This window comes from Roseomonas nitratireducens, assembly GCF_017813355.1.
In the GTDB taxonomy this organism is placed as follows: domain Bacteria; phylum Pseudomonadota; class Alphaproteobacteria; order Acetobacterales; family Acetobacteraceae; genus Neoroseomonas; species Neoroseomonas nitratireducens.
On record NZ_JAGIYZ010000001.1, the window covers coordinates 278,067 to 501,522 of the forward strand.

At 72.7% G+C, this 223,456-nt stretch carries 208 protein-coding genes and 3 tRNA genes (1 of these 211 running past the window's edge); 93 read left to right on the forward strand and 118 right to left on the reverse strand.

The window, feature by feature from the left end:
* Window positions 1-88 precede the first annotated feature (88 nt).
* Window positions 89-964, reverse strand: coding sequence for a DMT family transporter (locus J5Y09_RS01250; protein WP_209349892.1), 876 nt, complete (start codon window positions 962-964; stop codon window positions 89-91).
* Window positions 965-1,358: 394 nt separating this feature from the next.
* The gene (locus J5Y09_RS01255) at window positions 1,359-1,844 is read right to left on the reverse strand and encodes a GcrA family cell cycle regulator (protein ID WP_209349893.1); all 486 of its coding nucleotides are present in this window, start codon (window positions 1,842-1,844) and stop codon (window positions 1,359-1,361) included.
* A 175-nt stretch (window positions 1,845-2,019) separates the two neighbouring features.
* Here J5Y09_RS01255 and J5Y09_RS01260 point away from each other — a divergent pair, with 175 nt between their 5' ends.
* The 4 genes from J5Y09_RS01260 to J5Y09_RS01275 all read left to right on the forward strand — a co-directional run bounded on the left by J5Y09_RS01260 (window position 2,020) and on the right by J5Y09_RS01275 (window position 5,505).
* Window positions 2,020-2,508 (forward strand): winged helix-turn-helix transcriptional regulator, encoded by a 489-nt coding sequence (locus J5Y09_RS01260; RefSeq protein WP_245216726.1) that lies wholly within the window; start codon window positions 2,020-2,022, stop codon window positions 2,506-2,508.
* On the forward strand, window positions 2,501-3,844 hold the full coding sequence (locus J5Y09_RS01265) for an MATE family efflux transporter (protein WP_209349895.1): 1,344 nt from the start codon (window positions 2,501-2,503) through the stop codon (window positions 3,842-3,844). Before J5Y09_RS01260 ends, J5Y09_RS01265 begins: the two co-directional genes overlap by 8 nt.
* A gap of 82 nt (window positions 3,845-3,926) precedes the next feature.
* Window positions 3,927-4,385 carry an META domain-containing protein gene (locus tag J5Y09_RS01270; RefSeq protein ID WP_209349896.1) on the forward strand — a complete coding sequence of 153 codons (459 nt, stop codon included), beginning with the start codon at window positions 3,927-3,929 and terminating at the stop codon, window positions 4,383-4,385.
* A gap of 169 nt (window positions 4,386-4,554) precedes the next feature.
* Window positions 4,555-5,505 carry a hypothetical protein gene (locus J5Y09_RS01275; protein ID WP_209349897.1) on the forward strand — a complete coding sequence of 317 codons (951 nt, stop codon included), beginning with the start codon at window positions 4,555-4,557 and terminating at the stop codon, window positions 5,503-5,505.
* A gap of 6 nt (window positions 5,506-5,511) precedes the next feature.
* Here the strand turns inward: J5Y09_RS01275 and J5Y09_RS01280 are convergent, their stop codons facing one another.
* Together J5Y09_RS01280 and aroB are read right to left on the reverse strand one after the other, a co-directional pair.
* Window positions 5,512-6,084, reverse strand: a complete 573-nt coding sequence (locus tag J5Y09_RS01280) for a DUF2889 domain-containing protein (RefSeq protein ID WP_209349898.1) — start codon at window positions 6,082-6,084, stop codon at window positions 5,512-5,514.
* 118 nt (window positions 6,085-6,202) lie between these two features.
* Window positions 6,203-7,912, reverse strand: coding sequence for a 3-dehydroquinate synthase (gene aroB / locus J5Y09_RS01285; protein WP_342451373.1), 1,710 nt, complete (start codon window positions 7,910-7,912; stop codon window positions 6,203-6,205).
* Window positions 7,913-7,948: 36 nt separating this feature from the next.
* Between aroB and J5Y09_RS01290 the strand changes: the two genes are divergently transcribed.
* Genes J5Y09_RS01290 through J5Y09_RS01305 form a run of 4 tightly spaced genes read left to right on the forward strand, consistent with a single transcriptional unit; the run spans window position 7,949 to window position 11,558 of the window.
* Window positions 7,949-8,098 carry a hypothetical protein gene (locus J5Y09_RS01290; protein WP_209349899.1) on the forward strand — a complete coding sequence of 50 codons (150 nt, stop codon included), beginning with the start codon at window positions 7,949-7,951 and terminating at the stop codon, window positions 8,096-8,098.
* A 4-nt stretch (window positions 8,099-8,102) separates the two neighbouring features.
* Complete coding sequence (locus J5Y09_RS01295) at window positions 8,103-9,050, forward strand: tyrosine recombinase (RefSeq protein ID WP_209349900.1); 948 nt, start codon at window positions 8,103-8,105, stop codon at window positions 9,048-9,050.
* A gap of 56 nt (window positions 9,051-9,106) precedes the next feature.
* Complete coding sequence (locus J5Y09_RS01300) at window positions 9,107-10,063, forward strand: acetyl-CoA carboxylase carboxyltransferase subunit alpha (protein WP_209349901.1); 957 nt, start codon at window positions 9,107-9,109, stop codon at window positions 10,061-10,063.
* A gap of 16 nt (window positions 10,064-10,079) precedes the next feature.
* A complete protein-coding gene (locus tag J5Y09_RS01305; RefSeq protein WP_209349902.1) occupies window positions 10,080-11,558 on the forward strand; it encodes an MFS transporter in 1,479 nt (492 codons plus the stop codon).
* Between the two features lie 24 nt (window positions 11,559-11,582).
* On the opposite strand, the gene phnE (J5Y09_RS01310) is transcribed toward J5Y09_RS01305, so the two are convergent.
* Genes phnE (J5Y09_RS01310) through phnC form a run of 4 tightly spaced genes read right to left on the reverse strand, consistent with a single transcriptional unit; the run spans window position 11,583 to window position 15,140 of the window.
* Complete coding sequence (phnE, locus tag J5Y09_RS01310; protein WP_209349903.1) at window positions 11,583-12,419, reverse strand: phosphonate ABC transporter, permease protein PhnE; 837 nt, start codon at window positions 12,417-12,419, stop codon at window positions 11,583-11,585.
* Window positions 12,416-13,318, reverse strand: coding sequence for a phosphonate ABC transporter, permease protein PhnE (phnE, locus tag J5Y09_RS01315; protein ID WP_209349904.1), 903 nt, complete (start codon window positions 13,316-13,318; stop codon window positions 12,416-12,418). Before phnE (J5Y09_RS01315) ends, phnE (J5Y09_RS01310) begins: the two co-directional genes overlap by 4 nt.
* On the reverse strand, window positions 13,315-14,313 hold the full coding sequence (phnD, locus tag J5Y09_RS01320; RefSeq protein ID WP_209349905.1) for a phosphate/phosphite/phosphonate ABC transporter substrate-binding protein: 999 nt from the start codon (window positions 14,311-14,313) through the stop codon (window positions 13,315-13,317). The genes phnE (J5Y09_RS01315) and phnD overlap by 4 nt, the downstream gene beginning before the upstream one ends.
* Window positions 14,314-14,339: 26 nt before the next feature.
* Window positions 14,340-15,140: a phosphonate ABC transporter ATP-binding protein gene (gene phnC, locus J5Y09_RS01325; protein WP_209349906.1), complete on the reverse strand. Its 801-nt coding sequence runs from the start codon at window positions 15,138-15,140 to the stop codon at window positions 14,340-14,342.
* A 142-nt stretch (window positions 15,141-15,282) separates the two neighbouring features.
* On the opposite strand from phnC, the gene J5Y09_RS01330 reads away from it, so the two are divergent.
* The 4 genes from J5Y09_RS01330 (at window position 15,283) to J5Y09_RS01345 (ending at window position 20,350) form a co-directional block, all read left to right on the forward strand.
* Complete coding sequence (locus J5Y09_RS01330) at window positions 15,283-16,254, forward strand: Bug family tripartite tricarboxylate transporter substrate binding protein (protein WP_209349907.1); 972 nt, start codon at window positions 15,283-15,285, stop codon at window positions 16,252-16,254.
* 81 nt (window positions 16,255-16,335) lie between these two features.
* Complete coding sequence (locus tag J5Y09_RS01335) at window positions 16,336-17,949, forward strand: ABC transporter substrate-binding protein (RefSeq protein WP_209349908.1); 1,614 nt, start codon at window positions 16,336-16,338, stop codon at window positions 17,947-17,949.
* Between the two features lie 87 nt (window positions 17,950-18,036).
* Window positions 18,037-19,650, forward strand: a complete 1,614-nt coding sequence (locus J5Y09_RS01340) for an ABC transporter substrate-binding protein (protein ID WP_209349909.1) — start codon at window positions 18,037-18,039, stop codon at window positions 19,648-19,650.
* Window positions 19,651-20,023: 373 nt separating this feature from the next.
* Window positions 20,024-20,350 carry an NIPSNAP family protein gene (locus J5Y09_RS01345; protein WP_198375675.1) on the forward strand — a complete coding sequence of 109 codons (327 nt, stop codon included), beginning with the start codon at window positions 20,024-20,026 and terminating at the stop codon, window positions 20,348-20,350.
* A 51-nt stretch (window positions 20,351-20,401) separates the two neighbouring features.
* Here J5Y09_RS01345 and J5Y09_RS01350 read toward each other — a convergent pair whose 3' ends face one another.
* The 10 genes from J5Y09_RS01350 to J5Y09_RS01395 all read right to left on the reverse strand — a co-directional run bounded on the left by J5Y09_RS01350 (window position 20,402) and on the right by J5Y09_RS01395 (window position 30,423).
* Window positions 20,402-21,307, reverse strand: a complete 906-nt coding sequence (locus J5Y09_RS01350; RefSeq protein WP_209349910.1) for an EamA family transporter — start codon at window positions 21,305-21,307, stop codon at window positions 20,402-20,404.
* Entirely contained in the window at window positions 21,307-22,458 is a 1,152-nt protein-coding gene (locus tag J5Y09_RS01355) for a mandelate racemase/muconate lactonizing enzyme family protein (protein ID WP_209349911.1), read from the reverse strand. The genes J5Y09_RS01350 and J5Y09_RS01355 overlap by 1 nt, the downstream gene beginning before the upstream one ends.
* A complete protein-coding gene (locus J5Y09_RS01360; protein ID WP_209349912.1) occupies window positions 22,459-23,430 on the reverse strand; it encodes a Bug family tripartite tricarboxylate transporter substrate binding protein in 972 nt (323 codons plus the stop codon). It lies immediately after the preceding gene.
* Between the two features lie 171 nt (window positions 23,431-23,601).
* Window positions 23,602-25,020 (reverse strand): amidohydrolase family protein, encoded by a 1,419-nt coding sequence (locus tag J5Y09_RS01365; RefSeq protein WP_209349913.1) that lies wholly within the window; start codon window positions 25,018-25,020, stop codon window positions 23,602-23,604.
* Entirely contained in the window at window positions 25,021-26,595 is a 1,575-nt protein-coding gene (locus J5Y09_RS01370) for an ABC transporter substrate-binding protein (RefSeq protein ID WP_209349914.1), read from the reverse strand. It lies immediately after the preceding gene.
* A gap of 67 nt (window positions 26,596-26,662) precedes the next feature.
* A complete protein-coding gene (locus J5Y09_RS01375) occupies window positions 26,663-27,643 on the reverse strand; it encodes a Bug family tripartite tricarboxylate transporter substrate binding protein (RefSeq protein WP_209349915.1) in 981 nt (326 codons plus the stop codon).
* Between the two features lie 13 nt (window positions 27,644-27,656).
* Window positions 27,657-28,637, reverse strand: a complete 981-nt coding sequence (locus J5Y09_RS01380; RefSeq protein ID WP_209349916.1) for a Bug family tripartite tricarboxylate transporter substrate binding protein — start codon at window positions 28,635-28,637, stop codon at window positions 27,657-27,659.
* Between the two features lie 53 nt (window positions 28,638-28,690).
* Entirely contained in the window at window positions 28,691-29,482 is a 792-nt protein-coding gene (locus J5Y09_RS01385) for a class I SAM-dependent methyltransferase (protein WP_209349917.1), read from the reverse strand.
* 5 nt (window positions 29,483-29,487) lie between these two features.
* The gene (locus J5Y09_RS01390; protein WP_209349918.1) at window positions 29,488-29,961 is read right to left on the reverse strand and encodes an L-2-amino-thiazoline-4-carboxylic acid hydrolase; all 474 of its coding nucleotides are present in this window, start codon (window positions 29,959-29,961) and stop codon (window positions 29,488-29,490) included.
* A 66-nt stretch (window positions 29,962-30,027) separates the two neighbouring features.
* On the reverse strand, window positions 30,028-30,423 hold the full coding sequence (locus J5Y09_RS01395; RefSeq protein ID WP_209349919.1) for a YajG family lipoprotein: 396 nt from the start codon (window positions 30,421-30,423) through the stop codon (window positions 30,028-30,030).
* 139 nt (window positions 30,424-30,562) lie between these two features.
* On the opposite strand from J5Y09_RS01395, the gene J5Y09_RS01400 reads away from it, so the two are divergent.
* Window positions 30,563-31,318: a DUF805 domain-containing protein gene (locus J5Y09_RS01400; RefSeq protein ID WP_209349920.1), complete on the forward strand. Its 756-nt coding sequence runs from the start codon at window positions 30,563-30,565 to the stop codon at window positions 31,316-31,318.
* Between the two features lie 4 nt (window positions 31,319-31,322).
* On the opposite strand, the gene J5Y09_RS01405 is transcribed toward J5Y09_RS01400, so the two are convergent.
* From J5Y09_RS01405 to J5Y09_RS01445, 9 genes are all read right to left on the reverse strand, one after another.
* Window positions 31,323-32,717, reverse strand: coding sequence for an amidase family protein (locus J5Y09_RS01405; protein WP_209349921.1), 1,395 nt, complete (start codon window positions 32,715-32,717; stop codon window positions 31,323-31,325).
* Complete coding sequence (locus J5Y09_RS01410) at window positions 32,714-33,883, reverse strand: acyl-CoA dehydrogenase family protein (protein ID WP_209349922.1); 1,170 nt, start codon at window positions 33,881-33,883, stop codon at window positions 32,714-32,716. Before J5Y09_RS01410 ends, J5Y09_RS01405 begins: the two co-directional genes overlap by 4 nt.
* Before the next feature lie 3 nt (window positions 33,884-33,886).
* Window positions 33,887-34,654: an enoyl-CoA hydratase/isomerase family protein gene (locus J5Y09_RS01415; RefSeq protein ID WP_209349923.1), complete on the reverse strand. Its 768-nt coding sequence runs from the start codon at window positions 34,652-34,654 to the stop codon at window positions 33,887-33,889.
* On the reverse strand, window positions 34,651-35,718 hold the full coding sequence (locus J5Y09_RS01420) for an acyl-CoA dehydrogenase family protein (RefSeq protein ID WP_209349924.1): 1,068 nt from the start codon (window positions 35,716-35,718) through the stop codon (window positions 34,651-34,653). Before J5Y09_RS01420 ends, J5Y09_RS01415 begins: the two co-directional genes overlap by 4 nt.
* A 145-nt stretch (window positions 35,719-35,863) precedes the next feature.
* Window positions 35,864-36,505, reverse strand: coding sequence for a 3-oxoacid CoA-transferase subunit B (locus J5Y09_RS01425; protein ID WP_198378007.1), 642 nt, complete (start codon window positions 36,503-36,505; stop codon window positions 35,864-35,866).
* Between the two features lie 88 nt (window positions 36,506-36,593).
* Window positions 36,594-37,274 carry a 3-oxoacid CoA-transferase subunit A gene (locus tag J5Y09_RS01430; protein WP_209349925.1) on the reverse strand — a complete coding sequence of 227 codons (681 nt, stop codon included), beginning with the start codon at window positions 37,272-37,274 and terminating at the stop codon, window positions 36,594-36,596.
* Window positions 37,275-37,287: 13 nt separating this feature from the next.
* Window positions 37,288-38,145, reverse strand: coding sequence for a MaoC family dehydratase (locus J5Y09_RS01435; protein ID WP_209349926.1), 858 nt, complete (start codon window positions 38,143-38,145; stop codon window positions 37,288-37,290).
* Window positions 38,145-40,280 (reverse strand): acetate--CoA ligase family protein, encoded by a 2,136-nt coding sequence (locus tag J5Y09_RS01440; RefSeq protein ID WP_209349927.1) that lies wholly within the window; start codon window positions 40,278-40,280, stop codon window positions 38,145-38,147. The genes J5Y09_RS01435 and J5Y09_RS01440 overlap by 1 nt, the downstream gene beginning before the upstream one ends.
* Before the next feature lie 155 nt (window positions 40,281-40,435).
* Window positions 40,436-41,782 carry a lytic transglycosylase domain-containing protein gene (locus tag J5Y09_RS01445; RefSeq protein ID WP_209349928.1) on the reverse strand — a complete coding sequence of 449 codons (1,347 nt, stop codon included), beginning with the start codon at window positions 41,780-41,782 and terminating at the stop codon, window positions 40,436-40,438.
* A gap of 296 nt (window positions 41,783-42,078) precedes the next feature.
* Between J5Y09_RS01445 and J5Y09_RS01450 the strand changes: the two genes are divergently transcribed.
* Window positions 42,079-42,624, forward strand: a complete 546-nt coding sequence (locus J5Y09_RS01450; RefSeq protein ID WP_245216727.1) for a glycine zipper 2TM domain-containing protein — start codon at window positions 42,079-42,081, stop codon at window positions 42,622-42,624.
* A 134-nt stretch (window positions 42,625-42,758) separates the two neighbouring features.
* Here the strand turns inward: J5Y09_RS01450 and J5Y09_RS01455 are convergent, their stop codons facing one another.
* Complete coding sequence (locus J5Y09_RS01455; RefSeq protein ID WP_209349929.1) at window positions 42,759-43,346, reverse strand: acyltransferase; 588 nt, start codon at window positions 43,344-43,346, stop codon at window positions 42,759-42,761.
* 538 nt (window positions 43,347-43,884) lie between these two features.
* On the reverse strand, window positions 43,885-44,691 hold the full coding sequence (locus J5Y09_RS01460) for a class I SAM-dependent methyltransferase (protein WP_209349930.1): 807 nt from the start codon (window positions 44,689-44,691) through the stop codon (window positions 43,885-43,887).
* 269 nt (window positions 44,692-44,960) lie between these two features.
* On the opposite strand from J5Y09_RS01460, the gene J5Y09_RS01465 reads away from it, so the two are divergent.
* Both J5Y09_RS01465 and J5Y09_RS01470 read left to right on the forward strand, forming a co-directional pair.
* A complete protein-coding gene (locus J5Y09_RS01465; protein WP_209349931.1) occupies window positions 44,961-46,697 on the forward strand; it encodes a glycosyltransferase in 1,737 nt (578 codons plus the stop codon).
* Window positions 46,690-47,571 (forward strand): class I SAM-dependent methyltransferase, encoded by an 882-nt coding sequence (locus tag J5Y09_RS01470; protein WP_209349932.1) that lies wholly within the window; start codon window positions 46,690-46,692, stop codon window positions 47,569-47,571. The genes J5Y09_RS01465 and J5Y09_RS01470 overlap by 8 nt, the downstream gene beginning before the upstream one ends.
* 31 nt (window positions 47,572-47,602) lie before the next feature.
* Here J5Y09_RS01470 and J5Y09_RS01475 read toward each other — a convergent pair whose 3' ends face one another.
* The 7 genes from J5Y09_RS01475 to J5Y09_RS01505 form a co-directional block, all read right to left on the reverse strand.
* Window positions 47,603-48,802, reverse strand: coding sequence for a glycosyltransferase (locus tag J5Y09_RS01475; protein ID WP_209349933.1), 1,200 nt, complete (start codon window positions 48,800-48,802; stop codon window positions 47,603-47,605).
* The gene (locus J5Y09_RS01480) at window positions 48,799-49,599 is read right to left on the reverse strand and encodes a TylF/MycF/NovP-related O-methyltransferase (RefSeq protein ID WP_209349934.1); all 801 of its coding nucleotides are present in this window, start codon (window positions 49,597-49,599) and stop codon (window positions 48,799-48,801) included. Before J5Y09_RS01480 ends, J5Y09_RS01475 begins: the two co-directional genes overlap by 4 nt.
* A 40-nt stretch (window positions 49,600-49,639) precedes the next feature.
* The gene (locus J5Y09_RS01485; protein ID WP_209349935.1) at window positions 49,640-50,944 is read right to left on the reverse strand and encodes an ABC transporter ATP-binding protein; all 1,305 of its coding nucleotides are present in this window, start codon (window positions 50,942-50,944) and stop codon (window positions 49,640-49,642) included.
* Window positions 50,941-51,774: an ABC transporter permease gene (locus tag J5Y09_RS01490; protein WP_209349936.1), complete on the reverse strand. Its 834-nt coding sequence runs from the start codon at window positions 51,772-51,774 to the stop codon at window positions 50,941-50,943. The genes J5Y09_RS01485 and J5Y09_RS01490 overlap by 4 nt, the downstream gene beginning before the upstream one ends.
* The gene (gene asnB, locus J5Y09_RS01495) at window positions 51,771-53,750 is read right to left on the reverse strand and encodes an asparagine synthase (glutamine-hydrolyzing) (protein WP_209349937.1); all 1,980 of its coding nucleotides are present in this window, start codon (window positions 53,748-53,750) and stop codon (window positions 51,771-51,773) included. The genes J5Y09_RS01490 and asnB overlap by 4 nt, the downstream gene beginning before the upstream one ends.
* Window positions 53,751-53,832: 82 nt before the next feature.
* Window positions 53,833-54,852 carry an NAD-dependent epimerase gene (locus J5Y09_RS01500; RefSeq protein ID WP_209349938.1) on the reverse strand — a complete coding sequence of 340 codons (1,020 nt, stop codon included), beginning with the start codon at window positions 54,850-54,852 and terminating at the stop codon, window positions 53,833-53,835.
* Between the two features lie 24 nt (window positions 54,853-54,876).
* A complete protein-coding gene (locus J5Y09_RS01505) occupies window positions 54,877-56,148 on the reverse strand; it encodes a nucleotide sugar dehydrogenase (RefSeq protein ID WP_245216728.1) in 1,272 nt (423 codons plus the stop codon).
* Window positions 56,149-56,586: 438 nt separating this feature from the next.
* Between J5Y09_RS01505 and gmd the strand changes: the two genes are divergently transcribed.
* The 10 genes from gmd (at window position 56,587) to J5Y09_RS01555 (ending at window position 65,340) form a co-directional block, all read left to right on the forward strand.
* On the forward strand, window positions 56,587-57,660 hold the full coding sequence (gmd, locus tag J5Y09_RS01510) for a GDP-mannose 4,6-dehydratase (protein ID WP_209349940.1): 1,074 nt from the start codon (window positions 56,587-56,589) through the stop codon (window positions 57,658-57,660).
* Window positions 57,650-58,627 (forward strand): GDP-L-fucose synthase family protein, encoded by a 978-nt coding sequence (locus J5Y09_RS01515; RefSeq protein WP_342451374.1) that lies wholly within the window; start codon window positions 57,650-57,652, stop codon window positions 58,625-58,627. The genes gmd and J5Y09_RS01515 overlap by 11 nt, the downstream gene beginning before the upstream one ends.
* Window positions 58,611-58,826 (forward strand): hypothetical protein, encoded by a 216-nt coding sequence (locus tag J5Y09_RS01520; RefSeq protein ID WP_209349941.1) that lies wholly within the window; start codon window positions 58,611-58,613, stop codon window positions 58,824-58,826. Before J5Y09_RS01515 ends, J5Y09_RS01520 begins: the two co-directional genes overlap by 17 nt.
* A gap of 59 nt (window positions 58,827-58,885) precedes the next feature.
* Window positions 58,886-59,947 carry a dTDP-glucose 4,6-dehydratase gene (rfbB, locus tag J5Y09_RS01525; RefSeq protein WP_209349942.1) on the forward strand — a complete coding sequence of 354 codons (1,062 nt, stop codon included), beginning with the start codon at window positions 58,886-58,888 and terminating at the stop codon, window positions 59,945-59,947.
* Window positions 59,944-60,825 carry a glucose-1-phosphate thymidylyltransferase RfbA gene (gene rfbA, locus J5Y09_RS01530; RefSeq protein ID WP_209349943.1) on the forward strand — a complete coding sequence of 294 codons (882 nt, stop codon included), beginning with the start codon at window positions 59,944-59,946 and terminating at the stop codon, window positions 60,823-60,825. Before rfbB ends, rfbA begins: the two co-directional genes overlap by 4 nt.
* A gap of 10 nt (window positions 60,826-60,835) precedes the next feature.
* A complete protein-coding gene (gene rfbC, locus J5Y09_RS01535) occupies window positions 60,836-61,396 on the forward strand; it encodes a dTDP-4-dehydrorhamnose 3,5-epimerase (RefSeq protein WP_209349944.1) in 561 nt (186 codons plus the stop codon).
* On the forward strand, window positions 61,396-62,283 hold the full coding sequence (gene rfbD, locus J5Y09_RS01540) for a dTDP-4-dehydrorhamnose reductase (protein ID WP_209349945.1): 888 nt from the start codon (window positions 61,396-61,398) through the stop codon (window positions 62,281-62,283). The genes rfbC and rfbD overlap by 1 nt, the downstream gene beginning before the upstream one ends.
* Window positions 62,280-63,044, forward strand: coding sequence for an SGNH/GDSL hydrolase family protein (locus J5Y09_RS01545; protein WP_209349946.1), 765 nt, complete (start codon window positions 62,280-62,282; stop codon window positions 63,042-63,044). The genes rfbD and J5Y09_RS01545 overlap by 4 nt, the downstream gene beginning before the upstream one ends.
* Before the next feature lie 423 nt (window positions 63,045-63,467).
* Window positions 63,468-64,853, forward strand: a complete 1,386-nt coding sequence (locus J5Y09_RS01550; protein WP_209349947.1) for a leucyl aminopeptidase family protein — start codon at window positions 63,468-63,470, stop codon at window positions 64,851-64,853.
* A gap of 79 nt (window positions 64,854-64,932) precedes the next feature.
* Window positions 64,933-65,340, forward strand: a complete 408-nt coding sequence (locus J5Y09_RS01555) for a MarR family transcriptional regulator (RefSeq protein WP_209349948.1) — start codon at window positions 64,933-64,935, stop codon at window positions 65,338-65,340.
* 48 nt (window positions 65,341-65,388) lie between these two features.
* Here the strand turns inward: J5Y09_RS01555 and J5Y09_RS01560 are convergent, their stop codons facing one another.
* The 8 genes from J5Y09_RS01560 to J5Y09_RS01595 all read right to left on the reverse strand — a co-directional run bounded on the left by J5Y09_RS01560 (window position 65,389) and on the right by J5Y09_RS01595 (window position 73,952).
* Entirely contained in the window at window positions 65,389-66,321 is a 933-nt protein-coding gene (locus J5Y09_RS01560) for a 2-hydroxyacid dehydrogenase (protein ID WP_209349949.1), read from the reverse strand.
* Between the two features lies 1 nt (window position 66,322).
* A complete protein-coding gene (locus tag J5Y09_RS01565) occupies window positions 66,323-66,790 on the reverse strand; it encodes a hypothetical protein (protein WP_209349950.1) in 468 nt (155 codons plus the stop codon).
* Between the two features lie 169 nt (window positions 66,791-66,959).
* Complete coding sequence (locus J5Y09_RS01570) at window positions 66,960-68,567, reverse strand: ABC transporter ATP-binding protein (RefSeq protein WP_209349951.1); 1,608 nt, start codon at window positions 68,565-68,567, stop codon at window positions 66,960-66,962.
* Window positions 68,564-69,607 carry an ABC transporter permease gene (locus J5Y09_RS01575; protein WP_209349952.1) on the reverse strand — a complete coding sequence of 348 codons (1,044 nt, stop codon included), beginning with the start codon at window positions 69,605-69,607 and terminating at the stop codon, window positions 68,564-68,566. Before J5Y09_RS01575 ends, J5Y09_RS01570 begins: the two co-directional genes overlap by 4 nt.
* Window positions 69,604-70,719 (reverse strand): microcin C ABC transporter permease YejB, encoded by a 1,116-nt coding sequence (locus J5Y09_RS01580; protein WP_209349953.1) that lies wholly within the window; start codon window positions 70,717-70,719, stop codon window positions 69,604-69,606. Before J5Y09_RS01580 ends, J5Y09_RS01575 begins: the two co-directional genes overlap by 4 nt.
* A gap of 7 nt (window positions 70,720-70,726) precedes the next feature.
* Window positions 70,727-72,586, reverse strand: a complete 1,860-nt coding sequence (locus J5Y09_RS01585; protein ID WP_209349954.1) for an extracellular solute-binding protein — start codon at window positions 72,584-72,586, stop codon at window positions 70,727-70,729.
* Window positions 72,587-72,633: 47 nt separating this feature from the next.
* Entirely contained in the window at window positions 72,634-73,416 is a 783-nt protein-coding gene (locus J5Y09_RS01590) for an inositol monophosphatase family protein (RefSeq protein WP_209350146.1), read from the reverse strand.
* Window positions 73,413-73,952 carry a c-type cytochrome gene (locus tag J5Y09_RS01595; protein ID WP_209349955.1) on the reverse strand — a complete coding sequence of 180 codons (540 nt, stop codon included), beginning with the start codon at window positions 73,950-73,952 and terminating at the stop codon, window positions 73,413-73,415. The genes J5Y09_RS01590 and J5Y09_RS01595 overlap by 4 nt, the downstream gene beginning before the upstream one ends.
* Window positions 73,953-74,085: 133 nt before the next feature.
* On the opposite strand from J5Y09_RS01595, the gene J5Y09_RS01600 reads away from it, so the two are divergent.
* Both J5Y09_RS01600 and J5Y09_RS01605 read left to right on the forward strand, forming a co-directional pair.
* The gene (locus J5Y09_RS01600) at window positions 74,086-74,829 is read left to right on the forward strand and encodes a 3-deoxy-manno-octulosonate cytidylyltransferase (protein ID WP_209349956.1); all 744 of its coding nucleotides are present in this window, start codon (window positions 74,086-74,088) and stop codon (window positions 74,827-74,829) included.
* A gap of 120 nt (window positions 74,830-74,949) precedes the next feature.
* Entirely contained in the window at window positions 74,950-75,807 is an 858-nt protein-coding gene (locus tag J5Y09_RS01605; protein WP_209349957.1) for a prephenate dehydratase, read from the forward strand.
* Window positions 75,808-75,841: 34 nt separating this feature from the next.
* Here the strand turns inward: J5Y09_RS01605 and J5Y09_RS01610 are convergent, their stop codons facing one another.
* The 4 genes from J5Y09_RS01610 to phaR form a co-directional block, all read right to left on the reverse strand.
* A complete protein-coding gene (locus tag J5Y09_RS01610; protein WP_209349958.1) occupies window positions 75,842-76,135 on the reverse strand; it encodes a hypothetical protein in 294 nt (97 codons plus the stop codon).
* A 249-nt stretch (window positions 76,136-76,384) separates the two neighbouring features.
* Window positions 76,385-78,013, reverse strand: coding sequence for an ABC transporter substrate-binding protein (locus tag J5Y09_RS01615; RefSeq protein WP_209349959.1), 1,629 nt, complete (start codon window positions 78,011-78,013; stop codon window positions 76,385-76,387).
* A gap of 212 nt (window positions 78,014-78,225) precedes the next feature.
* Window positions 78,226-78,675, reverse strand: coding sequence for a helix-turn-helix domain-containing protein (locus J5Y09_RS01620; RefSeq protein WP_209349960.1), 450 nt, complete (start codon window positions 78,673-78,675; stop codon window positions 78,226-78,228).
* 91 nt (window positions 78,676-78,766) lie between these two features.
* Window positions 78,767-79,381, reverse strand: a complete 615-nt coding sequence (gene phaR, locus J5Y09_RS01625) for a polyhydroxyalkanoate synthesis repressor PhaR (RefSeq protein ID WP_209349961.1) — start codon at window positions 79,379-79,381, stop codon at window positions 78,767-78,769.
* Window positions 79,382-79,698: 317 nt separating this feature from the next.
* On the opposite strand from phaR, the gene J5Y09_RS01630 reads away from it, so the two are divergent.
* The 4 genes from J5Y09_RS01630 (at window position 79,699) to J5Y09_RS01645 (ending at window position 83,481) form a co-directional block, all read left to right on the forward strand.
* A complete protein-coding gene (locus tag J5Y09_RS01630; RefSeq protein ID WP_209349962.1) occupies window positions 79,699-81,081 on the forward strand; it encodes an alpha/beta fold hydrolase in 1,383 nt (460 codons plus the stop codon).
* Window positions 81,082-81,207: 126 nt separating this feature from the next.
* Complete coding sequence (locus J5Y09_RS01635; RefSeq protein ID WP_209349963.1) at window positions 81,208-81,672, forward strand: hypothetical protein; 465 nt, start codon at window positions 81,208-81,210, stop codon at window positions 81,670-81,672.
* Entirely contained in the window at window positions 81,669-82,214 is a 546-nt protein-coding gene (locus tag J5Y09_RS01640; RefSeq protein ID WP_209349964.1) for a hypothetical protein, read from the forward strand. Before J5Y09_RS01635 ends, J5Y09_RS01640 begins: the two co-directional genes overlap by 4 nt.
* 94 nt (window positions 82,215-82,308) lie before the next feature.
* A complete protein-coding gene (locus tag J5Y09_RS01645; RefSeq protein ID WP_209349965.1) occupies window positions 82,309-83,481 on the forward strand; it encodes an acetyl-CoA C-acetyltransferase in 1,173 nt (390 codons plus the stop codon).
* Here J5Y09_RS01645 and J5Y09_RS01650 read toward each other — a convergent pair whose 3' ends face one another.
* A complete protein-coding gene (locus J5Y09_RS01650) occupies window positions 83,482-84,174 on the reverse strand; it encodes a J domain-containing protein (protein ID WP_209349966.1) in 693 nt (230 codons plus the stop codon).
* Window positions 84,171-84,875 carry a vWA domain-containing protein gene (locus tag J5Y09_RS01655; protein ID WP_209349967.1) on the reverse strand — a complete coding sequence of 235 codons (705 nt, stop codon included), beginning with the start codon at window positions 84,873-84,875 and terminating at the stop codon, window positions 84,171-84,173. The genes J5Y09_RS01650 and J5Y09_RS01655 overlap by 4 nt, the downstream gene beginning before the upstream one ends.
* A 112-nt stretch (window positions 84,876-84,987) precedes the next feature.
* On the opposite strand from J5Y09_RS01655, the gene J5Y09_RS01660 reads away from it, so the two are divergent.
* On the forward strand, window positions 84,988-86,499 hold the full coding sequence (locus J5Y09_RS01660) for an aq_1923 C-terminal domain (protein WP_209349968.1): 1,512 nt from the start codon (window positions 84,988-84,990) through the stop codon (window positions 86,497-86,499).
* Window positions 86,500-86,509: 10 nt separating this feature from the next.
* Window positions 86,510-87,604 carry a potassium channel family protein gene (locus J5Y09_RS01665; protein WP_209349969.1) on the forward strand — a complete coding sequence of 365 codons (1,095 nt, stop codon included), beginning with the start codon at window positions 86,510-86,512 and terminating at the stop codon, window positions 87,602-87,604.
* 28 nt (window positions 87,605-87,632) lie between these two features.
* Here the strand turns inward: J5Y09_RS01665 and J5Y09_RS01670 are convergent, their stop codons facing one another.
* The 5 genes from J5Y09_RS01670 to J5Y09_RS01690 form a co-directional block, all read right to left on the reverse strand.
* Window positions 87,633-89,432 carry a putative bifunctional diguanylate cyclase/phosphodiesterase gene (locus tag J5Y09_RS01670; protein ID WP_209349970.1) on the reverse strand — a complete coding sequence of 600 codons (1,800 nt, stop codon included), beginning with the start codon at window positions 89,430-89,432 and terminating at the stop codon, window positions 87,633-87,635.
* Between the two features lie 150 nt (window positions 89,433-89,582).
* Window positions 89,583-90,044: a MarR family winged helix-turn-helix transcriptional regulator gene (locus J5Y09_RS01675; RefSeq protein WP_209349971.1), complete on the reverse strand. Its 462-nt coding sequence runs from the start codon at window positions 90,042-90,044 to the stop codon at window positions 89,583-89,585.
* Entirely contained in the window at window positions 90,041-91,168 is a 1,128-nt protein-coding gene (locus J5Y09_RS01680) for a nitroreductase family protein (RefSeq protein ID WP_209349972.1), read from the reverse strand. Before J5Y09_RS01680 ends, J5Y09_RS01675 begins: the two co-directional genes overlap by 4 nt.
* A gap of 302 nt (window positions 91,169-91,470) precedes the next feature.
* Entirely contained in the window at window positions 91,471-93,744 is a 2,274-nt protein-coding gene (locus J5Y09_RS01685) for an NADP-dependent malic enzyme (protein ID WP_209349973.1), read from the reverse strand.
* 229 nt (window positions 93,745-93,973) lie between these two features.
* A tRNA-Leu gene (locus J5Y09_RS01690) sits at window positions 93,974-94,059 on the reverse strand.
* A 30-nt stretch (window positions 94,060-94,089) separates the two neighbouring features.
* On the opposite strand from J5Y09_RS01690, the gene lipB reads away from it, so the two are divergent.
* Window positions 94,090-94,752: a lipoyl(octanoyl) transferase LipB gene (gene lipB / locus J5Y09_RS01695; RefSeq protein ID WP_209349974.1), complete on the forward strand. Its 663-nt coding sequence runs from the start codon at window positions 94,090-94,092 to the stop codon at window positions 94,750-94,752.
* A gap of 386 nt (window positions 94,753-95,138) precedes the next feature.
* Here lipB and J5Y09_RS01700 read toward each other — a convergent pair whose 3' ends face one another.
* From J5Y09_RS01700 to J5Y09_RS01720, 5 genes are all read right to left on the reverse strand, one after another.
* Window positions 95,139-96,545 carry a DEAD/DEAH box helicase gene (locus tag J5Y09_RS01700; protein ID WP_342451375.1) on the reverse strand — a complete coding sequence of 469 codons (1,407 nt, stop codon included), beginning with the start codon at window positions 96,543-96,545 and terminating at the stop codon, window positions 95,139-95,141.
* Window positions 96,546-96,918: 373 nt separating this feature from the next.
* Window positions 96,919-97,614, reverse strand: coding sequence for a CBS domain-containing protein (locus J5Y09_RS01705; protein ID WP_209349975.1), 696 nt, complete (start codon window positions 97,612-97,614; stop codon window positions 96,919-96,921).
* An 82-nt stretch (window positions 97,615-97,696) separates the two neighbouring features.
* Window positions 97,697-99,016 carry an ATP-binding protein gene (locus J5Y09_RS01710; RefSeq protein WP_209349976.1) on the reverse strand — a complete coding sequence of 440 codons (1,320 nt, stop codon included), beginning with the start codon at window positions 99,014-99,016 and terminating at the stop codon, window positions 97,697-97,699.
* 124 nt (window positions 99,017-99,140) lie between these two features.
* A complete protein-coding gene (locus J5Y09_RS01715) occupies window positions 99,141-99,848 on the reverse strand; it encodes a response regulator (RefSeq protein WP_209349977.1) in 708 nt (235 codons plus the stop codon).
* Window positions 99,849-99,884: 36 nt separating this feature from the next.
* Window positions 99,885-100,424 carry a MarR family winged helix-turn-helix transcriptional regulator gene (locus J5Y09_RS01720; RefSeq protein WP_209349978.1) on the reverse strand — a complete coding sequence of 180 codons (540 nt, stop codon included), beginning with the start codon at window positions 100,422-100,424 and terminating at the stop codon, window positions 99,885-99,887.
* Window positions 100,425-100,559: 135 nt separating this feature from the next.
* On the opposite strand from J5Y09_RS01720, the gene J5Y09_RS01725 reads away from it, so the two are divergent.
* Both J5Y09_RS01725 and J5Y09_RS01730 read left to right on the forward strand, forming a co-directional pair.
* Window positions 100,560-101,645 carry a branched-chain amino acid aminotransferase gene (locus tag J5Y09_RS01725; RefSeq protein ID WP_209349979.1) on the forward strand — a complete coding sequence of 362 codons (1,086 nt, stop codon included), beginning with the start codon at window positions 100,560-100,562 and terminating at the stop codon, window positions 101,643-101,645.
* A gap of 147 nt (window positions 101,646-101,792) precedes the next feature.
* The gene (locus J5Y09_RS01730) at window positions 101,793-102,332 is read left to right on the forward strand and encodes a GNAT family N-acetyltransferase (protein ID WP_209349980.1); all 540 of its coding nucleotides are present in this window, start codon (window positions 101,793-101,795) and stop codon (window positions 102,330-102,332) included.
* An 84-nt stretch (window positions 102,333-102,416) separates the two neighbouring features.
* Here J5Y09_RS01730 and J5Y09_RS01735 read toward each other — a convergent pair whose 3' ends face one another.
* From J5Y09_RS01735 to J5Y09_RS01755, 5 genes are read right to left on the reverse strand one after another with little or no spacing between them, the layout of a single operon-like run.
* Window positions 102,417-102,692, reverse strand: coding sequence for an acylphosphatase (locus J5Y09_RS01735; protein ID WP_209349981.1), 276 nt, complete (start codon window positions 102,690-102,692; stop codon window positions 102,417-102,419).
* Window positions 102,689-103,396, reverse strand: a complete 708-nt coding sequence (locus tag J5Y09_RS01740) for an ATP12 family chaperone protein (RefSeq protein ID WP_209349982.1) — start codon at window positions 103,394-103,396, stop codon at window positions 102,689-102,691. The genes J5Y09_RS01735 and J5Y09_RS01740 overlap by 4 nt, the downstream gene beginning before the upstream one ends.
* The gene (locus J5Y09_RS01745) at window positions 103,393-105,891 is read right to left on the reverse strand and encodes an AsmA family protein (protein WP_209349983.1); all 2,499 of its coding nucleotides are present in this window, start codon (window positions 105,889-105,891) and stop codon (window positions 103,393-103,395) included. Before J5Y09_RS01745 ends, J5Y09_RS01740 begins: the two co-directional genes overlap by 4 nt.
* Entirely contained in the window at window positions 105,891-106,865 is a 975-nt protein-coding gene (locus J5Y09_RS01750; RefSeq protein ID WP_209349984.1) for an RluA family pseudouridine synthase, read from the reverse strand. The genes J5Y09_RS01745 and J5Y09_RS01750 overlap by 1 nt, the downstream gene beginning before the upstream one ends.
* Before the next feature lie 46 nt (window positions 106,866-106,911).
* Window positions 106,912-107,481: a hypothetical protein gene (locus tag J5Y09_RS01755; protein ID WP_209349985.1), complete on the reverse strand. Its 570-nt coding sequence runs from the start codon at window positions 107,479-107,481 to the stop codon at window positions 106,912-106,914.
* A gap of 114 nt (window positions 107,482-107,595) precedes the next feature.
* Between J5Y09_RS01755 and J5Y09_RS01760 the strand changes: the two genes are divergently transcribed.
* Window positions 107,596-108,693, forward strand: coding sequence for a 4-oxalomesaconate tautomerase (locus tag J5Y09_RS01760; RefSeq protein WP_209349986.1), 1,098 nt, complete (start codon window positions 107,596-107,598; stop codon window positions 108,691-108,693).
* Between the two features lie 90 nt (window positions 108,694-108,783).
* Here J5Y09_RS01760 and J5Y09_RS01765 read toward each other — a convergent pair whose 3' ends face one another.
* Window positions 108,784-109,140, reverse strand: coding sequence for a fluoride efflux transporter FluC (locus tag J5Y09_RS01765; protein ID WP_209349987.1), 357 nt, complete (start codon window positions 109,138-109,140; stop codon window positions 108,784-108,786).
* Window positions 109,137-110,480: a replication-associated recombination protein A gene (locus tag J5Y09_RS01770; RefSeq protein ID WP_209349988.1), complete on the reverse strand. Its 1,344-nt coding sequence runs from the start codon at window positions 110,478-110,480 to the stop codon at window positions 109,137-109,139. The genes J5Y09_RS01765 and J5Y09_RS01770 overlap by 4 nt, the downstream gene beginning before the upstream one ends.
* Window positions 110,481-110,563: 83 nt before the next feature.
* Between J5Y09_RS01770 and J5Y09_RS01775 the strand changes: the two genes are divergently transcribed.
* Window positions 110,564-111,148 (forward strand): YcxB family protein, encoded by a 585-nt coding sequence (locus tag J5Y09_RS01775; RefSeq protein ID WP_209349989.1) that lies wholly within the window; start codon window positions 110,564-110,566, stop codon window positions 111,146-111,148.
* Between the two features lie 37 nt (window positions 111,149-111,185).
* Window positions 111,186-112,139: a Bug family tripartite tricarboxylate transporter substrate binding protein gene (locus J5Y09_RS01780; RefSeq protein WP_209349990.1), complete on the forward strand. Its 954-nt coding sequence runs from the start codon at window positions 111,186-111,188 to the stop codon at window positions 112,137-112,139.
* A 135-nt stretch (window positions 112,140-112,274) separates the two neighbouring features.
* Here the strand turns inward: J5Y09_RS01780 and J5Y09_RS01785 are convergent, their stop codons facing one another.
* Window positions 112,275-113,240, reverse strand: a complete 966-nt coding sequence (locus J5Y09_RS01785; protein ID WP_245216729.1) for a tripartite tricarboxylate transporter substrate binding protein — start codon at window positions 113,238-113,240, stop codon at window positions 112,275-112,277.
* Between the two features lie 10 nt (window positions 113,241-113,250).
* The gene (locus tag J5Y09_RS01790; RefSeq protein ID WP_209349992.1) at window positions 113,251-114,246 is read right to left on the reverse strand and encodes a tripartite tricarboxylate transporter substrate binding protein; all 996 of its coding nucleotides are present in this window, start codon (window positions 114,244-114,246) and stop codon (window positions 113,251-113,253) included.
* 173 nt (window positions 114,247-114,419) lie between these two features.
* Here J5Y09_RS01790 and lpdA point away from each other — a divergent pair, with 173 nt between their 5' ends.
* The 8 genes from lpdA to J5Y09_RS01830 all read left to right on the forward strand — a co-directional run bounded on the left by lpdA (window position 114,420) and on the right by J5Y09_RS01830 (window position 120,955).
* Window positions 114,420-115,811: a dihydrolipoyl dehydrogenase gene (gene lpdA / locus J5Y09_RS01795; protein ID WP_209349993.1), complete on the forward strand. Its 1,392-nt coding sequence runs from the start codon at window positions 114,420-114,422 to the stop codon at window positions 115,809-115,811.
* 70 nt (window positions 115,812-115,881) lie between these two features.
* Entirely contained in the window at window positions 115,882-116,163 is a 282-nt protein-coding gene (locus J5Y09_RS01800; protein ID WP_209349994.1) for a PGPGW domain-containing protein, read from the forward strand.
* A gap of 42 nt (window positions 116,164-116,205) precedes the next feature.
* Window positions 116,206-116,568: a DUF423 domain-containing protein gene (locus tag J5Y09_RS01805; protein ID WP_209349995.1), complete on the forward strand. Its 363-nt coding sequence runs from the start codon at window positions 116,206-116,208 to the stop codon at window positions 116,566-116,568.
* Window positions 116,565-117,473, forward strand: coding sequence for an SAM-dependent methyltransferase (locus J5Y09_RS01810; protein ID WP_209349996.1), 909 nt, complete (start codon window positions 116,565-116,567; stop codon window positions 117,471-117,473). Before J5Y09_RS01805 ends, J5Y09_RS01810 begins: the two co-directional genes overlap by 4 nt.
* A 218-nt stretch (window positions 117,474-117,691) precedes the next feature.
* Window positions 117,692-117,997 carry an EF-hand domain-containing protein gene (locus J5Y09_RS01815; RefSeq protein WP_209349997.1) on the forward strand — a complete coding sequence of 102 codons (306 nt, stop codon included), beginning with the start codon at window positions 117,692-117,694 and terminating at the stop codon, window positions 117,995-117,997.
* Window positions 117,998-118,036: 39 nt separating this feature from the next.
* Window positions 118,037-118,897, forward strand: coding sequence for a YihY/virulence factor BrkB family protein (locus J5Y09_RS01820; protein WP_209349998.1), 861 nt, complete (start codon window positions 118,037-118,039; stop codon window positions 118,895-118,897).
* A gap of 34 nt (window positions 118,898-118,931) precedes the next feature.
* Entirely contained in the window at window positions 118,932-120,020 is a 1,089-nt protein-coding gene (locus tag J5Y09_RS01825) for an enolase C-terminal domain-like protein (RefSeq protein ID WP_209349999.1), read from the forward strand.
* A 14-nt stretch (window positions 120,021-120,034) separates the two neighbouring features.
* Window positions 120,035-120,955, forward strand: coding sequence for an NAD(P)-dependent oxidoreductase (locus J5Y09_RS01830; RefSeq protein WP_209350000.1), 921 nt, complete (start codon window positions 120,035-120,037; stop codon window positions 120,953-120,955).
* 156 nt (window positions 120,956-121,111) lie between these two features.
* Here the strand turns inward: J5Y09_RS01830 and J5Y09_RS01835 are convergent, their stop codons facing one another.
* Window positions 121,112-121,726: a DedA family protein gene (locus J5Y09_RS01835; protein ID WP_209350001.1), complete on the reverse strand. Its 615-nt coding sequence runs from the start codon at window positions 121,724-121,726 to the stop codon at window positions 121,112-121,114.
* Window positions 121,727-123,415, reverse strand: coding sequence for an ArnT family glycosyltransferase (locus J5Y09_RS01840; RefSeq protein WP_209350002.1), 1,689 nt, complete (start codon window positions 123,413-123,415; stop codon window positions 121,727-121,729).
* Between the two features lie 91 nt (window positions 123,416-123,506).
* Between J5Y09_RS01840 and J5Y09_RS01845 the strand changes: the two genes are divergently transcribed.
* Together J5Y09_RS01845 and J5Y09_RS01850 are read left to right on the forward strand one after the other, a co-directional pair.
* The gene (locus tag J5Y09_RS01845) at window positions 123,507-124,775 is read left to right on the forward strand and encodes an RsmB/NOP family class I SAM-dependent RNA methyltransferase (RefSeq protein ID WP_209350003.1); all 1,269 of its coding nucleotides are present in this window, start codon (window positions 123,507-123,509) and stop codon (window positions 124,773-124,775) included.
* A 254-nt stretch (window positions 124,776-125,029) separates the two neighbouring features.
* A complete protein-coding gene (locus J5Y09_RS01850) occupies window positions 125,030-125,446 on the forward strand; it encodes a hypothetical protein (RefSeq protein ID WP_209350004.1) in 417 nt (138 codons plus the stop codon).
* Window positions 125,447-125,655: 209 nt separating this feature from the next.
* On the opposite strand, the gene J5Y09_RS01855 is transcribed toward J5Y09_RS01850, so the two are convergent.
* Entirely contained in the window at window positions 125,656-126,267 is a 612-nt protein-coding gene (locus J5Y09_RS01855; RefSeq protein ID WP_209350005.1) for a DUF2459 domain-containing protein, read from the reverse strand.
* Between the two features lie 369 nt (window positions 126,268-126,636).
* Window positions 126,637-127,623, reverse strand: a complete 987-nt coding sequence (locus tag J5Y09_RS01860; protein WP_245216730.1) for a Bug family tripartite tricarboxylate transporter substrate binding protein — start codon at window positions 127,621-127,623, stop codon at window positions 126,637-126,639.
* Window positions 127,624-127,734: 111 nt separating this feature from the next.
* On the opposite strand from J5Y09_RS01860, the gene J5Y09_RS24175 reads away from it, so the two are divergent.
* The 4 genes from J5Y09_RS24175 to J5Y09_RS01880 all read left to right on the forward strand — a co-directional run bounded on the left by J5Y09_RS24175 (window position 127,735) and on the right by J5Y09_RS01880 (window position 132,141).
* Complete coding sequence (locus tag J5Y09_RS24175; RefSeq protein WP_245216731.1) at window positions 127,735-128,205, forward strand: Lrp/AsnC family transcriptional regulator; 471 nt, start codon at window positions 127,735-127,737, stop codon at window positions 128,203-128,205.
* A 124-nt stretch (window positions 128,206-128,329) separates the two neighbouring features.
* Window positions 128,330-129,022 carry a ribulose-phosphate 3-epimerase gene (gene rpe, locus J5Y09_RS01870; protein ID WP_408904045.1) on the forward strand — a complete coding sequence of 231 codons (693 nt, stop codon included), beginning with the start codon at window positions 128,330-128,332 and terminating at the stop codon, window positions 129,020-129,022.
* Complete coding sequence (locus J5Y09_RS01875) at window positions 129,019-130,671, forward strand: heparinase II/III family protein (protein WP_209350009.1); 1,653 nt, start codon at window positions 129,019-129,021, stop codon at window positions 130,669-130,671. Before rpe ends, J5Y09_RS01875 begins: the two co-directional genes overlap by 4 nt.
* 222 nt (window positions 130,672-130,893) lie before the next feature.
* Complete coding sequence (locus J5Y09_RS01880; RefSeq protein ID WP_209350010.1) at window positions 130,894-132,141, forward strand: MFS transporter; 1,248 nt, start codon at window positions 130,894-130,896, stop codon at window positions 132,139-132,141.
* 6 nt (window positions 132,142-132,147) lie between these two features.
* Here the strand turns inward: J5Y09_RS01880 and J5Y09_RS01885 are convergent, their stop codons facing one another.
* From J5Y09_RS01885 to J5Y09_RS01900, 4 genes are all read right to left on the reverse strand, one after another.
* The gene (locus J5Y09_RS01885; protein WP_209350011.1) at window positions 132,148-132,447 is read right to left on the reverse strand and encodes a CcdB family protein; all 300 of its coding nucleotides are present in this window, start codon (window positions 132,445-132,447) and stop codon (window positions 132,148-132,150) included.
* Window positions 132,447-132,788 carry a Cro/CI family transcriptional regulator gene (locus J5Y09_RS01890; protein WP_245216732.1) on the reverse strand — a complete coding sequence of 114 codons (342 nt, stop codon included), beginning with the start codon at window positions 132,786-132,788 and terminating at the stop codon, window positions 132,447-132,449. Before J5Y09_RS01890 ends, J5Y09_RS01885 begins: the two co-directional genes overlap by 1 nt.
* Window positions 132,789-132,907: 119 nt before the next feature.
* Window positions 132,908-133,540 (reverse strand): flavin reductase family protein, encoded by a 633-nt coding sequence (locus J5Y09_RS01895; RefSeq protein WP_209350012.1) that lies wholly within the window; start codon window positions 133,538-133,540, stop codon window positions 132,908-132,910.
* Window positions 133,541-133,563: 23 nt separating this feature from the next.
* Window positions 133,564-135,060, reverse strand: a complete 1,497-nt coding sequence (locus tag J5Y09_RS01900; RefSeq protein ID WP_209350013.1) for a tripartite tricarboxylate transporter permease — start codon at window positions 135,058-135,060, stop codon at window positions 133,564-133,566.
* Between the two features lie 91 nt (window positions 135,061-135,151).
* Between J5Y09_RS01900 and J5Y09_RS01905 the strand changes: the two genes are divergently transcribed.
* Window positions 135,152-135,234: transfer RNA gene (locus J5Y09_RS01905), tRNA-Leu, on the forward strand.
* A 9-nt stretch (window positions 135,235-135,243) separates the two neighbouring features.
* Here J5Y09_RS01905 and J5Y09_RS01910 read toward each other — a convergent pair.
* Window positions 135,244-135,666, reverse strand: a complete 423-nt coding sequence (locus J5Y09_RS01910) for a hypothetical protein (RefSeq protein ID WP_209350014.1) — start codon at window positions 135,664-135,666, stop codon at window positions 135,244-135,246.
* Window positions 135,667-135,794: 128 nt separating this feature from the next.
* On the opposite strand from J5Y09_RS01910, the gene J5Y09_RS01915 reads away from it, so the two are divergent.
* Window positions 135,795-137,198 carry a phenylacetate--CoA ligase family protein gene (locus tag J5Y09_RS01915; protein ID WP_209350015.1) on the forward strand — a complete coding sequence of 468 codons (1,404 nt, stop codon included), beginning with the start codon at window positions 135,795-135,797 and terminating at the stop codon, window positions 137,196-137,198.
* A gap of 7 nt (window positions 137,199-137,205) precedes the next feature.
* Here the strand turns inward: J5Y09_RS01915 and J5Y09_RS01920 are convergent, their stop codons facing one another.
* The 16 genes from J5Y09_RS01920 to J5Y09_RS01995 form a co-directional block, all read right to left on the reverse strand.
* Entirely contained in the window at window positions 137,206-137,778 is a 573-nt protein-coding gene (locus J5Y09_RS01920; RefSeq protein WP_209350016.1) for a GNAT family N-acetyltransferase, read from the reverse strand.
* A gap of 24 nt (window positions 137,779-137,802) precedes the next feature.
* A complete protein-coding gene (locus tag J5Y09_RS01925; RefSeq protein WP_209350017.1) occupies window positions 137,803-139,143 on the reverse strand; it encodes an aldehyde dehydrogenase family protein in 1,341 nt (446 codons plus the stop codon).
* Complete coding sequence (locus tag J5Y09_RS01930; RefSeq protein WP_209350018.1) at window positions 139,140-140,369, reverse strand: hydroxysqualene dehydroxylase; 1,230 nt, start codon at window positions 140,367-140,369, stop codon at window positions 139,140-139,142. The genes J5Y09_RS01925 and J5Y09_RS01930 overlap by 4 nt, the downstream gene beginning before the upstream one ends.
* A gap of 2 nt (window positions 140,370-140,371) precedes the next feature.
* Window positions 140,372-141,997, reverse strand: coding sequence for a squalene/phytoene synthase family protein (locus J5Y09_RS24180; RefSeq protein WP_245216733.1), 1,626 nt, complete (start codon window positions 141,995-141,997; stop codon window positions 140,372-140,374).
* Window positions 141,998-142,091: 94 nt separating this feature from the next.
* Entirely contained in the window at window positions 142,092-143,195 is a 1,104-nt protein-coding gene (locus tag J5Y09_RS01940; protein ID WP_209350019.1) for a glycosyltransferase family 2 protein, read from the reverse strand.
* On the reverse strand, window positions 143,192-143,974 hold the full coding sequence (locus tag J5Y09_RS01945) for a lysophospholipid acyltransferase family protein (RefSeq protein WP_342451377.1): 783 nt from the start codon (window positions 143,972-143,974) through the stop codon (window positions 143,192-143,194). The genes J5Y09_RS01940 and J5Y09_RS01945 overlap by 4 nt, the downstream gene beginning before the upstream one ends.
* 32 nt (window positions 143,975-144,006) lie before the next feature.
* On the reverse strand, window positions 144,007-145,587 hold the full coding sequence (locus J5Y09_RS01950; protein WP_209350021.1) for a phytoene desaturase family protein: 1,581 nt from the start codon (window positions 145,585-145,587) through the stop codon (window positions 144,007-144,009).
* A gap of 14 nt (window positions 145,588-145,601) precedes the next feature.
* Window positions 145,602-147,176 carry a phytoene desaturase family protein gene (crtI, locus tag J5Y09_RS01955; protein WP_209350022.1) on the reverse strand — a complete coding sequence of 525 codons (1,575 nt, stop codon included), beginning with the start codon at window positions 147,174-147,176 and terminating at the stop codon, window positions 145,602-145,604.
* Window positions 147,177-147,244: 68 nt separating this feature from the next.
* Entirely contained in the window at window positions 147,245-148,855 is a 1,611-nt protein-coding gene (locus tag J5Y09_RS01960) for an acyl-CoA dehydrogenase family protein (protein WP_209350023.1), read from the reverse strand.
* Complete coding sequence (locus J5Y09_RS01965) at window positions 148,852-150,015, reverse strand: FAD-dependent oxidoreductase (protein ID WP_209350024.1); 1,164 nt, start codon at window positions 150,013-150,015, stop codon at window positions 148,852-148,854. Before J5Y09_RS01965 ends, J5Y09_RS01960 begins: the two co-directional genes overlap by 4 nt.
* A gap of 20 nt (window positions 150,016-150,035) precedes the next feature.
* Entirely contained in the window at window positions 150,036-150,863 is an 828-nt protein-coding gene (locus tag J5Y09_RS01970) for an aldose epimerase family protein (RefSeq protein WP_209350025.1), read from the reverse strand.
* Window positions 150,853-151,695, reverse strand: a complete 843-nt coding sequence (locus J5Y09_RS01975; protein ID WP_209350026.1) for an NAD-dependent epimerase/dehydratase family protein — start codon at window positions 151,693-151,695, stop codon at window positions 150,853-150,855. The genes J5Y09_RS01970 and J5Y09_RS01975 overlap by 11 nt, the downstream gene beginning before the upstream one ends.
* Before the next feature lie 4 nt (window positions 151,696-151,699).
* On the reverse strand, window positions 151,700-152,998 hold the full coding sequence (locus J5Y09_RS01980; protein ID WP_342451378.1) for a TRAP transporter large permease: 1,299 nt from the start codon (window positions 152,996-152,998) through the stop codon (window positions 151,700-151,702).
* A gap of 7 nt (window positions 152,999-153,005) precedes the next feature.
* Window positions 153,006-153,569 (reverse strand): TRAP transporter small permease, encoded by a 564-nt coding sequence (locus J5Y09_RS01985; protein WP_209350028.1) that lies wholly within the window; start codon window positions 153,567-153,569, stop codon window positions 153,006-153,008.
* Window positions 153,566-154,567 carry a TRAP transporter substrate-binding protein gene (locus J5Y09_RS01990; RefSeq protein WP_209350029.1) on the reverse strand — a complete coding sequence of 334 codons (1,002 nt, stop codon included), beginning with the start codon at window positions 154,565-154,567 and terminating at the stop codon, window positions 153,566-153,568. The genes J5Y09_RS01985 and J5Y09_RS01990 overlap by 4 nt, the downstream gene beginning before the upstream one ends.
* Window positions 154,568-154,656: 89 nt before the next feature.
* On the reverse strand, window positions 154,657-155,370 hold the full coding sequence (locus J5Y09_RS01995) for a GntR family transcriptional regulator (RefSeq protein ID WP_245216734.1): 714 nt from the start codon (window positions 155,368-155,370) through the stop codon (window positions 154,657-154,659).
* Window positions 155,371-155,424: 54 nt separating this feature from the next.
* Between J5Y09_RS01995 and araD the strand changes: the two genes are divergently transcribed.
* Window positions 155,425-157,152, forward strand: coding sequence for an L-arabinonate dehydratase (araD, locus tag J5Y09_RS02000; RefSeq protein ID WP_209350031.1), 1,728 nt, complete (start codon window positions 155,425-155,427; stop codon window positions 157,150-157,152).
* Window positions 157,152-158,501 carry an amidase gene (locus J5Y09_RS02005; protein ID WP_209350032.1) on the forward strand — a complete coding sequence of 450 codons (1,350 nt, stop codon included), beginning with the start codon at window positions 157,152-157,154 and terminating at the stop codon, window positions 158,499-158,501. The genes araD and J5Y09_RS02005 overlap by 1 nt, the downstream gene beginning before the upstream one ends.
* Here the strand turns inward: J5Y09_RS02005 and ltnD are convergent, their stop codons facing one another.
* The 3 genes from ltnD to J5Y09_RS02020 all read right to left on the reverse strand — a co-directional run bounded on the left by ltnD (window position 158,502) and on the right by J5Y09_RS02020 (window position 161,045).
* Entirely contained in the window at window positions 158,502-159,392 is an 891-nt protein-coding gene (gene ltnD, locus J5Y09_RS02010) for an L-threonate dehydrogenase (protein ID WP_209350033.1), read from the reverse strand.
* A gap of 147 nt (window positions 159,393-159,539) precedes the next feature.
* Window positions 159,540-159,992 (reverse strand): MarR family winged helix-turn-helix transcriptional regulator, encoded by a 453-nt coding sequence (locus tag J5Y09_RS02015; RefSeq protein WP_209350034.1) that lies wholly within the window; start codon window positions 159,990-159,992, stop codon window positions 159,540-159,542.
* A gap of 111 nt (window positions 159,993-160,103) precedes the next feature.
* A complete protein-coding gene (locus J5Y09_RS02020; protein WP_209350035.1) occupies window positions 160,104-161,045 on the reverse strand; it encodes a 2-dehydropantoate 2-reductase in 942 nt (313 codons plus the stop codon).
* Window positions 161,046-161,145: 100 nt separating this feature from the next.
* Between J5Y09_RS02020 and J5Y09_RS02025 the strand changes: the two genes are divergently transcribed.
* From J5Y09_RS02025 to J5Y09_RS02035, 3 genes are read left to right on the forward strand one after another with little or no spacing between them, the layout of a single operon-like run.
* Window positions 161,146-162,765 (forward strand): efflux RND transporter periplasmic adaptor subunit, encoded by a 1,620-nt coding sequence (locus J5Y09_RS02025; protein WP_209350036.1) that lies wholly within the window; start codon window positions 161,146-161,148, stop codon window positions 162,763-162,765.
* Window positions 162,765-163,505 carry an ABC transporter ATP-binding protein gene (locus J5Y09_RS02030; RefSeq protein WP_245216735.1) on the forward strand — a complete coding sequence of 247 codons (741 nt, stop codon included), beginning with the start codon at window positions 162,765-162,767 and terminating at the stop codon, window positions 163,503-163,505. The genes J5Y09_RS02025 and J5Y09_RS02030 overlap by 1 nt, the downstream gene beginning before the upstream one ends.
* Complete coding sequence (locus J5Y09_RS02035; RefSeq protein ID WP_342451379.1) at window positions 163,502-164,824, forward strand: ABC transporter permease; 1,323 nt, start codon at window positions 163,502-163,504, stop codon at window positions 164,822-164,824. Before J5Y09_RS02030 ends, J5Y09_RS02035 begins: the two co-directional genes overlap by 4 nt.
* Before the next feature lie 423 nt (window positions 164,825-165,247).
* Here the strand turns inward: J5Y09_RS02035 and J5Y09_RS02040 are convergent, their stop codons facing one another.
* The 5 genes from J5Y09_RS02040 to rfaD form a co-directional block, all read right to left on the reverse strand.
* Window positions 165,248-166,225, reverse strand: a complete 978-nt coding sequence (locus tag J5Y09_RS02040) for a hypothetical protein (RefSeq protein ID WP_209350037.1) — start codon at window positions 166,223-166,225, stop codon at window positions 165,248-165,250.
* A 115-nt stretch (window positions 166,226-166,340) separates the two neighbouring features.
* The gene (gene pgeF, locus J5Y09_RS02045; protein ID WP_209350038.1) at window positions 166,341-167,111 is read right to left on the reverse strand and encodes a peptidoglycan editing factor PgeF; all 771 of its coding nucleotides are present in this window, start codon (window positions 167,109-167,111) and stop codon (window positions 166,341-166,343) included.
* A complete protein-coding gene (locus tag J5Y09_RS02050; protein ID WP_245216779.1) occupies window positions 167,111-168,085 on the reverse strand; it encodes a class I SAM-dependent methyltransferase in 975 nt (324 codons plus the stop codon). Before J5Y09_RS02050 ends, pgeF begins: the two co-directional genes overlap by 1 nt.
* A gap of 79 nt (window positions 168,086-168,164) precedes the next feature.
* The gene (gene lgt / locus J5Y09_RS02055) at window positions 168,165-168,962 is read right to left on the reverse strand and encodes a prolipoprotein diacylglyceryl transferase (protein WP_209350040.1); all 798 of its coding nucleotides are present in this window, start codon (window positions 168,960-168,962) and stop codon (window positions 168,165-168,167) included.
* Complete coding sequence (gene rfaD, locus J5Y09_RS02060; RefSeq protein ID WP_209350041.1) at window positions 168,962-169,945, reverse strand: ADP-glyceromanno-heptose 6-epimerase; 984 nt, start codon at window positions 169,943-169,945, stop codon at window positions 168,962-168,964. Before rfaD ends, lgt begins: the two co-directional genes overlap by 1 nt.
* 111 nt (window positions 169,946-170,056) lie before the next feature.
* Between rfaD and J5Y09_RS02065 the strand changes: the two genes are divergently transcribed.
* Together J5Y09_RS02065 and J5Y09_RS02070 are read left to right on the forward strand one after the other, a co-directional pair.
* Window positions 170,057-170,347 carry an accessory factor UbiK family protein gene (locus J5Y09_RS02065; RefSeq protein WP_209350042.1) on the forward strand — a complete coding sequence of 97 codons (291 nt, stop codon included), beginning with the start codon at window positions 170,057-170,059 and terminating at the stop codon, window positions 170,345-170,347.
* A gap of 134 nt (window positions 170,348-170,481) precedes the next feature.
* Entirely contained in the window at window positions 170,482-170,985 is a 504-nt protein-coding gene (locus J5Y09_RS02070; protein ID WP_209350043.1) for a type III secretion system chaperone family protein, read from the forward strand.
* 15 nt (window positions 170,986-171,000) lie between these two features.
* On the opposite strand, the gene J5Y09_RS02075 is transcribed toward J5Y09_RS02070, so the two are convergent.
* Window positions 171,001-171,480 (reverse strand): hypothetical protein, encoded by a 480-nt coding sequence (locus J5Y09_RS02075; protein WP_209350044.1) that lies wholly within the window; start codon window positions 171,478-171,480, stop codon window positions 171,001-171,003.
* A gap of 118 nt (window positions 171,481-171,598) precedes the next feature.
* Between J5Y09_RS02075 and J5Y09_RS02080 the strand changes: the two genes are divergently transcribed.
* Window positions 171,599-172,156, forward strand: coding sequence for a hypothetical protein (locus J5Y09_RS02080; protein ID WP_209350045.1), 558 nt, complete (start codon window positions 171,599-171,601; stop codon window positions 172,154-172,156).
* Between the two features lie 24 nt (window positions 172,157-172,180).
* Here J5Y09_RS02080 and secA read toward each other — a convergent pair whose 3' ends face one another.
* Window positions 172,181-174,925, reverse strand: a complete 2,745-nt coding sequence (gene secA / locus J5Y09_RS02085; RefSeq protein ID WP_209350046.1) for a preprotein translocase subunit SecA — start codon at window positions 174,923-174,925, stop codon at window positions 172,181-172,183.
* 205 nt (window positions 174,926-175,130) lie between these two features.
* Here secA and J5Y09_RS02090 point away from each other — a divergent pair, with 205 nt between their 5' ends.
* Both J5Y09_RS02090 and argJ read left to right on the forward strand, forming a co-directional pair.
* Window positions 175,131-176,060, forward strand: coding sequence for a peptidylprolyl isomerase (locus J5Y09_RS02090; RefSeq protein WP_245216736.1), 930 nt, complete (start codon window positions 175,131-175,133; stop codon window positions 176,058-176,060).
* Window positions 176,061-176,094: 34 nt separating this feature from the next.
* The gene (argJ, locus tag J5Y09_RS02095; protein WP_209350047.1) at window positions 176,095-177,333 is read left to right on the forward strand and encodes a bifunctional glutamate N-acetyltransferase/amino-acid acetyltransferase ArgJ; all 1,239 of its coding nucleotides are present in this window, start codon (window positions 176,095-176,097) and stop codon (window positions 177,331-177,333) included.
* 263 nt (window positions 177,334-177,596) lie between these two features.
* Here the strand turns inward: argJ and J5Y09_RS02100 are convergent, their stop codons facing one another.
* Window positions 177,597-178,370, reverse strand: coding sequence for an N-formylglutamate amidohydrolase (locus J5Y09_RS02100; protein ID WP_209350048.1), 774 nt, complete (start codon window positions 178,368-178,370; stop codon window positions 177,597-177,599).
* 170 nt (window positions 178,371-178,540) lie between these two features.
* On the opposite strand from J5Y09_RS02100, the gene J5Y09_RS02105 reads away from it, so the two are divergent.
* From J5Y09_RS02105 to J5Y09_RS02135, 7 genes are all read left to right on the forward strand, one after another.
* On the forward strand, window positions 178,541-179,716 hold the full coding sequence (locus J5Y09_RS02105; protein WP_209350049.1) for a glycosyltransferase: 1,176 nt from the start codon (window positions 178,541-178,543) through the stop codon (window positions 179,714-179,716).
* Window positions 179,713-180,636 carry a class I SAM-dependent methyltransferase gene (locus tag J5Y09_RS02110; protein WP_209350050.1) on the forward strand — a complete coding sequence of 308 codons (924 nt, stop codon included), beginning with the start codon at window positions 179,713-179,715 and terminating at the stop codon, window positions 180,634-180,636. Before J5Y09_RS02105 ends, J5Y09_RS02110 begins: the two co-directional genes overlap by 4 nt.
* Before the next feature lie 34 nt (window positions 180,637-180,670).
* Window positions 180,671-181,681 carry a bifunctional GNAT family N-acetyltransferase/(deoxy)nucleoside triphosphate pyrophosphohydrolase gene (locus J5Y09_RS02115; protein ID WP_209350051.1) on the forward strand — a complete coding sequence of 337 codons (1,011 nt, stop codon included), beginning with the start codon at window positions 180,671-180,673 and terminating at the stop codon, window positions 181,679-181,681.
* Window positions 181,682-182,188: 507 nt separating this feature from the next.
* The gene (locus tag J5Y09_RS02120; RefSeq protein WP_209350052.1) at window positions 182,189-182,953 is read left to right on the forward strand and encodes a competence/damage-inducible protein A; all 765 of its coding nucleotides are present in this window, start codon (window positions 182,189-182,191) and stop codon (window positions 182,951-182,953) included.
* A 90-nt stretch (window positions 182,954-183,043) separates the two neighbouring features.
* Window positions 183,044-183,898 carry an NUDIX hydrolase gene (locus J5Y09_RS02125; RefSeq protein WP_209350053.1) on the forward strand — a complete coding sequence of 285 codons (855 nt, stop codon included), beginning with the start codon at window positions 183,044-183,046 and terminating at the stop codon, window positions 183,896-183,898.
* Between the two features lie 31 nt (window positions 183,899-183,929).
* Window positions 183,930-184,481: a demethoxyubiquinone hydroxylase family protein gene (locus J5Y09_RS02130; protein ID WP_209350054.1), complete on the forward strand. Its 552-nt coding sequence runs from the start codon at window positions 183,930-183,932 to the stop codon at window positions 184,479-184,481.
* A gap of 163 nt (window positions 184,482-184,644) precedes the next feature.
* Window positions 184,645-185,979 (forward strand): coiled-coil domain-containing protein, encoded by a 1,335-nt coding sequence (locus J5Y09_RS02135; RefSeq protein WP_209350055.1) that lies wholly within the window; start codon window positions 184,645-184,647, stop codon window positions 185,977-185,979.
* Window positions 185,980-185,997: 18 nt separating this feature from the next.
* Here J5Y09_RS02135 and J5Y09_RS02140 read toward each other — a convergent pair.
* A tRNA-Gly gene (locus J5Y09_RS02140) sits at window positions 185,998-186,071 on the reverse strand.
* Window positions 186,072-186,319: 248 nt separating this feature from the next.
* Between J5Y09_RS02140 and metZ the strand changes: the two genes are divergently transcribed.
* From metZ to J5Y09_RS02170, 6 genes are all read left to right on the forward strand, one after another.
* Entirely contained in the window at window positions 186,320-187,540 is a 1,221-nt protein-coding gene (metZ, locus tag J5Y09_RS02145; protein ID WP_209350056.1) for an O-succinylhomoserine sulfhydrylase, read from the forward strand.
* 4 nt (window positions 187,541-187,544) lie between these two features.
* Complete coding sequence (locus J5Y09_RS02150) at window positions 187,545-188,156, forward strand: LysE family translocator (protein ID WP_209350057.1); 612 nt, start codon at window positions 187,545-187,547, stop codon at window positions 188,154-188,156.
* A 67-nt stretch (window positions 188,157-188,223) separates the two neighbouring features.
* On the forward strand, window positions 188,224-188,637 hold the full coding sequence (gene apaG / locus J5Y09_RS02155) for a Co2+/Mg2+ efflux protein ApaG (RefSeq protein WP_209350058.1): 414 nt from the start codon (window positions 188,224-188,226) through the stop codon (window positions 188,635-188,637).
* Window positions 188,638-188,750: 113 nt separating this feature from the next.
* Window positions 188,751-189,395 carry a GTP cyclohydrolase I FolE gene (gene folE, locus J5Y09_RS02160; RefSeq protein ID WP_342451380.1) on the forward strand — a complete coding sequence of 215 codons (645 nt, stop codon included), beginning with the start codon at window positions 188,751-188,753 and terminating at the stop codon, window positions 189,393-189,395.
* An 88-nt stretch (window positions 189,396-189,483) separates the two neighbouring features.
* Window positions 189,484-189,873: a helix-turn-helix domain-containing protein gene (locus J5Y09_RS02165; protein ID WP_342451385.1), complete on the forward strand. Its 390-nt coding sequence runs from the start codon at window positions 189,484-189,486 to the stop codon at window positions 189,871-189,873.
* Between the two features lie 19 nt (window positions 189,874-189,892).
* Window positions 189,893-190,906 carry a hypothetical protein gene (locus J5Y09_RS02170; protein ID WP_209350061.1) on the forward strand — a complete coding sequence of 338 codons (1,014 nt, stop codon included), beginning with the start codon at window positions 189,893-189,895 and terminating at the stop codon, window positions 190,904-190,906.
* 7 nt (window positions 190,907-190,913) lie between these two features.
* On the opposite strand, the gene J5Y09_RS02175 is transcribed toward J5Y09_RS02170, so the two are convergent.
* The 6 genes from J5Y09_RS02175 to J5Y09_RS02200 form a co-directional block, all read right to left on the reverse strand.
* The gene (locus J5Y09_RS02175) at window positions 190,914-191,303 is read right to left on the reverse strand and encodes a RidA family protein (RefSeq protein ID WP_209350062.1); all 390 of its coding nucleotides are present in this window, start codon (window positions 191,301-191,303) and stop codon (window positions 190,914-190,916) included.
* A 58-nt stretch (window positions 191,304-191,361) separates the two neighbouring features.
* Window positions 191,362-191,979, reverse strand: a complete 618-nt coding sequence (locus J5Y09_RS02180; protein ID WP_209350063.1) for a hypothetical protein — start codon at window positions 191,977-191,979, stop codon at window positions 191,362-191,364.
* Window positions 191,980-191,984: 5 nt separating this feature from the next.
* Window positions 191,985-192,959 (reverse strand): Hsp33 family molecular chaperone HslO, encoded by a 975-nt coding sequence (gene hslO, locus J5Y09_RS02185; RefSeq protein WP_209350064.1) that lies wholly within the window; start codon window positions 192,957-192,959, stop codon window positions 191,985-191,987.
* Between the two features lie 75 nt (window positions 192,960-193,034).
* Window positions 193,035-194,741, reverse strand: coding sequence for a methyl-accepting chemotaxis protein (locus J5Y09_RS02190; RefSeq protein WP_209350065.1), 1,707 nt, complete (start codon window positions 194,739-194,741; stop codon window positions 193,035-193,037).
* 452 nt (window positions 194,742-195,193) lie between these two features.
* A complete protein-coding gene (gene argF / locus J5Y09_RS02195) occupies window positions 195,194-196,135 on the reverse strand; it encodes an ornithine carbamoyltransferase (protein ID WP_209350066.1) in 942 nt (313 codons plus the stop codon).
* Window positions 196,136-196,140: 5 nt separating this feature from the next.
* The gene (locus tag J5Y09_RS02200; protein ID WP_209350067.1) at window positions 196,141-197,343 is read right to left on the reverse strand and encodes an aspartate aminotransferase family protein; all 1,203 of its coding nucleotides are present in this window, start codon (window positions 197,341-197,343) and stop codon (window positions 196,141-196,143) included.
* 281 nt (window positions 197,344-197,624) lie between these two features.
* On the opposite strand from J5Y09_RS02200, the gene J5Y09_RS02205 reads away from it, so the two are divergent.
* The 10 genes from J5Y09_RS02205 (at window position 197,625) to cysG (ending at window position 210,914) form a co-directional block, all read left to right on the forward strand.
* Window positions 197,625-198,185, forward strand: coding sequence for an ANTAR domain-containing response regulator (locus tag J5Y09_RS02205; RefSeq protein ID WP_209350068.1), 561 nt, complete (start codon window positions 197,625-197,627; stop codon window positions 198,183-198,185).
* A gap of 234 nt (window positions 198,186-198,419) precedes the next feature.
* On the forward strand, window positions 198,420-199,493 hold the full coding sequence (locus tag J5Y09_RS02210) for a CmpA/NrtA family ABC transporter substrate-binding protein (RefSeq protein ID WP_209350069.1): 1,074 nt from the start codon (window positions 198,420-198,422) through the stop codon (window positions 199,491-199,493).
* Window positions 199,490-200,764, forward strand: a complete 1,275-nt coding sequence (locus tag J5Y09_RS02215; protein WP_245216737.1) for a CmpA/NrtA family ABC transporter substrate-binding protein — start codon at window positions 199,490-199,492, stop codon at window positions 200,762-200,764. The genes J5Y09_RS02210 and J5Y09_RS02215 overlap by 4 nt, the downstream gene beginning before the upstream one ends.
* Before the next feature lie 4 nt (window positions 200,765-200,768).
* Window positions 200,769-201,647 (forward strand): nitrate ABC transporter permease, encoded by an 879-nt coding sequence (ntrB, locus tag J5Y09_RS02220; protein ID WP_209350070.1) that lies wholly within the window; start codon window positions 200,769-200,771, stop codon window positions 201,645-201,647.
* 11 nt (window positions 201,648-201,658) lie between these two features.
* The gene (locus J5Y09_RS02225; RefSeq protein ID WP_209350071.1) at window positions 201,659-202,450 is read left to right on the forward strand and encodes an ABC transporter ATP-binding protein; all 792 of its coding nucleotides are present in this window, start codon (window positions 201,659-201,661) and stop codon (window positions 202,448-202,450) included.
* Window positions 202,451-202,452: 2 nt separating this feature from the next.
* Entirely contained in the window at window positions 202,453-203,646 is a 1,194-nt protein-coding gene (locus J5Y09_RS02230; RefSeq protein ID WP_209350072.1) for an NAD(P)/FAD-dependent oxidoreductase, read from the forward strand.
* Window positions 203,646-205,367, forward strand: coding sequence for a NirA family protein (locus J5Y09_RS02235; RefSeq protein ID WP_209350073.1), 1,722 nt, complete (start codon window positions 203,646-203,648; stop codon window positions 205,365-205,367). Before J5Y09_RS02230 ends, J5Y09_RS02235 begins: the two co-directional genes overlap by 1 nt.
* Window positions 205,364-206,902, forward strand: coding sequence for a sulfite reductase subunit alpha (locus J5Y09_RS02240; RefSeq protein ID WP_209350074.1), 1,539 nt, complete (start codon window positions 205,364-205,366; stop codon window positions 206,900-206,902). The genes J5Y09_RS02235 and J5Y09_RS02240 overlap by 4 nt, the downstream gene beginning before the upstream one ends.
* Window positions 206,902-209,541: a molybdopterin-dependent oxidoreductase gene (locus J5Y09_RS02245; protein WP_209350075.1), complete on the forward strand. Its 2,640-nt coding sequence runs from the start codon at window positions 206,902-206,904 to the stop codon at window positions 209,539-209,541. Before J5Y09_RS02240 ends, J5Y09_RS02245 begins: the two co-directional genes overlap by 1 nt.
* Window positions 209,541-210,914, forward strand: a complete 1,374-nt coding sequence (gene cysG / locus J5Y09_RS02250; protein ID WP_209350076.1) for a siroheme synthase CysG — start codon at window positions 209,541-209,543, stop codon at window positions 210,912-210,914. The genes J5Y09_RS02245 and cysG overlap by 1 nt, the downstream gene beginning before the upstream one ends.
* 97 nt (window positions 210,915-211,011) lie before the next feature.
* On the opposite strand, the gene J5Y09_RS02255 is transcribed toward cysG, so the two are convergent.
* Together J5Y09_RS02255 and J5Y09_RS02260 are read right to left on the reverse strand one after the other, a co-directional pair.
* The gene (locus J5Y09_RS02255) at window positions 211,012-211,479 is read right to left on the reverse strand and encodes a GlcG/HbpS family heme-binding protein (protein WP_209350077.1); all 468 of its coding nucleotides are present in this window, start codon (window positions 211,477-211,479) and stop codon (window positions 211,012-211,014) included.
* A gap of 37 nt (window positions 211,480-211,516) precedes the next feature.
* Window positions 211,517-211,753 carry an excalibur calcium-binding domain-containing protein gene (locus tag J5Y09_RS02260; protein ID WP_209350078.1) on the reverse strand — a complete coding sequence of 79 codons (237 nt, stop codon included), beginning with the start codon at window positions 211,751-211,753 and terminating at the stop codon, window positions 211,517-211,519.
* Between the two features lie 78 nt (window positions 211,754-211,831).
* Here J5Y09_RS02260 and J5Y09_RS02265 point away from each other — a divergent pair, with 78 nt between their 5' ends.
* From J5Y09_RS02265 to J5Y09_RS02275, 3 genes are read left to right on the forward strand one after another with little or no spacing between them, the layout of a single operon-like run.
* On the forward strand, window positions 211,832-212,434 hold the full coding sequence (locus J5Y09_RS02265) for a RecX family transcriptional regulator (protein ID WP_209350079.1): 603 nt from the start codon (window positions 211,832-211,834) through the stop codon (window positions 212,432-212,434).
* A gap of 46 nt (window positions 212,435-212,480) precedes the next feature.
* Entirely contained in the window at window positions 212,481-213,188 is a 708-nt protein-coding gene (locus tag J5Y09_RS02270; protein ID WP_209350080.1) for an AzlC family ABC transporter permease, read from the forward strand.
* Window positions 213,185-213,487 carry an AzlD family protein gene (locus tag J5Y09_RS02275; RefSeq protein ID WP_245216738.1) on the forward strand — a complete coding sequence of 101 codons (303 nt, stop codon included), beginning with the start codon at window positions 213,185-213,187 and terminating at the stop codon, window positions 213,485-213,487. The genes J5Y09_RS02270 and J5Y09_RS02275 overlap by 4 nt, the downstream gene beginning before the upstream one ends.
* Before the next feature lie 16 nt (window positions 213,488-213,503).
* Here J5Y09_RS02275 and pbpC read toward each other — a convergent pair whose 3' ends face one another.
* Window positions 213,504-215,621, reverse strand: coding sequence for a penicillin-binding protein 1C (gene pbpC, locus J5Y09_RS02280; RefSeq protein WP_209350081.1), 2,118 nt, complete (start codon window positions 215,619-215,621; stop codon window positions 213,504-213,506).
* A gap of 133 nt (window positions 215,622-215,754) precedes the next feature.
* The gene (locus J5Y09_RS02285) at window positions 215,755-220,860 is read right to left on the reverse strand and encodes an alpha-2-macroglobulin family protein (protein WP_209350083.1); all 5,106 of its coding nucleotides are present in this window, start codon (window positions 220,858-220,860) and stop codon (window positions 215,755-215,757) included.
* A 155-nt stretch (window positions 220,861-221,015) separates the two neighbouring features.
* Between J5Y09_RS02285 and J5Y09_RS02290 the strand changes: the two genes are divergently transcribed.
* Window positions 221,016-222,164, forward strand: a complete 1,149-nt coding sequence (locus J5Y09_RS02290; protein WP_209350084.1) for a hypothetical protein — start codon at window positions 221,016-221,018, stop codon at window positions 222,162-222,164.
* A 3-nt stretch (window positions 222,165-222,167) separates the two neighbouring features.
* Here J5Y09_RS02290 and J5Y09_RS02295 read toward each other — a convergent pair whose 3' ends face one another.
* Together J5Y09_RS02295 and J5Y09_RS02300 are read right to left on the reverse strand one after the other, a co-directional pair.
* On the reverse strand, window positions 222,168-223,433 hold the full coding sequence (locus J5Y09_RS02295; RefSeq protein ID WP_209350085.1) for a hydantoinase/carbamoylase family amidase: 1,266 nt from the start codon (window positions 223,431-223,433) through the stop codon (window positions 222,168-222,170).
* Window positions 223,430-223,456, reverse strand: partial view of a CaiB/BaiF CoA transferase family protein gene (locus J5Y09_RS02300; protein WP_209350086.1) — the final stretch only. 1,089 nt of this gene lie beyond the right edge of the window; the window shows 27 of its 1,116 coding nt (coding positions 1,090-1,116); its start codon lies beyond the right edge, outside the window; the stop codon is at window positions 223,430-223,432. The genes J5Y09_RS02295 and J5Y09_RS02300 overlap by 4 nt, the downstream gene beginning before the upstream one ends.

Consider the following 223,456-nt stretch of genomic DNA (forward strand, 5'->3'; position numbering starts at 1 on the left):
TGGCGACCGCGAGGCGCGCTCCGATGCTCCCCGGCGCGAACACGCCTCGCTAGACCAGCAAGGGCGCGGGCGCAAGCGCTTCGCGCGGTCAGCCCTGCGGATCGCGTGTCCGGTCCGGCAACGCGACGAGCACGCCGCCGGCGGCGATCACCACCATGCCGGCCAGCGTGATCGCGTCCGGCACGTCGGAAAACACCAGCACGCTGGCGAGCACGGCCCAGATCATCTGCGTGTAGGACATGGGTGCGAGCAGGCTGGCCGGCGCGCGGGCGAAGGCCATGACCAGCAGCCCGTGCCCCGCGCCGCCGAGGATGCCCAGCAGCACCAGCGCGCCCCAGCCGCCGGCAGAAGGCCAGGTCCAGTCGAAGGGCAGGGCCGCGGAGGTGACGATCGCCGCGGCGAAGGAGGTGTGCAGGATGGTGGTGCGGGGGTCGTCGATCGCCGCGAGTTTCCGCGTCAGGATCTGGTAGACGGCGAACAGCGCGGCCGTGCCGAGCGGCAGCAGCATCGCCCAATGCACCGGTTCCCCGGCAAATAGGAAAGGCGGGCGCAGCAGCACGAGCACGCCGACCAGCCCGATCGCGACCCCCGCCCAGCGCCGCCAGCCCACCCTTTCGCGCAGCCACAGCGCGGCGAGCGCCACGGTCAGCAGCGGCGAGGCGAAGCCCACCGCCGTCGCATCCGCGAGCGGGATGTGCACCAGCGCGGTGGTGAACAGCCAGTTGCAGGCGGCGAGGATGAGGCTGCGCAGCGTCTGCGCCCCCGGCGCGCGCGACCGCCAGGGGAAATGCCCCGTGACGATGCGCAGCACGAGGGCGACGGTGACGAAGCCGAACAGGAAGCGCGCCCACATCACCTGAGGCACGGCGAAGGACGCGGTCATCAGCTTGATGATCGTGTCCATGGCGACGAAGGTCGCGAGCGCGGCGAGCTGCAGCGCCACCCCGGCAAGGCGTGATTGCATGCGGCGCCAGTCTTGCCGCAACCCCGCCGCCGCGAAACCCACCATCCGCGCCATGCGCCCATGCACGCCGCGCGCCCGCCCCATCCTCGGCAAACGAAAGCGGCCCGAGGCGATGCCTCGGGCCGCGAGCGCGAAGCGCGACCGCGCTGAGACCGTCAGACGCGCCGGGCGCGGCAACGTGTGGCGCGAAGGCAAGGCCCGCGGACGCGGCCCGCCCGCTGTCTGAGGGGCAAAGAGCTCTGAGGGCCAATCGAAAACGGCCCGAGGCGATGCCTCGGGCCGCGAGCGCGAAGCGCGACCGCGCCCAGCCCGTCAGACGCGCCGGGCGCGCCAGTGCATGGCGCGAAGGCAAGGGCCGCGGACGCGGCCCGCCCGCCGTCTGAGGGTCACAAAACTACGCCGCGTCCTCGCGGCGATCCCGCGGCTTCACATAGGCGAGCGCGGCATGCTCGGTGCAGTAGGGCTTGCCCGCCATCGGGTCGCCGCCGCAGAAGCGGAAGCCGCTGGTGCCCGGCTCGCCGATCGGCCAGCAGCAGGTGCGGCTGCCCAGGCGCGGGCGGGACGAGGCCACCGGGAAGGCGCGCACCACCGGCGTGGCCGCCACCGGGGCGGGCGCGGGCGCCACCATCGGGGACGCACGCAGGATGGGCGGCGGAGTGATCCGCGCGGCGGGCATCGGCCGCGGCGCGCGCGGCACCGGCACCGGCCGCGGCGCGGCGTCGCGCCGGATCGGGCTCGGGCGGGCCGGCAGGTTCAGCCGGTGCGCCTTGCCCACCACCGCGTTCTTCGAAATGCCCATCCGCCGGCCGATCTCGGCCGTCGAATGCCCCTCGGCCCAGAGCGCCTTCAAGCGCTCGATCGCCTCCGCCGTCCAGTCCATTGCGCCATCCCCCGATGTGCCCCTGACACAACATACGGTAGTCGCTTCACCCCACCGCACACAAGTTCTGCGATGGCCGCGACCTCATTTTCCTGTGGACAAGCGGTCGAATCCGCAAATGCTTGCAAGCTGCAAGTCTTTGCGGTCCCATGGCCAGGCCCGCCGGAGCCCCGCCATGCGCCCCACCGACTTCTCCCGCATGCGCTGCCCCGTGGCCCGCGCCATGGCGGTGCTCGGCGAACGCTGGACCATCCTGATCCTGCGCGAAGCCTTCGCCGGCACCACGCGCTTCGACGCCTTCGCCGCCAATCTCGGCATCGCGCCCAACATCCTCTCCACCCGCCTGTCCGCGCTGGTCCGCCACGGGGTGATGGAACGGGTGCGGGATGGCGCCCGCCACGCCTATCGCCTGACGGAGCGCGGGCGGGACGCCTTCCCGCTCTACCTCGCCATCCGCGACTGGGGCGCGCGGCATTTCTCCGGCCCGGAAGGACCACCCACCGCAATGCTCGACACCCGAACCGGCGCGCCGGTGACCGCGCCCGCGCCGCTGCGGGCGGACGGATCGCGCATCCTGCCGGAGGAGGTCCGGATCCTGCCCGGCCCCGGCGCGAACGACGCGATCCGCCGCCGCTTCGGCGCGGGGGATGCGGCGCATGGCTGACGCCGCCGCCATCGCCCCGCCCTCCGGCACGCGGGCGCGCCTGGGCCGCATCCTCGCGCTGGCCGCGCCGACCACGCTGCTCGCCGCCACGCAGGTGGCAGCCCAGCTCATCGAGCCCTGGCTCGCCGCGCGGCAGGGCACGGCCGCGCTCGCCGGCTGGGCCGTCGTGCTGCCCTTCGCGCTGCTGCTCAGCCAGATGTCGGCGGGGGCGATGGGCGGCGGCGTGGTTTCCGCCATCGCCCGCGCGCTGGGTGCCGGGCGGCGGGAGGACGCGGCGGCGCTGGCGACGCACGCGCTCGTCATCGCCTGCGCCGGCGCGGCGCTCTTCGCCATTCCGCTCGCGCTGTTTCCGCGCGGCATCCTGGGGCTGATCGGCGGGGCGGAAGCGGCCGCGGCGGGGGCGGCCTATTGCGCCTGGATGTTCGGCGCGGGGGCGCTGCCGGCCTGGCTCGCGAACACCCTTGCCTCGATCCTGCGGGGCGGCGGGCGGCACGCGCTGGCCGCGCGGGGCGTGGTGGGGGGCTGGATCGCCTATCCCCCGCTCGCCTGGCTGCTGATGGAACCCGCGGGGCTGGGGCTTGCCGGCGCGGGCATCGCCTTCGCGGTCAGCATGACCGGCGCGGCGGCGGTCATGGCGGCGGTCGTCTTCGCCGGCGGCGCGGGCTTCGTGCCGTCGCTGCGGGGCGGGCTGCGGGCGGCGCTGTTCCGGCGGATCCTGTCGGTCGGGCTGGTGGCCTGCGCCATGGCGACGGTCGCGAACCTCGCCACCATCCTGGTCACGGCCAGCATCGCGCGGCACGGGGCGGCGGCGGTGGCCGGCTACGGCATCTCGGCGCGGATGGAGTTCCTGATGATCCCGCTCGCCTTCGGCGTCGGCTCGGCGCTGACCGCCCTGGTGGGCCGCGCGGTCGGCGCGGGGGATTGGGCGGAGGCGCGGGCGATCGCCTGGACCGGTGGGGGGCTCGCGCTCGCGGTCACCAGTGCGGTCGCGATCCCCGTCGCGCTGTTCCCGGCGGCGACGGCGGCGGCCTTCACGGCCGACCCCGCGGTGCGGGTGGTGGCGACCGAGGCGCTGTCCATCATCGGCTGGGCCATGCCCGGCTTCGGCATCGGCATGGCGCTGTATTTCGCTGCGATGGGGGCGGGTCGCATGGCCTGGCCGGTCGCCGCCGCGCTCAGCCGCATCGCCCTGGCCGTGGGCGGCGGCTGGCTGCTGGGCGACGCGATGGGCCTGGGGCTGACCGGGCAGTTCGTCGCGGTGGCGCTCGGCATCACCGCCTATGGCGCGATCTGCGCGGCGGCGGTGCGGCCCGCGGTCTGGCCGGGGCGGGGCTGAGGCGCGCCGGCGCAGGACGGATGTGCAGGCGCTGCATCCCCGCTGCCCCCGCCATGCCGCTTTCGGGCGGGATGCTTCGCCCATGCACGCCCCACGCCGCGCGGCGCTCGCCGCCATCCTGATCCTGCCCGGCCTCGCCCAGGCCATGCCGTCGCGTCCGAGCGACCCGCCGGGGGCGGGCGTCCGCGCGCCGTTCCACGTGACGTCCGAGGAGACCCCGCGCGGCGCGCCCTGGACGGTCGAGGAGATCGCCGGGCGCGGCGTGGACGACCGCCCGCCGGTCGAGCTGGTCCTGCTGCCGGAAGGCCGGGCCGGCGGCACCGGCGGCTGCAACCGCTTCACCGGCGGCTACACGCTGGACGGCGCGGCGCTGCGCTTCGGCGCGCTGGCGGCGACCCGCATGGCCTGCGCGCCGGCGCTGATGGAACGCGAACAGCGCTTCTTCGCCGCGATGGCCGAGGTGCGCGCCTGGCGCATCGAGCATGGCCGCCTGCTGCTGACCGATGCGGGCGGCGGGGTGGTGCTGCGCCTGGTCCGCTGAGGCCGGACCGCCGCGCCGTCGCCGACGGATGCGCGGCCGGTTCGCCGGGAATTTCGCCCGTGGCAACGCTTCCTTCACCCGATTGGGGCTGACTCCAAGGGTTTTCGGAGGCGCGACACATCTCACGGGTTCGTGATTTCATGGATCGTCCGCGCGGGGCACCGCCGGCATGAGCGCGCGGGCCGATCCGCCGCCATCCGTCGCCGATGCGCGCCCCTGGGGGCCGCAGCAGGGCGGGCTGATCAAGCGGGCGCTGGAAGGCGGCGCGCGGCTGCTCGGCCGTGGCGCGCCGCCGCAGCCGGAGGCGCCGCCGCGCGCGGAACCCCCTGCCGTGGCGGAAGCGCCCCCCGTCCTGCTCGTCGCGCCCGCGGGGCCCGACCCGGCGGAACGGCGCGCCTGGGCCGACCGGCTCTGGGGCGAGGGGCTTTGCCTGCCGGGCGGGGCGGCGGAGCTGCTGCGCCTGTCGGCTCTCCTGCCGCTGACGCCGGATGCGACCCTGCTGCTGGCCGGGGACGGCGCCCGCGCCGCCGGGGGGATCGTCTCGGGCGCGCGGGGCTGCTTCGTCTCGGCCTTCGACCCGCTGGCGGAACCCCCTTCCGCCGCCCCCAAGCCGGGGCGGAAGGTGACGGCCGCGCCCTTCGACCCGGCGGCGCCGGCCTTCCGCGCCCGCTACCACAACCACGCCATGCTGCTGGAACCCTTCCGCGGCGGCGGTTCCCCCGCGGCCCTGCTGGCGGCGACGGCGGCCGGGCTGCGCGCCGGCGGGCAGCTCGTGCTGCTCGACCTGGTCGTGCGGGACGCGCCGGCCGCGGGACGGTGGCTCGAGGCCGAGTGCCGCCGCGCCCCGCCGCCCGAGGCCGAGATCCCCCGCGCGCTCGCCGCCGCCGGCTTCCAGGTGAATGTGGTGGAGGATGCCGGCCCGCGGCACCGCCGGGCGGTGATGGAGGCCTGGGCCGCGCTGACCGAGGCCCTGCGCGGCGAGGCGACGCGCCCGACCCCGGCCGCGGCGCGCGCGATGGTCGAGGAGGCCGAGGCCTGGCTGCTGCGCCTGCGGCTGCTGGAACAGGGGCGGCTGCGGTTGCTGCGCTGGCACGCCACGATGGCGCGCGCGCCGTCCTGAGGACGGCTATTCGGCCGCGTTGCGGTCCTCGACCAGCCAGGGCCAGCGCATCGCGACCACCGGGCTGTCCGGATGGTAGGCGAGGCAGGTGCCGATGATCTTCGGCTTCTCCCGCACGCCCGTCGCTTCCTCTCGCGCCAGTTCCTTCTGGCGCCGCACGGGATAGAGCGTCTGGTAGGCGACGGTGGCCATCTGGGCCAGCATCTCCCGCAGATGGGTGCAGCCGAGCGTGCCGCCGACCCGTTCCTGCACCGCCTTGTTGAAGCCCGGCCCGATGCGCAGCCCGGCCAGCCGCGCGAAGTTCGGCGCCGCCTGCGGGCAGATGGCGTAGGGCGTGTGGTCGGAGGATGCCTCGCAGGCGTGGATCAGCAGGTCGTCATCGACCGTCAGGCGGATCCACATGCCGTGCAGCGGCGTGCCGGGGGCGAGCCAGCCCTTCTCCTCGTTCTCGAAGCCGTAGGACTTGGTGTCGAGCAGCGAGGCCTCGATGTCGTACAGGCCATCGGCGCGGGCATAGCCCTGCATGTCGATGACGCGCCGGTGCATGGGCTGGCGGTCGGCGGGTGCGGAGAGCGGCATGGCTCTCGCGTATCGCAGCCGCGAAGCGATTGCCAGATGCGGCGCGCTTCGTGACGGGTTCCAAGGGCCTTTCGGCCCTTGGCGGGGAGAGCGCGAGAGGGGGCGGCGCCCCTCTCGTTCAGGTCGCCCCTTCGTCCCGCAACAGCCGCGCCACTTCCTCCGCCGGCACCTCGGAACTGGTGAAGCAATCCCCCGGCGCGCGCATCAGCACGAAGCGCATCCGCCCGTCGCGGTTCTTCTTGTCCTTGGCCATGCGGCCGAGCAGCGCATCCACCGAAAAGCCGCGCGGCAGGTCGGCCATGCGCGCCGGCAGCCCGCAGGCCGCCAGGTGCGCGATGACGCGGGACGGCCATTCCTGGCTGCAATGCCCCAGCCGTGCCGACAGCGCCGCGGCCAGGCCGAGCCCGACGCCGACCGCCTCCCCATGCAGGACGGACCCGTCGAAGCCGGCCTCGGCCTCGATCGCATGGCCGAAGGTGTGGCCGAGGTTGAGCAGGGCGCGGCCGCCTTCGGCGCTTTCCTCCCGCTCATCCGCCGCGACCACGGCGGCCTTCAGCCGGCAGGATTCGAGCACGGCATGGGTCAGCGCGTCGGCCTCCCCCGCCACGGCGCGGGCGCCATGGGCCTCGCACCACTCCCACAGCGGGCCCTGCAGCAGCCCGTGCTTGGCGACTTCCGCGTAGCCGGCGCGGAGTTCGCGGGCCGGGAGCGTCGCCAGCGTGTCGGTATCGGCCAGCACGATGCGCGGCTGGTGGAAGGCGCCGGCGAGGTTCTTGCCGGCCTTGAGGTTCACCCCGGTCTTGCCGCCCACGCTGCTGTCCACCTGGGCGAGCAGGGTGGTCGGCACCTGCACGAAGGGCAGGCCGCGCATCGCGACCGCCGCGGCGAAGCCGGCGAGGTCCCCCACCACGCCGCCGCCGAGGGCCACCACCGCCGTGCGGCGGTCCACCCCCGCGCCGAGCATGGCTTCGAGCAACCCGTGCAGCCGGGAAAAATCCTTGGATGCCTCGCCGGGCGGGACGGCGATCTCGGCGAGGATGGCGATGTCCGCCGCGGCCAGGCCCGCCCGCAGCGTGGGAAGATGGATCGGGCCGACCGATTCGTCGGTGACGATGACGACCCGCCGCGCGGGCAGGACGGGGCCGATCAGCCCGCCGGCGCGGGCGAGCAGGCCGGGGCCGACCAGCACCTCATAGCCGCGATCCCCCAGCCCCACGGGCAGGCGGCGCGGCGGGACGGAGGCATCCAGCGCGTCCTGCACCCTGCGCGTCGTGGTCTCGGGGCTTTCGTCGGTGCAGGTCACGGTCACTTCGGCCTCGGCGTAGAAGGGGTGGCGCGCCGTCATCAGCCGCTGCAGCACCTGCACCGGGTCGGCGTTGAGGAACATCGGCCGGTGTTCCCGCCCCGCGACGCGGCGGAGCAGGATCGGCAGGTCGCATTTCAGCCAGACGGTCGCCGCGCCGCTGGCCTGGATCGCGCTGCGCGTCAGCGGGTCGGCGAAGGCGCCGCCGCCGGTCGCCAGCACCAGGGGCGGGCCGGCGAGCAGGCGGGTGATGACGCGCCTTTCCCCGTCCCGGAAATGCGGTTCGCCGTAGCGGGCGAAGATTTCCGTGATGGGCATGCCGGCGGCCTGCTCGATCTCGGCATCCGCGTCGCGGAAGGGCAGGCCGAGCCGGGCGGCGAGCCGCCGGCCGATCGCGGTCTTGCCCGCGCCGGGCATGCCCACAAGGACGATCGCCCGCGCGCCGGCGGTGGAGGCGGAGGGGGGCGGGGGTTCGACGCGAAGATCGATGGCGGAGTTGCGCTGCACGGGGGCGGAGGCTAGCACACCTCCCAGCGTTCGTGAGGGAGCCGCCGCAAGCCCATGTCCCGCAGCCCCTTCCTGCTGCTGTTCCTGCTGTTGCTGGGCGCGGTCGCGGTCGGGCTGCTGGTGGTCGGCGCCTTCCCGCCAGCGGTCACGCCCCAGCCGGTGGAACGGACCCTGCCCAACGACCGGTTCCAGTCGACGCGATAGCGCGATGGCGGGCAGGGGCAGGCCGCGCAAGGCCGGGCCGGCGCGGGCCGCCGCCGGCGCCCACCATGCCGAGGCCTTCCTGGAAATGCTGGCGGCCGAGCGCGGGGCCGCGCGCAACACGCTGGCCGCCTATCGCGCCGACCTCGAGGATTTTTCCGGGTTCGCCGCCGCCCGCGGGCTGCCCCTGAACGGGGCGGGGGCCGAGGATCTGCGCGCCTGGGCGGCGGGGTTGGCCGCGGCGGGGCTCGCGGCGCGCACCCAGGCCCGGCGGCTGTCCGCCATCCGCCAGTTCCACCGTTTCCTGGCGCGGGAAGGGGTGCGGCCGGACGACCCGACCGAACTGCTCGACAGCCCCCGCCTGCCGGCCAGCCTGCCCCGCGCGCTGGGCGAATCGGAGGTGACGGCGCTGATCGAGGCCGCGTCGCGCCTGCCCGGCCGGCGCGGCCCGGTCGCGGCGGCGGCGGTCGAGCTGCTGTACTGCTCGGGCCTGCGGGCGAGCGAACTCGTTGCCCTGCCCGCCGGGGCGCTGCGGGCCGAGGAAGGACTGGTCGCCGTCCGCGGCAAGGGGGGCAAGGAAAGGCTCGTGCCGGTCTCCGCCCGCGCCCGGGCGCTGGCGCTGGCCGCCCGGACGGACGCGGCCGAGCGCGCCGGGCCGCGCGGGGCGCGCTGGCTGTTCCCCTCCCGCGCCGCGGCGGGGCACATGACGCGGCAATCCCTCGCGCTGCTGCTGAAGGAGGCGGCGGGGGAAGCGGGCATCGACCCGGACCGCGTCAGCCCGCATGTGCTGCGGCATTCCTTCGCCTCCCACCTGCTGGGGCGGGGGGCGGACCTGCGCAGCCTGCAGGTGCTGCTGGGGCATGCCGACATCGCGACCACGCAGATCTACACCAAGGTGCTGGAGGAGCGGCTGAAGGCGCTGGTCGAGGCGCATCACCCCCTGGCGACCGGATGAGGCCCTTCGGAAGGGGGGTCGCGCCCCGCCCCAAATTCCGCTAACCCCCCGGCCCCATGCGGCACTTCCTGGATTTCGAAAAGCCGATCGCCGAACTCGAGGGCAAGATCGAGGAGCTGCGCCGGACCACCGACGCGGGCGGCATCGACGTGGCCGAGGAGGTCGGGCGCCTGCACGACAAGGCGCAGACGCTGCTCAAGGCCACCTACGCCAAGCTCACGCCCTGGCAGAAGGCGCAGGTGGCCCGCCACCCGGACCGCCCGCACGCCAAGGACTACATCGAGGCGCTTGTCACCGACTTCACCCCGCTCGCCGGCGACCGCGCCTTCGCGGACGACCTGGCCGTGATCGGCGGCATGGGCCGCTTCCGCGGCCGCGCGGTGATGGTGCTGGGCACCGAGCGCGGCCACGACACGGAAAGCCGCGTGAAGCACAATTTCGGCATGGCCCGGCCGGAAGGCTACCGCAAGGCGCGGCGGCTGATGGACCTGGCCGGCCGCTTCGGCCTGCCGATCCTGTCCTTCGTCGACACCGCCGGCGCCTTCCCCGGGATCGACGCCGAGGCCCGCGGCCAGGCGGAAGCGATCGCACGGTCGATCGAGGCCGGGCTCGAGGCGCCGGTGCCCTTCATCGCCACCATCATCGGCGAAGGCGGGTCGGGCGGCGCCATCGCGCTGGCCGCGGCCGACCGCGTGGTGATGCTGGAACACGCGATCTACTCGGTGATCAGCCCGGAGGGCTGCGCCTCCATCCTCTGGCGCGATTCGGCGCAGGCGTCGACGGCGGCCGAGGCGCTGAAGCTGACCGCCGACGACCTCAAGCGCCTGAACCTGGTGGATGCGGTGCTGCCCGAGCCGCTCGGCGGCGCGCATCGCGATGCCGAGGCGACGATCGCGGCACTGGGCGACACCATCGCCGGGCTGCTCGCCCCGCTGGTCGAACTGGACGGCGCCACGCTGCGCGCGCGGCGGCGCGAGAAGTTCCTCGAGATGGGGCGGAGCGGGGTGATCTGAACCCGGGGGCGGCGGGATGAGCGAGGCCGACGCCGCGCTGCGCGACCGCTTCATGCGCGCCTTTCCGGCGGTCGCGCTCGTCATCTTCCTCGCCGCCATCGACCAGACCATCGTCGCCACCGCCCTGCCGGCCATCGCGGCCGAGATGGGCGGCATCGAGCGCGCCTCCTGGATCATCGTGGCCTATCTGGTGGCGGCGACCTGCGCCGCGCCGGTCTTCGGGCAGCTGGGCGACGCCTTCGGGCGCAGGCGGCTGCTGTTCGCGGCCCTCGCGGTGTTCTTCGCGGGCTGCGCGGGCTGCGTGCTGGCGCCGGACCTGCCGACGCTGGTCGCCGCGCGCATCGTGCAGGGCTTCGGCGGCGGGGCGCTGCTGACGCTGGCGCAGGCGCTGATCGGGGAAGCGGTGCCGCCGCGCGAGCGCGGCCGCTACCAGGCGCGCATCGCGGGGTCCTATGCCTTCGCCTCGGCCTTCGGGCCGGTGGCGGGGGGATACCTCACGCAGGAATTCGGCTGGCGGTCGATCTTCGTGACGCTGCTGCCGCTGGCGGTGCTGTGCGCGGTGCTGGCGCGGCGGCTGCCGGTGGTGCGCGCGGCGCGCGGCGGGGTGGCGCTGCGCTTCGACTGGGCGGGGCTGGCGCTGTTCGTCGTCGCCGTCGCGGCCGCGCTGGTGGCGCTCGATCGCGCGCGCAGGCTCGATCCCGCGCTGCTGCCGGCGGCGGCGATGCTGGCGGGCGTGGCGTTCGGCGCGGGGCTGCTGCTGCTGCGCGTGGAGCGCGCGGCGCGCGACCCGCTGCTGCCGCTGGCGATGTTCGCGGAAGCCTCGATCTGGCGGGCCTATGCCGTCTCGGCCTGCGTGGTCGGCGCGCAGGTGGGCATGATCTCCTTCCTGCCGGTCTGGCTGCAGACGGTGCGCGGGCTGGAACCCGGTCCCGCCGGCCTGATGCTGCTGGCGATGTCGGTGGGCGGCGCGAGCGGGGCCTTCTTCGCCGGGCGGATGGTCGCGCGCACCGGCTTCGCCATGCGCTGGCCGGCGCTGTTCCTGCCAGCGTCGAGCGCGATCTGGGCGGGGCTTGCCCTGACCGCGGACGGGCTGCCGATGCCGGCCTTCGTGGCGCTGGTGGCCCTTGCCTCCTTCGGCGCGGGCACCTCCTTCCCCGTCGTGCAGGTGACGGCGCAGATGGCGGCGGGGCGGGAGAGGCTGGGCGCGGCTTCGGCCGGCGTCGCCTTTTCGCGCAACATCGGCGCGGCGGCGGGCACGGCGCTGGTCGCGGCCATCGTCTTCGGCGCGGTCACGCTGGCGGGCGGGGAGGTGCCGGCCGCCTTCCGCCGCCTGGTCGCGGAAGGGGCCGGCTTCGTCGCGGCGCTGGGGCCGGAGGCGGCGGCGCTGCTGCGGGCGGAACTGGCCGAGGCGTTCCGCACGCTGTTCGCGACCGCCGCCGTGCTGACCGCCATGGCGGCGGTGCTGGCGTGGCGCGTCCCGATGCGGCGGGTGTGAGGGCGCGGCGCGGGCCGCGCCCGATCAGCCCTGCGCGCCGATCAGCCGGCGGCGGATGCGCCCCGATATCCAGTCGATGACGGCGACCGTCGCGATCATCAGGATGATGATGAAGGCGACCTCGTCCCAGTGGCGGACGCGGATGCGCTCGGCGATCTGCAGCCCGATGCCGCCCGCGCCGACCACGCCGAGGATGGCGGCGGATCGCGTGTTGCTTTCGAAGAAGTACAGCGCCTGGGCGAGCATGACGGGGGCGACCTGCGGCAGGATGCCGAAGCGGATGGCCGAGAGCCTACCGCCGCCGGCCGCGACCACGCCTTCGGCCTGCTTCTTCTCGGCGTTCTCGATCGCCTCGGCGTAGAGCTTCGCCAGCACCGCGATGTCGGCGGTGAAGATGGCGAGCACGCCGGCCAGCGGCCCGAGCCCGACCGCGCGCACATAGGCGAGCGCCCAGATGAGCTGGTCGACACCGCGGAAGCCGTCCAGCACCCGGCGCAGCGAGAAGCGCCAGAGCGTCGCGGTCACGATGTTCCGCGCGCCGAGGAAGCCGAGCGGGATGGCGACGAGCGCGGCCAGGAAGGTGCCGAGGAACGCCATGGCGACGCTTTCGGCCATGCCCTTCAGGATCTCGACCCAGAGTTCGCCCGGCGAAGGCGGGACCATGAGCACGATGATGGTGCCCAGCCCCGACAGCCCGTTCCACAGCCGCTGCGGGGAGAAGCCGAACCACCACAGCGCGCCCGCGAGCCAGGCCAGGAACAGCGCGAGGCCGGCCGCGCGCAGCGCGCGCGTGGCGGGGCTGGGGCCGAAGGCGGCGGGCATGCGCTCGCGCCACATCGCGACATTCGCGCGGGCGTTCATCGTGCCGCCTCCAGCCGCCCGATCGCGGCGTGGCGCAGGCGTTCGGACAGCAGGTCGACGCAGGCGACCGTCAGGATGATCAGCAGCACGATGGCGCTGATCTCCTCATAGTAGTTGAAGGAGATCACCTTATACAGCTCCTCCCCGATGCCGCCCGCGCCGACGAACCCGATGACCGAGGCGGAGCGGATGTTCACCTCGAAGCGCAGCAGCAGGTAGGACAGGATGTTGGGCAGCACCTGCGGCAGGATGGCGAAGCGGCAGCCATGCGCCCAGGAGCCGCCGGCCGCGCGCACCGCCTCCCACGGCTTTATGTCGGCGTTCTCGATCGCTTCCGCGAAGAGTTTCCCGTTGGCGCCCGCGCTGTGCAGCGCGATGGCGAGGATGCCGGCCAGCGCGCCGACGCCGAAGGCCCAGACGAAGATCAGCGCGTAGACGATCTCCGGTACCGTGCGCAGCGCTTCCAGCACGCGGCGGGTCGCGTGGTAGACCCAGCCCGTGGGCGCGATGTTGCGCGAGGCTGGGAAGGCGAGCAGCAGCGCGAAAGCGGATCCCATGATCGTTGCGAGCGCCGCCATGTTCGCGGTCTCGAGGATCAGCCAGGCCCATTCGGGCAGCCGGTACATCCAGAAGGCGAGGGAGCCTTCCGTCTCGGCATCCGCGAACAGCGCGGCCCAGCGCAGGTCCGGCAGGATGCGGCCAAAATACTCGCCGATGCGCGGCAGCCCGGCCCAGAGCGTCGCGGGATGGGCTTCCGCCACCCATGCCGCGACGATCAGGCAGGCGAGCAGGATGGCGCCGAACAGCAGCGCCTGCGCGCGCTTCTGCCGGCGCGCGGCGCGATAGGCTTCCTCCCCGCGGATCACCGCGGGGAGGCCGGTGGCGTAGGCCGCGCTCACGAACGCCGGCGGCGCGCGGCCATTTCCTCGCGGCGGATCTCGACGATCAGCTCGTAATCCTCGTGCCGCACTTCGCGGTAGCCGGTGCCCGAGCCGCGCTCCACCTGGCGGTAGATCTCCGGGTGCGCCTTGGGCAGCGTGAGGTGGAAGCGCTTCCAGTCCTCCTTGAAGGCGGCGGGCAGTTCGGTGCGCGCGGCGTGCGGGCCGTTCACGATCGGCTCGCTGGTCCAGATGATGCGCAGGTCACGCATGTTGAGCATGCCCTTGTCGACCATGGCGCGCAGGTTGCCCCGGCTGAAGCCCTGGTTCACGTCGCCCTGGCCCGAGGCCCAGGTCACCGCGCCGTCGTACTGGCGCTGCAGCACCGCGACCACGCCCTGTTCATGCCCGCCGGCGAAGCCGGTGCGGGAGAAGTAGCCGCTGCCGTCCACGGCGATCCCCTGCCGGCGCAGCGCGAAGCGCGGGATCAGGTAGCCCGAGGTGGAGTTCGGATCGGCCCAGGCGAGCGACTTGCCGCGCATCTGCTCGAGGCTCGTGATGCCGGAATCGGCACGCACCACCATCACCGCGACATAGGAGATGGAGCCGTCCGATTCCTCGGCCGTCAGCAGCGGCTCGACGCCGCCATTGGTATCGAGCCAGGCGCCGGCATAGCCCGACGGGCCCAGCGCCGCGACCTCGATCTGCTTCGCGCTGAAGGCCTGCAGCACGCCGGCGTAGTCGGAGGCCGGGAACAGCCGCGTCGGCACGCCGAAGGTGCGCTCCAGCAATTCGCGATAGGGGCCGAAGCGGCCCATGCGGTCGGCCTCGTTCTCCCCGCCGAGCAGGCCGACGCGCAGCGTCGGCACCTGCTCCGCCCAGGGGCGGCGGCCGGCGGTGGGGAAGGCTTCGGCGAAGGTCTCGGTGCGGCGGGGCGTCCAGGCCTGGGCGCGGGCGAGGGCGGGCGCCAGGGCGGCGCCGGCGACGAGGCCGGCAAGGCTGCGGCGGGTGACCATGGGGGCAATCTCCCTTGGGGGTTGGATCAGGCGGGGACGGCGTGGCGGGGCGGCGGCGCGCCGACGGCGGCGGCCGCTTCCTCGGCGAATTCCTCCTCGGTCACGCCGTAGACCTCGCGGATGCGCGCGGCGGTCAGCGCGGCGGGCGGCCCGTCGAAGACGATCCGGCCGGCGTTCAGCGCGACGATGCGGTCGCAATAGTCCCGCGCGGTGGCGAGGTCGTGCAGGTTGACGAGCACGGTGATGCCTTCGCGGTTCACGCCACGCAGCGCGTCCATCACGGTGCGGGAGTTGCGCGGGTCGAGGCTCGCGATCGGTTCGTCGGCGAGGATGATGCGCGGTTCCTGCAGCAGTGCGCGCGCGATCGCGACGCGCTGCTGCTGCCCGCCCGACAGCGTGTCGGCGCGCTGCAGCGCGGTCTCGGCGAGGTCGAAGCGGTCCAGCGCGGCGAGCGCCATTGCGCGCTCCTCGGCCGTGAACATCCGCAGCAGGGACGTCATCAGCGGCCGGCGGTTCAACCGCCCGACCAGGACGTTGGTCAGCACGTCGAGCCGCTGCACCAGGTTGAACTGCTGGAAGATCATCGCGCAGCGCATGCGCCAGTCGCGCAGCGCGCGGCCGCGCAGGGCGGTCACGTCGGTGCCCTCGAAGCGGACGCGGCCCTCGCACGGGTCGGTCAGCCGGTTCACCATGCGCAGCATCGTGGACTTGCCCGCGCCCGAGCGGCCGATCACGCCCACCATCTGGCCCGCAGGCACGGCGAGCGAGACCCCGTCGACCGCGATCTTCGCGCCGAAGCGGCGCGTCAGCCCCTCGATCTGCAGCATGTGCCACCCGTCCCTGTGCCGCGGCGCAGTAGCAGCGGGGCGTGACGCGCGGATGACAGCCCGATGAACGAAGCGTTGCGGCGGATGATTGCGGACCCGCCGGCGGGGCGGCACGATGCGCGCAAAGCCAGGAGGAAACACCATGACGTCGCGCCGCGCCCTGCTCGCCGCCCCGCTTGCCCTGCCCGCGCTGGCCCGCCCCGCCGCGGGGCAGGATGCCTGGCCGACGCGGTCTGTCGGCGTGCTGCTCGGCTATCCGCCGGCGGGTGTCACGGACTTCGCCTCCCGCGCCGTGTGCGAGCGCATGTCGCGCGCGCTGGGCCAGACGCTGGTGCTGGAGAACCGCCCCGGGGCGGCGACCGCCGTCGCCAACACCGCCGTCGCGCAGGCGCGGCCGGATGGCTACACGCTGCTGATGGGCACCTCGACGCTCGCCATCAACCCGGCGCTGCAGCCCAGCCTGACGCCGCGCGAGCCGATGCGCGAACTCACGCCGATCGGCATGATCTTCCGCACCGCCTTCGTGCTGCACGTGCATCCGTCGGTGCCGGCGCGCACGCCCGCGGAACTCATCGCCCATGCCAAGGCCAATCCGGGGAAGCTGAACTTCGGGTCCTCCGGCACCGGGGCGGTGAACCACCTGTGCCTGGAGCTGTTCCGCGCGCGCGCCGGGATCGACGTGGTGCACGTGCCCTATCGCGGCGGCGCGCCGGCGCTGCTCGACCTGCGGGCAGGGCGCATCCAGGGCATGTTCAACGCGGTGCAGGAAGCGTTGCCGGCGGTGCGGGAGGGGGCGACGCGCGCGCTCGCCATATCCTCGAAGGAACGCGCCTCGGCGATGCCGGAACTGCCGCCGCTGGCCGATACGCTGGCCGATTTCGACGGCGTCTTCTGGCAGGGGCTGTTCGGCCCGGCGGGGCTGCCGGCGCCGATCGTCGCGCGCGCCGGCGCCGCGCTGCGGGAAGCCACGACCGACCCGGCGCTGATCGCGCGCATGGCCGAACAAGGCGTGGCGCTGACCACGGGCGACGCGGAGGCGCTGCGCCGGACGCTGGCGGAGGAGACGCAGATGTGGGGGCGGCTTATCCGCGAGCAGAACATCCGGCCGGAATGAGCCGGGCTTGGCGATCGGCCGATCCTTGCTAGGCTCCCGCCGCCGCGCCGGCGAGGCGCGGCCGAATAACGGGAGACGCCGATGAAACCGACATCACGCCTGCTGGGCGGCGCTGTCGCCGCCGCCTTCGCGCTCGTCGCGGGCAGCGCCGTCGCACAGCAGCAGGGCACGCTGCGCATCGCCATGACGGCGACCGACGTGCCGACCACCACCGGCATGCCGAACAACGGGTTCGAGGGCATGCGCTTCCTCGGCTACCCGGTGTTCGAATCGCTCGTGCTGTGGGACCTGTCGAACCCGCAGCAGGTCGCGGGCGTTCGTCCGGGCCTCGCCGAACGGTACGAACAGGATGCCGCCGATCCGAAGATCTGGCGCTTCCACCTGCGCCGCGGCGTGACCTTCCATGACGGCACGCCGTTCAACGCGGATGCGGTCATCTGGAACATGGACCGCTTCTTCCGCAACGACAGCCCGCAATTCGACGCGGCCGGCAGCGCGATCACCCGCGGGCGCGTCCCCGCGCTCGAATCCTACCGCAAGGTCGACGACAACACGATCGAGATGGTGACGGCGCGGCCGATCTCCTACTGGCCCTACCTCGTCACCTACATCCTCATGACCTCCCCGCAATCCTGGGAGACCGCGGGCCGCGACTGGGGCCGCGTCGCGACGCTGCCGCCGGCGGGCACGGGGCCGTTCCGGCTTTCCCGCTTCGTGCCGCGGCAGTCGGCGGAGCTGACGCGCCATGACGGCTACTGGGACGCGAACAGCCGCGCGCGGCTGAACCGGATCGTCCTGCTGCCGATGCCGGAGGCGAATACGCGCCTCGCCGCGCTGCGGTCCGGCCAGGTGGACTGGATCGAGGTGCCGCCGCCCGACGCCATCCAGTCGCTGCGCCAGGCGGGCTTCACGATCAGCACCGGGTCCTACCCGCATGTCTGGCCGTGGACCTTCGCGACCGGCCGCCCGGACAGCCCGGTGGCGGATGTGCGCGTGCGCCAGGCGCTGAACTACTGCATCGACCGCGAGGGCATGGTGCAGCTGCTGAACGGCACCGCCGAGCCCGCCGTCGGCTTCGTCAAGGCGAACGACCCGCTGTTCGGCAACCCGCAGAACCGCTACCGGCTGGACGCCGCGCGCGGGCGCGCCCTGCTGGCGGAAGCCGGCTACGGCCCGCAGCGGCCGCTGACGCTGAAGGTCGCGATCTCCAACTCGGGTTCCGGCCAGATGCTGCCGCTGCCGATGAACGAGTTCCTGCAGCAGTCGCTGCAGCAGAATTGCGGCGTGCGCGTGAACTTCGAGGTGGTGGAGTGGACCGTGCTGCTCTCCTCCCTCCGCTTCACGCCGACCCAGCCGCAATGGCTCGGCGCCGATGCGGTGAACATCAGCCTGTATTCCTCCGACGCCTCGGCCTTCGCGCGCTGGTTCCTGTCGGCGAACTTCTCGCCCGCCGGGTCCAACAACGGCCATTGGCGGGACGAGGCCTTCGACCGCGCCTTCGCGCAGCTGGAAGTGGAACGCGACCCGGCGCGCCAGGCGGCGCTGCTGCGCACGGCGCATGAGCGGCTGGTGGACAACCCGCCCTGGCTCTGGATCGTGCACGACCTGAACCCGCGCGCGATGAGCCGCCGCGTGCGCGGCTTCACCCCCGCCCAGTCCTGGTTCCAGGACCTGACGCGGATCGAGGTCCAGTAACACCCCGGGCCGTCTGGCCCGGCTCTTGCTCTCCCCTGGTGGGACGGGCGGCATCCCGGCCGCCCCCGCAGCGGGGGAGACTTCTTCATGAGCAGGTTCCGGCGGTTTTCCGCCTACGCCTTGGGCGCCGCGATGCTGGCCGCGGCCGGCACCGCCGCGGCCCAGCAGCCGCGCACGCTGCGCATCGGCATGACGGCATCCGACGTGCCGACCACCACGGGCATGCCGAACAACGGGTTCGAGGGCATGCGCTTCCTCGGCTACCCGATCTTCGAGGCGCTGACGCTGTGGGACCTGTCGGACGCGACGAGGCCCGCCGGCCTGCGCCCGGGCCTCGCCGAGCGCTGGGAACAGGATGCCGCCAATCCGCGCATCTGGCGCTTCCACCTGCGCCGCGGCGTCACTTTCCATGACGGCACGCCGTTCAACGCGGATGCGGTCGTCTGGAACATGGACCGCTTCTTCCGCAACGACAGCCCGCAATTCGAGCCGCAGGGCAGCGGCATCTCCCGCGCCCGCGTCACCATCCTCGATTCCTACCGCAAGGTCGACGACTTCACGGTGGAGATGACGACGACCCGCGTCGCCTCCTACTTCCCCTACATGGTCGTCTACCTGCTGATGACCTCCCCCCAATCCTTCGAGGCAGCGGGGCGGGACTGGGCACGCGTCGCCGCCCTTCCGCCGGCGGGGACGGGGCCGTTCCGGCTTTCCCGCTTCGTGCCGCGGCAGTCGGCGGAACTCTCCCGCCATGACGGCTACTGGGACACGGGGCGCCGCGCGCGGCTGGACCGCATCCTGCTGGTGCCCATGCCGGAGGCGAATACGCGCCTGGCCGCGCTGCGCTCCGGCCAGGTGGACTGGATCGAGGTGCCGCCGCCCGATGCCATCCCGTCGCTGCGCGCCGCCGGCTTCCAGGTGACGACGGGGTCCTACCCGCATGTCTGGCCCTGGATGTTCCAGATGCAGGGGGAGAATTCGCCCTTCCGCGACGTGCGCGTGCGCCAGGCGCTGAACTACTGCGTCGATCGCGCCGGGCTGGTGCAGCTGCTGAACGGCACGGCGGAACCGTCCGTCGGCTGGCTGAAACCGTCCGATCCCGCCTTCGGCACGCCGGAGAACCGCTACACCCTCGACCCTGCGCGCGGCCGCGCGCTGCTGGCCGAAGCCGGCTTCAACGCCCAGCGGCCGCTGCGCTTCCGGGTGATGATCTCGACCAGCGGCTCGGGCCAGATGCTGCCGCTGCCGATGAACGAGTTCCTGCAGCAGAACCTGCGGGAAGCCTGCGGCGTGCAGGTGGATTTCGAGGTGACGGACTGGTCGAACCTGCTGGTGGCCACGCGGTCGGCGGCGAATGCGCCGGTGGTGGCGAACGTGCAGGCGCTGAACCCGTCCTCGCCGTCCTCCGACCCGTCGGTGATGGCGCGGTACTTCCTGCGCGCCTTCCAGCCGCCGAACGGGTTCAACTGGCCGGGCTTCTCCGATGACCGGTTCGAGGCCGCCTTCGCCCGGCTCGAGACCGCGCGCGACCCGGCCGAGGCGCAGGCGGCCTATGCCGAAGCGCATGCCCGCGTGGTGGACCACGCGCCCTGGCTGTTCATCGTGCACGACCTCAATCCGCGGGCGATGAGCCGGCGCGTGCGAGGCTTCACCTCGGTGCAGTCGTGGTTCCAGGATCTGGTGCCCGTGAGTCTCGATTGACCTCAATCGCCGGCGAGAGATGTTTCTGACCTCAATCGCCGGCGCCGCCATCCGGCGGCTTGGCTTTCGCGCCATGCACTGCGGTGCCGGTCGCGACTGACGGTCCGGGCGCGGTCGCGCCTTGCGCTCCCGGCCCGAGGCTTTGCCTCGGGCCGTTTCCTTGTGCCCTCGGACGGCGGGCGGGCCGCGACCGTGGCCCTTGCCTTCGCGCGGTGCACCGTCGCACCGGGGCGGCTGTTGGCTCGGGCGCGGTCGGGCTTTGCCCTCCCGGATCGAGGCAGCGCCTCGATCCAACTTCGTCGTGCTGGATGACTGTCTTCCCCGTCCGCGCGCGGCACCCCATGCTGCGCCCGGACCAAGAGGAGGGGCCGTCATGATCGTCGACCTGCGCATCTACACCTGCCTGCCGAACAAGGTGGCCGAGTTCGTCGCGCTGTATCAGGAGAAGGGCTGGCCGCTGCAGCAGAAGCACCTCGGCAATTGCGTCGGCTGGTACACGACGATCGAGGGTGCGCTGAACACCGTCGTGCACATGTGGGGCTACGAGGACCAGGCCGATCGCGAGCGTCGCCGCGCCGCCATGGCCGCCGACCCCGCCTGGGCGGAATACCTCGCCGAGGTCGGCAAGCGCGGCCTGCTCATCAAGATGGAAAACCGCATCGTGAAGCCCGCCCCCTTCTTCGAGCGCAAGGCGGGCTGACAACGGACAAAGAAGGGAGGGGGTTCGGGGGAGGTTCCCCTCCCCCGACCTTCACCGCCCCAACAACACCAGCACCACGCCCCCCACCACCACCAGGGCGCCGACGACATCCGTCCGCTTCATCCGCTCCTTCAGGAAGAAGCGGCTGAACAACAGGGTGAACAGGATCTCCACCTGTCCCACCGCGCGCACGAGCGCGACGGGCGCGTGCGCGAAGCCCGTGAACCAGCAGGCCGAGCCGCAGGCGGACAGCGCGCCCACCTGCGCCGAGGACCGCCAGGTGCGGAACAGCATCGGGATCGACTGGCGTTCCGTCGCCGCGAGCCAGGACCCCTGCATCAGCGTCTGCAGCATGTTGATGACGACGAGCGTCTGCAGCGCGCGCAGCGTCGCGTCCGGCCCCTCGATCTCCTGAGTCGCCGCGCGGATCGCGATGGCGCAGAGCGCAAAGGCGAAGCCCGCGCCGAGGCCGTAGAGCGCGGATGGCTGCACCGTCGCCGCCGCCACGTCCCGCAGCGAGGTGACGCGCCCGGCGAGCGAGAGATACAGCGTCCCGCCCACCGACACGGCGATGCCGAGCCAGGCGAGCGCGCCGAAGCCCTCGCCCAGGAACACCAGCGCGATGACCGCCGCCTGCACGGCTTCCGTCTTGGAATAGGCGGTCCCCACCGCGAAGCCGCGATACCCGAAGGACATGATGAGCAGGTTGGTGCCCACGATCTGCCCGAGCCCGCCCAGCGCGCAGAACAGCAGGTAGGTCCAGGACGGCGCGGAGAGGCCGCCGCCGAAGACGAGCAGGTAGAGGCCCACCAGCGCCATGCCGACCGGCACGCCGTACAGGTAGCGCACCACGGCGGCGGCGTTGACCGACATCTGCCCGCGCAGCTTCTGCTGCAGGGCGGTGCGCCAGGTCTGGAACAGGCCGGCGAGCAGCGTCGCCGCGACCCAGATGGGCATCAGCCGAGCCTCGGGTCGAGCCAGGGCCGCGGCATGGGCTGCCAGGGCATCAGCCGCGCCGCGGCCTCGTCCAGCGCCGTGCCGAGCCCCGGTGCGGCCGGCAGCGTCGCGCTGCCGCGCGCGAAGCGTAGATCGTGGCCGGTGACGAGGGTGAAGAAGCGATCGGTCTCGCCGAACTGCACCTCGAGCGGCAGCAGGTTCGCGATGGTGGTGCACAGATGCACCGAATGGGCATGGCAGACCGGCCCGGTCGGGTTGTGCGGCGCGACCTCGATCCCAGCGGTCTGGGCGAGGGCGGCGATGCGGCGGATTTCCTCATGCCCGCCGGCATGCTTCATGTCGGGCATGATCACGTCGTAGCAGCCGGCCTCGACGATGGTGCGATAGGCGCCGAGGCCGGCGAGCGTCTCCGCGCCCGCGAGCCGCATGCCGCGATCATTCGCCATGGAGCGCAGGCGGCGGATCGCCGCGTGGTTGGCTTCCGAGACGGGGCATTCGAGCCAGAACAGGCCGAAGGGCGATACGTCCTGCACCAGCCGCGCGGCGCCGCCAGGGGAAAAGCGCCAATGCACGTCGACCATCACGTCGATGTCGCGCCCGACCGCGTCGCGAACCGCGGCGATGCGCGCAAGACCCTGGGCATAGGCCTCTCGCTGCGCGGCATCGGCCGCGTCTTCCCAGACCAGCGGCTCGAAGGGTGCCAGCTTCACCGCGCGGAATCCATCGGCCACCGCGCGGCGCGCGGCGGCGGCGAAGCCTTCCGGCGTGCGCGGGTTCGCGCCGCGATTGATGTTGGCGTAAAGCGGCACGGAGTCGCGCAGCGCGCCGCCCAGCAGGGCGTGGATCGGCCTGCCTGCCTCCTGCCCCGCCAGGTCCCACAGCGCCTGTTCGAAGGCCGAGAGCACGGTATGGGCGACGAGCCCGCCCGGCGCGTGCGGGATCAGCCGCGCGAGCCGGTTGCGCGCGCGCGCATCCTCCCCCGCGACGTTGGCGGCGAGGCGCGCGACCTCGGCCGCCAGCAGCGCTTCCTGGTTCGCCAGCGTGCACTCGCCGATGCCGGTGCGCCCGCAGTCCGTGCGCAGCAGCAGGAAGGACCAGTTGGTCCTGGGCGTGACGTTGGCGCCGATGAAGTCGAGCGAGGCGATGCGCATCTACTGGGCCGAGATGTTCGCCGCCTGGGCGAGCCGCTTCCACTGCGCGACGTCGCGCTCGATCCGCTGCTGGAACTCGGCCGGGGAGGAGACCTGGAGCGTGCCGCCGAGCAGCCGCACCCGCGCCTGCAGGTCGGCATTGCCGCGCAGCTTCACGAGTTCCCCGTGCAGCCTCTCCAGCACCGTGGCGGGCGTGCCGCGCGGGGCGAGCAGCCCGTTCCAGGCGACGCTCTCGAAGCCCGGCAGGCCGCTTTCATGCACGGTCGGCGTCTGCGGCAGGTCGTCGGTGCGGCTCATGGAGGTGACGGCGAGCAGCTTCACCTCCCCGCTGCGGACCTGCGGCATGACGTTGACCAGGTTGGCGAAGGCGAGCGGCGCCTCGCCGGTGATCACCGCCTGCACCAGCGCCGGCGCGCCGCGATAGGGCACGTGCACGATGTCGAGCCCCGCCTGGTTCTTAAACAGCTCCATGTTCATGTGGGCGGAGGAGCCGACGCCGGCCGAGGCGTAGTTCAGCCCGCCCGGCCGCGCGCGCACGGTCGCGATCAGCTCCGCCACGCTCGCCACCGGCAGGGCGCGCGGGTTCACGATCAGCGCGTTCGGCCCGACCACCAGCAGCGAGACGGGCTCGAAGGCATTGGTCAGGTCATAGGGCAGGTCGCGGTAGATCGCCGCGTTGATGCCGTTCGACCCGGCATTGCCGAGCAGGAAGGTGTAGCCGTCCGGTGCGGAGCGGAAGGCGGCCTCCACGCCGATGCGCCCGCCGGCGCCGGCGCGGTTGTCCACCACGATGGGCTGGCCGAGCGCGGCTTCGAGCGGCGGGGCTACGAGCCGCGCGGTGGTGTCGTTCCCCGCCCCGGGCGCGTCGGGCAGGATGAAGCGGATCGGGCGCGTCGGCCAGGGCGACTGCGCGCGCGCGGGTGCCGCGATGCAGGCCGCGGCGGCCGCGAGAAGATGGCGGCGACGGATCATGTCTGGTTCCCCCCGGGGTCGGGTCCAGCGTGGCCCGAACCGGCGCCGGCATCAATGCGGGGCGGGAGGCCGGCCGCGCAGGGAGTGGCGCCGCGAGCCGCGCGTAGTGTGGCGCGGCCCTAGCCGCGCATTGCCTGGCGCGGCCTCAGCCGTGCGTTGCTCGGCGCGGCCTCAGCCGCGACGCCGCGTGCGGCCCCAGCCCGGATCCTCGTCCACCATGTCGGACAGGCCGGCTTCGGCCAGCATGCGGGCCGTCTCCCGCCCGGCGGCCTCGGCGATGGCGGCCTCGTCCACATGCGGCACCAGGCGGTCGCGCATCAGCACCTCCCCGCCCACCACCACGTCGCGCACGTCGCCGCCGGAGGCGAAGTAGACCACCCGATGCACCGGCATGTTGGCCGGCAGCATGTGCGGCGCCGACAGGTCGACGGTGATGATGTCCGCCTCCTTGCCCGTCTCCAGGCTGCCGATCCGATCGGCCATGCCCAGGCCGCGCGCGGCGTCGATGGTCACCATCTCCAGCGCCTTGCCGGGCGGCAGCAGCGTCTCGTCCCGCGCGGCGCGCTGGTGGTAGCGCATGGCCTGGAACATGTGGCGGAACATGTCGGTGGACCGGTCCGGCGCGGTGCCGTCGGACCCGATCATCACCGTCACGCCGCGCTCCATCATCGCGATGGCCGGGCAATGGCCGCGCACCGCGGCGATGGCGGACGGGTTGTGCACCACGCTCGTGCCGGTGCGCACCAGCGTGTCGATGTCGGTCTCGGTCAGGTCCGTGCAGTGCGACAGCCAGGCACCCGGGCCGAGCAGCCCGAACATGCGGTCGGCCAACTCGATCGAGCCGCCGCGATGGCCGTCCTGGTGGAACAGCGTGCCGAAGCGCTTGCCGATGTCGCGGATGACGCGGCCCTGCGCCTCGATCTCCCGCACCTTGGCCGGGTCGTGCGTCGCCTCGCGATAGACCGGCATCAGCGTCGCGCAGGTGACGCGGCCCTTGCCGTGGTGGCGCTCGACCAGCGTGCCGATGGTCTCGGCCTGCTGTTCGAAGGACACCTCGCGCACCGTGCCGTCCAGCCCGCGATAGGGGCGTGGGAAGGGCGGGCGCGTCGGGCCGAGCACCATGATCCGGCGGATGCCGATGGCGCCGATCCCTTCCACATGCGCGTCGCCATGCGCCGGGTCGTCCACGCGCCCGATCGAATCCCCTCCGCCGAGCAGCATGACGGAGGTGGTGACGCCGAACTTCAGGCATTCGAGCCCCGCCAGCGCCGCTTCCGCCCGCCAGAACGAAGGCGGCGAGGCGAGGGTGTAGATGACGCGGCAGGCTTCCGACCAGGCTTCGGAATCGCCGCTGCCCATGGTCTTCACCAGCCCATGCCCGGCATGGGCATGGCCGTCGATCAGGCCCGGCAGCACCGCCTTGCCGCTGGCGTCGATCCGCTCGCCCGCCGGGTGCGCGGCCTCGACATCGGCGCGCGGCCCGACCGCGAGGATCTTGCCGCCCGCGACCGCGACCGCGCCATCGGCGATGACACGGCGGGCGGGATCCATCGTGATGACGGTCCCGCCGGTGATGAGGAGATCGGCCATTCAGTTCACCCGCACATGGCGCAGCCGCAGCCGGTTATCCGGCGACTGCGCGAGGTCGATGTTGCGCCGGGACGCCCAGACGACTGGCTGCTGGTGCAGCGGCACATGCGCCACTTCCCGCTTCTCGATCAGCAGCGCTTCCCGGATCAGGGCGCGGCGGCGCGTCTCGTCGCCTTCCTCGGCGATGCGGTCCACCAGCGCGTCGAATTCCGCGTTCGACCAGCGCCCGACATTCAGCCCCGCGGCGTTCGCGGTGCGCGTGCGCAGCACCTCCGACAGGGTGGAGTAGGTGTCCGCCAGCGGCAGCCCGGCATGGCCCAGCATGAACATCGACACGTCGAGCGAATTGATCCGCCGCGACCAGACGTTCAGCGTCTCGAACTGCGGGATGATGCGGATGCCCACGCGCTGGAGCATGCCAGAGATCGCGATGCAGAGCCGTTCATCGTACACGTAGCGGTCGTTCGGGCAGGCGAGCCCGATCGAGAAGCCGTCCGGATAGCCCGCTTCCGCGAGCAGCCGGCGCGAGGCCTCGGGGTCGTAGGGGAAGGTGCGCGTGTTGATGTCCGCCGGCGCGCCGGACAGGAAGGGGCTCGCCATGGTGCCCGCGACCCAGGCGTTGTTGCGCATGACGGACCGGCGCAGTGCCTCGACGTCGATCGCCTGGTAGATGGCGCGGCGGACGCGGACGTCGCGCAGCGGGTTGCGGCCGCGCACGTCGGAATAGGCGAGTTCGTCGCGATGATGGTCGAAGCCCAGGTAGATGGTGCGCAGTTCCGGCCCCTGCACGACCTGGAGGTTGGCGTTGCCCTCGATGCGCGGGATGTCCTGCAGCGGCAGTTCCACCAGCGCGTCGATCTGCCCGCCGAGCAGCGCCGCGGTGCGCGTCGCGGCGTTGCGGATGGGCTGGAAGGTCACCTGGGTCAGGTTGTGCTGCGGCCGGTCCCACCAGCCTTCATGCGGCACGAGGACGGTCGCGCCCTCCACTTCGCGGCTACGCAGCCTGAACGGGCCGGTGCCGTTGGCGCCGCGCTGCGCCGCGCCTTCCTCTCGCTGCTGGAGGTTGGTCGCCGCGGTCGCGTTGTTCGCCGCCGCCCAGCCGCTGTCCATGATGTGCATCTGGGTCAGCGCGTTGAGCAGGATGGGGAAGGGGCGCTGCGTCTCGATCTCGACCGTCAGCGGGCCGGTCTGGCGCACCTCCTTGATCACGCCGCCGAGCACGCCGCGGGCGAGCGCGCCCGGCGTGTTCAGCCGCTGCCAGGAAAATACCACGTCTTCCGCGCCGAAGGTCTCCCCGCCATGGAAGCGGACATTCTCCCGCAGGTGGAAGCGCCAGACGGTGGGGGAGACGACCTCCCACCGCGTGGCGAGGGAGGGCTCGATCTCGAGCCGCGGATTGTGCCGCACCAGCGTCTCGAACAGGTTGTCGAGGAAGGCGTTGGTGAAGGTGTTGTTCGACGAATGCGGGTCCAGCGTCAGGATGTCCGCCGCGAAGGACCAGGTGAAGGACCGCGCCTGCGCCGCCGGCGGGGCGGCCGCGATCAGCAGGGCGGCGGCGATCGGCAGCAGGCGCATGGTCGGTTCCTCCGTCGGCGATGCGCGAAGCCTCGGCCCGCGCGCCGCCCCGCGTCAACCGGCCCCGTCAGCCGGCATCGAGCTGCAGGCCTTCCTTGCGGATGACCTCCGCCCATTTGGCGGTCTCGCTGCGCACGAAAGCGGCGAACTCCTCGGCGCTGCCATGCATGGCGAAGCCGCCCAGCTCGGCGAAGCGCCGCTGCGTCTCGGGCAGCGCCACCAGCGCGGCGACCTCGGCGTTCAGGCTCGTCACCGCCGCGGCGGGCAGGCCGGCGGGGGCGAACAGCCCGAACCAGGTGTTCACCTCATAGGTCGCGAGTTCCGGCATCGTCTCCCGCATCGCGGGCACGTCGGGCAGCATCGCGTTGCGCTCGCGGCTGGTGACGGCAAGCGCGCGCACGCGGCCCGACTGGATATGGCCCATGATGCCGGTCAGGTTGTCGATCATGAAGGCGACATTGCCCGCCAGCAGGTCCACCTGCGCCGGCGCCGATCCGCGATGCGGCACGTGGATCGACTGCGCGTTCAGCATCTGCAGCATCAGCACGGGCGAGAGATGCGTCGACTGCCCCACGCCGGTCGAGGCGTAGGGGATGCGCCCCGGCTGCGCGCGCAGCAGCGCGGCGAGCTCGGCGACGGTGTTCGCCGGCACGGAGGGATGCACCACCAGCACGTTCGGCCCGGCGATGGTCCCCGCGATGGGCAGGATCTGCTCCGCGCGATAGGGCATGTTGCGGAACAGCGCGTAGGCGATGGCCTGCGGCCCGATATTGCCGAGCATCAGCGTCGTGCCGTCCGGCCGCGCGCGCACCATCTCGAGCGTGCCGATGGTGCCGCCGGCGCCGGCGCGGTTTTCCACCACCACCGGGATGTTCCAGCGCGGGTGAAGGAACTGCGCGAGGATGCGCGCCATGATGTCGGTCGTGCCGCCGGCCGCGGCGGGGACGATGATGCGCGTCTGCCCCGGCGGCCGCCAGGACTGGGCGCGGGCGGCCAGGGGCAGGGCGAGCAGCGGGGCGGCGAGCGCGGCGCGGCGGGTGGTGGTCATGGCCATCTCTCCTTCAGCCCGCATCCATCTGCAGGCCCTCGCGGCGGATCACCTCGCCCCATTTCGCCGTCTCGGCGCGCACGAAGGCCTCGAAATGCTCGGGGCCGCCGGGGGCGGGCACGCCGCCCATTTGGGTGAAGCGCGCCACGGTTTCCGGCAGCGCGAGGAAGGCCTGGATGTCGGCGCTCACGCTGCGCACCACGGGTGCCGGCGTGCCCGCCGGCATGAACACGCCGAACCAGGTCGAGACGTCGTAGGGGGCGAGTTCGGGCATCGTCTCCCGCAGCGCGGGCAGGTCGGGCAACTGGGCGGAGCGGTCGGCGCTGGTCACGCCGAGCGGGCGCAGCCTGCCGCCGCGGATATGCTCGATCGCCGTCGTCAGGTTATCGTAGGCGAACTGCACATTGCCCGCGACCAGGTCGATCAGCAGCGGTCCCGCGCCGCGGAAATGCACCGCCTCGGACCGCGTGCCGGTCAGCTGGTTGAACCAGACGCCCGACAGGTGCGGCGACTGCCCCATGCCCGAGGTGCCGTAGGAGGCGCGGCCGCCTTCCCGTTTCAGCCAGGCGACGAATTCCGGCACGGTCGTGGCCGGCACGGAAGGGTGCAGCACCAGCACGTTCGGCCCGCGGATGACGTTGGACACCGCGGCCAGGCTGTCCGGCCGGTATTGCAGGTTGCGGAACAGGGAATGGCCGATCGCCTGCGGGCCGATATTGCCCATCAGCATGTGCCGCCCGTCCGGCGCGCTGCGCACCACCTCCATGGTCCCGATCGTGCCGCCGCCGCCGGAGCGGTTCTCCACCACCACCGGCGTGCCCCACCGCGCCTGGAAATAGGGCGCGAGCAGGCGGGCCATGATGTCGGTCGTCCCGCCCGGCGCGGCCGGGACGACGATGCGCGCCTGCGCGCCGGGGCGCCAATCCTGGGCATGGGCGGCGGCGGGCAGGGCAAGCGGCAGGGTCAGCGCGGCGCGGCGCGTCAGGCGGGTCATGGTCGTCCTCCCGTTGGTCTTGCCGGCATCATCGCGCGCCGGCGCGCCGGCTGTCACGCCCGGCGGCCGACCGCCATGCGCGCCACGGCGACGAAGGATCGCGGCCCGTCCGGCGCGCCGCACAGATAGGCGCGGCGGGCCAGCGCCTCGACGCGCGGGCGGCGTTCGGGCGGCAGCGCCGCGACATAGGCGCCGGCCACGCCCTGGCCGGTCAGCCAGGGGGTCCACATATCGGCGAAATCCGCGAAGTCCTGGCGGATGGCGATGTCCCGCTCGGCCACCTCGCGCAGGCCGGCCGCTTCGAACAGCGCGGCGAGCCGGCCGGGCGAGCCCATCGAGTCCCCCAGGTAGCGGGTGCGGAACGCCTCGCCGTCCGGCTCGCTCGCGGCGATGACGTCGGCGAAGGCGCGCACGAAGGTGAAGCCGCCGACGAAGTCCCACATGGCGGCGGCGACGACCCCGCCCGGGCGCGTCACGCGCGCCAGTTCCGCGACCGCCGCGGCGCGGTCCGGCACGAATTGCAGCACCAGCAGCGACAGCGCGGCGTCGAAGGCGCCATCGGCATCGGGCAGCGCGGCGATGTCGCCATGGCGGAAGGCCGCGCCCGGCACGCGGGCGCGCGCGGCGGCGAGGAAGGGCTCGCTCACATCGACCCCGGTGACGCGCGCGGCCGGGTCGCGCGCGGCGATCGCCGCGGCCAGCGCGCCGGTGCCGCAGCCGGCATCGAGCACCGCGGCACCGCGCGGCAGGGCCAGCGCATCGAGGAAGCGGTCCGCGAGCAGCCGGCTCCAACGCCCCATGCTGCGCTCGTAGGCGCCGGCATCGGTGGCGACGTAGCCGGCCATGGCGGCTATTCCTCCATCGTGTAGCGGAAGTTGCAGTGCTGCGCGCCGCCCATGATCGTCTGGGTGCGTTCCAGCTTCATCTTCGGGTGGTAGCCCTCGCAGAAGGCGCCGTCGCGGTTGCAGGACAGCACGGCGCCGAGGTCGGCCAGCCCCATCTCCCGGTACATCTCGGCGTAGCGGCAGCGGGTGACGTTGAAGTCGTAGTGCTTCTCGTCCTGGCGCAGCGTCTCGATCCGCAGCGCGTCGTCCTTGGTCCAGAGCGGCTGCAGCGCGATGAAATGCGCGAGGGAGGGCTCCCCGCCCGGCGCGTCCTTCGCCATCTCGGCCGCCGTGTCCTTGGCCATCTTGACCACGGCGCGGGACAGGATGGCCTTGGCCTTCGCTTCGCCCAACTCGGCCTTCATCTCCTCATAGACGCCCTTGGCGAAGGCGGCCTCGATGCGCCGCTGCCGCAGGATGCCCATGCGTTCGTCCGACATGAAAAACCTCCCCGACGGTGGACCCGGCGGGGAGGCTATCGCGGCGCGGCGCGGGCGGCGAGCGGGTTACTGCGCGTAGAGGCCCGAATTGGTCACGACGATGCGGCTCGCGGCGCAGATGTTCACGCGGCGGAGTTCGGCGGCGCGGCCGTTCTGCCAGACCACGCGGAAATCGTAGTTGCCGGCGTTCGCGGCGCGGTAGTTCCAGGCGCGGCCCGGCGGCAGCACGTTCTGGCCGAGCTGGTCGGCGCCCCAGTTCGCCAGGCTGGAATGGCTGAAGAACAGCTGCATCACCGTCAGGGAGGAGTTGTTCACCACGGTGAAGCGCGTGTCGCAGCCTACCGCGACCGGCGGCTGGGCCACCGCCACCGGCTGCGGCACATACACCGTCTGCGGGGCGCAGGCGGCGAGCGCGCCCGTCCCGAGCAGGGCGAAAAGGGCAAGGAGCTTGCGGCGGATCATGCGGGCGGCCTCCCGGGCACGGCGGATGTATCGATACGCCGACGCTATGCAACGAATGTCACAGGCGCAAGCCATCCCCGGGCTTGTCACAGGGCGCGAAGGCGTGATCGTGTGAAGCGATTCAGCGGGGAGCAGGGCGATGACATTCGGCCAGTGGTTCAGCTTCCAGGGACGCATCCGGCGGAAGACGTGGTGGCTGGCCTATGTGCTGCCGCTGGTCGCGCTGTCGATCGTCGCGAGCGTCATCGACATCTCGCTCGGCTTCGTGACCTTCACCGAGGATGCGATGCCGGAGGACGGCTTCGCGGTCTCGGCGCAGGGCATCGGGCCGTTCAGCCTGCTGGCGCTGATCCCCTCGCTCTGGGGTGGCCTCGCGGGGCAGGTGAAGCGCTGGCACGACCGGGACAAGTCCGGCTGGTGGGTGCTGATCAACCTGATCCCGCTGGTCGGCCCGATCTGGGCGCTGATCGAGACCGCCTTCCTGTCCGGCACGCCCGGGCCGAACCGCTTCGGGCCGGACCCCAAGGGCGGCGCGGGCGTGGCGCAGTGGCAGGCGGCGCCGCCGCCGGGCGCCTGGCAGCCGCAGCAGCCCCAGCCGCAGCAATGGCAGCCCCAGCCGCAATGGCAGCAGCCGCCGCAGCAATGGCAGCCGCCGCCGCAGCCGCCGCAGGGTCCGCCGCCGGGCTATGGGCAGCCGCCCCCCGGCTACGGGCAGCAGCCTCCGCCGGGCTACGGCCAGCCGCCTCCGGGCTACGGGCAGCCGCCGCCGGGCTATGGGCAACCGCCGCCCGGCTATGGCCAGCCGCCGCCGCCCGGCTATGGGCAGCAGCCTCCGCCGCCGCCGGGCTACGGCCAGCCGCCGCGCGGCAGCGTCCCGCCGGTGCGGCGGGAGTAGCGGTTCAGGCCGGGTCGATCGGGGCGGCGGGCACGCCGGCCGCCTCGATGACGGCGCCGGCCGAGAGCAGCAGGTCTTCCCGGTAGCGCCCCGCGACGAGCTGCACGCCGACCGGCACGGCCCCGACCAGCCCCGTGGTGACGGCAAGGCCGGGCAGCCCCATCAGCGGCAGGCCCACCTGGGTCAGCTGCGCGGCGATGATGCGGCGGAAGGCCTCGGGGCTTTCCACATCCTCCTGGTCGCGGAAGGGCAGCTCGCCCGAGACCGGCATGATCGCGACCGGGAAGCGTTCCAGGAACTCCATCCACATCCGCACGAAGGACGCGCGCTTCTGCAGCCCGTCCATGAAGGCGTTGAGGTCGGGGACGGGGCACAGCGCTTCCATCTGCGCGAAGACGAAGTTCGCATCCGGGTCGCCTTCCTTGTGCAGCGCCGTGTTCAGCCCGCGCCGGGATTCGGCGAGCCAGAGCATGGCCTGCAGGTCGGCGGGTTCGCGCAGCGGCGGCGTCTCCGCTTCCTCGACGATCCAGCCGGCCGCTTCCATCCGCCGCGCGGCGTCGCGCAGCGCGTCGAGCACGGCGGGCTGCACCTCCATCCCCTCCGGCCGCAGGCACAGCGCGGCGTGCTTCGGCGCGGCCGGGCCTTCCAGCGGCGCGCCCACCCACCAGGGGTCGCGGATGTCGCGCGCCGACATCGCCGCGAGGGACACGCGCAGGTCGGCGATGGTGCGCGCGATCGGCCCGCTGACGGCCATCAGCTGCCCGCCCGCATGGCGTTCGGCGCCGGAGGCGTTCCAGGCCGGGATGCGCCCGAGTGTCGGCCGCAGCCCATGCACGCCGCAGGCATAGGCCGGGTAGCGGATCGACCCGCCGATGTCGGTCCCATGCCCGATCGCGCCGATGCCGGCCGCCACCGCCGCCGCCGCGCCGCCGGAGGACCCGCCCGGCGTGATCGACGGATCGCGCGGGTTCCTCGTATGCCCGTGCAGCGAGTTGCGCGTGAACCAGCGCAGCGAGAAGGCCGGCGTGTTGGTCCGCCCGAGCAGGACGGCACCGGCCTTGCGCAGGTTCGCCACCACCGGGCTGTCCTGCTGCGCGACGAGGTCCTTCTGCAGCCGCAGCCCGTTGGTCGTGGCGAAGCTCGCCTGGTCGGCATTGACCTTGATCGTCACCGGCACGCCGGCGAGCGGGCCAGGATCCTCCCCCCGCGCGATGGCGGCGTCGATCGCCCCCGCCTGCGCCAGCACGTCGTCTGGGCGGTGGTCCACCACGGCGTTGATGCGCGGGTTCACGGCGTCGAGCCGCGCGAGCGCGTCCCGCGCCGCCTCGGCGGCGGATACCTGCTTCGTGCGGATGCGGTGGGCGAGCTCGGTCGCCGGCAGGCGGAACAGCGCGGTCACCCGGGCAGCCCCAGCACGTTCTTCGAGAGGATGTTCCGCTGGATCTCGTTCGACCCGCCATAGATCGTGGCCGGCCGCGCCTGGATGTACAGGCCCGTCGGGTTGAGGTTGCGGTTGCCTTCCATCGGCTCCAGCAGCCCGGCATTCTCGCCGGCGATCTCCAGCATGGTGTCGGTGATGCGCTGGAACAGTTCCGTCTGGAACACCTTCAGCATCGACACGTCCGGGCCGAGCGTCTCGCCCCGCCGCAGCTTGTCGACGAAGGCGCCATAGAGCGACTTCAGGTCCTCGAGATCCAGGCGCAGCCGGGCGTAGGTTTCCTGGAAGGCCGCTTCCTCCCACACCCCCATGCGTTCGGCGAGCTGGCGCAGCCGCGTGAAGGCATAGGCCGACAGGCGCGGGGAGCCGAGATAGATGCGCTCGAAGGACAGCAGCGCCTTGGCCATGTCCCAGCCGCGGTTCGGCGTGCCCACCAGGTTCTTCGCCGGCACGCGGACGTTGTCGAAGAAAACCTCGCAGAACTCGTCATGGTATTCGAGGTTGATGATGGGCTTCACCGTGATGCCCGGCGTGGTCATGTCGACCAGCAGGAACGAGATGCCTTCCTGCTTCTTCGCCGCCTTGTCGGTGCGCACCAGCAGGAAGCACCAGTTCGCGTCCATCGCCAGCGTGGTCCAGATCTTCTGGCCGTTGACGACGTAGGTGTCTCCGTCCAGCACCGCTTCCGTGCGCAGCGCGGCGAGGTCCGACCCCGCATTGGGTTCCGAATAGCCCTGGCACCAGATGTGCTCGCCCGACAGGATCTTCGGCAGGAATTCCTGCTGCTGTTCTTCCGTCCCGTGGTTGATCAGCAGCGGGCCGACCATGACGATGCCGTGGTCGTTGGTGCGCGCGCAGCCGTGGCGCTCCACCTCCTCGGTGAAGATGATCTGCTTGGCGGGGCTCAGGCCGAGCCCGCCGAAGCGGCGCGGCCAGCCGGGGCAGAGCCAGCCCTTCTCGGCCAGCTTGAAGTACCAGGGCTTGTTCTCCTCCCAATGCAGGCGCTTGGGCGGGTTGCGCAGCTCGGGCGGGTAGTTCGCCTCGATCCATTGGCGGACATGGGCGCGGAAGGCCTCGTCCTCCATCAGGTTCAGGTCGTCGGTCTCGCGCGGTTCGATGGCGAACATCTCTCAGCCTCCGAAGTTCGGCTTGCGCTTCTCGAGGAACGCGGCGCGCCCCTCCTGGAAGTCGGGTGTCGTGAACAGCAGGCCCTGGAAGGTCTGCTCGTCGGCCAGCGCCTCGTCCAGGCCCTCGGCCAGGATCTTCTTGGTCAGCGCGATCGGGCCCGCGGCCTCGGCGGCGAGGAAGCGCGCCTTCTCCAGCGCCATCTCCAGCGCCTTGCCCGGCGGGGCGACGAAATCCACCAGGCCGATGCGCTCGCCTTCGGCGGCACCCGTGACCTCGTGGTAGAACAGGATGCGCCGCGCGCGGCCCACGCCCACCCGCCGCGGCAGGAAGAAGGGCAGGCCCATGTCGGACATCAGGCCGATCTTGTGGAAGCCCGCGACGAAGCGCGCATCTTCCGCCGCCACGATGGTGTCGCAGGCGCAGGCCACCGCCATGCCCGCGCCCGCCGCCCAGCCTTCCACCGCGGCGACCAGCGGCTTGGATCCCTTGGCCATCAGGCGCACGAGGCGATGCGTCCGCCGCATCCTCTCGCGCCCATCCAGCGCGCTGCCGACATTCATGTTGGAGATGTCGCCGCCGGCGCAGAAGGTGCCGCCCGCGCCGGTGACGACGATGGCGCGCACCGACGGCTCCTCATGCGCGCGCTCGATCGCTTCCTCCAGCGCCTGGCGCACGCCGGGGCCGATGGCGTTCTTGCGGGACGGGTAGTCGATGGTGAGGATCAGGACGCTGCCGTCCATCTCCTCCCGCACGCGCGCTGCTTCGCTCATTCCACGTCCTCCGGGGCCAGGGCCATGAATCGGCGCCGGTGCAGCGCGGCCGAGCCGAACTGGTTCATGATGACCATGCCGCGGCGCAGGAACAGGCCGACATCGTATTCGTCGGTGTAGCCGATGCCGCCATGCAGCTGGATGCATTGGCGCAGCACCAGCATCCCCGATTCCGCCGCGCGGTGCTTGGCCTTGGACACCGCGGCGTGCCGCGCCGCGCCCGTGGCCCCGTCGTCGAGCGCCGCGGCCCCCGCCTCCACCGCCGCGCGCGTCAGCGCGATGTGGATCTTCAGGTCCGCCGCGCGATGCTGCAGCGACTGGAAGGTGCCGATGATCCGCCCGAATTGCTGGCGCGTCTTGAGGTAGTCCACCGTCATCGCGAAGGCGCGTTCCATCAGGCCGAGCATCAGGCCTGATGTCACCAGCGCGGCTTCGTCGAGCGCGATCGCCAGCATGTCGCCGACATCCTCGGCGACCAGCGACGCGCGGCCGAGATCGGGCCGCAGCGTGCCGATATTGCCGCCATCCATCGCCTTCTCGAGCGTCAGGTCCGCGCCCTTGGCCTCCTGCAGGTGCAGGCCGAGCCCGGCGCCCTGGTGGATCGGCAGCAGGAAGGCGTCCGCACCGGCGGCCATGGGCAGGAACAGCCGTGCGCCGTCCGGCGTGCCGGGCACGGCCAGCGTGTCCGCGCGTTCCTGCCAGGCGGTCAGCACGACGCGCTTGCCGGACAGCACGCCTTCCAGCGCTGGGTGACCCACCGCGGCGAGCAGGCGCGCGGAGAGCATCATCGGCACCAGCGGTTCGGGCACCAGCCCGGCGCCGAGTTCCTCCGCCAGCGCCACCGCCTCGCTCATGCCCAGGCCCGCGCCGCCGGCCTCCTCGGGCACGGCCAGGCCGATCCAGCCCAGTTCGCCCATCTGGGCGAGCATGCCGCGGTCGAAGCCGGGGGAGGCGAAGCGGAGCGCGCGCACGCGCTTGGTGTCCCCGCCGCGCGGGGCGACGGCGCCCGCGCTGTCGCGGATCATGCGGATGGATTCGGTGCGGTCGTCTGTCGCTGCGCTCATGGTTTCCTCGGGGGAGGGGAACCTCCCCCGAACCCCCTCCCTTTTTTCTGTCTGGGCGTCCCGCCTGCGGCGGTCCGCGAAAAAGTACCCAAAGAAGGAGGGGGGCTCGGGGGGAGTTCACTCCCCCCGACCTTCCCCTTTTTCTTCACTGCGTGTGCAGCGTCGCCCCGCTCGCCGCCTGCGCCTGTTCCAGCGACACCCCCGGCGCGAGGTCGAGCACCACGAACCCCTTCTCCGGCACCACGTCGAAGACGCCGAGGTTGGTGTAGACGCGCTTGACCGCGCGCGGCGTCGTCAGCGGGTAGCCGCACTTCGCGACGAGCTTCGGCCGCCCGTCCTTCGTCGTGTGTTCCATCACGACCCAGAGCCGCTTCGCTCCGGCGCCGAGGTCCATCGCGCCGCCGACCGCGGGCGCGGTGTCGTTCTCGCTCGTCGCCCAGTTGGCGATGTCGCCGTTCTCGGCGACCTCGAAGGCGCCGAGGACGCACAGGTCGATATGCCCGCCGCGGATCATCGCGAAGCTGTCGGCATGGTGGCAGTAGGACCCGCCGGGGCGCAGCGTGACCGCCTGCTTGCCGGCGTTCACCAGCCACGGGTCCACCTTGTCCGGCGCGGGCGCGGGGCCCATGCCGAGGATGCCGTTCTCGGAATGCAGGATGACTTCCCGCTCGAGCGGGACGTAGTCGGCGATCATGGTCGGGATGCCGATGCCGAGGTTGACGTACCAGCCCTCGGGGATGTCCTGCGCGGCGCGGGCGGCCATGCCCTTGCGGTCGAAGCCTTGCATCTGTGGTGCTCCTCTGGTGAGGGCATCCGATTCACGCCTCAGGGTGCCCGGGCCTACGGCCCTGCGCCCTTCGACGATCGGATGCCGGCTATGCCCATTGCGGCCCGCGGTCCACCCGGACCACGCGGCTGACGAAGATGCCCGGCGTGTGCACGTTCTCCGGCACGATGTCACCGAGGTTCCGGATGTGCATCACCTGCGCGATGGTCAGGTCGGCGGCCATCGCGATCACCGGGTTGAAGTTCCGCCCGGAGGCCCGGTAGGTCAGGTTGCCCCAGCGGTCGCCTTCCCACGCCTCGACCAGCGCGACGTCGCCCTTCAGCGCGTGCTCCATCACATAGGTCTTGCCGTTGAACTCGCGATGCTCCTTGCCGGCAGCGAGCAACGTGCCGACCGAGGTCGCGGTGAAGAAGGCCGGCACGCCGGCGCCGGCGGCGCGCATGCGTTCCGCCATCGTGCCCTGCGGCACGATCTCCAGCTCGATCTTGCCCGCGCGGTACAACTCCTCGAACACCACCGAGCCCTGGCTGCGGGGGAAGGAGCAGATGATCTTCCGCACCCGGCCGAGTTCCATGAGCTTGGCGAGGCCCTGCCGCCCGGTGCCGGCGTTGTTCGCGACGCAGGTGAGGTCCTTCGCCCCCTGCTCGATCAGCGCCTCGATCAGCTGGTCCGGCTGGCCGACGGCACCGAAGCCGCCGATCAGCACCGTGGATCCGTCCTTGATGCCGGCCATCGCGTCGGCCAGCGACTGCACGATCTTGTCGATCACGTTTCCTGCTTCCCTACGGGTGCCTGAAGAGCCCGTTGCTGACGACGACCTTGTCGCGTTCCACCACGCGGGCCCGGAAGGCCGCGCCCCCGTCCTCGTGCCAGATTTCGGTGCGGATCGTCTCCCCCGGAAAGACCGGGGAGGAGAAGCGCAGATCCATCCGCCCGAAGCGTGCCGGATCATAGCCGCAGAGCGACTTCATCAGCGCGTGGCACACCACGCCGAAGGTGCACAGCCCGTGCAGGATCGGGCGGGGGAAGCCCGCCTTGGCCGCGACAGCGGGGTCGATGTGCAGCGGGTTGTGGTCGCCGTTCAGCCGGTAGACGATCGCCTGCTCCGGCCGCGTCGGCAGGTCGAGCGTGACGTCCGGGGCGCGATCGGGTTCCGGATGCGGCTTCTTCACGGGCCCGGACGGGCCGCCGAAGCCGCCATCCCCGCGCGCGAAGGTGGTGCCTTCAAGCGTGGCGAGCTTTTCCCCCGTGCGCGCATCCACCACCACGCGTTCGTTGTACAGCAGCGCGCCCTTGCCCGGCCCGCGGTCCACGATGGCGCTGATGCGCGACTTCCCGATGATCTCGCCTTCCGCCGGCAGCGGCTTGTGCAGGATGATCGACTGTTCCCCGTGCAGCACCTGCGTCCAGTCCACGCCGGTGTCCGGATTGCGCAGCCAGAAGCCGGGATAGCCGAGCACTACGGCCATGGACGGCATGGCCTTCAGCCGCGGCTCGTAGACGAAGTCGAGCTGGCTTTCGTCCATCGGGTCCTGCCCGAGGCCGATGGAGAAATTGTACAGCGCCGTGTCCTGCCAGCGGATCGCCTGGCGGATCTCCGGGATCGGGTAGTTCAGCAGGTGTTCGTAGACGATCGGCATCAGCGCTTGTCCTCGACCTCGATCACCGCGTCGGCGGCGAAGGCGCCCTGGCCTTCGGGCAGCACGAGCAGCGGGTTCACGTCGACCGACAGCAGCCGCTCATCCGCACCGGCGGCGAAGCGCGACAGCGCGGCGAGCGCGCCGGCCAGCGCCTTCACATCTGCCTTCGGCCGCCCGCGCGCGCCATCGAGCAGCGGGAAGCCCTTCAGCGAGTGGACCATGCGCTCGGCCTCCGCCTCGTCGAAGGGGCAGCGGCGGAAGGCGACGTCCTTCAATATCTCGATGAAGACGCCGCCGAGGCCGACCATGGCCACGGGCCCGAAGACCGGGTCCCGTGCGACGCCGAGCGCCATTTCCACCGCGCCCTTGATCTGCCGGGCGATCAGCACGCCCTCGATCCGCGCGCCCGGCGCGCGTTCGGCCGCGCGGGCCAGCAGCGTCGCATGCGCCGCGCGCACCGCCGCCGCATCGGCCAGGTCGAGGATGACGCCCCCGATCTCGCTCTTGTGCAGGATGTCCGGCGACAGGATTTTCGCCACCACCGGATAGCCGAAGGAATCCGCCGCGGCGACCGCTTCGTCGGCGGATGCGCAGGCACGTTCCGGCACGGCGGGCACGCCCGCGGCGGCGAGGATGCGCTTGCCCTCGGCTTCCGTCGGCGTCGTCGCGGGCAGCGTCACCTCGCCCACCACGATCTCCTCCGCCGGCGGCGCGGCGAAGGCGGCGCCGTAGCGGCCCATGGCCTCGATCGCCGCGACGGCGCGCGTCGGGTCCTCGAACACCAGGTAGCCGTCCTCCTCATAGCCCTTCACCTTGTCGGGCGGGGCGATGGCGGACAGCACCCAGAGCCGGTCGGCGAACTTCTCCCGCGCGGCCTTCAGGTAGGGGCGCAGCTTCGGCGCCATGGTGGTCGACCCGCCGGTCTGGGTCAGGAACACCAGCATCGAGCCGTAGCCGCCCTCCTGCGCCGTCGTCTCGAGGAATTGCGGGAACAGTTCCGTCTGGTTCACCGCCTGCGCGGTGCAATCCACCGGGTTGCGCGGCGCGCAGAAGGAGATCAGCGACTTCAGATGCGCCTGCGCGTCCTCGGGCAAAGGCGGCATCGCCACGCCCGCCGCTTCCGCCGCGTCGGAAATCAGCACGCCCGCGCCGCCGCTGACGGTGATGACGCCCATCGTGTTGCCCACGGGGTAGATGCGCTTCGTCGCCGCATAGGCGATGTCGAGCATCTGCTCCGTCGTCGTCGCGCGCACCACGCCGAACTCGTCCAGCACAGCCTGGGTGATGGTGTCGTCCCCGGCGATGGAGGCGGTGTGCGACTTCGCCGCATGGCCGCCGAGCTCGCTGCGCCCCACCTTCATCAGCACGACCGGCTTGCGGTTGCGCCGCGCGAGGTCGAGCGCCGCGGTGAAGCGCGCGCTTTCGCGGATGCCTTCGGCGTAGGCGCAGATCACCTCGACTTCCGGCGCCTGCGCCATCCAGCCGATCGCCTCGCCGAGCGAGACATCGGCCTCGTTGCCCGTGGTGATGCAGACCGGCGTGCCGATCCCCCGCATGCGGGAGACGGCGAAGACATGCGTGCCATAGGCGCCGGACTGGGAGGCGATGCCGACATTGCCGCGGATCGGCCAGCCCTGCTCGAAGCTCAGGGAGAAGATCGGGTAGAAGTTGATCGCCGCGTTGAACAGGCCGAGGCAGTTCGGACCCAGCAGCCGCATCCCGTGCCGGCGCGCGGCCGCGACCAGGCGGTCCTGCATCGCCGCGCCCGCCTCGTCCACCTCGGCGAAGCCGGCGGTGAAGACGATGGCCGCGCGGCACCCCTTCGCGCCGAGATCGTCCACCGCCTGCACCGCGCCTTCGCCGGGCACGGCGACGATGGCGACATCGGGCGCGGAGGGCAGCGCGGAGACGGAGGCGAAGGCCGGCAGCCCCTGCACCGTCGCGCGGTTCGGGTTGACCGGCAGGATGGCGCCGGCGAAGCCCTGGCGCTGCATGTAGGCGATCGGCCGGCCGCCGATGCGCGTCGCATCGTCCGACGCGCCGATGATGGCGACCGAGCGCGGCCGTACCATGGCGTCGAGCGCCGCGAACCCCGCGGCGGGCAGTTGGCGCGAGTGGCCGCCTTCGGCGGGCATGGGCGTTCCTCCGGCAATCGCGGCGCAGCGTGGCCTCCCCCCGCCGGGTGGGCAAGGGGGCGAGGTCCGCGCCCCACGCCATCCAGCCGCCGGAATGACGAAGGGCCGCAGCGTCGCCGCCGCGGCCCTTGCCGATCCGATCCGATCGCGGGGCGTCAGGCGCCCGGCGCGACCACCGTGCAGGCGCCGCGGGCGCGCAGGCGGGCGCAGGCCTGCTCGGCGCCGGACTGGCTCAGCCCTGTCACGCGGGCGCGGTACAGCGTGGTGCTGCCCTGGCGCACCGGGGTGACGGTGGTGCGGCTGCCCATGGTCGCGACCACGTCGCGCGCCTGCGTCGCCGTGGTGCGGGCCAGGTTCTCCGACGCGAAGGCGCCGACCTGCACCGCCCAGCCATTGCCGCCGGGCTGCGGCGCGGCGCCGCGGGCGGCAGCCGGCTGCACGGATTGCTGCTGGGCGGGCGGGGTCGGCAGGGGCGCGCGGGGCAGGGTGCTCGCCTGCGCCGTGCCGACGATGCCCAGCCGGCCGAGCGGGGAGGCGGCCGGCGCGCGGCGTTCCGGCGCGGCCAGCGCGCTCGCCACCACGGCGGGCGCGCGGGTGGTCGCGGCGTCCTCGGCGGCCTGCTGGGCGCGCTCGATCTCGGACTGCCGCGCGGCCTCGGCGAGCGCCATGCGCGCGCTCGGCGTCAGGGTCGGGTTCTCCATCCCCTGCATGTGCGCGGGCGTGCCGGAGGGCATGGGCGGCGCGGGCAGCGGCGGCGCGCCGAGGCTCGCGACCTGCACCGGCGGGGCGGCCGGCGGCGGCGGGGGGGCGGCGGCCATCTGGACGGGCGCCGGTGCGGATTCGCGCTGCTGGCGCAGCGCGAGCATCGTCCCGCTGTCCATCCGGCGCGGGCCGGCGGGGATGTAGTGGCCGATCTCGGCCGCTGCGTAGACCTCGGCCGGCGCGCGGCGGTTCGGCTGGGCGCCGGTGATGCGCGGGCCGATGCGCGCGACGTAGTTGCGCGTCTCGTTCGGCAGGCCGCGCCCGCCCCAGAGGTAGTCCTCGAGCCGCCGGGGGCCCGCATTGTAGGCGGCGAGGAAGGCGGGGTTGCCGTAGAGCTCGTACATTTCCCGCAGATAGGCCGCACCCGCCTGGATGCTGTCATAGGGGTGGTACGGGTCGGGGCCGAGGTTGTAGCGCGCCTGCAGTTCCCGGTAGGTGCCGGGCATCACCTGCATCAGGCCCATCGCGCCGGCATGGGAGGTAGCGTTGGCGCGACCGCCGCTTTCCTGGCGCATCACCTCGCGGATCCAGAGTTCCGGGATGTCGAAGCGGCGCGACGCGTCGCGGATCCACGGCCCCCAGGGATCGCCCGGCGGGCCGGGCGGAGAGGTGCTGTCGGGCCTGTTGTAGAAGGGCCCGTTCGAGGCGCTGCGCGTCCCGCTCGTGCCGCAGGCGGCCAGCATCGCCAGCATCGCCACCGCAAGCACGGCCTTCGCGCCGCCCCTGAAGCTTCCGGTCATTCCCCCTGGTCCCCATCCGGCACCGTGACGGTCCCGCCCTGTTGGGTGAAGCGGCCGGATCCCCCTCCGGCCCCTTCGGGCGAGCCCGTCTCCGGGCATGAAACACGGTCGTGTGAAGGCTTGCGTAGGCCAGCCGAAGAGCCCGGGTCAAGTTCTGCGGAGAGACCCATCATCTTGTGGGTCGACACGCGTCCCGAATCCCAGGATTCGATGAACCCACACTATTGTGGCGCGGCCACGGCAGGCACATCACTTGTGCGATGCCGCGCCCACGCCGCCGAAGGAGACAGGAACCCATGCTCGACACCCGCCGCCTCGCGCCCCTCTGCGCCGTGCTCGCGCTCGGCGCCGGCCTTGCCGCCTGCGCGCCGGCCACGAACACGACGGTGGACCGCTATGCGCTCGGCTCCTCCGGATATGTCTCCTCCGGCACCATCGTGGGCATGCGCCCGGTCGCGGTCAGCGGGACGCGCAGCGGCATCGGCGCCGGCGCCGGCGCGGTGGGCGGCGGGCTGATCGGCTCGACCATCGGCGGCGACTGGCGGGCGCGGACCGTGGGCGGCGTGGTCGGCGCGCTGGCCGGCGGCATCGCCGGCGCGGCGATCGAGGAAGGTGTCACCCGCGGCGACGCCATGGAATTCATCATCCGCGACGACAGCGGCGCGACGCGGTCGGTCATCCAGACCAACGAGCTCGGCCTGACGGTGGGCGAGCGGGTGCTGATCACCCAGGGCGACCGGGTGCGCCTGTCCCGCGCCGGCGGGGCCGCGCCGGTCGGCTACGGCGGCGGCTATGGCGGCGGTTACGGCGGCGGGCCGATCGACGCCCGCGGCGGGAAGTAGCCCGCCCTTCCGACCGCGGCGCCGAGCGTCACATCGCCTTCCGTCGAAGGGGCCGGCGACACACGTCTCCAAGACCCGGGCGATGGCGGCCTAGATCTGTGCGTGCGGCCGGTCCTGCCGGGAGGCAAGGGCAATCATTGGTCCGCAGCCTGCCGGGCCAGCCGGCCCGCCGAAAGGGTATACACATCTCCGGTGTGCGGGCAGACCTCGGTACCGTCACCGCGCAGTGGCAGGCTGAGGCGTTCGCCATATGCGCTCATCCAGCCGATCTGCCGGGCAGGCACACCGACCATCAGCGCAAAGTCTGGAACATCCTTCTTTACGACAGCCCCGGCGCCAATGAAGGCAAAGGATCCCACGGTCACGCCACAAATGATGGTGCAATTCGCACCTAGCGTCGCACCGCGCCGGATCAGCGTGTCGCGGTATTCGGATTTGCGCGAGATCAGCGCGCGTGGGTTGTAGACGTTGGTGAACACCATCGAGGGGCCGCAAAACACCCCTTCTTCCAGTGTTACATTGTCGTAGATCGAGACGTTGTTCTGCACCTTGCAGAAGTCACCGATCACCACGCGGTTGCCGACAAACACGTTCTGACCCAGGGAGACGTCCTTGCCGATCCGTGCCCCGGAACAGACGTGAGCGAAGTGCCATACACGGGTTCCCTCGCCGATTTGCGCGCCCGCGTCGACAATGGCGCTGGGGTGGATCGAGACACTCATTTCAGCGCACCAAAGACAAAGGCATGCCGTTCGCCTCTGATCGCCACGTGGTCATCCTCCAGGCCAGCGCCTTGTCCTTGCGGACCAGGTCGCGCTCCGGCGCCTTGATGCGCTGCCGATCTTCCTTCACCGCCTGGCCGAGACGCCAGGTGCTGGCACGGTCCCAGTCGTTGGGATTCTCGCTGGCGGCGATGGGTGGTGAGGTCCTTGTCGTGCACCGCGGCGGTCTCGAACATCGCGGCGAACCTGTCGCGCAAGCTCCCGTCGCCGGGGGGCGCCTTCGCATCGGGCGGCAACTGCCGCTGCGCGCGGGCCTGCCGACGCCACCTGCACGGCGTCGCCTCGGCGTTCCCCTCCACCGGCGCCGACTGCCGCAACGGCACCGCGTTCGGCACTTGCATCCGCTTCAACACCGCGGCGCGGCGTTCAAGTGAGTGGGCCAGGTCGCCCCTTCGTCACGCCCCGCCAAGAATCAGCGACCTTCTCGGGCCAACGGACAACGTCCCTGACGGCGGGGGGCACTCACTGCCATGTCCGCTCAGTCAGAAGGCTCGTTGAGCGACGGCGCCTTCTGGCCCACGTAAAGGATGGACGAAGCGCCGCCGATCACGCTGTCGATGTTGTGGTTGATGTTGTGAATGTGGAGCGGGATGATTTCGCCCTCCGCGAGCGGCCGGTCGATGAAGCCGAGCATGTGGAGGTAGGGCTCGTAGAGCGCGTCGATGAAGTCGAGCTGGTGCAGGCATACCTTGCTGAAGCCACGCCTTGCGAACATCGCGTCCATCATAGCGGGGGTAATGGAGCGTACATGCTGCCAACGATGGAAGGTGACGTTCGCGACTGGGCAATACACCACGCCATCGTCGAGATCTTCGGAGTTCGGCGTCGTGATGATCAATCTGCCGCCGGGTTTCACCAGCCCGGCCAGCGTGTCGCACACGCCCTCGAACTCATCGTCCAGCACATGTTCGAGGACCTCAAAGCAGGTCACGGCATCGAAGGTCTCGCTGCCGCCGGGCTCGGGTGCGGGGAGGTAGCCTGCCTTGCCTGAAAGGAGGGCATCCGCCCTTGCCGCGCGGTCGGATGCCGGGTCGATGGCGGCGAAGGGATAGCCCTGGTCGATCAAGTGCTCGGCGATCTCGCCGCCGCCGGCGCCGAAGTCTAGATGGCGGCCGCCCTTCACCAAGTGGCGAGCGATCAACCAGTGGATCGAGCGGCGTGCCATGCGGCCGAAAACGCGCGTGTCGCCATGGCCAGCGCGGCTGAGCCCGTTCCAGAACCGGTTCACGAGCTCGCGCGTCCAGACGAGTTTCGTGGGCTCCGGTTGTTCCGCAGAAATGGTCATCGCGATGTTCGCAGCTCCAACATAGTCGCCGACTGATCGGTAGGAGGTAGGTCCAGGGGGCAGGGTTTCTAGCGCAAAGATGTTAGCGGTTGCGAGCGCAGCTGCCATGGTTCAAAACAAAATCCCGTCCGAATCGACCGATGAGGACGCGTCAATCTTGTTCAGGCGCGAGGTACTGCCCGGCTTCGGGCCATCCTGTCGGCAACTTGTCGGCCAGCTGTGGTGCACCGAGAGCGTCCGGAGGCAGCCACCGCATATCGAGGCGAGGGATGGTTTCGTACACAGATCTGCTCGAGCAAATTCTCGACGCCTTTCCGCCACGCTCAGTCGCCGTTTTCCTGCCATTCGCGGTTGGCGAGCGCGAAGCCTCCGCCATCCTCGAGCAAGGCATCGCGACCAGCGTCACCATCAATCTGGAGAATGGCTGCCTGCCGACCTGGTCGAGGGACGGATTTCACGACGACATCTTCTCGCTGAAGCGATTGCCGGCGTCAGCGCTGTTCCTCGACCATCAACTGCGGCTGCCGGTGGCCTGGTACGCGCGGCTGGTGCGCCGTGGCGTGCGCCGCCTGCACATCATCGGGCCGGATGGACGCGCAAAGGGCGTGAATGCGATCGGCTACTTGCGGCGCAAGGCGGTGCGCCGGGCGGTGCGCACCTACCTGCGGGCACATGGCCGGGCCAGCGATCATCTCTATCAGCGCGTCTTCTCCGAGATCATCAAGCGATTGTCGTTCCTGGCGATCGAACGCTCCGCCTTCATGCAGGACCGCGTCGTGCTGGCCATCGGCACGCTGGGGCCGGGCGGGGCGGAGCGCCAGGTCAAGTATACGGCGATCGGCCTCCAGCGCAGTGGAACCTTCGTCCCGACCGTATTGTGCCAGCAATCTCTCGATGCGCATGTCAGCAACTTCTTCGGCCCACAACTCACGGCCGCCGGAGTGGAGGTTCGCACGGCGCGGGGCGACCCGGCCTTGACGGATGATTGGCGGGTGCAGTCGCTGAAGCAGGACATGCGCGAGCGCTACGATTATCTCGGCGTGGAAATCCTGCTGGAACAGATCCTGGCGCTGGTATCCGAGCTTCGCCGCGTTCGGCCCGCTATCCTGCATAGCTGGCTGGATGCCACCAATTCGATCAGCGCCGTTGCGGCGCGCATCGTGGGCGTTCCGCATCTCCTGCTCGGCGGGCGCTCCATGGCGCCGGACAATTTCGCGCTGCTGACGCCGCATATGCGCGCCGCCTACCGGACCGCTTTGGCCGACCCCGATACCTCGCTGCTCAACAACTCCTCGGCCGGCGCCGACGACTATGCGCGGTGGCTCTCCGTGCCGCGGCAACGCATCCAGGTGATCCCGAACGGCTTCGAGTTCCCCGATCCTCCGACGGAAGCGGACCTCGCGCGCGCGCGCTCTGCGGCCGGCATTCCGCACGGCGCCTTCGTCATCGGCGGGCTGCAGCGTTTCAGCGAGGAGAAGCGACCCGAGCTGTGGGTCGCGGCCGCCATGGACATCGTCAGGCGTGAGAAGCGGGCAGTCGCACTCTGCTACGGGGCTGGCCCGATGCATGCGGAGCTGAAGGCGATGGTCGAGAAGGCGGGCCTCGCCGATCGGATCTTCCTGCCGGGCCTGACCGGCGATGCCTGGGAGGCCTTGCGCTGCTTCGACGTCTTCCTGCTCACCTCCCGGCAGGAAGGCCTTCCCAACGTGCTTATCGAGGCGCAGGCGATGGGCGTCCCGGTCGTCGCCCCGCCGGTGGGCGGCGTGCCGGAAACGCTCGAGGATGGCGTAACCGGCATTCTGGTACCGAAGGCGGATGCAGCCTCGCTCGCGGCGGCCATCCTGTCGCTTGCCAGCGATCCGGCCCGGCACGCGGCGATGGCGCGGGCGGCGAGCCGGCATGTGCGGAACAGCTTCGGCATGGACGTCATGTTGCAAAGGACGCTTGCGGCCTATGCCCGTCAGCCGGTATGGCCCATGGCCGTCGAGAGGATACCCCATGACTGATGACGTGCCGCGCTTCGGCTTCGGCGACAACTGGAACAAGTTCATTCGCCAGAAGCACAATGCCGAGCGGCTGAATGCGGCGTCCAAGCGACTGACCTCGTTCCTGAACCGCGAGGACATGAAGGGTCTCGACTTCCTCGATATCGGCTGCGGGTCCGGGCTGCATTCGATGGCGGCGCTGACGCTGGGCGCGGGGAAGGTCCACAGCTTCGACTACGATCCGAACTCCGTGAAGGCCACGCAGTTCCTGCGCGAAAAGGCCGGAAACCCTCCGAACTGGAAGGTGGAGCGGGGTGACGTGCTCGATCCCGCCTACATGGAGAGCCTGGGCAAGTGGAACTTCGTCTACTCCTGGGGCGTGCTCCACCATACCGGTGCGATGTGGGACGCCGTGCGCAACGCCCAGGCGCGCGTCGCCGATGGCGGGCTGTTCTACATCGCGCTGTATTCGGCCGATGTGGATCTTCAGCCGAGCAAGGAATTCTGGCTCGAGATCAAGAAGGAATACAACCGCGTCACGCCGTTCACCCGCTGGCTGATGATGTGGTGGTATGTCTGGCGGTTCGGGATCAGCATGAACGTCCGCAACGTTCCCGCGCTGGTGAAGCAGATCTGGACCCACCGCACCAAGCGGGGCATGAACTACTTCACCGATGTGCGCGACTGGATCGGCGGTTGGCCGATGGAATACGCCGGCGACCAGGAAACTGCGGATTTCCTTGAGGACCAGTACGGGTTTGAATTGATAAACGTGTCGGTCGGTCATGCCTGCTCGGAGTTCCTGTTCCGCAAGACAGGCGTCCTGGGCCGCAAGACTGACGTGAAGCAGCTTGTTGAGAAACTTAAGACCGAAAAAGCCTACACTGTAGTGTGAAGCTGGCTCGGACGACTTCGGCCGCCTGCTTTCAAGCCTTCAGCATATCGCGATAAAGGCGAGCATGGCGGCCGACGCATTGCGCTAGCGTGTATTCGGTCTGCGCCCGCTGCCGCGCTGCCTCCCCGAGCGTAGCCCGCAGTCGCGGATCGGCGATCACCGTCCGCAAGGCCGCCGCCAGCTCGGCAGGCGCGCGCGGCGGCACCAGGCACCCGGCCGCGCCTTCCGCCAGCGCCTCCGACGTCCCGCCGACATCGGTGGCGACGATCGGCAAGCCAGCCGCCATCATTTCGATGACGGCGTTGGACGAACCTTCCTCATGCGAGGCATGCACGCCGATATCGGCGGCGCGCATCAGGAAGGTGGCGTCATTGCGCTCGCCAAGGCAGCGCACGACGTCGGCTATGCCGAGATCGCGGGCGCGTTGCTCGATCTGGTTGCGCCTGTCGACCCCCTTCACCGCGGCGTCGCTGCCGATGAACAGCATGACTGTCCGGGGCGGCAGCTCGCCGCCCGCACGCAGCAGGGCGAGCGCGTCGAGCACGTCTTCATGGCCCTTGTAGACATGCAGGTTCGCGACCTTCACCAGCACCAGGGCATCGTCGGCAAGGTCGAGCCGGGCACGGGCGGCAGCCCTGTCAGCGCCGGCAGGATGCATGCGCTCCGGCGACAATCCGTTCGGTATCATGACGATCTTGTCGCGCGGCACGCCGTCTTCCACCAGCATCTCGACCAGCTGACCGGAGTTGGTGGTCACGGCGAGCGACTGGCGAAAGGCCCAGCGCTCGAGAGAGGTGATGGTCGCGCCATAGTTCGCGCGATAGGTGAACAGCCCGCGCTGAGCCAACAGGAGCCGACGCCGCATGGGCCACAACGCCAGCGCCGACAGAATGACCGCCTCCGACAAATAGGCATGCAGAAGCCCGCGCCGATGCCGTATGCCCCATGTCCAGAGCCCTGGCAGTAGGCCGAACAGGCGCATCAGGCGACGGATCGGGCGCGGCAGGCCGGCGGGTGGTTCGCGCAGGCGGTCCGGCAGCACCGGGATGCCCCGCGCCCGGAAGACCTCCCGCAAGGGGCCGTCGGCGCCGATCAGATAGATGGAAGGCGCGAAGCCATGCTGCTTCAGTGCCGGCAGGAGATCGAGAAGATGAGTCTCCGTGCCGCCCCGGTTCATCGATCCGATGATGATGCCCAGGGGGACCGGCGCGACAGGGTCCGGCCCGGTCACGCCCGATCCGGATGCCCGCGGAAGAAGATGGCCTGCCCCGTCGGCAACAGCGCGATCCGTTCCGGCTTGTCGGCCATGAAGTCGTCCGCCGCCTTCCGTGCGCCGGGGCAGCTCCGGAAGCCGTAGTCGTCCATGATCACGAGCGCGCCTGGCGACAGCCGCGGATAGAAGAACGCCAGCGTGTCGTAGGTCGGCTGGTGCAGGTCGACGTCGATATGCAGGGCAGCGACCTGGCCCGGCGCCGAGGCGTCGAAGGTATCGGGGATCCAGCCCTCGTGGAAAACCGTGTTGTTGAAGGGCGCCAGATTGGCCTCGACCGTCTCGCGTGCGCAGCGCAGCCCATTCGCCGTCCAATAGTCGCCATCCAGCGGTCCAGGCTCGGATAGCCCCTGGAACGAGTCGTAGAGATGGACCTTGCGGCCTTCGTCGCGCGCCTGGCTGCACATCAACTCGGCTGTGGCGCCGGCGAAGACGCCACACTCGACAAAGTCACCCGGTGTTGCCGACACGGTCTTCAACAGTTCGCGCACGGCAAACTTGCGGTCTAGGGAGTGCCAGTTGCCCGGGTCCATATACCTTTTGTAGTAGTCAAGAAACGCCTCATCATCGAGGAAGATGCGACCGTACTCCGAGAACTTGAAGGTCGGATACGACGCCATGGCGAGCTGCTCAGCCATGATGTAGCGGCGCCACTCATCCGGTTCGGCCTGCGTGCGGGCGGAGATCAGCGCCAGCAGTTGCGCCCAGATGTGCGGGTCCTTGAGGCTTTCGGCAGTGATGGTGAGGTTGGCGCTCATGGTTGTGTCCACATTCATGTGACATTGGCCGGCCGCTTGATCACGGCTTCGATGCCGTCGCCGCACCGTTGATGCGCAATGTCGGGAAGACGTTCACGATACTCTCGGCCAGCACCTGCGGCGACCCGATGACCTCGATCATATGGATGCGGTCGACCTGATCGAGTTTCATGGCGTCCGGCCTGGCCAGTGCGATGCCGAGGAAAAAGTAGCCTGCGGAGAGCGTTACTGTCGCGTCGAAAGTCGCCTCCAGGCGCGTCCCGGCGCGCAAGTTCTTGATTTGCAACGTATCCGGAAACAGGACGTTCGTGACCAACACGACAGAACGCCCGGTTCGATCCTTGATGTAGAACCCCATGATCATCTCCTCGATGTCAGCGAGGACATCGATGAAGATGCGCAAAGCGAATTTGTCGCCCGAGCGAAGGACCGTGGTCAGCGCGCCGTTGCTCTCGACGCTGACCGCGGCCACGCGCGCCTGGCCGTCTCCGAACCGCGACGAGAAGTCGTGCGGCAGGGTGGCGAGCACCCGGTCGATATCCTGGCTGTCGCCCTGCGTCGCGACCTGGGCGGCCGGCGCGGGCCTTTCCGCGGCTTGTGCGCCGAACAGCAACTGGGAGTAGCGGAAGACAGCCTCTTCCGGGGCGCCGATGAAGTGGATGGCGCCCTTGTCGATGATCATCGTTTGGTCGCAGAACTCGGTCACGGTCGAGTAGTTGTGCGTGACGAAGACTATGGTCGTGCCTTCGCGCTTGAACTCGCGGATCCGGTCGTAGCACTTGACGCCGAACTTGGCGTCCCCGACGGCCAGCCACTCGTCGATGATGAGCACCTCCGGCCGCATGGCGAAGGCGACCGCGAAGCTCAGTCGTGCCTGCATGCCGAGCGAATAGGTTCGGAACGGCCGGTCGATGAACTCGCCCAGTTCGCTGAAGGCGATGATCTCGTCGACCCGCTCGGTGATCTCGGCGCGGGACATGCCGAGACACAAGCCACCGAGGAAGATGTTCTCCCGCCCGGTCGCCTCGGCGCTGAAGCCGGTGCCAAGCTCCAGCACCTGCGAGATGCGCCCGCGGATCGTGATGGACCCGCCTGTCGGGTCGATCACGCCGGTCAGCAGCTTCAGGAGCGTGCTCTTGCCCGCGCCGTTGCGGCCGAGCACGCCGAGGATCTCGCCCTTGCCGACGTCGAAGCTGATGCCGTTGAGCGCATGGACATGATCGACGACCGGCTGGCGGCCGAACAACTCGCCCAGCACATCGCTCGACTTTCGGTAGATCTTGTAGGTCTTCTTCAGGTCCTGGACGCTGATCGCGGGCTCGCGCGCGACGGCCGGGACGCTCACAGCACATCTCCGAACCGGTTCTCGACGCGGCGGTAGACGGACAGCCCGACAAAGAGGAACAGGCCGGTCAGTGCCGCGAAGCCGACCCAGGCCGTCGGATTGGTGATACTGCCGAAGAAGGCGATGTCGCGATGCACCCAGATCGGATAGCTGAACGGGTTGAGGTAGAACACCCATTCCAGCCAGCCGACGGTCGCGCCGGGAATGTACATGATCGGCGACAGAAACAGGCCGACCGAGAATACCATGACAATCATCTCGTTGAGATCACGAAGGAAGACCGCAAGGCTGGAGAGCAGAAGACACAAGCCAAGCACGTACAGACCGAACGCCATCCAGTAGACCGGCAGCAACAATGCGGTCCAGTGCGGCAGGCCGACAATTGCCAAGTGATAGACGAGGAAGACGAGCGTTGTAGTAACGATCAGCGGAGCCTCTGACAGGATCGTCTTGATCGGCAGCACCGCCGTCGGGAAGGCGACCTGGCGTACCAGGCTCGGCTGCCCGGAAATGCTGACGACCGCACGCGAGAGCACCGCCTGGATGACCAGCCAGGGAATAAGACCGGACAGGAGCAGGGTCGTGTAGTCGCCCGGAAGATGGGCGATGTCCGACTGGCGCACGCGGAAGATGAAATTGAAGACGACGACGTAGACGCCCATCAGGAACAGCGGGCTGAACACCGCCCAGAAGGCGCCGAGCAGCCTGTCGGCATAGCGCTCGCGGATGTCGCGGCGTGCCATCTCCAGCACGAGATCGCGGTTCCTGACGAGGAAGCCGAATAGCGATGTCGACTGCAGATGAAGGGACGTCCGGGAGTGGCCGCTCACGCCGCAGTCCTTCCCGGTACCGCAACGCGCTCTGTGTGACGTCCGCTGTCGCCGAGACGCGCGGCGGTTGGATGCGACAGGGCGGTCGGAGTATCGATCCACATCCTGAACCACATCTCGAGCATCAGCAGCGCCCAGATCCGGCTCGCCCAGTTCTCGCCGCCCATATGGCGGCCGAGCAGCGCGCGCACCTCGCCGATGTCGAAAAGGCCGCGGGCGCGCGCGGTCTCGCCGGTCAGCAGATCGTAGACGGCGTCCTTCAGTTCGGTGCGCAGCCAGCGATCGATGGGGACGCCAAAGCCCATCTTGGGCCGGTACAGGACGTCATGCGGCAGATAGGGCTCCATGGCCTGCTTCAGCAGCGACTTGGGCTCGTTGCCCTCGAAGCGCTGATCCTCCGGCACGGTGCAGGCCCAGGACAGCAGCTCATGGTCGAGGAATGGCGAGCGGCCCTCCAACCCGTGGGCCATGGTCGCGATGTCCATCTTCACCAGGAGATCGTCCGGCAAATAGGTATGCAGGTCGGCCCATTGTGCGCCCCAGGCGAAGGTCGGGGCGGCATCGAAGAAGCGATCGAGCGCGTCGAGCGAGGAGCGGGCGAGGAAGTTGCGCATGTCGCCGGCATAAAGCTGGCCCTTCGCCGCATCCGAGAAATAGGCGATGAAGGTTTCGTAGCGGCGCGACCGCGGCTCGAAGCGCCGCATCAGGGCCTGGCGGCCATGGCGGACCAGCTTGAAGCGGTCGAGCGCTCGCGGCGCCGCGCCGGCCAGCGCGGCCAGCGCCTTGCCGATCGGGCCCGGCAGGGCGGAATCGAGCCCGGCGAGCTGGCGGCAGGCGCGGTAGCGCGAATAGCCGAGGAAGGCCTCGTCGCCGCCGTCGCCGTTCAGCACGACGGTCACATGCTGGCGCGCGATCTTCGAGACGAGATAGCTCGGGACCGCCGAGGAATCGGCGTAGGGCTCGTTGTAGAGATAGACCAGGTCGTCGAGAATCTCGGCCGCGTTCGGGCGCACGACGAATTCCTCGTGCCTCGTGCCGTAGCGCTCGGCCACCATGCGCGCATAGGCGCGCTCGTCGTACTGGGCCTCGTCGAAGCCGATGGTGAAGGTCCGCACCGGCTGCTCGGACTGCATCGCCATGAAGGCGACGACGGCCGAGCTGTCGACGCCGCCGGACAGGAAGGCGCCAAGCGGCACGTCGGCGATCATGCGCAGGCGGGTCGCTTCGCGCAGATGTCCGTGCAGTTCCTCGATGAGCTGCTCGCGGGGGCGGCGAACCGCTTCGGCCGGCGTCGGCCAATCGAAGTAGCGCTGCGGCTCGCCCATGCGGCCGCGCCGGACCACGAGCATCGACGCCGGGGGCAGCTTCCGGACCCCGACGAAGGCCGATTGCGGCGAAGGCACATATTGGTATGTCAGGTAGTCGTGGATCGCCGAGAGGTCGGCCTCGCGCTTCATGCCCGGCCAGACCAGCAGCGACTTGATCTCGCTGCCGAAGACCAGCACGCCGTCGACGACCGCATAGGACAGCGGCTTCTTGCCGACCCGGTCGCGCGCCAGGATGAACGTCTCCTCGCGCGCGTCATGCAGCGCGTACGCGAACATGCCGCGCAGCCTGTGCACCACATCGGCGCCCCACTGGCGATAGCCATGCAGGATCACTTCGGTGTCGGAGCTGGTGCGGAAGACGTGGCCGAGGGCGCGCAACTCCTCGCGCACCTCCTGGAAATTGTAGATTTCGCCATTGAAGACAATGGCCAGCTGCCCGTCATCCGAGAGCATCGGCTGGTGGGCGTTGCTCGACAGGTCGATGATCGACAGCCGCGCATGGGCGAGCCCGACGCCCGGCCCGGTCCAGGTCTGGAGCGCGTCGGGGCCGCGATGGCTGATCGTGTTGATCTGGCGGCTCAGAAGCTCGTCGCTGTCGGCACGGATGCCGCGATCCGTGAGCGAGAAGTAGCCGGCGATGCCGCACATGAGCCGATCGTCCCCAAGCCCCTGGTTCGCGCGGGGCGTAAGTGCCTCGCCCTGCTGCGTCACGTCAAGGTTGGAGGCCGGGTCACACCCGGTAGTAGTCCCGGTACCAGTCGACGAAGGCCTGCACGCCCGTCTTCACCGGTGTCGTCGGCCGATAGCCTGTCGCCGCTTCCAGCCTGCTGACGTCCGCACAGGTATCGGGCACGTCGCCGGGCTGCAAGGGCAGATATTCCTTGATGGCCTTGACGCCGAGCGCATCCTCGATCGCCTCGATATAGGCCAGCAGCGGCACCGGGGTGCTGTTGCCGATGTTGTAGACCCGGTAGGGCGCGTTCGAGGTCGCGATGTCCGCCTTGGCGGGGTTCCAGGACGGATCCGGCGCGGCGACCGCGTCGGACGCGCGGATCACGCCCTCGGCGATGTCCTCCACATAGGTGAAGTCGCGGGTATGGTTGCCGCCGTTGAACAGCTTGATCGGCTTGCCTTCGATCATGTTCTTGGTGAACAGGAACAGCGCCATGTCGGGCCGTCCCCAGGGTCCGTAGACCGTGAAGAAGCGCAGTCCCGTGGTCGGCAGGCCGAACAGATGGCTGTAGGAATGCGCCATCAGCTCATTGGCGCGCTTGGTGGCCGCGTAGAACTGCAGCGGGTGGCCGACGCCGTCATTCTCGCTGAAGGGCAGGGCGGTCGAGGCGCCGTAGACGCTGGAGGTCGAGGCATATGTCAGATGCGGCACCTGCGCATGGCGACAGGCTTCCAGCATGTTGGTGAAGGCGACGATGTTGGCCTGCACATAGTCGTGGGGGTGAGTGATGCTGTGGCGCACCCCCGCCTGAGCGGCGAGGTGGATGACGCGGTCGAACTTGTGGGCAGCGAACAGGTCCGCCACCACCTTGCCGTCGGCGAGGTCGCCGCGCACGAAGTTCCAGCTGCCCTGCCTGGCGTCCTTGCCGATCAGCGCCAGCCGCGCCTCCTTGAGCAGCGGGTCGTAGTAGCTGTTCACCGAGTCGATGCCCGTGACGATGTCGCCGCGCGCCAGCAGCTTGCGGCAGACATGCGACGCGATGAATCCGGCCGCGCCTGTGACGAGCACCTTTTGCATCAATTTCTTCCCCGCACGACGCCGTCAGAGGCGGCCGTCGCTCGCCGATTTGTCGAACATGCCCTTCACGTCGAAGAACACCGCATTGTCCTTGCCGAAACCGCGCAGCCGCGCGGCGCCGAGCTCGGCGAAGTCGCGATGCGCCACCGCCACGATGACACCGTCATAGGCGCCGGCGGCCGGCATGGCGGAGAGCGGCTCCAGCCCGAACTCCGCACGGGCCTCCTCGGCATCCACCCAGGGGTCGTAGGCATCGACGGCCACGCCGTATTCGCGCAACTCGCTGATGATGTCGATGACCCGCGAATTGCGGATGTCCGGGCAATTCTCCTTGAACGCGAGCCCGAGGATCAGCACGCGGCCGCCCTGGATCAGCAGGCGGCGCTTGAGCATCAGCTTGGCGACGCGTTCGGCGACCACGGACCCCATGGAATCGTTGACCCGGCGACCGGCCAGGATCACCTCGGGGTGGTAGCCCATCTCCTGGGCGCGATGGGTGAGGTAGTAGGGGTCCACGCCGATGCAGTGGCCGCCGACGAGCCCGGGCGTGAAGCGCAGGAAATTCCACTTCGTGCCGGCCGCTGCGAGCACCTCGTTGGTGTCCAGCCCGAGCCGGTGGAAGATGATGGACAGCTCGTTCATCAGCGCGATGTTGAGGTCGCGCTGCGTATTCTCGATCACCTTCGCCGCTTCGGCCACCTCGATCGAGGCTGCCTTGTAGGTCCCGGCCGTGACGATGCTGGCATACAACGCATCGATCGCCTCGGCGGCTTCCGGCGTCGACCCGCTCGTGACCTTGACGATGTCGGGGAGGCGGCGCTGGGCGTCACCCGGATTGATGCGCTCCGGGCTGTAGCCGACATAGAAGTCGCGGTTGAAGACGAGCCCGGAGACCTTCTCGAGGATGGGCACGCAGATTTCACGCGTGCAGCCGGGGAAGACCGTCGATTCGTAGATCACCACCGCGCCGCGCTTCATGGCCTGACCGACCGTGCGGGAGGCCGCCTCGACAAGGCCGAGATCCGGCCGATTGGCCTTGTCGATCGGCGTCGGCACCGCGACAATGAAGATACCGCAGGTCGCCAGATCGGCCATGTCGGAGGAGTAGGAGAGGTGGCTCGCTGCGGCGAGCTCCTCGGGGGTGCATTCGCGGGTGTGGTCTGTCCCGGCCCTGAGTTCGGCGACGCGGCCGCGCGAGATGTCGAAGCCGAGGGTTGGCCTGCGCTTGCCGAATTCAACCGCCAGCGGCAGCCCGACGTAACCCAAACCCAGAACCGCGATCCGGCTGTTCGTCAAGTCCATAAGCTCAAAGCCTCACGCTGAAGCCGGGCTTGTTAGACTCTTTCCGACACGGCTAGCAAGGTCAGCGCTCGGAAGGCCAAGCCTCCTCAGAGCCTTGTTTGGACGGCCCCTTCGACGCCAGGTCGGTTTGCCGTTCGGCGCCGCGGTCGGGTGCGGTCATGTGCTCGGCCTGTCTATGCGGCCCCCGACCGTGCCGCGCCCGGTGCAGGCGGGGCGCTCGGCGAAGACCTGGCTCCTGGAGGTCCTGCCCCCCGCCGGCGATCCGCCTGATCAGTGCCGTAATGCAGGCATTGCGGCGCCTGGTCGGGTACCGCGGATGACGCCGCCGGCCGTGATTGGACGGTCCACCCGCCCGCGCTGTATCCCGCATGAGTCCCTGAGCGCCGTTCCGCCCGCGCATCGTCGCCCGGCGGCACCATCGGAAGGAAGCAGATGTCGCGTCAACGCAAGGTCGCCCTCGTCACCGGGATCACCGGCCAGGACGGTTCCTACCTCGCCGAGTTGCTGCTCGCGAAGGGCTACGAGGTGCACGGCATCAAGCGCCGTTCCTCCTCCTTCAACACGGGCCGGGTCGACCACCTGTACCGCGACAGGCACGAGCCCGGCGGCGCCTCCTTCGCCCTGCACTACGGCGACCTGACGGATGCGACGAACCTGATCCGCATCCTCGCCCAGGTGCAGCCGACCGAGATCTACAACCTCGGCGCCCAGAGCCACGTTGCCGTGTCCTTCGAGACGCCTGAATACACCGCGAATTCCGACGCGCTCGGCACGCTCCGCATGCTCGAGGCGATCCGCATCCTCGGCATGGAGAAGGCGACGCGCTTCTACCAGGCCTCGACCTCCGAACTCTACGGCAAGGCGCAGGCCGTGCCGCAGGACGAGACGACGCCCTTCTACCCGCGCAGCCCCTACGCGGCGGCGAAGCTCTATGCCTACTGGATCGTGGTGAACTACCGGGAGGCCTACGGCATCCACGCCTCCAACGGCGTGCTGTTCAACCACGAAAGCCCCCGCCGCGGCGAAACCTTCGTCACGCGCAAGATCACGCGTGCCGTCGCCGCCATCAGCCTCGGCAAGCAGGAGTGCCTCTGGCTCGGGAACCTCGACGCGCGGCGCGACTGGGGCCATGCGAGGGATTTCGTCGAGGGCATGTGGCGCATCCTCCAGCAGGAGACTGCGGACGACTACGTCCTCGCCACGGGGGAGACCCACACGGTCCGCCACTTCTGCGACCTCGCCTTCGGGGAGGCCGGCATGGCGCTCGAATGGCGCGGGCAGGGGGTGGAGGAGGTCGGCATCGACAAGGCCACGGGCCGCGTCGTGGTGCGCGTCGATCCCATCTATTTCCGCCCGACCGAGGTCGAGCTGCTGATCGGCAACCCGGCCAAGGCGAAGCGCGTGCTCGGCTGGTCGCACACGGTGAAGCTGCCGGAGCTGGTCTCCGAGATGGTCGCCTCCGACCTCGCGCTGATGCGCGGGGAGTCCGGCCCCGATGATGGATGACGCCGCGCCCGCGACGCCGTCCGAGGTCTTCGCGCTCGCCGGCGCGCGGATCTATGTGGCGGGCCATCGCGGCATGGTGGGCTCTGCCTGCGCGCGGCGCCTCGCGGCGCTCGGCGCCGAGGTGCTGACCTCCGACCGCGCCACGGTCGACCTCCGCCGCCAGGCGGAGGTGGAGGCCTTCATGGCGCGGACGAAGCCGGACGCCGTCGTGGTCGCCGCCGCCAAGGTGGGGGGGATCCTCGCCAACGACACGCTGCCGGCCGAGTTCCTCTACGACAACCTGATGATCGAGGCGAACCTGGTCGAGGCGGCGCACCGCGCCGGCGTCAACCGGATGCTCTTCCTCGGGTCCTCCTGCATCTATCCGCGGGAAGCCGCGAACCCGATCGGCGAGGACGCGCTGCTGACCGGCCCGCTCGAGAGCACCAACGAGTGGTACGCCATCGCCAAGATCGCCGGCATCAAGCTGTGCCAGGCCTACCGCAAGCAGCACGGGCGCGACTACATCGCCGCCATGCCGTGCAACCTCTATGGCCCCGGCGACTATTTCCACCCCGAGCTCAGCCACGTCATCCCCGCCCTGCTGCAGCGCTTCCACGCCGCCGCGCGGGAAGGGGCCGAGGTCGTGACCTGCTGGGGCACCGGCCGCCCGCGGCGCGAGTTCATGCATGTGGACGACGTGGCCGATGCCTGCGCCTTCCTGCTGCGCCACTATTCCGGCGAGGGGCACCTCAACATCGGCACGGGCAGCGACATCACCATCGCCGAGCTCGCCAACGGGATCGCCCGCGTCACCGGATTCGCCGGCCGGATCGACTGGGACACCTCCAGGCCCGACGGCACGATGCTGAAGCGCATGGACGTCGCCCGCATCAACGCCATGGGCTGGCGCGCGCGAATCGGCCTCCGCGAGGGGCTCGAAGGCACCTATCGCTGGTTCCTCGACCAGCGTGAGGTCCGGCACTGACCGCGCCGCCTATCGGCGCTGGCATGCCTGGGCGGCGGGCTACCGGGCGGCGGTGCTGGCGCGGCGGGGTCAGGCGGGCGCGGCGCTCGGCGTCGCCGCGGCGGCCTTCGGGCGGGATGCACTGTGGCCCGCGCGCTTCCTCGCCCAGGCGGCGGGTCATTTGGCTGGCCGGGCGGGGCGGCGCGGCGCCGCTGTCTAGATGCTGCCGCTTTGGTTCCGTATTGCTGGGCGCCTGACCAGCCTCGGACCCCTCCCGGCATGACCCTTCTGATCACCGGCGGCTTCGGCTTCATCGGCTCGGCCGTGATGCGCCGCCTGCTCTCGACCTCGGACGAGGTCGTCGTGAACCTCGACCGCATGACCTACGCGGCGAGCCCGGAGAGCCTCGGCGACTGGCTGCGCCATCCGCGCCATGTCCATGTGCAGGCCGACATCTGCGACCCGGGCGCGGTGCGGCAGGTCTTCGCCACGCACCGGCCGACCCGCGTGATGCACCTCGCGGCCGAATCGCATGTCGACCGCTCGATCGACGGCCCGGCGGAATTCATCCGCACCAACGTGGTCGGCACGCAGGTCCTGCTGGAAGCCGCGCGGGAACACTGGGCGGCGCTCGACGCGGCGGGGAAGGGCGCGTTCCGCTTCCACCACGTCTCGACGGACGAGGTGTTCGGCTCGCTCGAAAGCCGCGACGACCCGCCCTTCGACGAACATACGCGCTACGACCCGCGCAGCCCCTATTCGGCCTCCAAGGCGGCGTCCGATCATCTCGTGCGGGCCTGGCAGCACACCTACGGGATGCCGACCTTCGTCACCAACACGACGAACAACTACGGGCCCTGGCAGTTCCCGGAAAAGCTGATTCCACTCGTCGCGCTGAACGCGCTCGAGGGCCGGCCGCTGCCGGTCTATGGCGATGGATCGAACATCCGCGACTGGATCCATGTCGAGGACCATGCGGAAGCGCTGGTGCTCGCCCTGTTCCGCGGCGTGCCGGGGGCGACCTATTGCCTCGGCCCGCGGCAGGAACGCACGAATCTCGAGGTGGTGCGCGCCATCTGCGCCACGCTCGACCGGCTCCGCCCCGACCCGGCCGGCCCGCGGGAGAGGCTGATAACCTTCGTGAAGGACCGGCCGGGGCATGATTTCCGCTACGCGATGGACCCCTCCGGCGCGGAGGCCGCCCTCGGCTGGCGCGCCCGCCGCGATTTCGAGACCGGATTGACGGAAACCATCGCCTGGTATCTGGATCACGAGGCCTGGTGGCGGCCGATCCGGGAGAAGCGCTATGCGGGCCAGCGGCTCGGGGGTGTGAAGGCGTGAAGGGCATTCTGCTCGCCGGCGGGTCCGGCACGAGGCTGCATCCGATGACGCTCGCCGCGTCGAAGCAGCTGCTGCCGGTGTACGACAAGCCGATGGTCTACTACCCGCTGGGCACGCTGATGCTGGCGGGCATCCGGGACATCCTGCTGATCTCCACGCCCGCCGACCTGCCGGCCTTCCGCCGCCTGCTGGGCGACGGGTCGCAGTTCGGCGTCGCCATCTCCTACGCCGAGCAGCCGCGGCCCGAGGGCATCGCCCAGGCCTTCCAGATCGGCGCCGACTGGATCGGGGGGGAGGCCTGCGCGCTCGCGCTCGGCGACAACATCATCTACGGCGACGGCCTGCCCGTGCAGCTCCAGGCCGCCGCGCGCCGCGCCCTGGAAGGGGAGGCGACGATCTTCGGCTACCGCGTCGCCGACCCCGAACGCTACGGCGTCGCGGAATTCGACGCCGAGGGGCGGGTGCTCTCGATCGAGGAGAAGCCCGCGCAGCCGAAATCCGACTGGGCGGTGATCGGGCTGTACTTCTACGACAAGCGCGTCACGGCGCTGGCGCGCGACCTCGCCCCCTCCGGGCGCGGGGAACTCGAGATCACCGACCTCAACAAGGTCTATCTCGGCCTGGGGTCGCTGCGCGCCGAGCAGATGGGCCGCGGCTGCGCCTGGCTCGATGCCGGCACGCCGGGCTCGCTGCTGCAGGCCGCGCTCTTCGTGCAGACGGTGCAGGACCGCCAGGGGCTGCAGGTCGGTTGCCCGGAGGAGATCGCCTTCCGCATGGGCTTCATCGACGCCGCCGCGCTGGCCGACCGTGCCGCGGCGCTCGGCAAGACCGCCTATGGCGCCTATCTGCGCGGGCTCGCGGAAGGCCGGCTGACGTGATCCGCGGCGGATGAAGGCGACGCCGCTCGAACTTCCGGGCCTGCTGCTGCTGGACCCCGTCCGGCACGGCGATGCGCGCGGCTTCTTCAGCGAGGTCTGGTCGCGCCGCGCGCTCGCCGCCATCGGGCTCGAGATCGACTTCGTGCAGGACAACCACGCGCATTCGGCCGAGGCGGGCGTGCTGCGCGGGCTGCATTTCCAGCGCCCGCCCTCCGCCCAGGGCAAGCTGATCCGCGTCGCGCGCGGCGCCATCCTCGACGTGGTGGTGGACCTGCGGCAGGGCTCGCCCGGCTACGGCAAGGCCGCGACGGTCGAGCTTTCCGCCGCGAACTGGCGCCAGCTCTGGGTGCCGCGCGGCTTCGCGCATGGCTACCTGACGCTCGAGCCGGACACCGAGGTGCTCTACAAGACCGACGCCTATTACGACCGCGCGGCCGATGCGGGCATCCTGTGGAACGACCCCGCGCTCGGCATCGACTGGCCGGTCGCCGCACCCATCCTGTCGGAGAAGGACCGCGCCGCGCCGCGGCTGGCGGACATCCCGCCGCCCTTCCCGCCGGGGTCCTGGTGATGCGGCGCGTCCTCGTCACCGGGCGCGGGGGCCAATTGGCGACGGGGCTCGCCGATGCGCTGCCGGCCCTGGGGTTCGAGCCGATCCTGGTGGGCCAGCCGGAGTTCGAGTTCGACGCGCCGGACAGCGTCGCCGCCGCCTTCGCCGACGCGCGGCCTGACGCGGTGGTGAACTGCGCGGCCTGGACGGCGGTGGACGCGGCGGAGGAACAGGAAGCCTCGGCCTTCCGTGCCAACGCGCTGGGCCCGGCGATGGTGGCGCGGCTCTGCGAGCAGGCCGGCATCCCGCTGCTGCACGTCTCGACCGACTATGTCTTCGACGGGCGCAAGGGCGCGCCCTATGTCGAGACGGACGCGCCCAACCCGCTCGGCGCCTATGGGCGGACCAAGCTCGCCGGGGAATGGGCGGCGCTGGCCGGCAACCCGCGGACCATCGTGCTGCGCACCGCCTGGGTCTTCGCGCCGATGGGCGCGAACTTCGTGCGCACCATGCTGCGCGTCGGCGCCGAACGGCCCGAATTGCGCGTGGTGGCGGACCAGCGGGGCAGCCCGACCGCCGCGCCCGACCTGGCGGACGCCATCGCGGCCATGCTTGCCCGGCTGCGGGAGACAGGCTGGCGCGACGAGTATCGCGGCGTGACGCACGCGACCGGCGCCGGCTTCACCACCTGGCACGCCTTCGCCGAGGCGATCTTCGCCGCCGCCGCGCCCTTCGGCGGGCCGGCGCCGCGCGTCCTGCCGATCGCGACGGCCGACTATCCCACCAAGGCGATGCGCCCTGCGGATGGCCGGCTGGACACGGGCCGGCTCGCCGCGGTCTTCGGCGTGACGCTGCCGCCCTGGCAGGAAGGACTCGCGCGGGTGATGCGCGCGCTGCACGGCGCATGACGGGGCGGCGGGGCCTTCTCGGCGCCGGCCTGCTCGCGGCGCTGCTGCCGCGCGCGGGCGCCGCCGCGACGGACCCGGCCTGCCCCGCGGTCACGGCGCCGCCGATCGCCGCACCCCGCTTCGCCACGGCGATCCGTCAGGGGCGGACGCCGCGGATCGTCGCCTTCGGCTCCTCCTCCACCGCCGGCGCCGGGGCCTCGACGCCCTGGATGTCCTATCCCGCGCAACTCGAATCGCTGCTGCGCGCGGCGCTGCCGCGCCTCGGCGTCACCGTCCTGAACCGCGGCGTGGGCGGGGAGGATGCGGATGCGATGCTGATCCGGCTGGAGCGGGACGTGATCGCCGCCGCGCCCGACCTCGTGGTCTGGCAGGTCGGCGCGAACGCGGCGCTGCGCAGCATGGACAAGGCGGATTTCGACCGCTTCCTGCGGGCCGGGCTGGGGCGGATGCGCGCGGCCGGTATCGACGTGGTGCTGATGGACAACCAGCGCGCGCCGCGCATCGCCGCCCGGCCGGGGCACCGGGACTATGACGCGATGCTGGCCGGCGCGGCGGCCTCGGTGCCCGGCGTGACGCTGTTCTCGCGCGGGGCGCTGATGGATGGCTGGGCGGCGGCGGGGCTGCCCAACGCCGCCGCGCTGGTGGAGGACGGGCTGCACCACAACGACCACGGCTATCGCTGCCTGGCGCAGGCGCTGGCCGGGGCGCTGCTGGCGGGTGCGGGCGTGCAGGGCGCCGCGCAGGGCATGGCGCTGCGATAGCGCGACGGGCCTTTCGGGGCCCGCGACCTCCTGGTGTGCGGACATCGCCTCCTGCCGCGCGGCCGGATCGTGCCGCGGCGAGATGGGTCGGATGCCCCAATGACGACTGCCGGCGAGCCGTCCCGGCGGCCCTGATCTGGGCACCGACGACACGCGAAGTTTTGAATGCCGGAGGGTGTGGCCGGGGCGAGTCCCGACTCGCTGCGAGCCTATCTGGCCGTTTCGAAATAGCACAAATTCGTGATCGGTAACCTCTGAATTTCTCACAAACGTCTGATAGCGCTTGATTTCTTGATGGAATGCATTCCATTCATATCACGTGTTCGTGATAATCGCGGCGGATTCCGTTGATCTTCCGTAGCAAATCAGCGATGTAAATTTCTCGTGAGGCCGCGCCGGGTGGCCTCCCTGGGGAGCTTTGTCATGCTCGAGGGCCTGTCGGCCAGAGCGATCGGGGCCCTGCCGCTCCACGCGGTCAGGCCCGATGGCGTGCCCGACTTCCTCGCCGCCCTGCCCCCCGCCACCGCCGCCTTCCTGCGTGGCGTCGGATTCGCCGGAAAGGCCGGCGAGATCGGCCTGCTCCCCGGCGCGGACGGACTCGCCGGGGCGGTGGTGGGCCTCGGCCCCGATGGCGGACCCTGGCCTTTCGGCGGCCTGCCCCGCGGCCTGCCCGCCGGCACGGCCTGGCGGCTTGCCCCCGGCCCGCAGGATCCCGCCGATGCGACGCTCGGCTGGGCGCTCGGTGCCTACCGGTCCCGCCGGCACAAGGCCGGCGCCGCGCCCGCTATCCTCGAAGTGCCGGAGGATGCCGGCGCCGCCGTGATGATGGCCGAGGCCATCTGCGCCGCGCGCGACCTGATCAACGCCCCGGCCGCCGATCTCGGCCCCGCCGAACTCGCGGACGCTGTCGCCGCGCTTGCCGCCCGCCATGGCGCCGGCTGCGAGATCGTCGCCGGCGAGTGCCTCGACCAGGGCTTCCCGGCCGTCGCCGCGGTCGGCGCCGGCAGCCCGCGCGCCCCGCGCGTCGCAGCCCTGCGCTGGACCGGCGATCCGAACGGGCCGCTGGTCGCGCTCTGCGGCAAGGGCGTGTGCTTCGACACCGGCGGGCTCGACCTCAAGCCGTCCTCCGGCATGCTGCGGATGAAGAAGGACATGGGCGGCGCCGCCGTCGTGCTCGCCGTGGCCGAGATGGTCATGCGCAGCGCGCTGCCCTGCCGCCTGCTCGTGCTCGTCGGCGCGGTGGAGAACGCCGTCTCCGGCACCGCGATGCGTCCGCTCGACGTGCTGCGCACCCGCAAAGGGCTGAAGGTCGAGGTCGGCAACACCGACGCCGAGGGGCGGCTCGTGCTCGCCGACCTGATCGCCTACGCGGCGGAACAGTCGCCGGCGATGATCCTCGACTGCGCGACGCTGACGGGCGCGGCGCGCGTCGCCCTCGGGCCCGACCTGCCGGCGTTGTTCAGCAACGACGACGCGCTGGCCGAGCGGCTGCTCGCCTGCGGCCGCGCCGAGCGCGACCCTATGTGGCGGCTGCCGCTGCACGACGGCTACGACTCGTGGCTCGACACCCAGGGCGCCGATCTTTCCAACGTGTCCGGCAAGCCGATGGCCGGCGCCGTCGTCGCCGCGCTGTTCCTGCGCCGCTTCGTCCCCGCCGGCACGCCCTGGGCGCATCTCGACCTCTATGCCTGGAACGACGCGACCCGTCCCGGCCGCCCCGAGGGCGGCGAGGCGCAATGCGCCCGCGCGCTGCACGCGCTGATCGCGGATGTCGCCGCCGACCCCGCCCACCGGGCGATGGCCGCATGACCGGCCCCGCCCCGCAATGCCCGCCACGGGCACAACCCGGGCGGTCGCGCCGCCCCTAGAAGCAACGAAGGACAAGCACATGACCAGCCAGGCCAACCCAGACCAGCAGATCGCCATCCTGCGCGAGACGATCGTGGCGCTCGTGCGCAGCGACGGACCCGACCTGTCCGCCCGCCAGCTCGCGGTGTTGCTGACGGTCTACCTCAGCGAGGGTCCGCACACCGTCCGCGGCCTGGCCGCCGACCTCAACGTCTCGAAGCCCGCGATCACGCGCGCGCTCGACCGGCTGGGCGAGCTCGACCTGGCGCGCCGCAAGGTCGATCCGGCGGATCGCCGCAGCGTGCTCGTGCAGCGCACGCCCAAGGGCAGCACCTTCCTGCGCGACCTGCGCAGCGTGATGTCCGAGGCGGTGAAGGGCACGGCCGAGGCGCGCATCCTGCCCGCGCAGGGCAATGGCGAGCCGGCCCCCGCGCTGCGCGCGGTGTAGTCCCGGCTGCACCTTTCCCGGGCGCGGATCGGCCGCGCCCGGGCCTTCTCAGTAGCCTGCCGCGAAGTCGACGAGGTTGATCAGCGGCCGCCCCTCGCGCGCGCGGTGGATGTTCTCGACCACCTGCGGCGCGGCGGAGGATGGAATGGTGATGCTCGCCGCATGCGGCGTGAGGATCACCTTCGGATGCGCCCAGAACGGGCTGTCGGCGGGCAGGGGCTCGGGCTCGAACACGTCCAGCGCCGCGCCGGCCAGGTGACCGGCATCGAGCGCCGCCAGCACGTCCGCCGCCACCATGTGCCCGCCGCGCGCCGCGTTCAGCAGGAAGCCGCCCGGCTTCATCGCGCCGATCAGCCGCGCATCGATCACGCCGCGCGTCTCGGGCGTCAGCGGCAGCAGGCAGACCAGCATGTCCGCCTTGGCCGCCATGGCCATCAGGCCGTCCGCGCCGTGGAAGCTCTCCACGCCCGGCACCTGCTTCGGCCGGCGCGACCAGCCCATCACCGGAAAGCCGAGCGCCACCAGCGCGCGCGCCGCGTCGCTGCCGAGTTCGCCGAGGCCGAGGATGCCGATGCGCCGGGCCGAGGTCTCGGGCGCCGGCAATTCGAACCACACGCGCCGTGCCTGCTGGTCGCGATATTCCGGGTCCTGCCGGTGGAAGCGCAGCACGTTCAGCAGCACCCATTCCGTCATGCCCTGCGTCAGGCGCGTATCGAGCAGCCGCGCGACCGGCACGCCGGGCGGCGGCCCGGGCGGGCGGAACAGGTGGTCCACGCCCGCGCCCATCGACACGATGACGCGGAGGTTCGGGTAGCGGCGCAGCTCCATCATGTCGTGCGCCGTCCAGACCACCGCGGCCTCGATGTCCGCGGGTTCGCCCGCATCGGGAAAGAGGCGGATCTCCAGCGACGGGTCGACGGCCAGAAGCGCCGCCTTCCAGTCCTGCATGGTGTGCGCCTTGGTCGAAAGCAGGACGGCCATCTCAGGCGCTCCCCTTCAGGTCGTTGTCGATCGCGGTGACGAAGTCCCGCCATGGGTTGCGCGCCGTCGCCGCGCGCTCCGTCCCGTCCGGCATCTTCGCGTAGAGGCTGAGCACGCCCTTCGCCCAGAGCGCGTCGAAATGCGCCGGTGATTGCAGGACATAGGCCGCGGTGCGGTCGAAGACGCCGTCCTTCACCTTCGGCATCACCTTGTAGAACCACCACCAGCAGCCGATCGCGAGCACGACGGTGCCGGCCCAGGCGCCGCCCTGCTCGGCGCCCATCGCGGCGAAGGGCGCCCCGCCCCAGCGCAGCGCGGCGAAGGAGGTCAGCAGGATCAGCCCCGCCGGCCAGACATTCTCCCAGCTGCGGTACACCGGCGAGCCCGGCGAGTTCATCTTACGGATATGCACGCCGAGCTTGACCTGCTCGGCATCCATCAGCCGCTTGAGCGTCTCGATCTCGGTCACGTTTACTTGCCCTCAGACGGCGGGCGCCGGCCATCCGGCCGGCTTCCCTTCGCGCCGAGCGCTGGCGCGCCCAGCGCGGCGGGCGGTCTGGGCGCGGTCGCGCTTCGCGCTCGCGGATCGCGCGGCGCGCGATCCGAAGGGTGTGCGTCGCGTGCCGGGCGGGCGCGCATCATGTGCGCAGCCCGGGGGCGGCCTCGGTGCGGAGGTCGAAGGCGGCGGCCATCAGGGCGCGCGTGTAGGCTTCCCGCGGCGCGGCGACAAGCCGGGCGGCCTCCCCTTCCTCCACCACGCGGCCGTCCTTCAGCACGACGATCCGGTGCGCCATGGCGCGGACCACGCGCAGGTCGTGCGAGATGAACAGGTAGGCCAGCCGGTGCTTGGCCTGCAGCGCGCGCAGCAATTCCACCACCTGCGCCTGCACGCTGACATCGAGCGCGGAGGTCGGCTCGTCCAGCACCAGGAAGCGCGGCTTGAGCACGAGTGCGCGTGCGATCGCGATGCGCTGGCGCTGCCCGCCGGAGAATTCATGCGGGTAGCGTTCCGCCATCGCGGGATCGAGGCCGACTTCCTCGAGCGCCGTCGCCACCGCCTTCTCCCGCGCTGCCGAGCCCAGGCCTGGCTCGTGCACGGCGAGCCCTTCGCCCACGATCTCGGCGACGCTCATGCGCGGGGACAGCGCGCCATAGGGGTCCTGAAAGACGATTTGCATGCGCCGACGCAGCGGGCGCAGCGCGGCGCGCGGCAGGCCCTGGATGGGCGTGCCCTCGAAGCGGATCGCGCCCGCGCTCTCCTCCAGCCGCAGCATCGCCAGGCCGAGCGTCGTCTTGCCCGAGCCCGATTCGCCGACCAGCCCGACCGTCTCGCCCTCATGCACCGTGACGGATACGCCATCGACCGCGCGCACATGGCCGACCACGCGGCGCAGCAGGCCGCGGCGGATCGGGAAATGCACGCGCACCTCCTCCCCGCGCATCACCTCGGCCGCGCCGTCGGCGACCGGCGGCGGCGCGCCGCGCGGCTCGGTCGCGATCAGCATGCGGGTATAGGGGTGCGCGGGCGCGGCGAAGATATCCGCGACGCGGCCCTGTTCCACCGCGTGCCCGTCCTTCATCACCACGATGCGGTCGGCGTGCTTCTTCACGATGTTCAGGTCGTGGGTGATGAGCAGCAGCGCCATGCCGAGGTCGCGCTTCAGCGTCTCGAGCAGTTCCAGGATCTGCGCCTGGATGGTGACGTCCAGCGCGGTGGTGGGTTCGTCCGCGATCAGCAGCTTCGGGTCGTTGGCGAGCGCGGCGGCGATCATCACGCGCTGGCGCTGCCCGCCGGACAATTGGTGCGGATAGGCGGCGAGCCGTTCCTCGGCATTGGGAAAGCCGGCGCGGCGCAGCAGCTCGATGACGCGCGCGCGCAGCGCCGCGCCGGCCATCGGGCGGTGCAGCGTGATCGCCTCGCCCACCTGGCGCTCGACCGTGTGCAGCGGGTTGAGCGAGGTCATGGGTTCCTGGAACACCATCCCCGCGACGCCGCCGCGCAGCCGCCGCAGCTCGGCTTCCGGTGCCGACAGGACCTCCGTCCCGTCGAGCAGGATGCGGCCCGCCGGATTGGCCCCCGCGCCGGGCAGCAGCCGCAGGCAGGACAGCGCGGTGACCGACTTGCCCGAGCCCGATTCGCCGACCAGCGCCACCGTCTCCCCGCGCTCGACGGCGAAGGAGACGCCCTCGACGACGCGCTTGGCGCCGAAGGCGACCGAGAGGTTCTCGACCGTGAGCAGCGTCATGTCCCGCCCCCGGGCAGCTTGCGCGGGTCGAAGGCGTCGCGCACCGCCTCCCCCACGAAGGTCAGCAGCGTCAGCATGGTGGCGAGCACGAAGAAGCCGGTCAGCGCGAGCCAGGGCGCGTTCAGGTTGTCCTTACCCTGGTTCACGAGTTCCCCGAGCGAGGGCGAGCCCGGCGGCAGGCCGAAGCCCAGGAAGTCGAGCGAGACGAGCACCGTGACGGACCCCGCCAGGATGAAGGGCAGGAAGGTGAGGGTGGCGACCATCGCGTTGGGCAGGATGTGGCGCACCATGATGCTGGCGTGGGAGACGCCGAGCGCGCGGGCCGCGCGCACGTAGTCGAGGTTGCGCCCGCGCAGGAATTCCGCCCGCACCACGCCGGTCAGCCCCATCCAGGAGAACAGCAGCAGGAAGGTCAGCAGCACCCAGAAGGAAGGCTCGATGACGCTGGCGAGGATGATCAGCAGATACAGTTGCGGCATGCCCGACCACAGCTCGATGAAGCGCTGGAAGTACAGGTCGATGGCGCCGCCGAAATAGCCCTGCACCGCGCCGGCGGCGATGCCGATGACGGAGCTGACGATCGTCAGCGTGAAGCCGAACAGCACTGATATGCGGAAGCCGTAGATCACGCGCGCGACCACGTCGCGCCCCTTGTCGTCGGTGCCGAGCCAGTTGCGCGCCGAAGGCGGCGCGGGCAGCGGGTGGTCCAGCCCGCGCACGACGGAGTAATGCGCGAAGCGCACCGGCGGCCAGACGGCCCAGCCGCCCGCGGCCTCGAAATCCTGCAGGAAGTCGCGGTCCTGCCAGAAGCCGCCCCCGGTCGGCAGCCCGTCCGGCACGATGTCCGTCTCGGCGTAGTCCACCAGCACGGGGAAGAACCATTGTCCGTTCGCGCGCGCGACCAGCGGGCGGTCATTGGCGATGAACTCCGCGAACAGGCAGAGCGTGAACAGGATGGCGAAGAGGATGGCGGAGACGTAGCCGCGCCGGTTGGCGCGGAAATTCGCGAGCCTGCGGCGCGTGAGCGGCGAGAGCTTCATCGCCGCGCCTCGAAGTCGATGCGGGGGTCCACCAGCGTGTAGGTGAAGTCGCTGATGATCTGCATCACGAGGCCGAGCAGCGTGAAGATGTACAGCGTGCCGAACATGATCGGGTAGTCGCGCCGCGTCGCCGCCTGGAAGCCGAGATAGCCGAGCCCGTCGAGCGAGAAGACGATCTCGATCAGCAGCGAGCCGGTGAACAGCATGCCGATGAAGGCCGCCGGGAAGCCCGCGATGATGATCAGCATCGCGTTGCGGAAGACGTGGCCGTACAGCACGCGATGTTCCGCCGCCCCCTTGGCGCGCGCGGTCACCACGTACTGCTTGCCGATCTCGTCCAGGAAGGAGTTCTTGGTCAGCATCGTCAGCCCGGCGAAGCCGCCGATGACGAGTGCGAGCGTCGGCAGCGCCATGTGCCAGGCGTAGTCGAGCGCGCGCTGCAGGAAGGGCAGGGACTCTGCGCCGGGCGAAGCCAGGCCGCGCAGCGGGAAGATCTGCAGGAAGGATCCGCCGGCGAACAGCACCACCAGCAGGATGGCGAAGAGGAAGCCCGGGATGGCGTAGCCCACCAGCACGATGCCGGATGTCGCGACGTCGAAGCGCGACCCGTCGCGCACCGCCTTGCGGATGCCGAGCGGGATCGAGATCAGGTAGATGATCAGCGTCGACCAGATGCCGAGCGAGACCGAGACCGGCATCTTTTCCAGGATCAGGTCGATCACCGGCCGGTCCTGGAAAAGCGAGCGCCCGAAATCGAAGGTGACGTAGCCCGTCAGCATCTCCCAGAAGCGGATATGGGCGGGCTTGTCGAAGCCGAAGGCGCGCTCGATCTCGGCGACGATGGCCGGGTCGAGGCCGCGCGCGCCGCGGTAGCTGCCGGCCGGCCCGCCGCCCGACTGCCCGCCCTGGTCGATGCCCGAGGGCATGCGCACGTCGCCCCCGCCTTCCCCCGTGATGCGCCCGAGCGTGGACTGACCCTCGCCGCGCAGCTCCGCCAGCATCTGCTCCACCGGCCCGCCGGGGGCGAACTGCACGACGGCGAAGTTGATGATCAGGATGCCGAGCAGCGTCGGCACCACCAGCAGCAGCCGGCGGAGAAGGTAGGCTCCCATGCGGCGCTTACGATCGCCGCGCCTGTTCCAGCGCGCGTTCGCGCGCCGGGTCGATCCACCAGGCCTGCGGGAAGCCGAGCCCGTAGCGCGGGTTGCGCTCCGGGCGGCCAAACTTGTCCCAGAAAGCCAGGCGGAAGGTGCGGCTGTGCCAGTGCGGCACGACGAAGTTGTGGTGCTGCAGCACGCGGTCCAGCGCGCGGGTGCGCGCGACCAGCTCCTCATAGTTCGGCGCGCCGATCACGAGTTCCACCAGCTCGTCGATCGCCGGGTCGGCGATGCCGGCGACGTTCTGGCTGCCGTTCTCCCGCGCCTTGGTCGATGTCCAGTAGTCGCGCTGCTCATTGCCCGGGGAGAAGCCCTGGCCCATGGAATCGACCGTCATGTCGTAGTCGAAGGCGTCGATGCGCACCTGGTACTGGGCGGGATCGACGGTGCGCACGCGCGCGGTGATGCCGACGCGGTCGAGCCACTGCACATAGGGCAGGGCCACGCGCTCGAAGGTCGCGCCCTGCAGCAGGATCTCGAACTCGAAGCGCTGGCCGGCCGCGTTCACCAGGCGCCGGTCGCGCACGGACCAGCCCGCTTCGCGCAGCAGGGCGAGCGCGCGGCGCGCGCCCTCCCGGTTGTTGCCCGACCCGTCGGTCACCGGCAGGCGGTATTCCTCGGTGAAGACGCTTTCCGGCACGCGGCCGCGATAGCCTTCCAGGATCGCACGCTCCCGCCCTTCCGGCAGGCCGCGCGCGGCGAAGTCGGAATTCGAGAAGAAGGAGGATGTGCGCGCATAGGCCCCGTAGAACAGGTTCGCGTTCATCCACTCGAAGTCGAACACCTCGATCAGCGCGCGGCGCACGCGCGCATCCTGGAACAGCGGGCGGCGCAGGTTGACGGCGAAGCACTGCATGCCCGTCGGGATCTCGTGCGGGATTTCCTCCCGCTTGACCAGATTGCGGCGCGCGGCGGGGAAGTCGTAGCCGGTCGCCCAGTCCCGCGCGACGTTCTCGGTGCGGAAGTCGATCTGCCCGGCCTTGAAGGCCTCGAAGGCCACGGTCGTGTCGCGGAAATACTCGTAGCGGATGGTGTCGAAGTTGTTCAGCCCGCGCCGCACGCCGAGGTCGCGCGCCCAGTAGTCCTCCACGCGGCGATAGACGGTGCTGCGGTTGGGCTCGAAGCGCTCGAGCCGGTAGGGGCCCGAGCCGAGCGGCACATCCAGCGAGGGCCGCGCGAAGTCGCGCCCTTCCCACCAATGCTTCGGCAGCACCGGCAGGTCGCCCAGGATCTGCGCCAGCTCGCGGTTCTCCGCCGTGCGGAAGCGGAAGGTGACGCGGCGGGGGCTTTCGGCCACCACCTCGGTCACGTCGGCCCAATAGGCGCGGAAGAAGGGGCGGCCCTGGGTGCGCAGCGCGTTGAAGGTGAAGACGACGTCCTCGGCCGTGACCGGCCGGCCATCATGCCAGCGCGCCGCCGCGCGCAGCTCGAAGGACACGCCGCGGCGGTCGGCGGGCAGTTCCACCGTCTCGGCGATGTGGCCGTATTCGGCCGTCGCCTCGTCCGGGTTGCCGGCCATCAGCGTGTCGTAGATCAGCCCGATCCCCGGGTCCGGCGTGCCGCGCAGGATGTAGGGGTTGAAGCTGTCGAAGGAGCCGAGGCGCGCGAGCACCGCCTCCCCCCCCTTCGGCGCGTCCGGGTTGGCCCAGGGCCAGTGGCGGAAATCCGCCGGCAGGGCGGGCGGGGCCAGCAGCGAGAGGGCGTGGGTGCGCACCACCTCCCCCGGCCGGTCGCCGCCGGCGGGCACCACCGCGCGCGCGCGGCGGGGGATGGCGGGAAGGGCGGCGAAGGCGCCGAGCGCCAGGAGGTCACGTCGCTGCATGTCTCGCAGGATGGGGGTTCGGCCCCCTCGCGGCAACGTCCGCGCCCTTACCGATCGGTGAGGAGGCGCACGGCCTCCGGCAGCAGAGCCGCGTCGCCGACCGCGAGCACCCGCCCGTCGGCGTCCGGGCGCAGCGCTTCCCCGCGCCAGCCGGTCACGCGGCCGCCCGCGCCTTCCACGACCGGGACCAGCGCCGCCCAGTCCCAGATCTTCATCGTGGCATCCACCACGATGTCGACCAGGCCGATGGCGAGCAGCCCATAGGCGTAGCAGTCGCCGCCCCAGGTCACGCGCCGCGCCGCGCCGCGCAGGCGCTCGAAGCCCGGCCGGTCGGGCGGGAGGAACATGTCCGGGCTGGTGCAGGACAATTCGGCATCGCCCACCCGCCCGCAGGGCCGGCAGGCGGCCTGCCCGCCGAGCGGGGCGCGGAAGCGCGTCCTTTCGCCGGCGACGCCCAGCCAGCGTTCCCCGGTGACCGGCTGGTCGATGATGCCGAGCACGGGCACGCCCCGGTGCAGCAGGCCGATCAGGCTGCCGAACAGCGGCCGGCCGGTGACGAAGGCGCGGGTCCCGTCGATCGGGTCCAGTACCCAGACCCATTCGGCATCCGGGCGGTGCTCGCCATGTTCCTCCCCGATCACGCCATGGTCGGGGAAGCGGTCGGCCAGGAAGGCGCGGATCGCGGCCTCGGCATCCCGGTCCGCCTTGGTCACGGGGCTGGCGTCGCCCTTCGCCTCGACCAGCAGCGAGGAACGGAAAAGGGGGCGGATGACCGCCCCCGCCAGGTCGGCGGCCTGCTCGGCCGCCGCGATGACGTCCGCGCGGATCAGGGCGCGGGCGCGTTCGGCGAGATGGAACGCAGGTAGGCGATCAGGTCCGCCCGCTGCTGCAGGTTCGCCAGCCCCGAATAGGACATGCGGGTGCCCGGCATGGCGCGCGCGGGGGCGGCGATGAAGGCGTTCAGCTCCTCATACCCCCAGGGCTTGTCGGCCAGCGCGCGGTTGGCGGCGGAGTAGTTGAAGCCTTCCTTCGCCGCGTGCCGGGCGCCGACGACGCCCCAGAGGTTCGGGCCCACGCCATGCCGCCCGCCTTCGTTGAAGGAATGGCAGGACGCGCACTGGCGCTGGGCCAACTGCCGGCCATTGTCGACATTGGCCGCGGCGATCAGCGGGGCGATCGGCTCCAGCGCGGCGGGCGCCGCGGGCGCGGCCGCCTGCTGCGCAGGCGCCTCGTCGCCGATCCGCATGGCCGTATGGTGCGGCATGGTCGGATGCACGATCAGGCGGCCGATGACCCCCGCGACGCCGAAGGTGATGCCGGCCGTCAGGATCGCCGCGGCCATCTTGTTGAATTCGAGGTTCGCCATTCCGCTCCGGGCCCTTCGTGCCGCTCTTCCCCAAAGGTCCGGCGGCGCGTTTGCGCACCCTGCCGGCCTTGCCTAAAACGCGGCGGACCATAGTGCCCGCGCCCCCGCCCGACAAGCAGCCGGAGCCGCCTTCTTGCGCCCCATCCTCGTCATTCCCGCCCGCATGGCGGCCACCCGCCTGCCGGGCAAGCCGCTCGCCGACATCCATGGCCGGCCCATGATCGCCCATGTCATCGACCGGGCGCGGGAAGCCGGCATCGGCCCGGTCGCCGTCGCGGCCGGGGAACCGGAGATCGTGGACGCCGCCCGCGCCGCCGGCGCCGCTGCCGTGCTGGTGGCCGACGACGTCCCGTCCGGCACCGACCGCGTCCAGCGCGCCATCGCGGCGCTGGACCCCGAGGGCCGGCACGACGTGGTGGTGAACCTGCAGGGGGATTTCCCGACCATCGCGCCCGAGACGCTGCGCGCCGTGCTCGAGCCGCTGGCCGACCCGGCGGTGGACATCGGCACGCTGGTCTGCCCGATCGCGGATGAGGAGGAGGCGAACACGCCCTCCTTCGTCAAGGCCGCCTGCGCCTTCGAGGGCGCGGCCCGCGTCGCGCCCACGCTGTATTTCTCCCGCCTGCCGATCCCCTGGGGGGATGGGCCGCGCTGGCACCATATCGGCGTCTACGCCTATCGGCGCGCCGCGCTCGACCGCTTCGTCGCCCTGCCGGCGAGCCCGCTCGAGATGCGCGAGAAGCTTGAGCAGCTGCGCGCGCTGGAGGCGGGGATGCGCATCGCCGCGGCGCGCGTCGACCATGGTCCCTTCGGCGTGGACACGCCGCATGATCTCGAACGGGCGCGGAGTCTTCTGGCGTCGCGCGGTCACGCGTGACCGCGCCCCTCGGACGGCGGGCGGCGGCCATCCGGCCGCCTTGCCTTCGCGCCCCGCACTGTCGCGCCCCCGGACCGAGGCGGCACCTCGGTTCGCCAAAATTTCTCGTTAGGTGAACGCATGACCGCCAAGACCATCGCCTTCCAGGGCCTGCCGGGCGCCTATTCGGACCTCGCCTGCCGCGCCGCCTATCCCGGCTGGACCACGCTGCCCTGCCCGTCCTTCGAGGCGGCGATGGCCGCGCTGCGCGAAGGGCGCTGCGAACTGGCCATGCTGCCTTGCGAGAACTCGCTGGCCGGCCGCGTGCCGGACATCCACCGGCTGCTGCCCGAATCAGGGCTGTTCGTGATCGGCGAGCATTTCCAGCGCGTCGAGCACTGCCTGCTGGCGCCGAAGGGGGCGAGCCTCGCGACGCTCAAGCGCGCGCACAGCCATCCCGTCGCCCTGGGCCAGGTGCTGCGGCTGCTGAAGGACCGGAACCTCGCCCCGGTGATCGAGGCCGACACGGCCGGCGCGGCGCAGCTGATCGTCGAGCGCGGCGGCATCGAGGACGCGGCCATCGCGTCGGAACTGGCGGCCGATATCTACGGGCTCGAGATCCTGCTGCGCAACGTGGAGGACGAGGCGCACAACACGACGCGATTCTACGTCATGTCGCGCGCCGCGACCTATCCGCCGGTCGCGGCGCCGAACACGGTCACCACCTTCGTGTTCCGCGTCCGCTCGATCCCGGCCGCGCTGTACAAGGCGCTCGGCGGCTTCGCGACGAACGGCGTCAACATGACGAAGTTGGAGTCCTACATGGTGGGCGGGCGCTTCGCCGCCGCGCAGTTCCTGTGCGACGTGGACGGGCACCCGGACAGCCCGGCGCTGAAGCGCGCCTTCGAGGAGCTGGAATTCTTCTCGAAGGAATTCCGGATCCTCGGCGCCTATCCGGCGCATTCCTACAGGCTGGAGCAGGCGGCGGCCGGGGATTGAGGCCGCCGCGGCGGGCGGCGCGCCGCCGTCCCGGTCACCCCAGCACGCGGGCCCGGGCGCGATCGACCGTCATGCCGCCGCCCGTGATGACGTAGCCTCGTTCCACGAGGCGCCGCGCGTGCCAGCGATTGTAGGCGAAGGCCCAGGCGATCCAGACGATGGGTACGGCGATGCCCGCTGTCACCGTGCCGACCACGACCATGAGGAGGACATAGGCACCGAAGCCCAGCCAGTCGCCACGCATGGCCGCGGGAAACGGACCGAACAGCAGGCTGGTCCAGGAGAAGCCGACAAATGCCCGGCGGTTCAATCCGCTCGGATGTGTCATGGCGATTTCGGTTGCCATCTGATCGTCACCGCTGCTGCGCGCGAAGCAGGATCACAGCATGCGCGACGCCTGTCCAACCCGTGGCCGACGCCCCCGATAGCCTTTAGCGGGCATCCTGGACGCGCTGCTTCCGGCCCCAAGGGGGATCGCCCGCGGCCAGTCATGCCGCGGCCACGACCAAGGCCCTCCGGTCATCCGGCACCCGGCATGAGGCCGGCGGGGGGCGCCCGACCGCGCCCCCCGGGCATCTCACGACCCCATGCGGATGGGCGTCAGGTCCTGGAACCAGGACTGCGCCTGCACGAAGCCCTGCACGCGGCGGCTCATCGCGCGCGGGTTCATGTCATGCGCGACGAACAGGAACAGCCGGTCGTCCACCGCCTTCGCGTGCAGTTCCGCCAGCAGCGCGTCCTGCGCCGCCGGATCGAAGGTGGTGAAGAGCCGGTCCATGATGGCGTCGTAGGCGGGGTCGCTGAAGAAGCCCCAGTTGTTCGACGCCGGCGGCGCCATCTCGGTCTTGAGGAAGCGGACCAGCGCGGCGAAGGGGTCGTGCACCGAATAGGACACGTTCACCGCGCTGATGCCGCGCGGCGCGAGGGCGCGCGCGCCCTCCCGCCACAGGCCGAGCAGCGCGTTCCACTCCACCACCTCGAAGTCGATCTCGATGCCGACCTCCTTGAGGTTCTGCTGCACCGCCTCGTTCATCGGCAGCGGCTGCATCTGGCCCGAACCGGAGGGCGAGATCGCCACCTTCGTGCGCAGCGGGTTGCGCGCCGTGAAGCCGGCCTCGGCCAGCAGCCGGCGCGCCGCCGCGACGTCGGTGCGCACCGGGTCGGTCGGGCGGCCATGCCAGGGATGGCCGGGCGGCAGCAGCCCCGCGCCTTCCACCATCAGGCCGCCGAGCATGGTCTTCATGCCCGCCCGGTCCACCGCGAGGTTCGCCGCGCGGCGGACGCGGATGTCGCGCCAGGGCGAACCCTCGACCATGCTGAAATGCCAGGTCCAGGTGTGCGGATAGGTGTTCGTGACGATCTGGAAGCCCGCCTGGCGGAGCGAGGGCACGGCATCGGGCGGCGGCGCCTCGATGAACTCCACCTGGTTGGACCGCAGCGCGGCGACGCGGGTATTCGCCTCGGGCAGCGGGAGAAGCACCAGGCGTTCGTGCTTGGGAATGCGCGCCGCGTCCCAGTAGTCGGGGTTGCGCACCAGCACGGCGCGCTCGCGGATGCTGAAGGCCTCGAGCTTGTAGGGACCGGTGCCGACGGCGCGGTTGAGGAAGGTGTCCCAGTTGCGCCCCGCGGCTTCCCAGGCGCCGCGATGGGTGATGCCGATCCAGGTCAGGCCGAAGGGCACCAGGCTGTCGGGCGTGCGCGTCTCGACGATGAAGGTGCTGGGCCCTTCCGCGCGCCAGGACGCGATGGTCGGCATGCGGATGCGCGCCTGCGCCGCGGCGCGGTTGTCGAAATGCGGCGCATCGCCGCGGAAGGCGCGGTCGAAGGAAAAGACCACGTCCTCGGCCGTCATCACCTTGCCGTCGTGGAACTTCACGCCCTCGCGCAGGGTGATGATCCAGCGCTTCGGGTCGGCCGGGTCGGTGCGCCAGGCGGTGGCCAGGCCCGGGCGGATCACCGGCGGCCTCTCGAAGGAGGAGAGGTCCCACATGGCCAGCTGGTCGTAGATGGTGATGCCCATGAAGCGGTGGCCTTCCGCCCCCTGGTCGGGCACGCCGTTGGACAGCGGCACGGCGGCGGCCGTCATGCCGACACGCAAGGTGCCGCTGGCGGTTTGGGCCTGGGCGATGTCCCAGGGCAGGGCCGCGGTCGCGACCGCCGCGCCGGTGCCGCCGAGCAGGGCCCGGCGTGAAAGGTGGTTCTGCATCGCAGTCTCCGCTGCTGGTGAAGCGCGGCGGGACGCTAGGTGGTTCTGCCGGGTCTGTGGGCACCCGGACCGAAATTGGTGCCGGAATGCGCTAAGAATCTGCGATCTGCACAAGAATTCCGCGTCGACGCTGCGCGGCCGACATGAAAAAACCGCCCGGGATGCCCGGGCGGTCGGTCGCTGCTGAAGCTGCGTCGGTCACGACGGTCGGGTCAGTCGTCCCTGTCGCGATTCGCCGCCTGGGACTGCGCGGCCAGCGCCCGGGCCATCTGGCTCAGCGCTTCCTGGTGCTTGTCGTTGTCGATCAGCGCGAAGTTGCGCGCGAGCTCGAGGAACATGCGCTGGCGGGGGGAGACGGGCTGCGCCTCCCCGGTCCCGTGCAGGCCTTCGAAGAAGAAGGCGACCGGCACGTCCAGCACCTGCGCGATCTCGAACAGCCGGCCGGCGGAGATCCGGTTCAGCCCGCGCTCGTACTTATGCGCCTGCTGGTAGGTCACGCCGATCATCTTGGCCAGCTGCTGCTGGGACAAGCCGAGCATCGTGCGGCGCTCGCGGATGCGGGCGCCGACATGGTGGTCGACCATGCTGGCACGTTGCAGCGAGCCCTCGTCATCCGAGGAGGGCCCGCTCGCGGCCAGGGAGGCAGCTTGCGTCGTTGTCATGACAGCCTGTCTAACCTAACGCGATCCGGGTGTGCCAGCAAACGCGTTTATCTACCCAGGGGCGTATCACGCATCGGAGAGGTCAAGAAAGTCAAGCCTTTGGGCGCATCGCGCGCGCATTTGCCAGCTCGCGCCGCAGCGTTTCGATCTCCGCCCGCAGCGAATCAACTTCCGATGAGATGTTCGGCGCGCCGTCTTCCCGCCGGCCGAAGGGGGCGAAGAGGCTCATGGCACGTTCCATCATCGCCATGTTCTGCTTGCCCACTTCCTCCAGGTTCGTGAAGCCGCCCTGGAAGGGGATGAAGCCGCCCATGGTCTGTTCCATGGTGCGGCGCATCTGTTCCTGCTGCCGCGCGAAGGACGCCATGGCGAATTCGAGGTAGCGCGGCACCAGCCCCTGGAGGTTGTCGCCGTAATAGCCGATCAGCTGCCGCAGGAAGGCCGTGGGCAGCAGGTTCTGCCCGCCCTTGCTCTCCTCCTCGACGATGATCTGGGTCAGGACGGACCGCGTGATGTCGTCGCCGGTCTTGGCGTCGTAGACGATGAAGTCCCGGCCGAGGCGCACCATCTTCGCGAGGTCGTCGAGGGTGACGTAGGACGACGCCTCGGTGTTGTAGAGTCGCCGGTTCGCGTACTTCTTGATCACCACCGGCGGGGCCGCGGCCTCGCCACCCTGCGCGCCGCCCGCGGCCGTGCTGCCAGCCATCGACATTCCGCCTTATCCCCAACCCTTATGAGGCGGCAGTCTAGCACCGGGAGTGCACCGCAGCGGAAGGTGCTATCCGCACGGTTTCCCCGGCCGCGCCGCTTGGCTATGGTCCGGCGCGCGAGGAACCACCCCGATGGAAGGCCCTGAGGATCTCGACCGCCTCGCGGAGGACTGGATCGCCCTGTGGCAGAGCGAGATCGCCGGCCTGGCGGCCGATCCGGAACTGGCCGAGCAATGGGCGGCCTGGGCTGCGCTCGGGGCGGCCTGGATGCGCGCAGCCAGCGCCATGGCGCCGCGCCCGCGCTGGCCGGCCGATGACGGGCCCGCTGCGCCGCCGCGGCCCGCGCCCCCTGCCGCTGCACCTGGGCCTGGCGGGGATGCGGGCCTTCGCGGCGATGCAGGGGCTGGGCAGCCCGCCGCCGACCGGAAGCCCACCCGGGATGCCATGGCCGACCGGCTTGCCGAACTGGAACGGCGGCTGGCCGATCTCGAAGGCGGGGCAGGCGGAACGGGCAAGGATCCTCGGCGACCTCGCCGCCGCCGGCCACCGGCCTGAGGCGCTGGCCGGCGCCGTCCTGCGCCGCCTCGCCCGCGCCGACCGCGCGCTGATCGCCGGCATGGCCGCCTATCGCCGCCACCCCTGGCGGCGGGACGCGCCCGACCCGCCCGCGATCTGGGCCGAGGGCGGCACGCGCCTGCTCGACTATGGCGGGGAGGGGCCGGCGGTGCTCTTTGTCCCATCCCTGGTCAATCGCGCCCATGTGCTGGACCTGACGCCGGAGGCCTCGCTGATGCGCTGGCTGCCGGGCCAGGGGGTCCGCACGCTGCTGCTCGACTGGGGCTGGCCGGGGGAGGCCGAACGCCACTTCACCCTGACCGACTACGTCGCCGGCCGCCTGGAACGGGCGCTGATGGCGGCTCCCGGGCCGGTCGTGTTGGCGGGCTACTGCATGGGCGGACTGCTGGCGCTCGCCGCGGCGCTGCGCCGGCCGGACCGCGTCCGCGCGCTCGCGCTGCTGGCCACGCCCTGGGACTTCCATGCCGGGCCGGACGGGCCGCGGCGCGCGCGCACCGCCGCCGCGCTGCTGCCGGGGCTCGAGACGCTGATGGAACCGACCGGCGCGCTGCCGGTCGATGGCATCCAGACGCTGTTCGCCATGCTCGACCCCTTCGGCGTGGCGCAGAAATTCCGCGCCTTCGCCCGCCTGCCGCAGGATGGCGCGCGCGCACGGCTGTTCGTGGCGCTGGAGGACTGGCTGAACGATGGCGTGCCGCTGCCCGCCCCGGTCGCGCGGCAATGCCTGGCCGGCTGGTACGGGCGGAACGAGCCCGGGCGGATCGCCTGGCGCATCGCCGGGCAGGTGGTGGACCCCGCCGCCTGGGCCGGCCCGGCCTTCATCGGCGTGCCGGAGCGCGACCGGATCGTCCCCCCCGCCTCCGCCCGCGCGGTCGCGGACCGGCTGCCGGCGGCGACGCTGCACATCGCCCCGGGCGGGCATATCGGCATGGTCGCCGGGGCGGGGGCGGAAGCGGCGCTGTGGCGGCCGTTGCGGGACTGGCTGGCAACGCTCGGACAAAGCACTTCCGCCGAATGTCCTCCCGGCGCGCCGCCCCATGATGTTCAGCCGCCAAAGCCCGGTTCCTCGCGGCGGGATAGACGCACCAACGCAAGCGGAAATCGAGCAGGCGCTGGGTAGAACGGTATATGGACAGCGTCTTTACTCGCCACGTTCTGCAGATCTCAGCACAAAATTCGCAGATAGAAGCATCCTCCGTTGATCGCGCTCCAGTGAAGTGCTGTCATTCGAACTAGAGACTAGTCGTTGTCGATCGAGGCGATCCCGATGCTGAGAAAGCGCCGCTACCTACTGGCCATGAGCGCCGTGGCGCTGCTCACATTGCCAGGCTGCGTCAGTCAGCAATCGGCCAGCCTGACGCCCGGGTTCAATCCGTCGAACGTTCGTCGCGTGCATGTGGTGCGTTTGCCTGCCGATGGGCGCGGAATCGAGCGTCTCATCGCCGACGAGTTCCGACGCCTGGGCCGTGTCGCAACCATCGGGAGCGAAACCGACGTGCCCCCCGACGCCGATGCCGTCGTCACCTACGCCGATCGATGGATGTGGGACATCACGATGTACATGATCTCGCTCGACGTCACGCTGCGGACACCAGGGACCTTGTTCCCGCTCGCAAGCGGTCGTTCCGTGCGCTCGTCGCTTGTCCGGCAGTCGCCAGAGGCGATGGTGCGCGAGGTGGTTGGCCGCCTCCTGAACCAGCCCGAGTCATGATCCGCGGCATGCGCTCCCTGGCCATCGCCGGCGCGGTCGCAATCCTGACCGCGTGCTCGGCGCCGCCTGCGCCGCCTGCCCTGCTCACGCCGCCGCGGGTCGAGGCCACAACGAGGCATCCGGGAACCGTCGAGGTCACGGCAACGGGCGGATGCGCACCGTGCAGCATCGCCCAGGCGGGTATCTCCGATGAATCCTTGGCGGAGGCGGTCGTCGCGGCGCTGCGCGAGTCCGGCACCTTCGCCGGGGCAGGGCGCGATTCCGGTTCGGACTACCGACTGGCCGTGCAGATCTTTCGTGTCGACATGCCCGTCGTTGGCCTCAGCATGAGGTCACAGGCCGAGCTCGGCTGGACCCTCACGGAACAGCGCACCGGCAGACAGGTTTGGCAGCGTTCGTTCCAAACCGCTCACGTCGCGACGTTCGGCGATTCGCCCATTGGCCAACTGCGCGCCGAACGGGCCTGGCAGGGCGCCGTTGCGGCAAATATCGCCGAGGCCGTCGCGGCGCTGAGCAGAGTTCCGCTGACACCTGTACGCTAGGCGCCCGCCCGGCGGGCGAGCTGCCGCTTGTCCTGCCCCCCGCCCAGGGCGCATGTTGCGCCGCAATGCACCCCCAAAGGGAGATAACCCGGTCATGACCGAGATCGTCATCGCCGCGGCCGCCCGCACGCCGGTCGCGTCCTTCAACGGCGCCTTCGCCTCGCTCTCCGCCCATGCGCTCGGCACCGTCGCCATCAAGGCCGCACTCGAACGCGCCAAGGTCGAGGGTGCCGAGGTGGACGAGGTGATCCTCGGCCAGATCCTCGCCGCCGGCGCCGGCCAGAACCCGGCCCGCCAGGCCTCGGTCAACGCCGGCATCCCGGTCGAGCACACCGCCTTCGGCATCAACCAGCTCTGCGGCTCGGGCCTGCGGGCGGTCGCCCTCGCCGCCCAGCAGATCGCGACGGGCGACGCCCGCATCGTCGTGGCCGGCGGGCAGGAAAGCATGACCCAGGCGCCGCACGCCCAGCAGCTGCGCGCCGGGCAGAAGATGGGCGACCTCGCGCTGGTCGACACCATGCTGCGCGACGGGCTGATGGATGCCTTCCATGGCTACCACATGGGCAACACCGCCGAGAACGTGGCGCAGAAGTTCCAGATCACGCGGGAACAGCAGGACGAGTTCGCCCTGAATTCCCAGCGCAAGGCGGGGGCCGCCATGGCCGCCGGCCGCTTCGCCGACGAGATCGCGCCCGTCACCGTCAAGGGCCGCAAGGGCGACACGGTGGTCTCGGCCGACGAATACCCCAAGCCCGACACGACGATGGAGGTGCTGGCGAAGCTTCGCCCGGCCTTCGCCAAGGACGGCTCGGTCACGGCCGGCAACGCGTCGGGCATCAACGACGGCGCGGCGGCCGTGGTGGTGATGACGGCGGCCGAGGCGGCCAGGCGCGGCATCGCGCCGATGGCGCGCATCGTCTCCTGGGCCACCGCCGGCGTCGATCCGTCGATCATGGGCACGGGCCCGATCCCGGCCAGCCGCAAGGCGCTGGCCAAGGCCGGCTGGTCGATCGAAGACCTCGACCTGATCGAGGCGAACGAGGCCTTCGCCGCGCAGGCGCTGGCCGTGAACAAGGACCTCGGCTGGGATCCGGCCAAGGTGAACGTGAATGGCGGCGCGATCGCGCTCGGCCATCCGATCGGCGCCTCGGGCGCGCGCGTGCTGACCACCCTGCTGTTCGAAATGCAGAAGCGCGGCGCGAAGAAGGGCCTCGTCACGCTGTGCATCGGCGGCGGCATGGGCGTGGCCATGTGCCTGGAGCGCTGATCAGCCTTCCAGCAGCAGATCCCGCGCGGCGTTGAGCCGCGCGGCGAGCCAGGCGCTGCCGCCCGTGTCCGGATGGGCGGCGCGCATCAACCGGCGATGCGCGGCGCGGATCTCCTCCTCCGTCGCGCCCTCGGCGAGGCCGAGCACGGCAAGCGCCTCGCCCCGCGTCAGCGGGCCATCCGTTGGCGCGGCCGGGGCGGCCTCCCGCCACTCCGGATGCGCGCGGTCGAGCCAGGCTTCCAGCAGCGGCACGCTCTGCGCATCCTCCGCCCCGCAATCGGCCAGCAGCGCGAGAAGATCGGGCAGCGACAGGTCCGCGAGATCGGCGCCGGCGAAGCGCCCGCGCGTGACCGTCCCGGTCATCCGCCCGCTGTCATGGTGCAGCACCATCTCGAGCGTCGCCGTCGCGACCCGGCTTTCCTGCCCGGGCGTCGCCGCGCCGCCGCGCGAGAAGGTCCGCGCCGTGCGCCAGGACCGCCAGGCCTGCACGATCAGCGGCGCGAAGAAGGCGAGCGACCAGAGCGCCTGAAGCCCCCGCCCGCTGAACAGCAGCGCGGCGAGCAGCACGAGCCCCAGCCCGCCCGCGACCCAGGCGAGCGCCTTCTTCACGCTCGCCACCGGCGCATAGGCGAAGACGCGCAGCGCCGCCATCACCGCCAGCAGCGCGAGCGCGCCGAGCGCGAGCCAGGTCATCGCCGCGGCCCCGGCAACTGCCCGGCGATGCGCGCCGCCATCGGCCCGGGCAGCGCGGCGAGCGCCCCGCGCCCTCCGGCGGCGAAGACCGCGACCGCGCGCAGCAGGTCGCGCAGCGCGCCGGGCGAGGCGGAATCGAACGGCGCCCAGGCGCCACCGGACACCTTCGCCACCTGTCGGAAGGCGTTGGTCGCGACCGGGTTGTCGCCTTCCTGGAAGCAGAAGACCGGCGTGCCGAACAGGCCGAGTTCCCCGGCCGCGTGGCATAGCGCGTCCACATCCTCCTCCACCGCGTCGCCCACCAGCACCAGCGCGCCGACCTTCTCCTTGCGCGATTCCGCCAGGGCGTGGCGCAGCGCGCGCAGCAGCTGCGTCTGCCCGCCCAGGCAGGTCACGCCCGACATCCGCCGCGCAAGTTCCGCCCCGTCGGTCAGGAAGGGCGTGGCCGCGAATTCCATGAAGCCGCGCCAATAGGCGAGCGAGACGGCGAGCCCGCCGAGATCCCGCGTGGCGAGGAACATCTCCCCCGTCAGCGCGCAGGCGCGGTCCCATGCCGGCTGCCGCGACGCCGTGGCGTCGACCGCGAAGACGAGCCTGCCCGGCCGCCCGCGCGCGGGGCGCACGGCCGGCTGGCGCGCCACCTTGTCGAGGAAGGCGGCGATCTCGGCACCCTTGCCGGCGGGGACGGGAGGCTTCGTCATGCACCCATCATGTGAAATGCCTCACACGCTGCGCCAAGGGGCTGATCACGGGTGCTGGCGCGGGCGTGCCGGGCGGGGTTTACTGCCGGCACGCAAAAGGAGGTCTCCCGGCATGCTCGCAGCAGGCACGATCGGCGCCAGGGCGCTCGCGCTCGCCACCGTTGCGGGGCTGGCGCTCGCCGCCGGTCCGGTGCTGGCGCAGAAGGGGCAGGCGCCCGGCGCCGCCGCCCCCGCCCTGCCCACCGCGAAGCCGCCGCCGCTCGGCGCGCCGATGCAGGCGCAGCCCGCGCCGCGCCCGGCGCCGCCCGCCGCCGCGCCGCCCGCGGTCGCGCCCTCCCCGCGCGCACCGGCGCCGCAGGCCGCGATCCCGGCCAATGAACCCGCCGCCATCACCCGCCTGCGCGGCGTGCTCGGCAGCGATGTGCGGCTGTCCTACGGCGCGTCCCAGGTGCTCGACGGCGCCGGGGAGCAGGTGCGCATGACCGCCGTGGTGATGGAACGCGGCGGCGAGCGCATGACGGCCGAGGAGGTGACGATCGCCGGCCTGCGCGAGGACGGCGTGGGGGAGGCGGTGATCCGCGGCCTCGTCGTCGCCGGCGGGCCGGATGTGCGCATCGCCGGGCTGCGCATCGCGGGGCTGACCGTGCCGCGCGGCGCGGGCGGGCCGCCCGACCCGGCGCAGGTGCGTCTCGACACGCTGCGCATCGAGGGCGTCGAGGCCACGGGATCGAGCCCGATGCGCCTGCGCGTCGCCTCGCTCGAGAACTGGATCGCCGGGCAGCCGGCGCGCTTCGCGATGGAAGGGCTCGAGGTGGGCGGGCTCGACGCCGGCTTCGCCGACACGCTTCGCCTCGCGCGCGTGGCGCTGACGGGGGTGGATTTCGGCGGCACGCTGGCCGCCGTCATGCGCAACGAGCCGCCGCCCTCGCTGGTCGGCACCGCGGCGCTGGAGATCGACCGGATCGAGATGCTCGGCGGCGGCCGCGCCGTGGGCGCGCTGGCCGAGGTCCGCCTCGCGGCCAACATCACGCGCACCGACGGCTCGGGTTCCGGCACCCTGGCCTTCCGCGGCATCCGGGTCGAGCCGCTGCCGATGATTGCCGACTGGCTGACGCGCTTCGGCTACCAGGCGGTGGAGGCCGACATCACGGCCGACACGCTCTACGACGCGCCGACCGGGCGGATCGAGATCCGCGACCTGTCCGTCGCGGGGCGGGACGCGGGCACGCTGTCCTTCGCCATGGTGATGGACGGCGTCACGCAGCAGCGCGCGCAGGCCGCGGATTTCAGCCAGATGCGGCTGATCTCGATGGGGCTGCGCTATGCCGATGCCTCGCTCTTCGGCCGCTTCGTGTCCGTCCAGGCGCGCGAAGCCCGCACGCCCGAGCCGCAGCTGCGCGAGCAGTTCGCCGCCATGGCGGGCGGCGCGCTGAGCCAGCCGGGCGCGGCCGCGCTCGACCCGATCCGCGACGCGATCCAGCGCTTCATCCGCGGCCAGGCGCAGACGGTCGAGATCCGCGCCAACCCGCCGCAGCCGATCGTGCTCGGCCAGGTGCAGGGCGGCCCGCCGGCGAGCCCGGTCGAGGCGCAGCGCATGTTCGGGATCACCGCCCAGGCGCGGTGATGCCCGTGCCATGCTGACCGTCTTCCGGCAGCTGTGGCGCCGCCGCCGGTGGCGCCATGGGCAACCGGCGCTCCGCCGGCCGCTCGCCTGGCTGGCCAGCATGGTGCTGCTGTTCGTGGCGGCGATGGCGGTGCTGGAGGACATGCCGGCGGCGGACAGCCTCTGGCTCGCCGTCGTGACCCTCACCACGGTCGGCTACGGCGACGTCTTCGCGAAGACCGGCGCCGGGCGGATCGCGACCGTGCTGCTGCTGCTCGTCGGCGGCGTCTTCGTCGTCGCCAAGGTCGCATCGGACTGGTTCGAATGGCGGGAGGAGGTGCGCGCGCGCAAGCGCGGCGGCGCCTGGAGGTGGGGCATGGAAGGCCATGTGCTGGTGGTCGGCACGCCGGAAGGCGACGCCGTGCGCTTCTACCGCGGCCTGGTGCGCCAGCTGCGCGGCACGCCCGGCTACAGGGACGCGCCGGTACTGCTGCTGACGCGCGCCTTCGCCGCGCGCGCCGACGGGCTGCCGACCATCCTCTGCGCCGAGGACCTGGTGCATGTCGAAGGCGCGCCGACGGACGAAGATGCGCTGCGCATGGCCGACGCGCCGCGCGCCGCGGCCGTCATCGTGCTGGCGGAGCGGACGGAGGACGCGGTCTCCGACGCCGTCTCGGCCGATGTCGTCGCCCGCGTGCTGGCGATGGCCGAGGGCACGCGGCCCGTCGTCGTCGCCGAATGCGTGGACGACCGCAACCGCGGCCGGCTGGTCGCCGCGGGCGCCGTGGCGGCCGTGCGGCCGCTGCGCGCCTATCCCGAGATGCTGGCCCGCGCGCTGGTCGCGCCGGGGGCGGAGCGGCTGCTCGAGGACCTCTTCTCATCCGAAGGCAACGAACTGTTCCGCGTGGACCTGCCGCGCCCCTGGCGCGGGCGGTGGTCGAAGGTCGCGACGCTGCTGGTCGAGCGCGGGCTCGGCACCGCCATCGCCTATCGCCCGCCGGGCGGGGAGGCGCGGCTCAATCCCCGGGGGACCGAGGAGATCGAGGCCGATGCGATCTACGTCATCCTGCGCGAGGAGCAGGAGGCGGAGGTGAAGGCGCTGGCGGCGCTGCTGGCCGGGGCCTGAGCACGCGATCCGTCCGCTTGAGCGGCGGTCAGGCCGCCTGGGCCGGTGCGGCGGCGGCGCGCGCGCGATGCCAGGCATCGACCTCCGCCGCCGGCATCGGGCGCGCGAACAGGAAGCCCTGGACCAGGTCGCAGCCGATGCCGTCGAGGAAGGCGTGCTGCGCCTCCGTCTCGATGCCTTCGGCCACGACCCGGTGGCCGAGCGCATGGGCCATGCGCACCGTCGCCTGCAGGATCGCCTCGGCCTTGGGGTTCGAGCCGATGCCCTCGAGCAGCGAGCGGTCCATCTTCAGCACGTCGGACGGCAGGCGCGCGAGCTGCGACAGGTTCGAGAAGCCGGTGCCGAAATCGTCGATGGACACGTGCACCCCGGCCGCGCGCAGCCGCTCGATGCGCGCGAGCGTCGGGGTCCGCGTCGACATCAGCATCGATTCGGTGATCTCGAGCTCCAGCCAGTCGGCCGCCACGCCATGCGCGGCGAGCGTCTCGAGCACCTCCTGCACCAGGCCCGGCTGTTCCAGCTGCACGGGAGAGACGTTGACGGCCACGCGGCGGGGCGTGCCCGCATCCTGCCAGACGCGCATCTGCCGGATCGCCATGCGCAGGACGGCCGAGCCGAGCGCCGCCATCTGGCCGCTCTGCTCCGCGACGGGGATGAAGCGCGACGGCGCGATCGCGCCATCGGTCGGGTGGACCCAGCGCAGCAGCGCCTCGACGCCCCGCGGTTCCAGTGTGCGGCAGTCGAGCTTGGGCTGGAAGTGCAGGCTCAGCTCGTCGCGCGCGATCGCGTGGCGCAGCTCGGCCTCGATGCGCGCGCGGTCCACCGCGAGCGCCCGGAGGGAGGCGTCGAAGAAGCGTACCTGGTTCCGCCCCGCCTCCTTCGCCGCGTACATGGCGATGTCGGCGTAGCTCAGCAGCTGCTCCGGGTCCTCGGTATCGGCCGGCAGCCGCGCGACGCCGATCGAGGCGCCGACATGGACCTCGTTGCCGCGGATGCGGAAGGGCGCCTCGAGCGCCGCGATGATGCCGCGGGCCTGGGCCGCGAGGACATGCTCGCCATCCTGCCCGGGCAGCAGTACGACGAACTCGTCGCCGGCGAAGCGCGCGAAGACGGGCCGGTCGGGGCAGACCTCGCGCAACTCGCCGAAGGAGGTCGTGCAGTCGTCGATCTCCTCCCGCGACATCCCGAAGCCTTCGCCGATGATGCGGTCCGCGACGCGGCGCAGCAGCTCGTCGCCCGCCTCGTGGCCGTGCGTGTCGTTGATGCGCTTGAATCCGTCCAGGTCGATGAAGAGCAGCGCGCCCTTGCACCCGCCCGGCGGCTGGGCGGTCTTCACCAGGCCGAGCACGTGGCTGATCACGGCGCGGTTCGGCAGCCGCGTCACCGGGTCCGTGTAGGCCAGCACGTTCATGCGCAGGATGTTGCTGTTCAGCCGCTCGATCATCGCGCGGAAGCTGTCGGCGAGCCCGCCCACCTCGCAGGCGCAGTCGACATCGACAGGGCGGTTGAAGTCGCCCTGCACGATCGCGTCCGTGCTGCGCCGCAGGGCGAGGATCGCGCCGGTCAGCTTGCGCGCCGCGGCGAAGGTGACGAGCGCGGGCGCGCTGACGGTCAGGAGCAGGACGGCGCAGAATTCCGCGTCGGAGAGCGTCGCGCGCAGCGGCAGGACGATCTGGACCAGGGCCAGGACGCACAGCCCCGTGCAGACGGCGGCGAGCAGCGCGAAGCGGATGGGGATGCTGTTGAGGCCCTGCCCCTTGGGCGCGGGGTCCCGCGTCGCGGCCCGCGGGGCGGGTTCAGCGCCGGCGGCACAGGTGGTTGCGGTCACGCGCGGGACTCCCCGGACCGGGGCGCGCGGCAGCCATGGCGCATCCTGCGCCGCTCGCCGTGCGGGACTTCATCCCCGTACACTGGGTCGGAAGGCGTTTACGTCCGCTAAAGATGCGCAGACGCGAATGTCGTCTTGTGTCGTCGCGCCTCAGCCGTCCCGCGCGCGATCGAGCCGGCGGCGGATCTCCCGCAGTCCCGGGATCAGGGCCTCCACCGAACCCGCCGGCAGGTCCGCGAGCAGCGGCGCGAGGGCGGCGGTCGCGTCGCGCACCGCCCTTTCGCGACGCGCCCGCCCGGCACGGGTCAGGAAGACGCGCTTGACGCGCCCGTCCTCGGCATCGGGCGCGAGGCGGATCAATCCCCGTTCCTCGAGCCGCTGCATCGTATTGGTCACGGCGCCGCGCGCGAGCTGCAGCGCATTCGCGATCCGCGCGGGCGTCGTGCCGTCGCCGACGCGGACCAGGTGGTTGAGGAGGACGAAATGCGACAGGAGCAGCCCGTCTGCCTGCGCCGCGTCGAAGCGGTTGCGGGCGAGCTGCTCGATGATGCCGACCTCGTTCATCAGGGCGAAGAGCGGCGGGTCGTCCGGTGGGGGCTGGCTGGTGCTCACCCTCCCACAATACGCGATTCGGCCGGCCAGCGCGGCGTGGGGCGCGGATGTGGCGCGCCCGGCTGCGGATGGCCGAGCCTGCCCAGCATCTGCAGGCGGAGCGGCGCCGTGGTGCCGGTCAGCCTGTGCATCTCGGCGAAGTGCGGTGCCATGGCGGGATACTCCTGCAGCGCCTGGCTGACGGGTTGCAGCGCGAGGCCGAGCCCCGTGGCGGCGAGGTTCAACCGGAGCCAGGCGGCGCCCGCGGCGAAGGCCGCCGCCCGCGTGTCCGGCCCCACGGTCCAGACGAAGGCCGGCGTGGCGGCGAGCATGGGGCGGTAGCGGTCGAACATCGCGGTCCAGCCGGCCCCGCCCGGCGTCGCGAAGCCCTCGCGCGTGATGACGCCGCGCGCGACGAGATCGTCCAGGCCAGGGCCGCCGACCGGCACGCCGTCCGGCTGCGCGGCGATCGCGGCCGAGCCGAGGCGCATCAGGTTCACCGTCTCGAGGTGCGCCTCCGGCGTCTCGGCTTCCGTGACCCAGGCGCGCCAGGCGAGGTCGCGCAGCGCCGCCGTCTCGGCCTGCGAAGCGGTGGCCCGGAAGGACGGCCCGGTGGCGGCGGCGAGGTCGGTCAACGCGTCGGCCACGACCGGGCGCGCCATGTCGAAGGGTTCCTTGGCGCTGCGCCGGCGCGGGGCATGCGCGAAGAGCGGATCGCGGGCGGCGTGGCCCGGCAGGGGGAGGATCCGCGCGACCGGGCGCGCATCGAGGCGCGGGGCGGGCTCCCCTTCGGGAAAGGGTTCGATCGCGACGAGGCGGCCTTCCTCGGCCGCGGCCATCCGGAAGAGTTCCGCGAAGGCGCCGAGGCCGATCGTGATCTGCCGGTCGAGCGGGTCGGTGGCCGGCAGCCGGCGGTCGAGGTCGCAGCGCAGCAGCGCGCCGCCATCGGCGGCAAGGTCGAGGATCCATGGCTGGCGGTTGTGCGGATTGGGCGCGAGCACGGCCCAGTGCGCGGCACGCACGCGCCAGTCGGGATGGCGCGATGCCGGCGCCGCATCCCACGGTGCCGCGGGGTTGGCGCGAAGGCTGCGCCCCGCGAGGAGGAGGCCGCCCGTGGCGGCGAGCAGGAGGCGACGGGAGGTCATGAGGAAGCCTTTCGTTCAACGTAGAACCAAAATCATTCAACGTTGAATGAAATGCAAGGAAAATCGCGACGCGCGTCGCCCGTGCGCGCGACTCCAGGCCGCCATCGCACGGCACGCCAGGGCGGGGATCGGAGATCAACGGCGCGCTTGCCGTGCGGAATGCGCCGGGGGGCGCACGAGCCATGGCGGCCGCCGACGACCTGCGGATGGCCGGATCGGCACGCCGGCGTCCCGGCCGTGCCGGTTCCGCTGTCCTGCGATGCGGGAGATCCGACCGGGCGTCCGGCCCGGTCGGGCAGACCCTATCCGGCGGCGTTCGCCTGCGCGACCGCCAGCGCCGTCACGTTGAGGATGCCGCGCGCCGTGACCGAGGGCACCAGCACGTGGATCGGCTTGTTCATCCCCAGCAGCAGCGGGCCGAGCTGCAGCCCGTCGGTGGCCGCCTTCACCAGGTTGAAGGCGATGTTGGCGGCGTCGATCCCGGGCATGACGAGCAGGTTCGCCGCACCATCGAGCCGGCTGTCGGGCACGGCGCGGGCGCGGATCGCGGGGATCAGCGCGGCATCGGCATGCATTTCCCCATCCACTTCCAGCGCCGGGTCGTGCATGCGCACCAGCTTGAGCGCCTGGCGCATCCGCCGCGCGGAAGGGGCGTGGGAGGCGCCGAAGGAGGAATGCGAGAGCAGCGCCACCTTGGGCGTGATGCCGAAGGCGCGCACCTGCTCGGCCGCGAGCAGCGTCATCTCCGCGATCTGCTCCGCGCTCGGCTCCAGGCACAGATGCGTGTCGACGACGAACAGGTGCTCGCCCGCGCGGGTGACGAGGCCGGAGAGGGCATAGACGCGCCCGACATCGTCCCGCTTGCCGATGATGTCGAGCACATGGGTCCACTGCCCCATCCAGTCCCCGAGGCCACCGCAGATCGCCGCATCGGCGTGTCCGGCTTCCAGCAGCAGGGAGGCCGCGACGGCCGGGCGCGTCACCACGCGCTTGGCCGCGGCGTCGGGCGGCGTGCCGCGGCGGCCGACCTTCAGCCGGTACAGGTCCGTCAGCGGGCCGAACACCTCGGCATCCTGCGCGGGGTCGAGGATGCGCACGCTCTCGCCCAGCGCCATGCGCAGGCCGAGCGCCTTGACCTTCGCCGCGATCACGTCGCGGCGGCCGACCAGGATGGGCTCGGCGATGCCTTCGTCGACCACGGACTGCACGGCGCGCAGCGTGCGGTCATCCTCCCCTTCCGCATAGGCGACGCGGCGGGGACGGGCGCGCGCGGCCTCGAAGACCGGGCGCATCAGGTTGCCGGAGCGGAAGACGGCGCGTTCCAGTTCGCGCCGATAGGCGGCGAAGTCGGCGATGGGGCGCGAGGCGACGCCGCTGTCCATCGCCGCGCGGGCCACGGCCGGCGCGATTTCCAGGATCAGGCGCGGGTCGAAGGGCTTGGGGATGATGTAGTCCGCGCCGAAGACCGGCGCCTGGCCGCCATAGGCGGCGGCGACGACCTCGCTCGCCTCGACGCGGGCCAGTGCGGCGATCGCGTCGGCGGCGGCGATCTTCATCTCCTCGTTGATCGTGGTCGCGCCGCAATCGAGCGCGCCGCGGAAGATGAAGGGGAAGCACAGGACGTTGTTGACCTGGTTCGGGTAGTCGGTGCGCCCCGTGGCGACGATCGCGTCCGGGCGCGCGGCGCGCACGGCCTCAGGCAGGATCTCGGGCTCGGGGTTCGCCAGTGCGAGGACCAGCGGCTTCGGTGCCAGGTGCTTCAGCCATTCGGGCCGCAGCACGCGCGGGGCGGACAGGCCGAGGAAGACATCGGCGCCGGGCAGCGCGTCCTCCAGCGTCCGCGCCGTCGTTTCCCGCGCCCAGGCGGCCTTGTAGGGGTCGAGGTCGTTGCGGCCGGAATGCACGACGCCGCCGATGTCGCAGATCGTGACGTTCTCGCGCTTCAGGCCCATCGAGACGAGCAGGTCGAGGCAGGCGAGTGCGGCGGCACCCCCGCCGGTGTTGACCAGCTTCACATCCTCGATGCGCTTGCCCTGCAGCAGCAGGCCGTTGCGCACCGCGGCGGCGACGATGATGGCGGTGCCGTGCTGGTCGTCGTGGAAGACCGGGATCTTCATCCGCTGGCGCAGCGTGCGCTCGATGACGAAGCACTCCGGCGCCTTGATGTCCTCGAGGTTGATGGCGCCGAAGGAGGGCTCCAGCGCCGCGACCACCTCGATGAACTTCTCCGGGTCGCGTTCCTCGACCTCGATGTCGATCGAATCGATGCCGGCGAACTTCTTGAAGAGGACGGCCTTGCCTTCCATCACGGGCTTGGAGGCGAGCGCGCCGATGGCGCCCAGGCCGAGCACCGCGGTGCCGTTGGTGATGACGGCGACCATGTTGCCGCGCGTGGTGTAGTCGTAGGCGGTGGCGGGGTCGGCGGCGATCGCCTCGCAGGCCGCGGCGACGCCCGGGGAATAGGCGAGGCCGAGGTCGCGCTGGGTGGCCATGCGCTTGGTGGGCTCCACCGCCAGTTTCCCGGGCCGGGGAAGCCGGTGGTAGTCGAGCGCGGCGCGCCGGAAATCCTCGTCCATCAGGTCACCTCCGACGGTGAACCTAACGGAAGGCTTCGCGGGAGGCGACCGGGGGCCGGCGGCTTAGCGAGGGTAAGCGATGCCTCCCGGGACGCGGATCGAGGCCCAGTCTCGATCCGGGAGCGCAAGGCGCGACCGCGCCCAGACCGTCAGCGGCGCTCGGACCGCCAGCGCAGGGCGCGAAAGCCAAGCCCGCGGATGCGGGCGCCGGCGTCTGAGGCAAGGAAAATGGTGCGGTCGAGAAGATTCGAACTTCCACAGGGTTTCCCCTACCAGCACCTCAAGCTGGCGCGTCTACCATTCCGCCACGACCGCAAACCGGGTAGAGGGCGCGGCGTATAGCCCATGACCGCGCCGCCAGCAACAGACCCCGTCGAGTGGATCATCAGCGAAGGCCGTACCCCCTACGGGCCGGCGCTGGAGGCCATGGAAGCCCACGCCGCCGCCATCCGGGCGGGGACGGGGCGCGAACGCGTCTGGCTGGTGGAACACGACCCGACCTACACGGCCGGGACCTCGGCCAGGCCCGAGGACCTGCGCGACGCCCGCTTCCCCACCTTCGCGGCCGGGCGGGGCGGGCAATGGACCTATCACGGGCCGGGACAACGCACCGGCTACGTGATGCTGGACCTGACGCGCCAGCACGGCAGCGTGGCGCCGCGGGACGTGCGCGCCTTCGTCCATGGGCTCGAGGAATGGCTGATCCGCACGCTGGACCGCTTCAACGTGCGGGCGGAACGGCGGGCGGGACGCGTCGGACTGTGGGTGCCGAACCGCGCGACCGGCACCGAGGACAAGATCGCCGCGATCGGCGTGCGCGTGACACGCTGGGTGTCCTGGCACGGCGTCGCGCTGAACGTGGACCCGGACCTGTCCCATTTCGGCGGCATCGTGCCCTGCGGGATCAGCGAATTCGGCGTGACGAGCCTGCACGCGCAAGGCGTGCTCGCGACGATGGACGAAGCGGACGCGGCGCTGCGCGCGGCCTGGGCGGAAGTGTTCGGGTGAGGGGGCTCGCGGCCGGGCGGACGGGGCGATTGTAGGGTTTCGGACAAATTCCCGGTGGTGGGGCGAGGGGGCGCCGCCCCCTCGGACTCCCCCGCCAAAGGCCGAAAGGCCTTTGGAAACCATGCGTGTTGGTTTCGGACAAATTGCCGGCGGGCAGGGCTGGGGCGGATGCACGGGTTCAAAGAGCACCAGGTCCGTCTAGGACAATATACCCATATAAGAACCGCCGAGTTGAAAAGTCCAGCGAAACCCGCCGGGGCAGCGCCGGTTCAAGCCTGTGGTCGCGATCCGACGCGGACCACGACCTCGCACCGCCCTGATGCCAGGGCGGACAGCCAGAAAAGGAAGGGGGCCCGGGGGAAGTTCCCTTCCCCCGGCCTTCACCCTTACTTCCCGCGCCGCAGGAACGCCGGCGCCGGCGACCCGTCGCGGAAATCCCCTTCGCGCCAGGACCTGTCCCGCCGCGGCTCGTCGGACGCCGCCGCCGGCCGCCGACGGGCTTCGTTGCCCCCCGGCTGTCCGCCGCGCTTGGGGTCCGCAGGCTTGCCGCCGTGGCCGTTCGGCCGGTGTTGCGGCTGGCGCTGCGGCCGGTGGTCGCCGCGCGGGGGCTTGGGCTGGCTGGCGCGTGCCGGGGCCGGGGCGTCGCCCGCCGCGGGGGCGGTCATGCCCGCGCGTGTTTCGGCCGGGATCTGCTGGCGGATCAGCTTCTCGATCGCGCGCAGCTTGTCGCGGTCCTCGTGGGAGCACAGGGCGATCGCTTCGCCCGACGCGCCCGCGCGGGCCGTGCGGCCGATGCGGTGGACGTAGGTTTCCGGCACTTCCGGCAGGTCGAACTGGATCACGTGCGTCACGCCGTCCACGTCGATGCCGCGGGCGGCGATGTCGGTGGCGACCAGCACGGGGGCGGAGCCGTCGCGGAAGGCGGCCAGCGCCCGTTCGCGCGCGTTCTGCGCCTTGTTGCCGTGGATGGCGTTGGCGCTGATGCCGTCCTGGTCCAGCTGCTTCACGATGCGGTCGGCGCCGTGCTTGGTGCGGGAGAACACCAGGGTGCGGCCGATGCCTTCCGTGCGGAGGATCTCGGCGAGCACCTGGCGCTTGCCGGCGGCCGCCACGTGGATCACGCGCTGGGCGACCTTTTCCGCCGTGGTGGCGACCGGGGCGACGGACACGCGCGCCGGGTCCTTCAGCATCTCGCTGGCCAGCCGGTTGATTTCCGTCGGCATGGTCGCGCTGAAGAACATCGTCTGGCGCTGGGCCGGTATGGACTTCAGCAGGCGGCGGATGGCCGGCAGAAAGCCCTTGTCGAGCATCTGGTCGGCCTCATCCAGGATCAGCGTCTGGATGTGGTCGAGCCGCCCGGCGTTCTGGTCGATCAGGTCCTGCAGCCGGCCCGGCGTGGCGACGAGGATGTCCACGCCGCGGGCGAGCGCGGTGCGCTGCGCGCCGAAGCCCACGCCGCCGAAGACGACCGCGACTGTCAGGCCGAGGTGCCGGCCATAGGCCTTGAGGCTGTCTGCGATCTGCGACGCCAGTTCGCGGGTGGGGGAGAGGATGAGCGCGCGGCAGCCGAAGCGCGGCGGCCGGCCCTTTTCCTGGGCGAGCCGGTGCAGCAGCGGCAGGCCGAAGGCGGCGGTCTTGCCGGTGCCGGTCTGGGCGATGCCGAGCAGGTCGCGCCCTTCGAGCACGATCGGGATGGCCTGGGCCTGGATGGGGGTGGGGGTGGTGTATCCTTCCTCGGCGAGCGCCTGGAGGATGCGGGTGTCGAGGCTCAGCGCCTCGAATGCATTGGTCACGATGATCCTGTCACGCGCGCGCGGGTGTTCCGGGCGCGTCGGTGCGGAGAGACGGTCCCGCGGGATTGGGACGATCCTGATGGTCGGGCGCGCCGGCGCCCCTGGCCCGGGCCCGCACCGCGTGTCGTCCTGATGGGACGATCTGGCGGGGACCGATACCGCAGCCGGGGCGGCGCGTGCGGCGCGGTTCGACCCGCGCGACGCCGCCCCTATGCGCCCTCAGGCGTGGAAAAACAATGAAAAAGGTGAGTCGTGCTGACCGATGGGGCCGGATGCCCAGGGCGGCGGATGCAGGCGCATCGGCCGCCGCCCTCGGATGTCGGGTGGCCGCATCGGCGGCCTCGGCATCGGTCGTGACCCGATGCCGCCGGCATCACGGCACGCCGAGCATGAAGGCCGGCGCCGCGACCGTGTCGAAGCGGACCTCCTTCACGCCGGGCACCCGTTCGGCCAGCACGCGCAGCGCCGTGCGCGCCGTCTCGCTGCCGAGGAAGCCGTGGAAGGACACCACGCCGTCCTTCACCATGGGGAAGATGTAGCGGGTGCTGATCCAGGGTTCCTCCCGCATCGCGGCGTAGATGGCGCGGCGGATGCGCGGGTCGGAGGCATCGTCGGCCGCGCCGGCCGCGATCGGCGCCATCACCGCGCGCAGCAGGTCGGCGCGGGAGACGATGCCGACGAGCACGCCGTCGCGCAGCACCGGCACGCGGCGGATACGGCGGGATTCGAGCAGATGGGCCACTTCCTCGACCGTCGCGTCTTCGCCCACCGTGGCGAGGTCGGTCGTCATCACGTCGCCCACGCGGCGGCCATGCGTCTTGGCGTAGCGCGCCGCCTGGTCGGCATTGGCGCCGAGCAGCGTGGCGAGGAAGGAGGCGGGCTTGTCCTCCTTCGCCGCGAGGCGGCGCATCAGGTCGCCATCGGTGACGATGCCGAGCAGCCGGCCCGTGCCGTCGACGACCGGCAGGCCGGAGACGGCGCGTTCGGCCATCAGCGCCGCGACGGCTTCGAGCGGCGTCTCGGCCGCGACCGAGACGGGGTCGGTGGTCATGATGTCGCGTGCGCGCATGGGCGGGTCCTCCGGCTGTTTTCCGAAGGGTCCGCGACATCACGGCGCGGCGCCTTGACGCGGATCAAGCCGCGCCCGGCTCTCACACCGGCAGCCGCACCCGCGCCCTGAGCCCGCCCAGCGGGCTTTCCTCCAGCACGATGTCCCCGCCATGGGCGCGCGCGATGTCCCGCGCGATGGCGAGCCCCAGCCCCGTGCCGCCGGCGGAGAAGGAGGCGAAGGGGCGGAAGGCTTCCTCCCGCTGTTCCTCCGGGATGCCGGGGCCGTCGTCGTCCACCGTCACCACCGCCCAGGCGCCGGCATCCCCGCGCGGGACACGGGCGAGGCCGATCGCGATCCGCCGCGCATGCTTGCGCGCATTGTCGAGCAGGTTGCCCAGGCAGCGGCGCAGCGCATCGGCGCGCAGCGGCATCACCAGCCCGTCCTCGGGCAGCGAAAGTTCCACCTTCGCCCCGTCGCGGCGCGCCTTGGCGGCCGCTTCCTCGACCAGCTCCGCGAGGTCCGCGGGGGCCGATTGCTCGATCCCTTCGCCGCGCGCGAAGGCGAGGTAGGCGGCGATCAGCCGGTCCATCTCCTCCACGTCCTGCGTCATCGCCGCGGCGTCGTCGCGCGCCGCGGCCGGCAGCATCGCAAGGCCGAGGCGCAGGCGCGTCAGCGGCGTGCGGAGGTCGTGGCTGATGCCGGCCAGCATCTCCGTCCGGCTTTCGACGAAGCGGCGGATGCGCCCCTGCATGGCGTTGAAGGCGACGGCGGCCTGGCGCGCCTCGGCCGCGCCCTCGGGCTTCATCGGCCCCGGGTCGCGGCCGCGGCCGAAGGCTTCCGCCGCTTCCGCGAGCCGGCGGATGGCGCGCACCTGGTTCTTCATGAACAGCGCCGCGACGCCGAACAGCAGCAGCGACGATCCGACGACCCAGATGACGAACAGGTACAGCGTGCCGCTGAACAGCCGCTTGCGCGCCGCTTCCACATGCAGGACGCCATCGGGCAGCTGCACGCGGATGATCACGCTGCGCGGATCGGACTGCCAGTCGGTGTCGAAGGGCAGGCCGACGCGCTCGCGCAGCGCGGCGTCGAGATCCTCCTCCAGCGGCAGCAGCGGCAGCGACGCCGGGCGGTTGCCCGCCTGGCCGAGCGCCGCGCCGTGTTCGAGCGCGAGCGAAAGGTCGAGCCGCCAGGCGGCCTCGCGGAAGATCCAGCCGCGATCCTCCGCGCGCGGATTGCGCGCGAGAAGTTCCACCACCATCGCGACATCGCCCGCCACCGCCGCGGCGAGGCGGCGGGAGATGACGTCGAGATGGCTGCCATAGAACAGGAACAGCGCGACCACCTGCACCGCGACGAGCGGCACGAGGATGATGAGCAGGGCGCGGCCGAGCAGGCCGCGGGGGATCAGGGCGCGCATGTTGTTGTGCGCGGGGGGAAGGGAACTTCCCCCCGGGCCCCCCAACCTTCTTTGCCTGTTGGGAACTGACGGGCGACGTCAGTCTCCGGCGGGCATGAAGGGGAGGGGGCCCGCCCGTCCTTCCTCACGGCCCCGGCCTCAGCACATAGCCGCGGTGGCGAATGGTCTGGATGAAGCGCGGCTCGCGCGGATCGGTCTCCACCTTCCGCCGCAGCCGCGTCACCTGCACGTCGATCGCGCGTTCGCCCGCTTCGGGCGTGCCGAGCGCGGTGCCGATCTCCTCCCGGCTCAGGATCTCCCCCGGCCGGCGGGCGAGCGCCTGCAGCAGCGAGGCCTCCCCGCCCGTCAGCCGCACGATGCCCTCCGGCCCGCGCAGCTCGGCGCGCTCCACGTCGAACCAGCGCGGGCCGAGCTGCACCGGCACGCTCGGCGTGGCGGGGGCCGGCGCGGGGGCGGCGCGGCGGAGGATGGTGCGGATGCGCAGCTCCAGCTCCCGCGGGTCGAAGGGCTTGGCGAGGTAGTCGTCGACGCCCTGCTCGAAGCCCGCGATGCGGTCCTCCGGCGCGCCGCGCGCGGTCAGCATCAGGATCGGCACGGTGTTGCCCTCGGCGCGCAGCGATTCCGTCAGCGACAGGCCTGATTCGCCGGGCATCATCACGTCCAGCACCAGCAGGTCGAACATCATGGACGCGATGGCGCGCCGCGCCGCGGCGGCGTCGGCGACCGCGGTGACGCGGAAGCCGTGCTCGGTGAGGAAGCGCTGCAGCAGGTCGCGCAGCCGCGCGTCGTCGTCGACGACCAGAAGATGCGCAGGTTCCACAGTGCCGTTCATCGGGCGGGTTCCCCATTCATCGGGCGGGTTCCCCTTTCATCGGGCGGGTTCGCCAAGCAAGTCGCACGCCGCGCGCGCATCGTCGCCCATCATGCCGCGCATGACGCGGCGGAAGCCTTCCACCGCGGCGGGGCCGGCCTCGCGATAGGCGCGCATCACCGTCTCCCGCTGCCGCTCGAACAGGCGGCGTTCCAGCGCCGCGCCCTTGTCGGTCAGCGCCAGCAGGCGCTGGCGGCGGTCCGTGCGCCCCGGCGTCTGCGTCACGTAGCCTTCCTCGACCAGCGGCTGCAGCACGCGCCCCAGGCTCTGCTTGGTGATGCCGAGGATGCCGAGCAGGTCGCCCACCGTGATGCCCGGCCGGCGGCCGACGAAATGCAGCACGCGGTGATGCGCGCGCCCCATGCCGAGCTCGGCCAGGATCTCGTCCGCCCCGGCGGTGAAGTCCCGGTAGCCGAAGAACAGCAGGTCCTGGGCGAGGCGCAGCTCCTCCTCCCGCAGAAACAGGAGGTTGCGCCCGGCGGGCAGCGTGCTGCGTTCCGGCGCTTCGGCGACCTGCGCTGCGGTCTTGGCTGGCATGTCCTCGGCTCGACCTCCTCTTGGGTCAGTATCATTGACGCATCCGGCGTGTCATTCTAACTTATCGCCATCCTGCGCAACATTCTTTCGTCACCACGCGCCCAAACCGAGCAGAAACCCGGAAGGAAACGCAGCATGGGCCAGTTCCCGATCACCCGCACCGCCACGCCCAAGGCACGGCCGTCCGACGATTCGCTCGCCTTCGGCAAGGTCATGACGGACCACATGTTCCTGATGAACTACGAGGAGGGGAAGGGCTGGTTCAACCCGCGCATCGAACCCTATGGCCCGCTCAGCCTCGACCCGGCGACCTCCGTGCTGCACTACGGCCAGGCGATCTTCGACGGGCTGAAGGCCTTCCGCGGCGATGACGGCCGCATCCGGCTGTTCCGCGCCGACCGCCACGCGCAGCGCTTCGACCGCTCGGCGCGCATCATGTCGATGCCCCCGCTGCCGGTCGACCTGATCCGCCAGTCCTTCGACGCGCTCGTCTCGGTCGATGCGGACTGGGTGCCGCGCAAGGCGGGCACCTCGCTCTACCTGCGCCCGACCATCATCGCGACGGACGTCATGCTCGGCGTGCATCCGGCGCACAGCTACCTCTATTTCCTCATCCTCTCGCCGGTGGGCTCCTACTACAAGGAAGGCGTGAAGCCGGTGCGCATCCTGGCGTCCGACAGCCATGTGCGCGCGGTGCGCGGCGGCACGGGCGAAGCCAAGACCGCGGCCAACTACGCGCAGTCGCTCGCCGGCCAGCAGGACGCGGCGAAGGCCGGCTACACGCAGGTGCTCTACCTCGACGGCGTGCACCGCAAGTTCCTCGATGAGGTCGGCACCATGAACATCATGGTCCGCATCGGGGACGAGGTGATCACGCCCCCACTCGCCGGCACCATCCTCGATGGCGTCACGCGCGCCTCGGCGATCGAGCTGATGCGCGACTGGGGCCTCAAGGTCCAGGAACGCGCCATCTCGATCGACGAGGTGATGCAGGCCGGCCGCGACGGCACGTTGAAGGAGATGTGGGGCACGGGCACCGCCGCCGTCGTCTCCCCGGTCGGCACGATCGGCTACAAGGGCGAGGACGTGCTGATCAACGGCGGCACGACGGGCGAGGTGACGCAGCGCCTGTACGACGCCATCACCGGCATCCAGTACGGCCGCACCAACGACCCGCATGGCTGGACGAGCCTGGTGCCGGAAATGGCGGAGGCGGGTTGACACCAGCGGCCGAATGCTTCGACCGCTGGCATCAATTTCTGCGTGCCCTCAGACGCCGGGCGCAAACCTCCGGTTTGCTTGGCTTCGCCAGACTCCTGGCGGGCCGCCTTCGCGGCCTCGGCACGGGTGGAGACCCGTGCCGTCATCATGATCCAAGTCCGCGAAGCGACGGCGCCCGACAGCGACGCCGTCGCCGACCTGCTCACCGCCTCCTGGCGCGACGCCTATGCGCCGCTGCTGCCCGCGGCGGTGCTGGACCGCCTGCCCGCGCTGCACCGTGACATGTGGCGCGCGCATTTCGCCGCCCCGCGCGACGGCATCGTGCTGCTGGCGGAGGAGGACGGCGCGCTCGCCGGCTTCTGCGCCGCCTGGCTCGAGGATGGCGAATGCTATGTCGACAACCTGCACCTGCGCCCCGGCCGGCGCGGCGGCGGGCTCGGGCCGCTGCTGCTCGGCGAGGCGGCGGCGGCGCTCGCGGCGCGCGGCGCGACCCGCGCGGCGCTGACCATCATCGAGGGTAATGACCGCGCCGCGCGCTTCTACGCGCGGCTCGGCGGCATCGCGCAGCCGCCGCATCCGGCCGAACTGCACGGCGCGCGGGTGATGTTCCGCCGCTTCGCCTGGCCGGACATCGCCGCGCTGGTCGCGGCCTGCGCGGTTCCAGCACCATCCGATCGCACTGAGTAAGCGTGATCGGATTTCGTGCCGTGGAACCGATGGTTTCCAGGGCAGGAAATCCGACCAGCCGTTTCCGGCCGGTCGGATGTCGCCCTATGCCGAGGGCAGGCGCCGGAACCCCGGCTCCGTCGGCGGATCGGCGAATTCCTCGACGATCTCGGTGACGCGCGCGAGCATCGGCCCGCGCCGGCAGGCCGACAGCAGCGCCTGCACGGCGGCTTCCTCGCCGGCGACCAGCGCCTCCACCCGGCCATCGGCGCGGTTGCGCACCCAGCCCTGCACGCCCAGGCGCACCGCCTCGCGCTCCATCCAGTCGCGATAGCCCACGCCCTGCACGCGCCCGGCGATCAGGACGTGCCGCGCCCTCATGCCCGCACCAGCGCCAGGAAGCGTTCGGCCAGCGCGACGTCGGCGGCACCGCGCGCGCGGCGGTCCAGCGCCTCCGCATCCTCGCCCCAGCGTGTTTCCTGGAAGGTCTCGTCCAGGCTCGCCAGGCGATGCGCCTCCTCGGCTGCGAGCCGCCCCTCGGCCAGCGCGAGCCCCAGCACCAGGCTGCCCAGCACCGGCACGGCGAGGCCCAGCGCGGCCAGTTCCTCCACCGTGCGGCCGGCCAGCGCGTCGCGCAGCCGCGCGAGGCTTTCCGCCGGCTGCGCCACCGGCATCAGCCCTTCCGTCACCACCAGCGGGGCGCCATGCGCCGCCGCCGCCCAGTCCAGCCAGGCCTGCCATTCGCGCGCCTGCGTCACGGCCAGCGCGGGGTCCTCGGCGCGGTAGCAGAGCAGGTCGGTCTCGGCGTAGCGCACGAGGCCCTCGACCAACCCTGCCGGATCGGCCGCGACGCGGTCCTGCGCGGTGCCGAGCAGGCGCGTCAGCGGCACCTCCTCCATCGACATCTCGCCATCCTTGGCGCCGCCCGCCGCCTGCCATTCGGCGGCGATCGCCTCGGCCAGCGCGGCGGACCGCGTCGCCAGCGGCGCCCCGCCGGGCAGGCGCAGCGGCCGCCCGTCCAGCAGCACCGCATGCCCGCCTTCCGGCCGCGCCACCGCGACCGCGTGGTTCCAGAACCGCCTCAACGCCGACCCCCGCCCAGGATGCCCCCGAGGCCGCGCAGGATGTCCTGCGTCGTCCCCTGCAATTCGCGCGGCACGCCCGGCACCACCGCCACGGGCGGCGGCACCGGGCCATCCGCGCCCATGCGCGCCAGCCGCAGCGCCGCGCCGCAATCCCCCGCCGGCCCCGCCGCGCCCGCCTGGCCGCGCAGCCATTCGACCGTGGAGTTCCGCCACAGCCGGTTCGCCACCGTATCGCCCATCACGCGCGTCATGGCCCGGCCCGGATCGACGCCGATGCGGGGCTCGGCGAAGGTGCCGCCGACGCCGACCGGCGCGCGCACCGTGATGCCGGCGATGCGCACATCGGGCAGCAGCCGCGCGGCGATCGTCTCCTCCCGCAGGTTCATCGCGAGGACGCCGTCGATGCGCCCGGCCGTGGTCTCGATCAGCAGCGCCTCGCTCGTCGCCAATCCTTCCTCGGCCGACAGCCGCAGCGCGAGGCAGCGGATCGGCACGCCGCCCTGCTGCTGGCCCGGCAGCAGCAGCGCCAGCAGGTCCGCGCCCAGGCGCAGCCGCCCGCCGCCGGCGATCCGCCCCTCGATCATGGCGAGGCCGAACTCGCCCGAAAGGCTCGCCGCGACGGCGCGCAGCGTCGGCCCGCGGCCCCGCAGGTCGATCGCGACCTCCGCGCGGCCGTCGAGCCCCGCCGGCGCGCCCCGCGCGCGCTGCAGCGCGCCGAGATCCAGGCCCGGCCCCTCGCTGCGCAGCGCGAAGGCCAGCGCGGGCGGGCTGGCACGCGCATCGAGCGTCACCTCCCCGCGCACCGGCCCGCCCGGCGTGGTGGCGGCGAAGGAGGTGACGCGCAGCGCGTCGTCGCGGAATTCCACCGCGGCGCGCAGCGCGCGCCAGTCGGCGCCGTCCACGCGCAGCGTGTCGGCCGAGAGGTCGAGCCGCCCGCGATAGGCGCGCGGCAGGGCGAGCGGCAGCGGGATGTCGGGGATGACGCGCGTGTCGGCCGCCGTCGGCGCCGGTGCCGGCGCGGGGCCGGGCGCGGCCGGGCGCGCGGCCGGGGCGGGACGCTCCGCCGCCGCCGCGCCGCGCCGCGCCAGGGTGTCGATGTCGATGCGGCTCGCGGCGATCCGCCCCTCGATGCCGAGCGGCGTGCCGGGGCGCAGCGTCAGCGCGCCCTCGGCCGCCAGCGGCGCGGAGGCGATGCGGAAGGACGCGATGCGGAAGGGGCCGGCGAGCGAGGCGGCCTCGATCCGCGCCTCGCCCGAGATCTCGCCGAGCGGCGGCGGGGCCACGAGCAGCGGGGCGAGCGCCTCGATGTCCGGCGCGGCGAAGCTGAGCTGCAGGGCGAGCCCCTCCCGCGCCCGCGGCCGCGCGACGCGGCCCGTCGCGGTCAGCCGCGCCCCGCCCGCCTCGGCCAGCAGGCGCAGCGCGAGCGGCGTCTCCGCCGCGCCGGGCAGCAGCGGCGCGATCGCGTCGAGCCCGAGCGTGGCGCGGAAGGGCAGCGCGTCCTTGCGGCCCTCGACCACGATCTCGGCCGGCTGGCCGGGGGCGGCCATGGCGAGGGTCGCGCGCGCCAGCGACAGGCCGGGCGCGAGCGTGCCGAGGTCCATCGCGCCCAGCGTCACGCTGAGCGCGCCGGGCGCGAAGCCCGGGCCGAGCGCGAGCCGCGCCTCGATCGGCGGGATCAGCGGCGGCGGCGCGATGCCGGGGGCGATGGCGCGCAGCAGCGGCAGCAGAGCGGCGGGCTCGGGCAGGGCGGCCGCCAGCGCGATATCCCCCAGCATCCGGCCTTCCGCGGCGATGCGGTTCGCGCCCGCGGCGAGGCTCGCCTTGATCGGCCAGGGCGTGCCGGCCGGCGGCGGCAGGGGGGCCTCGGCGTCCAGCGTCAGCGCGGTGCCGTGCAGCGTGCCGCGCGCGGCGATGCGCGCGGGGGCCTCGCCGCCGATGCCGGTGACGCGCGCCTCGGCCAGGGCGAGGGTGCCGAGCCGCGCATCGGGCAGGGTCACGCGGCTGTCGGTGACGAGGATCTCGGCGATGGCGATGCGGCGCGCCGGGCGCGGTTCCGACGGCGCCGGGGCGGGTGCGGCCTGCGCGGCCGGCGCGGCGGGGCGGGCGAGCACCCAGTTCGGCGTGCCGTCCGCCGCGCGTTCCAGCAGGATCTCGGCGCCCTCGATCGCGATGCGGTCGAAGGTGACCTCCCCGCGCAGCAGCGGCAGCAGGGCGATGCTCGCTTCCAGGCGGCGGATGCGGGCCATCTCGGGCCGCGAGCCGCCCTCGATGTTGGCCAGCGTGACGTCGGCGGCCGAGACGCGCGGGGTGAGGCCCGGGCGCAGCGAGACGCCGCCCAGCGTCGCGGCGCGGCCCGTCGCACCCTCGATCGCCGCGACCAGCCGCGGGGTCAGCGCCCCGGCATCGAGCGCTACGGTCAGCGCGACGATGCCGCCGCCCGCCAGCAGCAGCAGCGCCGCCAGCGCGAGGAGGGCCCGGCGCGCCGCGCGCGGCATCAGCGCACCCGCCGGCATTTCGGCGTGCGCGGCCGGTCGAAGCCGAGGAAGCCGAAGGTCTCCTTCATGTGCGGCGGCAGCGGGGCGGCCAGTTCCAGCATGCCGCCCTCGGGATGCGGGATGCGCAGCGCGCGGGCGTGCAGGTGCAGGGTACGGTCGCCGAAGCCCTCGGGATGCGCCGCGGCGCCGCCATACTTGCCGTCGCCGAGGATCGGGCAGCCGAGTGCCGCGGCGCAATGGACGCGCAGCTGGTGCGTCCGGCCGGTCAGCGGCATGAGTTCCAGAAGTGCTGCGCGCTTCTGCGCGGAATCCATGGTGCGGAACAGCGTGGCGGCGCGCGCCGCGTCCTTCGCGTCCGACGGCACGGTGCGTTCGCCATGCGCGCCGCCCGCCTTGGCCAGCGCCATGTCGATGCGCCCTTCCAGCGGATGCGGCCTTCCGACCACCACGGCCCAGTAGGTCTTTTCCGCATCCCGCCCGCGGAAGGCGGCGGCGAGCTTGCCGGCCGCGGCGGCGGTGCGGGCGAGCAGCAGCACGCCGGTCGTGTCGCGGTCGAGCCGATGCACCAGGCGCGGGCGGTCCTCGGACCCGAAGCGCAGCGCGTCCAGCATCCCGTCCAGGTGCTTGGTGATGCCCGGCCCGCCCTGCACCGCCATGCCCTGCGGCTTGTCGAGCGCGATGACGCTGTCGTCGCGGTAGATGACGAGGCGTTCCAGCGCCGCGGCCTCGCGCGGGTCGATCGGCCGGGGCGCGGCCTTGGGCGCGGGGGTGGCCGGCATGGGCGGGATGCGGACCGACTGGCCGGGCAGCAGGCGGGTGTTCGCCTCGGCGCGCTTGCCGTCGACGCGGACCTGGCCGGTGCGCAGCATCTTCTGCAGGGCGCCCTGGGTCAGGGCGGGGAAGTGGCGGTGGAACCAGCGGTCGAGGCGAACCTCGCCCTCCTCGGGCCGCACGGTGCGGGTGGTGATGGGCATGGGCCGGATATAGCACGGCCGGCGGGGGTTGCCGACGCGGCGCGGCTCACCTCTGCGGGGCGGTGAGCAGGCGGCGGGCCTCGGCGAAATCGGCCTCCGAGCCGGGGATGCCGGCCATGGCGCGGTTGGCGCCGCGCATGACGAAATGCTCCCAGCCGCCGGTCCCGGCGTCGATGACGGCGGTCAGGTCGCGCACCACGCCTTCGTTGTCGCCCCGGAGCATGCTGCGCCGTGCCGCGTCCGAAAGATCCCCGCGCCAGAGCAGGATCGTCGCGCGCAGGACCAGCATCTGCCCCAGCGGGCCGAGGCGCAGCGCTTCCTCGATATCGGCAAGCGCGGGGTCGAGCGCGGCGGGCGGCAGGCTGGCGTCCGGGTCGCCGCCGCGCTGCGCCTCGCTGCGCTGGAGCGCGACGGCGAAGAGCGCATCGGCCCGCCCGGCGAGCGCGCGGGCGCGCGCGGCGTCCGGCAGCGCGAGCCGCAGCGCCTGGGTGCAGGAGCCGAGCCGGGCCTGCGCTGGGCGCCGCTCATCCTCACAGGCGGTGAGCGCCGGCTGCGCGGTGGCGGGGCCGATCGCGGCCAGCAGCAGGGCGAGGGCGAGGGCGGCGGGGCGGATCATGCGGCGGCTCCGGTTGCGGGGCGCATGATAGGCGGGATGGCGGGCCGCGCGGTGCGTTCCGGCACATCCCGGATTGCCCTTCGCAGCGCGGCGCGGCACCGGTAGAGACGGGCCATGACCCAGACCGCCATCCCCTGCACCTTCATGCGCGGCGGCACGAGCCGCGGGCCCTATTTCCTCGCCCGCGACCTGCCGGACAGCCGCGAGGACATCGCCCGCGTGCTGCTCGCCGTGATGGGCAGCCCGGATGCACGGCAGATTGACGGCATCGGCGGTGCCACGACGCTGACGAGCAAGGTCTGCATCGTCTCCCCCGCCGCGGCGGGGGAGAAGCAGCAGGTCGACTACCTGTTCGCGCAGGTGTCCGTGGACAAGGCCTTCGTCGATTTCGGCCCGACCTGCGGCAACATGCTGGCCGGCATCGGCCCCTTCGCCATCGAGAAGGGCCTGGTGCCCGCGAAGGACGGCGAGACGAGCGTGCTGATCCGCGCGGTCAACACCGGCGCGCTGATCGAAAGCGTGGTGCAGACCCCGGGCGGGGCGGTGACCTATGACGGCGGTACCGCGATCGCCGGCGTGCCGGGCACCGCCGCGCCCATCGTGCTGAACTTCGCCGATGCGGTCGGCGGCGCGACGGGCAGCCTGACACCCACCGGCAACGCGCGCGACGTGATCGAGGGCGTGGAGGTCACCTGCCTCGACGTCGCCATGCCGGTCGTGATCGCGCGCGCGGCGGATCTCGGCAAGACGGCGCGGGAGAGTGCGAAGGAGCTGGATGCCGACCGCGACTTCATGGCGCGGATCGAGCGCATCCGCCGCGCCGCGTCGCTCGCGATGGGCATGGGCGATGCCGAGGGCAAGGTGATGCCGAAATTCGCCATGGTGGCCGAACCGGCGGGCGGGCAGGGGATCGCGGCGCGCTACTTCACGCCGCTCGCCTGCCATGAGGCGATGGCCGTCACCGGCGGCATCTGCATCGCCACGGCCTGCATGCTGCCGGGCACGGTGGCCGAGGGGCTCGCGCGCATCGGGCCGAACGAGCGCGAGACCATCGCCATCGAGCATCCGACCGGGCAGATGGAAGCCGTCATCACCACGCGCCGCGCCGGCAACGACCGCGTCGAGGTGCTGGGCGGCGGCACGCTGCGCACGGCGCGGAAACTCATGGCGGGCGAGGTGTTCGTGCCCGCGCGGGTCTGGGCGGGCAGGTAGCGGAAGGTCGAGGGGCTCCGCCCCTCGAGCACCCCGGCAGGAACCTCAGTTTCCTGGCGGGAGGGGCCGGGAGGGCAGCGCCCTCCCGTCCTACCGCCGGAACAGCCACAGCCCCGCGAGGCACGCCGCCGCGCCGAGCAGGACGGAGGCCGCCACATAGGCGATGGCGAGCGGCGGTGACTTCTCCCACAGCCCGACCGCTTCCAGCGAGAAGGCGGAGAAGGTGGTGAAGCCGCCGAGGAAGCCGGTGACGAGCAGCAGCCGCGCCTGGCCGTCCATCCCCGCGCCCGCCATCGCGCCGATCACCGCGCTGCCGGCGACGTTGACCGCCAGCGTCCCCCACGGAAACCCCGCGCCGAACAGCGCGAGCGAGCCGATGGAGACGAGGTAGCGCAGCACCGACCCCGCCGCGCCGCCGAGGGCCACCAGCACCAGCGCCTGAATCATCCGCGGCGACGCTTCCGGCGCAGCTGGTCCCAGCGCGCCATGCGTTCCGCGATGGCGGCTTCCGCGCCGCGGTCGGTCGGGCGGTAGAAGACGGGGCGGCGCATCTCCTCGGGGAAGTAGTCCTGGCCGGAGAAGCCTTCCTCGGCATCGTGGTCGTATTCGTAGCCGCTGCCGTAGCCGAGTTCGCCCATCAGCTTGGTCGGCGCGTTGACGATGTGCTTGGGCGGCATCAGGGATCCCGTCTCCTTCGCCGCGCGCATCGCCGCGCCGAAGGCGGCGTAGACCGCGTTGGATTTCGGCGCGGTGGCGAGGTGCACGACGAGCTGCGCCAGCGCCAGTTCGCCCTCCGGCGATCCCATGCGCTCGAAGGTCTCCCAGGCCGCGATGGCCAGCGGCAGGGCGCGCGGGTCGGCCATGCCGACATCCTCGGCCGCGAAGCGCGTCAGGCGGCGGGCGATGTAGCGCGGATCCTCCCCGCCGGTGAGCATGCGCGCGAACCAGTAAAGTGCGGCGTCCGGGTCGCTGCCGCGCATCGACTTATGAAGGGCGGAGATGAGGTTGTAGTGCTCCTCCCTGTCCTTGTCGTAGAGCGCGGCGCGCTTGGCGAGCAGCGCGGACAGCGCGGCGGTATCGAGCGGCGCGGTGCCGTCCGGCAGCGCCGACAATTGCTCCGCCATGTTGAGCAGGTAGCGCCCGTCGCCATCGGCCATGGCGCGCAGCGTCGCGCGGGCTTCGGGCCGCAGCGGCAGGGCGCGGCCGGTCTCGGCTTCCGCGCGCGCGAGCAGCAGGTCGAGCGCGGCATCGTCCAGCCGCTTGAGCACCAGCACCTGGCAGCGCGACAGCAGCGCGCCGTTCAGCGCGAAGGACGGGTTCTCGGTGGTCGCCCCCACCAGCGTGACGGTGCCGTCCTCCACCACCGGCAGGAAGCCGTCCTGCTGGGCGCGGTTGAAGCGGTGGATCTCGTCCACGAACAGCAGCGTGCCCTGTCCGTTGGACTTGCGCGCGCGGGCCTCGTCGAAGGCGCGCTTGAGGTCCGCCACGCCGGAGAACACCGCCGACAGCGCCGTGAAGCGCAGCCCGGCGGCTTCGGCCAGCAGCCGCGCGATGGTCGTCTTGCCCACCCCCGGCGGGCCCCACAGGATCAGCGAGGCGAGCGAGCCGCGCGCGAGCATGCGCGACAGCGCGCCTTCCGCGCCCAGCATGTGGTCCTGGCCCACCACCTCATCCAGCGTGCGCGGGCGCAGGCGGTCGGCGAGCGGGCGTGCGGCTTCCTCCGCCGGGGTGGCGGTGGGCGCGGGGTCGCCGAACAGGTCGGGGGCGGGGGCTGGCGATCGGGCCATGGCGCCATTCTGCGCCGGGTGCGGCGCGCGATCCATGGGGCGCGATTGCGGTCGCGCCGCCCGCGTGCCAATCCAGCCCCGGCATGACCGACACGCCCACCCCCGCACCGCTCGTCCTGCTCGAGGTCGATGTCACCGCGTCGGACATCGAGGCCTTCAACATGCATGTCGGCTGCGGCCCGACCATGCGGGCGCGCTGGCGGCGGCAGTACATCATGCTCGCCGCCACGACGGCCGCGATCGTCGTCGTGTGGAACTGGCTCGACGCCGGCACCGCGGGCTTCAACTGGTATGCGCATGTCCTCGTGCCGGTCGCCGCCATCGCCATTTTCTTCGCGGCCGTCTCGCCGCTGAACCTGGCGATGCACCGCTGGAGCCTGCGCCGGGGGCTGCGCGCCCAGCTCCGCCGATCGCCGGGCAAGACCTATCTCGGCCCCCAGCGGATCGAGGTGACGGCGGAGGGGATCGCCGTCACCGGCAGCGTGAGCCGCGGCGTCCATGGCTGGGCCGCGGTGAGCGGGCTGCAGGAAACGCCGGACCTCATCCTCGTCATGCTGGGGGAGTCGATGGCGGTCGTCGTGCCGAAGCGCGGCCAGGCGGACGCTGCGCTTGAGGCGCTGCGCGCCGCGGTGCGCGAGCGCGCCGGGGATGCTGCAACGCGGCTGTAACTTGACGGGGCGCGAGCGCGGCGGCACGGGATGCGCCATGTTCCGCCGCAGCCTCCTCGCCCTTCCCTTCGCCGCCCCGGCCCTGGCCCAGACGGCCCCCGACCGCCCCTCGCGCCTGGTCATCGCCTTCCCGCCGGGCGGGTCGACGGACATCCTCGCCCGCCTGATCGCGCCGCGCATGTCGGAACTGCTGGGCGCGACCGTGACGCCGGAGAACCGGACCGGCGCCTCGGGCGCGGTCGGCGCGGGGCATGTCGCGCAATCGGCGCCGGATGGCGCGACCATCCTGATCGATTCCGGCGGGCAGAGCGTGAACCCCTTCCTGATGCGGGGCCTCGCCTTCGACTATGAGCGCGACCTCGCGCCCGTCACGCTGCTCGCGACGCTGCCGCTGATCCTGGTGGTGCGCAACGAGTTCGGCGTGGCGACGCTGCCCGAATTGCTGGCGAAGCTGCGGGAGGACCCGGCCCAGGCGCGCTACGGCAGCGTCGGCATCGGCGCGCGCGTCCACCTGGCCATGGCGCAGCTGCTGCGCCAGGCGGGCATCCGCGGGGAGCACATTCCCTATCGCGGCGGGGCGGACCAGATCGCCGGGCTGCTGCGCGGCGACACGCCGATGGGCTTCACCTCCCCCGCGCTCGCCACGCCGCTGATCCGCGACGGGCGGGTGAAGGCGGTCGCCGTTTCCTCCCCCGAGCGTTTCCCCGCGCTGCCCGGCGTGCCGACGGTGGCCGAGCAGGGCTTCCCCGGCTTCGCCATCGGCGACTGGCTGGGCCTGCTGGTGTCGGCGGCGACGCCGCGGCCGGTCGTCGCGCGCATCGCGGCCGCGGCGGCGGATGCGGTGGGCCAGCCGGCGCTGCGCCCGCGGCTCGACGCGCTCGGCCTGCTGCCGGCGGCTGAAGGGCCCGACGCCTTCGCCCGCTTCCTCGCCGCCGAGCGCGCGACCTTCTCGGCGCTGATCCGCGAGGAAGGCATCCGGCTGGATAGCTGAGCGGCGCGAGCCTTCTGGCCGGCGCACGACGTTCCGACCGGCGGCCCGAAGGGCCGAGGCCGCGAATGCGGCCCGCCCGGCGCCTGGGGGCACGCAGAAACGGATTTGAGCGGTCGAAGAATTCGACCGCTCGTGTCAGTCGATGCTGAGGCCGAGCCGCGCGACGGTCGCGCGTTCATAGGCCACGCGCTCGGCCGCGAAGGCCAGGTATTCGCGCGGGCCGAGGTATTCGTCCGGCATCTCCCACCGCCGCATCACCGCCTGGCTCGCCTCGTCCTGCAGCGCCTTGCGCATGGAACGGTGCAGCGTGTCGACGATCTCGGGCGGCAGCCCCTTCGGGCCGACGAAGCCGTAGGGCGAGGTGACGGACATGTTGTAGCCGAGGTCGTTCAGCGTCGGCGCATCGGGGAAGGAGGGCAGCCGCGTGCGCGTCCAGACGGACAGCAGGCGGAACTCGCCGGTCTCCACCTGGGGGCGCCAAGCCTGCGCGTCCGCCACCATGTCGATCTGCCGGCCGAGCAGCGCGGTCACGCCTTCCTGCGCGCCGCGGAAGGGCACGTGCAGCAGCTCGCAGCGCTCGCGGGACGCCAGCTCCTCCATCGCCAGGTGGTTGGTGGTGGCGATGCCCGATGTGGAGAAGCTGATCCGCCCGGGGCGCGTGCGGGCATCGGCGAAGACCTCGGCCAGCGTGCGCCAGCGCGCGTCGTTGCGCACCACGGTGCCGAAGACGAAGCCCGACAGCTGCATGATGTAGGAGAAATCCGCCACAGGGTCCCAGGTGGGCTGCCGCGTCAGGAAGGGGTGGCGCAGGATCGACAGGTGGTGGTGCGCCAGCGTGTAGCCGTCCGGCTGCGCCTGCTGCGTCAGGAAGATCGCCGCGCGGGTGCCGCGCGCGCCGGGCATGTTCTCGGAAACGATGTTCTGGCCGAGGTCGCGGCCCATGATGTCGAACATCGTCCGCTGCAGCGCGTCGAGCGACCCGCCCGGCGGCCAGGGCGTGATGATGCGGATCGGCCGGGTCGGGAAGCGCCCCTGGCCGAGCGAGGGGCGCGCCAGCAGCGGCAGCGCCGCCGCGGCGAGGATCAGGCGCCGGTGCAGCATCGCCCGCCTCTCAGCCATCGAGGGTGAGGTTGAGGCGGCGGACCATGGCGCGCTCGTATTCGACGCGCTCGGCGATGAAGGCGCGATAGGTCTGCGTGTCCTGGTAGACCAGCGGCATGTCGAAGCGCGCGCGCACTTCCGCGTTCTCGGGCGACAGCAGCGCGTCGCGCATCGCGTCGTGCAGGATGCGCACCACGCCCTCGTCCATCCCGCGCGGGCCGCTGACGCCGTAGGGGGAAGTGACGACGAGGTCGTAGCCCAGTTCCTTCAGCGTCGGCACGTCGGGGAAGCGGCGCACGCGCTCGGCCGTCCAGACCGACAGCGCGCGCATCTGGTTGTTCTCGACGAAGGGCGCCCAGGTGGAGCTGTCGCAGACCATGTCCACCTGCCCGCCGATGACCGCCGTCACCGCCTCGTTCGACCCGCGGAAGGGGACATGCGTCAGCTGGATGCCCTCCTTCTCCTGGATGGTCTCCATCGCGAGGTGGTTCGTCGTGCCGATGCCGGAGGTGGTGTAGTTGAGCCGCCCCGGATTGGCCCGCGCGAAGGCGATCATGTCGGCCCATGTGCGGAAGCGGCTGTCGGCGCGCACCGCGGTGCCGAACAGCCAGCCGGTCATGCCGATGATGTGGGTGAAGTCCGCGATCGGGTCCCATTGCGGCGTGCGCATCATCCAGGGACGGCGCAGGACGGACAGGTGCATCTGCGTCAGCGTGTGCCCGTCCGGGCGCGCCTGCTGCGCCACCGTCATGGGCCCGAGCGTGCCGCCCGCCCCCGGCTGGTTGCGCACCACGACCGGCTGGCCGAGCGCGCGGGTGCACAGATCCCCGATCGAGCGCAGCTGCACATCGGCCGAGCCGCCCGCCGGCCAAGGCACCACGATCTGGATCGGCCGGTCGGGGAAGCGGGCCTGCGCGCGGGCGATCCCGGGCGTGGCGAGCACGGCGCCGGCGGCGAGCAGCCCCCGGCGGCTGGACATGAAGCGGGTATCGTCCCGGACGGTCATGGCGTGTTTCCTCTCCTCCCGGGCGGCGCGTCTGGCGGCGCCTGCCCAATGGGCGGAAGGATAGGCACGGGAGGCAGCGGGCCGGAAGCGCTTCCTCGCGCCTTGATCCCGCCGCCCGGGGCGGGCAGTTTCCGCGCCGCACAACAACACCCCCGCCAGCGCAGGACCCCGCCATGCCCGAAACCTTCGATGTCATCGTCATCGGCGCCGGTCCGGGCGGCTATGTCTGCGCCATTCGCGCCGCCCAGCTCGGCATGAAGGTCGCCTGCGTCGAGAAGCGGGAGACGCTGGGCGGCACCTGCCTGAACATCGGCTGCATCCCGTCCAAGGCGCTGCTGCATTCCTCCGAGGTGTTCGAGGAAGCCGGCAAGCACTTCGCCGAGCACGGCATCGGGGTGGGGCAGGTGACGCTCGACCTCGCGCGGATGCAGGCGCGCAAGGCCGAGGTGGTCGGCGCCAACGTCAAGGGCGTCGAGTTCCTGTTCAAGAAGAACAAGGTGACCTGGCTGAAGGGGGAAGGACGCATCGCCGCCCCCGGCGTGGTGAGCGTCGCCGGCACGGACTACGCCGCGAAGCATATCGTCATCGCGACCGGGTCCGAATCCACGCCGCTCCGCGGCGTCGAGGTGGATGAGAAGCGCATCGTCACCTCCACCGGCGCGCTGGAGCTGGAAGCCGTGCCGAAGCACCTGGTGGTGATCGGCGGCGGCGTGATCGGGCTCGAGCTGGGCAGCGTCTGGCGCCGGCTCGGCGCCGAGGTGACGGTGATCGAGTTCCTCGACGGCATCCTGCCCGGCATGGACGGGGAGGTGCGCAAGCAGTTCGAGCGCATCCTGACCAAGCAGGGGATGAAGTTCCGCCTGAAGTCCAAGGTGACGAGCGCGGCCGCCGACGCGACCGGCGTGACGCTGAAGGTCGAGCCGGCGGAAGGCGGCGCGGGCGAGGAGCTGCGCGCCGATGTCGTGCTGCTCGCCATCGGCCGGCGCCCCTTCGTCGCGGGCCTCGGGCTCGACGCGGTGGGCGTGGCGCTGGACGAGCGCGGGCGGGTGAAGACCGACGCGCATTTCGCCACGAACGTCCCCGGCATCTACGCCATCGGCGATGCGATCGCCGGCGCGATGCTCGCCCACAAGGCCGAGGACGAGGGCTACGCGCTGGCCGAGATGCTCGCCGGGCAGAAGCCGCACATCAACTACGACGCCATCCCGGGCGTCGTTTACACCTGGCCGGAAGTCGCCGCGGTGGGCGCGACCGAGGAAGCGCTGAAGGCCAAGGGCGTGGCCTACAAGGTCGGGAAGTTCCCCTTCATGGCGAATGGCCGCGCCCGTGCCATGGCCTCGACCGACGGCTTCGTGAAGGTGCTGGCCGACAAGGCCACGGACAAGGTGCTCGGCGCGCACATCGTCGGCCCGGATGCCGGCACGCTGATCGCCGAGATCGCCATGGCGATCGAATTCGGCGCGAGCGCCGAGGACATCGCCCGCGTCAGCCACGCCCACCCTTCGCTGAACGAGGCGGTGAAGGAAGCGGCGATGGCGGCCTGGGACAAGCCGGTGCACGTCTGACGGCGGCGCGGGGCGGGATCATCCCCGCCCCCCGTTGCAGCGGCGCCCTGCGCGGACCATCTGCGCGGCCATGATCATCCTGCGTCCCTCGCTTCCCCGGAAGGTCATGGGCTGGGGGCTGCTGTTCCTCGGCGTGCTCGGCTTGGTGCTGCCCTTCCTGCAGGGCTTCCTGTTCCTTGCCCTCGGCGTCTTCGTGCTGCGCGACCAGCATATCTGGGCGGCGCGGCGCTGGGGCTGGCTGGCGGATCGCTGGCCGCAGCATGTGGGCCGCGTCGAGGAGATGGAGGCGAGCCTCGGCCGCCGCATGGCCGGCGCGACGGAACGCGTCCGGCGCCTGTTCGGCCGCGCCTGAGCCCCCTGGCCGCCGCGCGCCGCACGGCGTAAGGCTCCCTCCATGCATCGGCTCTGGCTTTTCCTGGGCGCGCTTGCCGGGCTCGGCGCCGTCGCCCTGTCCGCCTGGGCCGCCCATGGCACCCCCGCGGGCTTCGAGGGCGCGCAGCGCCGCGCCGTGGACAGCGCGCTGACCATGCAGGGCTGGCACGCGCTGGCGCTGCTCGCCGCGGGGCTGATGGCCGAGCGGGGGCGGGGGCTCGCGCATCTCGCCGGGGCCTGCTTCGCGCTGGGCGCCGCGCTGTTCTGCGGGGCGGTGTGGTGGACCTCGCTCGGCGGCGCGCCGGTCGGGCCCGTGGCGCCGGCGGGCGGGACGCTGCTGATGGCGGGCTGGATCGCGCTCGCCCTGGCCGCGCTGAAGCGGTGATCCGCGCCGCCTACCTGGCCGCGGAGGGGTTCGAGGCCGAGCTCGCCGAGGACCTTCGCCGCGCCGGCGCCGCCATCGCGGGCTGGCATGGGCGGCTCGCCCTGTCGCCCGACCCGCCCGCGCCCGCGCCCTGGGCGCTCGAGACCTGGACGGCGCCGGCCGAAATCCCCGTCCCTTCCGTGAAGGCGGGGGCGGATGCGCTGCGCGCCATCCAGCGCAACTGGGCGCATTACCCGCTGCTGCATCATCGCCGGTCCGCCCTGCTGGCCGACCGCCTGCCGCCGGTGAAGGCGCGGCCGCTGGTCTTCCCCGAACCCGCCCCGACCGCCCATCTGGGCGCCTGGACGCTGCTCGCGCCCGACCGGATGCTGGCGAGCCCGACCAAGACCAGCCCCTTCGTGAACGGGGAGGTGCATTTCGCGGAGGACCGTGAGGGCCCGCCATCCCGCGCCTACCTGAAATTGTGGGAGGCGCTGACGCGGCTCGGCCGGCATCCGGGGGCGGGGGAGACCTGCCTCGACCTCGGCGCCGCGCCGGGTGGCTGGACCTGGGTGCTGGCGCGGCTCGGCGCGACGGTGACGGCAGTGGACAAGGCGCCCCTCGACCCGGCCATTTCCGCCATGCCCGGCGTTTCCTGCCGGCAGGAGAGCGCCTTCGGCCTGGACCCCCGGCAGGAAGTGCCGGTCGACTGGCTGTTCTCGGACATCATCTGCTACCCGGCCCGGCTGCTCGCGCTGGTGCGGCGGTGGATGGAGGCCGGGGCGGCGCGGAATTTCGTCTGCACGCTGAAGTTCCAGGGCGAGACGGACCATGCGACGGCGGCGGAATTCGCCGCGATCCCGGGTGCGGTGCTGTTCCACGGGTTCAACAACAAGCATGAGCTGACATTCGCCAGGCTCGGCTAAGTGTCGGGGGGAGAAGGGAACTTCTCCCCCCGAACCCCCCTCAACCTTCTTTGCGACCTGGGGAATCAGTCCCCAATAGACAAAGAAGGGAGGGGGTTCGGGGGAGGTTCATCCTCCCCCGACCTTCTCTGGCACGCCCCGTGCAATGTCCCCGGTGCGCCAGGACGGCGCCGCCCGACAGAAGGACGGGTGAAGACACCATCACGGAGGTTGCAGCCATGCAGATCGTCCCCGACCGGGCCCCTACGGCGCCGCAGGCCATCCGGGCGTTCCGCATGCAGAGCCAGCAGGATGCGGCTCGGCTTCAGGCTGCCGGCGCGCGACAGGATTTCGCCGCCACGCTGCAAGGATTGCGGCCGAGCCCCGCCAACATGGCGGGGCCGGGAACACCCACGGGCAACACGCTCGCCGCCATGCTCCAGCGGCTGGATACCGACCAGGATGGACGGATCACGTCGCTGGAGCTGCGCGCGAGCGGGAAACTCGAGGAAGCACCCCGCGCGGCGGGCATCCCGACGCGCTGAGACTTCCCTTGCGCCTCACGAAGGCGCTACGCCGGCGGCATGGATTCCCTGCCGCCCGCCACCCCGCGCGCCGGCGCCATCGCCATCGCGCGCCGCGTGATGCGCGCGGCGGCGTCCGACCGCATTTCCCTGACCGCGGCGGGCTGCGCCTTCTACGCCATGCTCGCGCTGTTCCCGGCGATCTTCCTGCTCGTGCTCGTCTATGGGCTGTGGTTCGACAAGGCGACGGTCGAGCCGCAGCTTGAGGTGCTGCGCGAGCTGGTGCCGGAGGAAACCTTCGACCTGATCGCCGACCGGCTGCACCAGCTGGTGGAACAACCGCGGCCGCGCCTCGAATGGGGGGCGATCGTCTCGGGCGGTGTGGCCATCTGGTCGGCCTCGGCCGGCACGCGGGCGATGCTGGGGGCGCTGAACATGGCGCATGGCGTCGAGGAATCGCGGAACTTCTTCGTCTATCACCTGCTCGCCATCGGCATGACGCTGTCCATCACCATCGCGGCGACGCTGGCCATCGCGGCGCTGGTCGCGCTGCCGGGGGTCGCGGCGCTGCTGGGGCTGCCGGCGCCGCAGGCCTGGACGCTGCGGGGGATGTCGATGGGCACGCTGCTCGGACTCGTCTTCATCGGGCTGGTGGTGGTCTATCGGCTCGGGCCGTCGGGGCGGCATCCGGGCATCCTGTGGACGCTGCCGGGCGCGGTGGTGGCGACGCTGCTCTGGGCGGCGGCGTCGGCCGGCTTCACGCTCTATGTCTCGAACTTCGCGACCTATGACCTGATGTACGGGCCGCTCGGCGCGGTCGTGGCGCTGCTGATGTGGTTCTGGGTCAGCGTCTATGTCGTGCTGCTCGGCGCCGAGTTGAATGTCGCGCTGGCGGTCGTCCACGCCTCGACGCGGCGCTGAGGCGCGGGCAGGATCTCGGGCGGAGGAACCGCCCATGACGCTGCCGAGGATCGCCGAGCTTCGCGTGCGCGCCGTCGACGCGCCGCTGGACCCGCCGCTGCGCAACAGCCTCAACACCATCCCGCGCGCGCCGCTCGTCATCGTCGACCTCCGCACGAAAGATGGCGCGGCGGGCACGGCCTATGTCTTCCCCTACACGCCGGCGGCACTCGGCCCGACGGCGTCGCTCGCGCGCAGCCTCGGCGCGGGGCTGGTCGGCAAGCCGCTGGCCCCCGCGACGCTGTGGCGGGAGATGCACGATGCCGGCCGCATCCTGGGCACCGAGGGGCTGGTGCAGATCGCGCTCTCCGCGCTCGACATGGCGATGTGGGATGCGCTGGCGGTCACCGCCGGGCTGAAGCTGTGCGAGATGCTGGGGGCGGAGGCGCGCCCCGTTCCGATCTATGCCTCCCTGCGCGGCTGGGGGGCTTCGATGCTGGCCGAGGAAGCGGGCCGCGCGGTCGCGACGCTCGGCGCGCGCTGGATCAAGTTCAAGATCGGGCAAAAGCGGCTGGAGGACGACCTCGACACCGTGCGCGCCGTGCGCGCCGCGGTGGGCGAGGAGGTCGGCATCCTGGTCGACTACAACCAGGCGCTGGATTTGCCGGAGGCCGAGCGCCGCGGCCGCGCGCTGGAAGCCGAGGGCGTGCGCTGGCTCGAGGAACCGCTGCCGGTGCAGGACGATGCGGGGCTCGCGGAACTCGCGCGGCGCCTGGCGCTGCCGGTGCAGGGCGGGGAGAACTGGTGGGGGCCGGCCGCGATGCAGCGCGCGCTGTCGATGGGCGCGGTCGACCTGTGCATGCCGGATGCGATGAAGATCGGCGGCGTCACCGGCTGGCAGCGCGCGGCGGCGATCGCGGCGGCGCATCGCGTGCCGATGTCCTCGCACATCTTCGTGGAGGCCAGCGTGCACCTGCTGAACGCGACGCCGACGGCGCATCTGCTGGAACACCTGGACGTGGCGGGGCCGCTGCTGGCCGAACCGCTGCGGGTGAAGGACGGGATGGCGCTGGTGCCCGACCGGCCAGGGATGGGATTGGTGTGGGACGAGGCGATGCTGACCAAGCACGCCGCGGACGTGTGAGAGGACAGACAGAGATGCGCGCAGCCTTCGTCGACGCCAACGCCTCGCTCGCCGAGGTCATGCGGCGCCTGCACCGTCCCGACGACCTGCCGGTCGCGATCCACGAGGACCCGGACATCACGCCCGAGGCACTTCCCGCCCTGCTCGCCGGCGTGCAGATCGCGATCGACGACCACACGCATTTCCCGGTGGACGTCGTGAAGCGCTGCCCGGACCTGCGGCACATCGTCTTCCTCGGCACCGGCGCGCGGTCCTACATGGACCCGGAGGCGCTGGAAGCCGAATGCGGCGTGAAGGTGCACATCATCAAGGGCTATGGCGACACCGCGGTCGCCGAGATGGCCTTCGCGCTGATGTGGGGCGCGGCGCGCGGCCTCGGCCTGATGCACCACGCCATCAAGGGCGGCGGATGGCCGCGCACGGACGGGATGCAGCTGACGGGCAAGACCGTCGGCATCATCGGCTTCGGCGGCATCGGGGCCGAGATGGCGCGGCTGTGCAACGGCGCGGGGATGAAGGTGCTGGCCTGGAACCGCACGCCCAAGTCCGCGCCGGGCGTCACCTTCACCGACGTCGACACGCTGCTCGCGCAAAGCGACGTCGTCTCCCTGCACCTGCTGCTGAACGACGAGACGCGCGGGTTCCTCAACGCCGAGCGCCTCGCGCGCATGAAGCCGGGCGCGCTGTTCGTGAACACCGCGCGCGGGGCGATCGTGGACGAGGCGGCGCTGACGGAAGCGATCCGCAGCGGACGCATCGGGGCGGCGGGGCTCGACGTGTTCGTCGAGGAACCGCTGCCGGCGGGGCATCCGCTCACGGCGCTCGACAATGTGGTGCTGGCCTCGCATTCCGCGTTCCGTACGCCGGAAGCGACGGACAACCTGATCGAGGCGTCGCTGGTGCATTGCAGGCGGATTCTCCGCGACGGCGCGTAAAAGCGCGGGGCTCTGCCCCGCCCCCCGCCGAGGGCCGAAAGGCCCTCGGAACCCAACACCTGGGGCGCCATTCATCGTGGCGCGGAGTCCCGGTTTCCAAAGGCCCTTGGGCCTTTGGCGGGGAGGCCCGGAGGGGCAGCGCCCCTCCGGCCAAAATCACGCCCGCCGCCGCCGCGCCCTGCGGAACGCGAACACCAGGTGCGCGCCGTAGCCGCCCGCCGCGATGCCCACCACCACCCAGGCCAGCGGCTCGATCCAGTGCTGCACCTTGTCGTAGTGGTCTTCCAGCATGTACCCGGCCGTCGCCAGGAAGGTCAGCCAGATCAGCGACCCCAGCGAGGTCCACAGGTAGAACACCCCGCGCGGGATCTCGACCATCCCCGCGGGCACCGAGATCAGCGTCCGCACGCCCGGCAGCATCCGCCCGAAGCAGATCGCGATCGGGCCGAAGCGGCGCAGCAGGCCCGTCGCACGGTCGAGGTCTTCCTCCTCCACCGCGAACCACTTGCCGTAGCGCGCGACCAGCGGGCGGAAGCGTTCCACCCCCAGCCAGCGGCCCAGCTCGTACCAGACCACGTTGCCCGCGACGGTGCCGGCGACCGCGAAGACGATCAGCCCGACCAGCGACATCTCGCCCCGCGCCGCCGCGAAGCCGGCCGCGGCCATGATCAGCTCCGACGGGATGGGCGGGAACAGGTTCTCCAGCACCATCAGCGCGAAGACGCCGGCCAGCCCGCCGGCCGCGACCAGGTTCGTCACCCACTCGAACATCTATTCCACCTTGAACAGCGAGAGCGTGACCCAGCGCCCGCGCACATAGTTCAGGCCGGTCACCGAGCCGAGCTCGGCCACCGTGAGGCCCCGCTCCGCCGCGGCGCGACGGAAGGCCGCTTCCTGCCGGTCGTTCACGGCGGCAATGCGGCCATCCCCGCCGGCGAGGAATTCCGCCGCCGCCGGCCCGTCCCGCAGCAGCCGGATGGCCCCGCCCATGGCGAATTGCAGGGATGGTTCGTGGTGGCCGACCACGCCGAAGCGTTCGGGCGGCAGGCGCGGCGCGACCTCGGCCACCCGGGCGGCCAGCCGCGGGGAGATCCACACCGCCTCCATCCGCGGAATCGTGCCTTCCAGCACCGAGGCATAGAGCGGCACGACGAGGATCGCGCCGGCAAGCGCCGCCCGCCCCCAGGCCTGCGCGCGGGCCATCCGGAACAGCAGCACCGCCATGACGATGCCGGCGAGGATGCCGGCCACCGCCATCGGCTTGATGCGGTGTTCCACCACATAGACGGCGACCACGAAGACGAGCGGAAGGCCGACCGCGACGCCGGCCAGCGCGACATTGCCGAGCCAGTTGATCCAGCGCGGCGGAGCCTGCCGCAGCGGGTCCATCGCCCAGCGCGCGCCCAGCAGCATCAGCGCGGGGAAGGCGGGCAGGACGTAGTGCGGCAGCTTGGTCTGCACCGCCTCGAACAGCAGCCAGGTCGGCACCGCCCAGGCGAGCAGGAAGCGCACCGGCGCCTGCATCCGGTCCGCCCAGGCGCCGGGCAGGGCGCGCAGCACGATCCAGGCGGCGGGGAAGGCGGTGATGCCGAAGATCGCGGCATACATCCCCGGCGGGCCCCAATGCGCTTCCTCGCCGGAGCCCACCTTGTCGAGCATGTCGCCGCCGAGCGCTTCGCCGAAGAAGCGCCCTTCCGTCGCGATGCCGATGGCGACGAACCAGGGGGCGGCGAAGGCGACCATCAGCGGCAGGCCCCAGCCCGCGCGCAGCGCCGGCAGCCACGGGGCGGACAGCCGCCAGAACCGCCGCCCCGAAGGCCGGTCCATGATGGCGAGCGTCAGCCCCGCCAGCAGCGGCACCATCGGCGCGATCGGCCCCTTGAGCAGCACGCCGAGGCCGAGCGCCGACCAGAACCCCGCCGCCATGGCCGGCGTGAAGCGGTCCGGCGCGAGATAGGCGCGCCCCATCAGCCCCATCGCGACGGTGATGGCCGCCAGCAGCGCCGCATCCGTCTTGGCGATGTGGGTTTCCACCACCAGCACCATGCAGGGCGCGAGCATGGCCGCCGCGACGAAGGCCGCCCGCCGCCCGACCAGCGCGCGCCCCAGCAGGCAGGTCGCGAGCACCGCGATGATGCCGCCGAGCAGCGACGGGATGCGGTAGGCCCAGATGGAATTGCGCGCCGGGATGCCGACGGCTTCCAGCCCGTGCACCACGGCCGATTGCGCCCAGTGGATGCCGGCCGGCTTCTTGTTGCGCTCGACGTCGCCCAGCCGGATCCGCACATGGTCGCCGGTCTCGACCATCTGGCGCGTGGCCTGGGCGAAGCGGCTTTCGTCCCGGTCCCCCTGGGGGATGGTGAAGAAGCCGGGGAGCCACAGCAGCAGGCAGAGCGCGACCAGCCACAGCGCCGGCCGTCGCGTCTCCGGCAGCCGGTCGAGGAATTCGGCGGGGCGCATCGTGGCGGGCGTCTAGCGCACTATCCGGCCGGGGGGAAACCTTGGCGGTGCGGGCGCCGGCCCGCTCTGGCCTGCCGGGGCGCGGGGTGCCATGAAGCGGCCCGTGACACCTCCCCCGCCCGGATTGCCCACGCGCCGCGCCGCGCGCGACCTGATCGCCGCGTCCCTCGACGAGCGCCGCCCGCTCGAGGACGCGCTGGAAGCCCTGCCGCGCAGGCTCGACCCGCGCGACCGCGCCGCCGCCCACCGCATCGCGGCGATGGTGCTGCGCCGGCTCGGGTCGATCGAGGAAGTGCTCTCGCCCTACCTGCGCAAGGAACCGCCGCCGCCCGCGCGCCACGCGCTGCGCATCGGCGTGGCGGAACTGCTGCTGCTGGACACGCCCGCCCATGCCGCGGTCGCGACCGCCGTCGCGCTGGCGCCGAAGGCCTTCGCCGGGCTGGTCAACGCCGTGCTGCGCAAGGTGGCGACGGAAGGCCCGGCGGTGCTGGAGTCGCTGGACGCCGCGCGGCTCGACACGCCACCCTGGCTCTGGGCGGCCTGGCACGCGGCCTATGGCCCGGCGGTGCGGTCCATCGCCGAAGCCCATCGCGGGCCCGCGCCGCTCGACCTGACCCCGGCGCCCGGCGCGACCCCGCCGGGGGGGGCGGAGGTGCTGCCCACCGGGTCGTGGCGCATGGCCGCGGGCACGCGGGTGACCGACCTGCCGGGCTTCGCCGAGGGCCGCTTCTGGGTGCAGGACGCCGCGGCCGCGCTGCCCGCCCTGCTGCTCGCCCCGCGGGCGGGGGAGAGGATCGCCGACCTGTGCGCCGCGCCGGGCGGCAAGACGGCGCAGCTCGTCGCCGCCGGCGCCACGGTGACGGCGGTGGAACGCGACCCGGCCCGCGCCGCGCGGCTGCGGGAGAACCTCGCCCGGCTGCAGCTGGCGGCCGAGGTGGTGCAGGCCGATGCCGCCGCCTGGACCCCGGCCGAGCCCTTCGACGCCATCCTGCTCGACGCGCCCTGCACCGCGACGGGCACGATCCGCCGGCACCCGGACGTGGCGCATGCCAAGCGGCCGCGGGACGTGGCGAGCGCGGCCGAGGCGCAGGCCCGGCTGCTCGCCGCCGCGGCGCGGATGCTGCGGCCCGGCGGGCGGCTGGTCTTCGCCACCTGTTCCCTGCAGCCCGAGGAAGGGGAGGCGCATCTCGCGCGCGCCGCGGGCCTCGGCCTGGCGCATGAGCCTTTCGCGCCGGGCGAGTTGCCCGGGCTGCCGGAGGCGATCACCCCGGCGGGCTGCCTGCGCACGCGCCCGGACTACTGGGCGGAACGCGGCGGGATGGACGGGTTCTTCGCGGCGCGGTTCCGGCGCGTCGCCTGACCGGCGTCCGGTCGCGCGCAACCGCGACGCGGCCGTGCCGGCGCGACACGACCCGCTCCGGCATCATGCTGTTCCCGAGCAGGACATCCGACCGGATGATGGCGCCCGGTCGGACATGGCTGCGGGCCGGCGGCGGGGCGGCTGGACGGGCCGATGGGCCTTGACCCGGCGCGCGCCGCATCCGGGCGCGGTCCCGCCCGGCGCGGCCCCCCGCCGCGATTGTTCCGCACTTCGCGGCCTGCGATGCTCTCCCCATGGCATCGCCCGAGGAAACCCCGGAGCCAGGACGGGCCGGCGAGATCCGCCGCATGGTCGGCGCCTGCCTCGCGGGGCTGGTCGTCGCGCTGGCGGCCAGCCTCGTGGGTGGCGGCGGCCTGCCCGAGGCGCTGTTGATCGTGGTGCTGGTGATGCTGCCGGTCGGTGTCTTCGCGCTGGCGACCCGGCTGCCGGACCGGGTGCTCGGCGCCGTGGTCGCGGTCACCCTCGCGGGGGCCGCGCTGCCGATGGTCCTGCCGGCCGACGCGATGGGCAGCGGGCCGATCGATTTTTCGACCCTGGCGGAGCGGAAGGGCCTGCTCGCCTATCTCGGCGTGCTGGTGGTCTTCCTGGGCCTGGCGCTCGAAGGCTTGCGCCGCTTGGCCCGCTGGGAACGCTCACGCGGGTCGGACTGAACCGCCGGCGCGGCGGCGCGCGCGACACCCGCCCGCAGCGCCGCGAGGTCCGGCAGGCGCAGCAGCGCGGAACGCATCAGCAGGTCGCGGCGGATGGACATGGTGGGTGAATCCGGGTCCCGATTCGTAGGGTGGAACGTGTTGAAGGCGGCCTTGGTTGCATAGGAAGGACTTCATGGTGGCAGCACCGTGACATTCCGCACGCGGCGTCATGCGGTGCCGGCCTGCCTCGCCTGTTCGGCGCGCAGGGCGGCCATCGCCTCCCCGCGCAGCCGGATGCCGGCGACGGGCACCGGCAGCCCCGCCTCGGCCAGCGCCCGCATGACCCAGGTGTTGCAGGTGAAGCCGAGCGAATAGGGCAGGCGGGAGGGGACCAGCACCTGGCCGCCGCGCGGGTCGGCCGGCGGCGGGTGCGCGACCTGCCCCGCGACGAAGGCCGCGATGGCCGCGGTTCCGCCCGCCGGCAGGCGCAGCGCCAGGCTTTCCTCCGCGCCGCCCGGCACCGGGCCGGGCAGTGCGCGGACCGAGACCACCGCCGGCCCGCCGGCCAGCGCGCCGAGCGCCTCGGCCGAGCCCGGCCGGGCCGCGCGCATCCAGGATTCCAGACCGAAGCCGAAGGCGAAGGAGGCCGCCCAGGGCGCCCCCGCGGCGACGGGCGCGAGCGGCCCGGTGCCGATCGCCCCCGCCGGCAGGCAGAGGTCGAGATGCCAGGCTTCCGCCGCCACCCAGGTGGCCTCGGCCGACAGCGCCGGCGCGGGGCGCGGCGGCGGGCCGGCGCAGGCGGCGACCAGTCCGGGGAGGAGAAGGCGGCGGGAGGGCATGGCCCGCGGGAGATGGGCGCGCGGGGCGCGCGGCGCATCCCCCGGCAGGCCGGGCGGCCTCGCACGGTGCCCCGCCGGGGGCGGCGCGACGCCGGGGGCGGAGGCATGCCGCCCCTATGGCGGCGATGGCGCGTGCCGGCGTGCCGGGCGGGCCTCGCCCGCCGCGCGAAGCCAATCCCGCGGCCCCGCCCGAGCGGTGCACGCCGAAGGCGTCAGGCCGGGCGCAACCGCCGCACACGCGCGCTCCCTTCATGTCAGGCGCGCTCCAGCGCCTCATTCCAGGCGTGCCCCCGCGGCTTACTCCAGGCGTGCGCCCGCGGGTCACTCCAGGCGCACTCCCGCAGCCTATTCCAGGCGCGCTCCGGCGCGTCATTCCAGGCGCGCATTCGCGCGACGCACCACCTCCGGCCAGCGGGCCGCCTCGGCGCGGACATGGGCGGCGAAGCGGTCGGGGCCGGTCGCGGTCACGGTGAAGCCCTGGCGTTCCAGGTCGCCCGCCACCTCGGGCAAGGCGAGGATCGCGGCCAGTTCCCCGGCCAGGCGCGCGATGGCCGCCGGCGGCGTGCCGGCGGGGGCGAGGATGCCCTGCCAGGTCACCACGTCGAAGCCGGGCAGCAGCGCCTCGGCCACCGTGGGCACGTCCGGCAGGGCGCCGCTGCGCTGCGCGGAGGTCACGGCGAGGGCGCGCAGCCGGCCCGCGCGGATGTGCTCGATCGCGGCGGGCAGGGTGACGAACAGCGCCTCGACATGCCCGGCCACCACGTCCACCACCGCCGGCCCGCCGCCGCGATAGGGGACATGGGTGTAGGCGATCCCCGCCTCCTGCCCGAACAGCGCGCCGGCCAGATGCCCGATCGAGCCATTGCCCTGGGAGGCGACGGACAGCTTGCCCTCGGCTTCCCGCGCCCAGGCGACGAAGCCGGCCAGGTCGCGCGCGGGGGAGCGCGGGTTGACGACCAGCACCTGCGGCGCGCGCACCGCCTCGATCACCGGGGCGAAGTCGCGCACCGGGTCGAAGGCGATGCGGGGGTAGAGCGCCGGGTTGATCGTCAGCGGGTCGGAACCGACCACCAGCGTGTGCCCGTCCGGCCGCGCCCGCGCGGTCAGTTCGAAGGCGAGGTTGCTGCCCGCGCCCGGATGGTTTTCCGCCACCACCGGCTGGCCCAGCCGCGGCGCCAGCTGCCGCGCCAGGACGCGGCCGAGGATGTCGAGGCTGCCGCCGGGCGCCACGGGGACGATGACGCGCAGCGGCCGGTCGGGCACCCAGGTCGTGCCGACCGCGCCCGCGGCGCGCGGCAGCAGGCCGGCCCCGGCCAGCAGCGCGGAGCGGAGGAGGAGGTCGCGGCGAAGGGTCATGGCGGGGATTTCCGTTCCGAAAGAGAAGCCTGTTCTCTTCACGGCGCGAAAACTTGCAAGCAAAAGATTTTTCTGCCACGTGAAGCGCTCAGACCGCCAAGGACTTGCCCGTTGAGCCGCAGTTTCGAGCCCGATCACACCGACCGCGCCATCCTCCGCCTGATCCAGAAGGACGCCGCCCTGTCGCTCGCCGACATCGCGAAGGAGGTGGGGCTGACGCCGACCCCCTGCTGGAAGCGCATCCGCCGGATGGAGCAGGAAGGCGTGATCACCGGCCGCGTCGTGATCCTGGACCCGGAGAAGGTCGGGCTCGGCGTGTCGGTCTTCGTCGCGATCGAGACGGGCGACCACTCCGCCCCATGGATCGAGACCTTTGCCGCGACGGTCGCGAAGATGCCCGAGATCGTCGAATGCTGGCGGCTGGGCGGGGACGTGGACTATCTGCTGCGCGTGGTGGTGCCGGACATGCAGGCCTTCGACCTGTTCTACCGCCGCCTGACCGCCCAGGTGCCGAGCCTGCGCAAGGTCACGTCCCGCTTCGCGATGGAACGGGTGAAGAGCACGACGGCGCTGCCGGTGTGACCGCATGCCGGCGCTGATGCGCCCAGGTCATGGGTTCCGGGGGCCTTCCGGCCCCCGGCGGGTCGGCCTGGGAGGGCGGCGCCCTCCTCTCGCGCGCACCGCCCCCGGCCGGTTGTCGCGTTCCGTGACAACCCGCTACAACCGCAACGTGCTCGCGCCCCTGATCGCCCCGTCGCTTCTTGCCGCCGACTTCGCCCGTTTGGGGGAGGAGGTGGCCGCCATCGCCGCCGCCGGCGCCGACTGGCTGCATCTCGACATCATGGACGGCCATTTCGTCCCCAACATCTCCTTCGGCCCGGGGCTGGTGAAGGCGCTGCGGAAGCACGCCGCGATTCCTTTCGACGTGCACCTGATGATCGCCCCCGCCGACCCGTATCTGGCGGCCTTCGCGGAAGCCGGGGCGGATGTCATCAGCCTGCATCCGGAAGCCGGGCCGCATCTGCACCGCTCCCTGCAGACGATCCGCGCGCTGGGCAAGAAGGCGGGGGTGGTGCTGAACCCGGCGACGCCGGTCGACTGCGTCGCGCATGTGCTGGACCTGACGGACCTGATCCTCGTCATGTCGGTCAATCCGGGCTTCGGCGGGCAGTCCTTCCTGGACAGCCAACTGCCCAAGATCGCCGCGCTGCGCCGGATGATCGAGGCCTCGGGCCGCGACATCCGCCTGCAGGTCGATGGCGGCGTCACGGCCGCGACCGCGCCGCGCTGCGTCGAGGCGGGGGCCGATGTGCTCGTCGCCGGCACCGCGGTGTTCGGCCAGAAGGACTACGCCGCCGCCATCGCCGGTCTGCGCGCGCCGGCCCGGACGGCCGCATGATCAACATCCTGCGCGGGGCCCGTCAGACTCTCGCGCGGCTCAAGCCCGTGCGCGTGCCCGACGCGCCGGCGCGGGCGTTCCGCGACCTTTGGCCCGGCGACCCGGCGCGCGGCGCCCGCCTGCTGCGCGGGGAGTTCGAGGTGCTGGGCACGGCGCGCGCGCTGCGCCCGGGGCTGGCGGGCGCGGAAGGGTGGGATGCGCCCTCGGGGTCCCCCGCCTGGCGCGCCGCCGCGCATGGCTTCGCCTGGATGCGCGACCTGCGCGCGCTCGGCACCGATGCGGCGCGGCTGCATGCCCGCGCGCTGACCGATGACTGGCTCGCGCGCGGGGCCGAGGAAGCCGTGGCGGATGCGCCGGAAGTCGCGGGCGCGCGGCTGTCGGCCTGGCTCGGCCATTGGGATTTCTTCGCCGCGACGTCCGAGGATTCCTTCCGCCGCGCGGTGATGACGCGCCTTGCCCAGGATGCGCGCGACCTATCCGCCGCCCTGCCGGCCGAGGCCGAGCACCGCGGCGCGCTGGCCGCGCTGAAGGGCGCGATGGCCGCGGCGATCGCGTTGCAGGAGGACGCCTACCTGCAGCGCGCCGCGCGCTTCCTGCCGGCCGAGATCGAGCGCCAGTTCCACCCCGATGGCGGGCATGTGGAACGGTCCCCCTCCCAGCAATTGTTCGCGCTGCAGGACCTGATCGAGATCCGCAACCTGCTGCACGGGGCGGGGATGGAACCGCCGCCGCACCTGGCCGCCGTGCTGGACCGCGCCGCGCCGGCGCTGCGGCTGTTCCGGCACGGGGATGGCGGGCTCGCGCTGTTCAACGGGTCCCGCGACGAGGGCGGCGCGCTGCTCGACCTCGTCCTCACCCAGGGCCAGGCGCGGGGGCGGGCGCCGCTCGACCTGCCGGAGACCGGCTTCCAGCGGCTGCAGGCCGGGCGGACGCTGGTGATCGTGGACACCGGCGCGCCGCCGGCCGCGCGCGCCGGGGCGACGGCGGAAGGCGGGCTGCCGGCGGGCGCGGACCGCTTCGCCCATGCCGGGACGCTGGCCTTCGAGATGTCGGTCGGGCGCGACCGGCTGATCGTCAATTGCGGCGCGGCGCCGGCGGCCGAGGAAGCCTGGCGCGACGCGCTGCGTGCGACGGCCGCGCATTCGACGCTGGTGCTGTCGGACACCAACTCCTCCGAATTGCGGCCCGAGGGGCTGGGGCGGCGGCCGGAGCAGGTCGAGACCGCGCGGCACGAATCGGCCGGGGCGCAATGGCTCGAGGCGAGCCACGATGGCTGGCGCCGCGCCTTCGGCGCGATGCACCGGCGCAGGCTCTACCTTGCCGAATCGGGCGACGATCTGCGCGGGGAGGATGCGGTGGAGATCGCCGGCGACGCGCCGGTGCCGGCCTTCGCGGTGCGCTTCCACCTGCATCCGGGCGTCGTCGTCTCCCTGCTGCAGGACGAGAGCGCGGCGCTGCTGCGGCTGCCTTCCGGCATCGGGTGGAAGATCCGCGGCAAGGGCGCGCGGGTGGCGCTCGAGGAAAGCGTCTACCTGGGCGGCGAGCCGCGCCGGTCGAGCCAGGTGGTGCTGCAGGCGGAGGAAGGCGTGACGTCGGTGCAGTGGGCGATCACGCGCGTGTCGATGCCGGCGCCGGGCGGTGAGGCGTAGGGCGCTGGCCGTCGTGGCGCCGCGAGGGGGGCGCTGCCCCCCTCGACCCCCCGCCAAAGGCCGCAGGGCCTTTGGAAACCGATACCGATCGGAGCGGTTGCGGGGCCTGGCCGCCGCAATGGCGCATACCTGCCCCATCTGCGGCACCCAGGTGACGGGTTCCGAGGGCCTTAAGCCCTCGGCGGGGGAGCGCGAGGGGGCGGCGTCCCCTCGTGACGCCGCATGAACCGCCGCGCGCTGGCCTGGGCCAGTTTCGACTGGGCCAACAGTGCCTTCCCCACGGTGGTCTCCACCTTCGTGATCGCCGCCTATTTCGCCCAAGGAGTCGCACCCGACCCGGCCACGGGCCAGGCGCAATGGGGCTGGATGCAGACGGTGGCGGCGCTGGTCATCGCGGTTCTCTCGCCCCTGCTGGGCGCGGTGGCGGACCGTGGCGGGCGGCGGCGGGCGCTGCTCGCGGGCACGGTGCTGGTGACGGCGGGCTTCACCGCGCTGGTGTGGTTCGCGCGGCCGGACCCGTCCTGGACGCTGTGGCTGCTGGTCGTGGTCGGGATCGCGACGATCGCCTTCGAACTCGGCACGGTCTTCTACAATTCGATGCTGCCCGAGGTCGCGCCGCCGGAGCGGATGGGGCGTGTGTCGGGCCTGGCCTGGGGGCTGGGCTATGCGGGGGGGCTGACCTGCCTCGCGGTGGCGCTGGTGGCGCTGGTCCAGCCGAACCCGGCCTGGTTCGGGCTGGACCGCGCGGAGTCCGAGCATGTCCGCGCGACCGCGCTGCTCGTCGCCGCCTGGACGCTGTTGTTCGCCTGGCCGGTGCTGCTGGCGGTGCCGGACCCGCCGGGCCCGCATGCGCGGATGGGGGAGGCGATCACGCATTGCGTGGCGGAGACGCGGAGCCTGCTGCGCGGCCTGCCGCGCCGGCCGGCGATGCTGCGCTTCCTGGTCGCGCGCTTGTTCTACACGGATGGCCTGAACACGCTGTTCGCCTTCGGCGCCATCTACGCCGCCGGCGTGCACGGCATGGCGTTCGAGGAGATTTTGCTCTTCGGCATCGCCATGAACGTGACGGCGGGGCTCGGTGCCGCGGGGTTCGGGCTGGTCGAGGACCGGCTGGGGTCCAAGCGCACGGTGATGATCGCGCTGCTGGCGATGATCGTGCTGGGTGCGGCGCTGCTGCTGACGGACAGCAAGGCGGTGTTCTGGGGGATGGCGATGGCGCTCGGGGCCTTCATGGGCCCGGCGCAGGCGGCGTCCCGCACGCTGATGGCGCGCATGGCGCCGGAGCATGAATGCGCGGCGCATTTCGGGCTGTTCGCGCTGTCGGGCCGCATCACCGGCTTCCTCGGCCCGGCGGTGCTGGCGCTGGTGACGACGGCGACGGACAGCCAGCGCGCGGGGATGGCGACGGTGCTGGTCTTCCTGGCCCTCGGCGCGGCCATCCTCGCGACGGTGAAGCCGGTGCGGGGGTAGCGGCGGTCAGAACCCGGTCAGCAGCAGGTCGAGCGCGCGGGTGATGGCCTCGCGCTCCGGCGCGAGGCTGGCGATGGCGGGGCCGAGCTCGGCGCGCGGGATCGCGGTCAGGTAGTGCGTCATCAGCGCGACGTCATTGCCGTCGAGCCGCAGCACGGGATTGAGGTCGCGGATCGCGGGCAGCGCGGCGCTCGGCGGCAGCAGCGGGACGACGATGCGCGACGGCAGCGCCGCGAGATGGTCCGCCTGGACGTCGAGAAGAAAGCCGCGCTGCCCCGCGACGCGATGCACGTCGAAGCGCGCCATCAGAACATGCGATACTTCGCGAGCGGCAGGCCGTGCTGCTCGACCCAGCGATGGTGCGCTTCGATCGCCTCGCGGTTCTCCTCGAGCCAGCGGCGGGCCTTGTCCGCCCGTGCGGCGTCGTCATCGATGAGCGGCGCCTGCGCTTCCGCGAGGCCGGGCGGGGGCAGGGCGGGGTCGAGGTCATGCGGCGCGATGCCGGTCAGCCGCGCCACCGCGCCGATGCGATCGGCCGGCACCCGCCGCCATTGGGAGACGGCGCCCTTCGTGATGCCGAGCGCGCGGGCGAGCGCCGCGACGCCACCGGCCGCGACCAGCGCGCGTTCCAGGCCGGGGTCCTTCATGCCGGGGAGTTTAGCCCCGCTGAACCACCCCGGCGAAGCCAATTCGGCGTGAGCCGCGCCGCCCGTGAACCGAGCGGATCTCCGCCGCAGCCGCGTCTGGCGCCTTGGTGGCGTCGCCCCTACCGGTCCCGCTGCCCCAGCGCGTAGGACCCGCCATCGGTCGGGCGCAGCGCCTCGAACATCCCGGTCACCGCCGAATAGTCGCGATAGCCGCAGCGCGCGACGGGGGCGGCGGCGAGCGTGTCGAAGCGGCCGTCGCGCAGGAAGGCCTCGTCGATATGCACGCCGACCACCTCCCCGATGATGATCCAGCCCTCGAGCGGCGCGCCCGCCGCATCCGCCAGCTGCATCGACTGGGTCACGCGGCATTCCAGCGCGGCGGGCGATGCCGCGACGCGCGGCGCCTTGACCACGCGGCAGGGCGCGGGCTCCAGCCCCGCGGCGGCGAATTCGCTCTCCCCTTCCGGCAGCGCGCCGGAGGAGATGTTCATCGCCTCGAACAACGGGCGGGAGACGAGGTTGAAGACGAATTCCCCGCTTGCAATGGCATTGGCGGCGGAATGCTTCATCGTCTCGCTGGTGAACATCAGCATGGGCGGGCGCGAGTGCACCGCGTTGAAGAAGGAATAGGGCGCGAGGTTCGCCCGGCCCTGCCTGTCCAGCGTCGAGATCCAGCCGATCGGCCGCGGCGCGATGATCGCCTTGAAGGGGTCGTGCGGCAGGCCGTGGCCGCTGCGCGGTTCGTAGAACATGGATCGTGTCCCGATATCGAGGTTCAGGCCGCGCGCTTGGTCCAGGCGACCCACAGCCGCGGCCCGAGCAGCGCCAGCAGCGCGACGCCGAGGATGATGGCGCTGCCCGGCCGTGTGACGAAGGTGGACCAGTCGCCCTGGCTGATCGTCAGCGCCTGCCGCAGCGCCTGTTCGGCCATGGGCCCGAGGATCATGCCGATCACCACCGGTGCCACGGGGAAGTCGAACCGCCGCATGAACATCGCGACGACGCCGAGCGCGTAGAGGATCACCAGGTCCATCACGCTGTTCGAGATGCCGTAGGTGCCGATCGTCGCGAAGACCAGGATGCCGCCATACAACTGCGGCACGGGGATCTTGAGGATGCGCACCCACAGCCCGACCAGCGGCAGGTTCAGCACCACCAGCATCACGTTGGCGATGAACAGGGACGCGATCAGCGTCCAGACCAGCTCCGCCTGCTGGGTGAACAGCAGGGGGCCCGGATTGATGCCGTAGGACTGGAAGGCCGACAGCATGATCGCCGCCGTCGCGCTGGTGGGAATCCCCAGCGTCAGCATGGGCACCAGGATGCCGGCCGCGGCGGCGTTGTTCGCCGCTTCCGGCCCGGCCACGCCCTCGATCGCGCCGGTGGTGCCGAATTCGTGGCGGTGCTCCGGCTTCGCGAGCTTCCGCTCGGCGTAGTAGGACAGCATGGTCGGCATCTCGGTCCCGCCCGCGGGCAGCACGCCGAACGGAAAGCCGAGCCCCGCGCCGCGCATCCAGGGCCAGAAGGACCGCTTCACGTCCTCCCGCGACATGGTCAGGCGCCCGACCTCGAGCACCTCCACCTTCCCCTCCGCATGGCGCCAGGCCATGTGCAGCGCCTCCCCCACCGCGAACAGCGCGACGGCGACGAGCACGACGTTCACGCCGTCGAGCAGTTCCGGCACGCCGAAGGTCAGGCGCGGCTGGCCTGTCTGCAGGTCGATCCCCACGAGCCCGAGCAGCAGACCCAGCGCGAGGGACGTAAGCCCGCGCAGCGCGGAGGAGCCCAGCACGGCCGAGACGGTGACGAAGCACAGCACCATCAGCGCGAAGTATTCCGCCGGCCCCAGCACCAGCGCCCATTCCACGATGACGGGCCCAAGGAAGGCGATGCCGAGCGTGCCCACCATGCCGGCCACGAAGGACCCGATCGCGGCGGTGGCGAGTGCCGGTCCCGCGCGCCCGTTGCGCGCCATCTTCGCCCCTTCGAGCGCGGTGATGATCGACCCGCTCTCGCCCGGCGTGTTCAGCAGGATGGACGTCGTGCTGCCGCCATACATCGCGCCGTAGAAGACTCCGCAGAACAGGATGAAGGCGCCGGTCGCGCTGACCGTGAAGGTGATGGGCAGCAGCAGCGCGATGGTCAGCGCCGGGCCGATGCCGGGCAGCACGCCCACCGCGGTGCCGAGGAAGCAGCCGAGCAGGGCCCAGGCGAGATTCGCCAGGGTGAGCGCGTTGCCGAAGCCGAGAGCGAGGCCGTTGACGGATTCCATGCCCCACTGTTGCAGGGATGGAGCGGGCGGTGAACCATCCCGTGCCACCTTGCCGGCGCGCCCCGCGTCGGCTTGATGACAGGACCGGGTCGCCCGCCTGGCGGAATGGCAGACGCAGCGGACTTAAAATCCGCAGGCCGCAAGGTCATGGGGGTTCGAGTCCCCCGGCGGGCATCCCGCCGATCAGAACCGGAAGTTCAGGCTTATCCCCGGCGCGGGCGCGTAGAACACCGGCGGCGGCGGCGCGTAGTACACGGGCGGCGGCGGCGCGTAGTAGACCGGCGGCGGCGGCCGGTAGTACCGCGGCGGCGGCGGCGCGTAGTAGTAGCCCGGCGGCGGGCCCCAATAGGGCGTCACATAGACCCCCGGCCCGCCATGGCGGCGCCAACGGCCGCGCCCGCCCTCGCCGCCCTCGCCCACCGGCAGCAGCGCGCCGCTCGACGTCTCGGGCACAACGAGGAAGGGGCTCGCCCCGGCGCGCGCGAGCGTCACGCCCTGGCCGCCATCCGCGAGCACCGCCGCCGGCATGGCGGGCGGCGCCGCTGCGGCGGGTAGCGCCACATGCGCCACGCCCAGCAGCACCGCGCTGATCGTCACCGGTCGCATCGCATGCCCTCCTGGCCCCCGGCCCATTCCGGCCGCATGAAGAATCGTTCCGGCCGCATGAAGAATCGTCCACAAACTGCCACGGAGCCGTGGCGATGTCATGGCAAGGGGGATGGAGACACCTCGCCATGGACCGCACCGCGCCGCCGCTGGAGGTCGCCACCGCCACCCCCGGCATCGCCTGGCCGGGCCTGCCCGGCCCTGCAGGAACGTCCCTGCTCGGCCTTCTCTTCCAGCTGGACCGCACGCAATGGTGGCCGGCGGAGCGGATCGAGGCGGCGCAGCGCCGGCAACTGGCCGCGCTGCTCGACCATGCGCGGGCGGAAGTGCCCTTCTGGCGCGCCCGCCTGCCCGGATTTCCCCCGCCGGAGGACGCCGCGGCCTTCGAGGCCGCCTGGGCCGCCCTGCCCATCCTGACGCGCGCCGAGATCCAGGCGGCGGATGCCAGCGAGGCGTTGCTCGCCGACCGCCTGCCCCAGGGCCATGGCGAGTACCGGGAGATCTTCACCTCCGGGTCCACCGGCCGGCCGATCCGCGGCGTGCGCAGCCAGTTGTGGGAACTGGTCTGGAGCGCCTTCACCCTGCGCGACCATCTCTGGCACCGGCGGGACCTGGCCGGCAGCCTCGCCGTGATCCGGGAGAGCGGCGCGGGCAAGGCGCCGTATCCGGACGGCGACACGCAGGCGGGCTGGGGGTTCTCCTCCGCCGCGATCTTCGCGACGGGGCCGCTGTTCAGCCTCAACGTCACCACGCCGCCGGCGCTGCAGATGGAATGGCTGCGGCGGCGGGACCCGGACTACCTGCTCTCCCACCCCTCCATCCTCGCGCGGCTGGCCGCCGAGGTCGGCGCGCATCCCCTGCCGCGGCTGAAGCAGGTCGTCGCGATCTCCGAGGCGCTGGCCGAGCCGCAGCGCAAGGCGATCGAGGCCGCCTTCCGCGTGCCCGTGGTCGATGTCTATTCGACGCGGGAAGCCGGCTACCTCGCCCTGCAATGCCCCGACCATGCCGGGCTGCACGTGCAGTCCGAAGGGCTGCGGCTGGAGGTGCTGCGCGACGACGGCACGCCCTGCGCGGCCGGGGAGGTCGGGCGCGTCGTCGTGACGCCGCTGCACAACCTCGCCATGCCGCTGATCCGCTACGAGATCGGCGACCTGGCCGAGGCCGGCGCGCCCTGCCCCTGCGGGCGCGGGCTGCCGGTGCTCAACCGCGTCATGGGGCGGCGGCAGAACATGCTGCGCCTGGCCGATGGCGGGCGGCGCTGGCCGCTGCTGTCCTCGGGCGACATCGAGAAGCTGGTCGCCGCCGCGCCGGCGCTGCGGCAATACCGCATCGTGCAGACGGGCTTCGACGCGCTGACGGTGATGCTCGCCGTGGCGCGGCCGCTGACGGACGCCGAGCGCGCCGCCGTCATCGCCTGGGCGCGGGGCAAGTTCGGCGAAGGCTTCGCCGTGGCGGTCGAGACGATGGACGAACTGCCGAAATCCGCCGCCGGCAAGGTCGAGGACTTTATCTGCGAGGTGCCGGAAGGCTGACCGCGCCTCAGCCCGCCGTCGCCTTCGCCATCTCGGCAGGGCGTTCCAGCTCGAACCACACGCAGGCTTCCTCCCGCCCGCGCGCGGGGCACCAGATGCGGCCTTCCCCGAGCGAGGACATGCCCAGCAGCCGCGCGATGCCGAGAGAGGCGTCGTTGTCCCCCTGCACCGCCGCGCGCAGCGTCGCCACGTCCAGCAGCGCGAAGGCGTGCCGCACCGCGGCCGGCGCCGCCTCGCTCATGTAGCCATGGCCCTGGAAGGCATCGCCGAGCCAGTAGGTGACCAGCGCCACGCTGTCCTCCCCCGGCGCGCGGGAGATGCTGATCCAGCCCATCACCACGCCGTCGGACAGGCGTTCGATGACGAAGGGCAGGGAGCGCCGCTGCGCCGCGGCCACGCGCACGCCGGCGATGCGGTCGGCGGCCATCGGCACGGTGTAGGGATAGGGCCAGGAGGCGAGGCGGCGGCTGATCGCCTCGTTCATCAGGCCGGAAATGGCGGCCGCGTCACGTTCCTCGGCGCAACGCAGCCGCAGGCGATCGGTCTCTATGGCAGGAAGCGACTGCGGCAGCACAACCATGTGGGGAGGATGGACCCGGACAATTCAGCGCACCAGCATCCTTAACACACGTTCTGCAACCGGTGCATGTGGTCGGTCGAAGATTCGCGCGAGAGAAAAGCGTCCGTGACGCACCCGTGATCTCAAATTCGAGAAAGTCCGGAAGCCGTCCTCCCCATGCGTCCGGCCGATGCCGGAGGCGCCGACGCCGCCGAAGGCGAGGTCGGGGAAGGCCACATGCTCCACGCAGCGCCCGGTCACGATGGCACCCGACCGCGTGCCGGCGGCGACCGCCGCTTCCTCGGCTGACGTCGCGCCGAACAGATAGATGGCGAGCGGGGCGGGGCGTGCCGCGACCCAGGCCAGCGCGGCCGGCAGGTCGGCCGCCTCGACGACCGGCAGGATGGGGCCGAAGACTTCCTCCCGCAGCAGGGGCGATCCCTCCGGCGCCTCGGCCAGCGCGACGGCGCGGCGGCGGCCGGGCCCGTCGGCGCCGAGCGGCGTGAGCTTCGCGCCCTCCGCCAGGCGGTCGAGCCGCGCGGCCTGCGACGGGTTCGCCAGCGCGGTCTCCGGCGGCGCGACATCCGCGGCGCGGCAGGCGGCCTCGAAGGCGGCGCGCGCATGGCCCACCAGCAGCACCGTGTCGGGGGCGACGCAGGTCTGCCCGGCATTGAGCGACTTGCCGATCAGGATGTCGTGCGCGGCGCGCGCGAGATCCGCCCCCGGCAGTACGATGGCCGGGCATTTGCCGCCCAGTTCCAGCGTGACGGGCACGAGGTTGGCGGCGGCGGCGAGCGCGACGCGCCGCCCGGTCTCGGTCCCCCCCGTGAACACGAGGTGATCCCACGGCTGCGCCGCGAAATCCGCCGCGACCGATGCGTCGCCCGTGACGCAGCGCGCCATGTCCGCCCCGAGCGCGGCATCGAGCAGCGCCGCGATTTCCGCCGCGCAGCGCGGCGCGTGTTCCGACGGCTTCACCACCACGCGGTTGCCGGCCGCGAGCGCGTCGACCGCCGGCACCAGGGTGAGCTGCACCGGGTAGTTCCACGGCCCGATGATGCCGACGACCCCTTTCGGCACGGGTTCCGTCCAGGCCCGCGCGGGCAGGAAGGGGAAGGGCACGTGCGCGGCGCGCGGCCGCGCCCAGCGGGCGACGCGACGGCGGGCGTGGATCGCGCAATCGGCCACCAGCAGCACGTCGGCGAGCAGCGTTTCCGCCCGCGACCTCCCGCCGAAATCGGCCGCGGCCGCGTCGGCGATGGCATGCGCGCGGCGCTTCACCTCGGCGGCGAGGCGCGCAAGCAGTTCCCGCCGCCGCGCGATGCCGGGCGCGCCGTCGCGCGCCTCGGCGGCGCGCAGGGCGGCGAGGGCCTCGGCGGGGGTCATGCGCGGCCCCGCGGCAGCAGCGCCTTCGCGGCCGCCTCGCCCGACCGCGCCGCGGCCTCGATCGTCGCGGGCAGGCCGTGCCAGGTCCAGTCGCCGGCCAAGGCGAGGTTCTTCAGCGGCCGGCGCGGCGCATGCGGCGGGATGCCGACGCCGTGGCGCGGCGTGGCGCGGCGTTCCTTCACCGCGCGGCAGGGGGGCGTTGCCTCGGGCCAGTCGCCGGCCAGGGCAAAGGCCTGCGCGGCGCGGCGGATTTCCGCCCAGGCGCGGGGGGCGAGGGTCTCCACGGCTTCCTCCGTTTCCGCATCCGCGGCGCTGACCGTCACGCTCACGCCCGAAGGCCGCGCCAGCACCCATTGGCACAGGCCGCCGACGAGCCCGACGAAGCGCACCGGGCCTTCGCCCGCGCGCGCGAAATGCAGGTTCAGGATCGGCGCGTGGCGTTCGGGCACCTTCAGCCCGGTGATCAGCCGCGCGGCTTCCCAGGGCGGCAGGGCGAGGACCACCTGGTCCTGCTCGGCGAGCGCGACCGTCTCCTCCCCCAGGTGCAGCGCCGTGGCACGGCCATCGGCCTGCGTCATCGCGCGCAGCCGGCTGCCGAAGCGGATCGTCGCACCCGCGGCTTCCAGCGTGGCGAGCGCGGGGGCGATCATGTCCGGCCCCAGCCCGTCCCGCGCGACCAGCAGCCGCGCCGCGCCCGCCCCGCCGAGCCGCCGCAGCACCTGCCCCAGCCGCGCGGAGGAGGCTTCGGCCACCGGCGTGTTCAGCGCGGCGACGGTCAGCGGCTCCACGAAGCCGCGCAGCAATGCGGGGTGCTTCGCCAGCGCCTCGGCCACCGGCCGGTCGGTCAGCGGCAGCGCCATGCCGAGCAGCGCGAGCAGCCCCCCCGCGGTCAGCCCCGGCGGGCGCAGCGCCGGGTCGCGCCAGGCGAGCGGCGAGGCCGCGATGCGCCGTGCCGCTCCGTCCGCGAGGTCGAGCACCGGCAGCCCCCCGGGTTCCGGTTCCACCCAGCCCGCGCGCGCGCCGATCGCGTCCAGGAAGCGCAGCGCGGCGTGGTTCGCGCCCATCAGCGCATGGGTGCCGTTGTCCGTCCCGTCGGGCAGGGCGCGGCAGCGGCCGCCGGCGACGGGCGTCGCCTCGTGCAGCGTCACGGCGCAGCCGCCGCGCGCGAGCGCCAGGGCGGCGACGAGCCCCGCCACGCCCGCGCCGACCACATGCGCCCGCGCCATGGTCAGCGCGCCGCCACGGGCGCGAGGCGCAGCGCATAGGCCGCCATGCGCGCCTTCTCCCCCGCCGTCAGCCGCGGCCGGGCGCGCGGCGGGCCGAAGCCGCGCGCGACCAGCCGGTCGAAGATGCGGCGATAGGCCCACATCATGATGCGCGCGGGCAGCAGCGCCGGGTTGTCGAAGGCGGCGAGTTCCGCCTCCGCCCGCGCGAAGCCCTGTTCGGCCTGCGCCGCCAGCACGCGCGCGGCCGCCGCGAGGCCGGGTGCCGCCAGCATCGCCGCGGGCGGGCCTTCCGCCACGCCATGGGCGGCGAGCAGGTCGCGCGGCACGTAGACGCGGTCGCGCGCCGCGTCCTCGTCCATGTCGCGCAGGATGTTCACCAGCTGCAGCGTGCGGCCGAGGGCGAGGCCGAAATCCGCCGCTTCCGGCGCGCCGAAGATGCGCACCGCCATCGCCCCGACGCTGCCCGCGACCCGCCGGCAATACAGGTCGAGCGCCGCGCCGTCGGCGATGCGCAGCGCGGGCGCGGCATCCGTCTCCATGCCCGCGATCATCGCCTCGCATTCCTCGACCGGCAGCGCGTAGCGGTCGCGCGCGCGGGCGAGCTCGCGCGACAGCGCGCAGTCGGGCCGCGCGAGCTTGCCGCGCCAGTCCTGCAGGAAGCGGCGCTTCTCCGCTTCCGGCATGGCGCCGTCGGCGATGTCGTCCACCGCCCGGCAGAAGGCATAGACGGCCCAGAGCGCGCGCCGCCGGTCGCCGCGCAGCGCCGACATCCCCCGCGCGAAGGAGGACCCGGCGGCGGCGACGCGCGCGCGCACCAGCGCGGCATCGGATGGGCCGCGGAAGGGCGCGCCGGCGAAGGCGCGGGCGAAATCCGCGCGGCCCAGCGCCACGCGCCCGAGCACGGGGTCGGCCGCGCGCAGCCGCGCGAGCAGCCGCCGCGCCAGCGCGATGGTCACCGTCGATTCCATCGCCAGCCGCGCCGAGCGCAGCAGCCGCGGCAGCGCCGCCGCCGCGTCGAGCCGTTCCTCCACGCGGTCCAGCGCGGCGTCGAGCACGGCGCGGCGCTCGGCGTTGGCGGGGTCGAAGAAGGCGGCCTCGCCGCCCGCCAGCGCCATCCACGCTTCGGGGAGGTAGATGCGGTCGATCGCCTCGCGGTCGGGGACCAGGTCCTGCAGGTGGTTGAGGATCTGCAGGGCGGTGCAGAGCGCATCCGCGGACTCGACCGCGCCGGGGGCGGCTTCGCCATGCAGGCGCAGCAGCATCCGCCCGACGGGGTTGGCGGAGGCGGCGCAATAGGCTTCCAGCGCCGCCCAGTCGGCGTAGCGGCGCTGCGTCGCATCCTGGCGGAAGGCGGCGAGCATCGCGCGCGCTTCCTCCGTGCCGCAGCCGCTGTCGTGGATCGGGCGGGCGGCGGGGTCGGCGGTGGCGGGGTCGTCGAGCGCGCGTTCGAGGGCTGCGAGACGGTCGAGCTTTTCGGCGGGCGTCAGCGATGACGAATCCGCGACGTCATCCGCCGTGCGCACGAAGCGGTAGAAGCCGAGCACCTTCGGGCGCAGCGCGCGCGACATCAGCAGCGAGGCGACGGGGAAGTTCTCGCTGGTGGAATCGCGGGTGGGGGTGTCGGTCATCGCGGCGAAGGGTGGGGGGGAGAAGGGAACTTCTCCCCCCCATACCCCCCCTCAACCTTCTTTGCGACCGGGGGAGGATCCGGCGCGCGGGCGCTCACGTCGCCTCGGGCGCGGCATAGGCACGGCCCTTCCAGCCTTCCTTCCGGCCCATCAGGAAGCGGACGAGGGCGGTCCACTGGATGGCCAGCGCGACCAGCACGGCGACGGGATGCAGCAGGATCGTCCAGGACGGTTCGCGCGCGCGGCGCGTGATCGCCATGCGCAGGCCGAACACCATGGCGAGCGCGATCGCCGCCTGCCAGGCGGGCAGCAGGAAGAAGGGCCACAGATGCGCGCCCGCCAGCACCACCGTCCAGACCGGCAGGCCGACCGGCGTCGCCATGCCTTCGCGCGCGTTCTTGAGGAAGCCGCGCCAGGCCTCGGCGAAATCCCGGTACATGCGGCAGGTCGCCACGCCGCTGCCCTCCACGATCTCGGTCCGGTGGCCGCGCGCGCGCAGCAGCCGCGCGAACTTCAGCCCGTCATGCAGCGTGGTGCGCAGCGCGCCGTGCCCGCCCACGGCTTCATAGGCGCCACGCTCGAACATCATCATCTGGCCGCAGCCGGCGGCGAAGCCGGGATGGCGCGTGAAGGCGCGCCCGCCGCCCGGCAGGTAGCCCACCAGCAGCAGGTTGATCATCGGCACCGTCACGCCTTCGCCCCAGGTGAGCATGACCTGGCGCGGCACGCCGCTGACGAGGCCGAGGCGCTGGCGCGCCATGTGGCCCGACAGCGCGGCGGCGGCGCGCGGTTCCAGCCGCACATCGGCGTCGATGAACAGGAAATGCGTCCCCCGCGCGGCTTCGGCCAGCCGCGCGCAGGCGTGCATCTTGCCAGACCAGCCTTCGGGCAGCGCCGGCGCCTCGACCAGCCGCACGCGCGGATCGGCCGCGGCGATGCGGCGTACGATGTCGGGCGTGCCGTCGGTCGAGCCATCGTCCATCACGACGACCTCGATCGCCACGCCCTGCTGCGCGAGCGCGGCGGCGAGGCAGCCCTCGATGTTCGTGGCCTCGTCGCGCGCGGGGATCAGGATGGACACCAGCGCGCCGTCCGGCACGGCGCCCTGCGGCCCGCGCACCAGGCGCAGGTTGATCGCGCCGAGCGCGGCCGGGAAGATGGCCAGCGCGAAGGCGATCCAGGCATAGTCGAGGCTCACCGTGCGTCTCCCGTCTGATGGTCGTGGCGGGGGTCGAAGCGTTCTCCGCGCATCGTTGCCCGCAGGCGGCGCCACAATTGATAGACGCCGCCCATGCCTTCCTTGCCCTGCACCAGCGTCTCGAACCTGGCCGGATCGCGGGAGATCGCATCTTCCGTGAGCCGGTCGCAGACCGCGCCGAGCGCGGCGGACAGATGGGCCGTGCGTGCATCCCGTTCCAGGTCCAGCAGCGTCGCCGCCGGGATCGGCTCGCCGAAGGCGACGAGCATCTCGGCCTTGCGCTCCGACCAGAAGGGGTAGTCGAACGCGAGCGGGACGAAATGCGCGCCCGGCGCCATCTCCGGCAGGCGCGTCATGCCCGGCGCGATGGGGATGGGCCGCTCCCGCGGGTCGCAGAAGCGTCCCGGGGCGTTCATCCACAGGATGTGCGAGGGGTCCTTCAGCACATGCTCGGCCGTGCGCAGGAAGGCGACGGTGCCGCGCGACGAGCCGGTCTCGATCCCGAAGACGCCGAGCCGCCGCATGAAGGCGTATTTGTCGAGCGCCCATTCCGCCATGGGCGTGAACAGCGGCCGGTCCTTCAGCAGCCGGCGGTACAGCAGCATGAAGGCCACGCCGTCCCACCAGGACGGGTGGTTGGCGAAGATCACCGCCGGGGCGCCGCGCGGCACCGCCGGCAGGCCCCATTTCGCGATGCGCACCGCGCGCATGTGCGTGCGCGTGAAGCGCGTGAACATGAAGTTGAAGAAGTCGAGGTGACGCTCCGAGCGGAGCGTCACCGGGTCACGGTGCGGCTTGGACGCCCGCGCCATTATTCGGCGGCGAGCAGCGCGTCCCGCAGCCCCGCCCGTTCCGCCGCGGGGGACATGCCGCGGCCGCCGAGGTCGCGGTCCATCGCATCCGCCGCGATCCAGCCCGACATCATCACCATCGGCATGCCCGGGCCCGGATGGGCCGCGCCGCCGGCGAGGTACAGGCCCTTGATCGCCTTCGACCGGTTGGACGGCTTGAAGGCGCCGAGGAAGGCGCCGTGCGAGGCGAGGCCGTAGATCGCCCCTTCCAGCACCTTGTAGCGGTTGTGGATGTCGACCGGCGTCAGCGCGCGCTCGACCACGATCCGCTCCTCGATGTCCTCGAGCCCCGCGGTGCGCTTCAGCTTGTCGAGGATCTTCTGCCGGTAGGGCGCGAACATCTTCGACCAGTCATGGCCCGGGCGCAGATGCGGGGTGTGCACCAGCACGTACAGCGCTTCCCCCCCTTCCGGCGCGACGGTGTCGTCGGAGCAGGACGGCGCGCACAGATAGGCGGTCGGGTCGGGCGCGGGCTCGCCCTTCTTGTAGATGCTGTCGAACTCCTCCTCCGCGTCGCGGGAGAAGACGAAGCAGTGATGCGCGAGGTGCTCGTAGCGCTTCTTCAGCCCGAGATAGAGCACCACGCCCGAGCAGGCCGGCTGGTAGCCGCGCTTCTGCATCGCCTTGGCGGGCGGGCCCTTCACCAGTTCGGTGTAGGTGCGGATCGCGTCCATATTGGAGATCAGCGCGTCGCAGGCGATGCGCTCGCCATTCGCGGTCACGCTGCGCACCGCGCCGTTCGTGATCTCGATGTCGGTCACCTCGCTGTCGGTGCGCAGGTCCGCGCCGAGGTCGCGGGCGAGCTTCGCCAGCCCCTCCGCCACGGCGCGGGTGCCGCCGACCGGATACCAGACGCCCTCGCTCGCCTGCATGTCGCCGATGCCGCAGAGCACGGCGGGCGCGAGATAGGGGTTCGAGCCGACATACTGGGTGAAGTGGTCCAGCATCTGCGCGAGCCGTTCGTCCGGCACATGGCCGCGGATCACCTTCGCGACGGTGCGGCCCATGCGCAGCGCGAGGATGTCGCGCAGCACCTCCGGCTTGAAGTTGTCGGTGAAGGACATCGTGTCGCCGATGCCCTCGACCGGCTTCCAGAAGAAGAAGCGCTCGCTGATCTCGTGCAGGTGGCGGGAGACTTCCTGGAACTTGCGGTAGCCCTCGCCGTTCGACTTGCCCGGCGCGAAGGCGTCCATGGCCTTCGCCATGGTGTCCACCTTCTCCATCAGGTCGATGCGCGTGTTGTCGTCGAAGAAGCAGCGCCACTGCGGGTCGAGCCGGATCAGCGGCAGCTCGTCCTGCTGCACGCGGTTCGCCTCGGCGAAGATCCGGCGCAGCACGCGCGGCACGGTCAGGATGGTCGGGCCCATGTCGAAGCGGAAGCGCCCCGGCCCGTCCGGGTTGTCGAGATGCAGGACGGCCGCCTTGCCGCCGAGCCAGGGGTTGCGCTCCAGTAGCGTCACCTGGTGCCCGCGCGCCTGCGCGACGGCGGCGGCGGCGAGCCCGCCGAGCCCGCTGCCGATGACGACGACGTTCGCACCCATATCGAATTCCTCCTTCAGTCGCCCATCGCGGGCTGCGCGGCGCCAATCCTGTCGCCGCTTTCGGCCATCGGCCGCATGCCGAGGTCCTCCATCAGCAATTTGGCGCTGATGCGGGCCCCTTCGTAGATCACCGGCAGGCCGCTGCCCGGATGGGTGCCGCCGCCGACGAGATAGACGCCCTCCGCCTTGCCGAAGCGGTTCTGCGGGCGGAAATGCATCATCTGCCGCACATTGTGCGCCAGGTTGAAGGTCGCCCCGTAGCCCACCGCGTAGTCGTCCTGCCAGCCCTGCGGCGTGACGACCTTCTCGTAGCGGATGCGGCTCTCGATGTCAGTCAGGCCGAGCGCCTTCAGCCGGTCGAGCGCCAGGCGCCGGTAGCGCGGCGCTTCCTTGGCCCAGTCCTGCCCGCCATGCAGGTTCGGCACCGGCACCAGCATGTACAGCGTCGAATGCCCCGCCGGCGCGAGCGAGGGGTCGGTGCCCGCCGCGGCCTGGACGTAAAGCGAGGGATTGTCCGGGATCACCCCGCCCTCGATCTGCTCGAGGTTGCGCTGGTAGTCCTCGGCCAGCAGCACGGTGTGGTGCGCGAGGTCCGGCAGCGGGCCCTCGAGGCCCAGGTAGAGCATGAAGGTCGAGCAGGAATAGCGCGCCTTCTCGATCTTCTGGTCGGTCCATTGCGGGCGCAGCGCCTCGGGCATCAGGCCCGGGATGGCGTGGGCGAAGTCGGCGTTGACCACGACCGCGTCGGCGGCGTGGCGCGTGCCGTCCACCTCGACGCCCGACGCGCGCTTGCCTTCGAAGGCGATGCGCTCGACCTTCTCGCCCAGGCGGATCTCGACGCCGAGCCGGGTCGCGACGCGCGCCATGGCTTCCGACACCGCGCCGCAGCCGCCGCGCGGGTGGAAGATGCCGTGCTCGTATTCCAGGAAGGACAGGATCGAGAACATGCTCGGGCAGCGGAACGGGCTCATGCCCAGGTATTTCGACTGGAAGGTGAAGGCGAGCCGCGTGCGCGGGTCGCTGAAATGCCGCTTCAGGTCGGTGTCCAGCGAGGCCCAGGGGCGCAGGTAGCGCAGCCCGTTCATCACCTCCGGCGCCAGGTAGGTCATCAGCCCGTGGAAGGGCCGTTCAAGCACGGGGCGGAAGGCTTCGAGCTTGACCCGGTTGTCCTCCATGAACGACCGCAGCCCCTTCGCGTCGGCCGGGTTGATCTTGGCGATCTCGGCTTCCATCCGCCCGATGTCGGGGGATGCGTCGATGGTGAGCGGGTTCTTCCCCTCGAACACCAGCCGGTATTGCGGGTCGAGCCGGATGAGGTCGACCTCGTCGTCGAGCGAGGCGCCGCAGCTCTCGAAGATCTCCCGCAGGATGCGGGGATAGAGGAAGAAGGTCGGCCCGATGTCGAAGCGGTAGCCGTCCTCGGTCGAGATGGTGCGGGTGCGCCCGCCCACCGCGGTTTCCCGCTCGAAGACGGTCACGCGCGCGCCCTGGGCGGCGAGGATCATGGCGGAGGCGAGGCCGCCCGGGCCGGCGCCGATGACGGCGACGCGCGGGCGGGTGCGGGCGATGGCTGGCAGAGGGGCGTTCATCCGGCTCATTCGTCTTTACCAAGGTTGCCGCAAGATTGCCCCGTCGGGCCGGGGTGCAAGGGCACGACTCATGCCGCGAGGGCCCCTTCGATCTCGGCAAAGCGCCCGGTGGCGCGGGGAAGCAGGCGGCGGAGGTAGAAATCCGCGGCCGGACCGTAGGCGGAAGGATCCTCGGCGGCGGCGCGGGCGAGCATCCAGCCGCCCAGCACCCAGCCCGCCGCGTCCAGGTATGCGACGGCGACCGACTGGCCGGCATCGGCATCCCGGCCCTGGGCGGCCAGCACCGTTCCGGTCGCGGCTTCCAGCGCGGCGGCGGCGGCGCGCAGCCGCGCATCGGGCACGCGCTTCACCTCATCCAGCAGGGCGCGCATCTCCGCCCCGCCATCCTTGGCCAGCTTGCGCACCAGCAGGTCGATCGCCTGGATGCCGTTGGTGCCTTCGTAGATTGGGGCGATGCGGGCGTCCCGCAGCACCTGGGCGGCGCCGGCATCCTCGACGAAGCCCATGCCGCCATGCACCTGGATGCCGGTCGACGCCGTCTCGACGCCCCGGTCCGTGCCCCAGGCCTTGAGGATCGGCGTCAGCAGCGCGAGCCGGTTCTGCGCCGCGGCGTCGCCCAGCAGCGCGTGGCGGTCGACGCAGGCGGCGGTCTCCAGCGCCAGCAGCCGCGCGGCGAGCGTGACGCTGCGCATCTCCATCAGCATGCGCGCGACGTCCGGGTGGTCGGCGATGGGCCGCCCACCCTGCACGCGCATCGCGGCATAGGCTTCCGCGAGCCGCAGCGCGGCGGCGCCATGCGCCACCCCCTGCGTGCCGACGCCCAGGCGGGCGTTGTTCATCATGGCGAACATCGCCGGCAGGCCGCGATGCGGCTCGCCCACCAGCTCCGCCTCCGCGCCCTCGAACAGCATGACGCAGGTGGGGCTCGCATGGATGCCCATCTTGCGCTCGATGCCGCCGCAGCGCAGCGCGTTGCGCGTGCCGTCCGCCTTCACCTTGGTGGTCGCGAACAGGCTGATGCCCTTCGAGCCCGGCGGCGCGTCCGGCAGCCTTGCGAGCACGAGGTAGAGGATGTTCCCGGTGCAGTCGTGCTCGCCCCAGGTGATATAGATTTTTTGCCCGTGCAGCGCGTACTTGCCCTCGCCCAGCGGTTCCGCCCGTGCGCGCAGCACGCCGAGGTCGCTGCCGGCATTGGGCTCCGTCAGGCACATCGCGCCGGTCCATTCGCCGCTGACCATGGGCGGCAGCCAGCGCGCCGCCTGGTCGGGTGTGGCGTGATGCACCAGGCAGTCGATCGCGCCCGCGGTCAGCAGCGGGCCCAGCATGAACGACGTGTCGGCCGCCATGCCGAGCTCCGTCATCGCGGTCCAGAGCGAGGCGGGCAGCCCTTGTCCGCCATGCTCGACGGGGGCGGAAAGCGACTGCCAGCCGCCTTCCATCCACTTGGCGTAGGCGTCGCGGTAGGGCGTGGTGACGGTGCCGTTGGCGTAGACCGCGCCCTGCCGGTCGGCGGCCTGGGCGTTCGGTTGCAGCACCTCCCGGCAGAAGCGGTCGGCTTCCTCGACGATCTGGGCGATGTCCGCGGCCGAGAGCGGCGCGCCGGCGCGGTCGGTCAGCGCGGGCAGGCCGACGATGCGCGTCAGGCCGAAGATCAGGTCGGTGGCGGCGGTGCTGCTCATGCGGGAATGCTCTCGATGGCGGCCAGCAGCCCGGGCGCCGGCGGCGCCTCGCCCGCCGCCCAGGGGACCAGGTTCGTCGTCAGCGCGGGGTCGCGCGCCGCGGCGGCGAGGCCGAGGCCCAGCAGCGGCGCGAACTTGAAGCCATGGCCGGTGAAGCCGGACATGACGAAGGCGCGGCCCCCCAGCGGCTCGACCACGAATCGCTCGCCATCCTCGACGTCGTAGTAGCAGGCCCGGGCGCCGAGGATGCGGTACTCACCCAGGTCGCGGATGCGCGGGCGGGCGAAGGCGAGGATCTCCTCCGCCTCGGCCGGCGTGGCCTCGCGCGGGTCGGCCTCGGCGTCGCCGGTGCGGGAGAAGCGGTGGTCGCCGATCTTGAGCGGCGTGCCCGCGACCGGCGGCACGGCGTAGAAGCCGCCTTCCTCCGCGAGGTCGAGCAGCATGGGCGCGCGCGCCCAGGCCTCCGCATGGCGGGCGGGCGGTTCCAGCCGAACCAGGATCTGGCGGGAAGCGACGACGCGCGGGGCCAGGGCGGCGGGCAGCAGGCGCGGGCCCCAGGGGCCGGCGGCGAGCACGAGCAGGTCCGCCGATTCGACGCTGCCGTCCGCAAGGCGCAGCGCGCCGGCTTCCGGCATCACATCGACGGCGCGGGCGCGGGCGAATGCCACGCCGCGGGCGGCGAGGTGCCGCGCGAGGCCCGCCACGATGCGCTCGGCCAGCAGCACGCCGCCCGGCGCCATGTGGAAGGCCGCGCCGATGCCGGCCTGCGTCAGCATCGGGTAGCGGGCGGGGATCTCGGCGGGCGACAGGTCCTGGAAGGCGCGGCCGTCGGCGGCCAGCGCCGCGCGGCTGTCACCGAGCCAGCCGGCCGTGCCGCCGGAGACGGCGAGCACGCCGGTCGTCACGTGCAGCACTTCCCCCAGGTCGCGCCACAGCATGTCCCAGGCGGCATAGGCCGGGTCGACCATCCGCATGTAGCCGGCCTGCGCGCCATACGCGTGGCGGATCAGCCGGTGGTGGTCCACCGAGGCGCCGCGCGGATTCGGCACCGGGTCCTGGTCCAGCACGCGCACGGCGTAGCCCTGCCGGGCCAGGCCCCAGGCGGCCGAAAGGCCCATGATGCCGGCGCCGAGGACCAGGGCGGTGGGGGAGGAGGCCATGCGCCATCCTATGCCCCGGCCTAGGGCAGGTGTGAACACTCCGCTGTCATGGATATGCGCCCGGTCAAGATTTCCCCGGGGCCGAGCAGCCGCATCGGGCCCAGATCGGCCAGGTCCGGCCGGTTCGGCGCGTCCGGCAGGTGGGAACAGGGCTCGACGCAGAGCACCGCCCGGTCGCGCGGGGCATAGACCTGCAGGTTGGTGGCGAGCGCGCCGGTCGCTTCCAGCGCCAGGGCGAGCCCCGGCCAGGCGATTCGGGCCGCGCCGTCCCAGCCGGTGAAATGCGTGTCGAGGCCGAGGAAGGCTTCCTCCCCGCCCGAAAGCCCCCGGACGAGGTCGGCGGCGACGGGCAGCGTCCGCGCATCGTGCCGGCAGCGATGCGTCGCGCGGAAGCCGAGCCACGTGCCGGGCGGGCGGCGGAACCAGGGGTGCCAGCCGGCGCCGAAGGGCAGCGCTTCCTCCCCCAGGTTCACGATGGCGAGGTCGAGCGTGACGGCATCCGGCGTGACGCGGATGCCGAGCCGCGCGGCGTAGCGGTAGGGCGCGGCGTCCACCTCCTGCGCCAGGGTCGCCGAATCGGGCGCCTGGGCCGCGACCTGCCAGGGGCGGTCGCGCGACAGGCCATGGATCGCCGTGCCGTCCTGCGGCCGGTTCACCGGCAGGCGATGCCGGCCGAGCCGCCCGCCATCCAGCCGGTTGGCCCAGGGGATCATCCAGAAGGCGGGCTCGTCGGCCAGCAGGTCCTGGCCGGCGAAGGCGAGGCGCGTGACGGCCGCGCCCCGCGCCGGGTCGATCGCGACCGCCCAGTCGCCGGCGGCGAGCGCGACCGCGCCGGCCTCAATCGTCAAGCGAGAAGCAGTCGCGCGGGGAGGGGGCGGGGCGGGAATACTCGATCGCGGTGTAGCCGCCGCCCTGGTAGCGCTCGGTCACCGGGTCGGCGGTGATGGAGCCGACCTCCGGCCGCCAGGGCTCGGCGCTGTCCTGCGGCGCCCAGCCGATGCGATCGCGATGGTCCTTCCCCCAGTAGGAGGCAGGGTTGTCGGAACAGGCCCAGATCACGGCATGGCCGGCGCGTTCCGCAAGCACGCAGCGTTCGATGAGGCGCGTGAGGTCGCCATAGGACAGCCAGGTGGAGAGCATCCGCCGGTCGATCGGCTTGGGGAAGCAGGACCCGATGCGGAGGTTGACGTTCTCGACCCCGTGCTTGTCCCAGTACATCCGGCCCATCAACTCGCCATAGGCCTTGGACAGGCCGTAGTAGCCGTCCGGGCGGAAGGCGCAGTCGAAGTCGAGCCTCTCGCTGTTCCCGGTCGGGCGTTCGTGGAAGCCGATCGAGTGGTTGGAACTGGCGAAGATCACGCGCGCGCCTTCGCGCCGCGCGGCCTCGTACACGTGATAGAGGCCGCGGAGGTTGGGGCCGAGCACCTCCTCGAACGGCTTTTCCACGGACACGCCGCCGAAATGCAGGATGGCGCCGCAGCCTTCCGCCTGGCGGATCAGCGCGACGCCGTCGTTCAGGTCCGCCTTCACGAAGGTCGCGCCGGCGGGAATGGCGTCGGGGAAGGGGATGATGTCGGTCAGGCGCAGCCGCCAGCCCTGCGCCGCGAGTGCCGCGGCAAGGTGGCGCCCCAGGTTGCCCGAGGCGCCGGTGAGAAGGACGGGCTTGGCGGGTGCGGTCATGGCGTCAGCCTCCGTAGCCGAGCAGCAGGCGCGGCAGGGTCAGGGACATGGCCGGCCAGTAGGTGGTGAGCATCAGCGCGAAAAGGATCGCGCCCCAGAAGGGGATGATGGTGCGCATGATCTGCTCCATCGGGATCTGGCCGATGGCGCAGCCGACGAAGAGCACGGCGCCGACCGGCGGCGTCGTCAGCCCGAGGCCGAGATTCATCATCATCACCATCCCGAACTGCACCGGGTCCATGCCGATGGCGACGACGACGGGCAGGAAGATCGGCGTGGTGATGAGGATGAGCGCGGCCATGTCCATGACGCAGCCGAGCAGCAGCAGGCAGACGTTGATCATCAGCAGGATGACGATGGGGTTGCTGCTGATGGCGAGCATCCCCTCCGTCAGGATGTCCGGCAGACGGTACATCGCCAGCAGCCAGGCGAAGGCGGTCGCGGTGCCGACCAGCAGGAACACGACCGAGGTGGTGCGCACGCTCGCCCGCACGGCGATGACGAAATCCGCCCAGGACAGGGCGCGGTAGACCAGAAGCGTGACGAGCAGCGCCCAGATCGCCCCGAAGGCCGCGCTTTCGGTCACGGTGAAGATGCCCGACAGCACGCCGCCGAGGATGATGACGGCGGTCATCAGCCCGGGCAGGGCATCGACGAAGGTCCAGCCGAGGTGGCGGAAGCCGCGCCAGGCATCGGCCGGATAGCCGCGCTTCACCGCCATGACATAGGCCGCGACGCCGAGGCTGAGGCACATCACGAGCCCCGGCACGATGCCCGCGATGAACAGCGCCGAGACCGAGATCCCCCCGCCCGCCGCCAGCGAGTACAGGATCATGTTGTGGCTGGGCGGGATGAGGATGCCGGCGATCGAGGAGGTGACGGTGAGCGAGACCGCGTAGTCCACGCCGTAGCCCTTGGCCTTCATGGCCGGGATCAGGATGGTCCCGGTGGCCGAGGTGTCGGCGACCGCCGAGCCCGAGATGCCGCCGAACAGCATCGAGGTCGAGACATCGACCATGCCGAGCCCGCCGCGCATCCAGCCGACGCAGGCCGAGGCGAGGGCGACGAGCCGTCGCGCGATGCCGCCATGGAGCATGATCTCGCCGGCGAAGATGAAGAAGGGGATGGCGAGCAGGGCGAAGATGCTCATGCCCGAGGCCATCTGCTGGAAGACGACGGCGGGGTTCAGCCCTTCGTAGATGAAGCCCGCGGCGGCGGCGATGCCCAGGCAGAAGGCGACCGGCACGCCGGCCATCACCAGCACGCCGAAGACGACGAAGATCAGGATGAGGCCGAATTCCACGGGCGGGCTACTCCAGGAAGGCGGCCGCGACGCCGCGCTTCTCGGGCGCGTCGTGGCGGTAGATGTCGTGCAGCACCTGCTCGATGGCATACAGCGTCATCAGCGCGCCGCCGACGACCATCGGCGCGTAGGTCCAGCCCTGGCTGATGCCGAGCAGCGGAATGCGGAAATTCGCCACCGTGCCGACCAGTTCCCAGGACCAGATCGCCATGCCCAGGCCGAACAGCCCCATCAGCGCGTCGCAGCCCATCGCGATCCAGCGCTGCGCGGCCGGCGGCAGCGCTTCCCGCAGACCGAGGACCGAAAGGTGGAAGCGTTCGCGCACGCCGACGGCGGCGACCGGCATGGCGATGGCGAGGATGGCGAGCGTCGCCGCGCGCTCGATCCAGGTCGGCGTGTCGTTCAGCACGTAGCGGCCGAAGACCAGCCATCCCATCATCGCGATCAGCACGACGAGGGCCACGCCCGCCAGCCCCACGGTCAGCGCCGAGAGGATGTCGAGCGCGCGGGTGAAGGCGCGCAGCGCCGGGGGTTCTTCCGCCCCCGGCGTCGCGTTCGGCGCGGTGCTCACTGCATCCCGCGGATGGCGCGCACCAGCTCCGCCAGCCGCGCATCGGCGGCATACTTCGCGTAGACGGGTTCCATCAGCGCCGCCCAGGGGGCGCGGTCGGCGATCTCGATCACCGTCACGCCGGCCGCGACCACCCGCTCGCGCGAGACGCGCTCGCGGTCCGCCCAGGAGCGGCGCTGGATGGCGGCGGATTCCCGCGCCGCGTCGCGCAGGATGGCGCGTTCCTGCTCGTTCAGCCGGCGCCAGCGCTGGGCGGAGACGGCGAGCACCTCCGGCACGTTGGAATGCTCGGTGGTGGAGTAGAAGCGCGCCACCTCGAAGTGCCGGGTCGATTCATAGGACGGCCAGTTGTTCTCCGCCCCGTCGATGACGCCGGACTGGAGGGAGGTGAACACTTCGCCGAAGGGCAGCGGCGTCGGGTTGGCGCCGAGCGCGCGCATCAGGTCGATCCACAGGTCGGAGGTCTGCACGCGGATCTTCATGCCGCGCAGGTCCGCCGGCGCGCGCACCGGGCGCGTCGTGTACAGGCTGCGCGCGCCCGCGTCGTACCAGGACAGGGCGACGATGCCGATCGCCTCGAGGTCGCGGGCGATCGCCTCCCCCGCCGGGCCGTCGATGGCGCGCTGCATGTGCCCGACGTCGCGGAACAGGAAGGGCAGCGTCACCACGTTGGTGGACGGTGCCAGGTTGTTGAAGGGGGAGAGGTTGAAGTTGGCGAAGTCGATGGTGCCGAGGCGCATCTGCTGGATCGCCTCGTCCTGCTGGCCGAGCTGCGCCGAATGGAAGGTGCGCATGCGGATGCGGTTGTTGGTCCGTTCCGCCACCAGCCGCGTGAAGGCGTCCATGCCGACGCCGTTCGGATAGTCGGCCGCATGGATGTTCCAGCCGCGCCATTCCTGGGCCGCGGCGGGTGTCGCGGCGAGGCCGAGCACGCCAAGGGCTGCGGCCGCGACGGCGGCGAACAGGCTGCGGCGGCGCCGCCCGGTGGTGGGGGTCATGGATGCTCCTCCTCCTGCGGGGACGGTCGGCCGTCCCTCATGTTCAACTGCAATAGCAGTTGGGAGTGTGGCGCCCGGCCCGGGCCGCGTCAACGCCCGTTGCGTGTCCGGGGCGGTGCCGGCAGCACCCCGTTGGTCACGAGGGAGCGCAGGATGTGCTGGCGCATCCGCGCTTCCGCCAGCGCCGGGTCGCGCCGCTTCAGCGCGGCGACGATGCCTTGGTGTTCGCGCAGGGCCTTGGGCAGGTCGCGCGGCGTGCTGCCCACCGCCCGGTGGCGGCCGAGATGGTCGTAGGCGCGCAGCGAGCCCACCGAGCGGATCAGGAACTGGTTGGCCGTGGCGCGGTGGATCAGCGCGTGGAATTCCTCGTTCGCGACGTCCAGCGCCTCGGTGTCCCGCGCCTCGGTCCCCGCCTTCATGCGCGCCAGGATGGCGTTGAGCGCCGCGAGGTCCGCCGTCGCGAGCCGTTCCGCCGCCAGCGCGGCCGCGACGCCTTCGAGTGCGGCGCGGATGCGGCCGAGCTCGGCGAGCTGCGCGGCGCCCACTTCCGCCACCACCGTGCCGCGGCGCGGCAGGGTGACGACCATGCCGTCCTGTTCGAGCCTGCGCAGCGCCTCCCGCACCGGCTGGGCGGAGATGCCGAGGGCGGTGGCGAGGCTGCGCTCGCTGATCTTGCGCCCGGGCGGCAGCGCGCCCTGCACGATCGAATCGCGCAGGCGCCGATAGGCACGCTCGCCGAGGGAGAGGCTGTCCTCCTCGGCCAGCGGCGCGAGCCTCGTTCGGGCGGCATCGGCGGGGGGCATGGACATCTGCCATAGCAGTTGGCAGCGTGCCGGGGAAGCGAGGAGGAAAAGGCCATGGCCCGGAAACGCCCCGAGGAATTGCGCAGCCACCGCTGGTTCGGCGTGGAGGACCTGCGCGCCTTCGGCCATCGCAGCCGCATGCTCCAGGCGGGCTACGCGGAAGCGGATTTCCGCGGCAAGCCGGTGATCGGCATCATCAACACCTGGTCCGAGATGTCGCCCTGCCACTTCCACTTCCGCACGCGGGCGGAGGAAGTGAAGCGCGGCGTCTGGCAGGCGGGCGGCTTCCCCGTGGAACTGCCGGCGCATCCGGTGACGGAGCAGTACCAGAAGCCGACCTCGATGCTCTATCGCAACATGCTGGCGATGGAGACGGAGGAACTGGCGCGCAGCCACCCCTGCGACGGGCTCGTGCTGCTGGGCGGCTGCGACAAGACGCCGCCGGGGCTGATGATGGGCGCGATCAGTTCCGGCCTGCCCAGCATCTTCGTCCCCGCCGGGCCGATGCTGCGCGGCAATTGGCGCGGCAAGACGCTGGGGTCGGGCTCCGACGTGTGGAAGTACCATGCGGAACTGCGCGCGGGGAACATCACCCAGGGGCAGTGGAAGGACATGGAAGGCGGCATTGCCCGGTCCTTCGGCACCTGCATGACCGCCGGCACGGCGGCGACGATGATGCTGGCAGTGGAAGCGCTCGGCTTCACCCTGCCCGGCGCGTCCAGCATACCCGCCGCCGATTCCGCCCATCCGCGCATGGCGACCGAGTCCGGGCGACGGATCGTCGAGATGGTGTGGGAGGACGCGACGCCGCGATCGCTCATCACCGAGGGCAGCGTAGACAATGCCGTCACGGCGGCGATGGCCTTCGGCGGGTCGACCAACGCCATCCCGCATCTGATCGCGATGGCGCGGCGCGCGGGCGTGATGCTGGACCTCGAGCGCTTCGACGCGCTGTCGCGCCGCGTGCCGCTGGTCGCCAACCTCCGCCCCAATGCCGGCGAATACCTGATGGAGGATTTCTTCTATGCCGGCGGCGCGCGGGCGTTCCTCAACCGCATCCGGGACTATCTCGACCTCACGGCGCGCACCGTCACGGGGCGCACGATCGGGGAGAACATCGAAGGCGCGGAGGTGTTCGAGGACAGCGTGATCCTGCCGCTCGACAAGCCCCTGCAGGCCGAAGGCGGGCTCGCGGTGCTGAAGGGCTCGCTCGCGCCGAACGGCGCGGTCATCAAGACCAGCGCCTCGGAGCCGCGGCTTCTCCAGCACACCGGGCCGGCCGTGGTGTTCGAGGATTACGCCGACCTCAAGAAGCGGCTCGACGACCCGGACCTGCCGGTGACGGCGGACAGCGTGCTGGTGCTGCGCCAGGCCGGGCCGCAGGGCGGGCCCGGCATGCCGGAATGGGGCATGCTGCCGCTCCCGCAGAAGCTGCTGAAGCAGGGCGTGCGCGACATGGTGCGGATTTCCGATGCGCGCATGTCCGGCACCTCCTACGGCACCTGCGTGCTGCACGTGGCCCCGGAATCCCATGTCGGCGGGCCGCTCGCCCTGGTGCGGGCCGGGGACATGATCCGGCTCGACGTCGCGAACCGCCGGCTCGACCTGCTGGTGGACGAGGCCGAGATGGCCCGCCGCCGCGCCGCCTGGACGCCGCCCGCGCGGCGTTACGCGCGCGGTTGGACCTCGCTCTATCTCGACACCGTCACCCAGGCGGACGAGGGTTGCGACATGCGCTTCCTGGAAGGGACGCAGCCCACGCCGGAGCCGGATATCTACTGATGCCACGCACGCTGACCGACGCCGCCGCGGCCCTCGCCGCCGGCACCACCACCGCCGCCGCGCTGACCGAGGCGGCACTCGCCCGCATCGCCGACCCCGCGGGCGAAGGCGCGCGCGCCTTCATCACCGTGCATGCGGACAGCGCGCGCGCCTCGGCCGCCGCGATGGACGCGCTGCGCGCCGCCGGCCGCGCGCCCTCGGCCTATGCCGGCATCCCGATCAGCGTGAAGGACCTCTATGACGAGGCCGGCTTCACGACGGCGTCCGGTTCGGTCGCCCTGAAGGGCGCACCGGTGGCGCAGCGCAGCGCGCCCACGGTGCAGCGGCTGCTGCGCGCGGGCTTCGTCATCCTCGGCCGCACCAACCAGGTGGAATTCGCCTTCTCCGGCCTTGGCGTGAACCCGCATTTCGGCACGCCGAAAAGCCCCTGGGACCGCGCGACGGGGCGGCTGCCGGGCGGGTCTTCCTCGGGCGCCGGGGTCGCGGTGGCGGATGGGATGGGCTTCGCGGCCCTCGGCACCGACACGGGCGGGTCCTGCCGCATCCCGGCCGCGCTCTGCGGCGTGGTGGGCTGGAAGCCGACCGCGAAGCGCGTGCCGATCGAGGGCATCCTGCCGCTCGCACCTTCGCTCGATTCCGCCGGGCCGCTCGCCCGCAGCGTGGCCGATTGCGCCATCGTGGACGCGATCATGGCGGGGGAGGAGGATCCGGTCGCCCCCGCGCCGCTGCCGCTGAAGGGCCTGCGGCTTGGCCTGCCGCGCGGCACCTTCCTGACCGACGGGATGGACGGCACGGTCGCGGCGGTGTTCGGTCGCAGCCTCACGCGGCTTTCGGCCGCGGGCGCGCAGATCATCGAGTTCGACCTGCCGGAGCTCACCGAGATCCCGGCGGTGAACGCGGCCGGCGGCTTCGCGGCGAGCGAGGCCTGGTCCTGGCATCGCTGGCTGATCGCGGCGAAGGCCGACACCTACGACCCACGCATCCTCAAGCGCATCCAGCGCGGCGAACGCATGACCGCCGCCGACTATGTGGAACTGGTCCAGGCGCGCGCCCGCATCATCGCCGCCGCGGCCGGCCGCACCGACCCCTTCGACGCGGTGGTCTGCCCGACCTGCCCCATCGTCCCGCCCGCCATCGCCGAGGTGGAGGACGAGGCGGCGTACAACCGCATCAACATGGCGCTGCTGCGCAACACCAGCGTCGGCAACTTCCTCGACCGCTGCTCGATCAGCATCCCCTGCCAGGCGGAAGGGGAAGCGCCGGTCGGACTGATGCTGACCGGCGCGCACATGGCCGATGCGCACCTGTTCCGCGTGGCGGCGGCGGTGGAGGCGGCGCTGGCGGGGTGATCACTCGCCCGGCAGCTTGATCCCCGTCATCGCCTGCCAGACGCGGATGACGAAGCCGTCATCCTTGCCGCCCTGGCCCATCGCCCGCGCCGCGGTGAACAATTGCTGCGCGGTCGAGGCCAGCGGCACGGGGAAGTTCAGCCCCCGCGCCATGTCGGCCACCAGGCCGAGATCCTTGACGAAGATGTCGACGGCGCTGCGCGGCGCGTCGTCGCCTTCCAGCACGCGGGCCATGCGGTTCTCGAACATCCAGGAATTGCCCGCCGCGCTGGTGACCACGTCATAGAGCTGGCGCGGATCGGCGCCGGCGCGGATGCCGAGCGCCATCGCTTCCGCCGCCACCGCGATGTGCACGCCGGCGAGCAGCTGGTGCACCACCTTCACCGTCGCGCCGATCCCCGGTTCCTCGCCCAGGTTCCACACCTTCGCCGCGACCGCGTCCAGCACCGGCGACGCCTTGCCGAAGGCGGCGGCGGAGCCGGAGGCCATCACCGTCATCGCGCCTTCCCGCGCCTTCACCGCCCCGCCGGAAACCGGCGCGTCCAGGAACAGCAACTGCCGCTCGGCGGCCTTGTCCGCCAGCGCGCGCGCCGCGTCCGGGCCCATGGTGGCGGAACTGACGATGACCGCGCCGGGGGCGAGGCGCTCGGCCGCGCCGCCCTCTCCGAACAGCGCGGCCTCGGTCTGCTGGGCGTTGACCACCAGCACGACCAGCGCCTCCAGCCCCTGCGGCAGCTCGGCGGTGCGCGCGGCGACCTGGCCGCCGGCGGCGGCGAATTCCGCCCGCGCGGTGTCGCGCATGTCGCAGCCCGTCACCTCATGGCCCGCGCGCAGCAGGCTCAGCGCCGCGCCCATGCCCATGCTGCCGAGACCGATGACGCCGACCTTCATGCGGAAGCCCCCTGGAATGCGGCGGGCACGCTGGCCGCGCGCGCGCCGCGCGTCAACGCGCGACCAGCATCCCGACCTGGATCACCGCCATCACGACCATCAGGACGAGCACGATCCGCTGCAGCACATGCATCGGCGGCACGAAGGTCAGCGCCCCCGCCGCTTGCTGCCCTGCCGCGCGATCAGCGCGCGCAGCAGGTCCTTGATCGCCGCCGCGTCCGGGTGGCGCGACAGCACCTCGGCCTCATGCGCCCGGGCGGCGACGAGCAGGTCGCCCAGCATCGATTCGCCCTTGGGCGCGAGATGCACGCGCACCAGGCGCCGGTCGCGCGCATCCTGCTGGCGCTTCACCACGCCGTCGCGCTCCATCCGGTCGAGCACCTTGGTCATGGTCGGCTGCTGCAGCAGGCAGGCCTCGGCCAGCGCGGTCACCGTCTCCGGCCCGCCGGACAGCGTCGCCAGCACGCGCCAGACCGGCACCGAGACGCCGCGCGCGCGCAATCGGTCGTGGAATTCCGAGGAGACGACGAAGGAAGCGCGCGCGAGCAGCGACAGCAGGTAGTCATCGACGAAGCGCGGCGCGGCGTTCTGCGAGTCCATGGCCTGCCACCCGACGAGTGAGTGGCCAGACTACCGAAGCCGTCACGCAAAAGTCTTGCATTACATGCATATGCGAAAGCATCGATGTTGCGCATCAACCTCCTGGTTTGCTCACGCGCCTGGGAGGCGCCCTGCGGCGCGCCGCTGGTCGTAGGCGCGCGCGTGCAGCAGCGCGGCCTCGTGGATCTCCTCCGGCACGCCGGCGGCACGTGCGCGCTCGAGCATGAAGCCGAGGATGTGGTCCGCCTCCGTCCGCCCGCCGGCCTCGAGGTCGCGCAGCATCGAGGTGCTGTAGCCGGCCGTCGTGTCGGCGAAGACCGTGCGGAACTCGGACAGGAAGGCCTCCCGCATCGGATAGCCGGCCGCCGCGGCGATCGCCGCGTTGCGATCGAGCATCCGGTGCAGGAAGGGCGTGCCGCCGGCGCGCGCGATCTCGCCCACATTGGCGCGCATCAGCACCGTGCCGATCGCGGCGGTGCACAGATGCACGATCTTCTCCCACATCCGCATCATCACGTCCGGCACCGCGGTGGCGACGACGCCCTTCGCGGGCGCGAAGGCGGCCTCGATCGTGCGCGCGCGGTCGGACATCCCGCCCTCGCGCTCGCCGAAGGTGATCCAGCGCCAGTCGTTGAACTGCCGCACCGTGCCGTCCGGGGCGAGCGAGGCCTGGATCTTCGCCAGCCCCCCCAGCACGCGCGCCGGCCCGAAGGCGGCGTCCAGCGCATCCAGATGCGACAGCCCGTTCAGCACCGGCAGGATCGCGGTGCGCGCATCGACCGCCGGGCGGATCGCCGCGATGGCGGCATCGAGGTCGTAGGCCTTGCAGGAGAGCAGGAGCACGTCCCAGCCCGGCCGCGCTTCCTCCGCCGTGATGGCCGTGACGGCGCCGCGCCAGGCGCCGAAGGGGCTGTCGATGGACAGGCCGTCGCGCGCCAGCGCGTCGCGCCGCGCGGGCCGCACCAGGAAGGCGACCTCCGCCGAACCGGCCTCGACCAGCCTGCCGCCGAAATATCCGCCGAGCGCGCCCGCGCCCAGGACCAGCACGCGCATGGGCGTCTTCCTCCAGGATCGGCCGGCAGGCTACCGGCCCGTCCCGCTTCGTGAAAGTCGGACACATGCGCGTTGCAGGGAAAGCGCTAGACTGTTCCCCATGCGCAAGACCCTCGTCGCGACGGGCCTTATTGCCGTGCTCGCCGCCGGGTGGTGGTGGGCGGGCATGCCGGGGCTGCCCAATGCCGCCAATGGCGCCGACGGCGCCCTGCCGCGCCTGCGCACCGCGCAGGCCGATCGCGGCGCCATCACCGCCGTCGTCGCCGCGACGGGCACGGTGAACCCCGTCACGCTCGTGCAGGTGGGCAGCCAGCTGTCCGGGCAGATCCGCGAATTGTTCGCCGACTTCAACACCCGCGTCGCGGCGGACCAGCCGATCGCGCGGCTGGACACCGCGACCATCGAGGCCCGCCGCGCCGCGGCCGAGGCCGATGTCCACGCCGCCGCCGCGCAGGTCGCCGTCGCCCGCGCCCAGGCCGAACGCGCCCGCGCCGACGAAGCGCAATCGGCCGCGCAGATCGAGGCCGCGCGCGCCGCCGTGCTCGGCGTCGAGGCCAGCGTGCGCGACGCGGAAGGCGAAGCGGCGCGCACCGCCGAACTGCGCGCCCGCGGCGTCGGCGCCGAACGCGACGCGCTGCGCGCCGCCTTCGCCGCCGAGCGCAGCCGCGCCGCCGTCGCCCAGGCCCGCGCCGACCTGCTGCGCGCCGAGGCCGCAGCCATGTCCGCCGCCGCGGCCGCGCGCACCGCGCTCGCGCAGGTCGACGCCGCCGACGCGGCGCGGGAACAGAAGGACGCGATCCTGCGCCAGGTGGAGGTCGACCTGCGCAACGCCACCATCCGCTCGCCGATCGACGGCGTCGTCGTCTCCCGCAACATCGACATCGGCCAGACCGTCGCCGCGTCCTTCCAGGCGCCGGTGCTGTTCCAGATCGCCGCGAGCCTCGAGGAGATGGAAGTGCACGCCACGGTGGACGAAGCCGATATCGGCCGCGTGCGCCAGGGCCAGGACGTGACCTTCACCGTCGCCGCCTTCCCGTCGGAGACGCTGCGCGGGCGGGTGAAGGACATCCGCCTCGCCGCGACCACGGTGCAGAACGTGGTCACCTACACCGTCGTCATCGCGGCACCCAACGCGGCGGGCCGGCTGCTGCCGGGGATGACGGCGACGCTGCGCATCATCACCGAGGAACGGCCCCAGGCGCTGCGCGTGCCCAACGCGGCGCTGCGCTGGCGCCCGCCCGGCGCCGCGGCCGGCGGCGCCGGCGGCGGGGAACAGGCCGCGCCGGGCCAGGCGCAGCTCGACCAGGCGCTCGCCGCGCTCGGCGACCTGACGGCGGCGCAGCGCGCCGAGATCGAGGCGGCGCGCGCCGAGATGCGGCAACGCATGGCCGCCCTGCCGCAGGATGCCGATGCGCGGCGCCAGCAGGCGCAGGCGGCGCGGCAGCGGCTTGTCTCGCGCCTGAACGCGGTGCTGACGCCCGACCAGCGGGCACAGCTCGCCGCGATGCGCGGCGGCGCGCGCGCCTCCGGCCAGCCCGGCACGGTCTGGGTGCAGGATGGCGCCGGCGCGCCGCGCGCCGTGCCCGTGCGCACCGGCATCACCGATGGCAGCGTGACGGAGATCCTCGCCGGGGCGCTCGAACCGGGCGCGACCGTCGTGATCGGGCAGGAGCGCGCCGGCGCGGCGGCCGCCCCCGCCGCGGCGCGGCGGCTGTTCTGATGGCGGCGCTGATCGAGACCGAAGGCCTGACGCGCCACTTCCAGGCGGGGGAGGAGACGGTCCGCGCGCTGACCGACGTGACCGTGTCCGTCGCGCCGGGGGAATTCGTCGCGGCGATGGGGCCCTCGGGCTCGGGCAAGTCCACCTTCCTCAACCTGATCGGCTGCCTCGACCGGCCGACGCGCGGCCGCTACCGGCTGATGGGGGAGGAAGTGGAGGCGCTGTCCGCCGACCGTCTGGCGGAACTGCGCAGCCGGCGCATCGGCTTCGTCTTCCAGTCCTTCAACCTGCTCCAGCGCGCCGATGCGCTCGCCAATGTCGAATTGCCGCTGGTCTATCGCGGGCTGCGCCGCGGCGCGCGGCGGGACCGCGCGGCGATGGCGCTCGCCGCCGTGGGCCTGGGGGACCGGCTGCGCCACCGCCCGTCGCAACTCTCGGGCGGGCAGCAGCAGCGCGTGGCGATCGCGCGCGCGATCGTCGGCAGCCCGGACCTGCTGCTGGCCGACGAACCGACCGGGGCGCTCGACACGCGCACGGGGCTGTCCATCGTCTCGATCGTGCAGGTGCTGAACCGTGCGGGGATGGGCGTGCTGATGGTCACCCACGATGCGGAGGTGGCGCGCTTCGCCACGCGCGTGCTGCGCTTCCGCGACGGGCGGCTGGTGGGCGACGAACGGCAGGAAGCGGCGGACGCCGCCGCCATGCTGGCCGCGCTGCCGCCGCAGGACCAGGCCGCGTGAACGCGCCGGGCGCCCTGTCCCGCGACGCCGCGGCGGCGAGCACGCCATCGCCCGTGCTGCCGCCGCTGCCGGCCACGCGCGGCGGGATGGACCTGATGGAGGCGCTGCGCGGCGCGCTTTCGGCGCTGGCCGCGAACACGATGCGCTCCGTGCTGACCGCGCTCGGCATCTTCATCGGCGTCGCCGCGGTGATCGCGACGGTGGCGGTGGGCGAAGGGGCGCGGCGGCAGGTGACGGCGCAGATCCAGTCGCTCGGCGCCAACCTGCTGATCATCTGGGGCGGGTCGTCGACCGTCGGCGGCGTGCGGCTCGGCGCCGGCGGGCGGTCCAACCTCTCCTACGACGACGCCGTCGCCATCGCGCGCGAGGTGCCGCAGGTGGAGGTCGCGGTCGGCTCGATCCGCCAGTCCTTCCAGATGGTCGCGGGCAACCAGAACTGGCAGGCGGTGGTGATCGCCGCCGATCCGGATTTCTTCGTCGCGCATGAATGGGTGCCCGATCTCGGCCGCCTGTTCACCGCCGAGGAAGCGGGCGGCGCGCGCAAGGTCGTCATCCTCGGCGCCACCGTCGCCGAGAACCTGTTCGGCGAGGAGGACCCCGTCGGGCGCGAGATCCGCATCCGCGCAACGCCCTTCGAGGTGATCGGAGTCATGGCCCGCAAGGGCCAGAACCCGATGGGCCAGGACCAGGACGACGCGGTCTTCATCCCCTACTGGACCGCGCGGCGGTCTGTGATGGGCGCGTCCCGCGCCAATGCCCGGCAGGTCGGCACCATCTCGGTCAAGGTGCACGAAGGCGAGGACATGCGGGAGGCGGAGGAGAACATCCGCGGCCTGATGCGCCAGCGCCACCGGATCGCGGCGAACGAGCCCGACAGCGTGTCCATCCGCAACCTGTCCGACATCCAGGCGACGCGCGATGCCGCGGCGCGCACGCTGTCGCTGCTGCTCGCCTCGGTCGCCGCGGTGTCGCTGCTGGTGGGCGGCATCGGCGTGATGAACATCATGCTGGTCAGCGTGACGGAGCGGACGCGGGAGATCGGCCTCAGGCTCGCCATCGGCGCGCGACGGCGCGACGTGCTGGCGCAGTTTCTGCTCGAGGCGCTAGTGCTCGCGATGCTGGGTGGCGCGGCGGGCGTCGCGGCGGGGCTGATGCTGTCGCACCTGGTCGCGGACCTGGCCGGCTGGCCGGTGCTGGTGAAGCCGGATGCTGTGCTGCTGGCGGTCGGCGTCTCGGCCCTGACAGGGCTGTTCTTCGGCTTCTGGCCGGCACGGCGCGCGGCGATGCTGGATCCGATCCAGGCGCTTCGCCACGATTGAGTCTTGGTTGACCTCAGGCGCCGGCGCGCGCGTCCGCGCGCTTGGCTTGCGCGCCGTGGGCTGGTGCGCTGGGGGCGGCTGGCGGGTTGGGCGCGGTCGCGCTTCGCGCTCGCGGATCGAGGCCTGGCCTTGATCCGTTTTGCTGTGCCTCAGTCGCCGGCGCGCGCGTCCGCGCGCTTGGCTTGCGCGCCGGGGGCTGGCGTGCTGGGGGCGGCTGGCGGGTTGGGCGCGGTCGCGCTTCGCGCTCGCGGATCGAGGCTTGGCCTCGATCCGTTTTGCTGTGCCTCAGTCACCGGCGCGCGCGTCCGCGCGCTTGGTTTGCGCGCCGGGGGCTGGTGTGCTGGGGGCGGCTGACGGGCTGGGCGCGGTCGCGCTTCGCGCTCGCGGATCGAGGCTATGCCTCGATCCGAAACGCGGGTGCGCCTACTCGGTGGGTGGCGTCGGGGTCGGCAGCGCGTCCGGGTCGCGGGGCAGGGCGAGGCCCGCGGGCCGGGGCGGCGCGCCGGGGGCGGCACCCGGTTCCGGCGGGAAGCCGCCGGCGTTCTGCACCACGGTGCGCACGCCGCCCGCGGCCTCCGTCGCCGCGGCATAGGCGACATCGCCCCAGAAGCGCTCCAGCACCCCGGCGGGCACCTCGTTCAACTGCAGCACGCGGCCCAGATCCTCCCCGTCGCGGCGGGACACCGTCCACAGGATCTCGATCCGCTGCGTGCGCGTCCGGGGCTGGTTCACCACATCCACCTGGCCGGTGACGGCGAAGCGCGCGCCCTCCGTCACGTCCTGCACCAGCATGCCCTGCTGGGCGAGCGCCTCGCGCAGCCGCACCGTCAGCGCGCGGTTGCCGTCGCCCGGCGCGCCGCGCACCTCGGGCACGAAGATGCGCGGCGGGCCGGCGACGGACAGCGCGGCGGGGTCGGAGGATTTGCGCGCGGCCTCCGCCCGCAGCAGCAGCTGCGCCACGCGCGGCGCGGCATCCCGCGCGGCGGCGCGCAGCGTGTCGGCGCTCGCCACCGACCAGTCGCGCGCGGGGATGAGCGCGCCCTCGGCCGCGCCCTGCGCCTGGCCGTCCGGGTCGGTCAGGCGGTAGCGCGGCACCACGCTGTTGCCCTGCAGCGATGCCTCGACCGTCAGCCGCCAGTCGAGCGGCAGCGGCGCGGTCGCGGCCGCCGGCACCTCGTTCGCGAGCAGCGTCTCGGACAGCGCCTCGGCGAAGGCCGCCGCGCGCGCGGCGGGCAGCAGCGCGCCGGCCGGTTCGGGAATGGCCAGCCGGTAGGCCGGCGGCGCCGTCAGCGCGCCGGCCATGCCGCCGGGATTGCCGCGGAAGGGCTGCGGCAGGTCGCCGCAGGCGGCCAGCGCCAGCAGCGCGGCGACCGCGAAGACGCGGCGGGTGAGGGCGCGCATGCTCAGACCATCGCCGCGCAGGTGACGAGGAAGGTGAGCAGCGTCAGCAGGCCGAGCATCATCAGGTAGGGCATGTCCACTTGTGTGGCGCGGCGGGCGGCCGGCGCAAGGGTGTTCACGCCGGCAACGCGATGGCCGAGAGCTGGTGGCCGATCGGCCCGCCCCCGGCCAGCGTGTTGCGGCGGTGGCTGAAGAAATCGGCCTCGGCCGCCAGCGTGTCGTGCGGTGTCACCTCGACCGCGACGGACGCGGCGGACAGGCGCGCGGCGCAATAGCCCGCCAGGTCGAACTGCCAGCGATCCTCCCGCCGGCCGGGGGCGAAGAACCGGGCATCGGCTGCATCGCGCGCTAGCACCGCGTCGCGCAGATCGGCCGCGACCTCATAGGAAGGCTGGCGGATGCAGGGGCCGACCGCGGTCACGATCGAGGCGCGCCGCGCGCCGAGGGCGACCATGGCGTCGATCGTGGCTTCGAGCACGCCGGCGACCGCGCCGCGCCAGCCGGCATGCGCCGCGCCGATCACGCCCGCCCCGGCATCGGCGAAGAGCACCGGCGCGCAATCGGCCGTGACGATGCCCAGCGCCACGCCCGGCCGGCGCGTGACCATCGCATCCGCCTTCGGGCGCGCATCCAGCGGCCAGGGGGCGTCCAGCACGGCCACGTCGGGCCCGTGCACCTGCGTCAGCGCCGCCAGCGCATCGCCCGGCACGCCCAGCGCATCCGCCGCGCGGCGCCGGTTCTCGGCGACCGCGTCCGCGTCGTCCTTGCCCGACAGCGAGCAGTTCAGCGCCGCGAAGGCGCCGGAGGACACGCCGCCGCGCCGGGTGAAGAAGCCATGCGGCAGGCCCGCGCGGGCCAGCGTTCCGGCGGTGACGAAGACGGCCATCAGGGGTCCTCGAAGCCGGGCAGGGGCGGCAGGCCCGGATGGGTGAAGCAGATCGCCTTGAACAGCCGCCCCATATGCTCGGGCGCGGCGAGCCGCTGCGCCGCGGCGAGATGCGCCGTCGCGCGCCTGGGGTCCATCCGCGCGAGGATCGCCGCGCGGCTGAACAGGCCGAGCCGGGCGAGGAACACCCCCTGCGGCACCGGCCCGTGCACCGCGGCACCCGCCTTGCGCGCCACATCGGCCAGCGCGGCGAAATCGACATGGGCGGTGATGTCGGCCGTCCCGGCGGGGCCGAGCGGATCGGCGCTGCCCTGCGCCGTCATCGCCTGCAGGCTGTCGCCGAAGCCGCCTTCCTCCGGCCCGTAGTCGAGGAACAGCGCCGCGCCCCCAAGGGCCGCGACGCGCGCGGCGATGGCGGCGGCGATGGCGCGGCCGGTCTCGTTCACCTCCTGCACCGCGCCTTCCTCGGCCGTTTCGGGCAGGGGCGGGGCGTCCTGGGCGGGGCGTTCCTCGAAGGCGCCGGCGCTGACGAAGCGTTCCATCCAGGCGCCGCCGCGGCGGACGAACTGGCGGATCGGCAGCGCGTCGATGAACTCGTTGGCGAGGATGATCGCCGGGCCCTGCGGCAGCGTCGCGATGTCGTCGTGCCAGCCGGCCACGGCGGTGCCGAGCATGTCCGCCTGCGCCTGCCGCAGCCGGGGGGATGTCTCGACCAGGTGCACGCGCAGCGCGGCACGGAAGGCGGGCGCCATCTCGGCCGTCGCGCGCAGCGCGTCGGCCATCAGCGTGCCGCGGCCCGGGCCGAGTTCCACCAGCGCGACCGGGCCGGGGCGCCCCATCCCTTCCCAGGCGATCGCGGCCCAGAGGCCGAGGATCTCGCCGAAGGCCTGGGTCATCTCCGGGGCGGTGATGAAGTCCCCGCCGGCGCCGAAGGGCTCGCGCCCGGCGTAGTAGGCGGCGGCGGCGCGGCGCATGAAGCGGTCGAGCCGCTCGGCCGGTTCCCCCCCGCCGTCGTCGGGCGAGAAGGTGCGCTCATGGTCGGGCGGCAGGCCTTCAGACATGGCGCGCCCTTCCGCGCTGGATCAGCCAGGCGCCGACCAGGATCATCGGCACCGAGAGCAACTGCCCCATCGTCGCGCCGGCGAAGAGGAACCCCAGATGCGCGTCCGGCTGGCGGAAGACCTCTCCGACGATGCGCGCGACGCCGTAGCCCGCGAGGAAGGCGCCCGAGAGGATGCCCGGCCGCGCCCGCACCCATTCGCTGCGCGCGAGCACCATCAGCAGGGCGAAGAGGCAGGCGCCTTCCAGGAAGGCCTGGTAGAGCTGGGAGGGATGCCGCGGGTCGGGCCCGCCGGTCGGGAAGACCATCGCCCAGGGCACGTCCGACACGCGCCCCCACAGCTCGCCGTTGATGAAGTTGGCGAGCCGGCCGAGGCAGAGGCCGATCGGCACGACGCAGACCACCCGGTCGGCGAAGGCGACCCAGTCGATCCCGTTGCGGCGCGCGAACAGCCAGCAGGCGACGATGACGCCGAGCGCCCCGCCATGGAAGGACATGCCGCCCTGCCAGACGTACAGCGCCTCCCACGGCGCCGTCACGTAGTAGCCGGGGCGGTAGAACAGCACGTAGCCGAGCCGCCCGCCGAGGATGATGCCGAGCGTCACCCAGGTGACGAAGTCGTCCACCTGCTCGGCGGTCGCGACCTCGGGCGTCCGCCGCACCAGCACGCGCGCCAGCCGCCAGCCCAGCAGGATGCCGGCGATGTAGGCCAGCGCGTACCAGCGGATGGCGAAGGGGCCGATCTCGACCAGCACCGGGTCGATCATCGGGAAGGGGATGGCGAACATCATCAGGCGAAGGGGTCCTCGGCGCGCAGCAGCACGTCCCGGACGTAGCGCGCCACGCCGTCCTCCAGCGCCACGGGCGGCTTTGCGAAGCCCGCGCCGCGCAGCCGGTCCATCCGCGCTTCCGTGAAGTACTGGTACTTGCCCTTGAGGTCGTCGGGCATCGGCACGAAGCGGATTTCCGCGTTGCGGCCGAGTGCGGCGTAGATCGCGCGCGTCAGGTCGAGGAAGCTGCGCGCCCGGCCCGACCCGATGTTGTACAGGCCGGACGCGGCGGGGTTCGCCTCCAGCCACAGCATCGCCGCGACGCAATCCTCGACATGGACGAAGTCGCGCTTCTGCTCCCCATCCGCGATGCCCTCGCGGTCGGAAGCGAACAGCGTCGCTTCCTCCCCGCGCATGATCTGGTTGAACTTGTGCAGCACGACCGAGGCCATGCGCCCCTTGTGGTGCTCGTTCGGCCCATAGACGTTGAAGAAGCGCAGCCCCGCCCAGGATGGCGGGCGCGGCCGGCCGAGCGCGAGCAGCTGCGCCACGCGCCGGTCGAAGGCGAGCTTCGACCAGCCATAGAGGTTGAGCGGGCGCAGCCGCGCGAGGCCGGCCGGCGAGAGGTCGTCCTCGAAGCCCTGGGACCCGTCGCCATAGGTCGCGGCGGAGGAGGCGTAGATGAAGGGCACGCGCGCTTCCGCGCACCAGTCCCACAGGTATTGCGGCAGCGCGATGTTGGTCGCGGCCACCAGGTCGCCGTCGGTCTCGGTCGTCGCGCTGATCGCGCCCATGTGGAACAGCGCGCGCACCGGCGGGTGGCGGCCGAGGAAAGCGCGCAGTTCCTCCGGCGGCACGATCGCCGCGACCGGGTGCTTGGCGAGGTTGCGCCACTTCTGGCCCTGGCGAAGGCGGTCGACCACCACCACTTCCTCACCGCGGGCGCACAGCGCCGCGACAAGGTTCGATCCGATGAAGCCGGCGCCGCCGGTGACGATGTGCATGGCCGGATCGTTCCGCAGCGCGTCCCTTGGGGGCCTTGAGAGGGGGGGCGCGGCGGTATAGGCCCCCCCAGGACGACGCGGCAACCCGGCCGCATGGGAAGGAGCAGGGCTATGGCAGGCGATTCCGGCCGCGCGAAGTTCATGGACGACCTGGCGGGGGTGGCGGGCGGCGCCTTCTCGGTGCTCGCGGGCCTGCGGACCGAGGCCGAGGCCATGGCGAAGTCCCAGGCCGAGGCCATGGTCCGCCGCTTCGACCTGGTGAAGCGGGAGGAGTTGGACGCGGCGATGGAGGTGGCGCGCCGCGCCCGGGAGCAGGCGGAGGCGCTGGAAGACCGCGTCGCCGCGCTGGAAGCCCGGCTTGCCGCGCTTGAGGCTGGCGGGGAATCCTCACGCGAAACCTGAACTAATCATTGCAACCGTTGGACTCTTGCGACGCGATTCCGCGTCTGCGTAATCTGCCCCTCGTATCCGGCCGCCCGATTCGCACCCCATATCTTGTGGGTGCCGGGCGGCAGCCCCGGGCAAGGAGGTGCCGCATGTCCGCCTCTCTCCAGATGGACCGCGAGCGTTCCACGAACCCGCTGGACATCCTCGAACAGATCATCGCCGCCAATGAATGGGCCTTCGAGCGCCGTTCGGACGGGGAGATGGCGGCCGAGGCCCCCGGCAAATGGTGCGACTACGGGCTGCACTTCGCCTGGTCGCACGAGATCAGCGCCATGTCCTTCACCTGCACCTTCGACCTGAAGGTGCCGGCGGAGCGGCGGGAGAAGCTGTACGAGCTGCTGGCGCTGGCCAATGACCGGCTGTGGATCGGCCATTTCGGCATCGAGGCCGAGGACGGCGTCCCCGTCTTCCGCCATTCCGTGCTGCTGCGCGGCGCGCCCGGGGCGAGTGCCGAGAGCCTCGAGGACATGGTCGACATCGCCATCACGGAATGCGAGCGCTTCTTCCCCGCCTTCCAGTTCGTCCTGTGGGGCGGCAAGGCGCCGGCCGAGGCGCTGGCGGCGTCGATGCTGGATTGCGTGGGCGAGGCCTGAACCCGCCGCGCGGGGTCACACCCCGCGCGCGCAGTGCAGCATCGTGACGGCGCCGTTCGCCGCGATCTGAAGGTCGATCTCGTCCGGCCGCGTCCAGCCCAGGACGGTCGTGCCCGTCGACGGGTCCGTGGCCCGTTCCTGCGGCGCGCCGAAGGCCCGTTCCAGCCGCGCGCGCAGCGCCGCGCCCTGGCCGGCCCCGCCGGTCGCGGAGACGCAGACAAGCCCCCCCGTCCGCCCATCGAAGGCAAAGGCGACCGTCAGCGCGAGCGTCGCGGCGCGGAATTCCGCCGTCGCGCGGTATTCCATGCGCGCCGCCGGCACCGGGCGGCGTTCCCCGGCCGGCAGGGGGCGCACCGCGCCGCGCCCGGCGGTGGCGACCTGCGCCTCGCTCATGCCCCAGCGCGTGTATTCCCAATGCGCCGCGGCGGGCGCGGCGGGCAGCAGCGCGAGCGCGACCAGCGCGGCCGCGCCGCGCGGCAGGCGCGCGAACCGCACAAGAAATCGTCGTTTGGCAGGGGATGCCATTCCGTGTCGATTGCGTTCCGTTAGGGGACCGGCGGATCCCATCCCGGGATCGCATGGCGTCGGACCGAAGCCTGATCGGAGAACGCTCATGTTCGACTGCACATCCGTTCCCCCACATCCGGTACACCACCGCGACTGCGGCTGCGCCCCGCCCGGCCGGCGGGCCCTGCTCGGCCTTGCCGCCGCGGCGCTCGGCGCGACCGCGCTGCCCCGTGGCGCCGGCGCGGCGAGCGGGACCTACGATGCCATGCTGCTGAACTGCATCGACCCGCGCTTCACGACCCACGGGCTGTTCTTCATGGCCTCCCAGGGCATGCGCGACAAGTACAGCCAGTTCGTCGTGGCCGGCGGGCCGATCGGCGCGGTGCATCCGCGCTTCGCCGCCTGGCACGCGGCCTTCTGGGAGAACCTGGCGGTCTCGGTGCAGCTGCACAGCATCACGCGCGTCGTCGCCCTGACGCACCGGGATTGCGGCGCGGCGAAGATCGCCCTGGGCGACGCGGCCGTCGCGACGCGGCAGGCCGAGACGCTGTCGCATGGCGAGGCGCTGCGTGCCTTCCGCGCCGAGGCTGCGCGCCGGCAGCCCGCGCTCGCGGTCACCGCGGGCATCATGGACCTCGACGGATCCGTGCAGCCAGTGGCCTGAAGCGCCGCCGCGGGCGGACGGGCGCTACAGCGTCCGCCCGTGGCAGGCCTTGAACTTCTTGCCCGACCCGCAGGGGCAGGGCGCGTTGCGCGGCGTGCGGTGCCAGGTGGACGGGTCGTTCGGATCCACCCCCTGCGCGATCGGCCGCGGCGCCGCGGTGCCGATGGCCATGGGCACGGGCTCGTAGCCGGTGCCGCCATTGGCCATTTCCAGCTCCGCGGCCGCCATGGCCGGGTCCGGGTGGCGCATGTCGAGGAAGCCGATGCCCTCGGGGGAGGGCAGCGGCGTCTCGGGGCGCAGTTCGATCCGCAGCAGCAGGGACGTCACGCGTTCCCGCAGGTCGGACAGCATGCCGTTGAACAGCGCGAAGGCTTCCGACTTGTACTCGTTCAGCGGGTCGCGCTGGCCATAGGCGCGCAGCCCGATGCCCTGGCGCAGGTGGTCGAGCGCCAGCAGGTGTTCCTTCCACACCTGGTCGAAGACCTGCAGCAGCAGGGACTTCTCGACCTGCCGCATGATGTCCGGGCCGACATTGGCCGCGCGCGCGGCGTAGGAACGGTCGGCCGCTTCCTCGAGCCGCTCGCGCACCGCCTCGTCGTCGATCCCTTCCTCCTTCGCCCATTCGGCGACGGGGACGTCGAGGTTGAGGACGTCCTGCACCTGGCGCTGCAGGGTCTCGAGGTCCCATTGCTCGGGATAGGCGTTCTCGGGGATGCAGCGGGCGACGATGTCGCCGATCGTCTCGCGGCGCATCTCCTGGATCGTCTCGGCGACCTCGTCGGCCATCATGAAGGCGCGGCGCTGGGCATACACCTCCCGCCGCTGGTCGTTCATGACGTCGTCGTACTTGAGAAGGTTCTTGCGCATGTCGAAGTTGCGCGCCTCGACCTTCTTCTGCGCCTTCTCGAGCGCCTTGTTGATCCAGGGGTGGACGATCGCCTCCCCGTCCTTCAGGCCGAGCTTGGTCAGCATCCCGCCCATGCGGTCCGACCCGAAGATGCGCATCAGGTCGTCTTCGAGGGAGAGGAAGAAGCGCGACGCGCCCGGATCCCCCTGGCGGCCGGAGCGGCCGCGCAGCTGGTTGTCGATGCGCCGGCTCTCGTGCCGCTCGGTGCCGATGACGAAGAGGCCGCCGGCCGCCTTCACCGCCGGGCGCACCGCCTCGACCTCGGCCTTGTGCTTGGCGACCGCGGCCTCGTAGGCCTCGCCTTCGTTCGTGCCGACCTCGTGGCGGGCCAGCATCTCGTAGTTGCCGCCCAGCTGGATGTCGGTGCCGCGGCCGGCCATGTTGGTCGCGATGGTCACCGCGCCCGGCCGGCCGGCCTGGGCGACGATGCCGGCTTCCTGTTCGTGGTAGCGGGCGTTGAGCACCTGGTGCGGGACGTTCTTCTTCTTGAGCAGCGCGGAGATCAGCTCCGACTTCTCGATGCTCGTGGTGCCGACCAGCACGGGCTGGCCGCGGTCGCGCGCCTCGGCGATCAGCGCGGCCACCGCCTCGTACTTCTCGGCCGCGGACCGGTAGACCTCGTCGTCGCTGTCCTCGCGCGCCACCGGCACGTTGGTCGGGATCTCCACCACCTCGAGCTTGTAGATCTCGGCGAACTCGTCGGCCTCGGTCGAGGCCGTGCCGGTCATGCCCGACAGCTTGGGATAGAGCCGGAAATAGTTCTGGAAGGTGATGGAGGCGAGCGTCTGGTTCTCCGGCTGGACGGTGACGTACTCCTTCGCCTCCAGCGCCTGGTGCAGCCCGTCCGAGTAGCGCCGGCCTTCCATCATGCGGCCGGTGAACTCGTCGATGATGACGATCTTGTCCTGCCGCACGACGTATTCGACGTCGCGCCTGAACAGCGTGTGCGCGCGCACCGACTGGTTCAGGTGGTGCACCACCGTCACGTTGCCGATGTCGTACAGGTCGCCTTCCGTGACGAGGCCGGCGTCCTTGAGCATCTGCTCGACGCGCTCGCTCCCTTCCTCGGTCAGGGTGACGGTGCGCTGCTTCTCGTCCTTCTCGAAGGTCGTCTCGTCCTTCACCAGCTCCTTCACCACCTCGTTCACGGTGCGGTAGAGGTCCGAGGAATCCTCGGAGGGGCCTGAGATGATGAGCGGCGTGCGCGCCTCGTCCACCAGGATGCTGTCGACCTCGTCGACGATGGCGTAGGCGAAGTCGCGCTGCACCATCTCGGCCAGCGAGTACTTCATGTTGTCGCGCAGGTAGTCGAAGCCGTACTCGTTGTTGGTGCCGTAGGTGACGTCGCAGGCATAGGCCGCGCGGCGCTCGTCGTCGGTCAACCCGTGCACGATCACGCCGACCGTCAGGCCGAGGAAGCGGTAGATCCGCCCCATCCATTCCGCGTCGCGGCGGGCGAGGTAGTCGTTCACCGTGACGACGTGCACGCCCTTGGCCGGCAGCGCGTTGAGGTAGACCGGCAGGGTCGCGACCAGCGTCTTGCCCTCGCCGGTCTTCATCTCGGCGATCTTGCCCTCGTGCAGCACCATGCCGCCGATCATCTGCACGTCGAAATGGCGCAGGCCGAGCACGCGGCGGGCGGCTTCGCGCACCGTCGCGAAGGCTTCCGGCAGCAGGGCGTCGAGGGTTTCCCCCTTCGCCAGCCTTTCGCGGAACAGCGCGGTCTGGCCGGCCAGCGCCTCGTCCGACAGCGCCTGCATCTTCGGCTCGAGCGCGTTGATCGCGGGCACGCGGGACTGGTAGCGCTTGAGGGCGCGGTCGTTGGAGGTGCCGAAAAGGGCGGCGGCAAGTCGGGCGAACATCGGGGGTGTCGGTCTCCCGCGCCCGCCGGATCCTGCCGCGGGCGCTCGCGGAACGCGCCGCGCCGTCCAACCGTTGCCGGTACGGGACGGGTCGCGGCGCGGCCCCGGCAGAGATAGGCGGCCGGGCAGGGCGGGTCAACGTTCCGCGCCTTGTCGCCCCATGAGGCTTCGGCCATGTTCCGGCCATTCCCGGATCCGAGAGCCCATGACCCTGCGCCCCCGCCCCGCCTTCATGCTCCGCGCGGGCCTCGCCCTGGCGCTGGCCGCCGGCCTGCCGGGCCTGGCCCTGGCCCAGCCCACCCCGGCCACCCCGCCGGGGGACCCGGTGGTGGCCCGGGTGGATGGGGAACCCATCCTGCTGTCGGACCTCGCCGCCGCGGCACGGGACCTGCCCGAGGAAGTGCGCGGCGCGCCGCCGCAGATGCTCTATCCCCTGTTGCTCGACCAGATGATCGCCGGCCGCGCCGTGACCGCCGCCGCCCGCCGCGCCGGGCTGGACCGGGAGGAGGAGGTGCGCGCGCGCATCCGCCGCGCCGAGGAGCAGGAGCTCCAGCAGGCCTGGCTGAGCCGGGAGATCGCGACGCGCGTCACCGACGAGGCGATCCGCGCCCGCTACGACCGCGAGATCGCGGCCCGCCCGGCGGAGGAGGAGGTGCGCGCCCGCCACATCCTCGTGCCCACGGAAACCGAGGCCCGCGCCGCGCTCGCCGAGATCCGCGGCGGCGCCGACTTCATGGCGGTGGCGCAGCGGCGCTCGACCGGCCCCGGGTCACGGGAGGGCGGGGACCTCGGCTTCTTCCGCCGCGGCGACATGGTGCCCGAATTCGCCGAGGCCGCCTTCGCCCTGCAGGCCGGCCAGGTCAGCGAGAACCCGGTCCGCTCCCCCTTCGGCTGGCACGTGATCAAGGTGGAGGAGCGCCGCCGGTCCGCCCCGCCGCCCTTCGAGGAGGTCTCCCAGGCCATCCGCCAGCAATTGCTGGAAGCCGAGGTGCAGGCCGCCGTCGAGCGCGCGCGGACCGCCGCGCGGGTGGAACGCTTCAACCTCGACGGATCGGCCCCGCGCCCGACCGACGCGGCCGAGCCGCCCGCCCCCGCCGCCCCCGCCCGCCCGGGTGCCGCGCCGATCCGCCGTTGACCCCTTCTTCGACCACAAGCAAGAGGAAACGCCCATGGCCGGCCAGGCCCATCCCGTCTCGCCCCTCGCTTTGCCGCTGCCCGAGATGCCGCCCGTCCCGGGCGTGCGCGTCGCGACCGGCATGGCCGAGATCCGCTACCGCGCGCGGGAGGATGTGATGGTGATGGCCTTCCCGGCCGGCACCACCGCCGCGGGTGTCTTCACCAAGAACCGCTGCCCCGGCGCGCCGGTCGAATGGTCCCGCGCCGCGCTCAAGGGCGGCAAGGCGCGCGGCCTCGTCGTCACCTCGGGCAATTCGAACGTCTTCACCGGCAAGGCGGGGCGGGAGACCTGCGAGCGCACGGCGGCCGAGGCCGCGCGCATCCTGGGCTGCAAGCCGCGCGAGGTGTTCCTCGCCTCCACCGGCGTGATCGGCGAAAGGCTGCCGACCGAGAAGCTGGTCGGCGCCTTGCCCAAGGTGTTCGGCGCCACCACCGAGGCCGGCTTCGCCCCCGCGGCGAAGGCGATCATGACCACCGACACCTTCCCCAAGGCGGCGACGCGCACGGCGCGGATCGGCGACGCGACGGTGACCATCGCGGGCATCGCCAAGGGGTCGGGGATGATCGCCCCCGACATGGCGACGATGCTCTCCTTCCTCGCCACCGACGCTAAGATCCCGGCCGCCGCGCTGCAGGCGCTGCTGAAGAAGGGCTGCGACCGGTCCTTCAACTGCATCACGGTGGATTCCGACACCTCCACCTCCGACACCGTCATGCTGTTCGCGACCGGTGCGGCGAAGCATCCGCGCGTGCCGGCCGAAGGCGGGCCGGTGCTGAAGGACTTCGCCCGCGCGCTGAACGAGGTGCTGATGGACCTCGCCCTGATGGTCGCGCGCGATGGCGAGGGCGCGCAGAAGCTGATCCGCATCGACGTGACCGGCGCGACCACGGCGCGATCCGCCCACCGCATCGCCATGTCGATCGCCAATTCCCCGCTGGTGAAGACCGCGATTGCGGGGGAGGACGCGAATTGGGGCCGCATCGTCATGGCCGTCGGCAAGTCCGGCGAGCCGGCCGACCGCGACAGGCTGTCCATCGCCGTCGGCGGCACCTGGATGGCGCGCGAGGGCGGCGTGGTCGACGGCTATGACGAGACGCCCGTCGTCGCCCACATGAAGGGGCGGGAAGTCGAGATCACCGTCGACATCGGCCTGGGCCGCGGCAAGTCCACCGTGTGGACCTGCGACCTGACGCACGGGTACATCGACATCAACGGGTCGTATCGGTCCTGACGGGGGCGGTCCCGTTAGCCTATCCAAGCGCGCGAGGACCGAAGCATTCTCGTGGCGCGTGTGAGCCGGGACGCAGGCGCATCGCGGCGCCAGTCCGGCGCGACCCGTCGCAATGATCGTCGTGCCGGACGGGATGTGCCAGGCCGAGGGCTCCGAGCCTCACTGCCGTCGATGCCGCCGCCTTCGTGCCAGGGGCGATGCCCGGGACCGCGAAGCCGCGGGTGTGGGGCGGTAGCCGACCGTCCGCAGGCGTGCGCGCGCGGTCAGGCCGGTGCCCGCGCCCACGCTTCGTGAAGGCGTTCGACCAGTCGCGCGACGCGGCTGGCCACGCTGTCGAAGTCGTGCCGTCGCTGCCCGGACCGCTGGTCCATGTAGAGGTCCCGGCGAACCTCGATCATCACGGACCGTACCGCGCGGGTCGTGTTCCAATGCTTCGCGGGCACGATGCTGCCGCTGAAGGGCCTGTTCAGCGCGACCGTCGCGAAGTCTTGCGCGGTGACGATATCCACCACGTCCCGATTGTCCTCGAAGGGCGAGTGGAACAGGTCGGTGCCGATGCAGATCTCGGGCCTCGCCGGATCCTGGTCCGGCTCGTGGGGCAGGGGGACCGACGAGAACGAGTGGACATCGATGATCAGGCAGCGCCCATAGGCCGCCAAGGCGGCATCTACGGCCTCCGTGAGCCGGGCGTGGTGCGGCCAGTACCAGCGGTCCATCAGGGCGGCGCGATGCTCCGGATCGGCGTGGCGCAGCGGCTCGCCCGTCGAGAGCCGGGTGTACATCGCCCCCATGCCCTTGCCGGCCATCGGCTCGTCCCTGTCGTCGTGGAAGCGCTCGGGATCCACGACAAGCCGGCTGACAGGGAAGACGATGCGCGTCGCCGGGATGGCGATGCCCGCGACGAGTTCCTCGGTCCACGCATCGGTCATGCGCAGGAGTTCCTCGGCGAGCCGGCGGTCGTCTGGAAGGTAGCGGTGGCGCTCCTCGTCCGGGATGCTCCTGGAGGCGTGGGGGATGTGGAGGAGCAGGGCGGTCATTCTCACCCCAGGATAGGCGTCGGAGCCTCGTCCGTCATCGCGGGAGGCCGGATTCCGGATGGCCCGTGACGCGGGCGTACATCGACATCAACGGGTCGTATCGGTCCTGACCTGACCGGGGTGGTGTGTTATGCCGGATCCGCAACGACGGACCCGGACCCCGCCGCCCCATGCCTGCCGCGCTTCCCGGCATCATCGCCCTGCTCGCGGGCCTCGCCTGGCTCGCCGGCGTGCTGTGGTTCCTGCGCCATTTCCGCGCCCCGGCCGTCGCGGCGGAGGGGCGCGTCTCGCTGCTGCTCGCCGTCACCGGCCGCACCGATGGCCTGCCGCCGCTGTTCGCCGCGCTGGCGCGGCAGACGCTGCGGCCGCGCCGGCTGATCGCCGCCGTCGAATCGGAAGCCGACCCCGCCTTCGCGCAACTGCGCGAACTCGCCCCCGCGCTGCCCTTCCCGGTCGAGATCGTCGTCGCCGGGCTCGATGACCGGCGCAGCCAGAAGGCGACGAACATGATCGCCGGGCTGCGGCTGGTCGACGACCAGGACGACGCGCTGGTGCTGCTCGACGCCGACATCCTGCCGCAGGACCGATGGCTCTCCTGGCTCGCCACCCCCGCGCTGAACGGCACGGCGGAGGTGGTGACGGGCTATCGCTGGCACGCGCTGGACGGCGCGGGGCCGGCGCGGCACCTCGTCGCATGGCTCGACCGCGCGCTGGCGCTCGGGCCGCGCTTCGTCGCCTCGGGGCTCGTCTGGGGCGGGTCCGTGGCACTCTCCCGCGCCGCGATCGCGCGCATGAACCTGGAAGGCGCCCTGGCGCGGACCTTCTCGACGGATGGCGCGATCAGCCGCCGCGCCCGCGCCCTGCACCTGCGCGTGCTGACGCGCCGCGCCGTGCTGGTGCCGACCCCGCCCGAGGGCGGCGACCGGGAGGCGATCGCCTTCAAGCGCCGGCAATTGCAGATCGTGCGCGTCTACGTGCCGCGGCTGTGGTGGCTGCTCGGCACCATCCTGGCGATGGAGGCCGCGGCGGTCCTCCTGCTCGCCATGGCGCTGGCCGGCGACGCGGCGGCGCTCGCCTGGCTGGCGCCGGTCGCAGCACTCGGCCTGGCCCGCGCGGCGCTGCAGGACCATGTGACGCGCGCCGTGGGCATCCGCGAAGGGCCTGGCGCGCGGCTCGCGCAGCTTCTGGCCGGCGCCGCCGTGCCGTTCACCGCCCCGCTCGTGCTGCTGCTGTTCGCGACCAGCGCGCGCACGCGCGTCATCCGCTGGCGACACGTGGAATACGAGGTGCGCGGCCCCGACCAGGTGCGCGTGCTGCGCCGCCATCGGCACGGCGCGACGGCGTGACGCGCGCCACCTGCCCGATCACCGGGGCGGCGGCGGCGCTGGTGCAGGAAATCCCCAACGGCCTGCTGCGCGGCCTCTGGCGTCGTTCCTTCGGCGTGGATCCGACACCCCTGCCGCCCGGGCGCACCGGGCTGTGGCGCGCGCCCTGCGGGCTGGTGTTCTTCGCCCCGGCGGCGGAAGGCGACGGCGCCTTCTACGAAAGCCTCTACGCGCGGCTCGATGCCGGCGGGCGGCTGCGCCGGGCCGGGCGCGACCGTGCCGAATACCCGCACGCGGCCGCGCGCATCCGCGCCGGCGACGCGGTGCTGGAGGTCGGCGCGGGCGCGGGCGCCTTCGCGCGGCTGATCCCCGGCGCGCGCTATCTCGGGCTCGACCCGAACCCTTCCGCCCATGCGGCGACGGGGGCCCCGGTCGTCGCCGAACCCCTCGCCGGCCACGCCGCGCGGCATCCGGAGGCCTACGACGCCGCCTGCGCCTTCCAGGTCATCGAGCATGTCGCGGATCCGCTCGCCATGGCGCGCGACATGGCGCGCTGCGTGCGGCCGGGCGGGCTGGTGATGCTCGGCGCGCCGACCTGGCCCTCGGCCATGACGGCGATCCCGAACTTCGTCCTCAACGCCCCGCCGCATCACCTGTCCTGGTGGAACGAGGGCGCGATGGCCGCACTCGCCGCGCGCTGCGGCTGGGCGGTGGAGGAGATGCGCGCCCTGCCGCCCGTCGCCGCCCAGCCGCTGATCCACTGGATGGGGCGGCTCGCGCCGGTCAAGGCGCGGGCGGAAGGACCCTATTTCGCGCATCGCTACGGCTGGCACGTGTCGCTCGCCGCCGCCGCGGTCGGCGCGCGCATCGCCGCGGCGCTGCTGCCCTTCCCGCGCGATCCGGCGCCGATGTTCGTGCTGATGGTCGCCCGCAAGCCTTGACGCGGCGGCCGGGCTCGCCGTTCCTGGCCACCACATGCCCGACTCCATCCCGCCCTTCGCGCCGCTGCCCACCGGCCGCTTCCTGCTGCGCCCGCTGCGCGCCGAGGATGCCGCCGAGCTGCACCGCCTGGTGAACGACTGGGAGGTGGCGAAGACGCTCGCCCGCGTGCCCTTCCCCTATCCGCGCGACCTCGCCGACGAATGGATCGGCTCGACCGCCGAGCGCCTGGCGGAAGGCGAGGCCTATCACCTGGCGATCGCGCGGAGCGAGGAGGAAGGCGGCGCGCTGCTCGGCTGCGTCGGGCTGACGCTCGACCGCGCGGCGCGCAGCGCAGAGCTCGGCTACTGGGTCGGGCGGCGCCACTGGGGGCAGGGCATCGCGCCGGAAGCGGCGGGGCGGCTCGCGCGCTGGGCGCTGGCGAACCTCGCCATCGACCGGCTGACGGCGAGCGCGCTGACCGACAACGCGCGCTCCGCCGCCGTGCTGCGCCGCATCGGCTTCCGCCCGGTGGGGGAGGGGGAGCGCGACTTCCTCTCCCGCGGCGGCGCCATGCCGGTGCTGCTGTTCGAGGCCGGGCGCGGCGACATCGCCCCGTCGGCGACGGCCGCCGCGCCCGCGCCGGCGGAACCGCCGGTGGAAGGCGGCAAGCCGATTCTCCTGGTCGCCGCGGTCGGGCTGATCGACCCCGACAACCGCGTGCTGCTGGCGCGCCGGCCGGAGGGCAAGCCGCTCGCCGGCCTGTGGGAATTCCCCGGCGGCAAGGTGCGGCCGGGGGAGACGCCGGAGCGCGCGCTGATCCGCGAGTTGAAGGAAGAACTCGGCATCGACGTGACCGAGGCCTGCCTCGCGCCCTTCGCCTTCGCCTCGCATGGCTACGAGTCCTTCCACCTGCTGATGCCGCTGTTCCTCTGCCGCCGCTGGCAGGGGGCGGTGACGGCGCTGGAAGGGCAGGCGCTGGCCTGGGTGCGGCCGCAGCGGCTGGCGGACTATGCGATGCCGCCGGCGGATGTGCCGCTGGTGGCGTTGTTGAGAGACTTTTTGTAGGACCTCAATCGCCGGCGCGCGCATGCGCGCGCTTGGCTTGCGCGCCGTGGACGGGCGCGCCGGGCGCGGCTGACAGGCTGGGCGCGTTCGCGCTTCGCGCTCGCGGATCGAGGCGGGGCCTCGATCCGGTGTGTTTGTGTGCCTCAGGCGCCGGCGCCGCCGTCCGGCGGCTTGGCTTGCGCGCCGTGAACTGTCGCGCCTGGCGGGAGTGATGGTCTGGGCGCGTTCGCGCTTCGCGCTCGCGGATCGAGGCGGTGCCTCGATCCGGTGTGTTTGTGTGCCTCAGGCGCCGGCGCCGCCATCCGGCGGCTTGGCTTTCGCGCCGCGAACCGTCGCGCCGGGCGGGGGTGATGGTCTGGGCGCGGTCGGGCTTCGCCCTCCCGGATCGAGGCAGGGCCTCGATCCGCTTGGCGCGGGGCCTGTTGGCGGGCACGGAGTGGATTCGGCCTCGTTCCGCCTTTTCCCGCCGCGCGCCAACCGCCTATCCTCGCGGCCGGAGGATTCGTCATGAGCAACCCGACCGCCTGCCTGCTGATCATCGGCAACGAGGTGCTCTCGGGCCGCACCCAGGACGCCAACCTGAAGTTCCTCGCCACGCGCCTCGGCGAGATCGGCATCCCGCTGCGCGAAGCGCGCGTCATCCCCGATATCCGCGCCACCATCGTCGCCACGATCAACGAGGTGCGGGCCAAGTTCGACCACGTCTTCACCACCGGCGGCATCGGCCCGACGCATGACGACATCACCAGCGAATGCGTCGCCGAGGCCTTCGGCGTGCCCTGGGAACCGCAGCCCGAGGCGTGGCGGCGGCTCGAGACGCACTACGCCCGCCAGGACCCGCCCGGGGATTTCAACGCCGCGCGCCAGCGCATGGCGACCATGCCGCGCGGCGCGGAACTGATCGACAACGTCGTGTCCATCGCGCCGGGCTTCACGGTCGGCAACGTCCATGTGCTCGCCGGCGTGCCGCGCATCATGCAGGCGATGTTCGAGGCGCTGGCCCCGACGCTGAAGGGCGGCGCGCCGGTCGTCTCCGCCGCCGTGCACGCGAACGGGCTCATGGAAGGACGCATCGCGGACGGGCTCGCCGACATCCAGGGCCGCTATCCGGAAATCGACATCGGCTCCTACCCCTACTACCGGGCGGGCGGCGGCGGCGTCGCGGTGGTCGCCAAGGGCACGGATGCGGATGGCGTGAAGCGCGCCGCGCATGACGTGCTGGTCTTCATGCGCGCCTGCGGCGCCCTGCCGGTGGAAGGCGAACCGGCCTGACGGCGCTGCCCGCGCCGGCATCGTCCTGCGCGCATCCTCCCGCACACGAGGTGATTCCAGCCACGGGCGATCTGCTCTAAGCCCTCGCCCATGCCGGATCCCGCCTTCGCCCGCCACATCGCGGCTTGCAACAACATCGCCTCCCCCGCCGGGCTGATCGCCTTCCGCGTCGGCGCGGCGCAGGTCGGCTGGGTCTCGCCCGACCTCGCCCAGGCGCTGACCTTCCGCCCGCGCGACTTCCATTTCGACGCGGATGGCGTCGCGCTGGCCGCGCGGCTGCGTACGCCGGGGCAGCGCAGCGAGGCGCTGGCCCAGGCGCTGCCCGCGCTCGTCGCCGGCGGCTTCCTGCGCATCCGGCGCGAATTGTTCGATGTGCGGGAGACGAGCGGCGGCCCCGCGCTCGCCGCCATCGACCGCGGCGCCCTGCCGGCCTTCGGCATCATGTCCCAGGGCGTGCACGTGAACGGCCTGGTGCGCCGCGCCGACGGGCTGCACATCTGGGTGGGCGTGCGCTCGCGCGACAAGGCAGTGGCACCGGGCCAGCTCGACAACATCGTCGCCGGCGGCATCCCGGCCGGGCTGTCGCCCGAGGAATGCCTGGTGAAGGAAGCGGCGGAGGAAGCCTGCCTGCCGCCCATGCTGGCCGCCGCCGCGCGCCCCGCGGGCCGCGTCTCCTACGTCATGCGCAACGAGGAAGGGCTGCGGCGCGACGTGCTGCACTGCTACGACCTCGACATCCCCGAGGGCGTCATCCCCCGCCCCGGCGACGACGAGGTGGAGCGCTTCGAGCTCTGGCCCGCCGCGCGGGTGGTCGAGACGGTGCGCGCGACCGATTCGGTGAAGTTCAACGTCAACCTCGTGCTGCTCGACCTGTTCCTGCGCGAGGGGCTGGTGCCCGACCCCGACGGCGCGCTGCGCGCCGGGCTGGACCAGGGGCCGGATTGACCGCCGCCGCCGCGGCGCCATGTGCGGACACATGAGCACCACCACCGCCGAGACCATCCCCGCCGCCTGGCCCGCCTGGCTGGTCGACGAACTCCGCTCCGACCATGCCGGGGAGACCGGCGCGGTCCGCATCTACGACGGCATCCTCGCCTTCAGCCGCGACCCCGCCGTGCGCGACTTCGCCACCCGCCACCGGGAGACGGAGCAGGGGCATCTCGACCTGCTGAACGGCCTGCTGCCGCCCGCCGAGCACAGCCGCCTGCTGCCGATCTGGCGCGTCGCCGGCTGGCTGACCGGCGCGCTGCCCGCGCTGTTCGGCCCGCGCGCGGTCTTCGCTACCGTCGACGCGGTCGAGACCTTCGTCGACCACCATTACCGCGCCCAGACCGAGCGACTCGAGCGCGAGGGCATCCTCCCCGAGATCCACGCCCTGCTGGAAAGGTGCCGGGAGGAGGAGGTCCATCATCGCGACGAGGCGCGGGAGGCCGGCGAGGGCCCGGCCTATGGCCCGCTGTTGCGCGCCTGGGCCTGGGTGGTGGGCAGCGGGTCCGCCGCCGCCGTCGCGGCCGCCAAGCGGATCTGACGCCGGCCGCGGGGCGGACGCAGCGCGGCGCGTCCGCCCCGCGCCGATCCTTCCGCAATGCAACCGATGGGGGGTGGACTCGCGGCCCCCTTGCCCGCCACCTTCGCCAGGGCATCCAGCGCCGCCTTTCCTCCCCCCAAGGCGCGGCTGCCGGGAGACGTCGATGATGCCACGCCTCGCCCGCCTCGCCCTTCTCGCGACCGTCGCCATCCTGCCCGCCTGCGGCCCCACGACGATGGAGCAGCAGAGGGTGGCTGGGCTGGAACGCGACCTCGGCGCCGCCCAGACCCGCACGCGCGAACTGACGACCCAGGTGGCCGACCTGGAACGCACGCTGGCCGCCGAGCGCCGCGCGCGCGGCGACCTCGCGGCGATCGAGCGGCAGCTGGTGCGCGCGCGGGCGGACCTCGGCACCGCTCGGTCCGGCCGCTCGGCGGCGGAGGAGGAAGCGGCGCAGCTCGCCCGCCGGGTGGCCGAGGAGGAACGGCGCCTCGCCGCGCTGCAGCAGGACAGCGCGCAGGCCCAGGGCGTGGTGGAAAGCCGCCGCGCGGCGGCGGCCGAATCGGAACGGCGCCTGGCCGGCCTGCGCGACCAGACCAACACCGAGGAACGCCGGCTGACCGCGCTGCGGGCCGAGGCGAGCGCGGCGGAAGGCCGCGTGGCCAGCCTCGGCGCCCGCGCGGGCGAGGAACAGCGGCGCGGCGAGGCGCTGCGCGCCGAGGCCGCCGCGACGGAACGGCGGCTCGCCGAACTCAACGCCCGCAGCACGGCGGAGGAACGGCGCCTGGCTGATATCCGCGCCCAGCAGACGGCCCAGGAAGGCCGGCTGCGGGAGACCGAGACGCGGCTCGCTTCCGCCCGCGACGCGGTCACGCGCGCCGAGGCCGAGGCGACGGCGCGGCGGCAGGCGGTGACGAGCCTCGATGGCGAGGTGGCGCGCCTGACCGCGTCGCGCGACCAGGTGGCGGCGGAACTGCGCGGGCTGCAGCAGCGCAGCGGCGAATTGCGCGCGAACGTGACCCAGGCCGAGCAGCGCCTTGCGGAGCTGCGCCAGACCGCGGACGCCGAGCAGCGCCGCATCGCCGGGCTGCGGGAGGAAGCGCAGACCGCCGAGCGCGTGGTCGCCGAGCGCCGCGCCGCCGCCGCGGCGGCCGAGCGCCAGGCGCAGGACGCCGTCGCGCGCGGGACGCAGGACGCGGCGCGCGCGCGGGCCGAGGCCGATGCCGCCCGCGCCCAGCTTGCCGCCGCCGAGCGCCAGCGCGCCGAACTCGCCGCCCAGACCGAGGCGCTGCGCAACGAGCTCGCGACGGCCGAGCGCCGGCGCGCGGAACTCGCCGGGCAGATCGCCGCGGCCGAGGCGCGGCTGACGGAACGCCGCGGCACGCTGACGGAACTCGAGCAGCGCATCATCCGCGCGCGGGAGGCGGGCAATCCGGGCGCGGTGACGGTAATCGCGCCTTCGCCTGACGCGCCGGCGGCGCCGGCCACGCCGCGCTGAGACAGGGGATGGGGCTGGTGGAGCGGGCGAAGGGAATCGAACCCTCGTCACTTGGTTGGGAACCAAGAGCTCTACCATTGAGCTACGCCCGCGTGCCTTCGGTATAGTCGGGCCGGACGGGGGCGGGCAAGACCGGCGCTTGACCTCTCGGGCCGGCCCGGCGTAACGACGGGGCCGGCGGAGACGCCCCTCGCGATTTGTCCGGCCAGCTTGCGGCGAGGTTCCCTTCGGGGGCGCATCCCACGGGATGCGAAAAGAAGCGCGCTAAACGGCCGTGCGGGTGGAACGCGCCCGCCGCCCGTGAAGGGGCCGGACGCTTCGTTTCGCGAAGGTTCGCCCCATGGCCAAGTCCAGCCCCGACCGCCCGCTCCGCCCCGCCACGCTGCTCGTGCGCGGCGGGCAGATGCGCTCGGGATTCGACGAGACGGCGGAGGCGATGTTCCTCACCTCCGGCTTCGTCTACGACAGCGCCGCCCAGGCCGAGGCGACCTTCGCCGGCACCGAGGTGCACTACCAGTATTCCCGCTTCGGCAACCCGACCGTCGCGATGCTCGAAGCCCGCATCGCCGCGCTCGAAGGGGCGGAGGCCTGCCGCTGCACCGCCACGGGCATGGCCGCGGTGCATGCCGCGATGCTGTCGCACCTGAAGGCCGGTGATCGCGTCGTCGCCTCCCGCGCCCTGTTCGGTTCCTGCCACTGGATCGTCTCGACGCTGCTGCCGCGCTACGGCATCGCGACGGAGTTCGTCGATGGCGGCGACCTCGCGCAGTGGGAAGCGGCGCTGTCCCGGCCCACCACGATGGTGCTGCTGGAGACGCCGTCCAACCCGATGCTCGACATCGTGGACCTCAGGGCGGTGTGCGACCTCGCCCACAAGGCGGGCGCGCTGGTGGTGGTGGACAACGTCTTCGCCACGCCGCTGCTGCAGAAGCCGATGGCCTTCGGCGCCGACATTGTCGTCTATTCCGCGACCAAGCATTTCGACGGCCAGGGCCGCGTGCTGGGCGGCTGCGTGCTGGGATCCAAGAAGTGGGTCGAGGACGTGCTGCAGCCCTTCATCCGCAACACCGGCCCGTCCATCAGCCCCTTCAACGCCTGGGTGATCCTCAAGGGGCTCGAGACGCTGCACCTGCGCGTGCCCGCCATGTGCCGCAACGCCGCCGCGGTCGCCGACATGCTGGCGGAACGCGCCGAGGTCGCGCGCGTGCTGTACCCCTTCCGCGCCGACCATCCGCAGCAGCGCCTGGCCATGGCGCAGATGTCGGCCGGCGGCACGCTCGTCACCTTCGACCTGAAGGGCGGCAAGGACGCCTGCTTCCGCTTCATGGACGCGCTGCGGCTGATCGACATCTCGAACAACCTCGGCGATTCGAAGTCGCTCGCGACGCATCCCGCCACCACGACGCATATGCGCGTGGGCGCGGAGGAACGCGCGCGGCTCGGCATCGCGGACGGCACGGTGCGGCTTTCCGTCGGGCTCGAGGATGTCGCGGACATCATCGACGACCTCAGCCAGGCGCTGGACGCGGCGAACGCAGCGACGGCGCGCGCGGCGGAATAGCGCCGTGGCGGTCGAGACCTGGTTTGCCTTCCTCGCCGCGACCGCGGTGCTGCTGGCGATCCCGGGGCCGACCATCCTGCTGGTGATCGGCCAGTCGCTGGGCGCGGGGCGGCGGGCGGCGCTGCCGCTCGTGGCCGGGGTCGCGCTCGGCGACCTGACGGCGATGACGCTGTCGCTGGCCGGCCTCGGCGCGCTGCTCGCGGCATCCGCCACGCTGTTCACCGTGCTGAAATTCGCCGGCGCGGCGTATCTCGTGTGGCTGGGCGTGCGCCTGTGGCGCGCGCCGGTGGAGGACGGGGCCGCGGCACCCGTCTCCGCCCGGCGCGCCTTCCGCGACGCCTATGTCGTCACCGCGCTCAATCCGAAGTCGATCGCCTTCTTCGTCGCCTTCGTGCCGCTGTTCGTCGATGCGGCCGCCCCCTTCATGCCGCAGGCGGTGGTGCTGGTGGCCAGCTTCGTGACGCTCGCGGCACTGAATGCGGGCATCTACGCGCTGCTCGCCGCGCGGCTTTCGGGGGCGGTGCGCCGGCCCGCGGTGCGGCGCGCCTTCAACCGCGGCGGGGGCGCGCTGCTGGTCGGCGCGGGGATCGCCACGGCGGCGATGCGGCGCGGCTGACGCCGGCGCATATGGACAAGACCCCGCCCGTGGCGCTTCAGTGAGGCTACGGGGAGTGGCAAGGGCCATGGCCAGGAAGGACGAGTTCAGCGCGACCACGCGTGGCATCCGCGTGTCGGTGCGCGCCTTCTACCTCGCCGATCAGTCCGAGCCCGAGCGCGGGCAGTACGTCTGGGCCTATCGCGTCGAGATCGCGAACACGGGGCCGGAGACGGTGCAGCTGCTGCGCCGGACCTGGGAGATCACCGACGCGCTCGGCCGCACCCAGACGGTCCACGGCGCGGGCGTGATCGGGGAACAGCCGGTGCTCGAGCCCGGCGGGCGCTTCGAATACACGTCCGGCACGCCGCTGCAGACATCCTCCGGCTTCATGCGGGGCGCCTACCACATGGTGGTGCAGGACAGCGGGGAGGCCTTCGACGTGGCGATCCCCGCCTTCAGCCTGGACAGCCCGCACCAGCCCTCCGGACGGGTGCATTGAAGGCCCGGCTTGCGCCCCCGGCGCATGCCCCCATGTCAGCCGCAACCAGGACCGAGGGGCACGCCGAGCGGCCCCCATCCCCTGGCATCGCGCTGCCGGAAAGACCCTTGCCCGTGAACATCCACCTCCCCGCCGCCCGCCCCGAGGACGAGAAGGCCTCCACCCTGCAACGGCCGACGCAGGAGCAGGCGGAGGACGCGATCCGCACCCTGCTTCTTTGGGCCGGGGACGATCCGAACCGGGAAGGGCTGCTCGACACGCCCAAGCGCGTGGCCAAGGCCTATCGCGAATGGTTCTGCGGCTACGAGGAAGACCCGGTCGAGCTGCTCGCCCGCTCCTTCGAGGAAGTCGAGGGCTATGACGAGATGGTGCTGCTGCGCGACATCCGCGTGGAGAGCATGTGCGAGCACCACATGTGCCCGATCATCGGCAAGGCGCACATCGCCTACCTGCCGAACGGGCGCGTCGTGGGCATCAGCAAGCTCGCCCGCGTGGTGGAAGCCTTCGGCAAGCGCCTGCAGATCCAGGAGAAGCTGACCGCGCAGGTCGCCAACGTCATCAACGACGTGCTCAAGCCCAAGGGCGTGGCCGTGGTGTTCGAGGCGGTGCACCAGTGCATGACGACGCGCGGCGTGCACAAGACCGGCGTGTCGATGGTGACGTCGCGCATGCTCGGCGCCTTCCGCGACGATGCCTCCACGCGGCGGGAGTTCCTGTCCATGATCCAGGGCAGCCGGGGCGCGGGCGGGGAGGGCTGAGCCCTTCCGCCGGCGGTCGATGAGGGGGTCCGGTCCGGCCGGCCCCCTTTTTCTTGACCCTTTGGCGTAAAGTGTCTAGTTGACACTTGTGATCGCTGCCCTGTCCCCGCCCGAGGCCGACCGCCCCGACGCGTCGCTCGGGGAGCGGCTCCGCGCCGCGCGGCTGGCCCGGGCGGCCGCCGACCCGCGCGGCTTCTCCGTCCGCGCCGTCGCCGCGCGGCTCGCCGTCTCGGCGACCTATCTCTCGCTGGTGGAACGCGGCGCGCAGCGCCCGACCGAGCCCTTCCTGCGCGCGCTCGCCGCCGATCTCGGGCTGGAGGCGGAAGCGCTGCTGCCGCTCGCCGGCCGGGTGGCGGAGGACGTCACCGCCGCCCTGCTCGCCCGCCCCGCCTTGGCCGAGGCCGTCCGCGCCCTGCGCGACCTGCCGGAGGCCGAGTTGACCCGCACCATCCGCCGCATCCGCGACGGCGAATGGTAGATCCTGGAAGGAGACCGCCATGGCGCTTGGCCTCGACCGCGACACGCTGATCTTCGAGTTCCCCGAGGTCCATCGCGACGCCGTGCTGCGCGTCGAGTTCCAGCGCACGCTGCGCGTGCCGGACGACGGAAGGCGGCACCGCCTGCCGCCGGGCCTCGGCCGCTTCCCGCTGCGCGCGGTCGATGACCTGGACCCGGCGCGCCTGCCCGCGGGCTGGGCGCGGCGCGGCGGCATCGCCATGCCGATGTGGCAGGCCGAGGCCTGCTGGCTGAATTTTTCCTCCCCCACCGGCTACCCGTTCCTGCTCAAGGTCGCGGCCGGCAAGGTGAACGCGGTGAACGGCAAGCCCTGGGACAACGCGCCCGACTTCGCCGACCAGGACTACCTGGAGGTGCCGGGCCAGCCCTGGCTCGACGGCTTCTGCGTGGAGAAGGGCGTGGTGCGGCAATTCGTCGCGATGCCGCTCGGGCAGGGATACACGGCCGAGGAGCAGGTGACCGGCTCTGCCGAGCATGGCGGCGTGCAGCTGCTCGCCCATCCGCTGAAGGCGGCGCTGTGGGAGAAGCGGCTCGAGGAGGCGCGCAACGCTCCCGTCCACGCCTACATGGCGATGTGCGTCGACGGGCTGGCCACGCCGATGATGCCCAGCGCCATGGGCCTCGCCCCCGGCGGGTCGATCCTGCAGGAGATCAAGGAGGCGTCGGAGCCGCCCGAGGCCTGGGAAACCACCGCCCGCTCCCGCTGCTTCGTCCACCTGGCGAACAGCCTCGCCTGGCAGGCCATCGCGGGGGAGGCGCCGCCGACCGTCCCGCCGACCGCGGCCGACTACGCCCGCGCCGGCCTGCCCTGGTTCGAATGGTACGCGGACGGCCCGGCGAAGGCGGGCTCGCCGATCCTTGCCGGGCTGAAGTCGGTCGCCGCGCTGGGCCGGGAGAAGGGGCAGGCGCCCCTGCCCGAGAACGAGGGCTTCGAGCCGCCCGAGCCCATCCGCCTCGGCCCCAGCGCGCGGGTGCCGATGGACGGGTGGTGGTAGGGCCGGGTCAGGCGACCGCCTCGGCCTCGACCTCCACCTTGAAGGCGGGGCTGGCCAGCGCCGCCACGACCAGCAGCGTGCTGGCCGGGGCGTGGCCGGCGAGGAAGGCGTCCCGCCGCGCCCGCCAGGCGCCGACCAGCGCGGTGTCGGTCAGGAAGACGGTCATCTTGACGATGTTCGCCGGCCCCATGCCGTGCGCGGCGAGGATGGCGCCGAGATTGGCCAGCGACTGGTCGATCTGCGCCTCCGGGTCCTCCACCAGCGAGCCGTCCGGGCGCAGTCCCACCTGGCCGGAGGCGACCAGCCGCCGGCCCTCCCCTTCGATCAGCGCCGCCTGGGAATAGCGGGATTGCGGCATCGGCGCGCCGGGCGGGTTGGAGAAGGTGATGCGGGCCATGGCGGGTGCTCCCTCGGGGTTCGGTCTTGGCGCGCGGGGTCGCCGCGCGCGGGCGGCGTCAGCTGCGCGGCAGCGGCTCGGCCTCGACCGGCGCGGCGGCGGGCGCGGGGGCGGCCGGGGCGGCGAGCACCGCGCGCAGGTTCCGCCGCAGCTGGAACTCGAATTCCACGTTCAGGTCGCGGCCGGCCTGGCGGACGATCTCGTCCGCGCGCCGGGCGCGGTCGGCCTCGCTGCCGGCCGGGCCGCTCATCGTCCGGCGCACCTCGGCCTCGGCGAAGCCGGCCGGCTGGCCCTCGGGGGAGACGATCTCGAGCCGGCAGCGCAGCGTGCAAGTCAGCCGTTCCGACCCGCCGGTGAAGACGCCGCCCGAGCTGCTCTCGCGCACCAGCGTCGCGGCGACGGTGCGGAAGCGCGCCACCCCCGGGCCACCGGCGGCCGACAGCCGGTCCTGGGCCATGATGCGCACCACCTCGGCGGGCGGCAGCGGCGCGGGGGGCATGGCGCGCACCGCGGAGGGTTCGGGCGGGACGATCTCGAGCCGTTCCACCGCGATGCGCAGCGGCGTCAGGTGGCTGTAGGAGGGCGGGCCGGAAGGCGGCGGCGGCGGCGCATCCCCCCCGCCGCAGGCGGCGGTGGCGAGCAGCGCGGGCAGCACGGCGCGGCGGGGCAGGGACATCGGCCTCAGCGCTCCACGGCGCCGCTGATCTCGGCGCGCTCGAAGCGGAAGCCGATGTTGCAGAACTCGCAGGTCATGGTGATCGTCCCCTCCTCCGCCATGTGGTCGAGGTCCTCGGCGCCGAAGCCGCCCAGCACGCCGGCCAGCCGCGCGCGGGAACAGCGGCAGCCGTAGGAGAGCGCGCGGGCGCGGTCGACCGCGAGCCCCTCGGCGTGGAACAGCCGGTGCAGCAGCCGCTCGCCCGTCAGGGCGTCGTCCAGCAGCTCGGCATCGGTCAGCGTCGCGGCCAGCGCGACGGCGGTGCGCCAGGCATCGTCCTGCGCGGCGGTGTCCATGTCCTGCCCGATCCCGCCCGCGCCGGCGACGCGTTCCAGGATCAGCGCGGCGGCGCGCCAGCCCGCCGGCGTCTGCGCGCAGGCGAGGTGGACATGCGTCGCGATCTGCTCCGAGCTGCGGAAATAGGCGCCGGTCATCTGCGTGAGGCTTTCGCCCTCGATCGCGACGATGCCCTGGTAGCGCTCCATGTCCGGCCCCTGGTCGCAGGTGAAGGCCAGGTAGCCCTGCCCGAGCAGCGCGGCGGCGCTGGGCGCCGGATCCTCCGCCAGTAGGGCGGCGAGCCTGTCGCCATCGGCGCGCGCATAGCCGCGCAGCGCGCCGGAATCGGTGCAGTCGGCCAGCAGCATCGGCACGGCGCCGTCGCCCTTGGCCTGCAGGCTGAAGGACCCGCGGAACTTCAGCGCGGCGGCGAGGCCCGCGGTCAGCGCCAGCGCCTGGCCCACGAGCATGGTGACCGACGGATCGTTGTCGTGGCGCGTCAGCAGCGCGTCGGCCAGCGGCCCGAGCCGGATGAGCCGCCCGCGGACGGGACGCTGGTGCAGGTGGAAGGGTAGCACGCCGCGCGGCACGACCAGGTCGGGCACGGGCGGCCGGTCATGGTTGAGGAAGGCGGGCGTCGCGGAAGGTTCGGTCGGGCTGGACACGTGGGGGCCTGGAGGTTCGGCCCCCTAGATAGGCGCCCCCGGCCGCCGCGTCCAAGGCGGCCGGGGCGGAATGGTTCAGGCGGCGCGCAGCGTGGCGACGATGCCGTCCACCTCCTGCTTCAGGGCCTGGCCGCTCGCATCCACCTCGGCGGCGACGTCGCGCAGTTCCTCGACGCGGGCGGCGGCGGTCTCGGCGCCGTGGCGCAGTTCCACCACGCTGCCGGAGACTTCCTCGGTGCCGCTGGCCGCGAGGCCGGCGCCGCGGGCGATTTCCTGCGTCGCCGCGCCCTGCTGCTCGACCGCCGCGGCGATGGCGCTCGCCACGTGGTCCACTTCGCGCACCACCTCGCCGATGCCCTGGATGGCGGCAACGGCCTGGCCGGTGCTGCCCTGGATCTCGGCGATCTGGCGGCCGATCTCCTCGGTCGCCTTGGCGGTCTGGGCGGCGAGGGCCTTCACCTCGCTCGCCACCACGGCGAAGCCCTTGCCGGCGTCCCCGGCGCGCGCCGCCTCGATCGTGGCGTTGAGCGCGAGGAGGTTGGTGCGCCCGGCGATGTCGCTGATCAGGCCGATCACCTCGCCGATCCGCTGCGCGCCCTCGGCCAGCTGGCGGACGCTCGCATCGGTCGCGCCGGCCTGCTCGGCGGCGCGGCGGGCCATGGTCGCGGCCTGGCCGACCTGGCGGGTGATCTCGGTGATGGAGGCGGCCATTTCCTCGGCCGCGGCCGCGACGGTCGAGACATTGGCGCTGGCGCGGTCGGCGCCGGACGCCGCGGTGGCGGCCTGGGCGGACGCCGCGGCGGCGCCGTCGGCCAGATGCATCGTCGCGCCGTTCAGCCGCGTGGCGGAGGCGGCCAGCGCGCGCGTGACCGTGGCCATCCGTTCCTCGACCGTGCGGGCCGCGGCCTCGGCGGCGGTGCGGCGGGCGGCCTCGGCCTGGGCGCGGGCCTCGGCGGCCTCCTGTTCGGCGCGCGCGGCGCGGATCGTCGTCTCCCGCAGGGTCTCGACGGCGCGGCCGATGCGGCCGAGCTGGTCGGCGCGGTCGCGGCAGGGCACATCGACATCCGTCCGGCCTTCGGCGATGGCGCCGATCGCCCGGGTGATGCCGTCGAGCGGCCGCATGGCGCGGACGATGACGACCCAGAGCAGCAGGCCGACCAGCGCCGCGACGCCCGCCGCCGTGAGGATGGCGTTGCGCGCCTGGGCGGCGACCTCGGCGGCGATGTCCTCGACCGGGACGCCGACGAAGAGGAGCCCGACCTGCCGGCCGCCCGCGTCGCGGATCGGCTCGTAGATCGTCATGTGGTCGCGGTCGAGGATGACGTTGCGGCCGCGATAGGTCTGGCCGCGGGTGATGGCGGCATCGTAGGCGGCGCCGGCGGCGAGCCGTGTGCCGACGCCGCGCGTGCCGTCCGGCCGCTGCACGTTGGTCGCGATGCGCTGGTCGCCCTGGAAGATGGTGGCGACGCCGCCGGCGACGCGCTTCACCGCGTCCACGACGTCGTTGCGGCCTTCGACCGGCTGGCCGCCAAGCGTCAGCTTGCCGTCGCGGATCGCCCATTCGGTGCCGAGGGGGCGCAGCATCTCCCGCAGCAGGGAGAGGTTCATGTCGAGCGCCGCCTGCGCGCGCTGCATGCTGCGCTGCTCGTAGCTCCTGACCTCGACGAACTGGACGGTGCCGACGGCGAGGGCGACCGCCACGAGCGCGACGCTCACGAGCTTCGGCACGATGCCGATGCGTCGGGTGGCGCTGACGAGGCGGGCGGGCAGTGCGAACGCCATGATGCATTCCCTGGCAATGAATTCCTCTCGTAACGATCGCACAAAACTGTGAAGCCGATCTTTCCGGCCGGAATTTTCGGTCAGAGCGGCTGGCGTGGCGCCTCCGATCGGCAGGCGCCGGGGCATGGCTCCGGGTTGCCGGATGGGCCGGAGACCGGTGCCCGGATGGCGGGGCCGCGGGCCTGTCCGTCTGCGCCGTGTCGGTCGCGGGGGCGACGGCCGGGCACGCGGCGCCTGGCGCGGCGCGGGCACGACCAAGCGCGACGCGCCGCGGGTCCAGTCGCGTCGCGCGGATGGCGCGTGGGTCATGTCGCGCCTATGGCGCGCGGGTCATGTATCGCCTATGGCGCGCGGGTCATGTATCGCCTATGGCGCGCGGGTCATGTATCGCCTAGAGCGCGCGGGTCGCCCGCGCGGCGGGCGCTAAGGCGGGGATGGGCCGGCGCTGGGCCTCAGCCCAGGCCGAGCGCCCAGAGCAGCACGCCCTTCTGCGCGTGCAGCCGGTTCTCCGCCTCGTCGAACACCACGCTCTGCGGGCCGTCCATCACCTCGTCCGTGATCTCCTCCCCGCGATGGGCGGGCAGGCAGTGCATCACGATCGCATCCGGCGCGGCGTGCTTCAGCAGCGCGGCGTTCAGCTGGTAGGGTGCAAGCAGGTTGTGCCGCTGCGGCGCGCGGCCTTCCTTCTCGTCCGACATCGAGACCCAGGTGTCGGTGACGACGCAGCGCGCGCCGGCCACCGCCGCGCGCGGGTCGTTGGTCAGCTCGATCGCCGCGCCTTCGCGCCGCGCCCAGTCGAGCAGCGCGGCCGGCGGGGCGAGTTCGGGTGGCGTCGCGATGCGCAGCGTGAAGCCGAAGCGCGCCGCGGCCTGGATGAAGGATTGCGCGACATTGTTGCCGTCCCCCGTCCAGGCGACGACCTGCCCGGCGATCGGGCCGCGATGCTCCTCGAAGGTCATCACGTCGGCCATGATCTGGCAGGGGTGGGAGATGTCGGTCAGGCCGTTGATCACCGGCACCGTCGCGTGTTCCGCCAGCTCGCGGATCTTCCGCACGTCGTCCGTGCGCAGCATGATCGCGTCGACGTAGCGCGACAGCACGCGCGCGGTGTCCGCCGGCGTCTCGCCGCGCCCCATCTGCATGTCGCGGGAGGTCAGCACCACGGCGTCGCCGCCCAGCTGGCGGATGCCGACCTCGAAGGACACGCGCGTGCGCGTGGACGGCTTCTCGAACAGCAGCGCGATGTTCTTGCCGGCGAGGGGGCGGTTCGTCACCTCCCCGCGCTTGGCCTTCGCCGCCAGGTCGAGCATGCGCCGCAGCGCCGTCGCCTCGATGTCCATGATCTCGAGGAAATGGCAGGGGGCGCCAGGCCCCCCGCCGATCGTCTTGAGCATCGCGCTCACTTCGCCGCCACCTGCGCCCCCGATGGCGTCATGCGGCGGCAGGCGCGGTCGAGAAGTGCTACCGCCTCGTCCGCCTCGGCTTCCGTGATGATCAGCGGGGGGGCGAGGCGGAGCACGTTCATGCCCGCCGCGACGGTCAGCAGGCCCTCGGCCACCGCCGCGCCCTGCATCTCCCCGTTGTTCACCTCCGGACGCAGCTTGATGCCGAGCAACAGGCCGGCGCCGCGCACTTCCTCGATCACCGCCGGATGCTTCGCGGCGAGGTCGAGCAGGGCGCGCCACAGGTGCCGCGCGACGCGATCGACCCCGTCGAGGAAGCCCGGCGCCATCACGACGTCCATGACCGCGAGCCCCGCCGCGCAGGCGAGCGGATTGCCGCCATAGGTCGTCCCGTGCGTGCCGGGCTTGAGGTGCTTGGCCACCTTCTCCTTCGCCAGGATCGCGCCGAGCGGGAAGCCGCCGCCGATGCCCTTCGCGCTGGACATGACGTCGGGCTCGATCCCCGCCCACTGGTGCGCCCAGAGCTTGCCCGAGCGCCCCATGCCGGTCTGCACCTCATCCAGCGCGAGCAGCAGGCCGAACTCGTCGCAGACCTGGCGCAGCTCGCGCAGGAAGCGGATCGGCGCGGGCCGCACGCCGCCCTCGCCCTGGATCGGCTCGATCATGATGCCCGCGGTCTGCGGCGTGATGGCGCTGCGGACCGCGTTCATGTTGTCGAAGGGCACATGGGTGAAGCCCTCGACCGGCGGGCCAAAGCCGGCCAGGTACTTCTCGTTGCCGGTCGCGGCGAGCATCGCGAGCGTGCGGCCGTGGAAGGCGCCGTCGAAGCAGATCATCCCGAAGCGCTCGGGATGGCCGTTCTCGGCGTGGTACTTCCGCACCGCCTTCACCATGCCCTCATTCGCCTCGGCGCCCGAGTTGCAGAAGAAGACGCTGTCCGCGAAGGACGCGGCGACATGGCGGGCGGCGAGCTCCTCGGCCTGGGGCACGCGATACAGGTTCGAGACGTGCATCACCCGCGCGGCCTGCTCGGCGATCGCCTTCACCAGGTGCGGGTGGCCGTGGCCGAGCGAGGAGGTCGCGATGCCGGCGCCGAAGTCGAGGAAACGTCGCCCGTCGACCGTCCACAGGCGCGCGCCCTCGCCCTTCTCGAAGGCGAGCTCGGCACGGTTGTAGGTCGGCATCAGGGCGGGAATCACGGAATGCGCTCTCCGTCTTTCCCCGGGCGGGCGCGCGCGACAGCCGCGGCGCTGGCGCGGGGAAACGCGAAGATTAACCGCAAGACGGCCGCTGGTGGAAGGCCGAGGGGGCGCCGCCCCCTCGGGCTCCCCCGCCAGAGGCCGAAAGGCCTCTGGACACCGTCACCTTGCGGCGCGCGGGCCGGGGCGCGGAACATCCGGCTTCCTTCGCGGCGCCCGCCGGGACATTGTGGGGGCGGGAGCGACTTCAGCGCGCGGCGACCGTCCGGACCGGAGGCGCCTTGCGGGTATTGCTGATCGATGGGGAGGCCGAGCGGGCCGCCGCCGTGGCGGCCGGGCTGGAAGCGGCCGGCTGCCGCGTGGTCGCGGTCGCCCCCGACGCCGGGGACCTGATCGCGCGGGTGCGGGAGGCCCAGGCCGACGTCATCGTCTGCGACATCGACGACCCCGGGCGCGATGCGCTCGAGAGCATGCGCGCCCTGCATCGCGACGAACCCCGGCCGGTCGTGGTCTTCGCCGCCCGCGGGGAACCCGAGCAGATCGAGGCGGCGATCGAGGCGGGCGTCGCCGCCTATGTCGTCGAAGGGCTTTCCCCCACCCGCGTCCGGCCGGTGATCGAAGTGGCGATCCGCCGCTTCCGCGCCCACCAGGCGCTGCGGGCGCGACTCGAGGAAGCGCAGGCGACACTGGCCGACCGCGTGGTGATCGAGCGGGCGAAGGGCGTGCTGATGCAGCGCCGGCGCCTGTCGGAGGAGGACGCCTATCGCCTGCTGCGGCGCTGGGCGATGGATCGCGGGGAGAGGCTGGCGCAGGTGGCGCAGCGGTTTTTGCGCGATATATAATCATAATGAACGCTTATTGATCGATTTCGGTCGCAAAGTCGAAGAATCGCCCAATCAGCGGGCGGCTTTTTGCTTCCCCTCCGCCGGCGCCCTGTGCTTTTTCCGTTGCGCCGCAGCATCGCGGCAGGTGCCCGCCGCAACGAGGTGGCGGGCCTCCTGAGCCCTTCCATGCGTCACCCGTGGGCCAATGGCGGTCCGCGATCGAGGCGATCATCGCCTCCGGACCGCCGCGACATGGATGCTCCGCCCCTGCGCATCGGCTATGTCCCGCTGACCGACGCGGCCCCGCTCGTCGTCGCGGACGCGCTGGGCTTCTTCGCGGCGGCCGGGCTGCGCGTCGTGCTCTCCCCCGAAAGGGCCTGGGCGACGCTGCGGGACAAGCTGGCCTTCGGCGTGCTGGATGCCGCGCATCTGCTCGGGCCGATGGCGGTGGCGCTCGCGGTCGGCGCTGGCGGGCTGAAGCGGCGGCTCGACGTCACGCTGCGGCTCGGGCGGAACGGCAATTGCCTGGTGCTGTCGCATGCGCTCGCCGACGCGGCCGGCGCCGTCGCGCCGCCGCTGCCGGCCGCCGCCTTCGCCGCCGCCCTGCATGCGCGGGCCGAGGAAGGCCTGCCGCCGCCCACGCTCGGCGTGGTGTTCCCGCATTCCTCGCACAACTACCTGCTGCGCGAATGGCTCGCCTCGGGCGGGCTCGACCCGGACCACGACGCCCGGCTGGTCGTCGTGCCGCCGCCGCAGATGGCCCGTGCGCTGGCCGAGGGCGCGATCGAGGGCTTCTGCGCCGGCGAGCCCTGGGGCAGCCACGCGGTCGCGCTCGGCGCCGGGCGCTACGCGCTGTCCACCGGCGACATCTGGCCCGACCATCCGGAGAAGGTGCTCGCCTTCGCCGAAGGCTTCGCGCTTCGCGCGACGGACCAGGTCGTCGCCGCGACCGCCGCGGTGATCGAGGCACAGCGCTGGCTCGACGATCCCGCGAACCGCCCGGCCGCCGCCGCGCTGCTGGCCGAGCGCGTCTTTCCCGGCATGCCGCACGCCACGGTCGCGGCGGCGCTCGAAGGCTGCGTCGCCGCGCCGCCGGGCGGGCTGCCCGCCCGGCTCGCCGCGCCGCTCGGCTTCGATCCCGACCACCCGCCATCGCCGGCCACCGCCGAGCGCTGGTTCGCCGCCATGCGCCGCTGGGGCCACCTGCCCGCCGGCGCGGCGGAGGATGCCGCCCGCGGCCCCTGGCGCCCCGACCTCTGGCAACGCGCCGCCGCGCGCCTTGCCCCTTCCGCATCCACCCCGATCCCGCAGGAGCCCGCCGCATGACGAGCATCCCGACCACCCGCCGCAGCGCCATCGCCGCCACCGCGGCGCTTCTCGCCGCCGCCCGCGCCGCCACGCCGCGCGGCGCCTTCGCGCAGGGGGCGACGACGCCGGAGGTCCGCAAGGCGACCCTCGGCTTCATCGCGCTGACCGACAGCGCGCCGCTGATCATCGCCAAGGAGAAGGGCTTCTTCGCCAAGCACGGCATGCCGGAGGTCGAGGTGGCGCGCCAGGCGAGCTGGGGTGCGACGCGCGACAACCTCGTGCTCGGCGGCGGGCGCGGCGGCATCGACGGCGCGCACCTGCTGACGCCCATGGCCTACCACATCCACATGGGCCGCATCGTGCAGAACAGCCAGCCGGTGCCGATGGCGCTGCTCGCGCGGCTCAACACCAACGGCCAGGCGATCAGCGTCGCGGAAAAGCACAAGCCCCTCGGCGCCCGGCTCGATGCGTCGCCGCTCAAGCGCGCGCTGAACAGCGACAGCAAGGTCGCCATGACCTTCCGCGGCGGCACGCACGACATGTTCATCCGCTACTGGCTCGCCGCCGGCGGCATCGACCCGGAGCGCGACGTCTCCACCATCGTCGTCCCGCCGCCGCAGATGGTCGCCAACATGCGCGTCGGCACGATGGACGCCTTCTGCGTGGGCGAACCCTGGAACGCGCAGCTGGTGAACCAGCGGCTCGGCTACACCGCGCTCGTCACCGGCGAGTTCTGGAAGGACCATCCGGAGAAGTGCTTCGCCATGCGCGGCGACTTCGTGCAGCAGAACCCGCGCGCGACGGAAGCCATGACGGCCGCCGTGATCGAGGCCGCGCGCTGGTGCGACACGCCGGCCAACAAGCAGGAGATGTGCGAGATCCTCGGCCGCCGCGCCTGGTTCAACGTGCCGGTCAACGACATCATCGGCCGCATGCGCGGCGAGGTGGACTACGGCGACGGCCGCCGCGCCACGAACCTCGACATCACCATGAAGTTCTGGCGCGACCATGCCTCCTACCCCTTCCGGTCGCACGATTTGTGGTTCCTCACCGAGAACATCCGCTGGGGCATCCTGCCGGAGGGTCTCGACACCGCGCCGCTGCTGCGGGAGGTGAACCGGGAGGACATCTGGCGCGCCGCCGCCGCGCGCGCCGGCGTGCCGAACGCCGAGACGCCCACCGGCACGTCGCGCGGGCGGGAGACCTTCTTCGACGGCAAGGTCTTCGACCCGGAGAACCCGCGCGCCTATCTCGACAGCCTCGCGATCAAGAAGCTGAGCGCGGCGTGATCCGATGAACGCGCTCTCCCCCCCGCCCGCGCCCGCCGCGCTGGCCGCTTCCGCGCCCGCCGCGCCGCGCGCGCCGACGCTGACGGAAAGGCTGCGCCCGCGCGTCCGGCATGTGCTGGCCGTCATGCTGCCGCCGCTGATGCTGCTCGGCTTCCTGCTCGCGCTGTGGGAATGGGCGGCGGGCGGGCCGGCGGCGTCGCTGCCGCCGCCCTCGCGCGTCTGGTCCGACGCGAAGGAGCTGATCCTCAACCCCTTCTACGACCGGGGCGGGCTCGACAAGGGGCTGGGCCTGCACCTGATGGCGAGCCTGCAGCGCGTCGCGGTGGGCTTCCTGCTCTCGGCCGTCATCGGCGTCGCGCTGGGGATGCTGGTCGGTTCCTCCCGCTTCGCGATGCGCGCGCTCGACCCGTTGTTCCAGGTGCTGCGCACGGTGCCGCCGCTCGCTTGGCTGCCGCTGTCCCTCGCCGCGTTCCGGGAGGCGCAGCCCTCGGCGATCTTCGTCATCTTCATCACCGCGGTCTGGCCCATCATCATCAACACCGCCGTCGGCGTGCGGAACGTGCCGGCCGACTACCGCAACGTCGCGCGCGTCATCCGCCTTTCGCCCTTCGACTGGTTCCTGCGCATCGTGGTCCCCGCCGCCGCGCCCTACATCTTCACCGGGCTGCGCATCGGCGTGGGGCTGTCCTGGCTCGCGATCATCGCCGCCGAGATGCTGATCGGCGGCGTGGGCATCGGCTTCTTCGTCTGGGATGCGTGGAACTCCTCCAACCTCTCCGACATCATCGTGGCGCTGGTCTATATCGGCCTCGTGGGCTTCGCCCTCGACCGTGTGATGGCGCTGGTCGGCCGCGCCGTGACGCGCGGCACCACCGAGCAGTGAGGGCCGCCGCCATGGAACGCGCCTTTCTCGAGATCAGTCGCGTCGTCGTCCGCTTCAATCCCGGCGCGCCGCCGGTGCTGAACGGCATCGACCTGAGGGTGAAGCAGGGGGACTACGTCGCCGTCATCGGCCATTCGGGCTGCGGCAAGTCCACCCTGCTCAACGTCGTCGCCGGGCTGCTGCCCGCGACGCTGGGCGGCGTGGTGCTGGAAGGGACCGAGGTGACCGAGCCTGGCCCCGACCGTGCCGTGGTGTTCCAGAACCATTCCCTGCTGCCCTGGCTGACCGTCTACGAGAATGTCCGCCTCGCGGTCGACCGCACCGTCGGCCGGTCCATGTCGCGCGCCGAGCGCGACGCCTGGACGCGGGAGAACCTGGCGCTGGTGCGCATGGCCGACCACGCGCAGAAGCGCCCGCACGAGATCTCGGGCGGGATGAAGCAGCGCGTCGGCATCGCCCGCGCGCTGGCGATGCGCCCCAAGGTGCTGCTGCTGGACGAGCCCTTCGGCGCGCTGGACGCGCTGACGCGCGCCCATCTGCAGGACCAGGTGATGGACATCCACGCCCGGCTGGGGACAACCGTCATGATGATCACGCACGACGTGGACGAGGCGGTGCTGCTGTCCGACCGCATCGTGATGATGACGAACGGCCCGAACGCGACGATCGGGGAGGTGCTGGAGGTGGATCTGCCACGCCCGCGCGACCGGCTCGCGCTCGCCTCCGATCCGCGCTTCCTCGCCGCGCGCGAATCGGTGCTGCGCTTCCTGCACGAACGCCACGCCCTGCCGGCCGTCGCCTGACCATGCGCGTGCTGGTGATCGGCGCGGGGCCGGCGGGGACGCGCTGCGCGGAGCGTCTGGCCGGGCGCGGCGCCCGGGTCGCGCTGGCGGGCGCGGAGCCCGCGCTGCCCTACGACCGCATCGCGCTTGGCCGGCTGCTGGCGGGCGACGCGGAGGTGCCGGCGCTGATCACGCATGACGCGGCGCGGTTGCGCGGCCTGGGCATCCGCTACCTGCCGGCGACGCGCGTCGCAGCACTCGACCGCGCGGCGGGCACGGCGCGGACGGCGCGGGGCGAGGCGCTGGACTGGGACCGCGTGGTGCTCGCCACGGGCTCCGATGCCGTGCGCCTGCCGCTGCCGGGGGCGGCGCTGCCGGGCGTGTTCCTCTATCGCAGCATGGCCGATGTGCAGGCGATCCGCCGCGCGGCGGCGGGCGGGGCGCGGGCGGTGGTGATCGGCGGCGGGCTGCTCGGGCTCGAAGCCGCGGCCGCGCTGTCGGTCGCCGGCGCGCGCGTGACGGTGGTCCATGCGCTGGGCTGGCCGATGGAACGCCAGCTGGACCCGGCGGCGGGCGCGCTGCTGGCGCGCCAGCTGGGCGCGACGCGGCGGCTGCGCTTCGTCATGCCCGCGGTGACCGAGGCGATCGAAGGCGACGGGCGCGTCGAGGCGCTGCGCCTGGCCGACGGCACGCGCATCGCGTGCAGCCTGGTCGTCATGGCCGTCGGCATCCGCCCGTCCGTCGCGCTGGCGCGGGAAAGCGGGCTCGAGGTGAAGCGCGGCATCGTCGTGGACGACGCGATGCGCAGCAGCGACCCGCGCATCCTGGCCATCGGCGAATGCGCCGAGCATCGCGGCCAGGTCTGCGGGCTGGTCGCGCCCGCGCTCGCCATGGCCGAAGCGGCGGCGATGACGCTGGCCGGCGAATCCGTCGCCTACGCCCCGCGGCCGGATGCGGCTGCGCTGAAGGTTTCCGGCATCGCGGTGTGGTCGGCGGGGGAGGTGGCACCCGCCGATGCGGAAGCCGTGACGCTGTCGGACGAGGAAGCGGGCGTCTATCGCCGGCTCTGGCTGCGCGGCGGGCGGCTGGTGGGCGCGGTGCTGTACGGCGACACCGCCGATGCGGGCTTCTACCTCGACCTGATCACCGGCGGGCGGCCGGTGGCACCCTTCCGTGCGCGCCTGGCCTTCGGCGCCGCCCATGCGGAGGCCGCGTGATGACCGATACCGGCTTCAGCGGCGAGCAGCAGGAATACCTCAAGGGCTTCATGGCCGGCGTCGAGGCGCGGCGCGGCACGCTGCTGCCCGGCGGCGGGGAGGGCGGCGCGCCGCCCGACGCGCTGCGCGCCGCGCAGGACGCGACGATCGCGCGCGGCGGCAAGCTCGTGCCGCAGGAAGACGCGAAGCGGGAGAAGCATCCGCTCGACCGCTGGGAGGAGATGGCCGCGCGCGCGGCGTCCGGCGCCTTCCCCAAGCCGATCGACGATTTCATCGGCCGCTACCACGGGCTGTTCTTCGTCGGGCCCGCGCAGGACGCCTTCATGTGCCGGCTGCGCATCCCGGGCGGGATCCTGTCCGCGCACCAGCTGGACGGCATCGCGGAGATCGCGCGCGACTGCGCCGGCCCCTATGCCGACGTGACCACGCGCGCCAACCTGCAGCTGCGCGAGATCCCGGCCGCCCGCGGCATCGAGGTCGTCGCGCGGCTGGCCGAGCTCGGCATCATCCCGAAGGGCACCGGGGCGGACAATATCCGCAACATCACCGCGAGCCCGACGGCCGGGATCGACCCCCAGGAACTGGTCGACACGCGCCCGCTGGTCCGCGCGCTGCACCACCACATCCTCAACACCCGCGACCTGTTCGCCCTGCCGCGCAAGTTCAACATCTCGGTCTGCGGCGGCGGCGCGGTGGAGGTGCTGGAGGAGACGAACGACATCAGCCTGCGCGCCGTCGAGACGCCGTCCGGGCTGCGCTACCGCCTCACCCTCGGCGGCATCACCGGCCACCGGGATTTCGCGCGTCCCACCGGCATCGTGGTGAAGCCGGAGGAGGCGGTGCGCGTCTGCGACGCCATCCTGCGCGTCTTCATCGCCGAGGGCGACCGGACGGACCGCAAGAAGGCGCGGCTGAAATACGTGCTGGACCGGCTGGGGATGGAAGGCTTCGTCGGCCTCGTCGAACAGCGCCTGGGCGCCGCGCTGGAACGCGTCGCGGAAGCGGATCTTCGCCACGCGCCGCCGCCGGCCAAGCACGGGCATCTCGGCATCCATGCGCAGAAGCAGGCGGGGCTGAACTATATCGGCGTGGTCACGCCGGTCGGGCGGCTCACCCTGCCGCAGCTGCACGGCATCGCCGATGCCGCGCGGCGCTTCGGCAGCGGCACCATCCGGCTGACCGTCTGGCAGAACCTGATCCTCAGCGACATCCCCGACGCCGCCCTTTCCGCCGCCTGCGACGCCATCGCGGCGCTGGCGCTGGGCTGGCAGGCCTCCAACATCCGCGGCGGGCTCGTCGCCTGCACCGGCAATGCCGGGTGCAAGTTCGCCGCGAGCAACACCAAGCGGCACGCGGCGGAACTCGCCGCCTTCCTCGAGGCGCGCATCGCGGTCGATGCGCCGATCAACATCCACCTGACCGGCTGCCACCATTCCTGCGCGCAGCACTACATCGCCGATATCGGCCTGCTCGGCGCGAAGGTCGAGCGCGGCGAGGACCTCGTCGAGGGCTACGACCTGCATGTCGGCGGCGGTTCGGGGCCGGAGCAGAAGATCGGCCGGATGATCCTGCCCAAGGTCGCCGCCGACGCGCTCGGTCCGGCCGTGCTGGCGCTGCTGGGTGCCTGGATGCGCGACCGCGCGCCGGGCGAGACCTTCCAGTCCTTCACCGCCCGCCATGACGACGCGGCCCTCGCCGCGCTGGCGCGGGAGGCCGCATGAACGCCATCCTCCCCCCCGGCCTGCCGGCCGCGCCCGTGCCGCTGATCCCCGACAGCGCGCCCTTCACCCCGGCGCAGCGCGCCTGGCTGAACGGCTTCCTCGCCGGGCTCTATGGCGGCGCGGCGGCGGTGGCGGCGAATGCCTCCCCCGGCGCCGCGCCCGCGCCGGCCGAGGAGTTCCCCTGGCACGATCCGGCTCTGGAGCTCGAGGACCGGCTGAAGCTCGCCGAGGGCCGGCCGCTCAACCGCCGCCTGATGGCCGCCATGGCGCAGCTCGATTGCGGGCAGTGCGGCTACCTGTGCCAGACCTATGCCGAGGCGCTGGCGAGCGGTGCCGAGACCTCCGCCGCGCTCTGCGTGCCGGGTGCGAAGGCGACGCAGAAGGCGCTGAAGGCGCTGCTGGCCGAAGCCCCCGCCGCTGTGCCGAAGCCCGCCGCCGCCCCGGTGCCCGCCGCGGCCGCCGGACGCCCGGTGCGCGTCGTCGCCGCCCATCGCCTGACCGGCGAGTGCTCGGCCAAGGATGTGCGGCATGTCGTGATCGACCTGGCGGACAGCGGCCTGGCCTACGAGCCGGGCGACAGCCTGTCCGTCGCCGCGCCGAACGACCCCGCGCTGGTCGAGGCCGTGCTCGCCGCCCTCGGTGCCGCCGATGACGCGGCGCTGCGCGAGGAATTGCTGCACCGGCGTGACATCGCCCGGCCGCTCGACCGCACGCTCGACCTGCTGGCGGGCGCGGCGCGGCACGCCCCGCACGCCGCCGCGCTGCGCGCGCTGGCCGATGGCGATGACGGCGCGGAACCGGCGGATGCCGACCTGCTCGACCTGCTCGCGGCCTTCCCCTCGGCGCGGCCGCCGGTCGCGGACCTGATCGCCTCGCTGCCCGTGCTGAAGCCGCGGCTGTATTCCATCGCTTCCTCGCCGCTCGCCTGCCCGGGGCGCGTGGAACTCTGCGTCGGCGTGGTGCGGGCGGACCGGCGCGGGCGGCTGCGGGATGGCGTCGCCTCCTGCCACCTCGCCTTCCGCGCCGACGCCGCGACGCCGCTGCAGGCGCATGTGCAGACGAGCCATTTCCGCCTGCCCGCCGATGCCGCGACGCCGGTCATCATGGTCGGGCCGGGCACCGGCATCGCGCCCTTCCGCGCCTTCCTCCAGCACCGGGAGGCGATCGGCGCGAAGGGCCGCGCCTGGCTGTTCTTCGGCGACCAGCGAAGCGCGACGGACTTCCTGTTCGGCGAGGAGATCGCGGCCTGGAAGGCGAAGGGCGTGCTGACGCAGCTCTCGCTCGCCTGGAGCCGCGACGGGCGCGACAAGGTCTATGTCCAGCACCGCATGACGGAAGCCGCGACCGACCTGTGGCGCTGGCTGCAGGACGGCGCGCATGTCTATGTCTGCGGGGACGCGTCCCGCATGGCCAAGGACGTGGACGCGGCGCTGCGCGGCATCGCGCGATCCGAAGGCGGGATGAACGCCGACCAGGCGCGGGACTGGATCGTCGCGCTGGCCCGCCAGGGCCGCTACCAGCGGGATGTCTATTGATGGATGGCAGCCTCGGCGCGCGCGCCATCCGCAGCACCTGCCCCTACTGCGGCGTCGGCTGCGGCGTGGTCGCGACGCCGGACGGGCGCGGCGGTGCGACCATCGCCGGCGATGCGGACCATCCGGCCAATCGCGGGCGCCTGTGCAGCAAGGGCACCGCGCTGGGGGAAACGCTCGGCCTCGAGGACCGGCTGCTGCATCCGGAGGTCGGCGGCAAGCGCGCCACCTGGGACGCCGCGCTGGACGCCGTCGCCGAAGGCTTTCGCCACGCCCGCGCGCGGCACGGCCCCGACGGCGTCGCGCTGTATGTCTCGGGCCAGTTGCTGACCGAGGACTACTACGCCGCCAACCGCTTCGCGAAGGGCGTGCTCGGCACCGCCAACATCGACAGCAATTCGCGCCTGTGCATGGCGAGCGCGGTCGCCGCGCACACCCGTGCCTTCGGCGAGGATGTCGTCCCCGGGGTCTATGAGGACCTGGAACTGGCCGACACGCTGGTGCTGGTCGGCAGCAACCTCGCCTGGTGCCATCCGGTGCTGTTCCAGCGCGCGATGGCGGCGAAGGCGGCGCGCCCCGCGATGCGCATCGTCGTGGTCGATCCGCGCCGCACCGCGACCTGCGAGGGTGCCGACCTGCACCTGCCGCTCGCGCCCGGCAGCGATGTCGCGCTGTTCGCCGCGCTGCTCGCGCATCTCGCCGATCGCGGCCTTGCCGACCAGGCCTGGCTCGACGCCCATGCGGAAGGTGCGACGGAAGCGCTCGCGGCCGCGCGCGCCATCGCGCCGCGCGCGGCCGCGCTCACCGGCCTCGATGCCGGCGTGGTCGCGCGCTTCTGCGAGATGTGGGCGGCAAGCCCGCGCACCGTCACGCTCTGGAGCCAGGGCGTGAACCAGTCGAGCGCGGGCACCGACAAGGCCAACGCCATCATCAACTGCCACCTGCTGACCGGCCGCATCGGCGTGCCCGGCGCTGGCCCCTTCAGCGTCACCGGCCAGCCCAACGCGATGGGGGGGCGGGAGACCGGCGCGCTGGCCACCATGCTCGCGGGCCATCTGCGCTTCGACGTGCCGGAGGAACACGCGGCCCTCGCCCGCTTCTGGCAGGCGCCGGCGCTGCCGACGAAGCCTGGGCTCAAGGCGACGCAATTGTTCGCGGCCCTCGGGGCGGGGCGGATCGGCGCGCTCTGGGTGATGGCGACGAACCCCGCCGTGTCGCTGCCCGATGGCGACGCGGTGCGCGACGCGCTGGCGCGCGCGCCCTTCCTCGTCGTCTCGGAGGTCACGCGCCGCTCCGACAGCGCCGCCTTCGCCCATGTGCGCCTGCCCGCCCTCGCCTGGGGGGAGAAGGACGGCACGGTGACGAACAGCGAGCGCGTCATCAGCCGCCAGCGCGCCTTCCTTCCGCCGCCGGGGGAAGCACGGCCGGAATGGTGGATCATCGGCCAGGTCGCGCGGCGGCTCGGCGCGCCGGGCTTCGCCTGGGACGGGCCGGCCGCGGTGTTCCGGGAACATGCGGCGGTGACGGGCCTCGCGCGCCCTGCCGCGCGCGCCTTCGACATCTCGGGCCTCGCCGGCATGTCCGATGCCGACTACGCGGCGCTGCCGCCGACGCGCTGGCCTGTGCCGGCTGCCGGCACCGCGCCCACGCGCTTCTTCGCCGCCGGCGGCACGCTCGCCCCCCGCGCGCGGCTGGTGCCCACGCCCTTCCGCGCGCCGGTCGAGGATGTCTCCGCGGAGTACCCGCTGCGGCTGCTGACCGGGCGGCTGCGCGACCAGTGGCACATGATGACGCGCACCGGCACCGTGCCGCGCCTGATGGCGCACAGCCCGGAACCGGTCCTGACGCTGCACCCCGGGGATGCGGGCGGGCTCGAGGCCGGCGCGCTGGTCGAGGCGACCTCCGCGCGCGGCCGCGCGGTTTTCCGCCTCGCGCTCGATGACGCGCAGCGGCGCGGCACCGCCTTCGCGCCGATGCACTGGACGGCGCAGCTCGCCCCCGCCGCGCGCGTGAACGCGCTGGTCGCGCCGCATGCCGACCCGGTCAGCTTCCAGCCGGAACTGAAGAACGCGGCGATCCGCATCGCGCCCTTCGAAGCCGCCTGGCACGCCTTCCTGCTCGCGCCCCGTCGCCTGCCGGCGGACATCGCGCCCTTCTGCGCGGCGATCCCGCTCGAAGGCGGCGCCTGGCGGCACGAACTCGCGGGGAACGACGCGCCGGACGCGGCCTTCGCGCGGCTGCGCGGCCTGGTCGCGGCGGACGGCGCCGCCTGGCAGGTGATGGAGGATCCCGCGATCGGCCTGCATCGCGCCGCGGCGCTGCGGGATGGCAGGCTGGCGGGCGCGGTGCTGCTCGGCCCGGATGCCGCCCTGCCGCCGCGCGCCTGGCTCGCCGCGCTGATGGCGGGCGAGGGGCCGCTCGCGCCGGGCGAACGCGCCGCGCTGCTCGCCGGCCGCCAGCCGGGCGGGCCGCCGCCGTCCCCGCTGGTCTGCGCCTGCCATGGCGTGACGGCGGCGACGATCCTCGGCTGCGGCGCGCGCGACGTGGCCGGCGCGGGGGAGGCGACGCGCGCGGGCACCGGCTGCGGTTCCTGCCGGCCGGAGATCGCGACGCTGCTCGCCCGCCTGCCGGAGGATGCGTGATGCGCCACTTCCCCGCCTTCCTCGACCTTGCCGGCCGCACCGTGCTCCTGGTCGGCGACGGGGAGGCGATCGCACGCAAGGCCGAACCCCTGCGCCGCGCGGGCGCCGTGCTGCGGCAGGCGCCCCGCTTCGCGCCCGCGCTGCTCGACGGCGTCGCGCTCGCGGTGGGATCCGACGCGCCGGAGGAGGATCTGCGCGCGCTGTCGGCCGAGGCGCAGCGTCGCGGCATTCCGGTCAACATCGTCGACCGCACGGAGCTCTGCTCCTTCATCACGCCGGCGATCATCGACCGCGACCCGGTGACGATCGCGATTTCCACCGGCGGCGCGGCGCCGACGCTCGCGCGCATGGTGCGGCAGAGGATCGAGACGGTGCTGCCGCCGCGCCTCGGCGCGCTGGCCGCGCTGGCCGCGCGCTTCCAGGCGCTGGTGCGCCGCGCGCTGCCCGATCTGCCGGCGCGGCGCCGCTTCCTCGATGCCGCGCTGGCGGGCAAGCCGGGCGACCTCGCCCTGGCCGGGCGCGAGGCGGAGGCCGAGGCCGCCTTCGCCGCGGCACTCGGCACGGCGGATGCGCGGCCGGCCGGGCGCGTCTTCCTGGTCGGCGCGGGGCCCGGCGCAGCCGACCTGCTGACGTTGCGCGCGCTGCGCCTGCTGGGGGAGGCGGATGTCATCGTGCATGACCGCCTCGTCTCCGACGACGTGCTGGACATGGCGCGGCGCGATGCGGAGCGGATCTTCGTGGGCAAGGCGCGCGCCAATCACTGCCTGCCGCAGGAGGAGATCAACGCGCTGCTGGTCCGCCTGGCGCGGGAGGGCAAGCGCGTCGTGCGGCTGAAGGGCGGGGATCCCTTCGTCTTCGGCCGCGGCGGTGAGGAAGCCGCCGCCCTCGCCGAGGCCGGCATCGCGCATGAGGTCGTCCCCGGCATCACGGCCGCGCTCGCCTGCGCGGCGGATGCGGGCATTCCGCTGACGCACCGCGCGGCGGCGCGCGCGCTGACGCTGGTCACCGGCCATACGCGGGACGGGCGGCTCGACCTCGATTTCGCGGCGCTGGCGCGGCCCGGTCAGACGCTCGCGGTCTACATGGGCGCGGCGACGCTGCCGGACCTTGTCGCGGGGCTGGTCGGCGCGGGGCGGGATCCGTCCACGCCCGCCGCGATGGTCGAGGATGGCGGCACCGGCGCTTCCCGGCGGCTGGAGGCGACGCTCGCGACCCTGCCGGCGGCGGCGCGTGGCTGGGCCTCGGGCCGGCCGGCGCTGATCCTGGTGGGGGAGGTGGTCGGCCTCGCGCCGGGCGCGGCCGGCGAGGCCGCGGCGGCGGCCTTGCCCCGCGCGCGGGCCGCCTGGCCGGCGATGGCCGCCGCGCCCGGCTAGGGACGTTTCCGTTCGCCGTGGCGCACGGTCACGTCTCTGGATCATTGTCCGTTCGAACGAGCCCGCTCGAACGGATGATGCCCGGGGGCCGCGCCGGTCAGGCCGGGTCGCCGGTATCCGGCGCGAGGCTCGCCGCCTCGATCCCGGCGATGCAGCATTCCTCGTCCTTGGGGGAGGCATCGCCGCTGATGCCCACGGCGCCGAGCAGGACGTTGTTCGCGTCGCGCACCAGCACGCCGCCCGGCACCGGCACGGCGCGGCCGCCCGTCAGGTCCGACAGCGCGTTCGTGAAGCCCGGCACCGCCTGGGCGCGGCGGGCGAGTTCGCGCGTGCCGAAGCCCATCGCCAGCGCGCCGAAAGCCTTCCCGGTCGCGATCTCGGGGCGGAGGATGGAGGCGCCGTCCTCTCGCTTCGCGACCTTCAGCTGGCCGCCGGCATCGAGCACGACGACGCAGAGCGGCAGCAGCCCGAGCGCGCGGCCCTTGGCAAGGGCGGCGTCCGCGATGGTCTCGGCCTGGGCGAGGGTGAGGCCGTTGATGGCGGCGGGATGGGCGGGCTGGGGCATGGGATGAGTCCTGTCGAAGGCGGCGCGGGATAGGCGCTCAGCGCCGGCGTGTCGAGCGCTCCCGTCGGCAGAGGTCTTCGCAGGGCTGTCCGTCGCGGTCGCGGTCAAGACGCAGAAGCCCGCAGACGCGGTAGTGGAATTCCGCCTCGGCGCAGCTCGTCATCTGCGTGCAGTATCGCTTTTCCCCGCAGCGCCATGACGTCTGCGCCGGCGGCGCCTGGGCGAATGCCGGCGTGGCGGCGAGCAGCAGCGCAACGAGGGTCCAGCGCGACATCACGAAAACGTTAGGCCACGCTGCGCGCCTTGCCTATCCGGCTTGGGCCCCGCCGCGCCCCGTGCCAGAACGGCGCCCATGCCCCCCCAGGACCGCCGCGCCCCCCGCCCCGCCGGCCGGCCCCCCGATGCCGCGCGGCTGCGGGAGGCGGCGCTCAACCACCTCGCCCGCTTCGCCGCCACCGAGGTCGCGCTGCGCCGGGTGCTGGAACGCCGCGTGGACCGCTGGGCCCGCGCCGCCGAGGCCGAGGGCCAGGACCGCGACATGATCGCCGCCGCCGCCGCATCCGCCCGCGCCGCCGCGGCCGAGGTCGCCCGCGCCATGGTCGCCGCCGGCGCGGTGGACGACGCCGCCTTCGCCGAGAGCCGCGCCCGGCGCCTCGCCCGCGCCGGGCGGTCGCGCCGCGCCATCGCCGCGCATCTCGCCGCCAAGGGCGTCGCCCCCGAGACCGCCGGCGCCGCCCTGCCCGAGGATGCGGAGGCCGAACTGGCCGCCGCGCTGGCCTTCTGCCGCCGCCGCCGCATCGGCCCCTTCGCCCGCGCGACGGAGGATGCGGAGGCGCGGCGCCGCGCGCTCGCCGCCATGGCGCGCGGCGGCTATCCGCACGGCCTCGCCCGCCAGGCGCTGGCGATGGACCCGGACGAGGCGGAGGAGCGGCTGCTCGCCGCGCGGCGCGGATGAGGGCCAGCGGCTTCGCGCGCGCGACGCGCCACGGGACCACGTCGCCATGAGCGGCCCCGCCGTCACCTTCACCCGCGCCGGGCTGCTGCGCGGCGCGCGCCAGGCCGCGCCGCTGGTCATCGGCACCTTTCCCTTCGGGCTCGTGGTCGGCGTGATCTCGGATGCGAAGGGGCTGTCGCTGCTCGAGACGCTGCTGATGTCCGCGCTGGTCTTCGCCGGATCGTCGCAACTGCTCGCGCTGGAACTCTGGACCGAGCCGGCGCCGATCGCCGCCGCCACGCTCGCCGCCTTCGTCGTGAACATCCGCCTCGCGCCGATGGGCGCGGCGCTGGCGCCCTGGCTCGACCGGCTGCGCGGGGTGCGGCTGTGGGGCTCGCTCGCCACGCTGGTCGACCATTCCTACGCGCTGTCGGCGGCGGACCAGCGGCGCGGCGGGCGGGACGCGGCCTTCCTGCTGGGCGTCGGCGTGGCGCTCTGGACCTTCTGGATGATCGCGGTGGGGGTGGGGCACGTGTTCGGGTCGGCGGTGCGGCTGCCGCCGGGGCATCCGCTGTACTTCGCGGCGACGGCGACCTTCTGCGCCATCCTCGTGCCGATCTGGCAGGGCGTGCGGCGGGACATGCTGCCCTGGACGCTGGCCGGGATCGTCGCGCTGCTGGCCTGGGGCGCGGGGCTGGGGCCGCCCTGGCCGCTGCTTGCGGGCGCGCTCTGCGGCGCGGCGCTCGGCGCCTGGCTGGAGCTGCGGCGGGGATGACGCTGCGCCTCGACGTGCTGCTCGCGATCCTCGGCATGGCGGCGGCGACGTATCTGTGCCGCGCCGGCGGCTACGCGCTGTTCCGCGCGCTGCGCCCGCCGCGCGTGGTGGAGGTCGCGCTGCAGCACCTGCCCGGGCCGATCTTCGTCGCCTATGTCGCGCCTGCGCTGGCCGCGCAGGGGCTGAAGGGGCTGGTGGCGGCACTCGCCGTCGTCGTGGCGCAGGCGGTCTCGCGCAACCTGGCCGTGGCGATCGCGGCGGGTGTGGCGGTGATGTGGGCGGCGGGGATGGTGGTGTAGAGCGGGACCGCCGGCGCTACGGCGCGGCGGATGCCGGCACCAGCGAGAAGGTCGCGCCCGGAGCCGGCGCATCCGCCCCGCGCACCCGCACGGGCACCGAGATCGCGGCCCCTTCGGCATCCAGCACCGTCACGCGGTAGAAGCCCGGCCCCGGCGGGTCCCAGGCCGCTTCCCGTCGCGCGGGTTCATGCGGGATGGGCGCGCCATCCACCAGGAAGGTCAGCGGCCGGCGCCCGCCCGCGGCGCGCAGCGTGACCGGACCCGCGCCTTCCGCCAGCGCCGCGCCGGCCGGCGGGAACAGCAGCCGCAGCCGATCCGCCGGTGGTGCGCTGCGCGGCACATCGGCCGCGACGCGCATCCCTTCCCGCGGCGCTTCCGGCAGCAGCGCGAAGACGCGCGCGAGCACCGGCAGCGCCAGCGACCGCCCCGTCGCCCCTGGCATCGCCGTGCCGTCCGGCCGGCCGATCCACACGCCGGCGACATGGCGGCCATCGAAGCCGAAGGCCCAGGCGTCGCGCCCGCCCCAGGAGGTGCCGGTCTTCCACGCCACCCCGGCCGGACCGCCGCCGGGAAAGCGCTGCACGAGGATGGCGGCGACCTGTTCCGCGGCGCGTCGATCGACCGCCTGCTGCGCCTCGCCCGCCGCGCCCGGCGTCACGCGCAGCGGCAGGGCGCGGCCGCCATCGGCCAGCGTGGCGTAGAGTGCGACCATCTCCCGCAGCGTCGTCCCCGCGCCGCCGAGCGCGAGCGGCAGCGACGGGTCCGCCCCGCGCGGCAGGCGCGGCGCCGCGCCCGCCACCTTCAGCGCCGAGGCGAAGCGCAGCGCGCCGACCTGGTCGAGCAGCGCCACCGCCGGCAGGTTCAGCGACAGCCGCAGCGCATCCGCCGCGGTGATGCGCCCGGCGAAGTCGCGGGAGAAATTCTCCGGCGCATAGGCGCCGAAATGGCGCGGCAGGTCGGCGATCAGCGTGCCCGGCGTCGCGATGCCGCGCTCGAAGGCCATCGCGTACAGGAAGGGCTTCAGCGCCGAGCCCGGGGAGCGCACCGCGCGCGTCAGGTCGAGCGTGCCGGCGCGCGCTTCCGACCCCCAGGCGCCGCCGACCATCGCGCGCGCTTCGCGCGACGACGCCTCGGCGACGATCAGCGCGACCGAGGCGCGGTCGGGCAGCGAGGGCAGCATCTCCGCCACGAGCCGTTCCGCCGCGCGCTGCAGGGGCGCGTCGAGCGTCGTCGTGACGGTGCCGCGCGATGCGCGCGCCAGTTCGCGCGACAGGTGCGGCGCGAGGCGCGGCATGGGCAGGCGCCGGTCCGGCATGGTTGCCGCCACGGCAAGATCCCGATCCGCCGCGCTGAGCCCGGCCGCAGCCCCGCCGCGCCGCGCGAGCACCGCGTCGCGCGCCGCGCGCGCGGCCTCCGGATGCCGGTCGGGCCGCAGCGTGGCGGGGCGGCGGGCGAGTGCGACGAGCAGCGCGGCTTCCGCCGTGTCGAGCCGCGCGGCGGGCCGACCGAACCAGGCGAGGCTGCCCGCCCGGATGCCCTCGATGTTGCCGCCCTGCGGGGCGAGCGTCAGCCAGATGCCGAGGATCTCGTTCTTGCTGAAGCGCGCTTCGAGTTGCAGCGCGCGGAAGACCTCGATCGCCTTGCTGCGCAGCGTGCGCGGGCGCGGTTCCAGCAGCCGCGCGGCCTGCATCGTCAGCGTCGATCCGCCGGAGACGACGCGCCCCGCGCGCACCCATTGCGCCGCGGCGCGCGCGAGGGAAATGGGATCGACGCCGGGATGGGAATGGAAGCGCCGGTCCTCCGCCGCGACGAGCAGGTCGACGAGATGCGGCGGGACGTCGGCGGTGGTGGTGCGCAGCCGCCAGGTGCCGCCTGGCGCGGGCAGGACGGACAGGGTGCGGCCCTCGCGGTCGGTGATCTCGGCCCCCGTCGCGGCGAGGCGGGAGAGGTCGGGCGGGAAGATGCGGTCGAGCGCGAGGGCGGCGAGGAGGAGCGCGGTGACTGCGATGAAGGCGAGCGTTGCGCGGCGGCGGACGGGGGAGGGCGCTGCCCTCCCCCGGACCCCCGCCCGCCAAAGGCCTAAGGGCCCTTGGAACCCATTCGATTCATCGGGGGGATTGGGGAGGGGGCTCATCCGCGCGGCTGGAGTGCGCGGCCCTGACCCGCCAACGCCCGATCAAGTCCCGGTGTCCAGAGGCCATTCGGCCTCTGGTGGGGGAGGTCCGGAGGGGGCAAGGCCCCCTCCGCCAGCCACCGGCACGCACGCCTCACGGCAGCACCGTGATCCTCGCCGCGTTCTGCCGGGCGAAGATGCCCGGCCGGTACATGTCCTGCGCTTCCGCGCCCGGCAGTTCGAAGCTGCCGGGGGTGACGGCGCGCAGCCGCACCGCGATGCGGGCGAAGGGCTGTTGCGGCGTGATGGTGACGGCCGCGGCGTAGCGGTCGTCCAGCGCCGGCTGGCTGTCCACTTCCGTCAGCGTGCCGAGCCACGGCATGCCCGCGATGTCCCCGGCCGGCAGGCGGGAGGCGATCTCCCACCCCGCGGGCAGCCCGTGGATCAGCATCGCCTCGTGCCGCTCATTCGTCTCCGCGCGGAGTTCCATGAGCATCACGAAGGACGTGTTCTGCCGCAACGTGTCCAGGTTCAGCGGCTGCCCGTCGAGCCCGAAGAAGCGGCGGGAGACGCGGAAGCCCTCGCGCGCGGCGGGCAGCGCCTCGCGCGGGATGCCGGTGATCGTCACCGACTGCCAGACCGGCGCGGTGCCGAGGTTGCGCGCCGTGCCCGGCCCGCTCAGCGACGCCGACACGATCGGCCGCTGCGGCAGGGCCGAGCCGTTCACGGCGACGACCGCCGCGCGCGTGCCCTGGCCCAGCACCTGCGCGGCCAGCACCGCCCAGGCCTGCACCTGGGTGCTGGTGGTGCGCGGCGTGAGTTCCGCGCCCGGCAGCGTCGTCATCAGCGTCGAGAGCCGGTCCGGCAGCAGCCCGCTTTCGCGCAGCAGCGTCGCGGTGGCCAGCGCGTCGCGCGGCGCGCTGCCGTAGTCGGCGTACCAGAAGCGCCGGCCTGTCGCGCCAAGCGCGCTGAGGAAGGCCTGTTCCGCCCGCGCGCGGTCGCCGCCGCGGGCGAAGGTGGCGGCAAGCTGCGCGCGGCTCAGCTGCGTCGGCAGGTCGTTCAGGTTTTCCATCAGCCGGCGCGCGGCGCCGAGGCGTGGCTGGCCGGCCAGGGCGAGCGCGTGCAGGCGATAGGCCTGCGCCGCGCGCTCGATCGGCGTGTCGCCGGCCGCGTCCTCGATCGCTTCGTCGAGGAAGCGCAGTGCCTCCCGCAGCGCGCCTTCGGGCACGGTCGCACCCGCGGTGCGGGCGCGGATCAGCGCCTCCACGGCATAGGGGGTGAGCCAGGGCTGGCTGTCCCCGCTCGCGCTCCACATGCCGAAGGACCCGTCGAAGCGCTGCCGGTCGAGGATGGAATCGACCGCGCGCTGCAGGCGGATGGCGCGGTCGGTGTCGCCTTCCTCGGACATGCCGGCCGAGAGCGCGAGCGCGCGCGAGGCGGACTGTTCGAGGCAGGCGAGCGGGAAGTCCTCCACCGCCCGAAGCATGCCGGCGACGTCGTAGCGCACCGCCGATCCGAAGGAGACGGAGGCGCGCCAGGAATTCGCGGCGAAGCGTTCGATCGGCGGCGCGACCGGCAGTTCGGCGCCGGGCGGCAGCTCGACGCCCGCCACTTCCGTCACGCGCGGGCGCGATGAGCGGATGGTGATCCGGCTCTCGCGTTCCACGCGGAAGCCGCCAGGGCCGGTGACGGCGAGGCGGATCGTGCCTTCGCCGGCTTCGGTCGCGCGCAGCACGGTGGTGGGCTGGGCGCGCGCCCCGGTCGCTAGGTTCGCCGCGAGCCGCGCGGGTCCGCCGAGGGCGAGCCCGCCGGTCACGCTGAGTTCGGCCGCCACTTCGCCCTGCGGCAGTTCGATGTTGTGCAGCAGGACGGAGATGCCCGCCTCGTCGCCCGGGGCGAGGAAGCGCGGCAGCAGCGCTTCGGCCACCACCTGGTCGCGCACCGTCAGCGGCTTCGCCGAGGCGCCGACGCGCGTGCCTTCCCAGGCGACCGCCATCAGGCGCAGCTCGCCCGCGAAGTCCGGGATGTCGAGCGGCACCATGGCGAGGCCGTTCGCATCCGCCCGCACCACGCCGGAGAACAGGCTGACGAGGCGCTGCGGCGGCTGGATGGCGTCCGCGCCATCGGCCTCGTCGCCGCCCTGACGGAGCAGCGCGAGTTCGCCTTCGGCGGGCGCGATCAGCCGGCCGTAATCGTCGCGGATATCGACGCCGAGCCGGCGCCGGCCGAGGAAATGCGCGCCCGGATCGGGGTTGGCGAAGTTGGTCAGGCGCAGGATGCCCTCATCCACCGCGGCCAGCGTCAGCAGCACGGGGCCGCCGGCATTGGCGACGCGCACCGGCACCTCCACGCGCTGGCGCGGGCGCACCAGCGGCGGCGTGTCGATGGTCACCGCCAGCGTGCGCGGCGCCGGATCGATGCCGACCCAGGCGAGGCCGAGGCCACGGCCCGGCTGGCCGGCGCGCGTCTCGCCGGGGCGGAACACGGTGACGGCCACATAGGCGCCGGGGCCCCAGGCGGCATCGACCGGCACCTCGACCTCGGTGCCGCCCTCGACCACCTGGACCTCGCGCAGGGAAACCAGGCGGTCGGTCAGGACGGCGACGGAAGCGCGCCCGGCGAAAGGCGGGGTTATGCGGATGCGCGCCGTCTCCCCCGGCGCATAGGCGCGGCGGTCGGCGGCGACATCGACGCGGTCGGGGATCTCGGCGCTCTCGGCCCCCGCCCAGCCGGAGCGGAAGCGGATGGAGGAAATGCCAAGCCCGTTCGCATCCGCCACTTCCAGCCGGTAGCGGCCGAACTGGAGGGAACGGGCGAAGCGCGCGGGCTGGTCCGGCGTGACGCGGATCTCCTGCGCGTCGACGGGCTCGTCGCGCCAGACCGTCTCCCACCGCGCGATCGACCCGCGCACGACGATCCGCCAGTTCGGGCGTTCCCGCACCAGCCGCACGCGCAGCGTCGCCGGCACGGCACGGCCTTCGGGCGAGACGGCGGCGATGTCGAAGGCGGCTTCCGCGCCGGCGTCGATGGCGTCGTTCTCGAAGGCCGGGCGCAGCGCGACGAAGGTGCCGCGCGCGCGCACGGGCACGGAGAAGCGCGTGCGCGTCTCACGCCCGCCGGGCTCGCTCATCGACACGCTGACCTCGCCGCGCACCGGGCGCGTCGTGTCGGGCGCCTGCGGCAAAGCGAGCGTCAGCGTCGCGCGGCCCTGCGCGTCGGTCTCCGGGATCTCGAAGGTCAGCAGGTCCGGCGCGAACTGTTCCTGCGCGAGGCCGAAGCGCCAGCCGCGCCAGTCGGCGAAGGGCTCCGGGTCGTGCAGCAGGCGCATCTCGGCCTGGCCGGTCAGGCCCGAGCCGGGCGCGCCATAAAGGAAGCGCGCGGTGACCGGCACTTCGAGCCCGCGCGGGCCGGGCACGAGCGGGCCCGGCGCCGGGCCGGCATTGACCTCGAGCCGCTCGGGCACGAAGGCCTCGACGCGGAAGGTCGCGCGGCCGACCGGCGGCGCGTCCGGGTCGGTCAGCGCCTCCAGCGTCCAGACGCCGTAGGGCGCGCCGATGGACAGGCGCAGCGGCCAGTAGAGCGCCCCGCCATCCTGCCGCGGCGGGACGAATTCCTGCGCCACCTGGCCGTTCGGCCGGCGCAGCCGCAGCCGTACGGGAAGGTCGAGCGGCCGGCCCGCCGCGTCGCGGATCAGGGCGGCGGCGTTCACCGTCTCCCCGGGGCGGAAGATGCCGCGGTCGAGCCAGACGAAGGCATCGACCGGCCCCGGATGCGGCCGGCCGGTCGCCCCGCGGTCCGACAGGTCGAAGGAGGCGGAGTCGAGCGAGATGGCGGCGAGGTCGTCGCCGGTTTCCGCATGCACCGCGACCGGCGCGATCGGGCCCGTGCCGCGCAGCAGCGCGGCGTTGAAGCGCGCGAGGCCATCATTGCCGGTGCGTGCTTCGGCGAGGATCTCGTTGTTGCGCCCCATCAGCATCAGGCGCGTGCCGGCGATGGGGGTCGCGCCCTGCAGGCTGCGCGCCTGCACCGCAAGGCCATCCGTCCCGCGCCAGGCGGTCAGGCCCAGATCCGTGACGAAGAAGGGCAGCGCGCTGGCTTCGCCGCCGCCGCGCCGGGCGTCGGCGTTGCGCAGCACGACGAGGTAGGCGCCCGGGCCGGCGGAGCGCATCACGTCCGGCAGCGGCAGGATGGCGCGGTGCGTGCGGTTCGGCTCGACGCGCTGCAGTTCCGCGCGGCCTTCCCACAGGACGCGGCCGAGATCCTCGCTGATCTGGTCGGCGGACCAGGATTCGATCGACTCCCCCGGCGTCCAGTCGCGGCGCAGCGGCACCAGGTTGCGCTCGGCGACGCGGATGACGCGCATCGTCACCGCCTGCACGTTCACCGTGGCGACGCCGATGCGCGATTCCTGGCCGCGCGGAAGGATGAAGGCGCGCGTGTCGAAGGCGATGCGCGCCTCGCGGTTCGGCATGGCGACGGCGAGGGCGGTTTCCTGCCGCAGGTTCTGCCGGTCCTCGCCCGGCAGGCCGGCGCGCAGGATCAGTCGCGTGGACGCACCCCAGGGCAGGCCGGCGACGCAGAGCAGGTCGCCCTCGCGCTCGACCGCCATGTTCGGGATGGGAGGGTCGGCGCGGATCCAGTCGCCGGGGACCCAATCCGTGCGCCGCGCGGGCGCGTTGGTGAAGGTGAGGCAGGCGCGCGCGGGCTCGGCCTCGGGCTCGGTCGTCACGCGGCGGACCAGCATGCCGGCGGCGCGGCGCGCGGCTTCCAGGCGCTGGCGGTGCTCGGGGCTGTCCACGCGCTGGAGGACCGCCTCCAGCGCGTCGATCTGCTGCACGGGGCGGTCGAGCCGGCGCAGCGCCTCGGCGATGGCATACAGGGGGGCGACCTCGGGTTCGCCGTAGGGGGCGAGCTGGAAGGCGCGCCAGGCGGCGCGCAGCGCGCGCTGGTTGTCCGGCGGGGTGCGGCCGAGCTGCGCCTGGGCGAGGGAGAGCCAGTGGTCGGCGCTGGGCTGGCCCATGCCGATCCGTTCCTCCCACGCCGTGGCGGCGGCGGCGTAGTCGCGCCGCGCCTCGGCTTCCCGGGCGCGCTGTTCGGCCGCCGCGCGCTGCGCCGGGCTGCCGCCGGCGGGGAAGCGCCGGGTCATCTCCTGCTGGTAGACGCCGGCGTCGCGGCCGAGGCCCGGCAGGTCGAATTCCTGGGCGGCGGCGAGGCCCGGCAGCAGCAGGGCGAGCAGCGTCAGCAGGCGGATGAGGCGCATGTGGGGCGGTTCCCGTTGGTCGCGCCGAGCATGGCACGCGGCGCGGCGGCGCGCACGTGACCTGTGCAACGCAGCGTCGAGGCGCGTCTGAAACGCTTCACAGCGGCGGCGGGGCGGGATGGCGCGCGGCGCCGCGCCGCGGGCAGGATGCGCGTATGCGAAGCGCGCTTCTCCTCGCGGCGGTCCTGGCCGTCGCCGCCCCGCCGGCCCGCGCGGCCGATACCACGCTGCCGGCGCTGCTGCGCCTGGTGCCGGAACCGCCGGCCGGCGTGCTGCAGTCGGGGCATGTCGTGCTTGCCTATGCGCGCGCCGACCTGCTGGCCGGGCAGCGCGGACCGACCGCCCAGGCGGGGTCGACGCGCATCGCCGCGGTAAACGAGGCCGCCCCGATGGCCTTCTCGAACATGCCGGTGGGCCAGGCCGGGGCCTGGCCGGCGGTGTCGGGCTTCGACTTCGACGCGATCGAGGCGCTGCTCGTGCTCGAGACCGGCGCGATGCCGCGCGGCATCCGCGTGCTGGCGGGCGCGCGCATGCCCGCGCTGGCGGCGCTCGCCGGGCCGCTTGCCGCGCGGGGCTTCGCGCCGCGCCGAATCGCCGGCCAGGATGTGCTGGCACGCGGCGCGGACGACGCGTTCAACCCGCAGCATCGCGCGGAAGGGGATGCGCTGGGCGGCAGCATCGCGCTCTCCCTGCGCTACGCGGTGCCGGCCCCGGGCGTGCTGCTGGCGACGCGGACGGATGCGATGATGGCGGCGTCGCTCGCGCCCGGTCGGCGCTTCGCCGAGGTGCCGGAGATGCGCGCCCTGGCCGAGACCTCCGCTGGCGGGCAAGGCGCGCGGGACCTGGCGCAGGCCATGGTCTTCGCACCCACGCTGCCCGGCCCGCCGGCGGTCCTGTCCGAGGCGCCGGAGGCGGCGGCGCGGCGCCTGGCCGCCGAGATGCGCGATGCCGACACGCTGCCCGGCCCGACGCCCTGGATCTTCGCCATGCTGTCCGAGCGGCGCGACGCGCAGGGGATCGTGACGCGCCTCGCCGTTGCCTATCGCCAGCGCGCGGCGGCGGATGCGGCGGCCGCGGCGATGGCCGCGCGGCTCGCGGCCATGCGCCCCCCGCCGGGGCTGGAGGCGGCGCGGCACGCGGTCGTGGACACCGGGGCGGACGACGTCTTCGTCGCGCTGATCGAGGCGCGCCAGCCGCCCGGGACGGCCGACACGCTGATGCGACTGGTCGTCGCGCGGCATTTCGGCGGGGAGGCGACGCCGATGACGATCGGCGCCTTGCCGCGCGCCGCCTTCGCGCGCTGAAGCTCAGCCGGCGTCGCGGAGGAATGCCGCGAAGGTCGCGGCGGCGGCCATGAGGTCGGCGGTCTCCATCGCCTCTCGCGGGTTGTGGCTGCCATTCGCGTTGCGGATCAGCAGCAGGCCCGTCGGCGTGCCCGCGGCGGCGAAATTCGCCGCGTCGTGGGAGGCGGGGGAGCCGAGCGGCCGGGTCGCGACGCCCATGCGCGCGGCGGCCGCGGCGAGCGCGGCCTGCAACCCGGCATCGCAGGGGCCGACCGGGGCGGCGTTGCGCGCGCCGCGGTCGATGCTCACGCCCCGCCGCGCGGCGGTGGCATCGAGGATGGCGTGGAAGCGGCGTTCCAGCGCGGCCAGGTGGTCGGCGTCGTAGGCGCGCAGGTCGATCGAGAAGGTGAAGTCGCCCGGCACGACGGTGATCTCGTGCTTCGCCGTGTCGGTGTGGAAGCGGCCGATGGTGAAGGCCATGGCGCGTCCGGCCGCTTCCTCCTCAGCCCACATCGCGTCCAGCGCGGTGAGGATGTCGGCGCCCGCCAGCGCGGCGTCGCGGCGGAAGCGGCGGGGCAGGCCGACATGCGCGTCCTCCCCCGCGATGCGGATCGCGGCGTGGCGGATGTTGCCGGGGATGCCGGTGCAGATGGCCAGCGGAACGCCCGCTTCGATCAGCGACGGCGCCTGTTCGATATGCGCTTCGAGGAAGCAGCGGATCGGCCCCGGCGGCAGCAGCCGCGCGCCGGGGCGGATGGCGCCGGGGTCGCCGCCGCAGGCCGCGATGTGCTCGGCGAGCGTGCGGCCGGTGTCGGCGCGGCGGCGGTCCAGCGCCTCCTGCGGCAGGATGCCGAGCGCGGCGCGGCTGCCGATCAGGCCGAGGCCGAACCAGACCGCTTCCTCGCAGCGGAAGGCGGCGATGGTGATGTCGGCGCGGGGCGCGAACCCGGTCGCGTGCAGGGCAGAGACGGCGGCGAGCGCGGCGACGACGCCCGCCGCGCCGTCGAAATTCCCGCCATGGCGCACGCTGTCGAAGTGGGAGCCGAGCATGATGCGCGGCGCCGCGCGGTCCTCGCCGGGCCAGGTGAGGTAGAGGTTCGTCGCGGCGTCGCGCATCACCTCCAGCCCGAGGCGGTTCGCCTGCGCGATGGCGAGATCATGCGCGGCGTTCTCGCGCTCGTCGAAGGCGTGGCGCGTGATCCCCGGCGAATCGGCGCCGATTGTCGCCAGCCGGTCGAGCATCGCCTGCGCGCGCGGTGCCTCGGCCGCGAGCGCGGCGGGGAGGCTCACGCGCCGAGTTCCGCCAGCACCTC

Coding starts and splice junctions, on each gene's coding strand:
- J5Y09_RS24180 (WP_245216733.1), bottom strand. CDS start 141,997: ATGACCGACACCCCCACCCGCGATTCCACCAGCGAGAACTTCCCCGTC.
- J5Y09_RS01895 (WP_209350012.1), bottom strand. CDS start 133,540: ATGTTCTACGAACCGCGCAGCGGCCACGGCCTGCCGCACGACCCCTTC.
- J5Y09_RS02100 (WP_209350048.1), bottom strand. CDS start 178,370: ATGACCGCCCTGCTCCTCCACATCCCCCACGCCTCCAGGAGCATCCCG.
- J5Y09_RS01780 (WP_209349990.1), top strand. CDS start 111,186: ATGTTCCGCCGCAGCCTCCTCGCCCTTCCCTTCGCCGCCCCGGCCCTG.
- J5Y09_RS01440 (WP_209349927.1), bottom strand. CDS start 40,280: ATGCCCGCCGAAGGCGGCCACTCGCGCCAACTGCCCGCCGCGGGGTTC.
- araD (WP_209350031.1), top strand. CDS start 155,425: ATGGCCCGGAAACGCCCCGAGGAATTGCGCAGCCACCGCTGGTTCGGC.
- J5Y09_RS01445 (WP_209349928.1), bottom strand. CDS start 41,782: ATGACCGGAAGCTTCAGGGGCGGCGCGAAGGCCGTGCTTGCGGTGGCG.
- J5Y09_RS01555 (WP_209349948.1), top strand. CDS start 64,933: ATGACCAGCCAGGCCAACCCAGACCAGCAGATCGCCATCCTGCGCGAG.
- J5Y09_RS02130 (WP_209350054.1), top strand. CDS start 183,930: ATGAGCACCACCACCGCCGAGACCATCCCCGCCGCCTGGCCCGCCTGG.
- J5Y09_RS02265 (WP_209350079.1), top strand. CDS start 211,832: ATGCCCCCCCAGGACCGCCGCGCCCCCCGCCCCGCCGGCCGGCCCCCC.
- J5Y09_RS01290 (WP_209349899.1), top strand. CDS start 7,949: ATGTCCCGCAGCCCCTTCCTGCTGCTGTTCCTGCTGTTGCTGGGCGCG.
- J5Y09_RS01915 (WP_209350015.1), top strand. CDS start 135,795: ATGGACCGCACCGCGCCGCCGCTGGAGGTCGCCACCGCCACCCCCGGC.
- cysG (WP_209350076.1), top strand. CDS start 209,541: ATGCGCCACTTCCCCGCCTTCCTCGACCTTGCCGGCCGCACCGTGCTC.
- J5Y09_RS01860 (WP_245216730.1), bottom strand. CDS start 127,623: ATGACCCTTCGCCGCGACCTCCTCCTCCGCTCCGCGCTGCTGGCCGGG.
- J5Y09_RS01820 (WP_209349998.1), top strand. CDS start 118,037: ATGGATTCCCTGCCGCCCGCCACCCCGCGCGCCGGCGCCATCGCCATC.
- J5Y09_RS01480 (WP_209349934.1), bottom strand. CDS start 49,599: ATGAGCGCCAACCTCACCATCACTGCCGAAAGCCTCAAGGACCCGCAC.
- J5Y09_RS02070 (WP_209350043.1), top strand. CDS start 170,482: ATGTCCGCCTCTCTCCAGATGGACCGCGAGCGTTCCACGAACCCGCTG.
- J5Y09_RS01400 (WP_209349920.1), top strand. CDS start 30,563: ATGACATTCGGCCAGTGGTTCAGCTTCCAGGGACGCATCCGGCGGAAG.
- J5Y09_RS01425 (WP_198378007.1), bottom strand. CDS start 36,505: ATGCAAGGCTTCGACCGCAAGGGCATGGCCGCCCGCGCCGCGCAGGAC.
- J5Y09_RS01745 (WP_209349983.1), bottom strand. CDS start 105,891: ATGCCGCGCGCGGCGCGCCGGGCCCTCCTCGCGCTGGCGGCGCTGCTG.
- J5Y09_RS01455 (WP_209349929.1), bottom strand. CDS start 43,346: ATGAGTGTCTCGATCCACCCCAGCGCCATTGTCGACGCGGGCGCGCAA.
- J5Y09_RS01545 (WP_209349946.1), top strand. CDS start 62,280: ATGACGGGGCGGCGGGGCCTTCTCGGCGCCGGCCTGCTCGCGGCGCTG.
- J5Y09_RS01900 (WP_209350013.1), bottom strand. CDS start 135,060: ATGGAATCCGTCAACGGCCTCGCTCTCGGCTTCGGCAACGCGCTCACC.
- J5Y09_RS02290 (WP_209350084.1), top strand. CDS start 221,016: ATGCGAAGCGCGCTTCTCCTCGCGGCGGTCCTGGCCGTCGCCGCCCCG.
- J5Y09_RS01775 (WP_209349989.1), top strand. CDS start 110,564: ATGACCGACACGCCCACCCCCGCACCGCTCGTCCTGCTCGAGGTCGAT.
- J5Y09_RS01800 (WP_209349994.1), top strand. CDS start 115,882: ATGATCATCCTGCGTCCCTCGCTTCCCCGGAAGGTCATGGGCTGGGGG.
- J5Y09_RS01805 (WP_209349995.1), top strand. CDS start 116,206: ATGCATCGGCTCTGGCTTTTCCTGGGCGCGCTTGCCGGGCTCGGCGCC.
- J5Y09_RS01380 (WP_209349916.1), bottom strand. CDS start 28,637: ATGACCCGCCTGACGCGCCGCGCCGCGCTGACCCTGCCGCTTGCCCTG.
- metZ (WP_209350056.1), top strand. CDS start 186,320: ATGGCCAAGTCCAGCCCCGACCGCCCGCTCCGCCCCGCCACGCTGCTC.
- J5Y09_RS01250 (WP_209349892.1), bottom strand. CDS start 964: ATGCAATCACGCCTTGCCGGGGTGGCGCTGCAGCTCGCCGCGCTCGCG.
- J5Y09_RS01585 (WP_209349954.1), bottom strand. CDS start 72,586: ATGCAGCGACGTGACCTCCTGGCGCTCGGCGCCTTCGCCGCCCTTCCC.
- J5Y09_RS02025 (WP_209350036.1), top strand. CDS start 161,146: ATGCGCAAGACCCTCGTCGCGACGGGCCTTATTGCCGTGCTCGCCGCC.
- crtI (WP_209350022.1), bottom strand. CDS start 147,176: ATGAACGCCCCTCTGCCAGCCATCGCCCGCACCCGCCCGCGCGTCGCC.
- J5Y09_RS01815 (WP_209349997.1), top strand. CDS start 117,692: ATGCAGATCGTCCCCGACCGGGCCCCTACGGCGCCGCAGGCCATCCGG.
- J5Y09_RS01515 (WP_342451374.1), top strand. CDS start 57,650: ATGATGGATGACGCCGCGCCCGCGACGCCGTCCGAGGTCTTCGCGCTC.
- argJ (WP_209350047.1), top strand. CDS start 176,095: ATGGCCGGCCAGGCCCATCCCGTCTCGCCCCTCGCTTTGCCGCTGCCC.
- J5Y09_RS01950 (WP_209350021.1), bottom strand. CDS start 145,587: ATGGGTGCGAACGTCGTCGTCATCGGCAGCGGGCTCGGCGGGCTCGCC.
- J5Y09_RS01435 (WP_209349926.1), bottom strand. CDS start 38,145: ATGCCGATCGTCTACGAACACCTGCTGAACTACCCGATCCCGGAGATC.
- J5Y09_RS01295 (WP_209349900.1), top strand. CDS start 8,103: ATGGCGGGCAGGGGCAGGCCGCGCAAGGCCGGGCCGGCGCGGGCCGCC.
- pbpC (WP_209350081.1), bottom strand. CDS start 215,621: ATGAGCCCCCTCCCCAATCCCCCCGATGAATCGAATGGGTTCCAAGGG.
- J5Y09_RS02020 (WP_209350035.1), bottom strand. CDS start 161,045: ATGCGCGTGCTGGTCCTGGGCGCGGGCGCGCTCGGCGGATATTTCGGC.
- J5Y09_RS02120 (WP_209350052.1), top strand. CDS start 182,189: ATGAGCAACCCGACCGCCTGCCTGCTGATCATCGGCAACGAGGTGCTC.
- J5Y09_RS01595 (WP_209349955.1), bottom strand. CDS start 73,952: ATGGCGAACCTCGAATTCAACAAGATGGCCGCGGCGATCCTGACGGCC.
- J5Y09_RS02245 (WP_209350075.1), top strand. CDS start 206,902: ATGGATGGCAGCCTCGGCGCGCGCGCCATCCGCAGCACCTGCCCCTAC.
- J5Y09_RS02210 (WP_209350069.1), top strand. CDS start 198,420: ATGGATGCTCCGCCCCTGCGCATCGGCTATGTCCCGCTGACCGACGCG.
- J5Y09_RS02015 (WP_209350034.1), bottom strand. CDS start 159,992: ATGGACTCGCAGAACGCCGCGCCGCGCTTCGTCGATGACTACCTGCTG.
- J5Y09_RS02235 (WP_209350073.1), top strand. CDS start 203,646: ATGACCGATACCGGCTTCAGCGGCGAGCAGCAGGAATACCTCAAGGGC.
- J5Y09_RS01890 (WP_245216732.1), bottom strand. CDS start 132,788: ATGAAGGACCCCGGCCTGGAACGCGCGCTGGTCGCGGCCGGTGGCGTC.
- J5Y09_RS02135 (WP_209350055.1), top strand. CDS start 184,645: ATGATGCCACGCCTCGCCCGCCTCGCCCTTCTCGCGACCGTCGCCATC.
- phnC (WP_209349906.1), bottom strand. CDS start 15,140: ATGCTGCAGATCGAGGGGCTGACGCGCCGCTTCGGCGCGAAGATCGCG.
- J5Y09_RS01645 (WP_209349965.1), top strand. CDS start 82,309: ATGACCGAGATCGTCATCGCCGCGGCCGCCCGCACGCCGGTCGCGTCC.
- gmd (WP_209349940.1), top strand. CDS start 56,587: ATGTCGCGTCAACGCAAGGTCGCCCTCGTCACCGGGATCACCGGCCAG.
- J5Y09_RS01665 (WP_209349969.1), top strand. CDS start 86,510: ATGCTGACCGTCTTCCGGCAGCTGTGGCGCCGCCGCCGGTGGCGCCAT.
- J5Y09_RS02255 (WP_209350077.1), bottom strand. CDS start 211,479: ATGCCCCAGCCCGCCCATCCCGCCGCCATCAACGGCCTCACCCTCGCC.
- J5Y09_RS01685 (WP_209349973.1), bottom strand. CDS start 93,744: ATGGACGAGGATTTCCGGCGCGCCGCGCTCGACTACCACCGGCTTCCC.
- J5Y09_RS01770 (WP_209349988.1), bottom strand. CDS start 110,480: ATGGCCCGATCGCCAGCCCCCGCCCCCGACCTGTTCGGCGACCCCGCG.
- rfbB (WP_209349942.1), top strand. CDS start 58,886: ATGACCCTTCTGATCACCGGCGGCTTCGGCTTCATCGGCTCGGCCGTG.
- J5Y09_RS01885 (WP_209350011.1), bottom strand. CDS start 132,447: ATGGCGCGCTTCGACGTGCATCGCGTCGCGGGGCAGCGCGGCTTTCTT.
- J5Y09_RS01570 (WP_209349951.1), bottom strand. CDS start 68,567: ATGACGCTGCTCACGGTCGAGAACCTCTCGGTCGCCTTCGGCGCCAAG.
- J5Y09_RS01790 (WP_209349992.1), bottom strand. CDS start 114,246: ATGACCGTCCGGGACGATACCCGCTTCATGTCCAGCCGCCGGGGGCTG.
- J5Y09_RS02050 (WP_245216779.1), bottom strand. CDS start 168,085: ATGCGCCGCGCCGCCGCCGCCTACTACGCCGGGCGCGAGCCCTTCGGC.
- J5Y09_RS02170 (WP_209350061.1), top strand. CDS start 189,893: ATGGCGCTTGGCCTCGACCGCGACACGCTGATCTTCGAGTTCCCCGAG.
- argF (WP_209350066.1), bottom strand. CDS start 196,135: ATGCTCAAGACGATCGGCGGGGGGCCTGGCGCCCCCTGCCATTTCCTC.
- J5Y09_RS01735 (WP_209349981.1), bottom strand. CDS start 102,692: ATGAGGGCGCGGCACGTCCTGATCGCCGGGCGCGTGCAGGGCGTGGGC.
- J5Y09_RS02180 (WP_209350063.1), bottom strand. CDS start 191,979: ATGTCCCTGCCCCGCCGCGCCGTGCTGCCCGCGCTGCTCGCCACCGCC.
- J5Y09_RS01615 (WP_209349959.1), bottom strand. CDS start 78,013: ATGCAGAACCACCTTTCACGCCGGGCCCTGCTCGGCGGCACCGGCGCG.
- J5Y09_RS01550 (WP_209349947.1), top strand. CDS start 63,468: ATGCTCGAGGGCCTGTCGGCCAGAGCGATCGGGGCCCTGCCGCTCCAC.
- J5Y09_RS01330 (WP_209349907.1), top strand. CDS start 15,283: ATGACGTCGCGCCGCGCCCTGCTCGCCGCCCCGCTTGCCCTGCCCGCG.
- J5Y09_RS02215 (WP_245216737.1), top strand. CDS start 199,490: ATGACGAGCATCCCGACCACCCGCCGCAGCGCCATCGCCGCCACCGCG.
- J5Y09_RS02175 (WP_209350062.1), bottom strand. CDS start 191,303: ATGGCCCGCATCACCTTCTCCAACCCGCCCGGCGCGCCGATGCCGCAA.
- J5Y09_RS01835 (WP_209350001.1), bottom strand. CDS start 121,726: ATGTTCGAGTGGGTGACGAACCTGGTCGCGGCCGGCGGGCTGGCCGGC.
- J5Y09_RS01930 (WP_209350018.1), bottom strand. CDS start 140,369: ATGGCGCGGGCGCATGTGGTCGGCGCGGGCGTGGCGGGGCTCGTCGCC.
- J5Y09_RS01500 (WP_209349938.1), bottom strand. CDS start 54,852: ATGCAAAAGGTGCTCGTCACAGGCGCGGCCGGATTCATCGCGTCGCAT.
- J5Y09_RS02005 (WP_209350032.1), top strand. CDS start 157,152: ATGCCACGCACGCTGACCGACGCCGCCGCGGCCCTCGCCGCCGGCACC.
- J5Y09_RS01855 (WP_209350005.1), bottom strand. CDS start 126,267: ATGCCCTCCCGCCGCCTTCTCCTCCCCGGACTGGTCGCCGCCTGCGCC.
- J5Y09_RS01370 (WP_209349914.1), bottom strand. CDS start 26,595: ATGCGCCTGCTGCCGATCGCCGCCGCCCTGCTGATCGCGGCCGCCCCG.
- J5Y09_RS02040 (WP_209350037.1), bottom strand. CDS start 166,225: ATGCGCGCCCTCACCCGCCGCGTCTTCGCGGTCGCCGCGCTGCTGGCG.
- rfaD (WP_209350041.1), bottom strand. CDS start 169,945: ATGCACATCGTCACCGGCGGCGCCGGCTTCATCGGATCGAACCTTGTC.
- J5Y09_RS01420 (WP_209349924.1), bottom strand. CDS start 35,718: ATGAGCGCAGCGACAGACGACCGCACCGAATCCATCCGCATGATCCGC.
- J5Y09_RS01340 (WP_209349909.1), top strand. CDS start 18,037: ATGAGCAGGTTCCGGCGGTTTTCCGCCTACGCCTTGGGCGCCGCGATG.
- lgt (WP_209350040.1), bottom strand. CDS start 168,962: ATGATGTTCGCCATCCCCTTCCCGATGATCGACCCGGTGCTGGTCGAG.
- J5Y09_RS01995 (WP_245216734.1), bottom strand. CDS start 155,370: ATGCCCCCCGCCGATGCCGCCCGAACGAGGCTCGCGCCGCTGGCCGAG.
- phaR (WP_209349961.1), bottom strand. CDS start 79,381: ATGGCTGGCAGCACGGCCGCGGGCGGCGCGCAGGGTGGCGAGGCCGCG.
- J5Y09_RS01960 (WP_209350023.1), bottom strand. CDS start 148,855: ATGAGCAGCACCGCCGCCACCGACCTGATCTTCGGCCTGACGCGCATC.
- J5Y09_RS01260 (WP_245216726.1), top strand. CDS start 2,020: ATGCGCCCCACCGACTTCTCCCGCATGCGCTGCCCCGTGGCCCGCGCC.
- phnD (WP_209349905.1), bottom strand. CDS start 14,313: ATGGTCACCCGCCGCAGCCTTGCCGGCCTCGTCGCCGGCGCCGCCCTG.
- J5Y09_RS01280 (WP_209349898.1), bottom strand. CDS start 6,084: ATGCCGCTCTCCGCACCCGCCGACCGCCAGCCCATGCACCGGCGCGTC.
- J5Y09_RS01415 (WP_209349923.1), bottom strand. CDS start 34,654: ATGAGCGAAGCAGCGCGCGTGCGGGAGGAGATGGACGGCAGCGTCCTG.
- J5Y09_RS01610 (WP_209349958.1), bottom strand. CDS start 76,135: ATGACACATCCGAGCGGATTGAACCGCCGGGCATTTGTCGGCTTCTCC.
- J5Y09_RS01845 (WP_209350003.1), top strand. CDS start 123,507: ATGAAGCGGCCCGTGACACCTCCCCCGCCCGGATTGCCCACGCGCCGC.
- J5Y09_RS01575 (WP_209349952.1), bottom strand. CDS start 69,607: ATGAAGCTCTCGCCGCTCACGCGCCGCAGGCTCGCGAATTTCCGCGCC.
- J5Y09_RS01365 (WP_209349913.1), bottom strand. CDS start 25,020: ATGGCCGATCTCCTCATCACCGGCGGGACCGTCATCACGATGGATCCC.
- secA (WP_209350046.1), bottom strand. CDS start 174,925: ATGTTCGCCCGACTTGCCGCCGCCCTTTTCGGCACCTCCAACGACCGC.
- J5Y09_RS02115 (WP_209350051.1), top strand. CDS start 180,671: ATGCCCGACTCCATCCCGCCCTTCGCGCCGCTGCCCACCGGCCGCTTC.
- J5Y09_RS01765 (WP_209349987.1), bottom strand. CDS start 109,140: ATGATTCAGGCGCTGGTGCTGGTGGCCCTCGGCGGCGCGGCGGGGTCG.
- J5Y09_RS02275 (WP_245216738.1), top strand. CDS start 213,185: ATGACGCTGCGCCTCGACGTGCTGCTCGCGATCCTCGGCATGGCGGCG.
- J5Y09_RS01350 (WP_209349910.1), bottom strand. CDS start 21,307: ATGCCCATCTGGGTCGCGGCGACGCTGCTCGCCGGCCTGTTCCAGACC.
- J5Y09_RS01255 (WP_209349893.1), bottom strand. CDS start 1,844: ATGGACTGGACGGCGGAGGCGATCGAGCGCTTGAAGGCGCTCTGGGCC.
- J5Y09_RS01965 (WP_209350024.1), bottom strand. CDS start 150,015: ATGGCCTCCTCCCCCACCGCCCTGGTCCTCGGCGCCGGCATCATGGGC.
- J5Y09_RS02125 (WP_209350053.1), top strand. CDS start 183,044: ATGCCGGATCCCGCCTTCGCCCGCCACATCGCGGCTTGCAACAACATC.
- pgeF (WP_209350038.1), bottom strand. CDS start 167,111: ATGGCCGTCTTCGTCACCGCCGGAACGCTGGCCCGCGCGGGCCTGCCG.
- J5Y09_RS01990 (WP_209350029.1), bottom strand. CDS start 154,567: ATGACCCCCACCACCGGGCGGCGCCGCCGCAGCCTGTTCGCCGCCGTC.
- J5Y09_RS01355 (WP_209349911.1), bottom strand. CDS start 22,458: ATGCGCATCGCCTCGCTCGACTTCATCGGCGCCAACGTCACGCCCAGG.
- J5Y09_RS02270 (WP_209350080.1), top strand. CDS start 212,481: ATGAGCGGCCCCGCCGTCACCTTCACCCGCGCCGGGCTGCTGCGCGGC.
- lipB (WP_209349974.1), top strand. CDS start 94,090: ATGACCGCGCCGCCAGCAACAGACCCCGTCGAGTGGATCATCAGCGAA.
- apaG (WP_209350058.1), top strand. CDS start 188,224: ATGGCCAGGAAGGACGAGTTCAGCGCGACCACGCGTGGCATCCGCGTG.
- J5Y09_RS01560 (WP_209349949.1), bottom strand. CDS start 66,321: ATGGCCGTCCTGCTTTCGACCAAGGCGCACACCATGCAGGACTGGAAG.
- J5Y09_RS01975 (WP_209350026.1), bottom strand. CDS start 151,695: ATGACCGCACCCGCCAAGCCCGTCCTTCTCACCGGCGCCTCGGGCAAC.
- J5Y09_RS01750 (WP_209349984.1), bottom strand. CDS start 106,865: ATGCCCATCACCACCCGCACCGTGCGGCCCGAGGAGGGCGAGGTTCGC.
- J5Y09_RS01345 (WP_198375675.1), top strand. CDS start 20,024: ATGATCGTCGACCTGCGCATCTACACCTGCCTGCCGAACAAGGTGGCC.
- J5Y09_RS01850 (WP_209350004.1), top strand. CDS start 125,030: ATGGCATCGCCCGAGGAAACCCCGGAGCCAGGACGGGCCGGCGAGATC.
- J5Y09_RS01655 (WP_209349967.1), bottom strand. CDS start 84,875: ATGACGAAGCCTCCCGTCCCCGCCGGCAAGGGTGCCGAGATCGCCGCC.
- J5Y09_RS01725 (WP_209349979.1), top strand. CDS start 100,560: ATGGGCCAGTTCCCGATCACCCGCACCGCCACGCCCAAGGCACGGCCG.
- J5Y09_RS01640 (WP_209349964.1), top strand. CDS start 81,669: ATGATCCGCGGCATGCGCTCCCTGGCCATCGCCGGCGCGGTCGCAATC.
- J5Y09_RS01720 (WP_209349978.1), bottom strand. CDS start 100,424: ATGCCAGCCAAGACCGCAGCGCAGGTCGCCGAAGCGCCGGAACGCAGC.
- J5Y09_RS02285 (WP_209350083.1), bottom strand. CDS start 220,860: ATGCGCCTCATCCGCCTGCTGACGCTGCTCGCCCTGCTGCTGCCGGGC.
- J5Y09_RS02065 (WP_209350042.1), top strand. CDS start 170,057: ATGGCAGGCGATTCCGGCCGCGCGAAGTTCATGGACGACCTGGCGGGG.
- J5Y09_RS02190 (WP_209350065.1), bottom strand. CDS start 194,741: ATGGCGTTCGCACTGCCCGCCCGCCTCGTCAGCGCCACCCGACGCATC.
- lpdA (WP_209349993.1), top strand. CDS start 114,420: ATGCCCGAAACCTTCGATGTCATCGTCATCGGCGCCGGTCCGGGCGGC.
- J5Y09_RS01580 (WP_209349953.1), bottom strand. CDS start 70,719: ATGGGAGCCTACCTTCTCCGCCGGCTGCTGCTGGTGGTGCCGACGCTG.
- J5Y09_RS01650 (WP_209349966.1), bottom strand. CDS start 84,174: ATGACCTGGCTCGCGCTCGGCGCGCTCGCGCTGCTGGCGGTGATGGCG.
- J5Y09_RS02105 (WP_209350049.1), top strand. CDS start 178,541: ATGCCTGCCGCGCTTCCCGGCATCATCGCCCTGCTCGCGGGCCTCGCC.
- J5Y09_RS01785 (WP_245216729.1), bottom strand. CDS start 113,240: ATGCTGCACCGGCGCCTGATCCTCGCCGCGGCGGCGCTGCCGCTGCTG.
- rfbD (WP_209349945.1), top strand. CDS start 61,396: ATGCGGCGCGTCCTCGTCACCGGGCGCGGGGGCCAATTGGCGACGGGG.
- J5Y09_RS02030 (WP_245216735.1), top strand. CDS start 162,765: ATGGCGGCGCTGATCGAGACCGAAGGCCTGACGCGCCACTTCCAGGCG.
- J5Y09_RS01335 (WP_209349908.1), top strand. CDS start 16,336: ATGAAACCGACATCACGCCTGCTGGGCGGCGCTGTCGCCGCCGCCTTC.
- J5Y09_RS01910 (WP_209350014.1), bottom strand. CDS start 135,666: ATGCGACCGGTGACGATCAGCGCGGTGCTGCTGGGCGTGGCGCATGTG.
- asnB (WP_209349937.1), bottom strand. CDS start 53,750: ATGTGCGGCATCGCCGGCTACTTCTCGCTCACGGATCGCGGCATCCGT.
- J5Y09_RS01305 (WP_209349902.1), top strand. CDS start 10,080: ATGAGCGAGGCCGACGCCGCGCTGCGCGACCGCTTCATGCGCGCCTTT.
- J5Y09_RS01705 (WP_209349975.1), bottom strand. CDS start 97,614: ATGCGCGCACGCGACATCATGACCACCGACCCCGTCTCGGTCGCGGCC.
- J5Y09_RS01395 (WP_209349919.1), bottom strand. CDS start 30,423: ATGATCCGCCGCAAGCTCCTTGCCCTTTTCGCCCTGCTCGGGACGGGC.
- J5Y09_RS01730 (WP_209349980.1), top strand. CDS start 101,793: ATGATCCAAGTCCGCGAAGCGACGGCGCCCGACAGCGACGCCGTCGCC.
- J5Y09_RS01760 (WP_209349986.1), top strand. CDS start 107,596: ATGACCCAGACCGCCATCCCCTGCACCTTCATGCGCGGCGGCACGAGC.
- J5Y09_RS01920 (WP_209350016.1), bottom strand. CDS start 137,778: ATGGTTGTGCTGCCGCAGTCGCTTCCTGCCATAGAGACCGATCGCCTG.
- J5Y09_RS02240 (WP_209350074.1), top strand. CDS start 205,364: ATGAACGCCATCCTCCCCCCCGGCCTGCCGGCCGCGCCCGTGCCGCTG.
- J5Y09_RS02225 (WP_209350071.1), top strand. CDS start 201,659: ATGGAACGCGCCTTTCTCGAGATCAGTCGCGTCGTCGTCCGCTTCAAT.
- J5Y09_RS01710 (WP_209349976.1), bottom strand. CDS start 99,016: ATGCGCGCCCTGATCCCCCGCGGCCTGCTCGGCCGCGCCCTGCTCATC.
- J5Y09_RS01875 (WP_209350009.1), top strand. CDS start 129,019: ATGATCAACATCCTGCGCGGGGCCCGTCAGACTCTCGCGCGGCTCAAG.
- rfbC (WP_209349944.1), top strand. CDS start 60,836: ATGAAGGCGACGCCGCTCGAACTTCCGGGCCTGCTGCTGCTGGACCCC.
- J5Y09_RS01715 (WP_209349977.1), bottom strand. CDS start 99,848: ATGAACGGCACTGTGGAACCTGCGCATCTTCTGGTCGTCGACGACGAC.
- J5Y09_RS01300 (WP_209349901.1), top strand. CDS start 9,107: ATGCGGCACTTCCTGGATTTCGAAAAGCCGATCGCCGAACTCGAGGGC.
- J5Y09_RS01925 (WP_209350017.1), bottom strand. CDS start 139,143: ATGACCCCCGCCGAGGCCCTCGCCGCCCTGCGCGCCGCCGAGGCGCGC.
- J5Y09_RS01265 (WP_209349895.1), top strand. CDS start 2,501: ATGGCTGACGCCGCCGCCATCGCCCCGCCCTCCGGCACGCGGGCGCGC.
- J5Y09_RS01385 (WP_209349917.1), bottom strand. CDS start 29,482: ATGGCCGGCTACGTCGCCACCGATGCCGGCGCCTACGAGCGCAGCATG.
- J5Y09_RS02090 (WP_245216736.1), top strand. CDS start 175,131: ATGACCCTGCGCCCCCGCCCCGCCTTCATGCTCCGCGCGGGCCTCGCC.
- J5Y09_RS01360 (WP_209349912.1), bottom strand. CDS start 23,430: ATGATCCGTCGCCGCCATCTTCTCGCGGCCGCCGCGGCCTGCATCGCG.
- J5Y09_RS01880 (WP_209350010.1), top strand. CDS start 130,894: ATGAACCGCCGCGCGCTGGCCTGGGCCAGTTTCGACTGGGCCAACAGT.
- J5Y09_RS01755 (WP_209349985.1), bottom strand. CDS start 107,481: ATGATCCGCCCCGCCGCCCTCGCCCTCGCCCTGCTGCTGGCCGCGATC.
- J5Y09_RS01390 (WP_209349918.1), bottom strand. CDS start 29,961: ATGTCGGACGAACGCATGGGCATCCTGCGGCAGCGGCGCATCGAGGCC.
- J5Y09_RS01275 (WP_209349897.1), top strand. CDS start 4,555: ATGAGCGCGCGGGCCGATCCGCCGCCATCCGTCGCCGATGCGCGCCCC.
- J5Y09_RS01375 (WP_209349915.1), bottom strand. CDS start 27,643: ATGACCACCACCCGCCGCGCCGCGCTCGCCGCCCCGCTGCTCGCCCTG.
- J5Y09_RS01830 (WP_209350000.1), top strand. CDS start 120,035: ATGCGCGCAGCCTTCGTCGACGCCAACGCCTCGCTCGCCGAGGTCATG.
- J5Y09_RS01465 (WP_209349931.1), top strand. CDS start 44,961: ATGGTTTCGTACACAGATCTGCTCGAGCAAATTCTCGACGCCTTTCCG.
- J5Y09_RS01825 (WP_209349999.1), top strand. CDS start 118,932: ATGACGCTGCCGAGGATCGCCGAGCTTCGCGTGCGCGCCGTCGACGCG.
- J5Y09_RS01620 (WP_209349960.1), bottom strand. CDS start 78,675: ATGACAACGACGCAAGCTGCCTCCCTGGCCGCGAGCGGGCCCTCCTCG.
- J5Y09_RS01660 (WP_209349968.1), top strand. CDS start 84,988: ATGCTCGCAGCAGGCACGATCGGCGCCAGGGCGCTCGCGCTCGCCACC.
- J5Y09_RS01470 (WP_209349932.1), top strand. CDS start 46,690: ATGACTGATGACGTGCCGCGCTTCGGCTTCGGCGACAACTGGAACAAG.
- J5Y09_RS01840 (WP_209350002.1), bottom strand. CDS start 123,415: ATGCGCCCCGCCGAATTCCTCGACCGGCTGCCGGAGACGCGACGGCCG.
- ntrB (WP_209350070.1), top strand. CDS start 200,769: ATGAACGCGCTCTCCCCCCCGCCCGCGCCCGCCGCGCTGGCCGCTTCC.
- J5Y09_RS01605 (WP_209349957.1), top strand. CDS start 74,950: ATGACCGCCAAGACCATCGCCTTCCAGGGCCTGCCGGGCGCCTATTCG.
- J5Y09_RS01460 (WP_209349930.1), bottom strand. CDS start 44,691: ATGACCATTTCTGCGGAACAACCGGAGCCCACGAAACTCGTCTGGACG.
- J5Y09_RS01270 (WP_209349896.1), top strand. CDS start 3,927: ATGCACGCCCCACGCCGCGCGGCGCTCGCCGCCATCCTGATCCTGCCC.
- J5Y09_RS01630 (WP_209349962.1), top strand. CDS start 79,699: ATGACGGGCCCGCTGCGCCGCCGCGGCCCGCGCCCCCTGCCGCTGCAC.
- ltnD (WP_209350033.1), bottom strand. CDS start 159,392: ATGAAGGTCGGCGTCATCGGTCTCGGCAGCATGGGCATGGGCGCGGCG.
- J5Y09_RS01410 (WP_209349922.1), bottom strand. CDS start 33,883: ATGTTCGCCATCGAACCGCGCGAGACCGACGACCTGAACCTGATGGAG.
- J5Y09_RS01680 (WP_209349972.1), bottom strand. CDS start 91,168: ATGACCTCCCGTCGCCTCCTGCTCGCCGCCACGGGCGGCCTCCTCCTC.
- J5Y09_RS02230 (WP_209350072.1), top strand. CDS start 202,453: ATGCGCGTGCTGGTGATCGGCGCGGGGCCGGCGGGGACGCGCTGCGCG.
- J5Y09_RS02080 (WP_209350045.1), top strand. CDS start 171,599: ATGTTCGACTGCACATCCGTTCCCCCACATCCGGTACACCACCGCGAC.
- J5Y09_RS01450 (WP_245216727.1), top strand. CDS start 42,079: ATGCTCGACACCCGCCGCCTCGCGCCCCTCTGCGCCGTGCTCGCGCTC.
- J5Y09_RS02260 (WP_209350078.1), bottom strand. CDS start 211,753: ATGTCGCGCTGGACCCTCGTTGCGCTGCTGCTCGCCGCCACGCCGGCA.
- phnE (WP_209349903.1), bottom strand. CDS start 12,419: ATGAACGCCCGCGCGAATGTCGCGATGTGGCGCGAGCGCATGCCCGCC.